Origin of the sequence: Enterobacter sp. BNK-22, assembly GCF_048684805.1 — a bacterium.
GTDB lineage: Bacteria > Pseudomonadota > Gammaproteobacteria > Enterobacterales > Enterobacteriaceae > Enterobacter > Enterobacter quasiroggenkampii.
This window is the reverse complement of the sequence record NZ_JBLQTT010000001.1, coordinates 1,209,052-1,436,563: the sequence shown is the minus strand read 5'-3', so window position 1 is coordinate 1,436,563 and position 227,512 is coordinate 1,209,052. Positions and strand designations below refer to the sequence as shown.

Annotated in this window: 208 protein-coding genes and 6 pseudogenes (1 of these 214 cut by a window edge); 112 read left to right on the top strand and 102 right to left on the bottom strand. The window is 56.7% G+C overall.

The annotated features are described in order from the left end of the window. The 3 genes from ACMGGE_RS06610 to ACMGGE_RS06600 all read right to left on the bottom strand — a co-directional run. Window positions 1-387, bottom strand: partial view of a glutathione S-transferase family protein gene (locus ACMGGE_RS06610; protein WP_420293558.1) — the 5' portion only. Its footprint begins 237 nt before the window's first position; only the first 387 of its 624 coding nucleotides appear in the window; the start codon lies at window positions 385-387; the stop codon falls past the left edge of the window. A gap of 84 nt (window positions 388-471) precedes the next feature. Then, window positions 472-1,656, bottom strand: coding sequence for an MFS transporter (locus tag ACMGGE_RS06605; protein ID WP_420293557.1), 1,185 nt, complete (start codon window positions 1,654-1,656; stop codon window positions 472-474). A gap of 49 nt (window positions 1,657-1,705) precedes the next feature. After that, window positions 1,706-2,833: an alpha/beta hydrolase gene (locus ACMGGE_RS06600; protein ID WP_252073386.1), complete on the bottom strand. Its 1,128-nt coding sequence runs from the start codon at window positions 2,831-2,833 to the stop codon at window positions 1,706-1,708. 114 nt (window positions 2,834-2,947) lie between these two features. On the opposite strand from ACMGGE_RS06600, the gene ACMGGE_RS06595 reads away from it, so the two are divergent. Then, window positions 2,948-3,832 (top strand): LysR family transcriptional regulator, encoded by an 885-nt coding sequence (locus tag ACMGGE_RS06595; RefSeq protein WP_023311521.1) that lies wholly within the window; start codon window positions 2,948-2,950, stop codon window positions 3,830-3,832. 65 nt (window positions 3,833-3,897) lie between these two features. Here the strand turns inward: ACMGGE_RS06595 and ACMGGE_RS06590 are convergent, their stop codons facing one another. Beyond that, a complete protein-coding gene (locus ACMGGE_RS06590) occupies window positions 3,898-4,134 on the bottom strand; it encodes a tautomerase family protein (RefSeq protein WP_032674674.1) in 237 nt (78 codons plus the stop codon). A gap of 61 nt (window positions 4,135-4,195) precedes the next feature. On the opposite strand from ACMGGE_RS06590, the gene ACMGGE_RS06585 reads away from it, so the two are divergent. Further along, on the top strand, window positions 4,196-4,699 hold the full coding sequence (locus tag ACMGGE_RS06585; protein ID WP_223540393.1) for a winged helix-turn-helix transcriptional regulator: 504 nt from the start codon (window positions 4,196-4,198) through the stop codon (window positions 4,697-4,699). A 398-nt stretch (window positions 4,700-5,097) separates the two neighbouring features. Continuing rightward, window positions 5,098-5,552, top strand: a pseudogene (locus tag ACMGGE_RS06580) (hypothetical protein). Between the two features lie 43 nt (window positions 5,553-5,595). Here the strand turns inward: ACMGGE_RS06580 and ACMGGE_RS06575 are convergent. Further along, window positions 5,596-5,916: pseudogene (locus ACMGGE_RS06575) on the bottom strand (YybH family protein). A 220-nt stretch (window positions 5,917-6,136) separates the two neighbouring features. Beyond that, window positions 6,137-6,568: a VOC family protein gene (locus ACMGGE_RS06570; RefSeq protein ID WP_196364661.1), complete on the bottom strand. Its 432-nt coding sequence runs from the start codon at window positions 6,566-6,568 to the stop codon at window positions 6,137-6,139. Window positions 6,569-6,701: 133 nt separating this feature from the next. Here ACMGGE_RS06570 and ACMGGE_RS06565 point away from each other — a divergent pair, with 133 nt between their 5' ends. Further along, the gene (locus tag ACMGGE_RS06565; protein WP_262821996.1) at window positions 6,702-7,262 is read left to right on the top strand and encodes a TetR/AcrR family transcriptional regulator; all 561 of its coding nucleotides are present in this window, start codon (window positions 6,702-6,704) and stop codon (window positions 7,260-7,262) included. Window positions 7,263-7,316: 54 nt separating this feature from the next. Here ACMGGE_RS06565 and asd read toward each other — a convergent pair whose 3' ends face one another. The 3 genes from asd to ACMGGE_RS06550 form a co-directional block, all read right to left on the bottom strand. Continuing rightward, window positions 7,317-8,435, bottom strand: a complete 1,119-nt coding sequence (asd, locus tag ACMGGE_RS06560; RefSeq protein WP_196364659.1) for an aspartate-semialdehyde dehydrogenase — start codon at window positions 8,433-8,435, stop codon at window positions 7,317-7,319. 305 nt (window positions 8,436-8,740) lie between these two features. After that, entirely contained in the window at window positions 8,741-9,058 is a 318-nt protein-coding gene (locus ACMGGE_RS06555) for a YebG family protein (RefSeq protein ID WP_111966774.1), read from the bottom strand. 70 nt (window positions 9,059-9,128) lie between these two features. After that, on the bottom strand, window positions 9,129-9,482 hold the full coding sequence (locus ACMGGE_RS06550) for a helix-turn-helix domain-containing protein (protein WP_196346236.1): 354 nt from the start codon (window positions 9,480-9,482) through the stop codon (window positions 9,129-9,131). Between the two features lie 337 nt (window positions 9,483-9,819). Here ACMGGE_RS06550 and ACMGGE_RS06545 point away from each other — a divergent pair, with 337 nt between their 5' ends. Then, on the top strand, window positions 9,820-10,995 hold the full coding sequence (locus tag ACMGGE_RS06545) for an efflux RND transporter periplasmic adaptor subunit (protein WP_023292563.1): 1,176 nt from the start codon (window positions 9,820-9,822) through the stop codon (window positions 10,993-10,995). 24 nt (window positions 10,996-11,019) lie between these two features. Further along, on the top strand, window positions 11,020-14,175 hold the full coding sequence (gene oqxB, locus ACMGGE_RS06540; RefSeq protein ID WP_021241210.1) for a multidrug efflux RND transporter permease subunit OqxB: 3,156 nt from the start codon (window positions 11,020-11,022) through the stop codon (window positions 14,173-14,175). Between the two features lie 68 nt (window positions 14,176-14,243). Here the strand turns inward: oqxB and ACMGGE_RS06535 are convergent, their stop codons facing one another. From ACMGGE_RS06535 to ACMGGE_RS06525, 3 genes are all read right to left on the bottom strand, one after another. Further along, entirely contained in the window at window positions 14,244-14,723 is a 480-nt protein-coding gene (locus ACMGGE_RS06535) for an RrF2 family transcriptional regulator (protein WP_025760257.1), read from the bottom strand. Between the two features lie 137 nt (window positions 14,724-14,860). Then, window positions 14,861-16,249: a HAMP domain-containing sensor histidine kinase gene (locus ACMGGE_RS06530; RefSeq protein WP_334761812.1), complete on the bottom strand. Its 1,389-nt coding sequence runs from the start codon at window positions 16,247-16,249 to the stop codon at window positions 14,861-14,863. Beyond that, the gene (locus ACMGGE_RS06525; protein ID WP_025911426.1) at window positions 16,249-16,926 is read right to left on the bottom strand and encodes a response regulator transcription factor; all 678 of its coding nucleotides are present in this window, start codon (window positions 16,924-16,926) and stop codon (window positions 16,249-16,251) included. Before ACMGGE_RS06525 ends, ACMGGE_RS06530 begins: the two co-directional genes overlap by 1 nt. A 203-nt stretch (window positions 16,927-17,129) precedes the next feature. Here ACMGGE_RS06525 and ACMGGE_RS06520 point away from each other — a divergent pair, with 203 nt between their 5' ends. Further along, the gene (locus tag ACMGGE_RS06520) at window positions 17,130-17,966 is read left to right on the top strand and encodes a MipA/OmpV family protein (RefSeq protein WP_111966771.1); all 837 of its coding nucleotides are present in this window, start codon (window positions 17,130-17,132) and stop codon (window positions 17,964-17,966) included. Between the two features lie 107 nt (window positions 17,967-18,073). Here ACMGGE_RS06520 and ACMGGE_RS06515 read toward each other — a convergent pair whose 3' ends face one another. Next, entirely contained in the window at window positions 18,074-18,622 is a 549-nt protein-coding gene (locus tag ACMGGE_RS06515) for a hypothetical protein (RefSeq protein ID WP_231597206.1), read from the bottom strand. Window positions 18,623-18,933: 311 nt separating this feature from the next. Then, window positions 18,934-19,419, bottom strand: coding sequence for a GNAT family N-acetyltransferase (locus ACMGGE_RS06510; RefSeq protein ID WP_050595294.1), 486 nt, complete (start codon window positions 19,417-19,419; stop codon window positions 18,934-18,936). 221 nt (window positions 19,420-19,640) lie between these two features. Here ACMGGE_RS06510 and ACMGGE_RS06505 point away from each other — a divergent pair. Both ACMGGE_RS06505 and ACMGGE_RS06500 read left to right on the top strand, forming a co-directional pair. Next, window positions 19,641-19,786, top strand: a pseudogene (locus ACMGGE_RS06505) (DUF7661 family protein); the annotation flags it as partial. Window positions 19,787-19,996: 210 nt separating this feature from the next. Continuing rightward, on the top strand, window positions 19,997-21,718 hold the full coding sequence (locus ACMGGE_RS06500) for a SulP family inorganic anion transporter (protein WP_420293556.1): 1,722 nt from the start codon (window positions 19,997-19,999) through the stop codon (window positions 21,716-21,718). A gap of 134 nt (window positions 21,719-21,852) precedes the next feature. Here ACMGGE_RS06500 and ACMGGE_RS06495 read toward each other — a convergent pair whose 3' ends face one another. The 5 genes from ACMGGE_RS06495 to ACMGGE_RS06475 form a co-directional block, all read right to left on the bottom strand. After that, the gene (locus ACMGGE_RS06495; protein ID WP_045910408.1) at window positions 21,853-22,077 is read right to left on the bottom strand and encodes a hypothetical protein; all 225 of its coding nucleotides are present in this window, start codon (window positions 22,075-22,077) and stop codon (window positions 21,853-21,855) included. 249 nt (window positions 22,078-22,326) lie between these two features. After that, window positions 22,327-22,896 (bottom strand): hypothetical protein, encoded by a 570-nt coding sequence (locus tag ACMGGE_RS06490; RefSeq protein ID WP_420293555.1) that lies wholly within the window; start codon window positions 22,894-22,896, stop codon window positions 22,327-22,329. Window positions 22,897-23,050: 154 nt separating this feature from the next. After that, window positions 23,051-23,665 carry a Tat proofreading chaperone DmsD gene (gene dmsD, locus ACMGGE_RS06485; protein WP_196364648.1) on the bottom strand — a complete coding sequence of 205 codons (615 nt, stop codon included), beginning with the start codon at window positions 23,663-23,665 and terminating at the stop codon, window positions 23,051-23,053. Window positions 23,666-23,758: 93 nt separating this feature from the next. Next, the gene (ynfE, locus tag ACMGGE_RS06480) at window positions 23,759-26,197 is read right to left on the bottom strand and encodes a selenate/tellurate reductase subunit YnfE (RefSeq protein ID WP_420293554.1); all 2,439 of its coding nucleotides are present in this window, start codon (window positions 26,195-26,197) and stop codon (window positions 23,759-23,761) included. A gap of 131 nt (window positions 26,198-26,328) precedes the next feature. Then, entirely contained in the window at window positions 26,329-26,598 is a 270-nt protein-coding gene (locus tag ACMGGE_RS06475) for a DUF1161 domain-containing protein (RefSeq protein ID WP_334761795.1), read from the bottom strand. Window positions 26,599-26,702: 104 nt separating this feature from the next. Between ACMGGE_RS06475 and ACMGGE_RS06470 the strand changes: the two genes are divergently transcribed. Next, complete coding sequence (locus tag ACMGGE_RS06470) at window positions 26,703-27,413, top strand: YnfC family lipoprotein (RefSeq protein ID WP_072052294.1); 711 nt, start codon at window positions 26,703-26,705, stop codon at window positions 27,411-27,413. Window positions 27,414-27,556: 143 nt separating this feature from the next. Here the strand turns inward: ACMGGE_RS06470 and speG are convergent, their stop codons facing one another. Together speG and ACMGGE_RS06460 are read right to left on the bottom strand one after the other, a co-directional pair. Next, the gene (gene speG, locus ACMGGE_RS06465; RefSeq protein WP_048030664.1) at window positions 27,557-28,117 is read right to left on the bottom strand and encodes a spermidine N1-acetyltransferase; all 561 of its coding nucleotides are present in this window, start codon (window positions 28,115-28,117) and stop codon (window positions 27,557-27,559) included. Further along, the gene (locus tag ACMGGE_RS06460; RefSeq protein WP_023335541.1) at window positions 28,117-28,455 is read right to left on the bottom strand and encodes a DUF1283 family protein; all 339 of its coding nucleotides are present in this window, start codon (window positions 28,453-28,455) and stop codon (window positions 28,117-28,119) included. The genes speG and ACMGGE_RS06460 overlap by 1 nt, the downstream gene beginning before the upstream one ends. Before the next feature lie 152 nt (window positions 28,456-28,607). Between ACMGGE_RS06460 and ACMGGE_RS06455 the strand changes: the two genes are divergently transcribed. The 5 genes from ACMGGE_RS06455 (at window position 28,608) to ACMGGE_RS06435 (ending at window position 34,418) form a co-directional block, all read left to right on the top strand. Further along, window positions 28,608-28,934: a YnfA family protein gene (locus tag ACMGGE_RS06455; protein WP_277718732.1), complete on the top strand. Its 327-nt coding sequence runs from the start codon at window positions 28,608-28,610 to the stop codon at window positions 28,932-28,934. 111 nt (window positions 28,935-29,045) lie between these two features. Continuing rightward, entirely contained in the window at window positions 29,046-30,260 is a 1,215-nt protein-coding gene (gene manD / locus ACMGGE_RS06450) for a D-mannonate dehydratase ManD (protein WP_023292552.1), read from the top strand. A 14-nt stretch (window positions 30,261-30,274) separates the two neighbouring features. Next, entirely contained in the window at window positions 30,275-31,294 is a 1,020-nt protein-coding gene (locus ACMGGE_RS06445; protein ID WP_048030661.1) for a Zn-dependent oxidoreductase, read from the top strand. 73 nt (window positions 31,295-31,367) lie between these two features. After that, the gene (locus tag ACMGGE_RS06440; protein WP_045910620.1) at window positions 31,368-32,735 is read left to right on the top strand and encodes an MFS transporter; all 1,368 of its coding nucleotides are present in this window, start codon (window positions 31,368-31,370) and stop codon (window positions 32,733-32,735) included. A gap of 219 nt (window positions 32,736-32,954) precedes the next feature. Beyond that, complete coding sequence (locus ACMGGE_RS06435) at window positions 32,955-34,418, top strand: mannitol dehydrogenase family protein (protein WP_420293553.1); 1,464 nt, start codon at window positions 32,955-32,957, stop codon at window positions 34,416-34,418. Between the two features lie 43 nt (window positions 34,419-34,461). Here the strand turns inward: ACMGGE_RS06435 and ydfZ are convergent, their stop codons facing one another. Next, window positions 34,462-34,665 carry a putative selenium delivery protein YdfZ gene (gene ydfZ / locus ACMGGE_RS06430; protein ID WP_014883679.1) on the bottom strand — a complete coding sequence of 68 codons (204 nt, stop codon included), beginning with the start codon at window positions 34,663-34,665 and terminating at the stop codon, window positions 34,462-34,464. A 287-nt stretch (window positions 34,666-34,952) separates the two neighbouring features. On the opposite strand from ydfZ, the gene ACMGGE_RS06425 reads away from it, so the two are divergent. Continuing rightward, a complete protein-coding gene (locus ACMGGE_RS06425; protein ID WP_045910417.1) occupies window positions 34,953-35,384 on the top strand; it encodes a universal stress protein in 432 nt (143 codons plus the stop codon). 35 nt (window positions 35,385-35,419) lie between these two features. Here ACMGGE_RS06425 and ACMGGE_RS06420 read toward each other — a convergent pair whose 3' ends face one another. Both ACMGGE_RS06420 and ydfG read right to left on the bottom strand, forming a co-directional pair. Then, on the bottom strand, window positions 35,420-36,106 hold the full coding sequence (locus ACMGGE_RS06420) for a GntR family transcriptional regulator (protein WP_420293552.1): 687 nt from the start codon (window positions 36,104-36,106) through the stop codon (window positions 35,420-35,422). A gap of 91 nt (window positions 36,107-36,197) precedes the next feature. Continuing rightward, window positions 36,198-36,944, bottom strand: coding sequence for a bifunctional NADP-dependent 3-hydroxy acid dehydrogenase/3-hydroxypropionate dehydrogenase YdfG (gene ydfG / locus ACMGGE_RS06415; protein ID WP_023292548.1), 747 nt, complete (start codon window positions 36,942-36,944; stop codon window positions 36,198-36,200). A 142-nt stretch (window positions 36,945-37,086) separates the two neighbouring features. Between ydfG and dcp the strand changes: the two genes are divergently transcribed. Next, window positions 37,087-39,120 (top strand): peptidyl-dipeptidase Dcp, encoded by a 2,034-nt coding sequence (gene dcp, locus ACMGGE_RS06410; RefSeq protein ID WP_420293551.1) that lies wholly within the window; start codon window positions 37,087-37,089, stop codon window positions 39,118-39,120. A 65-nt stretch (window positions 39,121-39,185) separates the two neighbouring features. Here dcp and ACMGGE_RS06405 read toward each other — a convergent pair whose 3' ends face one another. From ACMGGE_RS06405 to ACMGGE_RS06390, 4 genes are all read right to left on the bottom strand, one after another. Next, on the bottom strand, window positions 39,186-39,707 hold the full coding sequence (locus tag ACMGGE_RS06405; RefSeq protein ID WP_420293550.1) for a LuxR C-terminal-related transcriptional regulator: 522 nt from the start codon (window positions 39,705-39,707) through the stop codon (window positions 39,186-39,188). A 60-nt stretch (window positions 39,708-39,767) separates the two neighbouring features. Further along, entirely contained in the window at window positions 39,768-43,409 is a 3,642-nt protein-coding gene (locus tag ACMGGE_RS06400) for an autotransporter outer membrane beta-barrel domain-containing protein (protein ID WP_420293549.1), read from the bottom strand. A gap of 11 nt (window positions 43,410-43,420) precedes the next feature. Continuing rightward, on the bottom strand, window positions 43,421-44,590 hold the full coding sequence (locus ACMGGE_RS06395; RefSeq protein ID WP_420293548.1) for an autotransporter strand-loop-strand O-heptosyltransferase: 1,170 nt from the start codon (window positions 44,588-44,590) through the stop codon (window positions 43,421-43,423). Window positions 44,591-44,713: 123 nt separating this feature from the next. Then, complete coding sequence (locus tag ACMGGE_RS06390) at window positions 44,714-45,511, bottom strand: EAL domain-containing protein (RefSeq protein ID WP_167213091.1); 798 nt, start codon at window positions 45,509-45,511, stop codon at window positions 44,714-44,716. Between the two features lie 348 nt (window positions 45,512-45,859). On the opposite strand from ACMGGE_RS06390, the gene ACMGGE_RS06385 reads away from it, so the two are divergent. Next, window positions 45,860-46,669, top strand: a complete 810-nt coding sequence (locus ACMGGE_RS06385) for a winged helix-turn-helix domain-containing protein (RefSeq protein ID WP_420293547.1) — start codon at window positions 45,860-45,862, stop codon at window positions 46,667-46,669. Then, window positions 46,653-47,138, top strand: a complete 486-nt coding sequence (locus ACMGGE_RS06380) for a hypothetical protein (RefSeq protein ID WP_420293546.1) — start codon at window positions 46,653-46,655, stop codon at window positions 47,136-47,138. Before ACMGGE_RS06385 ends, ACMGGE_RS06380 begins: the two co-directional genes overlap by 17 nt. Before the next feature lie 102 nt (window positions 47,139-47,240). Here the strand turns inward: ACMGGE_RS06380 and uspF are convergent, their stop codons facing one another. Together uspF and ACMGGE_RS06370 are read right to left on the bottom strand one after the other, a co-directional pair. Continuing rightward, window positions 47,241-47,675: a universal stress protein UspF gene (gene uspF, locus ACMGGE_RS06375; protein WP_032674686.1), complete on the bottom strand. Its 435-nt coding sequence runs from the start codon at window positions 47,673-47,675 to the stop codon at window positions 47,241-47,243. Between the two features lie 125 nt (window positions 47,676-47,800). Then, complete coding sequence (locus tag ACMGGE_RS06370; RefSeq protein WP_032674687.1) at window positions 47,801-48,091, bottom strand: DUF1330 domain-containing protein; 291 nt, start codon at window positions 48,089-48,091, stop codon at window positions 47,801-47,803. 274 nt (window positions 48,092-48,365) lie between these two features. Here ACMGGE_RS06370 and ACMGGE_RS06365 point away from each other — a divergent pair, with 274 nt between their 5' ends. Beyond that, window positions 48,366-48,614 (top strand): hypothetical protein, encoded by a 249-nt coding sequence (locus ACMGGE_RS06365; RefSeq protein WP_420293545.1) that lies wholly within the window; start codon window positions 48,366-48,368, stop codon window positions 48,612-48,614. A gap of 71 nt (window positions 48,615-48,685) precedes the next feature. On the opposite strand, the gene ACMGGE_RS06360 is transcribed toward ACMGGE_RS06365, so the two are convergent. Then, the gene (locus ACMGGE_RS06360) at window positions 48,686-49,357 is read right to left on the bottom strand and encodes an MgtC family protein (RefSeq protein WP_045910420.1); all 672 of its coding nucleotides are present in this window, start codon (window positions 49,355-49,357) and stop codon (window positions 48,686-48,688) included. Between the two features lie 456 nt (window positions 49,358-49,813). Here ACMGGE_RS06360 and ACMGGE_RS06355 point away from each other — a divergent pair, with 456 nt between their 5' ends. Then, window positions 49,814-51,019 carry an MFS transporter gene (locus ACMGGE_RS06355; protein WP_128302181.1) on the top strand — a complete coding sequence of 402 codons (1,206 nt, stop codon included), beginning with the start codon at window positions 49,814-49,816 and terminating at the stop codon, window positions 51,017-51,019. A gap of 18 nt (window positions 51,020-51,037) precedes the next feature. On the opposite strand, the gene ACMGGE_RS06350 is transcribed toward ACMGGE_RS06355, so the two are convergent. After that, complete coding sequence (locus tag ACMGGE_RS06350) at window positions 51,038-52,027, bottom strand: 2-hydroxyacid dehydrogenase (protein WP_420293544.1); 990 nt, start codon at window positions 52,025-52,027, stop codon at window positions 51,038-51,040. 210 nt (window positions 52,028-52,237) lie between these two features. Between ACMGGE_RS06350 and ACMGGE_RS06345 the strand changes: the two genes are divergently transcribed. The 3 genes from ACMGGE_RS06345 to ACMGGE_RS06335 are packed head-to-tail and all read left to right on the top strand — an operon-like array spanning window position 52,238 to window position 55,390. Beyond that, on the top strand, window positions 52,238-54,877 hold the full coding sequence (locus ACMGGE_RS06345) for a YdbH family protein (protein WP_420293543.1): 2,640 nt from the start codon (window positions 52,238-52,240) through the stop codon (window positions 54,875-54,877). Next, a complete protein-coding gene (locus tag ACMGGE_RS06340) occupies window positions 54,874-55,065 on the top strand; it encodes a YnbE family lipoprotein (protein WP_008502388.1) in 192 nt (63 codons plus the stop codon). Before ACMGGE_RS06345 ends, ACMGGE_RS06340 begins: the two co-directional genes overlap by 4 nt. A gap of 7 nt (window positions 55,066-55,072) precedes the next feature. Next, complete coding sequence (locus tag ACMGGE_RS06335; protein WP_048030652.1) at window positions 55,073-55,390, top strand: YdbL family protein; 318 nt, start codon at window positions 55,073-55,075, stop codon at window positions 55,388-55,390. On the opposite strand, the gene feaR is transcribed toward ACMGGE_RS06335, so the two are convergent. After that, the gene (feaR, locus tag ACMGGE_RS06330) at window positions 55,391-56,299 is read right to left on the bottom strand and encodes a transcriptional regulator FeaR (RefSeq protein ID WP_045910621.1); all 909 of its coding nucleotides are present in this window, start codon (window positions 56,297-56,299) and stop codon (window positions 55,391-55,393) included. A gap of 241 nt (window positions 56,300-56,540) precedes the next feature. On the opposite strand from feaR, the gene ACMGGE_RS06325 reads away from it, so the two are divergent. Beyond that, the gene (locus tag ACMGGE_RS06325) at window positions 56,541-58,040 is read left to right on the top strand and encodes an aldehyde dehydrogenase family protein (protein ID WP_420293542.1); all 1,500 of its coding nucleotides are present in this window, start codon (window positions 56,541-56,543) and stop codon (window positions 58,038-58,040) included. An 88-nt stretch (window positions 58,041-58,128) separates the two neighbouring features. Here ACMGGE_RS06325 and ACMGGE_RS06320 read toward each other — a convergent pair whose 3' ends face one another. The 3 genes from ACMGGE_RS06320 to paaZ all read right to left on the bottom strand — a co-directional run bounded on the left by ACMGGE_RS06320 (window position 58,129) and on the right by paaZ (window position 63,872). Further along, window positions 58,129-59,235, bottom strand: coding sequence for a diguanylate cyclase (locus ACMGGE_RS06320; protein WP_262805551.1), 1,107 nt, complete (start codon window positions 59,233-59,235; stop codon window positions 58,129-58,131). A gap of 118 nt (window positions 59,236-59,353) precedes the next feature. Next, the gene (gene tynA, locus ACMGGE_RS06315; protein ID WP_252077222.1) at window positions 59,354-61,627 is read right to left on the bottom strand and encodes a primary-amine oxidase; all 2,274 of its coding nucleotides are present in this window, start codon (window positions 61,625-61,627) and stop codon (window positions 59,354-59,356) included. 205 nt (window positions 61,628-61,832) lie between these two features. Beyond that, window positions 61,833-63,872 (bottom strand): phenylacetic acid degradation bifunctional protein PaaZ, encoded by a 2,040-nt coding sequence (paaZ, locus tag ACMGGE_RS06310; RefSeq protein ID WP_420293541.1) that lies wholly within the window; start codon window positions 63,870-63,872, stop codon window positions 61,833-61,835. A 284-nt stretch (window positions 63,873-64,156) separates the two neighbouring features. Here paaZ and paaA point away from each other — a divergent pair, with 284 nt between their 5' ends. The 15 genes from paaA to ACMGGE_RS06235 all read left to right on the top strand — a co-directional run bounded on the left by paaA (window position 64,157) and on the right by ACMGGE_RS06235 (window position 76,774). Continuing rightward, entirely contained in the window at window positions 64,157-65,086 is a 930-nt protein-coding gene (gene paaA, locus ACMGGE_RS06305; protein WP_420293540.1) for a 1,2-phenylacetyl-CoA epoxidase subunit PaaA, read from the top strand. Window positions 65,087-65,097: 11 nt separating this feature from the next. Further along, window positions 65,098-65,385, top strand: coding sequence for a 1,2-phenylacetyl-CoA epoxidase subunit PaaB (gene paaB, locus ACMGGE_RS06300; RefSeq protein ID WP_008502380.1), 288 nt, complete (start codon window positions 65,098-65,100; stop codon window positions 65,383-65,385). Between the two features lie 8 nt (window positions 65,386-65,393). Beyond that, complete coding sequence (gene paaC, locus ACMGGE_RS06295) at window positions 65,394-66,140, top strand: 1,2-phenylacetyl-CoA epoxidase subunit PaaC (protein ID WP_334754825.1); 747 nt, start codon at window positions 65,394-65,396, stop codon at window positions 66,138-66,140. A gap of 11 nt (window positions 66,141-66,151) precedes the next feature. After that, entirely contained in the window at window positions 66,152-66,649 is a 498-nt protein-coding gene (gene paaD / locus ACMGGE_RS06290; protein WP_025911360.1) for a 1,2-phenylacetyl-CoA epoxidase subunit PaaD, read from the top strand. Window positions 66,650-66,656: 7 nt separating this feature from the next. After that, window positions 66,657-67,727, top strand: a complete 1,071-nt coding sequence (gene paaE / locus ACMGGE_RS06285; RefSeq protein ID WP_420293539.1) for a 1,2-phenylacetyl-CoA epoxidase subunit PaaE — start codon at window positions 66,657-66,659, stop codon at window positions 67,725-67,727. Then, window positions 67,724-68,491, top strand: coding sequence for a 2,3-dehydroadipyl-CoA hydratase PaaF (gene paaF, locus ACMGGE_RS06280; protein ID WP_420293538.1), 768 nt, complete (start codon window positions 67,724-67,726; stop codon window positions 68,489-68,491). The genes paaE and paaF overlap by 4 nt, the downstream gene beginning before the upstream one ends. Next, complete coding sequence (gene paaG / locus ACMGGE_RS06275; RefSeq protein WP_420294179.1) at window positions 68,491-69,279, top strand: 2-(1,2-epoxy-1,2-dihydrophenyl)acetyl-CoA isomerase PaaG; 789 nt, start codon at window positions 68,491-68,493, stop codon at window positions 69,277-69,279. Before paaF ends, paaG begins: the two co-directional genes overlap by 1 nt. Window position 69,280: 1 nt before the next feature. Beyond that, window positions 69,281-70,705, top strand: coding sequence for a 3-hydroxyacyl-CoA dehydrogenase PaaH (paaH, locus tag ACMGGE_RS06270; RefSeq protein ID WP_420293537.1), 1,425 nt, complete (start codon window positions 69,281-69,283; stop codon window positions 70,703-70,705). Then, window positions 70,695-71,117, top strand: coding sequence for a hydroxyphenylacetyl-CoA thioesterase PaaI (paaI, locus tag ACMGGE_RS06265; protein ID WP_420293536.1), 423 nt, complete (start codon window positions 70,695-70,697; stop codon window positions 71,115-71,117). Before paaH ends, paaI begins: the two co-directional genes overlap by 11 nt. Next, window positions 71,117-72,322 (top strand): 3-oxoadipyl-CoA thiolase, encoded by a 1,206-nt coding sequence (gene pcaF / locus ACMGGE_RS06260; RefSeq protein WP_420293535.1) that lies wholly within the window; start codon window positions 71,117-71,119, stop codon window positions 72,320-72,322. Before paaI ends, pcaF begins: the two co-directional genes overlap by 1 nt. A gap of 27 nt (window positions 72,323-72,349) precedes the next feature. After that, window positions 72,350-73,666: a phenylacetate--CoA ligase PaaK gene (paaK, locus tag ACMGGE_RS06255; protein ID WP_032651719.1), complete on the top strand. Its 1,317-nt coding sequence runs from the start codon at window positions 72,350-72,352 to the stop codon at window positions 73,664-73,666. A 185-nt stretch (window positions 73,667-73,851) separates the two neighbouring features. Then, window positions 73,852-74,787, top strand: coding sequence for a phenylacetic acid degradation operon negative regulatory protein PaaX (paaX, locus tag ACMGGE_RS06250; protein ID WP_028016008.1), 936 nt, complete (start codon window positions 73,852-73,854; stop codon window positions 74,785-74,787). A 9-nt stretch (window positions 74,788-74,796) separates the two neighbouring features. Continuing rightward, the gene (gene paaY, locus ACMGGE_RS06245) at window positions 74,797-75,393 is read left to right on the top strand and encodes a phenylacetic acid degradation protein PaaY (RefSeq protein WP_039025627.1); all 597 of its coding nucleotides are present in this window, start codon (window positions 74,797-74,799) and stop codon (window positions 75,391-75,393) included. A 102-nt stretch (window positions 75,394-75,495) separates the two neighbouring features. After that, window positions 75,496-76,239 (top strand): SDR family oxidoreductase, encoded by a 744-nt coding sequence (locus tag ACMGGE_RS06240; protein WP_111966745.1) that lies wholly within the window; start codon window positions 75,496-75,498, stop codon window positions 76,237-76,239. A gap of 52 nt (window positions 76,240-76,291) precedes the next feature. Then, a complete protein-coding gene (locus ACMGGE_RS06235; RefSeq protein ID WP_111966744.1) occupies window positions 76,292-76,774 on the top strand; it encodes a glutathione peroxidase in 483 nt (160 codons plus the stop codon). Window positions 76,775-76,863: 89 nt separating this feature from the next. Here ACMGGE_RS06235 and ACMGGE_RS06230 read toward each other — a convergent pair whose 3' ends face one another. After that, the gene (locus ACMGGE_RS06230) at window positions 76,864-77,763 is read right to left on the bottom strand and encodes a LysR family transcriptional regulator (protein WP_045910623.1); all 900 of its coding nucleotides are present in this window, start codon (window positions 77,761-77,763) and stop codon (window positions 76,864-76,866) included. Window positions 77,764-77,891: 128 nt separating this feature from the next. Here ACMGGE_RS06230 and ACMGGE_RS06225 point away from each other — a divergent pair, with 128 nt between their 5' ends. Next, the gene (locus tag ACMGGE_RS06225; protein ID WP_021241342.1) at window positions 77,892-78,464 is read left to right on the top strand and encodes a flavin reductase family protein; all 573 of its coding nucleotides are present in this window, start codon (window positions 77,892-77,894) and stop codon (window positions 78,462-78,464) included. A gap of 240 nt (window positions 78,465-78,704) precedes the next feature. Here the strand turns inward: ACMGGE_RS06225 and ACMGGE_RS06220 are convergent, their stop codons facing one another. Beyond that, window positions 78,705-79,166, bottom strand: a complete 462-nt coding sequence (locus tag ACMGGE_RS06220) for a GNAT family N-acetyltransferase (protein WP_420293534.1) — start codon at window positions 79,164-79,166, stop codon at window positions 78,705-78,707. A 63-nt stretch (window positions 79,167-79,229) separates the two neighbouring features. Further along, entirely contained in the window at window positions 79,230-79,832 is a 603-nt protein-coding gene (locus tag ACMGGE_RS06215) for a helix-turn-helix domain-containing protein (protein WP_045910440.1), read from the bottom strand. Window positions 79,833-79,875: 43 nt separating this feature from the next. Between ACMGGE_RS06215 and ACMGGE_RS06210 the strand changes: the two genes are divergently transcribed. Together ACMGGE_RS06210 and ACMGGE_RS06205 are read left to right on the top strand one after the other, a co-directional pair. Continuing rightward, a complete protein-coding gene (locus ACMGGE_RS06210) occupies window positions 79,876-80,571 on the top strand; it encodes a B3/4 domain-containing protein (RefSeq protein ID WP_045910441.1) in 696 nt (231 codons plus the stop codon). 21 nt (window positions 80,572-80,592) lie between these two features. Next, window positions 80,593-81,486 carry a dihydrodipicolinate synthase family protein gene (locus tag ACMGGE_RS06205; RefSeq protein ID WP_104948653.1) on the top strand — a complete coding sequence of 298 codons (894 nt, stop codon included), beginning with the start codon at window positions 80,593-80,595 and terminating at the stop codon, window positions 81,484-81,486. A gap of 127 nt (window positions 81,487-81,613) precedes the next feature. Here ACMGGE_RS06205 and ACMGGE_RS06200 read toward each other — a convergent pair whose 3' ends face one another. The 3 genes from ACMGGE_RS06200 to ACMGGE_RS06190 form a co-directional block, all read right to left on the bottom strand. Then, entirely contained in the window at window positions 81,614-82,051 is a 438-nt protein-coding gene (locus tag ACMGGE_RS06200; RefSeq protein ID WP_167210429.1) for a VOC family protein, read from the bottom strand. A 13-nt stretch (window positions 82,052-82,064) separates the two neighbouring features. Next, the gene (locus ACMGGE_RS06195; RefSeq protein ID WP_420293533.1) at window positions 82,065-82,502 is read right to left on the bottom strand and encodes a VOC family protein; all 438 of its coding nucleotides are present in this window, start codon (window positions 82,500-82,502) and stop codon (window positions 82,065-82,067) included. Window positions 82,503-82,581: 79 nt separating this feature from the next. Then, entirely contained in the window at window positions 82,582-83,742 is a 1,161-nt protein-coding gene (locus ACMGGE_RS06190) for an MFS transporter (protein ID WP_420293532.1), read from the bottom strand. Window positions 83,743-83,872: 130 nt separating this feature from the next. Here ACMGGE_RS06190 and ACMGGE_RS06185 point away from each other — a divergent pair, with 130 nt between their 5' ends. Both ACMGGE_RS06185 and ACMGGE_RS06180 read left to right on the top strand, forming a co-directional pair. Next, entirely contained in the window at window positions 83,873-84,409 is a 537-nt protein-coding gene (locus ACMGGE_RS06185; RefSeq protein ID WP_048030625.1) for a MarR family winged helix-turn-helix transcriptional regulator, read from the top strand. A 24-nt stretch (window positions 84,410-84,433) separates the two neighbouring features. Next, window positions 84,434-85,357 (top strand): LysR substrate-binding domain-containing protein, encoded by a 924-nt coding sequence (locus ACMGGE_RS06180; protein WP_420293531.1) that lies wholly within the window; start codon window positions 84,434-84,436, stop codon window positions 85,355-85,357. A 47-nt stretch (window positions 85,358-85,404) separates the two neighbouring features. Here the strand turns inward: ACMGGE_RS06180 and ACMGGE_RS06175 are convergent, their stop codons facing one another. Next, the gene (locus ACMGGE_RS06175; protein WP_196352322.1) at window positions 85,405-85,875 is read right to left on the bottom strand and encodes a hypothetical protein; all 471 of its coding nucleotides are present in this window, start codon (window positions 85,873-85,875) and stop codon (window positions 85,405-85,407) included. Between the two features lie 215 nt (window positions 85,876-86,090). Between ACMGGE_RS06175 and ACMGGE_RS06170 the strand changes: the two genes are divergently transcribed. Then, window positions 86,091-86,876, top strand: coding sequence for a phosphotransferase family protein (locus ACMGGE_RS06170; RefSeq protein WP_325841428.1), 786 nt, complete (start codon window positions 86,091-86,093; stop codon window positions 86,874-86,876). 139 nt (window positions 86,877-87,015) lie between these two features. Then, a complete protein-coding gene (locus tag ACMGGE_RS06165; RefSeq protein ID WP_045910449.1) occupies window positions 87,016-87,492 on the top strand; it encodes a WbuC family cupin fold metalloprotein in 477 nt (158 codons plus the stop codon). A 65-nt stretch (window positions 87,493-87,557) separates the two neighbouring features. On the opposite strand, the gene ACMGGE_RS06160 is transcribed toward ACMGGE_RS06165, so the two are convergent. Continuing rightward, the gene (locus ACMGGE_RS06160; protein WP_420293530.1) at window positions 87,558-88,100 is read right to left on the bottom strand and encodes a cysteine hydrolase family protein; all 543 of its coding nucleotides are present in this window, start codon (window positions 88,098-88,100) and stop codon (window positions 87,558-87,560) included. 400 nt (window positions 88,101-88,500) lie between these two features. On the opposite strand from ACMGGE_RS06160, the gene ACMGGE_RS06155 reads away from it, so the two are divergent. Further along, the gene (locus tag ACMGGE_RS06155; RefSeq protein WP_420293529.1) at window positions 88,501-88,803 is read left to right on the top strand and encodes a hypothetical protein; all 303 of its coding nucleotides are present in this window, start codon (window positions 88,501-88,503) and stop codon (window positions 88,801-88,803) included. Window positions 88,804-88,917: 114 nt separating this feature from the next. Here the strand turns inward: ACMGGE_RS06155 and ACMGGE_RS06150 are convergent, their stop codons facing one another. From ACMGGE_RS06150 to ACMGGE_RS06120, 7 genes and pseudogenes are all read right to left on the bottom strand, one after another. Next, on the bottom strand, window positions 88,918-89,517 hold the full coding sequence (locus ACMGGE_RS06150) for an NAD(P)H-dependent oxidoreductase (protein ID WP_420293528.1): 600 nt from the start codon (window positions 89,515-89,517) through the stop codon (window positions 88,918-88,920). A gap of 74 nt (window positions 89,518-89,591) precedes the next feature. Further along, window positions 89,592-90,185 (bottom strand): TetR/AcrR family transcriptional regulator, encoded by a 594-nt coding sequence (locus ACMGGE_RS06145; protein ID WP_420293527.1) that lies wholly within the window; start codon window positions 90,183-90,185, stop codon window positions 89,592-89,594. Window positions 90,186-90,219: 34 nt separating this feature from the next. Further along, window positions 90,220-93,308: pseudogene (locus ACMGGE_RS06140) on the bottom strand (efflux RND transporter permease subunit). Then, the gene (locus ACMGGE_RS06135; protein ID WP_420293526.1) at window positions 93,305-94,414 is read right to left on the bottom strand and encodes an efflux RND transporter periplasmic adaptor subunit; all 1,110 of its coding nucleotides are present in this window, start codon (window positions 94,412-94,414) and stop codon (window positions 93,305-93,307) included. Before ACMGGE_RS06135 ends, ACMGGE_RS06140 begins: the two are co-directional and overlap by 4 nt. Before the next feature lie 74 nt (window positions 94,415-94,488). Next, window positions 94,489-95,103 (bottom strand): TetR/AcrR family transcriptional regulator, encoded by a 615-nt coding sequence (locus tag ACMGGE_RS06130; protein ID WP_045910456.1) that lies wholly within the window; start codon window positions 95,101-95,103, stop codon window positions 94,489-94,491. A gap of 307 nt (window positions 95,104-95,410) precedes the next feature. After that, a pseudogene (locus ACMGGE_RS06125) lies at window positions 95,411-95,721 on the bottom strand (PTS sugar transporter subunit IIB). A gap of 83 nt (window positions 95,722-95,804) precedes the next feature. Next, window positions 95,805-96,716 (bottom strand): LysR family transcriptional regulator, encoded by a 912-nt coding sequence (locus ACMGGE_RS06120; RefSeq protein ID WP_196346279.1) that lies wholly within the window; start codon window positions 96,714-96,716, stop codon window positions 95,805-95,807. Between the two features lie 99 nt (window positions 96,717-96,815). Between ACMGGE_RS06120 and ACMGGE_RS06115 the strand changes: the two genes are divergently transcribed. The 3 genes from ACMGGE_RS06115 (at window position 96,816) to ACMGGE_RS06105 (ending at window position 99,252) form a co-directional block, all read left to right on the top strand. Further along, on the top strand, window positions 96,816-97,931 hold the full coding sequence (locus tag ACMGGE_RS06115) for an alkene reductase (protein ID WP_420293525.1): 1,116 nt from the start codon (window positions 96,816-96,818) through the stop codon (window positions 97,929-97,931). Then, entirely contained in the window at window positions 97,928-98,647 is a 720-nt protein-coding gene (locus ACMGGE_RS06110; RefSeq protein ID WP_420293524.1) for an SDR family oxidoreductase, read from the top strand. Before ACMGGE_RS06115 ends, ACMGGE_RS06110 begins: the two co-directional genes overlap by 4 nt. Window positions 98,648-98,712: 65 nt before the next feature. Beyond that, entirely contained in the window at window positions 98,713-99,252 is a 540-nt protein-coding gene (locus ACMGGE_RS06105) for an ester cyclase (protein ID WP_420293523.1), read from the top strand. A 39-nt stretch (window positions 99,253-99,291) separates the two neighbouring features. On the opposite strand, the gene ACMGGE_RS06100 is transcribed toward ACMGGE_RS06105, so the two are convergent. Further along, window positions 99,292-99,759, bottom strand: a complete 468-nt coding sequence (locus tag ACMGGE_RS06100) for a nuclear transport factor 2 family protein (protein WP_325818429.1) — start codon at window positions 99,757-99,759, stop codon at window positions 99,292-99,294. A 104-nt stretch (window positions 99,760-99,863) separates the two neighbouring features. On the opposite strand from ACMGGE_RS06100, the gene ACMGGE_RS06095 reads away from it, so the two are divergent. After that, entirely contained in the window at window positions 99,864-100,442 is a 579-nt protein-coding gene (locus tag ACMGGE_RS06095; protein WP_420293522.1) for a TetR/AcrR family transcriptional regulator, read from the top strand. A gap of 111 nt (window positions 100,443-100,553) precedes the next feature. Here the strand turns inward: ACMGGE_RS06095 and ACMGGE_RS06090 are convergent, their stop codons facing one another. Beyond that, on the bottom strand, window positions 100,554-101,111 hold the full coding sequence (locus ACMGGE_RS06090) for a histidine phosphatase family protein (RefSeq protein WP_325818426.1): 558 nt from the start codon (window positions 101,109-101,111) through the stop codon (window positions 100,554-100,556). A gap of 172 nt (window positions 101,112-101,283) precedes the next feature. On the opposite strand from ACMGGE_RS06090, the gene ACMGGE_RS06085 reads away from it, so the two are divergent. From ACMGGE_RS06085 to ACMGGE_RS06070, 4 genes are read left to right on the top strand one after another with little or no spacing between them, the layout of a single operon-like run. Then, entirely contained in the window at window positions 101,284-101,679 is a 396-nt protein-coding gene (locus ACMGGE_RS06085; RefSeq protein WP_023292497.1) for a DoxX family protein, read from the top strand. Continuing rightward, the gene (locus tag ACMGGE_RS06080) at window positions 101,676-102,308 is read left to right on the top strand and encodes a TetR/AcrR family transcriptional regulator (protein ID WP_420293521.1); all 633 of its coding nucleotides are present in this window, start codon (window positions 101,676-101,678) and stop codon (window positions 102,306-102,308) included. Before ACMGGE_RS06085 ends, ACMGGE_RS06080 begins: the two co-directional genes overlap by 4 nt. Window positions 102,309-102,338: 30 nt before the next feature. Beyond that, a complete protein-coding gene (locus tag ACMGGE_RS06075) occupies window positions 102,339-102,743 on the top strand; it encodes a VOC family protein (RefSeq protein WP_045910463.1) in 405 nt (134 codons plus the stop codon). A gap of 18 nt (window positions 102,744-102,761) precedes the next feature. Then, a complete protein-coding gene (locus tag ACMGGE_RS06070; protein WP_248221327.1) occupies window positions 102,762-103,274 on the top strand; it encodes a GNAT family N-acetyltransferase in 513 nt (170 codons plus the stop codon). Here the strand turns inward: ACMGGE_RS06070 and ACMGGE_RS06065 are convergent. Next, window positions 103,255-104,043, bottom strand: coding sequence for a hypothetical protein (locus ACMGGE_RS06065; protein ID WP_048223072.1), 789 nt, complete (start codon window positions 104,041-104,043; stop codon window positions 103,255-103,257). The two genes, ACMGGE_RS06070 and ACMGGE_RS06065, sit on opposite strands and share 20 nt — an antisense overlap. A gap of 1 nt (window position 104,044) precedes the next feature. Beyond that, the gene (locus ACMGGE_RS06060) at window positions 104,045-104,242 is read right to left on the bottom strand and encodes a hypothetical protein (protein ID WP_008502331.1); all 198 of its coding nucleotides are present in this window, start codon (window positions 104,240-104,242) and stop codon (window positions 104,045-104,047) included. A gap of 261 nt (window positions 104,243-104,503) precedes the next feature. On the opposite strand from ACMGGE_RS06060, the gene ACMGGE_RS06055 reads away from it, so the two are divergent. From ACMGGE_RS06055 to ACMGGE_RS06020, 8 genes are read left to right on the top strand one after another with little or no spacing between them, the layout of a single operon-like run. After that, entirely contained in the window at window positions 104,504-104,938 is a 435-nt protein-coding gene (locus ACMGGE_RS06055; RefSeq protein WP_045910466.1) for a nuclear transport factor 2 family protein, read from the top strand. After that, a complete protein-coding gene (locus tag ACMGGE_RS06050) occupies window positions 104,935-105,654 on the top strand; it encodes an SDR family NAD(P)-dependent oxidoreductase (protein WP_111966724.1) in 720 nt (239 codons plus the stop codon). The genes ACMGGE_RS06055 and ACMGGE_RS06050 overlap by 4 nt, the downstream gene beginning before the upstream one ends. After that, window positions 105,651-106,910 (top strand): NAD(P)/FAD-dependent oxidoreductase, encoded by a 1,260-nt coding sequence (locus ACMGGE_RS06045; protein WP_420293520.1) that lies wholly within the window; start codon window positions 105,651-105,653, stop codon window positions 106,908-106,910. The genes ACMGGE_RS06050 and ACMGGE_RS06045 overlap by 4 nt, the downstream gene beginning before the upstream one ends. A 1-nt stretch (window position 106,911) precedes the next feature. Further along, window positions 106,912-107,634 (top strand): DUF1365 domain-containing protein, encoded by a 723-nt coding sequence (locus ACMGGE_RS06040; protein WP_111966722.1) that lies wholly within the window; start codon window positions 106,912-106,914, stop codon window positions 107,632-107,634. Next, on the top strand, window positions 107,631-108,851 hold the full coding sequence (locus ACMGGE_RS06035; RefSeq protein WP_414455152.1) for a class I SAM-dependent methyltransferase: 1,221 nt from the start codon (window positions 107,631-107,633) through the stop codon (window positions 108,849-108,851). Before ACMGGE_RS06040 ends, ACMGGE_RS06035 begins: the two co-directional genes overlap by 4 nt. Continuing rightward, window positions 108,848-109,333, top strand: coding sequence for a DUF2878 domain-containing protein (locus tag ACMGGE_RS06030; protein ID WP_111966720.1), 486 nt, complete (start codon window positions 108,848-108,850; stop codon window positions 109,331-109,333). The genes ACMGGE_RS06035 and ACMGGE_RS06030 overlap by 4 nt, the downstream gene beginning before the upstream one ends. Further along, complete coding sequence (locus tag ACMGGE_RS06025) at window positions 109,330-109,851, top strand: hypothetical protein (RefSeq protein WP_048030580.1); 522 nt, start codon at window positions 109,330-109,332, stop codon at window positions 109,849-109,851. Before ACMGGE_RS06030 ends, ACMGGE_RS06025 begins: the two co-directional genes overlap by 4 nt. Next, window positions 109,848-110,372, top strand: a complete 525-nt coding sequence (locus ACMGGE_RS06020; RefSeq protein WP_048030578.1) for a DUF3833 domain-containing protein — start codon at window positions 109,848-109,850, stop codon at window positions 110,370-110,372. The genes ACMGGE_RS06025 and ACMGGE_RS06020 overlap by 4 nt, the downstream gene beginning before the upstream one ends. Window positions 110,373-110,796: 424 nt before the next feature. Here the strand turns inward: ACMGGE_RS06020 and ACMGGE_RS06015 are convergent, their stop codons facing one another. Beyond that, window positions 110,797-111,255, bottom strand: coding sequence for a DMT family transporter (locus ACMGGE_RS06015; RefSeq protein ID WP_420293519.1), 459 nt, complete (start codon window positions 111,253-111,255; stop codon window positions 110,797-110,799). A gap of 3 nt (window positions 111,256-111,258) precedes the next feature. Then, entirely contained in the window at window positions 111,259-111,693 is a 435-nt protein-coding gene (locus ACMGGE_RS06010; protein ID WP_045910475.1) for a DMT family transporter, read from the bottom strand. A gap of 95 nt (window positions 111,694-111,788) precedes the next feature. Here ACMGGE_RS06010 and ACMGGE_RS06005 point away from each other — a divergent pair, with 95 nt between their 5' ends. Both ACMGGE_RS06005 and ACMGGE_RS06000 read left to right on the top strand, forming a co-directional pair. Then, on the top strand, window positions 111,789-112,730 hold the full coding sequence (locus ACMGGE_RS06005; protein WP_420293518.1) for a LysR substrate-binding domain-containing protein: 942 nt from the start codon (window positions 111,789-111,791) through the stop codon (window positions 112,728-112,730). Between the two features lie 69 nt (window positions 112,731-112,799). Beyond that, window positions 112,800-113,741: a LysR family transcriptional regulator gene (locus ACMGGE_RS06000; RefSeq protein WP_047075296.1), complete on the top strand. Its 942-nt coding sequence runs from the start codon at window positions 112,800-112,802 to the stop codon at window positions 113,739-113,741. On the opposite strand, the gene ACMGGE_RS05995 is transcribed toward ACMGGE_RS06000, so the two are convergent. Then, on the bottom strand, window positions 113,738-114,796 hold the full coding sequence (locus tag ACMGGE_RS05995) for an ABC transporter substrate-binding protein (protein ID WP_196346290.1): 1,059 nt from the start codon (window positions 114,794-114,796) through the stop codon (window positions 113,738-113,740). The two genes, ACMGGE_RS06000 and ACMGGE_RS05995, sit on opposite strands and share 4 nt — an antisense overlap. Window positions 114,797-115,016: 220 nt before the next feature. Here ACMGGE_RS05995 and ACMGGE_RS05990 point away from each other — a divergent pair, with 220 nt between their 5' ends. From ACMGGE_RS05990 to ACMGGE_RS05980, 3 genes are read left to right on the top strand one after another with little or no spacing between them, the layout of a single operon-like run. After that, entirely contained in the window at window positions 115,017-116,585 is a 1,569-nt protein-coding gene (locus ACMGGE_RS05990) for an ABC transporter permease (RefSeq protein WP_420293517.1), read from the top strand. Then, complete coding sequence (locus ACMGGE_RS05985) at window positions 116,582-117,325, top strand: ABC transporter ATP-binding protein (protein ID WP_325841407.1); 744 nt, start codon at window positions 116,582-116,584, stop codon at window positions 117,323-117,325. The genes ACMGGE_RS05990 and ACMGGE_RS05985 overlap by 4 nt, the downstream gene beginning before the upstream one ends. A gap of 29 nt (window positions 117,326-117,354) precedes the next feature. Next, window positions 117,355-119,139: an aryl-sulfate sulfotransferase gene (locus tag ACMGGE_RS05980; protein ID WP_420293516.1), complete on the top strand. Its 1,785-nt coding sequence runs from the start codon at window positions 117,355-117,357 to the stop codon at window positions 119,137-119,139. 47 nt (window positions 119,140-119,186) lie between these two features. Here ACMGGE_RS05980 and ACMGGE_RS05975 read toward each other — a convergent pair whose 3' ends face one another. Beyond that, a complete protein-coding gene (locus ACMGGE_RS05975) occupies window positions 119,187-120,218 on the bottom strand; it encodes a methionine synthase (protein WP_420293515.1) in 1,032 nt (343 codons plus the stop codon). 23 nt (window positions 120,219-120,241) lie between these two features. Then, a complete protein-coding gene (locus ACMGGE_RS05970; protein WP_196352304.1) occupies window positions 120,242-121,216 on the bottom strand; it encodes a DUF1852 domain-containing protein in 975 nt (324 codons plus the stop codon). Between the two features lie 253 nt (window positions 121,217-121,469). Here ACMGGE_RS05970 and ACMGGE_RS05965 point away from each other — a divergent pair, with 253 nt between their 5' ends. Beyond that, entirely contained in the window at window positions 121,470-122,009 is a 540-nt protein-coding gene (locus tag ACMGGE_RS05965) for a DUF2058 domain-containing protein (protein ID WP_008502315.1), read from the top strand. Window positions 122,010-122,016: 7 nt separating this feature from the next. On the opposite strand, the gene ACMGGE_RS05960 is transcribed toward ACMGGE_RS05965, so the two are convergent. Together ACMGGE_RS05960 and azoR are read right to left on the bottom strand one after the other, a co-directional pair. After that, complete coding sequence (locus tag ACMGGE_RS05960; protein WP_048223095.1) at window positions 122,017-122,703, bottom strand: RluA family pseudouridine synthase; 687 nt, start codon at window positions 122,701-122,703, stop codon at window positions 122,017-122,019. 90 nt (window positions 122,704-122,793) lie between these two features. Beyond that, entirely contained in the window at window positions 122,794-123,399 is a 606-nt protein-coding gene (gene azoR, locus ACMGGE_RS05955) for an FMN-dependent NADH-azoreductase (protein ID WP_008502313.1), read from the bottom strand. A 205-nt stretch (window positions 123,400-123,604) separates the two neighbouring features. On the opposite strand from azoR, the gene hrpA reads away from it, so the two are divergent. After that, window positions 123,605-127,507 carry an ATP-dependent RNA helicase HrpA gene (gene hrpA, locus ACMGGE_RS05950; RefSeq protein ID WP_420293514.1) on the top strand — a complete coding sequence of 1,301 codons (3,903 nt, stop codon included), beginning with the start codon at window positions 123,605-123,607 and terminating at the stop codon, window positions 127,505-127,507. Window positions 127,508-127,588: 81 nt separating this feature from the next. Here the strand turns inward: hrpA and ACMGGE_RS05945 are convergent, their stop codons facing one another. From ACMGGE_RS05945 to ACMGGE_RS05925, 5 genes are all read right to left on the bottom strand, one after another. Then, window positions 127,589-128,248, bottom strand: coding sequence for an O-methyltransferase (locus ACMGGE_RS05945; protein WP_420293513.1), 660 nt, complete (start codon window positions 128,246-128,248; stop codon window positions 127,589-127,591). 84 nt (window positions 128,249-128,332) lie between these two features. Next, window positions 128,333-129,712 (bottom strand): efflux transporter outer membrane subunit, encoded by a 1,380-nt coding sequence (locus ACMGGE_RS05940; protein ID WP_420293512.1) that lies wholly within the window; start codon window positions 129,710-129,712, stop codon window positions 128,333-128,335. After that, window positions 129,712-130,791, bottom strand: a complete 1,080-nt coding sequence (locus ACMGGE_RS05935) for an HlyD family secretion protein (protein WP_262749551.1) — start codon at window positions 130,789-130,791, stop codon at window positions 129,712-129,714. The genes ACMGGE_RS05940 and ACMGGE_RS05935 overlap by 1 nt, the downstream gene beginning before the upstream one ends. A 22-nt stretch (window positions 130,792-130,813) precedes the next feature. Beyond that, the gene (locus ACMGGE_RS05930; protein ID WP_045910485.1) at window positions 130,814-132,466 is read right to left on the bottom strand and encodes an MFS transporter; all 1,653 of its coding nucleotides are present in this window, start codon (window positions 132,464-132,466) and stop codon (window positions 130,814-130,816) included. A 158-nt stretch (window positions 132,467-132,624) separates the two neighbouring features. Then, on the bottom strand, window positions 132,625-133,944 hold the full coding sequence (locus ACMGGE_RS05925; protein ID WP_420293511.1) for an MFS transporter: 1,320 nt from the start codon (window positions 133,942-133,944) through the stop codon (window positions 132,625-132,627). Between the two features lie 327 nt (window positions 133,945-134,271). Between ACMGGE_RS05925 and ACMGGE_RS05920 the strand changes: the two genes are divergently transcribed. Beyond that, the gene (locus ACMGGE_RS05920) at window positions 134,272-135,066 is read left to right on the top strand and encodes a YdcF family protein (protein ID WP_420293510.1); all 795 of its coding nucleotides are present in this window, start codon (window positions 134,272-134,274) and stop codon (window positions 135,064-135,066) included. Between the two features lie 62 nt (window positions 135,067-135,128). Here the strand turns inward: ACMGGE_RS05920 and gap are convergent, their stop codons facing one another. Continuing rightward, on the bottom strand, window positions 135,129-136,130 hold the full coding sequence (gene gap, locus ACMGGE_RS05915; RefSeq protein ID WP_420293509.1) for a type I glyceraldehyde-3-phosphate dehydrogenase: 1,002 nt from the start codon (window positions 136,128-136,130) through the stop codon (window positions 135,129-135,131). A 189-nt stretch (window positions 136,131-136,319) separates the two neighbouring features. On the opposite strand from gap, the gene cybB reads away from it, so the two are divergent. Next, window positions 136,320-136,850, top strand: coding sequence for a cytochrome b561 (gene cybB / locus ACMGGE_RS05910; RefSeq protein ID WP_045910487.1), 531 nt, complete (start codon window positions 136,320-136,322; stop codon window positions 136,848-136,850). A gap of 89 nt (window positions 136,851-136,939) precedes the next feature. Here cybB and ACMGGE_RS05905 read toward each other — a convergent pair whose 3' ends face one another. Beyond that, window positions 136,940-138,007 (bottom strand): oxidoreductase, encoded by a 1,068-nt coding sequence (locus tag ACMGGE_RS05905; RefSeq protein ID WP_420293508.1) that lies wholly within the window; start codon window positions 138,005-138,007, stop codon window positions 136,940-136,942. Window positions 138,008-138,020: 13 nt separating this feature from the next. Continuing rightward, window positions 138,021-138,764 carry a DeoR/GlpR family DNA-binding transcription regulator gene (locus tag ACMGGE_RS05900; RefSeq protein ID WP_023618764.1) on the bottom strand — a complete coding sequence of 248 codons (744 nt, stop codon included), beginning with the start codon at window positions 138,762-138,764 and terminating at the stop codon, window positions 138,021-138,023. A 740-nt stretch (window positions 138,765-139,504) separates the two neighbouring features. Between ACMGGE_RS05900 and ACMGGE_RS05895 the strand changes: the two genes are divergently transcribed. From ACMGGE_RS05895 to ACMGGE_RS05880, 4 genes are all read left to right on the top strand, one after another. Continuing rightward, window positions 139,505-140,842 carry a TolC family outer membrane protein gene (locus tag ACMGGE_RS05895; protein ID WP_045910489.1) on the top strand — a complete coding sequence of 446 codons (1,338 nt, stop codon included), beginning with the start codon at window positions 139,505-139,507 and terminating at the stop codon, window positions 140,840-140,842. Window positions 140,843-140,963: 121 nt separating this feature from the next. Then, a complete protein-coding gene (locus ACMGGE_RS05890; RefSeq protein WP_420293507.1) occupies window positions 140,964-158,969 on the top strand; it encodes an Ig-like domain-containing protein in 18,006 nt (6,001 codons plus the stop codon). Window positions 158,970-159,041: 72 nt separating this feature from the next. Next, on the top strand, window positions 159,042-161,222 hold the full coding sequence (locus ACMGGE_RS05885) for a type I secretion system permease/ATPase (protein ID WP_420293506.1): 2,181 nt from the start codon (window positions 159,042-159,044) through the stop codon (window positions 161,220-161,222). Then, the gene (locus tag ACMGGE_RS05880) at window positions 161,219-162,394 is read left to right on the top strand and encodes an HlyD family type I secretion periplasmic adaptor subunit (protein ID WP_045910492.1); all 1,176 of its coding nucleotides are present in this window, start codon (window positions 161,219-161,221) and stop codon (window positions 162,392-162,394) included. The genes ACMGGE_RS05885 and ACMGGE_RS05880 overlap by 4 nt, the downstream gene beginning before the upstream one ends. A 35-nt stretch (window positions 162,395-162,429) precedes the next feature. On the opposite strand, the gene ACMGGE_RS05875 is transcribed toward ACMGGE_RS05880, so the two are convergent. Then, a complete protein-coding gene (locus ACMGGE_RS05875) occupies window positions 162,430-163,314 on the bottom strand; it encodes a hypothetical protein (protein WP_048223123.1) in 885 nt (294 codons plus the stop codon). Window positions 163,315-163,589: 275 nt separating this feature from the next. On the opposite strand from ACMGGE_RS05875, the gene ACMGGE_RS05870 reads away from it, so the two are divergent. After that, window positions 163,590-165,053 carry an EAL domain-containing protein gene (locus tag ACMGGE_RS05870; protein WP_262790810.1) on the top strand — a complete coding sequence of 488 codons (1,464 nt, stop codon included), beginning with the start codon at window positions 163,590-163,592 and terminating at the stop codon, window positions 165,051-165,053. Between the two features lie 31 nt (window positions 165,054-165,084). Here ACMGGE_RS05870 and ACMGGE_RS05865 read toward each other — a convergent pair whose 3' ends face one another. The 3 genes from ACMGGE_RS05865 to ACMGGE_RS05855 all read right to left on the bottom strand — a co-directional run bounded on the left by ACMGGE_RS05865 (window position 165,085) and on the right by ACMGGE_RS05855 (window position 166,746). Then, entirely contained in the window at window positions 165,085-165,357 is a 273-nt protein-coding gene (locus ACMGGE_RS05865) for a DUF883 family protein (protein WP_045910495.1), read from the bottom strand. 119 nt (window positions 165,358-165,476) lie between these two features. Further along, on the bottom strand, window positions 165,477-166,145 hold the full coding sequence (locus ACMGGE_RS05860; RefSeq protein ID WP_063621585.1) for an epoxyqueuosine reductase QueH: 669 nt from the start codon (window positions 166,143-166,145) through the stop codon (window positions 165,477-165,479). A 124-nt stretch (window positions 166,146-166,269) separates the two neighbouring features. Continuing rightward, complete coding sequence (locus ACMGGE_RS05855; RefSeq protein WP_420293505.1) at window positions 166,270-166,746, bottom strand: GNAT family N-acetyltransferase; 477 nt, start codon at window positions 166,744-166,746, stop codon at window positions 166,270-166,272. 90 nt (window positions 166,747-166,836) lie between these two features. Here ACMGGE_RS05855 and ACMGGE_RS05850 point away from each other — a divergent pair, with 90 nt between their 5' ends. Continuing rightward, window positions 166,837-167,766: a LysR family transcriptional regulator gene (locus ACMGGE_RS05850; RefSeq protein ID WP_420293504.1), complete on the top strand. Its 930-nt coding sequence runs from the start codon at window positions 166,837-166,839 to the stop codon at window positions 167,764-167,766. Window positions 167,767-167,849: 83 nt separating this feature from the next. Here ACMGGE_RS05850 and ACMGGE_RS05845 read toward each other — a convergent pair whose 3' ends face one another. Both ACMGGE_RS05845 and ACMGGE_RS05840 read right to left on the bottom strand, forming a co-directional pair. Beyond that, window positions 167,850-168,347: a surface-adhesin E family protein gene (locus ACMGGE_RS05845; RefSeq protein ID WP_025911200.1), complete on the bottom strand. Its 498-nt coding sequence runs from the start codon at window positions 168,345-168,347 to the stop codon at window positions 167,850-167,852. Further along, on the bottom strand, window positions 168,344-168,967 hold the full coding sequence (locus tag ACMGGE_RS05840) for a hypothetical protein (RefSeq protein WP_420293503.1): 624 nt from the start codon (window positions 168,965-168,967) through the stop codon (window positions 168,344-168,346). Before ACMGGE_RS05840 ends, ACMGGE_RS05845 begins: the two co-directional genes overlap by 4 nt. Before the next feature lie 200 nt (window positions 168,968-169,167). On the opposite strand from ACMGGE_RS05840, the gene ACMGGE_RS05835 reads away from it, so the two are divergent. The 3 genes from ACMGGE_RS05835 to ACMGGE_RS05825 all read left to right on the top strand — a co-directional run bounded on the left by ACMGGE_RS05835 (window position 169,168) and on the right by ACMGGE_RS05825 (window position 172,445). After that, on the top strand, window positions 169,168-169,443 hold the full coding sequence (locus ACMGGE_RS05835; RefSeq protein WP_181367445.1) for a metal/formaldehyde-sensitive transcriptional repressor: 276 nt from the start codon (window positions 169,168-169,170) through the stop codon (window positions 169,441-169,443). A 31-nt stretch (window positions 169,444-169,474) separates the two neighbouring features. After that, window positions 169,475-170,593 carry an S-(hydroxymethyl)glutathione dehydrogenase/class III alcohol dehydrogenase gene (locus tag ACMGGE_RS05830; protein ID WP_021242543.1) on the top strand — a complete coding sequence of 373 codons (1,119 nt, stop codon included), beginning with the start codon at window positions 169,475-169,477 and terminating at the stop codon, window positions 170,591-170,593. 160 nt (window positions 170,594-170,753) lie between these two features. Next, entirely contained in the window at window positions 170,754-172,445 is a 1,692-nt protein-coding gene (locus tag ACMGGE_RS05825; protein WP_045910499.1) for a methyl-accepting chemotaxis protein, read from the top strand. 117 nt (window positions 172,446-172,562) lie between these two features. Here ACMGGE_RS05825 and ACMGGE_RS05820 read toward each other — a convergent pair whose 3' ends face one another. The 4 genes from ACMGGE_RS05820 to ACMGGE_RS05805 all read right to left on the bottom strand — a co-directional run bounded on the left by ACMGGE_RS05820 (window position 172,563) and on the right by ACMGGE_RS05805 (window position 177,643). Continuing rightward, a complete protein-coding gene (locus ACMGGE_RS05820) occupies window positions 172,563-174,944 on the bottom strand; it encodes a glucose/quinate/shikimate family membrane-bound PQQ-dependent dehydrogenase (RefSeq protein ID WP_420293502.1) in 2,382 nt (793 codons plus the stop codon). A 255-nt stretch (window positions 174,945-175,199) separates the two neighbouring features. Further along, complete coding sequence (locus ACMGGE_RS05815; RefSeq protein ID WP_045910501.1) at window positions 175,200-176,123, bottom strand: LysR substrate-binding domain-containing protein; 924 nt, start codon at window positions 176,121-176,123, stop codon at window positions 175,200-175,202. 181 nt (window positions 176,124-176,304) lie between these two features. Continuing rightward, window positions 176,305-177,189, bottom strand: coding sequence for an SDR family oxidoreductase (locus tag ACMGGE_RS05810; protein ID WP_420293501.1), 885 nt, complete (start codon window positions 177,187-177,189; stop codon window positions 176,305-176,307). A 64-nt stretch (window positions 177,190-177,253) separates the two neighbouring features. Next, window positions 177,254-177,643 (bottom strand): YdeI family stress tolerance OB fold protein, encoded by a 390-nt coding sequence (locus ACMGGE_RS05805; protein WP_045910503.1) that lies wholly within the window; start codon window positions 177,641-177,643, stop codon window positions 177,254-177,256. 138 nt (window positions 177,644-177,781) lie between these two features. Here ACMGGE_RS05805 and ACMGGE_RS05800 point away from each other — a divergent pair, with 138 nt between their 5' ends. The 4 genes from ACMGGE_RS05800 to ACMGGE_RS05785 are packed head-to-tail and all read left to right on the top strand — an operon-like array spanning window position 177,782 to window position 180,275. Further along, a complete protein-coding gene (locus ACMGGE_RS05800) occupies window positions 177,782-178,285 on the top strand; it encodes a hypothetical protein (RefSeq protein ID WP_420293500.1) in 504 nt (167 codons plus the stop codon). A 9-nt stretch (window positions 178,286-178,294) separates the two neighbouring features. Beyond that, window positions 178,295-178,741, top strand: coding sequence for a DUF421 domain-containing protein (locus tag ACMGGE_RS05795; RefSeq protein ID WP_008502280.1), 447 nt, complete (start codon window positions 178,295-178,297; stop codon window positions 178,739-178,741). A gap of 11 nt (window positions 178,742-178,752) precedes the next feature. Beyond that, the gene (locus ACMGGE_RS05790; RefSeq protein WP_420293499.1) at window positions 178,753-179,271 is read left to right on the top strand and encodes a 2-oxo-tetronate isomerase; all 519 of its coding nucleotides are present in this window, start codon (window positions 178,753-178,755) and stop codon (window positions 179,269-179,271) included. Between the two features lie 17 nt (window positions 179,272-179,288). Then, window positions 179,289-180,275, top strand: a complete 987-nt coding sequence (locus ACMGGE_RS05785) for an SDR family oxidoreductase (RefSeq protein ID WP_063621590.1) — start codon at window positions 179,289-179,291, stop codon at window positions 180,273-180,275. Here ACMGGE_RS05785 and ACMGGE_RS05780 read toward each other — a convergent pair whose 3' ends face one another. The 8 genes from ACMGGE_RS05780 to ACMGGE_RS05745 form a co-directional block, all read right to left on the bottom strand. Continuing rightward, the gene (locus ACMGGE_RS05780) at window positions 180,276-181,901 is read right to left on the bottom strand and encodes an alpha-amylase family protein (protein ID WP_420293498.1); all 1,626 of its coding nucleotides are present in this window, start codon (window positions 181,899-181,901) and stop codon (window positions 180,276-180,278) included. 8 nt (window positions 181,902-181,909) lie between these two features. Beyond that, window positions 181,910-182,920 (bottom strand): cytochrome d ubiquinol oxidase subunit II, encoded by a 1,011-nt coding sequence (gene cydB, locus ACMGGE_RS05775; RefSeq protein WP_048030525.1) that lies wholly within the window; start codon window positions 182,918-182,920, stop codon window positions 181,910-181,912. Further along, window positions 182,920-184,323, bottom strand: coding sequence for a cytochrome ubiquinol oxidase subunit I (locus ACMGGE_RS05770; protein WP_048223144.1), 1,404 nt, complete (start codon window positions 184,321-184,323; stop codon window positions 182,920-182,922). Before ACMGGE_RS05770 ends, cydB begins: the two co-directional genes overlap by 1 nt. Before the next feature lie 67 nt (window positions 184,324-184,390). Then, window positions 184,391-185,263 (bottom strand): manganese catalase family protein, encoded by an 873-nt coding sequence (locus ACMGGE_RS05765; protein WP_008502274.1) that lies wholly within the window; start codon window positions 185,261-185,263, stop codon window positions 184,391-184,393. 17 nt (window positions 185,264-185,280) lie between these two features. Continuing rightward, window positions 185,281-185,787 (bottom strand): ferritin-like domain-containing protein, encoded by a 507-nt coding sequence (locus tag ACMGGE_RS05760; protein WP_014831871.1) that lies wholly within the window; start codon window positions 185,785-185,787, stop codon window positions 185,281-185,283. A gap of 25 nt (window positions 185,788-185,812) precedes the next feature. Beyond that, the gene (locus tag ACMGGE_RS05755) at window positions 185,813-186,016 is read right to left on the bottom strand and encodes a hypothetical protein (RefSeq protein ID WP_013096662.1); all 204 of its coding nucleotides are present in this window, start codon (window positions 186,014-186,016) and stop codon (window positions 185,813-185,815) included. A 23-nt stretch (window positions 186,017-186,039) separates the two neighbouring features. Then, window positions 186,040-186,534 carry a ferritin-like domain-containing protein gene (locus ACMGGE_RS05750; protein WP_023311678.1) on the bottom strand — a complete coding sequence of 165 codons (495 nt, stop codon included), beginning with the start codon at window positions 186,532-186,534 and terminating at the stop codon, window positions 186,040-186,042. A gap of 94 nt (window positions 186,535-186,628) precedes the next feature. Then, on the bottom strand, window positions 186,629-186,814 hold the full coding sequence (locus ACMGGE_RS05745) for a general stress protein (RefSeq protein WP_004150795.1): 186 nt from the start codon (window positions 186,812-186,814) through the stop codon (window positions 186,629-186,631). Window positions 186,815-187,341: 527 nt separating this feature from the next. Between ACMGGE_RS05745 and ACMGGE_RS05740 the strand changes: the two genes are divergently transcribed. Both ACMGGE_RS05740 and ACMGGE_RS05735 read left to right on the top strand, forming a co-directional pair. Beyond that, the gene (locus tag ACMGGE_RS05740) at window positions 187,342-188,685 is read left to right on the top strand and encodes a VOC family protein (RefSeq protein WP_045910509.1); all 1,344 of its coding nucleotides are present in this window, start codon (window positions 187,342-187,344) and stop codon (window positions 188,683-188,685) included. A gap of 43 nt (window positions 188,686-188,728) precedes the next feature. Continuing rightward, a complete protein-coding gene (locus ACMGGE_RS05735; RefSeq protein WP_420293497.1) occupies window positions 188,729-190,234 on the top strand; it encodes a carboxylesterase/lipase family protein in 1,506 nt (501 codons plus the stop codon). Here ACMGGE_RS05735 and ACMGGE_RS05730 read toward each other — a convergent pair. Beyond that, a complete protein-coding gene (locus tag ACMGGE_RS05730) occupies window positions 190,221-191,063 on the bottom strand; it encodes a LysR family transcriptional regulator (RefSeq protein ID WP_420293496.1) in 843 nt (280 codons plus the stop codon). The two genes, ACMGGE_RS05735 and ACMGGE_RS05730, sit on opposite strands and share 14 nt — an antisense overlap. Before the next feature lie 114 nt (window positions 191,064-191,177). Between ACMGGE_RS05730 and ACMGGE_RS05725 the strand changes: the two genes are divergently transcribed. From ACMGGE_RS05725 to rimL, 4 genes are all read left to right on the top strand, one after another. Further along, entirely contained in the window at window positions 191,178-192,347 is a 1,170-nt protein-coding gene (locus ACMGGE_RS05725; RefSeq protein ID WP_104948593.1) for a pyridoxal phosphate-dependent aminotransferase, read from the top strand. A gap of 22 nt (window positions 192,348-192,369) precedes the next feature. Further along, complete coding sequence (locus ACMGGE_RS05720; RefSeq protein ID WP_021242531.1) at window positions 192,370-193,143, top strand: transporter substrate-binding domain-containing protein; 774 nt, start codon at window positions 192,370-192,372, stop codon at window positions 193,141-193,143. A gap of 242 nt (window positions 193,144-193,385) precedes the next feature. Beyond that, window positions 193,386-195,041, top strand: a complete 1,656-nt coding sequence (locus tag ACMGGE_RS05715) for a glucan biosynthesis protein D (protein WP_047075337.1) — start codon at window positions 193,386-193,388, stop codon at window positions 195,039-195,041. A 102-nt stretch (window positions 195,042-195,143) separates the two neighbouring features. Further along, window positions 195,144-195,683 carry a 50S ribosomal protein L7/L12-serine acetyltransferase gene (gene rimL / locus ACMGGE_RS05710; RefSeq protein WP_063417384.1) on the top strand — a complete coding sequence of 180 codons (540 nt, stop codon included), beginning with the start codon at window positions 195,144-195,146 and terminating at the stop codon, window positions 195,681-195,683. Here rimL and ydcK read toward each other — a convergent pair. Then, a complete protein-coding gene (gene ydcK / locus ACMGGE_RS05705; protein ID WP_048223154.1) occupies window positions 195,678-196,658 on the bottom strand; it encodes a YdcK family protein in 981 nt (326 codons plus the stop codon). The two genes, rimL and ydcK, sit on opposite strands and share 6 nt — an antisense overlap. 135 nt (window positions 196,659-196,793) lie before the next feature. Here ydcK and tehB point away from each other — a divergent pair. Then, a pseudogene (tehB, locus tag ACMGGE_RS05700) lies at window positions 196,794-197,386 on the top strand (tellurite resistance methyltransferase TehB). Here tehB and pepT read toward each other — a convergent pair. After that, a complete protein-coding gene (pepT, locus tag ACMGGE_RS05695; protein WP_277718878.1) occupies window positions 197,383-198,612 on the bottom strand; it encodes a peptidase T in 1,230 nt (409 codons plus the stop codon). The pseudogene tehB and the gene pepT sit on opposite strands and share 4 nt — an antisense overlap. 111 nt (window positions 198,613-198,723) lie before the next feature. On the opposite strand from pepT, the gene ACMGGE_RS05690 reads away from it, so the two are divergent. Together ACMGGE_RS05690 and ACMGGE_RS05685 are read left to right on the top strand one after the other, a co-directional pair. Continuing rightward, window positions 198,724-200,319, top strand: coding sequence for an ABC transporter substrate-binding protein (locus ACMGGE_RS05690; protein WP_196352387.1), 1,596 nt, complete (start codon window positions 198,724-198,726; stop codon window positions 200,317-200,319). 135 nt (window positions 200,320-200,454) lie between these two features. Then, a complete protein-coding gene (locus ACMGGE_RS05685) occupies window positions 200,455-201,129 on the top strand; it encodes a DUF3313 domain-containing protein (RefSeq protein ID WP_045910520.1) in 675 nt (224 codons plus the stop codon). 34 nt (window positions 201,130-201,163) lie between these two features. On the opposite strand, the gene ACMGGE_RS05680 is transcribed toward ACMGGE_RS05685, so the two are convergent. Beyond that, window positions 201,164-202,060, bottom strand: coding sequence for a DMT family transporter (locus tag ACMGGE_RS05680; protein WP_008502257.1), 897 nt, complete (start codon window positions 202,058-202,060; stop codon window positions 201,164-201,166). A 173-nt stretch (window positions 202,061-202,233) separates the two neighbouring features. On the opposite strand from ACMGGE_RS05680, the gene ACMGGE_RS05675 reads away from it, so the two are divergent. After that, window positions 202,234-203,106: a helix-turn-helix transcriptional regulator gene (locus tag ACMGGE_RS05675; protein WP_045910521.1), complete on the top strand. Its 873-nt coding sequence runs from the start codon at window positions 202,234-202,236 to the stop codon at window positions 203,104-203,106. Here ACMGGE_RS05675 and ACMGGE_RS05670 read toward each other — a convergent pair. Continuing rightward, window positions 203,086-204,252 carry a benzoate/H(+) symporter BenE family transporter gene (locus ACMGGE_RS05670; RefSeq protein ID WP_262789522.1) on the bottom strand — a complete coding sequence of 389 codons (1,167 nt, stop codon included), beginning with the start codon at window positions 204,250-204,252 and terminating at the stop codon, window positions 203,086-203,088. The two genes, ACMGGE_RS05675 and ACMGGE_RS05670, sit on opposite strands and share 21 nt — an antisense overlap. Window positions 204,253-204,344: 92 nt before the next feature. On the opposite strand from ACMGGE_RS05670, the gene ACMGGE_RS05665 reads away from it, so the two are divergent. After that, on the top strand, window positions 204,345-204,872 hold the full coding sequence (locus tag ACMGGE_RS05665; protein ID WP_048223163.1) for a helix-turn-helix domain-containing protein: 528 nt from the start codon (window positions 204,345-204,347) through the stop codon (window positions 204,870-204,872). An 80-nt stretch (window positions 204,873-204,952) separates the two neighbouring features. Beyond that, window positions 204,953-206,917, top strand: coding sequence for a peptidase U32 family protein (locus ACMGGE_RS05660; protein ID WP_023618976.1), 1,965 nt, complete (start codon window positions 204,953-204,955; stop codon window positions 206,915-206,917). Here ACMGGE_RS05660 and ACMGGE_RS05655 read toward each other — a convergent pair whose 3' ends face one another. The 3 genes from ACMGGE_RS05655 to ftrA form a co-directional block, all read right to left on the bottom strand. Continuing rightward, a complete protein-coding gene (locus ACMGGE_RS05655; protein WP_045910627.1) occupies window positions 206,918-207,148 on the bottom strand; it encodes a DUF2554 family protein in 231 nt (76 codons plus the stop codon). A gap of 314 nt (window positions 207,149-207,462) precedes the next feature. Further along, window positions 207,463-207,999 carry a dihydrofolate reductase family protein gene (locus ACMGGE_RS05650; RefSeq protein ID WP_420293495.1) on the bottom strand — a complete coding sequence of 179 codons (537 nt, stop codon included), beginning with the start codon at window positions 207,997-207,999 and terminating at the stop codon, window positions 207,463-207,465. A gap of 33 nt (window positions 208,000-208,032) precedes the next feature. Further along, a complete protein-coding gene (gene ftrA / locus ACMGGE_RS05645; protein ID WP_420293494.1) occupies window positions 208,033-209,040 on the bottom strand; it encodes a transcriptional regulator FtrA in 1,008 nt (335 codons plus the stop codon). Window positions 209,041-209,113: 73 nt separating this feature from the next. Here ftrA and ACMGGE_RS05640 point away from each other — a divergent pair, with 73 nt between their 5' ends. The 8 genes from ACMGGE_RS05640 (at window position 209,114) to zinT (ending at window position 217,133) form a co-directional block, all read left to right on the top strand. Next, the gene (locus ACMGGE_RS05640) at window positions 209,114-209,527 is read left to right on the top strand and encodes a rhodanese-like domain-containing protein (protein WP_420293493.1); all 414 of its coding nucleotides are present in this window, start codon (window positions 209,114-209,116) and stop codon (window positions 209,525-209,527) included. Window positions 209,528-209,683: 156 nt separating this feature from the next. Further along, the gene (locus ACMGGE_RS05635; protein ID WP_045910526.1) at window positions 209,684-210,787 is read left to right on the top strand and encodes a cobalamin-independent methionine synthase II family protein; all 1,104 of its coding nucleotides are present in this window, start codon (window positions 209,684-209,686) and stop codon (window positions 210,785-210,787) included. A gap of 203 nt (window positions 210,788-210,990) precedes the next feature. After that, the gene (gene urtA, locus ACMGGE_RS05630; RefSeq protein WP_420293492.1) at window positions 210,991-212,262 is read left to right on the top strand and encodes an urea ABC transporter substrate-binding protein; all 1,272 of its coding nucleotides are present in this window, start codon (window positions 210,991-210,993) and stop codon (window positions 212,260-212,262) included. Between the two features lie 24 nt (window positions 212,263-212,286). Next, complete coding sequence (gene urtB / locus ACMGGE_RS05625) at window positions 212,287-213,861, top strand: urea ABC transporter permease subunit UrtB (protein WP_069719245.1); 1,575 nt, start codon at window positions 212,287-212,289, stop codon at window positions 213,859-213,861. After that, window positions 213,861-214,934 carry an urea ABC transporter permease subunit UrtC gene (gene urtC / locus ACMGGE_RS05620; RefSeq protein ID WP_196364585.1) on the top strand — a complete coding sequence of 358 codons (1,074 nt, stop codon included), beginning with the start codon at window positions 213,861-213,863 and terminating at the stop codon, window positions 214,932-214,934. Before urtB ends, urtC begins: the two co-directional genes overlap by 1 nt. Then, entirely contained in the window at window positions 214,934-215,731 is a 798-nt protein-coding gene (urtD, locus tag ACMGGE_RS05615; protein ID WP_063621603.1) for an urea ABC transporter ATP-binding protein UrtD, read from the top strand. The genes urtC and urtD overlap by 1 nt, the downstream gene beginning before the upstream one ends. A 9-nt stretch (window positions 215,732-215,740) precedes the next feature. Further along, a complete protein-coding gene (gene urtE / locus ACMGGE_RS05610; RefSeq protein WP_229225857.1) occupies window positions 215,741-216,439 on the top strand; it encodes an urea ABC transporter ATP-binding subunit UrtE in 699 nt (232 codons plus the stop codon). A 52-nt stretch (window positions 216,440-216,491) separates the two neighbouring features. Then, complete coding sequence (gene zinT / locus ACMGGE_RS05605; RefSeq protein WP_420293491.1) at window positions 216,492-217,133, top strand: metal-binding protein ZinT; 642 nt, start codon at window positions 216,492-216,494, stop codon at window positions 217,131-217,133. A 46-nt stretch (window positions 217,134-217,179) separates the two neighbouring features. On the opposite strand, the gene ydeE is transcribed toward zinT, so the two are convergent. After that, the gene (ydeE, locus tag ACMGGE_RS05600; RefSeq protein ID WP_353142370.1) at window positions 217,180-218,397 is read right to left on the bottom strand and encodes an efflux MFS transporter YdeE; all 1,218 of its coding nucleotides are present in this window, start codon (window positions 218,395-218,397) and stop codon (window positions 217,180-217,182) included. A gap of 194 nt (window positions 218,398-218,591) precedes the next feature. Here ydeE and eamA point away from each other — a divergent pair, with 194 nt between their 5' ends. Continuing rightward, on the top strand, window positions 218,592-219,497 hold the full coding sequence (eamA, locus tag ACMGGE_RS05595; protein WP_063621607.1) for an O-acetylserine/cysteine exporter: 906 nt from the start codon (window positions 218,592-218,594) through the stop codon (window positions 219,495-219,497). Window positions 219,498-219,529: 32 nt separating this feature from the next. On the opposite strand, the gene marB is transcribed toward eamA, so the two are convergent. Genes marB through marR form a run of 3 tightly spaced genes read right to left on the bottom strand, consistent with a single transcriptional unit; the run spans window position 219,530 to window position 220,619 of the window. Then, a complete protein-coding gene (marB, locus tag ACMGGE_RS05590) occupies window positions 219,530-219,748 on the bottom strand; it encodes a multiple antibiotic resistance protein MarB (protein WP_008502238.1) in 219 nt (72 codons plus the stop codon). 33 nt (window positions 219,749-219,781) lie between these two features. Further along, window positions 219,782-220,162 (bottom strand): MDR efflux pump AcrAB transcriptional activator MarA, encoded by a 381-nt coding sequence (gene marA / locus ACMGGE_RS05585; RefSeq protein WP_008502237.1) that lies wholly within the window; start codon window positions 220,160-220,162, stop codon window positions 219,782-219,784. A gap of 22 nt (window positions 220,163-220,184) precedes the next feature. Continuing rightward, window positions 220,185-220,619 carry a multiple antibiotic resistance transcriptional regulator MarR gene (gene marR / locus ACMGGE_RS05580; RefSeq protein WP_008502236.1) on the bottom strand — a complete coding sequence of 145 codons (435 nt, stop codon included), beginning with the start codon at window positions 220,617-220,619 and terminating at the stop codon, window positions 220,185-220,187. A gap of 255 nt (window positions 220,620-220,874) precedes the next feature. Here marR and ACMGGE_RS05575 point away from each other — a divergent pair, with 255 nt between their 5' ends. Further along, window positions 220,875-221,540: a MarC family NAAT transporter gene (locus ACMGGE_RS05575; protein ID WP_069719240.1), complete on the top strand. Its 666-nt coding sequence runs from the start codon at window positions 220,875-220,877 to the stop codon at window positions 221,538-221,540. A 93-nt stretch (window positions 221,541-221,633) separates the two neighbouring features. Here the strand turns inward: ACMGGE_RS05575 and ACMGGE_RS05570 are convergent, their stop codons facing one another. Continuing rightward, window positions 221,634-222,830 (bottom strand): sugar transporter, encoded by a 1,197-nt coding sequence (locus tag ACMGGE_RS05570; RefSeq protein ID WP_048223197.1) that lies wholly within the window; start codon window positions 222,828-222,830, stop codon window positions 221,634-221,636. Window positions 222,831-223,007: 177 nt separating this feature from the next. On the opposite strand from ACMGGE_RS05570, the gene ACMGGE_RS05565 reads away from it, so the two are divergent. From ACMGGE_RS05565 to ACMGGE_RS05555, 3 genes are all read left to right on the top strand, one after another. Then, entirely contained in the window at window positions 223,008-223,796 is a 789-nt protein-coding gene (locus tag ACMGGE_RS05565; protein WP_420293490.1) for a PhzF family phenazine biosynthesis protein, read from the top strand. Between the two features lie 27 nt (window positions 223,797-223,823). Beyond that, the gene (locus tag ACMGGE_RS05560; RefSeq protein WP_126533881.1) at window positions 223,824-224,615 is read left to right on the top strand and encodes a PhzF family phenazine biosynthesis protein; all 792 of its coding nucleotides are present in this window, start codon (window positions 223,824-223,826) and stop codon (window positions 224,613-224,615) included. Window positions 224,616-224,706: 91 nt separating this feature from the next. Then, on the top strand, window positions 224,707-225,189 hold the full coding sequence (locus ACMGGE_RS05555) for a GNAT family N-acetyltransferase (protein ID WP_024908460.1): 483 nt from the start codon (window positions 224,707-224,709) through the stop codon (window positions 225,187-225,189). Here ACMGGE_RS05555 and ptrR read toward each other — a convergent pair. Then, entirely contained in the window at window positions 225,143-226,021 is an 879-nt protein-coding gene (gene ptrR, locus ACMGGE_RS05550; RefSeq protein WP_047741852.1) for a putrescine utilization regulator PtrR, read from the bottom strand. The two genes, ACMGGE_RS05555 and ptrR, sit on opposite strands and share 47 nt — an antisense overlap. Window positions 226,022-226,119: 98 nt before the next feature. Here ptrR and sad point away from each other — a divergent pair, with 98 nt between their 5' ends. Beyond that, window positions 226,120-227,508, top strand: coding sequence for a succinate-semialdehyde dehydrogenase (sad, locus tag ACMGGE_RS05545; protein WP_420293489.1), 1,389 nt, complete (start codon window positions 226,120-226,122; stop codon window positions 227,506-227,508). The last annotated feature ends 4 nt before the right edge of the window (window positions 227,509-227,512 follow it).

The following is a 227,512-nucleotide window of genomic DNA, read 5'->3' as shown; positions in this document are numbered from 1 at the left end:
CGCAATGCGCTCGGGGTCGTTAAAGTCCGGGTTTTTACGCCCCAGCGCCGGGAAGACATAGCGCCAGGCGTTGTTAAATTCAGTGGCCTGCCAGTCCATCCAGCGCTCAACGTTGGCACAGGCCTGCGGTTCTGCGGGCAGCAGATCGTGACGTTCGGCCTTGCGCGCCAGATAACGGCAGATGGAATTGGACTCCCACAGCACGAAATCACCGTCAATCAGCACCGGCACCATGGCGTTGGGGTTCAGGGCGCGGAAGGCATCCGTTTCCGTCGAGGCGAAACCGCTGCCGTAATCTTCCTGTTGATACGCGATGCCCGCTTCTTCGCAGGTCCAGAGTACTTTACGAACGTTGATGGAGGTGGTTTTGCCGAGGATGCGGATCATTGCGCAGGTGTCCTTTAAGGGATGTTATTGTTTAAAAACAATACACGAACGGTGAAGAAAAGCGTCAAAAAATCATCCGGTGCGTTATTTGTGAAGACGCGAAAGCAGAAACGTTAGCGCTGCCGCACAGATGAGCACGATGCCACTCAGGGCAAACGTGCTCTGCCAGCTATAACGATCGAACGCTATACCGCCCGCCGTTGAACCGAGCGCAATGGCGAGCTGGATCACCGCGACCATCAGTCCACCGCCGGCTTCAGCATCCTTCGGCAGCGTTCGCGCAATCCACGTCCACCACCCCGTCGGCGCTGATGTTGCCAGCATCCCCCATAGGCCTGACAGCAGGGCCACAATCCACACGTTATGCCCGGCGAGAATCAACGCGACTGCGATGGCTGCCATCAGTAGAGGGATCGCGAGCAGCGTTATGTAAAACGCGGCATTAAGCACCAGGGCAACGAAAAGGGTGCCCACAAAACCCGCAACGCCTATGGTGAGCAAAATCAGCGACAGCCCGGCTCCGCTCACCCGGGTGACGGTTTCAAGGAACGGGCGCAGATAGGTAAACAGCGCAAACTGCCCCATAAAGAACAGGCCGCAGGCCAGCAGACCAACGGAAACGGCAGGCTGGCGGAATAACCGAAAAACACTTCCTCGTGATGTACCGTTTTTACGCGCGTTCATGTCAGGCAGGCTTAAACACTGCCAGATGAACGCGACTATCGCCACGGGCACCAGACAAAGAAATGCGCCGCGCCAGCCAATAGTGGCCCCAAGATAGCTGCCAAGCGGGGCGGCCACCACCGTTGCCAGCGCGTTACCGCCGTTGAAAATGGCCAGCGCGCGCGCAACCTTATGCGGCGGAACAAGGCGAATGGCCGTTGCGGCAGACATGGACCAGAACCCGCCTATAGCGATACCGATCAGCGCGCGGCCTGCCATGTAAACCAGATAGTTTGGGGCGAAAGCGATAATCATCCCCGAGAGCGCCATCAGGAGCGTCATGCCCAGAAGAAGGTGTTTGCGGTTTATATTCCCGGCAAGCCGGGAAAGGAAGAGGCTGGTCAGCACCGCCAGCGCGCCGGAAATCGCGATCCCCTGGCCAGCGAGACCCTCCGTAACGCCCAAATCTCTGGCAAGGGGGGTAAGCAGGCTGACGGGCATAAATTCCGAGGCAATCAGGACAAATACGCACAGGGTCATGGCAAAAACGCCACTCCAGTGTGCATGCTCTGTGTTCTGTGATGTGGTGCGGCTCAGTGTAGACATAGTCAGATTTCACAAAGAGCCACCCGTACAGGGCGGGTGGCGTAGAGGTTTATTTCAGGTTGGTTTTGAAGAACTGCTCAAACTGGCCGAAGGGGATCTTCCCGGCAACATTATCGTAGAGATCGACATGGTTTGCGCCTGGAACAATTACCAGTTCCTTCTGCTTGCTGCCGACCGCTTTAAACGCATCTTCAGCAAAGTAGCGGGAGTGTGCCTTTTCACCGGTTACGATAAGCGTTGGGATAGTAATTTCCCCGGCGTAGCTCAGCAGCGGCATATTCATAAATGATAATGGCGTGGTCGCGGTCCACGCGCCGGTGGAGTTGACGGAGCGCGCATGGAAGCCGCGCGGCATACGGTAGTAGTCAAAGAACTCTTTGAGTACCGGATTCGGGTTGTCAGGTAACGCCTCCGGCAGAATACGTTCAGCTGCCGTCACCTTGCCGTTCTCATCGACATAAATGTCATGGCCGCCGTGCGCGAAGGTTCCGTTCTCAGCATCTTTCCAGCGCTGTGCGTTCAGATACTGCAGAACGGCACGGCGGTCAGACGTTGAATAGCGATCTTTCCCGTCGCCCACGCCGTGGCCCATCGCCCGGCTCATGTCATACATCACGCTGGTGGCGACCGCCTTCACGCGGGTGTCCATGGATGCTGCGTTGAGCGCCATACCGCCCCAGCCGCAGATGCCGAGAATACCAATGCGGTTACGATCAACCTCTTTCTGCAACCCGAGGAAGTCCACCGCCGCACTAAAGTCTTCGGTGTTGATATCCGGAGACGCTACGTTGCGCGGCTGGCCACCGCTTTCGCCCGTATACGACGGGTCGAACGCCAGGGTCACAAACCCATTTTCTGCCAGGGTTTGCGCATACAGGCCGCTGGACTGCTCTTTGACCGCGCCAAATGGCCCGCTGACCGCAATCGCCGCCAGCTTGCGGTCGCCGCGGTTTTTGGGAAGATACAGATCGCCTACCAAAGTGATCCCGTATCGGTTCTGGAAGGTCACTTTACGGTGATCGACTTTGTCACTTTCGGCGAAGGTTTTATCCCATGTGCTCACCATCGAAACAGGCGCGTTTGGGTTGGTGGTTTCTGCATAACTCATTGTTGTCACTCCACTTAATGATGCACATAGCAGCATCGCAACGGACAGTTTTTGGGTAAATGTTTTCATAGAAATGAACCCTGGGTTGTTGTGTTGCGGTCATTATAGTTAGCAGGAATAGTGCTGATTAGAGGGCGAAAGCTGCTAGGATTCATATCATATTGTTATAAATGGGTGGAGATGATGGCGAAACGGGAAAACTATAATGAGCTGTACCTGTTCATGCAGGTGGTACGGGAGGGGAGCTTCACGGCGGCTGCGCTTCGGCTTGGGCTGGCGCAATCCGGGATCAGCCGCTCGGTTCGCGAGCTGGAAGAGCGATTGGGCGTTCAACTTCTGGTCCGCACCACGCGCAAGCTCTCGCTCACCCATGCCGGGGAACAGCTTTATCAGACCGCCGAGTCTGCATTCGATACGCTCGATACGGGTCTGGCGACCCTGGCACACTATCGTCAGACGCCGTCCGGCACGGTGCGTATTAATGCCAGCCAGCACGCTATCGATAAATGTCTTCTGCCAAAGCTCGCCATTTTTAAACAGCGTTACCCGGACATCAGGCTGGAACTGATGAATGAAAGCCGCTTCGTCGACATTATCGCCGAGCGGTTCGATGCGGGTGTCAGACTGGGGCCGGAAGTGGGGCAGGGAATGATTGCAGTGCGTATCACGCCTGATATGGAAATGGCCGCGGTGGCTGCCCCGGAACACTTCAGACGCTACGGTTTTCCTCAGACGCCAGCCGATTTAGTGGCTCATCCCTGCATTGCCTACCAGTTTGCCGACGGTAGTGACTATCAGTGGGAACTGGTGCAGGACGGGAAAAAAATCACCCATCGGCCAGAGGGGCAATGGGCGCTGTCTGACAGCTACATGGAAGCCGAGGCCGCCCGGCTGGGGCTTGGGCTGGCCTATGTCCCGGTGGAGCTGGTGGCTGACGATCTGGAGCGTGGAACGCTTATCCGGGTGTTGCAGCGCTATAGCCTGCGCATGGACGGGCTGTATCTCTATTATCCGCACCGCAACGTGTCGCCTGCCCTGAGGGCTGTGATCGATACGCTGAAAATTTAGGGCTGCATAACATCACGAGAGCGGACATTCAAACTGCTCGCCGGTGAGCTATGACTAAAAATAAATCAGGACCGCTGTGGTGAGGCAAATTTTGCAGCAATCATTTCAGATGTGGGCTGTATTCCCCCAAGACTCCACTGTTCCGGTTCATGCTCGTCAATACGGATCCATACTGAACGCCGGAATTCAGGATCGCCGTTTCCCTCAATTTCAACAATAAGGTCAGTCATACGACGTAGCAGTTCTTTTTTTTGCTCCGAATTCATAATTCCTTTAATGGTTTGCACATTTACGAAGGGCATTGTATTCTCCTTAAATAACTGAGTCTTTAAATCATACTCAGGTTACGAGGCAAACGAAGAGATGTCAAAAAATAAATCATTACCGTACTTATTACCTGAGCTTTGTGGGTTAGCGGCGGCCGCTGAGCTTCTTGGCGATCAATGGGTTTTGTTGATTCTGAGAGAGGCGTTTTATGGGGTAACACGCTTTGAAACAATACGTGATCATACAAAAATCACCAGGCAGACGCTGGCGAACCGGTTAAAAAAAATGACTGAACTCGGCCTGCTTTGCAAAATCCCTTATCAGGAAGAAGGGGCGCGTGAACGGTATGAGTATGTTCTCACCGCCAAAAGCCGCAGCCTTGCGCCGATTCTTTTCTCTTTGATGGAGTGGGGTCATAAAAACATACTGCACGACGCACCGCATATTGCGTTAACAGACAAAGAAAGTGGAGAAGTGGTGAATTGCGCCTATGTTACCGCCGACGGTAAGTTCGTTGACCCTAAAAACGTTCGGTTAACGTTTCACGACAGCCAATACTTAGCCGCCATGCCCCAGGCGCCTGACCATACTGACGCTTAAAGCTGCGGTTGAAGGACTGCCGGGAGTCAAAGCCCAGCGAGAGCGGTGATTGATACCCTTAAAATTTAGGGCAGCGTTGTCATTCTGGAAGGCGCATCGCAAACCGCAAAGTAACCTTATGAAATTCAGCGTTATGTCTTTTCCTCTACGGGGCGCGGTCGTAAAGTGCCTGCGTTGCGGCACATCCGCAACCGGGCGTAGGAACCCGCATATACAGAGCGATATTTATATGTCGCGACAGCGCCGATCTCGTTAAAATTGCGGTGGCGCTGACGGAGCAGCCGCAAGGCTGGCCGTTTTCTCTGTGGGCGGTATTCCTACCTCTGTCAGCGCTACCCCCTCGAGCGTAGGAACTCATCGGGTGGTTCACCCAATTTATACACTGAGGATGCCTTACGATGGCGACTATCCCAACCCTGACTTACCTTCCATCTGACGAAAACGTCATTCTGCAACTTTTCTCCCGGCCGCTTCCGGCCGATGCCGATCTCTTTGACGTCGCCGACAACTGCGCCGCGCTGGTGAGCGTGCTGGTCGAAACCGATGATGTCGCGAGCCGTACTGCGCTGTGCGAGCGTCTCCTTCAGGCTCTGCGCAGGCTGCGTGAACTCTGTGATGTCGATCTTCCGCCATACCTGATTGAACAGTTGATCATGGGTGAGAAAACCAACTCCTGCGTGCCCGACTGCTGGCAGGACACCTTAACGCAGGTGGACTATGTTCTGGCGCTGACGCAAGCCGTTATGGGGGAACGCTACCCGCTCACGTAGCGAAAGAGCTGACGGGCCTGCTGCACGATATGGTGTGGCTGCTGGCTGAGTTTGTGAAGGAGCCGCGCATTACTGCGCATTAAGGGGCTGGCGTGGAGGGGCGGCAGCGCCCCTTTGAAGTCGTGATTAACGCGATCGGTTCCCGGTATCCAGAAGCGACGTGCCGTAGGAGTTGTCGATAGTACAAAGCCAGCGACCGTCGCTTTCCAGCCGAAAAACATAGGTCGCGCGGCGCGACATTTGCGTTATTCCACCCTGACCATCAGGAAAACGCAGAACGGTTTCCATGATAACGAGGGCATTGTCACCGCCTTCGATCACCTGCTATTCCATCAGGGCGTCATAGTTTTTGGTGGTGATGGCGTGGTCACAGGATTCGATGATCTGGCGTAGCGGATGTGGGGTCGTGCGCGTTTCCTCGTTGTAGTGGGTAACGCGTATTAACATAACAGTCTGGTGTGTTTGTATAGCTACTAGGTTTTATGGCGGGGTGTTGTGGGAAAGTTGAGGGGGGAGATAACGTTAGGTCTGCTGTGAACGAACAGCGGACATCATTTCCGATGGTTGATAACGCAAAGCAGCCTGCTGTAACTTCCACCAGGCTGCGTTGAACAACGGCGCCAATAAGCTGGTTGCGCCAGTATTATCATAAAACCCAGACGATATGTCAGACAGGCTTATCGTCACAGTGGCTGGTATAGAAACTCACGCCATTGCCATCAGGGTCCTGCATGGAGAAGTAATAATGTCCATACAGCGAACCTTCTGCAATTTCCAAAGGGGAATACCCTTTTTCAATCAATCCGGTTCGATAAGTCTCAAGATCTGATTTGGAATGACCCGCGATCATCAGATCAATTTTTTCGGAAATAAAATCAGAGCGCTGGCCGACACGGCTGTCGTGAAGCGTATCGGTTATTGGATCGTCTTTTGCCGCTAACAATAAATGTGTGCCGCCGCGTAGTTCGATGATTGCCATTCCGGGAAATTTGTCGAATCCGCGAAGACCTAACCCCTGATAAAAATCGTAACTCGACTCAATATTTTTCACTTTCATGACAAAGTGTGCGATGGCTGCAGATGGGAAACACTCTTCCATTTCATTGCCTTATATGTGTTTAGTGGTGGAAAGTTACAGGAGCGATCTTGTCGTACCAGGATCGCAGTGCTAATCTGACTGGCCAGTCGAAAACATTATGCGACTGATCAGTCGAAAAAGGCAAGGGGAAGTTGTGACACGTAAAAAAGAGATCGACAGAGAGCACGTTTTAGATGCTGCTGAAAGCATCATCCTTGAGTCTGGAGGGCGGATATTTACGCTGGATGCCGTCGCGGAGCGTGCTGGCATCAGTAAAGGCGGCCTTGTGTATACCTTTTCATCAAAGGATGGCCTGATATACGCCGTGCTTGAGCGCGAAGTGACGCGTTTCCAGCAGGCAGTCAGCCAGCGTCTTAAAGATACCGCCGCAGGACCACGAGAATTAATTCTTGCGCACATCGAGGAAGCGCTGGAGGAGGAGGATGCTGTAACACAGATGGCGGCGTTTCTTATCACGGCTCTCGTGCATGCGCCAGGTATGCTGGAACCCGTTCGCAACCTGTATCGCTCACTCCTCGAACCACTACGCGAGGCTGGAGAGGAGACGGCCGATGTCAGGCACGCGTTTCTCGCTGTAGAAGGCATATTCCTGCTACGCGGACTGGGGCTCGCTGATATCCCGGCAGGCGAAATAAAATCGGTATTGCGTCACGCGCGTGAAATGATTTTGGCGGCGTTGGCACGAACCCGCTGAGGCAATACAATAAAAGCACCTGTTCAGTAGATGCTTTTATTCAGAAAATATGTCTTAGATTTTGCCCAGCAGAATATTCAACATGCGGCGCAAGGGCTCCGCCGCGCCCCACAATAGCTGATCGCCAACCGTCAGAACCGAATAGATTGGATCGTTGTTAAGTGACATCTTCTTGTAACGGCCAATACCAACCTGAAGCGAACCGCTGATATAAGCCGGGGTCAATTTACTGACGCTTTCAACCTTGTTATTGGGCACATAGTTAACCCAGGGATGAGAATGCGTCACTAACGCTGCGAATTCTTCTTCGCTGACGTCACGCCTGAGCTTCAGGGTGATTGCGGCGCTGTGGCAGCGTATCACGCCAACACGAATACACAATCCATTGACCGGGATCGCACCAGGAGACAAACCAAGAATTTTGTTTGTTTCGGCTTCACCTTTCCACTCTTCACGGCTATTACCATCCCCCAAATCGCTGTCAATCCACGGTATAATACTGCCCATTAAAGGCGCGCCGAAATTCTGTATCGGCATGTCAGCGCTGTTAATTAACGTACTGACTTTATTGACTAAAGGCAGCACTGAACCTGATGATGCCAGTTCATCAGAGGACAAATGCTTACTGATCCAGGCACTTTGAACAATTAATTCCCTGACATATTGCGCCCCCGCACCTGATGCAGACTGATAGGTCATAACGCTCATCCATTCGATCAGGTCAGCCTTAATCAACCCAGCCAGCCCCATAAGACTCAGCGTGATGGAACAGTTGCCACCGACAAAAAGTTTAATTCCCTCTTTAACGGCACGATCAATCGTGGGGCGATTGACGGGGTCGAGAATAATGCAGGCTTTCTCATCCATCCGTAGCGCTGAGGCCGCGTCAATCCAGTAGCCTTGCCAGCCACGATTAATCAAAGCAGGGTAGATTGCTTTTGTGTAATCACCGCCCTGACAGGTAATGATGATATCCATTTCGGCCAGATCACTGATGGAATTAGCATCTTTGAGTGTGTAGCTGACGCCGCCAATGACTGGACCGGCGGCCCCGGCGCTTGAAGTACTGTAAAAATGCGCTGAGATACCGTCGAAGTCGTTCTCTTCGACCATTCTCTGTAATAAAACAGAACCGACCATTCCTCGCCAACCAACAATACCAACCTGCTTCATTTGTTTAGCCTTATCAACGTTACAAGAATGTTAATTTCCGCAGCAGGTTATATCTCATCCCAGGATGAAGATCACTACGGACTGCAGCTAATTCCTTCATTATTAAAATGTTTCATATGACATCAGCGATATTTATACCTGATAAAACCATCAGTTTAAAAACGATCGCAGGCATGACGTGCAATGACTGTGATTGAAGAATGAAAGAGCAGTTATTAAGGAGGGAATCTCTGGCAAAGAGTGAGCCCGGAATTGGCTGCCGGGCCTGGTGAATAGTTCAAAATGAGTGATGATTTTTCTGACAATCAGGCCGCTTTCACAGCCCTGATTTTTTTCGTGTCAGCCGCGTCGGATTCTGTTTTATCCGCTATAGCTGGAGCAGTGAGATCGGGAAGCTTGCTGGTACGCAGAATATGCTGCACGGTCTCTTTCTGCTCGGCGAGATACAGGCCAAGATTTTCAGCCTGCGTTTCATCCATCTGCATTCCGCTTTGCAACAGCCAGTCGGTGAACGCGTCGGCCATATCAAGCAGCTTGTCGTGAGCGTCAGCCTCTTTCTTACTGGCAAATGTCATTTTCTCTTCACCTTTTCTTACGACAACAAATTTTGTTTCAACAGCCATCGTGCACCTCGCTATACTGTATTTATATACAGTATAGCAGCAACAGATCGATGTTGCAGCAAAATATGCATTACTGGCGAAGCTGCTGTGTTTCCGGGCCACCCATACTGCGTCGCCATGCCCCAGGCGCCTGACCATACTGACGCTTGAAGCTGCGGTTGAAGGATTGCTGGGAGTCAAAGCCCAGCGCGATCGCCACGTTCAGAATCGGTTCATCGCTGCGGGATAACCGCTCAACCGATTTTTGCAGCTTTTGCGCGCGAATATACCCGGCGAGGGGATAGCCCGTATGCTCTTTGAACAGGCGCTGGAGGTGCCATTTCGAGTAGCCGGAACGCCTGGCGACGGTCTCAATGTCCAGTCGGCTGTCCAGGTTGTTGTCGATCCAGTCGAGTAAATCATGCATAAATGCGCCAGTGTTCATCTGGTTACCCCCACGCAGCGGATGAAAAAGTATCTTTGTCTGTTGCATTTAAAGGTGGCGCGTTTTTGCAGTAATTGCAAGTTTTATTGTTGCATTTAAATCCCTGACCGAAACGGGTCTTTTCACATCCACTCAAATAGCACATAAAGTGCAACAATTATTCTTGCACTTAGTTAAGCGCCTTCCTACAATCGCCGCGAATAGTGTATTCGCAACTGTTACAGTTTTGTGGCGATGAACGACACAAATGGCCTTAAGACAGCCCCCGGACAAAGGAAGTGGCGCGGTGCCTCCTGCTGCGTCTTGCCCGGTGGCGACAATTATCGGAATAAAAATAATGAGCCTGCAAAAAACCTGGGGTAATTCTCATCTGAGCGCGCTGGGGGCAATGTTGCTCTCCGTGCTGCTCGTCGGATGCGATAACAGCGTCGCGCAAAATGCCGCGCCACCTGCGCCTGCCGTGAGTGCCGCTGACGTGGTGGTGAAATCGATTAGCCAGTGGGATAGCTTTAACGGCCGGATTGAAGCGGTGGAGAGCGTTCAGCTGCGCCCGCGCGTGTCCGGCTACATTGACAAGGTGAATTACACCGACGGCCAGGAAGTGAAGAAGGGCGAGGTGCTGTTCACCATTGATGATCGTACCTATCGCGCCGCGCTGGAACAGGCGCAGGCGAACCTGGCGAGAGCCAAAACGCAGGCCAGCCTCGCGCAAAGTGAGGCTAACCGTACCGATAAGCTGATCAATACCCATCTGGTCTCACGGGAAGAGTGGGAGCAGCGACGTTCGGCTGCCGTTCAGGCGCAGGCCGACATTCGCGCCGCGCAGGCGGCGGTTGACGCAGCCCAGCTCAACCTGGACTTCACCAAAGTGACCGCGCCTATCGATGGTCGCGCCAGCCGGGCGCTGATCACCAGCGGGAACCTGGTGACTGCGGGCGACACTGCCAGCGTCCTCACCACGCTGGTCTCGCAGAAGACGGTGTACGTCTACTTTGACGTGGACGAGTCAACCTATCTTCACTATCAAAACCTGGCCCGCAGCGGGCAGGGGGCGTCCAGCAATCACACGGCGCTGCCGGTTGAGATTGGCCTGACGGGCGAGGAGGGCTATCCCCACCAGGGCAAAGTGGATTTCCTGGATAACCAGCTCACGCCGAGCACCGGGACCATCCGCATGCGCGCGCTGCTGGATAACTCACAGCGTCAGTTCACGCCGGGACTGTTTGCCCGCGTACGCCTGCCGGGCAGCGCGGAGTTCAAAGCCACGCTTATCGACGACAAGGCGGTGCTGACCGATCAGGATCGTAAATACGTCTATATCGTGGATAAAGAGGGGAAAGCGCAGCGTCGCGACATTACGCCGGGACGTCTGGCAGACGGTTTACGCATTGTGCGGCAGGGGCTGAACCCTGGCGACAAAGTCATCGTCGAGGGTTTACAGAAAGTGTTTATGCCGGGTATGCCGGTTAACGCCAAAACCGTTGCCATGACCGCCACCAGCGCCCTCAACTGATCCCTTGACCTGAGAATCCAACCCATGGACTTTTCCCGCTTTTTCATCGACAGGCCGATCTTTGCTGCCGTCCTGTCGATTCTGATTTTTATCACAGGGTTAATCGCCATCCCGCTGTTGCCGGTGAGCGAATATCCTGACGTCGTGCCGCCAAGCGTGCAGGTGCGCGCGGAGTACCCGGGCGCCAACCCGAAAGTGATTGCCGAGACCGTGGCGACGCCGCTGGAAGAGGCGATCAACGGCGTTGAGAACATGATGTACATGAAATCCGTCGCGGGTTCGGACGGCGTGCTGGTGACTACCGTGACCTTCCGTCCGGGGACTGATCCTGACCAGGCGCAGGTTCAGGTGCAAAACCGGGTCGCGCAGGCCGAGGCGCGTCTGCCGGAGGACGTGCGGCGTCTGGGCATTACCACCCAGAAGCAGTCGCCCACGCTGACGCTGGTGGTGCATCTGTTTTCGCCAAACGGTAAGTACGACTCGCTGTATATGCGCAACTACGCCACGCTGAAGGTGAAAGATGAGCTGGCGCGCCTGCCCGGCGTCGGCCAGATCCAGATTTTCGGCTCCGGCGAGTACGCGATGCGCGTCTGGCTGGACCCAAATAAAGTGGCGGCGCGCGGTCTGACCGCCTCGGACGTGGTCACGGCGATGCAGGAGCAAAACGTACAGGTCTCCGCCGGTCAGCTTGGCGCCGAGCCGCTGCCGAAAGAGAGCGATTTCCTGATCTCCATTAACGCCCAGGGCCGCCTGCATACCGAAGAAGAGTTTGGCAATATTGTCCTGAAAACAACGCAGGATGGTACGGTCGTCCGCCTGCGCGACGTGGCGCGGATTGAAATGGGCTCCGGGAGCTATGCGCTGCGTTCCCAGCTGAACAATAAAGACGCGGTCGGGATTGGTATCTTCCAGTCGCCGGGGGCGAACGCCATCGATCTGTCTAACGCGGTGCGCGCGAAAATGGACGAACTGTCCACGCGCTTCCCGGCAGACATGAAGTGGGCGGCACCTTACGATCCGACGGTCTTCGTGCGTGATTCGATCCGTGCGGTGGTGCAGACGCTGCTGGAAGCCGTGGTGCTGGTCGTGCTGGTGGTCATACTGTTCCTGCAAACCTGGCGCGCGTCGATCATTCCGCTGATCGCGGTGCCGGTGTCGGTGGTGGGTACCTTCAGCATTCTCTACCTGCTGGGCTTCTCGCTGAATACCCTCAGCCTGTTCGGGCTGGTGCTGGCCATCGGTATCGTGGTGGACGACGCCATCGTGGTGGTGGAAAACGTCGAGCGAAATATCGAAGAGGGGCTTGCGCCGCTGGCGGCTGCGCACCAGGCGATGCGTGAAGTGTCCGGGCCGATTATCGCGATTGCACTGGTGCTGTGCGCGGTGTTTGTGCCGATGGCGTTTCTGTCGGGCGTTACCGGCCAGTTCTACAAGCAGTTTGCGGTGACGATCGCGATATCTACGGTGATTTCAGCGATTAACTCGCTGACGCTCTCTCCGGCGCTGGCGGCACTGCTGTTAAAGCCGCACGGCGCGCCGAAAGATTTTCCGACCCGGCTTATCGATCGTCTGTTCGGCTGGATTTTCCGTCCGTTTAACCGCTTCTTCCTCCGTAGCTCAAACGGCTATCAAGGACTGGTGGGCAAAACGCTGGGACGACGCGGCGCGGTATTCGTGGTTTATCTGCTGCTGCTTTGTGCCGCAGGCGTCATGTTTAAAGCGGTGCCCGGCGGGTTTATTCCGACGCAGGACAAGCTTTACCTGATCGGCGGCGTGAAAATGCCGGAAGGCTCTTCGCTGGCCCGCACCGATGCGGTGATCCGCAAAATGAGCGAAATCGGGATGAATACCGAAGGCGTGGACTATGCGGTCGCGTTTCCGGGACTGAATGCGCTGCAGTTCACCAATACGCCGAATACCGGGACGGTCTTCTTCGGCCTGAAGCCGTTCGACCAGCGTAAACATTCCGCGGCGGAAATTAACGCGGAGATTAACGCGAAAATCGCGCAAATCCAGCAGGGCTTTGGCTTCTCCATCCTGCCGCCGCCGATTTTAGGGCTGGGTCAGGGGTCGGGCTATTCCCTGTACATCCAGGACCGCGGTGGTCTGGGCTATGGTGCGCTGCAAAATGCGGTGAACACCATGTCCGGTGCGATTATGCAGACGCCGGGGATGCATTTCCCGATCTCAACCTACCAGGCTAACGTGCCGCAGCTGGACGTGCAGGTTGACCGCGATAAGGCGAAAGCGCAGGGCGTGTCGCTGACCGATCTCTTCGGGACGCTGCAAACCTATCTGGGCTCGTCGTACGTCAATGACTTCAACCAGTTCGGACGTACCTGGCGCGTGATGGCACAGGCCGACGGGCAGTTCCGCGACAGCGTGGAAGATATTGCGAATCTGCGCACCCGTAACAGCCAGGGCGAGATGGTACCGATTGGCAGTATGGTGAACATCACGACCACCTACGGGCCGGATCCGGTGATCCGCTACAACGGCTACCCGGCGGCGGACCTGATTGGCGATGCCGACCCGCGCGTGCTCTCATCAGCGCAGGCGATGACGCAGCTGGACGCGATGTCTAAGCAGATCCTGCCGAACGGGATGAACATCGAATGGACGGATCTGAGCTTCCAGCAGGCCACCCAGGGCAACACGGCGCTGATCGTCTTCCCGGTCGCGGTGCTGCTGGCATTCCTGGTCCTGGCGGCGCTGTATGAAAGCTGGACGCTGCCGCTGGCGGTGATCCTCATCGTGCCGATGACCATGCTCTCCGCGCTGTTTGGCGTCTGGCTGACCGGGGGCGATAACAACGTCTTCGTGCAGGTGGGGCTGGTGGTGCTGATGGGGCTGGCCTGTAAAAACGCCATTCTTATCGTGGAGTTTGCCCGCGAGCTGGAAATTCAGGGTAAAGGCATCATGGAGGCCGCGCTGGAGGCGTGCCGCCTGCGTTTACGCCCGATTGTAATGACCTCCATCGCCTTTATTGCCGGGACCATTCCGCTGATCCTCGGCCACGGCGCGGGCGCAGAAGTACGTGGCGTCACCGGGATCACGGTGTTCTCCGGTATGCTGGGGGTGACGCTGTTTGGTCTGTTCCTGACGCCGGTGTTCTACGTGACGCTGCGTAAGTTCGTCACGCGTGGGAAGAAAGAGGAAAGGGACGTGCTGCCTGCGTAGGGACGTTGCTGATAATAAAAAAACCGCCTTCACTGTGAAGGCGGTTTTTTTTCGCAACAGGTAAAACGTTACGATGTTTTTTGATACTGGGCGATGAGATCGGGGAGCGGATCCCAGCCGCTGCTGTCGGCGTTTTTCACCGCTTCCAGGGCACTTGCTACAGTATGGCGGGCCAGTACCGCTAACGACGCCTGCTCGGCCTCTTCGGAAATTGATTTAAAGTACCAGCACGCGTTAGCGCTGACCACGCAGCGAGCCGGTACGTCAGGGCGCGACGCCCACAGCTTTTTATCTTCGATGACCGACAGGTAGATGTCGCGCAGGGTGATCTCTTCCGGCGGGCGACCAAGATGAATGGAGCCGTTACGGCCAAGCGTTGAGACGATAATGCCGTCTCGCGTCAGCGGAACCATCAATTTGCGGATGAAGCTCGGGTTCGCTTCCAGGCCATAGGCCAGAATCGCACTCGTTGAACGTTCACCCAATTGCTCCGCCATCGCTACGCTGAGAACCATCTGCAAAGCTGTCGGGAAGCGGTAATCTAACATTTCTCTGTCCTGGGTTGCGGTGAATCTTGTTCTTTTTGGCACCGCAGAGGTGAATAAGCAATAAACAACAATATAACAAATACGGTAATTATTTTGAAGCAATCTGCGGCATTTGCGATCAAACCCCCTGTTCTGCTTTAGCTAAACGTGCGGTTCGGGAAGTCAACCGTGACCAGGAGGCCACCTTCTGCAGAAGTACTCAGATTTACGCTGCTGTTGTGTTGCTGCGCCACCGCTTTGACGATGGCAAGCCCCAGCCCGCTGCCGCTTTGCACCTGATTGGGATCGCGGAAAAAGCGGTCGAACACGCGCTCCTGCAGCTCGACCGGAATACCCGGGCCCGCATCGGAGACGCGCAGCTGAACGACGCGATCGCCTGCACGCACGTCGACCTGAATCCGCCCGCCCTCGGGGCTGTACTTCACGGCGTTCTCAATGAGATTATCAATCAGCGACACCAGGCGTTCCCTGACGCCTGAGATCCACACTTCATCCTCGGCAAAGAATTCCAGCTCGATCCTGCGCGCAGACGCTAAGGGCTCCAGCTCGGCCATGCGCGCCTGGATGAGCGTCGTCAGCGGCACGGGCTCCATGGCCGTATCAATACGCGCTTCGCTGTGCATCATCAGCAGCAACTGATTGACGAGACGCGCGGCGCGGCTGTTGCTGCGGATCACGCCGGCAAGCAGCTCCTGCTGGCTTTCGCTGATGACCCAGGACTGCAGCGCCTCCACGTTGATGCGCATCGCCGCGAGGGGCGTACGCAGCTCGTGCGCGGCATCCGCGATGAAAACACGCTCCCTTTCCGCGCTTTCACGCACCCTGGCAAGAAAGTCATTGATCGCGTCCACCATCTGGCGAAGCTCTCTGTGCTTCGGTACGGCTTTTAACGGGGAGAGATCGTCCGGCGTGCGTAACGTAATCTCATTGACCACCTTATTCCAGGGACGCATCGCAATGCGTATTGACAGCCACGCGGGAAACAGCAGAAAAGGGAAGCAGACCAGCAGCGGCAGGATGTAGTACCCGCGCGAGTTCAGATAGATAAAGAAGTTCCAGCCGCTGGCTGGGGTGAAAAGGGTAACCTCCACGTCGGAGTGCGGGGATTTGAGGGTGCGACTGGTCCAGGTACGATCACCACTCTGAACATGCTCCAGTTCGCCGAACCGGGTGTTTGTTACCCCTGCGGGCGCACCGTCGGAGGCAAAAATAACGGTATTATTTTTGCGAACGATGAGGTTAATCGACAGCACGGGATCTTCCCCTCCGCCGTAACCTTCACGCAACGCCTTGCTGAAGGCCTCCAGCACGGCGGTACGATCCTGCGGGCGTCCGTCCATACGCTCAGCCAGGGTAAAAACGGTTTCGTACGTTTTACTGCCCGTGAGGATAGGGGGGCTACGCAGGTCCTCCCACAGAATAAAGGTTAAAAAAAGACACCACAGCAGGGTAAGCAGCAGCATCTGGGCGATGATAATTCGCCTTACCAGCGTCGGACGCCTCAGGTGATACCAGACGTTTTGCATTAACCGGTCACCTTCTGTATTGAGACGGTATCAATAACGTACCCGACGCCCCGGACCGTTCGCACATAGCCGTCGCCGATTTTTCGCCGTAAATTTCCCATATGCACGTCGAGCGCGTTGCTGAGGTTCTCTTTGTTGCCGAATATCCTTTCTTCCAGAAACCGCCGGGTCAGCACGCGGTCCGCGCGCAGCATCAACGTTTCCAGCAGCGCGTATTCACTGGCCGTTAAATCGATATGCCGCGCACTCACCGTCACGCGGCGCGTCGGAACATGAAGGGATAGCCCGCGAATTTCTATCGCCTCATTTTCAAAACCGTAGCTGCGCCGTGCAAGGGCTCGCACTCTCGCCAGCAGCTCGGCGAGAATAAAGGGTTTGACGAGATAGTCGTCCGCGCCGGCATCCAGCCCGCACAGGCGATCCTGCAGCGTCCCTCGCGCCGTCAGGATGATGACGGGGATCCCCTTGAGTTGCTGACGTAAACGCGTCATCAGGCTCATGCCATCGCCGTCGGGCAACCCCAGGTCGAGCAAAATAAGTTCCGGCACGCAGACGTCAAGCTGATGCAACGCATCCTCTTTACGGCGAACCCATATGACGTCAAATCCTTGATCTGAGAGGGCGATACGTACGCCATTGCCGAGATCCAGGTCGTCTTCGATAAGTAGAATTTTCACATTGGTAACGGTATCAACCGTGAATGAAGAATAACTTAAGAAAAAAACGGTAGCAGGAAATCTGTCCGGATGACAGCACCTGCCCGCGCTTCAGTGTTTCTTCATTTTCGGCTCATAAGAACCTTAGGGTCACTCTTCAAAATGGGCGTTCCGGCGTTTAACCGCCTGCATCGTCATCATTTGAATCCATAAGGACTTCCTTAATGAGAAATATTGAACTGCGTCATACGTTCCCTCATTTACTTTCGGACCGCTGCCTGAAAACCCTCGTGCCGGGCGTCGTTCTGGCGTTACTGGCTACGCCTGTACTGGCGGAAGAACAGCGCCAGGGTAACGTCTTAACCCTGGGGGGCGGCGTGGATGTGGGGCCGCGCTACTCGGGTTCAGATAAAACCCGCGTCTCAGCGGCTCAGGTAGTGGATTATTCCATGGCAAATGGCTTCTTTATCGGCACCACGCGAGGGATCGGTTACGGTAACAACGTTGGCAACCTGGATTACAGCGCAGCGCTGAGCTATCGAGTTGGCCGTAAAGATAAAGACGTAAGCAGCGATTCGATCAGCTCTGGCAGCGACGAGTTGAGAGGGATGGGAGAGATTAAAGGCTCGGCTATCGTGGTGCCCGGGCTGGGGTACAAGGTGACCGATTGGCTGAATCTGCAGCTGCAGGCTGAGGTTCCGGTGTCTGAGAGAGACAACGGAGAGGCGGTGCATTTCGGCTTAAGCAGCCCGCTCTATACTTCACCAACAAATGCGGTGACGCTGGCGCTGACCGGCAGTTGGGGATCCGACAAGTATATGCAGACGTATTACGGGGTCAACGCCACCCAGTCGGCCGCATCGGGCTTTGCCCGACATGACGCCGGGGCCGGGGTTTATGCCTGGTCGATGAACCTGGACTGGACCCACAAGCTCACCTCTCGCTGGAGCGTACTTGCCTCTGCGGGCGTGACGCAACTGACGGGGGATGCGGGTGATAGTCCCATTGTGCAACGCAAAACGTCGCCTACGGGGAGTTTGAAGGTGACGTACAGTTTTTAATTGTGGGTTGCGGCGGCTGGTGGTCTTGAGCCGTATATAAGCCGCTCCGGTTAAGATGGCGGGGCGGAACCTCTTGCTGACAGTTACAGCACACGTGGTTGACGGTTTTATCTAAAGCTCCATTGTGCTGTGATGACAAACACGGAAGGGATGATAATACCCACATCCATGCCAAAATAAGACGTAAAATTATACTGGAATCCGTGATATATGTAGGGAGAAAATCCTATCCCGGTTACTTTTTTAAAATCATGGTATGAACCATGGTCACCACAATCATCGAATGTATCAAAGAAAAATTCGCCTACATATCCATAGATTCCCTTAAAAACCCAACCGTTATTCCACCCAGCCCAGTCTCTTCTTACGCCGGCAGCCAGACATCTGTCATTAAAGCTGTTTTTCATTGTGCCTAGCACAACACTATATTTCGATGTGTCCGAAAATTTCCTCTCCACGGATATAAACTTGTTTTCAAAGTTCTCCGTGTATTGTCCGTGATTATTTGTCAGATGATAAACGTATGAGCCAGTGTTTATAGAATACAGATTTATTTCATCTGCAGAGCAATTCCATGTAACCAGATAAAAACTTCCGCACCACAGCCATGCGGGGTATCTTTTACGTGCTGTCTGCTTATGTGGAATATTATCCATATTCGCTCACTTTGGCTAACGTACTGAATTTATAAGAGCTAATTTTTGGCCTTCAGCTGTACAAATTTTAGCATACATACGGAAAGTTGAGATCTTGCGTCACGGGAACGGGACAATGTTCGCTTTCGGTGCAGACAACGCGGACCTTGTCAGACAGTTCTATGCGGGTCATCTCAATTCAGTACACGGCTGGCACAGTCCGCCTCTGGTTCGATGCGGACGATCTGACTGAGCTTAAGGTCCGCAGTGAGCAAACGGTGGGCCCACCATTATGCTATTTTTACCAACGGTGAGCGTCTTTCCCGAGGACATCAGCCGGCACTGCGGGCAAGCTCATTTATTTTTGTGCCAGAAACCCGATGATAGTTAACACTCTTGATAACCTGAGCACCGAGGGACTCATAAAATTTCTGCGCCAATGGGTCTGCTGCCACAGATAACCAATCGAGTTGTAAACATCCCCGCTCTTGAGCTCGGCTGGCTATAAAACTCATCAGCTTTCTCCCAACTCCAGCCCTCCGGAAAGGTGCAGAAACAAAAAGCTCTTTAATAAACATTTGCCCGCTGAAACGTGGTGAAGGGTACATCACTGATACACATGAAAACGCAGCAATTACTCCTTCACAAACCACTTTGTGAACTTCGGTATTAGAGTCGACTGCAAGGACCTTATCCCTCAGATATGCGGTCATGTCACTTCTGGACAAGCAAAGATTCTGATTATAATAATTTTCCATCTCGATAAAAATATCAACCAAATCAGGATATTCGTGTGGTTTGCAGATAGTGATGTTCACGCTTGTCTCCTTAAGCAAATTGTATCAATTTAAAATTAACACAAAAGCAATAAAGCTATATCAATAAAGGTGTCTACCGCAAATTGTGAAAATAACGCAGTTGTTCCATAGTTGCTTAAGCAGTTTTGAGCGAGGAGCGGAGGCTGTCTTTTATCCTCGCCGATCTGTCTGACGTATGTATCACAGATTCATAGGCTCATGAGTATGAGCGGAGATTGCATATGCTTATTTATAACGTTTTTGGACGTCATATGGCGTTCAGCGTAAGAACGATCGGTGGCTAGTATTTCGCGCTGACCTGACCGAGAGAAAGTTTTCTCGACTCTATGACATCGCTATTCCAGACGATATGAGAGAAGGTGAGATTGCCAGCGTGCAGCACTGCAGCATCCGGCCAGGCCAACTCCGGCCTAGGGGGAGTTTATGAACTATGTTTAATACCCGTCAGAATAGTACGATGGCTGTAGTTTTATCATTAACTGAGCGGCGGGGCCTCCGTCCGGAGCATTTGAAAGCCAGAACCTCACTTAAAAGTGTGGCAACATTTCGTGGGTAATATTCATGTCCGGAGAATAACGTGTTCGGAAAGCTATTGTTGAACTACATGCCAGGGCTACAAAATTTGTTGGCCTACGATAAAAGCTGGCTAAAACATGATGTTAAAGCGGGGTTATCCGTTGCGGCTGTCGCGCTCCCTGTTGCGATTGCTTACGCTGAGCTGGCGGGTGTGGGGGCAATTGTAGGGCTCTATTCCTGCGTTTTACCAATGATAGCTTACGCACTATTTGGCTCTTCACGCCAGCTTATTGTGGGCCCTGATGCCACAACCTGCGCGGTGATTGCTGCCGTCGTATTTCCGCTTTCTGCCGGGAATCCCGAACTGCACTGGCAGCTGACGATCATCATGACATTAATGATGGGCGGGTGGTGTTTGCTTGCCAGTAAATTTCGCCTGGGCGCGCTTGCCGATCTGCTGTCGCATCCCATTCTTACCGGTTTACTTAATGGCGTAGCCGTGACGATTATCGTCGGGCAAGTAGGCAAGGTATTGGGGATCAAGCTTGATGAGGCGCAGGTTATTGAAAAAATAATCGCCTTGCCAGGTCGACTTTCAGATAGCCATTTATTAACCGTAGGAATATCCCTTTTTACGTTAATTATTTTAATGGTGATCAAGACGTACCGAAGCCAGTGGCCAGCACCTTTAATCGCCATTGTGATAACAACGGCACTGGTATGGGGGACCTCGGCACAACAATATGGCATTGCCACGATTGGGGGAGAAGGTTTCCAGTCTGGTTTACCGGTCGTCCACTGGGGGGCGTTCCAGCCGGGGCCGATGCGTGATTTGGTGATCCCGGCGCTGAACCTGGCGTTGGTCAGTTTTGTCAGTCTGATGCTGACCGCCCGCAGTTTCGCAGCGAAAAATGGCTACGAAATTAATGCGGATGCAGAGTTCCGTGCGCTGGGTATTGCGAACATTATGTCGGGGTTATCTCAGGGGTTTGCTATCAGTGGTGCCGATTCCCGGACCGCGGTGAATGATTCGGTTGGGGGAAAAAGCCAGCTGGTTTCCGTGGTCGCCGCCTTGATCATCGGTATTGTCGTGCTGTTTTTCACTCAGCCATTACAATACATTCCGGTATCTGCGTTAGGTATTGTTCTAATGTATGCATCATGGTCATTAATCGATTTACGTGGGTTATGGAACCTGAGGCGCAGAAATAAACAGGCATTTCGCCTGGCCTTCTTCACGTTTGGCTGTGTTTTAATTATCGGCGTTATCCAGGGGATTGGCCTTGCGGTATTGCTTGGGTTGTTACAATTCCTTCGTACGGTGTTTCGTCCCTCTGAGCACCTGCTGGGCACTGACGAAGAGGGAATGATTCACTCGTTAGGGAATACCACCGATATTAAAATGGTCCCGGGCGTGCTGATGTATCGATTTAACTCACCGTTGACCTATTTTAATGTGGCTTATTTTAAACGTCGGGTATTGAACCTGGTTGATGGGGCAGCCATACAACCTAAATGGGTGGTTATTGATGCCGTTGCCTGCTTCACCTATTCAGACATCAGTGTCCTGGCAACCATTAATGAGTTAAAGCGTGACCTGAAAGGCCGACAGATTAAATTAATCCTTGCGGGCAGGAAAACGGAGTTAACACGCTGGTTTAAAGACAGTCGGCCAACAATGAATGATGATGACATGATTCTGGCGCCAGACCTTTACCTGGCACTTCGGTTCATTCAAAGCAAAGAGAGTGCGAGTGAGGGGGGATCAGTCGGTGATACATAACCAAATACTGGTTAAAGGCTTGTAACGCATGCTACTGGCAGGCAGGGAACACTCACAATTTCTACCACCGAGGCTCAGTTACTGTTGGCCTGGACAGTGAGGTGTTCCTAGCCTGTCTTACCTTCTTCTGCCATCTATCTCAGTAAAAACTGAATCAGCTGAACAAAGATATACACTGCCGCCGCCACTCGTATTGCCTGCCAACCCCATCTGAGATAGCGCCATTCATAGCGTTCTCTGGCATTAGCCTCTGCTATAGCGGAGTCATAACGCTTTTTTTTCTTTCTCCTGACTACGTCTATTACCCACAGGATGAGAATAAAGATAATGATAGTTTTCAGAAATATGGGATTATCCACTAAAAATGACTCCGGTTTGTTCGCTGAAAAAGCAGAATAGATGAACAGTCGTCACGTATCCACCACTAAATGTGGGGGTATGCGGGAGGTTTTATCCTGATTCGATTTTGAGATGACCCTGCCCATAGCCGGTTTCTCCGCTGTGAATGCGCAATCTGTGGTGCGACGTATCAGGCTGACGGCTATAAGCAAGGAGCGGACCTTGAGTACCATTCATTTTTGCCGGAACAAAAATAGATAGGGCAGTGCCTACAAATAAATAAACTCATAATTCACAATATAACTTCCAATATTATTCACACGAGCCGTTACCCATACCCCAGTCATTCCCTGCTTACGGTGGCTGTGCAGATATTCTTTGTTTGTACAAAGTTGAATCCATCTGTTGGTGTTCTGATCTTTTAACCAGAGACCCGCTTCACAATGGCCATACTTACCTCTCGAAGGCCCCGGAAAGACAACCTCATATTCAGATTCATAGCCAATTATTTTGTCCGGGAAGAGATAGACATAAATATCATAACCATTTACGCTCAATACAAACCCAAGGCAAAAACCGCATAAGAAAGTATTGGCAAAGTATTTTAAAGTTTGGTTAAAGGCGTGCACAAAAAAAGCACGTATAACCAAAAGCGCGCCAATCACGACTCCAACAGAAATATACGTGGTCAATTCAGGAATCGATTTTTGCAAAATGGTATAATTGGAGATGCTTGTTGTCCATGACATATACCAGATCCATGCACCTAAAATGGTAAATGTTATGGCTGTTATAAGTAGTCTTTTAAACTTATTTTCGGAAGGGCGTTTTCCAGTCATTTTTTATTTTGTATGTATCAACAGATAGCATCATTTTTTTAGGAAAGGCCATTATATATCATCAATCTTAACATGACTCATGTTTCGATATGAATTTTTTAAACGCTATCTTCTGAGTGCTGCTTGCCCGCTACCCGCGAGCAAGCCACATCCCTTAGCGATACAGCGTCTTTTCCGCAACCGGAATAAGGAGCCCGGATCGCCATTCCGCGAGCGTCAGCTGCGCAAGCTTACCCAGCGCGGTATAAAACGGATGTCCGGCGTTGTCGACAAACACGGACAGGAAGCGGGTGCTCCACGGCAGCAGGTGCCACGCCAGAAGCTGAGCGCACTCCGCATCGCGGCCGTTCTCGGCCAGCCAGGCCGCGAGCAGCAGCAACGTCCCGAAGTGATCTTCCGGTTCATTCTGCTGCATTTCAAATGCGATAGCGTTCTCCCGCATCCACTGGCGCAGCGCGAGGGTCGAGTCGCCGAACAGTACGGATTCGCGGTCAAGCCAGACGGAGCCCCACGGTGGCGCGGGTAGGGCGTAAGGGCCAACAAACAGCCGTTGCCAGGCGTCCTTCAGCGGCTCATCGGCAGACGCGGCAAAGGTGTCAGCTACAGGCTGCAGCGTTTCCGGGGGCAGGGGCCAGTCCTGAATCCAATCCCCTGCGGTGAGGGCCTGCACCAGCGGCGCGGCCTGCTCGCTGTCTGGCGCGAAATAAAACAGCGCGCCCAGCACCCGGGCGCTGAACGCGAACGATTCACGATGTGAGACATCTTTCATTACATCTTCCTTGTTCGCGCGGAGAGTGTCCGCGCGACTGTGTTAACCGATAATACAAATCATAGAATAAACCACGGCCACGCCATTCACTCGCTACACCTTCTCGATCTGCACCAGATTGGTGTGTTGCGGGTTGCCTTTTGCCAGCGGTGAAGGGCGGTGCGTGGTCAGGGTGTTGATGCATGAGCCGTGATCGATGCGATCGCCACTCATATTGGCGTCGTGCCAGGCACCCTGGCCCATAGCGCTCACGCCGGGCATGATGCGCGGCGTCACTTTTGCTTCAATTCGTACCTCGCCGCGTTCGTTAAAGACGCGCACCGTATCGCCGTTCTTAATGCCGCGTTTTTCAGCATCGACAGGATTAAGCCAGACCTCCTGGCGACAGGCGGCTTTCAGCACGTCTACATTACCGTAGCTCGAGTGGGTACGGGCCTTAAAGTGGAAACCAAACAGCTGCAGCGGGAACTGTGCGCGCTCGGGCGCATCCCAGCCGTCGAAGGTTGATGCGTAGACGGGCAGCGGACTGATGGTCTCATCTTTTTCCAGCTCCCAGGTGGCCGCAATCTCCGCCAGCTTGCTGGAGTATATTTCAATCTTACCCGATGGCGTTTTCAGCGGGTTGGCTTCCGGATTTTCGCGGAATTTTTTATAGGCCACAAAATGGCCGTTCGGATCTTTACGCTTGTAAATGCCCATTTTTTTTAGCTCGTCATAGGACGGCAGATGAGGGTCTTTTTCGAGCATTTTGGCATACAGATACTGCAGCCACTGTTCCTGCGTCCGTCCTTCGGTGAATTTCTGATGGATATCCGGCCCGAGGCGTTTCGCCACTTCGCTCATGATCCAGTAGATGGGCTTGCGTTCAAATTTCGGCGCGGTCACGGGTTGAAGGAATATCAGGTAGCCCATGTTACCCGCATAATCGTTAGGAATGATGTCTTCCTGTTCGACGGTCATCAGGTCTGGCAACACGATATCGGCATACTTCGCTGACGACGTCATGAAGTTATCGATGACCACAATCATCTCGCACTTGCTTTCATCCTGCAGGATATCGTGGGTTTTATTGATATCGGAGTGCTGGTTGATGAGGGTATTGCCCGCGTAGTTCCAGATGAACTTAATCGGCACGTCCAGCTTATCCTTGCCGCGCACGCCGTCGCGCAGGGCGGTCATCTCCGGACCGCGGGTGATAGCGTCCGTCCAGCTGAAGCAGGAAATTTGCGTTTTGACCGGGTTATCCGGCAGCGGCATACGTTCGATGGTGATGGTGTAGGTGGACTCACGCGCGCCGCTGTTCCCGCCGTTGATCCCCACGTTTCCGGTGAGGATCGGCAGCATGGCGATGGCGCGGGAGGTCAGCTCGCCGTTTGCCTGGCGCTGTGGTCCCCAGCCCTGACAGATGTAGGCCGGCTTCGCGGAGCCGATTTCGCGGGCAAGCTTAACGATGCGATCCGCCGGAATGCCGGTGATGCGTGAGGCCCACTCCGGCGTTTTCGCCGTGTGGTCATCGCCCTGGCCGAGAATATACGCTTTGTAGTGACCGTTAGCGGGCGCGCCTTCCGGCAGCGTTTTTTCGTCATAGCCGACGCAGTATTTGTCGAGGAACGGCTGGTCGACCAGGTTTTCGTCGATTAACACCCAGGCAATACCCGCTACCAGCGCGGCATCGGTACCCGGACGGATCGGGATCCACTCATCTTCACGTCCGGCTGCCGTGTCGGTGTAGCGCGGGTCGATAACAATCATGCGCGCGTTGGACCGCTCGCGGGCCTGTTCCAGATAGTACGTAATCCCGCCGCCGCTCATGCGCGTTTCTGCCGGGTTATTGCCGAACATGACCACCAGTTTGGTGTTTTCGATGTCCGAGGTGCTGTTGCCGTCGTTACTGCCGTAGGTGTAGGGCATCGCGCAGGCAATTTGCGCCGTGCTGTAGGTACCGTAGTGGCTCAGGAAACCGCCGTAGCAGTTCATCAGACGCGCCACCAGCGAAGCGTAAGGGGAGGAGCGGGTGATATTGCCCCCGACAATCCCGGAGGAGTAGTTGATATACACCGCTTCGTTGCCGTAGTCGGCCACCACGTCTTTCAGACTGGCGGCGATCGTGTCGAGCGCTTCATCCCAGGTGATGCGTTCGAACTTACCTTCGCCGCGTTTGCCCACGCGCTTCATCGGGTAGTTCAGACGGTCAGGGTGATTGATGCGACGGCGAATTGAACGTCCGCGCAGGCAGGCGCGCACCTGGTGATCGCCATACGCATCCTCACCAGTGTTGTCCGTTTCGACCCAGTACACTTCGTTGTCACGCACGTGCAGACGCAGCGCACAGCGGCTGCCGCAGTTGACCGAGCAGGCGCCCCACACCACGGTATCTTCAGGCGGCTGGACGGCGTGCTTCACCGCCGCGGCGGCGCTTTTTAAACCAAAAGGCAGCGAGATCCCACCAGCGGCAAGCGCCAGAGAACCTATCGCCGTAGATTTCACGAGAGTTCGACGGCTAATTCCGCCGTGATGTTCAATATCGGACATGGCTCACCCCATCATTATAATTGCGTATTATTTTCCCCGAAATGATATCCGGGCTAATGATGGGGTGAGTGTTACTTATTTGGGGGTATTAAATCTTAATCCTCATCAAATCAAAGGGGATTGAGGGTCAATTACTGAGCTTCAGCTGCCGCACCACTGCCTGTACGGGTGTACAAAATTTTGAAGGTGTCGTTGGCGCAGTGGCCCACCACCTGCGTGCCCGCCTGGTCGGCCTGGTCGTTCGGCACAATGCTCAGCGTAAACCCTGATTCAGGCACGCCGTTGTTGATAATCTTCTGCTGAATGTCGCTTTTCACGCGCTCGCAGGAATCCGGTGCCGCCAGCGCGACCGTTGAGGCACTCATTAACACTAGGGCGGTAATCCAGGGTAACCGTTTCATCTGTAGCTCCTTTTCTCTGTGTAGAGATTAATTTTAGCAGGCTTCGTGTAAACAACTGTATTTGCTAATATGATTGGGACTAATCTCCCTGTACGGTAATAAATGTGAAGAAATACGCAGCGATAACGCTACTGGCAGCAACACTGATGGGGTGCGACAACAGCTCCGCGCCGCTGTCGTTTACGCCCGAGATGGCGAGTTTTTCAAACGAGTTTGATTTTGATCCGCTGCGCGGACCGGTCAAAGACTTTACCCAGACGCTGTTCAACGAGAAGGGCGAAGTGTCCAAACGGGTCACCGGCACCGTCTCGACGGAAGGGTGTTTCGATACGCTTGAGCTGCACGACCTGGAGGCCAACACCGGCGTGGCGCTGGTGCTGGATGCCAATTACTATCTCGACGCAGAAACCCAGCAGCGCAAAGTGAAGCTGCAGGGGAAATGCCAGCTGGCCGAACTGCCGTCAGCCGGGGTGACGTGGGATACCGACGACAACGGTTTTGTGGTGGCGGCGCACGGCAAAGAGATGGAAGTGAAGTATCGCTACGACGCGGATGGCTACCCGCTGGGCAAAACCACCGTCTCCGGGGATCAGCATCTGTCCGTCCAGTCGACGCCGTCTAAAGATCTTCGCAAAAGAATGGATTACTCGGCAGTGAGCATGTTGAATGATAAGCCGCTGGGCAACGTGAAGCAGAGCTGCGATTACGACCGCCACAATAACCCGGTGAGCTGCGATCTGACGATCACGGACGACAGCGTCAAACCTGCCGTTGAGCGCAAGTACACCATCAAGAACACGATTGAATATTACTGAGAGTAACGTGCATTTTGTACGTTTCGCCCGGCGGCGCTACGCTTGCACGGGCCTACAATGAAGCACCCTGTAGGCCGGGTAAGCACAGCGCCACCCGGCAAGAAAGACAGCGCAATGGTTCATGACAAGGTTTGTCATCAATCTCACTGCGCGGTAGGTTTCAGCAGGCTGGCGCCTGACGGTTTGTGTCCGGCCAGGTGCTGATGCTGGAAAATGCACATGCGGATGGTGTTGCGGTATTCACCGTTAATAAAGAACTCGTGAATCAGCTCGCCTTCCACCATGAAGCCCAGCTTGCGGTAGATATGGATCGCTTTCTCGTTCTCTTTGTCCACAATCAGGTAAAGCTTGTAGAGATTCAGAACGTTAAATCCGTAATCCATTGCCAGCTTAGCCGCCCGTGACGCAAGGCCTTTTCCCTGATGCTCAGGGGAGATGATGATCTGAAACTCCGCCCGGCGGTGAACGTGGTTGATCTCAACCAGCTCCACAAGACCCGCTTTTTCACCTTCACACTCCACCACAAAACGACGTTCACTCTGATCGTGAATGTGCTTATCGTAGAGATCGGACAGCTCGACAAACGCCTCGTAAGGCTCTTCGAACCAGTAGCGCATCACGCTGGCATTGTTGTCGAGTTGGTGGACAAAGCGCAGGTCCTCACGCTCCAGCGGACGGAGTTTAACGTCGCAAGACACCGACATTATGGGGCTACCGTGCGGCCAGTACGGCGATCCAGGCAGCGCAGGGTGTTAGGCTCCCAGTAGGCATTGACGTTTGCACTTTGCTGACACTTATCGCGTGCGTCAAAAGCGACATCTTCTTTGTCCCACTCTTTTTCAGCACGTTTGTTGACCTTCTGACGAAGGTTACGGGTGTCATTCCATTGTTCTTTGTCCATGGCGGCGTTCTGACGGCTTTGCGCGCTGTCACCAGACTCAATAATGAGCTTGCTGGTTTCCGCTGTCGCAGAGGCGGCAAAGGCGAACGATGACAGCGCCAGCAGGGCTGTCAGACAAAGGCGTTTGCTTAATGTGGTCATAGCGTTTCCTTTTAAATGGGTGCAGATAATCAAGTTACCCCGTACAGATTCTACACTAAAGCGAAATGACGGCATACCCGCGGAGCAAGTATGGAAAAGTAAAGGGCATCATCAGGTATGATGGTTAAATAAATCCTCACCTGACGTGAAATATGCTTAAAACGACGCTGCTTTTTTTTGCCACCGCGCTATGCGAAATCATCGGTTGCTTCCTGCCCTGGCTCTGGCTGAAGAAGGGAGGATCCGTAATGTTGCTCATCCCGGCAAGCGTCGCGCTGGCCCTGTTTGTCTGGCTGTTAACGCTGCATCCGGCGGCCAGTGGGCGCGTTTACGCGGCTTACGGTGGCGTGTATGTCTGCACGGCGCTGCTGTGGTTACGCGTGGTGGACGGCATCAAACTCAGCGCATACGACTGGGCCGGGGCGCTGATTGCCCTGTGCGGTATGCTGATTATTGTGGCGGGATGGGGGCGCGCGTGAGCCTCCGGGTTTTGTGATCGTTAGCTGATTTTATGATCATTATACTTGTATGGTAGTAGGGTTGATGAGTAAATTTCCAGCATCACAACGAACGATGTAAGGAACGGAATTATGAAGATTGTCGCGGCTGACGTGTTTGTTACCTGCCCGGGGCGGAACTTTGTCACCCTTAAAATCACCACCGATGAGGGGATTGTCGGTCTCGGTGACGCTACGCTAAACGGACGCGAGCTCTCCGTGGCCTCTTACCTGAAGGATCACCTTTGCCCCCAGCTGATTGGCCGCGATGCGCACCGCATCGAAGACATCTGGCAGTTCTTTTATAAAGGCGCCTACTGGCGTCGCGGTCCGGTTACCATGTCGGCCATCTCCGCCGTGGATATGGCACTGTGGGATATCAAAGCCAAAGCGGCCAACATGCCGCTCTACCAGTTGCTGGGCGGCGCCTCCCGGGAAGGGGTGATGGTCTACTGCCATACTACCGGCCACACCATTGACGACGTGCTGGAAGATTACGCCCGTCATAAAGAGATGGGCTTCAAGGCGATCCGCGTACAGTGCGGCGTGCCGGGCATGAAAACCACCTACGGCATGGCCAAAGGAAAGGGCCTGGCCTATGAGCCTGCGACCAAAGGCGACTGGCCGGAAGAGCAGCTCTGGTCTACCGAAAAATACCTCGATTTCACGCCGAAGCTGTTCGACGCGGTGCGCAGTAAATTTGGCTTCAATGAGCATCTTCTGCACGACATGCACCACCGCCTGACGCCAATTGAAGCGGCGCGCTTCGGCAAGAGCATCGAAGCATTCCGCATGTTCTGGATGGAAGATCCAACGCCTGCGGAAAACCAGGCCTGCTTCCGCCTGATCCGCCAGCACACCGTCACCCCCATTGCGGTAGGCGAAGTGTTTAACAGCATCTGGGACTGCAAGCAGCTTATCGAAGAGCAGCTTATCGACTATATCCGCACCACCATTACCCACGCGGGCGGCATTACCGGGATGCGTCGCATCGCCGACTTCGCCTCGCTCTATCAGGTGCGTACCGGTTCACACGGTCCGTCGGATCTGTCGCCCGTTTGTCATGCCGCCGCGCTGCATTTCGACCTGTGGGTACCGAACTTTGGCGTGCAGGAATACATGGGCTACTCCGAACAGATGCTGGAGGTCTTCCCGCACAGCTGGCGCTTTGATAACGGCTATATGCATCCGGGTGACAAGCCGGGGCTGGGCATTGAGTTTGATGAAAAACTGGCGGCGAAATACCCCTACGATCCGGCCTATCTGCCGGTGGCCCGCCTTGAAGACGGAACGCTGTGGAACTGGTAAGCGAGGAGCGAACGATGAAAAGCGTAGTGATTCAGCAGCCAAACCAACTGGTGATTGAAGAGCGGCCACGCCCGGAACCAGGCGCAGGCGAAGTCCGCGTGAAAATCACGCTGGCGGGTATCTGCGGGTCGGACAGCCACATCTATCGCGGCCATAATCCTTTTGCGAAATACCCACGCACGATCGGCCACGAGTTCTTTGGCGTGATTGACGCCACAGGCGAAGGGGTTGACGCTGCCCGCCTGGGCCAGCGCGTCGCGGTTGACCCGGTGATCAGCTGCGGGCACTGCTACCCGTGCTCCGTGGGAAAACCGAACGTCTGCACCTCGCTGGTGGTGCTGGGGGTGCACCGTGATGGCGGCTTCAGTGAATATGCGGCAGTGCCTGCTCAAAATGCCTGGGCCATTCCGGATGACATTCCCGATCGACACGCCGTCATGGTTGAGCCCTTTACCATCGCCGCCAACGTAACGGGGCAGGCGAAACCGACGGAACAGGACGTCGCGCTGATTTACGGCGCTGGCCCGATGGGACTGGTCACCGTGCAGGCGCTGAAAGGCGTCTATCAGGTGAAGCAGGTTATCGTGGTTGACCGCATAGACGAGCGCCTGGCGATGGCGCGGCGCAGCGGCGCGGATTGGGTCTTTAATAACGGCGAGCAGTCGCTGCAGGCCGCGCTGGAGGAAAAAGGCATCAAACCGACGCTAATCATTGATGCCGCCTGCCATCCATCTATTTTGCAGGAAGCGATAACCCTGGCCTCGCCAGCGGCGCGCATCGTGCTGATGGGCTTTTCCAGCGAGCCGAGCCAGATTGTTCAGCAGGGCATTACCGGCAAAGAGCTGGCGATCTTCTCCTCGCGCCTGAATGCCAACAAATTCCCGGTCGTCATCGACTGGCTGAAGAGGGGGCTGATCGACCCGGAAAAACTGATCACCCATACTTTTGACTATCACCACGTAACAGACGCCATCGAACTGTTTGAGAAAGATCAGCGGCAGTGCTGCAAAGTCTTACTCACGTTCGGCCAATAATCATTTACGCGATTAAGAGCCTGCGCAGACAGGCTCTATGTGGTTCGCATCTTACCTTTCAGAGATAGCCATCATGACACAAGTACAACCGCAACGCTCCACCGCCGATCTGGTGAAAGCCGCCGTTTCCGGCTGGCTTGGCACCGCTCTGGAGTTCATGGACTTTCAGCTTTACTCGCTGGGGGCCGCCCTGGTCTTCCATGAGATCTTCTTCCCCGAACAGTCTGCCGCGATGGCGCTGATCCTGGCGATGGGGACCTACGGCGCAGGCTATATTGCGCGCATCGTCGGGGCCTTTATCTTCGGCAGAATGGGCGACAGCATTGGCCGTAAGAAGGTGCTGTTTATCACCATCACTATGATGGGGATCTGCACCACGCTGATTGGCGTCCTGCCGACCTACGCGCAGATCGGGATTTTTGCCCCGGTTCTGCTGGTGACGCTGCGCATTATTCAGGGTCTGGGCGCCGGGGCTGAGATCTCCGGGGCCGGAACCATGCTGGCGGAGTACGCGCCGAAAGGAAAACGCGGCATCATCTCCTCGCTGGTGGCGATGGGCACTAACTGCGGGACGCTGAGCGCCACGGCGATCTGGGCCATCATGTTCTTTGCCCTTGACCGTGAACAGCTGCTCGCCTGGGGCTGGCGCGTGCCGTTCCTCGCCAGCGTCGTGGTGATGATCTTTGCCATCTGGCTGCGTATGAATCTCAAGGAGAGCCCGGTCTTTGAGAAAGTGAACGATGCACAAACTGTGCAACCGGACACGTCGCTCGGTTCCATGGTGAAAAGCAAATCCTTCTGGCTGGCGACTGGCCTGCGTTTCGGCCAGGCGGGCAACTCGGGGCTGATCCAGACCTTCCTCGCGGGCTATCTGGTCCAGACGCTGCTGTTCGATAAGGCCATCCCTACCGATGCGCTGATGATCAGCTCCATTCTGGGGTTTATCTCCATCCCGCTGCTGGGCTGGCTTTCCGATAAAGTGGGGCGCCGTCTGCCGTACATTATTCTCAATATCTCCGCCATTCTGCTCGCGTACCCAATGCTGTCGATCATCGTCGATAAGAGCTATGCGCCGGGGACGATCATGCTCTCTATCATCGTTATCCATAACTTCGCCGTTCTGGGGCTGTTCGCGCTGGAAAATATCACCATGGCGGAGATGTTTGGCTCGCGAAACCGCTTTACGCGTATGGCCATCTCCAAAGAGGCGGGTGGTCTGGTGGCGGTGGGTTTTGGTCCGGTGCTGGCAGGGATCTTCTGCAATATGACCGGCTCCTGGTGGCCGATTGTTGCCATGCTGGTGGCCTATTCCGTGATTGGACTGGTCTCGGCGATCCTGATGCCGGAAGTGCGCGACCGTGATTTGAGCGCGGCGCATGACGCAGCTGAGTCTGCGCCAAAAGAGACGGTCGGTTACGGCGCTGTCTCCTCGCGACGCTAGTGGTTTATAGCTTGCGTGACTTGTCACACAACTTTGTTTTTATGTCACACCACATGACCAAAAGTTAATATAAATCAAAATCTCAAACGGCAGTATCAGTATGGTTGATGGCAGTAATTTTTTACCCCAACTGCCATTCTAGTTGGTGTAGTCAGCAGGCGCTGCCGCTTCAGAAAGAGCGGCAGCGATCCACAGCTTTCTAATTAACGAGTCTTAATCATGGAAAATACCTTATTACAGGCCAATGCGACGCTGCCTCAGTACGATCGCGACAGCCTTAAAGCTCGCATCGTTCATTTAGGCTTTGGCGCATTTCACCGGGCGCATCAGGCAGTGTATGCCGATATTCTCGCCGCTGAGCACGGCAGCGACTGGGGCTACTGTGAGGTTAACCTGATTGGTGGTGAGCAGCAGATTGCCGATCTGAACGCGCAGGATAATCTCTATACCGTGGCGGAAATGTCTGCCGATGCGTGGACCTCCCGCGTGGTGGGCGTGGTCAAAAAGGCCCTTCATGCGCAGGTTGACGGGCTGGAGACGGTGCTGGCGGCGATGTGTGACCCGCAGGTCGCGATTGTCTCGCTGACCATCACCGAGAAAGGGTACTGCCACTCGCCGGCGACCGGGCAACTGATGCTCGATCATCCGTTTATCGTCGCCGACCTGCAAAACCCGCACCAGCCAAAATCTGCGCCGGGTGTCGTCGTGGAAGCGCTCGCGCGACGTAAGGCGGCAGGTCTGCCGGCGTTTAGCGTGATGTCATGCGACAACATGCCGGAGAACGGTCACGTGATGCGCAATGTCATCTGCGCGTACGCCCGTGCGGTAGACGGTGAGTTGGCGGACTGGATCGAATCCCATGTCTCCTTCCCGTCAACCATGGTGGATCGCATCGTGCCTGCGGTCACCCCCGACACTCTGGATAAAATTGAGCGGCTGACCGGCGTGCGCGATCCGGCGGCGGTGGCCTGTGAACCGTTCCGCCAGTGGGTAATCGAAGATAACTTTGTGGCAGGGCGTCCTGCGTGGGAAAAAGCCGGTGCTGAACTGGTGTCGGACGTGATCCCGTTTGAAGAGATGAAGCTGCGCATGCTTAACGGCAGCCACTCATTTCTGGCCTACCTGGGCTATCTGGCGGGCTACCAGCATATCAACGAGTGTATGGAAGATGAACATTACCGCATCGCCGCGCACGCGCTGATGCTCAACGAGCAGGCGCCTACGCTGAAGGTCAAAGGCGTCGATTTAGGACGCTATGCCGATCTCCTGATTGCCCGCTACAGTAACCCGGCCCTGCGCCATCGGACCTGGCAAATTGCGATGGACGGCAGCCAGAAGCTTCCGCAGCGCATGCTGGATTCCGTGCGCTGGCACCTGGTGCATCAGAAGCCTTTCCCGCTGCTGGCGCTGGGCGTGGCAGGGTGGATGCGCTATGTTGGCGGCGTGGACGAGCAGGGTAATGCGATTGACGTGAGCGATCCGCAGCTGGCAGTGATTCAGGCGGCGGTTAAAGGCAGTGCGGAAGGGGAAAACCGGGTCAAGGCGCTGCTCGGCATCGAGGCCATCTTCGGCAAGGAATTACCGCGTGAAGCCGTCTTTGTTGATGCGGTGATGAAGGCTTACCAGACGCTGCTGCAAAAGGGGGCGAAAGCGACCGTGGCACAGTACGTGTCTCAACGGTAATTCATCACATGCCGCCGTTCGCGGCGGCATGTCTACGCACCGTTTAGTGCATACCCAGGCGAATCAGCTCAATCGGTTCGAACTTACCTTCGCATCCTTCCACTTCAACCGTTTTGCTGCGGCGCACCTGCGCGGCATCCAGCCCGTCGCTGTGGATCGCTTTAATCACGCCAGTTTTGCCCGTGCCGCTAATCATGACGCGGCTGCCGGTGGTGATTGCATTGCGGTTACGGTCGTATGTCATCATGGTATTTTCTCCTCTCTAACCTTTTCGTTACGGCGTTATTTCAGGGTTGCCGTTCACGGAGCATATAAATACGCCTGTCTGCATCACATGTTTTTGTTTTTGATCAAACTCACACTTTTTTCTTTATTGTGCCGGGCGCTGACGGTTCACGACAGCAATTGACAAAGCAGACCGTTATTTTCATTTATTGATAGTTTCAGAAGGGAAGCGTTGAGGGTTGGTTTATATTCCCGGTGCCATTCTGGGTACAGGAAATAACCCTTTCATCGGAATAAGGAGTCAGGCTTATGTATAAGAAGATTTTGATGCCTGTTGATGTGTTTGAAATGGATTTGAGCGACAAAGCGGTTCGCCACGCGGCAAACCTTGCGAAGGCAGAGCGCGCCTCGATTACCCTGGTCAATATTCTGCCGGCCAGCAGCCGATCCCTGCTGCGCGGATTTAATGCCGATATTAAAAAGTTCGAAGAGTATATGACCGAGGAATCCGGTAAGAAAATGAACGCGTTAAAAAGACTGTTCGATATCTCGCCGGAGAAAATTGACAGCCTGGTGCGCTTTGGCAACGTCCGCGATGAAATCATCAGGCTGAGCAAGGAGGGGGAATATGACGTGATTGTCATCGGGTCGAAAAATCCGGGCATCACCACCCATCTGCTGGGATCAAATGCGGAATCTATCCTGCGCTACGCCACAATTCCGGTGTTAGTCGTTCGCTAAACCTATCGCCGCGTCCGAAAGGGGGCGGCGTAATATTACTCTTCGCTAAACCACTCGCTATTTTCCTGACGAATCAGCTGCACGGATTCGCTAATTTCCTGCAGATGCAGCGTCATCGCTTTTTCCACGCCGTCCGGGTCGCGTTTTTCCAGCGCGCTGAAAATATCGTGATGCTGTCGGAGCAGCATTTCCGGCGGGGAGACGTGATCGAGACTCATATAACGCACGCGGTCGATGGTGGCCTTGATGTTTTCGATGGTGTCCCAGGCCAGCTGGCAATCCGCAATCTGCGCCAGTTTCTGGTGGAATTCATCATCAAGCTGGAAGAAATCATTCAACTGCTTACGGTCAATCGCAATCCGCTGCTGATGCAGGTTTTGCTCCAGTAGGTAACACTGCTTGTCGTTGATGAGCTTTGCGGCACGGCGCGCCACCGCGCATTCAATGGCCTGGCGAACAAAACAGCCGTTGCGCACCTGAGAGAGTGAAATTTTGTTCACGTAGCTGCCGCGCTGCGGGCGGATCTGAATCAGACCGTTTTCCGCAAGCTTAATAAACGCTTCACGCACCGGCTGACGGGAAACGTCAAAACGCACGGACACCTCTTTTTCAGAAAGCGGCGTTCCCGGTGGGATCAGGCAATGGACAATATCACGTCGCAAAATGCGATAGATTTGCTGGTTTACGGGCTGGGTGGGATTGAGTTGCGATTCAGCGGCCATGAGTTGTCATTTCTCAGAGAGTTAGCCTGAACATACTACCATTCTTTTATAACCCGAAACAGACCCGGCCCGCAGGCCGGGAAGGTCAGCGTTAGCCACGATGGACGCTAAGTCCGGCAAAACTCTGGCTGACCGGCATCATTTCTACGGTATTGATGTTGACGTGTTTTGGCAGCGTCGCCACCCACCAGACCGTTTCGGTGACATCTTCCGGCGTCAGGGCGTTCGCGTTTTCATAGGTTTTGTCTGCTTTCGCGTCATCGCCTTTGAAACGCACGTTGGAAAACTCGGTGCCACCCACCAGGCCCGGCTCGATGTCGGTGACGCGAATGGCGGTGCCGTGCAGATCGGTCCGCAGGTTAAGGCTGAACTGGCGCACAAACGCTTTCGTCGCCCCGTAGACGTTACCGCCTGCATAGGGCCAGCTTCCGGCGGTGGAGCCGATATTAATAATGTGGCCACGATTACGCTCAACCATGCCCGGCAGCACTGCGCGGGTCATGTAGACCAGCCCTTTGTTGTTGGTGTCGATCATGTTTTCCCAGTCTTCCACGCTGGCTTTGTGGGCAGGCTCCATGCCCAGCGCCAGACCGGCATTGTTGACCAGCACGTCGATGGCGCGCCATTCTGCTGGCAGATTTGCAATCATCTCTTCGATCGCCGCGCGGTTACGCACGTCCAGCTGCGCGGTCAGAATGCTGTCGCCTAGTTCGTCCTTCAGCTCCTGCAGACGTTCCTGACGGCGGCCGGTCGCGATAACCTTGTGCCCGTTGGCGACGAAGCGACGCGTGATGCTTTCACCAAAACCTGCCGTTGCCCCGGTAACTAAAATAATCATCTCACTGTTCCTCAACGCTTTTTGTGTTGTACTAACATAGCACGGCCGCAGAGGGTGCGTTAAGGCAACATTTGTATGACAGCGTTGCAGGGGAAGGCGGCCTGGCCTACTCTGGGAGGATACCCGTACTCAGGAGCGAAAGATGACGGCCACGAATCCCTTTTTTAACATCAGCCTGCTGCCTTACCAGGCCCCCCATTTTGATGAGATCAACGACAGCCACTATCGTCCGGCCTTCGATGAAGCCCTTCGCCAGAAGCGGGCGGACATTGACGCGATTGTCGCTCAGGCCGCTGCGCCTGACTTCGCTAACACCGTGCTGGCGCTGGAGAAAAGCGGCGCTTTGCTCGCGCGCGTCAGCAGCGTGTTCTTCGCCATGACTTCCGCGCACACCAATCCGTATTTACAGGAGCTGGAGGAACAGTTCTCCACCGAGCTTGCCGCGCTGGCAAACGATATCTGGCTGAATGACGTGCTGTTTGCCCGCGTGGAGACCGTCTGGCAGGACCGTGCCGCGCTGGACACCGAATCCCGTCGTCTGGTCGAAGAGACGTATCAGCGGTTTATTCTGGCCGGCGCGCGTCTGAATGAGACAGAAAAGGCCGAGCTAAAGGCGTTGAATACCGAGGCGGCCTCCCTGACCAGTCAGTTTAACCAGCGTCTACTGGCTGCCGATAAAACGGGTGGGCTGGTGGTGGATTACGCGCACCAGCTTGACGGGCTCAGCGCCGGTGAGATTGCTGATGCGGCGCAGGCTGCCGCGGAGCGAGGGCTAAACGATCGCTGGCTGATCCCGCTTTTGAACACCACCCAGCAGCCCGCGCTTTCCGCGCTGCGCAATCGTCAGACGCGCGAAAACCTCTTCAACGCAGGCTGGACGCGTACCCAGAAAGGGGATGAAAACGATACTCGCGCGCTGATCCTTCGTCTGACGGCGCTACGTGCGCGACAGGCCCGTCTGCTGGGCTTTGAGGATTACGCCAGCTGGAGCATCGCCGATCAGATGGCGAAAACCCCGGCCGCCGCGCTGGAATTTATGCGCGGCATTGTGCCTGCCGCTCGCGCCCGCGCGGAACGCGAGCAGGCGGATATTCAGAAAGTCATCGACGACGAGCAGGGCGGTTTCACCGTGGAGGCCTGGGACTGGGCCTTTTATGCGGAGCGCGTGCGCCAGGCAAAATATGCCCTCGATGAGTCGCAGATCAGGCCCTACTTTGCGCTCAATACCGTGCTGCAGGATGGCGTATTCTGGGCAGCCAGCCAGCTGTTTGGCATTCGCTTCGTCGAACGCTTCGATATCCCGGTGTATCACCCGGACGTCCGCGTATGGGAAATTTTCGACCACACTGGTGAGGGCATGGCACTGTTTTACGGTGACTTCTTTGCCCGTGATTCCAAACAGGGCGGGGCATGGATGGGGAATTTCGTCGAGCAATCCTTCGAGTTTGCTGCCCGTCCGGTGATCTACAACGTCTGTAACTATCAAAAACCGGCGAATGGCGGTGTCGCGCTTCTCTCCTGGGATGACGTGATAACCCTGTTCCACGAGTTTGGCCATACGCTGCACGGTCTCTTTGCCAGCCAGCGGTTCGCCACGCTTTCCGGCACCAATACGCCGCGTGATTTTGTTGAGTTCCCGTCGCAAATCAACGAGCACTGGGCCAGCCATCCACAGGTGTTTACCCATTATGCGCGCCATTACGAAACCGGTGAGCCGATGCCGGACGCGCTGCGGGAAAGCATGCTCAACGCGACCCATTTCAACAAGGGTTATGACATGACTGAACTGCTGGCTGCCGCGCTGCTGGACATGAACTGGCATGGCATCGGCGAGGCCGTTTCGAGCGTGGAGGATTTTGAAGCGGCTGCGTTGAAAAAAGAGGGGCTGGATCTGCCAGCCGTGCCGCCGCGCTACCGCAGCAGCTATTTTGCCCATATCTTCGGCGGCGGCTACGCGGCGGGGTATTACGCCTACCTGTGGACGCAGATGCTGGCGGACGATGGCTACCAGTGGTTTGTTGAGCACGGCGGCCTGACCCGTGAAAACGGGCAGACATTCCGCGAGGCAATTTTGTCCCGTGGTAACAGCACGGATTTAGCCGAACTGTATCGCAACTGGCGCGGGCACGATCCGAAGATTGAGCCGATGCTGGAGAATCGTGGGTTGAGCGCGTAAAAACGCCGTTAGCAAATAACAGAACCGGGCTTTGCGCCCGGTTTTTATTGTTTTTCCCGCAACAACTATTCGAATTCAGAATGAATAAATTGCCTGACCTGAAGTATCGAATTCAGGTTAAGTTTTTGCCCAATATTATTGGTGTAGGTATAGACAGTTTTGGGGGACAGGTAAATTTTTCTTGCAGCAGCAACCGTGTCATCAGTATCCAGCAGGGCGAAAAGTGTCTTTTTCTCCTGTTCTGAAAGCATGCTCAGACTTCTGCAGCGTGCGATGTGGTTCAACGCATATTCTGATGAATACGTCCGACCGCCCGTAAGCTGCTTTCGAAACTCCATAAAGCACGATTTCCTGTAGATTGTCACAAGCGGTTCGAGAACTCTTGAACTGACATCCTTGCCACCGATGAAGATCATTTCATGCTTTTCAGTGAGTTTCTTTCTTTTCAGAAGGTTGAAAATAGCACCCAGGCTTCGGAATGATTCAATATCTACGACGCAAACCTTTCTGCTGGGGGACGCTTGCTGAAGGATGACAGACAGCGCTTTATTCAAAAAAACATCTTTCGTCAAAATTATGTGAGGCATAAACATAACCAGAACATCTCAGAACAATGTGAAAAGGGGCCCTAAGGCCCCTGTGGAACATCAGAATCCGATACGGACACCTGCCACACCCTGGATCGGTGTTTCGATTTGGCTGCCCTGACGATAATTAGCCTCACCGTACAAGGTTACGTCTTTACCAACGTTGACCGATGCACCCAGACCGTACTTGCCTGACGTGCCTTTGACGTTGTTGTCAAAGCGATTGCGCTCATTGATCGTGACTTCGTTTGAGTTAGCAAACTCTTGCACGACCGCAGCTGACAGATAAGGTTTGAACTCAGTCGAACCCAGACTGAACTTACCGGAAAGCTTCGCACCGGCTTCACCCGTAACAGAACGTGGAGTGCCCGTGTTGCCTTTCATGCCGTTACTGAGTTTCACATCCTCACTGGTCATCTGAACAAACGCCAGGCGCCCATAAGGCGTGATGCTTACGTCATCTTTGAGATCGAACTGATAACCACCTTCAACGGCGGTGCTGAGTGCATACTGCGTCCAGTCACCGCCGGTTCTGCCCCCGTTGGTCATAACCGCTCTCAGTTTGTTGTTAAGACGGTTACCTTTCACAACACCGTCAGCGTAGAACCCGCTGGCGTCAAACCACGTTGCATACAGGCCAAGACCATAGCTGTCGATTTTGCTTGTACCGCCGCGGGCATGTTTCACTTTGTTATCGCTAAAGGACATGAATGCGCCAGTGACGAGGCTGCCGCCCGCAAAGTCTGTCCTGGTGTCAGCGCCGATCTCCATACCGTTCTGGCTAAGCTGATAGGCTGCGCCATTGCTTGTATCAATGTCACTTTTACTGCCGAGGTAGTGTCCCCATACGTTGCTTTCTGGTCCGGTTTTATCCAGACTCGCGCGATAAGTGCGCAGGCCATCCAGCTCAGAATGGATAACGTTCAGACCGGCATTAGACATGGCCAGAATGGCATCAGTTGCAGGTGTGGTCATTGGCTTCTTACCGCCATTTCCGTTACCTCCTGCGTTGCCGTTGTCACCACCGTCAGGGTTCTCGCCGCCAGGGTTCTCGCCGCCAGGGTTCTCGCCGCCAGGGTTCTCACCGCTAGGGTTCTCGCCGCCCGGATTCTCACCGCCCGGATTCTCACCGCCAGGGTTCTCGCCGCCCGGATTCTCGCCGCCAGGGTTCTCACCGCCCGGATTCTCACCGCCAGGGTTCTCGCCGCCAGGGTTCTCGCCGCCCGGGTTCTCACCGCCGCCGTCCATTGCGCCGAGATACCAGACGTTACCTCCATTGAGGCCGTCCTTATTCTGCTGGCTGTACAGGGTGTACATGTACGTCCCCCCGTCTACGAAGCGGGTGCTTCTCCCGGACACCGTGACCATTTCAAAATCAATGTCACCGCCTTTTTCATGGATGAGGTTCAGCGTCAGATCAGTGTGGTCTGATATCTCCTTACCGGAGTCAGCCACGGCAATACCAAACAGGCCTGATCCCTGCTCGATAGTAATGAAGTTGGCTTTACGGTCGGCCAGTGACGTATTTAAAAGGAAGCTCCCGATACCGTTTAGTTCCATAATTGTCAGCTTCGCGAATTCACTGTCGCTGTTGCGAAGGAAGTTGACGTTACCACCGACCATGGTGAGCTTACCAACCTCAGCTGTGTCCGGGCCGGATATGGCATCGGAAAGGTCGTTAACAGAAAGGGTACCTCCCTGGATGTTTACGTCCGTTGCGAGAGAGCCGGCATTCATCAGCAGTTCGCCACCGACGTTTACTCTGGTTTCGCCGTCGGCCACTGCTCCGGCCCACAGCCACGACTGGCCGCCATCAATGGTGGTATCAGTGATTGTGCCGAAGACCTTCTGTTGGCCATCACTTTTGATGGTAGTAGAGGTGGCTTTGCCACCAGCGGAGACATACTGAGCACCGCCGCTGCTGATTATGGTCTGATTAGCCTCACCTGTGACCTCCTGCTCACCACCACTTTTTATCGTAGTGTAGGTGGCCAGGCCGCCAGCATGGACGTACTGACTGCCACCATTGTTGATGGTTGTAGAGGTGGTAGTGCCGAAGACGCGCTGCAGACCATTACTGTTGATGGTAGTAAAAATGGCTGCACCGCCACTTCCTAAGGTCTGCAAGCCCCCACTATTGATGCCGACACTGGTGACCGTTCCGCCCTCCCAGATAATCTGTGAGCCACCATTCATTGTGACATCTGTAGCACTACCGCCACTGCTGACGTACTGAACACCACCGCTGTTGATTATTGTAGAGGTAGCCGTACCGCCATTGGAGACATACTGATAACCATCACCGTTAATTATCGTAGAGGTGACTAAACCGCCATCAATGAATTGAACACCACCGCTGTTGATAGTAGTGGCGGTGGCAGTGCCACCCGTGGAGATATACTGCTGACCCTCCGTCATGATGGTGGTGAAGGTTGCTGAACCGCCACTGGAAACATACTGTCGACCACTACTGTTGATGGTGCTGGAGGTGGCCAGGCCACCACTAGAAATTAGCTGAAAACCACCGCTGTTAAGGGTGGTGTCAGTGGCCAGACCACTACTGTATACGTGCTGCTCTCCGGCACTGTTGATGGTGGTGGAGATGGCAGAGCCACCACTGGAAATATACTGTTGACCACCGCTGTTGATGGTTGTGGTGGTTGCTGCGCCGCCAGCAGTGAGTCGCTGTTCGCCACCTCTGTTGATGGTCGTAGAGGTGGCTGTTCCTCCATCGGAGATACGCTGCGTACCGCCGTTAATAATAGTGGTGGTTGCCGTGCCGGAGACGAACTGTACACCTCCGTTGATAGTGGTGGAGATGGCCTTACCGAAGACATCCTGTTCACCGTCGTTGATAGTGGTTAAAGTGGCTTCACCATAGACGTTCTGAAAACCACCATCTATGGTCGTGGCGGTCGCCGATCCGCCTGCGCTGATGAACTGTATTCCCATTGAATTGATGGTAGTAGAGGTTGCCGAGCCAAGTCCGTCTACGTTTTGTCGACCGCTATTTATTATTGTTTCGAAGGCCGTGCCGCCAATGAGGACGTTCTGAACGCCAGCACTATTGATGGTAGTAGAGGTTGCCGAACCACCACTGGAGACATACTGATAACCACCACTATTTATAGTCGTAGAGGTTGCTGAGCCGCCACTGGAGACGTGCTGATTACCCCCGCTGAGAGTAGTAATGGTGGCAGTACCGCCATTAAAGATGGTCTGCGTGCCACGGTTGTTGATGATAGTCGAATAGGACCAGCCTCCATCATAGACGTTCTGGTTGCCGCTGTTGTTGATGGTGGTGACATTGGCCATGCCGCCGCTAGAGACGCGCTGAGAGCCGCCGCTGTTGATGATGGTGGCAGTCGAAAAACCGCCACTGGAGACGAGCTGAGAGCCACCAGTGTTGATGGTAGTGGCAGAGGTATAACCGCCACTGGTGATGAACTGACTACCACCGCTGTTAATGGTGGTAGAGTTGGCCGTATCGCCTGCATGAATACCCTGTATACCCGTTACCGTCTCACCTACATAATTCGCAGCCATGACCGATCCGGAAGGCAGTAATATGGCCCCCAGCAGCAGCGCCAGTGCGCTTTTCTTCGGCGTCAACTTCGGACGACCGGACCCGGTCGCAAGTTCAGAAGTTACCACCCACTGCTGGCGCGACTCGCACCAGACCGTGGTATATATCTTGTTCATATTTACGTCCTTTACTTATCAACTAATCCTGAATGCAGACGGTCCACCATGCCGATAACCTGACGACCGGTTATCAGACTTGTGCACTCGTACTGTCGGGGGGTGTTCTTGTGATGCGGACACCACAAAAAATCCACGTGGTCAAAATCAACGGACGTGTCATCCCAGCAGCCGTTACAGCCATGGCTGCTGAACACCCTCCAGGGGGTGTAAAATTCACTGTTGGGAAGACTGAATCCGCTGATTAACACCACCGGGATACCGGATGCCCAGGCAAGCCATGACAGCCCGCTGCCCAGACCAATAAAGAAGCTCGCATGCTTTAACAGGTCCACCCGCTCCTGGAGCGGGATATCGCCTGTAAAGTCTTCGGCGCCATGCGGAATGTGGTTCCAGATAAAGCCCTGGCCGTAATGCGCCTGGCGATCAATGCAAAGCACCCGGTATCCCAGAGATTTAAGGTGGGCGACGACCTCAGCCCAGCCATGGCCGTTGTTCCAGTACTTCGCCTGGTTGGTGGACTGCGCGGCGATACAGACGTACGGCTCCGCAATTTTCCGCTCCGCATCCAGCTTCAGGCGGGGAGGGCACTCACGCGGATCCACCCCGAGGATGTAGCCGGCATTGCGGTGGAAACCGACCTTCCTGAAATCGATGGGCTGATGAGTGGTGTCGCCCTTAAAGAAAAGGCCGATATACCAGGACGCGTAGGGATTTTCCGTCTGGAGAGCGTCCTTTGTGGAGAACGTGATCTCTGGGTACTGCACGCTAAGCAGTTCGATGATTTCCTGCCCCATGACGCACTCAAGCTGACAGCGGTGCAGTTGGCGAAAACGCTCTGCGTAATGGAACCAGCCAAGCATGTCGCCAAGCGTCCCCGTCGGGAAAAAGATGACGACGGGCTTGTCCTTCATATCCAGCGTTTCATCCAGGACCGGGCTCATCGATCCCTGGTGGAATACCTGAATGCGGAAGCGGACGTAATATTTTTTATTACTGGTTACCCAGCCGCCTTCTGAATCACAGCTGAAAAGAATATTACCGCTGTCGTCGTCCATTAAAATAACGTGCCATTTTCCTTCCGGAAGCAAAACGCGCGCGCCATAGTTAAAGTCATAAAGAATTCCGTCCGGTCCTGTCCAGGACGGAAGCTCTGGAGGGTTTGGGAAGTTAGCTGACATATATAATTTGTCCTTGGTGGCAATTTTAAATTTGTAATGATCAGGTGGAATGCACTACTGTTATTTAAGTAGTGCTTTTTCATAATTGATTGCGAATTGCTGTGTTTACGCTTTTGAAAAGTGTTATATGTGCGAGCAAAACTCGCGCATGCTTACAGGTTTTGAAAATAGATAACCTTGAAAAATACTCACTCCTTTATCTTTCAAAAGAGATAGTTGTTCTTTATCTTCTATACCTTCAGCAATAACATGAATTTGCAATCGCTCTGCGAGAGCTACAATGGAATCAATTACCGCGGAATAGATTAATGATCCATTGCTCGCAATTGTGAGGCATTTATCAATCTTGAGTGTTGAGAAACCTGCATGTTCAATGTATTTGAGACATGAACTTCCGCTGCCGAAATCATCAATCGCAAATCGCACACCTGACTCAGTAAGTTGCTGCATAGCCTCGAGTGCAAAGTCGTCCAGGTTCATTGTTCCACGTTCGACAATTTCCAGTGTGACAGCAATGCGTCCGTCGAACACTTTCTTAAAGTCCGTAACTGCTTCAATAACTCTTGAAGAGTTCAACTGTCTCGCACAGATGTTGAAGGAGAGATAAAAATCATCAGGTAGCGTTCCTTCGTAGTCTTCAAAAAATGTTTTAACATCAGACATCAGGCTGCATGTGACATCATTAATCACCTCGCATGATTCCATTGCAGAGAGGTATTTTTCGGGAGAGTGGTAAATCCCATCTTTAAGAACTCTAAGTAATACTTCTCCGCCTACAATTTCATCGCCCTTACATACCGGCTGGATGAAGGGAACAAATTCAGCGCCGGTCAGTTCCGCTGATAAGATTTTTTCTCTAATCAATGTACGGGCTTTGATGAAGAAACGTTCTGCCTTAATGAGCATTTTGGTGCTTATCATAATGTCGCTCCTTATCTACTGGATTCGCTACCCGGGGTACCACTTCTTTCTTCTTTCCCGAACTGTGAATGGCGGTAGGTAGGATGGCTGCACCTGAAGAATAAGAACCTGCTCATTCACTTCTGCGAGAAATCCTATCAACTAAAAATGGTGTGTAGATACATGTATTGCTAATTTATCAAAATACAAATTTATGTTCTGTTTGATGTTGCATTTACAAGTAATAAGTCTGCTGAAGACGTTGTCACGTCTGGCTGTGCTAAGATGCGAGAAAGATGTTAATGGGTTTTCGCAGGTTGGATAAACGTGAGGATCCATTCAATTACCATCATGGATAAGGAGTCAGAGATGGTTTTTGTGATTGATAATAGGGTTTTTTATCGCTCTGAAGATGGTGCCATATGGCCATCCGGAGACGAGGGCTCTACTGTCATTCTGACCCTGACAATGAAGAGGCTATTAACATGCCTTCTCGAAAAGCATGGTCAAGTCCTGACACGGAATGAACTTCTGGATAATGTCTGGGATGCTCATGGCTTGCGCTCATCGAATCACACATTAAATAAATACATTTCAGAATTGAGAAAACATTTCGTCCAGTTAGGTATTACCAATGAATGTATTACCACAGTGCCCCGGGTCGGCTTTATGTTTAACAGCGATATTGACGTCAGGGATATCACTGAATCTTCGATTGCTGATGGACGACTCAAAGAAATTGAGAAGTCGGAGGTAATAACTCTAGTCCACCGTACGGCGTTAGTGGGTAAGTACAGGGCTCTTCATTATAAGCTGGCACTGATTGTGCTTTTAATCAGCGCTACGTTAGTTGTGCCAGGTCTCGTAACTCCGTCGAAAGACTTAATGGAAATAAAACAGATTAACCCCCATTTCTTGTTTAACTACGACACCTGTCCTGTCTATACAATCCAGAGTAACTCTGCATCCCTGTCAGAGCAAAAAAAAGAACTTTTTTTAGAACTGGCTAACTCAAGTCATATTCAGTGTCTGGAAGGCACATCTTTTCTCTATCAGGTTTCAGAGTCCTATCTGTACGGCAATAAGGGGAGGGCGTTTATCAGTCGATGCACGCAAAAAAATAATAATTACATCTCCTGTCTGAATAACTACTGGAGTGGTTATGAACGCAATCAATAAGAAAACAGGGATCCCTGCCGTAATTTTACTCCTCATCCTGGCGTTTTCGGTCTGGTTCTATGTTCACATGCGTCATAAACAGAGTGCGTTAAGTGTTAACTGTTCCACAATTTTACGTTATAACCACTATGACCCTGATTTCATCGCTACGCTGGAGTTTGTTTTCCGTTTAGATAAAAACCACGAGGGTCAGGCTGTCCTGTCGGGGAATATCCAGTCAGACAAAGGCGTTCATGTCATCTCACGTACAATTCTCTTTAGCTATGAGGTGAACAGACCCGGTGAGATTGCCCTTACAGATACGCGCTACGTTAAAAATCTACGTGATACAGCTGATGATGACAGTTTTAAAAGCAGCTTCTTTTATGTTCCCGAGGGAACCGTTCGCCAGCTGAAGATTGAACCTGCAGGTAATGGCTGGCTGATTGGCAATCTGCAGTCGCCATTTGCGCTTTGCGTGAACAGGTAAGGCAGGTCAGGCATTGTGAACCTGCTCACATTCCTGAGTAGCTATCTGTCAGGAGCGGCTCATGGTGTTGGCTTAAAAAACCGGGCGTTACGCCCGGTTTTTTTATCTTACCACCAGCACAGGGCATTTCGCATGCCGAACCACTGCCGCAGCGTTTGAGCCCAACAGATAGGTTGAAATGTCCGGCTTATGGGAGGCGATAATGATCAGGTCGGCGCCGATCGTATCTGCGAGCTTAAGGATCTGATCCTTCGGAGACCCCGTCACGGCATGCGTCTGTATCTTGTCTGCAGGGATTTTGAATTGCTTAACTATTTCATCCAGTTTTGCTAACGCCGCGTGCTGGAATTCTTTCATCTTCGGCATTTCTACGGGGTAGGCCAAACCTAATGATGAATAATAGGGAAGCGAAGGAATAACGGTAAGAAAGTGGACTTTGGCCGTGTTAAGTGCGGTATGTGCCTGAACGAAAGGGATAACCATGTGCGTCAGGCTATCCTCGGAGATATCAATGGGAACCAAAATTGAATTGTACATGTGTCCCTCCTGAGTGTTTTTTGCACAACTCAGGGTAAACCGTTATTTCCAGCAAAACAGAGAGCAGGTTGTCATAACGGGGACAAATTTCGGTTCTGTGATTTAGGTACAGTTGAACCTGCCTGTCATTCCGTCGTGACAATGAACATTCTTGCTTCCTGGGCGAGCTGGCGTTCAGCCTTAATCGGCGCATATTTTTCCGAATGATAGAAGGCAAGGGCCTGATCTAACGTCGGAAATTCAAAAATGCCCGCATAGGGTAACGGCTCTTCATCACCTTCCAGTACCTGTGCGACAGCACCAAAATGAACAATTTTACCGCCTGCTTCCTCTAATGCTGACGTGAAGCGGGGGGCAAGGCTGGCCTGTCTGGCTGGGTCAATAACGCGTAAGTTGATATGAACAAAGGCTGGCATAACCGTTCCTCAAACATGCTTAATAGTGTATATACACTATTAACTTTAGCATTGAATGTCGAGATGAAATGATGAGCAACATTGATGTGACGTTGTTGAAGGCCATTCCGGAAGTCTGCCCGGCGTTTCAGGCGCGCGCTACTGCTCGGGCTATTACGCGCTATTACAACGCCTGCTTCAGACCGTTTGATCTGACCGCTGAGCAGTTCAGTCTGATAGTTGGCATCGGGGTTCTCCTAATGAAACCGTTGCGGAACTCGCCGCCAGAGCAGGGGTGGATGCGACAACACTGAGTCGTAATATCCGTAGTCTGGAGTCCCGAGGCATTATTGGCTCTACTGGAGGGCGTGGACGTTCAGGAAAACGACTCATGTTGACGGGGGAAGGCTGGCGTCTGCTTGAACAGGTCATTCCGGTATGGCAATCCGCTAAGCAGGAATTGTCCCAACTTATGGGCAGCGAGCAGCTTAGCCTCACGACGAAAATGATGAAAAGTCTTGCCAGAATCAGCGCTTCTCTATGACTCTCTCCGTGTCACTGCCCATTTCTGCAAAACAGCCAAGCCCCAACCGGGCGCAATGCCCGGTATCGTATTCATATTGCGTGACAGCTTACGGAAGCCATAATTTTATTCCCGCCAATATTACCCATAATTAGCTCGAGTAATTTCCGGTATTCTTCACGGGTCATCACCTCGGCCCGTATTTCGGTTTTACCTTCTGCTTGCGCCGTATCGCAATAAATGGCTTTCAGGCTTAACGTCAACTCTTTCGCCATGTTGACAATATTCTGCCGCACCGCATCTTCATGCTCGTCATTACAGGTAATTTTAAGGACATAGCATTTTTCGCCTTCATGGAGCGCGGGCAGTTGATTAATCCGCTGCGCAGCTTCGCGAAGCAGAATGTTGGCGCACAGAATAATCACGCTGGCCATACCGGCATTCCAGAATTGACCTAATCCGCATAGCACGCCAATTCCGGCCGAACACCACAGCGTCGCGGCGGTATTGAGACCCCGGATATTCATTCCCTCACGCATAATAACGCCTGCGCCAAGAAAACCTATGCCGGAGACGATCTGCGCTGCGATGCGCCCCGGGCTATCGGGTGACGTCGAGAGGGAACTCAGAATAAACACGGCCGCGCCCGTCGCAACCAGTGCATTGGTACGAAGCCCCGCCATACGCTGGCGCCATTGTCTTTCCGCGCCGATAATTGCGCCCAGCAGCATCGCTGCGAGCAGATGAGAGATATAAGGGAACATCAGCCTGTCGCCTGTTAACATGATTAAACGATAAGCGTCAGCGCTTCACAAAGCACAGTATGACGCCATTAAAACGCAAAGCATGTCAGCGCGAGGGCGGTGGAAAGAGTGAATGATGAAACATGAACATCGCGATGCCCCAAAAATTTGGTCGTTCTTAATGTATTGGGATGCAATCACGTCAAGAGGATTGCTGCCCACCCTTAAGGTAAGCAGCGAGAAAATCGCGTCAGCTTACCTTCGTATCGACGATAAAATAACTTTCCAACGAAGGACTCCTGTGAAAATTTATTGCCAGTATAGTCAGGGCCGATTATGAGTAAAGTGAAAAAACAACGTCCGTTATGAATTGTTTAAGTTCGGAAGGCATGTTTTTTAAGACGTCATCTGATTTTCAAAAATACCCGGTATACTACATTTTCTTTTTTTCAGGCGATAACAGGCAAGGCAGGAAGTATGTCTCTTCGTTCGCTGCGGGCGCTATGCCTGACAAGTTTTTTCATTGCAGATGTCCGCGATGGCCTGGGGCCTTTTCTCGGTATTTTTCTGACCGAACGCCACTGGACCCCTGATGATATTGGCATCCTGATGACGGCCGGCGGGCTGGCGGGGTTACTGGCCACGCTGCCGGCGGGGTTCATCACCGACACCTCCCGCAACAAGCGTGCTGTACTCGCGCTGCTGTGCATTCTGATCACACTAAGCACGCTTCTGCTCTGGTTTAGCCAGCAGAGCGGCGTTGTCGCCGTGTCGCAAATCGTCACCGGTATCTGTGCGGCATTTGTCGGGCCGTTGATCGCCGGGATTACGCTGGGGTTGACCGGGCAGAGGGGCTTCAGCGCGCAGATGGGCAGAAACGAGGCGTTCAATCACGGCGGCAATTTTGTCACCGCGCTGATTGCGGGTGGCATTGCGTGGTACTGGGGCGTGGGCGGGATTTTCCTGCTGATGACTAGCACCACGCTGCTAACGCTGTGTGCGCTGCTTGCCATTCGCAACAGCGATATCGATAACGACGCGGCGCGCGGGCTGTCCTCTTCAGCGAGCCTGCCGGTCCCCGGTTTTACCGTGCTGATGAAAAACCGGGCGCTGTTTGTGACCGGACTGACGCTGCTGCTGTTTCACCTGGCGAACGCGGCGCTGCTGCCGATGCTAAGTATGAGGGTTGCCGCTGCACCTGCCGCGATCAACCCCGGTTTGTATGCGGCCGGTACCGTCATCATCTCTCAGGCCGTGATGATCCCCGTCGCCATCTGGGCCTCGCGCCGGATCGAACACTATGGTTACTGGCGCTTGATTATGCTGGCGCTGCTGGTTATGCCGGTGCGCGCGGCGCTGGCGGCATCCACGGACGCGCCGTTAATGATGATCCCCGTACAAATTCTCGACGGCCTGGCCGCCGGGATCCTGGGAGTCGTCGTACCGTCGTTTATTGTGGTGCTGCTGCGTGGAAGCGGGCACGTCAATGCCGGGCAGAGTGTGGTGATGTTGATGCAGGGAGTAGGGGCATCCATGAGCCCGGCGTTAACCGGGACGATCGCCGGACATTACTCCTTTGCGACGGCATTCAGTGTCCTGAGCGCCATTGCCCTGGCCGCCGTTCTGCTCTGGTGGCGCGTTGCGCACCGGAGCTGGGAAACAAACGCGCCGGGTGAGGCTTAGCCCCACCCGGCGTAGCACTTAAGCCAGCTCGTTAGGGCACGGCTCACCCTTTTCTAACTGCTGAAGGTTACCCAGCGTGGTTTCCGAAATGCTGATTAGCGCTTCGGCAGTCAGAAACGCCTGATGTCCGGTAAACAGCACGTTATGGCAGGCAGAGAGGCGACGGAACACGTCGTCCTGGATGACATCATTAGACTTGTCTTCAAAGAACAGGTCGCGTTCGTTCTCATAGACGTCCATCCCCAGCGCGCCAATTTTCTGGGTCTTCAGCGCTTCGATAGCGGCCTGGGAGTCAACCAGTCCGCCGCGGCTGGTGTTGATGATCATCACGCCATCCTTCATCTGGTCAAATGCCGCCTGGTTAAGCAGGTGGTAGTTTTCCGGCGTCAGCGGGCAGTGGAGGGAGATTACGTCGGACTGAGAGAACAGCGTCGGCAGGTCGACGTACTCCACGCCCAGATCCAGCGCTGCGGCGCTTGGGTACGGATCGAATGCCAGCAGACGCATGCCGAAGCCTTTCAGGATGCGCAGGGCAGCCACGCCAATTTTACCGGTCCCGATCACGCCCGCGGTTTTGCCGTACATGGTAAAGCCGGTCAGCCCTTCCAGCGAGAAGTTGGCGTCACGGGTGCGCTGATAAGCGCGGTGAATACGACGGTTGAGCGACATCATCATGCCAATCGCATGTTCCGCCACCGCTTCCGGGGAGTACGCCGGGACGCGCACCACCCTCAGACCCAGCTCTTTTGCCGCGTCGAGATCCACGTTGTTAAAGCCCGCGCAGCGCAGGGCGATGTACTTCACCCCCTGTTTTTTCAACTCTTCCAGCACCGGACGGCTGCCGTCATCGTTTACGAAAATGCAGACGCCTTCACAGCCGTGCGCCGTTTTAGCAGTTTTTTCGGACAGCAGAAAGTCGAAAAATTCAAGCTCAAACCCATAGGTCTCGTTAACATGTTGCAGATACTTTTTGTCGTACTGCTTTGTGCTGTATACCGCGAGTTTCATAAGACTTTCTCCAGTGATTTTGCATTCACGTTAGCATGATTAAAATTATCTTACAATTTCTAAAATATTATTGAATTCAATAAGTTCTATCAATTATTCTAGAGCATCTATCCTTAAAAATGGCATTCCCTTCAACTGACTGGCTAAACATGCGACAATGATCGGCACTGCCGGCTTAATTCTTTCGCTAAATCAGGATATTAACTGCCCATGAAGGGTAAATACAAAGCCGCTCTTGCGCTTTTACTGCTGTTCATACTGTTGCCGCTGACGCTGCTGATGACGCTCGCCCAGTGGGTGCCGACGCTCGCTGGGATCTGGCTTCCCGTCGGGACGCGCATCGCTTTCGAAGAGAGCCCGAAACTGACTCGCCACGCGCTGGTGATCCCCGACCTTCGCTATCTGGTGGAAGACTGCGAAATTGCCCGCATCGATAACGTGACGCTGTCACATCCCAGCCGCTGGAAGCTGGATATCGGCGCGCTGGATCTTAACTCCGTCTGCCTGAGCAAAATTCCCCAGTCAGCGCCTTCAACGGTCGCCCCGAAAACGCTGGCGGAATGGCAGGCGGTATTGCCCAATACCTGGCTTACGGTTCACCGCCTGACGCTGTCGCCCTGGCAGCAGTGGCAGGGTGAGCTTCACGCGTCCCTGACCCCGTCCAGCCAGGAGATCGCCTATAAAGGCGAGCAGGTCAGCATTAAAGGCACGCTTCGCGGTCAGACGCTCTCGGTCAGCCAGTTCGATGTTCAGCTCCCTGACCAGCCGCAGCCTGTTAAGCTGGTGGGCGAGTTTACCCTGCCGCTTGTGCCGGACGGCGTGCCGGTGAAAGGCCACGCGGTGGCGACCTTTAACGTGCCACAGTTAACGTCTCTGGTCGATGCCGATCTCGACTGGGAAGACAATCAGGGACAGCTGGTGGTGATGGCGAGAGACAACCCCGATCCGCTTCTCGACCTGCCGTGGCAAATCACGGCGGAGCAGCTGAACATCAGCGACGGACGCTGGAACTGGGATCTCTCGGGTATGCCGCTGAGCGGGCGGGTGTCCCTTCGCGCCGACAACTGGCAGCAGGGGCTGGAGAAAACCACCCTGACCGGACGACTGAACGTGTTGACGCAAGGCGATGCGGGGAAAGGCAACGCGGTACTGAATATCGGGCCCGGCAGGCTCAGCATGGAAAACAGCGACATGCCCCTGCATCTGAGCGGCGAGGCGAAGCAAAACGATCTCATTCTTTACGCCAAATTACCCGCAACACTGACCGGCAGCCTGTATGAACCGCAGCTGGCCTTTGAGCCGGGCGCGCTGCTCCGCTCGCGCGGACGCATCATTAACTCACTCGATATCGATGAAATCCGCTGGCCACTGGCGGGCGTGAAGCTCACCCAGAAGGGCGTGGACGGTCGTTTACAGGCGATTCTGCGCGCTCATGAAAACGAGATGGGCGATTTTGAACTCCACCTGGACGGTCAGGCCAACGACTTTTTGCCCGATAACGGCCTGTGGCAGTGGCGGTATTGGGGGAAAGGCGGCTTTACGCCGATGCATGCCCGCTGGGATGTCGCCGGGAAAGGCGAGTGGCGCGACAACCTTATTGAGCTGACGGCGCTCTCCACCGGTTTTGACAAGCTTCAGTACGGCACGATGGAGGTCAGCAAGCCGCGTCTGGTGCTGGATCAGCCTGTACGCTGGTTGCGCGATGCCGAAAAACCGGCCTTCAGCGGTGCGCTGTCGCTGAATGCCGGGCAAACCCGGTTCTCCGGCGGCAGCGTGTTGCCTCCCTCGGTTCTGACCTTCAGCGTCGACGGCACCGACCCGACAATTTTTCAGTTTAAGGGCGACCTCCATGCGGACAACATCGGCCCAGTACAGGTCAACGGAAGGTGGGATGGCGTGCGCCTTCGCGGGCAGGCCTGGTGGCCGAAACAGTCCCTCACCGTATTCCAGCCGCTTATTCCGCCGGACTGGAAAATGACGCTGCGCGACGGTGAGCTTTATGCGCAGGTTGCCTTCTCGGCGGCGGCCGATCAGGGCTTTGAAGCGGGTGGTCACGGGGTACTGAAATCCGGCAGCGCCTGGATGCCGGACAACCAGATTAATGGCGTCGATTTTGTGCTGCCGTTCCGCTTCAGCGAGGGAACCTGGTCTCTGGGCACGCGCGGACCGGTCACGTTGCGCATTGGCGAAGTGGTAAACCTGGTGACCGCGCGTAACATTACCGCGGATTTACAGGGCGATTATCCCTGGACGGAGGACAATCCGCTGCTGCTCACCAACGTGAAGGTGGAAACCCTCGGCGGGAAGATCACTATGCAGCAGCTGCGGATGCCGCAGCACGATCCGGCCCTGCTACGGGTGGACAATATCTCTTCGAGCGAGCTGATTAGCGCCGTCAATCCAAAACAGTTTGCCATGTCGGGGCCGGTCAGCGGGGCGCTGCCGTTCTGGCTGGACAACGAAAAATGGATCATTAAGGATGGCTGGCTGACTAACCCGGGCCCAATGACGCTGCGCATCGACAAAGATACGGCCGACGCCATCGTCAAAGACAATATGGTCGCGGGCGCCGCGATTAACTGGCTCCGCTATATGGAAATTTCGCGTTCGTGGACGAGAATCAATTTAGATAACCTGGGTGAATTAACCATGCAGGCGACCATCAAGGGGACCAGCCGGGTCGATGGCAAGAGCAGCTCCGTCAACCTGAACTATACCCATGACGAGAATGTCTTTACCCTCTGGCGCAGCCTGCGTTTTGGAGACAATCTGCAAACCTGGTTTGAGCAACACGCGGCGATACCCGGTCTCCGCAGTTCGACTGGCAAGGAAAGTGAGGAACAACAATGAAAAAGATGGCTGGTGCGCTCACCGTTGCCGTTGCCGCGCTACTGTCCGGCTGTACGCCGCGCATTGAAGTCGCTGCACCAAAGGAGCCGATTACCATCAATATGAATGTCAAAATCGAACATGAGATCCACATTAAGGTCGATAAAGACGTTGAAACTTTGCTGAAATCGCGTAGCGATCTGTTCTGAGGACGCCATGAAACGAGTTGCTTTGATTTTACTGGCGCTGGGGATGAACGTGCAGGCGGCTACGCTGACCCTAAATGACGCCCGGGCACAGGGGCGCGTGGGGGAAACCCTCAGCGGTTATCTTGCCCCGCTTCAACAGGACGCCGAAACGCTGGCGCTGGTTAATCGCATTAACGCGGCGCGCACGGAAAGCTACCAGAAGCTGGCTGACAGCAATAATTTGCCGGTCGATGAAGTGGCCAAAATGGCAGGGCAGAAACTGGTTGCCCGCGCGCAGCCGGGCGAGTACGTGAAGGGCATTAACGGAAAGTGGCTCAAAAAATAGCTAGCGGTAGCGCTTGCGGTATTCACCCGGCGAAACGCCAAAGCGCTGCTTAAACGCCGTTGAAAAATGGCTATGGTCGGTGAACCCCCAGCTGTAGCCAATGCCCGCCAGCTTTTCGTCATCACCGGCTGCGCGCAGCACCTCCGCGCAGCGATCCAGGCGGCGGTTTTTAATGTACTGCGCAACCACAAGCCCCTTCTCGGCAAACATGCGGTAAAGGCTGCGCACGGACATACCGCTTTCGGCGGCAATCCATTCCGGGCGCAGCGATTCAGACTGAATGTGGTCGTCAATCAGCGCCACCACATGCTGGAACTGGCGTTCCTTACGCGGCTGAATGATTTCGCGCTGCTGGAAAGCGGGGCGCAGCAGGCAGATCATCGCTTCGAGCGCCGCTTCGCTCTCCCGGTCACTCAGGCTGGTATTGCTCATACTCTCCATCAACAGGCGATGGCTCAACTGTACCGTGGGCAGCGTGCGGGAAAGGGCGGTGGCGCAACTTATCTCCTGAAAGCGGCACTGCTGCTCAATAATCTGACGGGGAACCAGGAGCGAAATCTGGCGGGATTTTTCCTGCCAGTTGATCGAGCAGGGGCGTGAGGCATCAATCAGCGTAATATCACCGGTTCTGAGTACCGCGCGGCGGTCATCCTGCTCAATTTCCGCACTCCCTTCGAGCTGGAACACGGTATAGAACCAGGCATCGTTACTCTGTTTGATCTCCTGACGGGAGCGGAACAGGTTGACGCCGCCGGCGGTGACGGTACTGAGCTTCAGGCTGCGCGCATAGCTGGTCTCCAGCTCGCCGTAAAATTTTCCCTCGGTGGGCTGCGCGTTAAAACGCCCGCAAACCTGGTTAATTTGCGCCAGCCACTGCTGATACTGTTCCTGCTCGCTTGCACACGCCATCGTTTCTCTCACTGCACCGTCAACGTTTTCGCATTGTTGCATTTGTGTTGCATTTTGTCAGAGCTATGAGGCTGACTATAGGAAAGAACACTCACCGGTAACAGCGATATAAGCGGCAATTATCGTGATTTGCGGAGCCTGTCACAGGTGGCAAAGCGAATGTCACAGAGACAAAAGCGAGAATGCAAAACCCCACTTAGACTGGATGAACACCCTGCGAAGAATAACGAAGGAGTATCCTATGTCTGAATCACTGGTAGCTATTCAGCCTGCCGTGCAGCAATTTTTAGACCGACAGCATGGCCTGTGGATTGAAGGGCGTCAGGCCGCATCGGACAGTGAAAAGCGGCTTAATGTCTACAACCCGGCCACGGGCGAGGTGATTTCCTCAACTGCCGATGCCAGCGTCGACGACGTTGATCGTGCCGTCATGTCCGGCTGGCGCGCCTTTGTGGCCCGTACTTGGGCCGGAAAACTCCCGGCGGAGCGCGAGCGGATCCTGCTCCATTTCGCCGATCTGGTGGAACAGCACAGCGAGGAGCTGGCCCAGCTTGAAACGCTGGAGCAGGGCAAATCCATCAACATCTCCCGTATGTTTGAAGTCAGCTGCACCCTGAACTGGATGCGCTATACCGCCGGGCTGACCACCAAAATTACGGGTAAGACCCTCGACCTCTCCATCCCGTTACCGCAGGGCGCCCGCTATCAGGCGTGGACGCGTAAAGAGCCAGTTGGCGTAGTGGCCGGGATTGTGCCCTGGAACTTCCCGCTGATGATCGGGATGTGGAAAGTGATGCCATCGCTGGCCGCGGGCTGTTCTATTGTCATCAAGCCGTCTGAAACTACGCCGCTGACCATGCTGCGCGTGGCGGAACTGGCCAGTGAAGCGGGCATCCCGGACGGGGTGTTCAACGTGGTGACTGGCAGCGGCGCGGTGTGCGGCGCAGCGCTGACCTCGCATCCGCATATTGCAAAGGTGAGCTTCACCGGCTCAACGGCGACGGGTAAGCAAATCGCCCGCGCGGCGGCGGACACGCTCACCGGCGTGACCCTGGAGCTTGGCGGGAAAAACCCGGCAATTGTACTCAAGGATGCGGACCCGGCGTGGGTAATCGAAGGCCTGATGACCGGCAGCTTCCTGAACCAGGGGCAGGTGTGCGCGGCGAGCTCGCGTATCTATATTGAAGCGCCGCTGTTTGACACACTGGTCAGCGGGTTTGAACAGGCGGTGAAATCCCTCAGCGTCGGGCCGGGCATGTCGCCAGAGGCGTTTATCAACCCGCTGGTGTCGCGTGCGCACTGTGACAAGGTGCAGACATTCCTCGATGAGGCGAAGTCGCGCAACGCGGAGCTGATTGTCGGTAACCGTGGGCCGGAAGGCAAAGGCTATTACGTTTCGCCTACGCTGGTGGTGAACCCGGATGCCTCGCTGCGCCTGACCCGCGAAGAGGTGTTTGGCCCGGTGGTCAACGTGGTGCGCGTCGCCGACGGGGAAGAGGCGCTTCAGCTGGCAAACGACAGCGACTATGGCCTGACGGCGAGCGTCTGGACGCAGAATATCAGCAAGGCGCTGGAATATACCGACCGGCTGCAGGCGGGCACAGTCTGGGTCAACAGCCATACGCTGATCGACGCCAATCTGCCGTTCGGCGGCATGAAGCAGTCCGGGACAGGGCGAGACTTTGGTCCGGACTGGCTGGACGGCTGGTGTGAAACCAAGTCGGTTTGCGTGCGGTATTAAAAAGCAAGCCGGGTGGCGGCTACGCCTTACCCGGCCTACAACGACTCGAACCGTAGGCCGGGTAAGCGCAGCGTCACCCGGCTTTTATTTAGAGCGACCACCGATCCCGCCCGGCCTCTTTCGCGCGATAAAGCGCCGCATCGGCGCGAGCGATGATCTCGGTGCCGGCCAGCCCCTCCGCCATGCTCGCAATCCCCATGCTTACGGTGACATGGTTGCTGACCGTGGAGGCGTCGTGCGGTATGGCTTCCGTACGCAGGCCGTCCTGAATACGCAGGGCAACCTTTTCCGCGATGTTTGCCGGGCAATTGAAGAGGATGACCACGAACTCCTCACCGCCGTAGCGTGACACCACATCATCAGGTGTGCGCACCGACTGCTTCAGCACGCGCGCCACTCGGGTCAGACAGTCGTCGCCTGCCTGGTGCCCGTAGGTATCGTTGTAGCGCTTGAAGTAGTCGATATCCAGCATGATCACCGAGAAGGTTTTTTTCTGCTCAACCGCGTTCTCCAGCACCACCTCCATTTTCCGGCGATTGGCGGTCTTGGTTAACGGGTCCTGGTGCGCCAGCGCGTCCAGCCGTGATATCAGCAGCTGATTTTGCTGGTTACGTCGCCAGGCTTCGTCAAACCAACTCAGCAGAATGAAACGCCCGCAGACCAGGATCAGCGTAAACACGCTCCAGATGATGATGAAGTGCAGGTTTAGGCCATCATTGCGTACCCAGCTTGCGACCGGCAGGGTGATCCAGAGCGGGAGCACAAAGGCGAGCAGCCCCTCAGGGTAAAAATAGAGCGCCGTTAACCCGGCGAGTAACAGAATGACGCACAGCGGCCAGACGTGGGGCAGCAGCAATTGCGTAATGAACCAGAAACAGGAGACCGACCAGATGGCGCTACAGATAAACAACACCACGCTGATTCCGGCGATACGCCGCCAGGCCATCAGGATCAGCGCAGCAGAGAGAATAATAATGCCGAGCATGGAGGCATCGACCATTCTCGTCAGCTGCGGCGAGTGGGGATAAAGGGGATCGCTGGCCTTAAGCAGGATGTGTCGCAGCAGGATCATCACCGCGAAACTGACGTTGACGAAGGCCAGCCACGGCAGGTTCATCGCCAGCCCATGCATGACCATGGCATGGCGCGTGGACCACGTTGCCCGTTCCAGCGTCGGTTGTTTTCTTTTTTCCATAAAGGCCTTTCCCGTCCGGGGGATAAATCATGCAGGTGAGATATCAGTAACTATAAGCAAGCCAGGGCGATCCTCAAACTTCAGGGCAAAAAAAACCGGGCAATTGCCCGGCGGATGATTATTTTTCGTCTTTTTTCTTCCCGAGCGTTGGCGTCTCGTCGAAGAAGTTCCACGGTTTAAGGAGGGTATGCACCCATTCCGTTGGCATAATCGGCCACTCTTCCGCACGTGCCACGTGGGTGGTGCCGGTGGTCATCCAGACCACGTCATCCTGATCGTTGAGCGACTCGTTATCCTTGCTGTACTGCCCCAGGCCGGTGTCGTGCACGGAGCGGTTAGGGAATTTTCCTTCCGGGTAGAGCTCATCCGGGTGGTAGCGGGTCACCCACAGCTGTTTGTCCATAAAGCTCAGGCGATGGTAAATCCACTCGTCCGGCGCAAATTTCGCGCCGGTTGCCACCGGGTGCGTGCCGCCCGCGTAAGGGATGATCTGGTACGAAACAGGGTTGCCCATGCGGTTCTCTTTACGGGTGTTGCTCAGCAGGCGAATCGTGCCCGGGTCGAACTTCTGCGCTGCTTGCTGCTCGGTATCAATATCGTACTGATTGATCTGCATGGTGCTGGTGCGCGGGCCACCGGCGGTATTCGGCTTCACTTCCGGATCCATGGCCACCAGCTTGTTGTTGATACCATCCACGTCCATATCAAGACGGAAGTTGTAGATGTGCTGGTGCGTGGTGCCCACGATGTTGTGGTCGATCAGCGTACCGTATTTTGTATCGTCTTTGGCGGTGGCATCGTGCATGGTTTTCGCCTGCACGCCTTTCACCGCTTCGATACCCGTCGCACCGGCGTCAATGCCGATGGTGCCATTTTCATGGAACACCCAGTCGAAGATGTAATCGTAATTGCCCACGGTACTCACCCAGCGCACCACCAGTTCGCGGCGCTCGGTGCTGACGTTAGGCTGGCCCATCTCCTGATGCTTATATTCCGGGCCTGCGTAGCGTTCGAAAATGGCGATTGCGCGCGGGATCTCCATCGGCGCGCCGGTGTAGTCCGGGATGGTTTCATTGAGCATCACCGCGTTGGACGGCACGTCTTTACCGCGTACCAGCGGCGAGGTCAGGGTGCCCATGCCGTAGTCGCCGGAATCAAGATAGGCCTTAAAGTACCAGCCCACGTCCGGATCGCCGTAAGGGACGATCATGCCGCCGAGCGACCCCTGATACATAATCTGGCGTTTTTTGCCGTTGTCGTTATACGTGACGGTTGAAATCATCGGGCCGACGCGGGAGTCCAGGCTCAGGTGGAAGTCCCAGTTCTGCCAGTGCACCATATCGCCGGTAATGGTGTAGTTCTTGCCTTCCGGCTCAATGATGTCGAGCGGTTTTTTCGGCGTCTCTACACGGTCGCGACCATCGTAGGGGCGCGGCGTCATCGGAACCGGAACAACGGCACCTTCCTCAATCTTCTGGATTTTCTTCTGCTCAAGATCGACCACGGCCACCAGGTTTTCAATCGGGTGTGCCCAGTAGTTGCCGTCGCCGACATCCAGATAGCTCACCACTTTCAGCAGGCGATCTTCCTGCTTCAGGCCATCTTTACCGTCGAAATAGCCGACGGTCAGTGGCGTGGTAATCACTTTTTTCGGGTCGGTGATGCCGTGTTTTTTAAGCACCTCGGCAAACTCCGTGCTGTCGTTGATGATCTGCTGTACCGCAGTGAAATCATCCAACAGCACCATGCCGTGCGCATCTTTCACCGGCTCCCAGCGCAGGATTTTTTTATCCTTCAGATCCACCAGGCTTTCGATAACGTGCTTCCCATCGAGCATCACAATCTTTGCCTGACGCGGGGCATCCACAGCCGTACCGTTGAGCACAAAGTCCCACACTTTGGCTTTCTCTGGCTCAGCAAGGGCAATCTGGGTAAAGCGGGTATTCGATTTAAAATCCGCCGAGGCTTTGACAATCTCAACGGCTTGCTTAATTTCGTCCGCCGTCAGCGCATTTAACGGGTGAGGGCGTTTTTCAACCTGGAAAGTCTGGTCAAGACCGGACTGGAAAACATCGTTGATGAAGCTGTCAGAGATAAAGGCTTTTTTGCCTTTCATCACCACCGGCACCTCGAGCTTGAGGGTTTTCCCGTTGACGATGGCGGTTTTAGCGCCCGGTTTGACCTTCACAAAGGCGCCGTCTTTCGCAATGGTGAACATCTGTGCGTAATCATCCCACTGAACGTCGGCGCCAAAGTCCTGCAGCGTTTTGTCCATCGGGACCATATGCGCCTCACTGCCGTGGGCGAAAACAGGGGATTGCCAGGCGCAACACAGCGCAACGGCCATAGCCAGCGCCGTTCTACGGGCAGAAAAAGAAGAATTGCTTCCCATCGTAGACCTCATCTTGTTGTGTTTATTGTGTTGTGACAGCCTTATCCTGACAGGCGCCTGAGAAAAGCGTTTGCCTGCATCTGCCAGATTATTTGCCAGTCTTGCCAGGTTAAAAAAAGAGCGGGGCGATGTCACACCCCGGCTGGTCGTCGTAGGCCGGGTAAGCATCGCGCCACCCGGCAGGAAAGGCGGTGAAGGGAAGGGGTCAGAAATCCCCCTGCTGGCGCGCCACCAGCGTCAGGATGGAGTAGAGCGCCACGGCCTGCTGGTGCTGGTTGAAGATCTCAACCGCCCATTCCACCACGCCGGTTGGTTTTTCCTCGGCGGTACGCTGTTTCTTCAGCGTTTTACGCTTGCAGGTCAGACGCACCTGAATGGTATCGCCCGGTTTAACCGGCTCGATAAAGCGCAAGTTTTCCATGCCGTAGTTGGCGATCACCGGCCCGACGCCCGCATCAACAAACAGCCCTGCTGCGGCAGAAATCAGGAAGTAGCCGTGCACTACGCGCTCGCCAAAGATCGACTCTGCCGCGCCGATCTTGTCCATATGGGCGTAGAAGTGGTCGCCGCTCAGGCAGGCAAAGTTCACGATGTCCGCTTCCGTCAGGGTGCGGCGCGGCGTCAGCAGGCTGTCGCCCGGCTGTAGCTCCTCAAAGTATTTGCGGAACGGATGCACACGATCTTCCTGCACCGCTGCGCCACGCACCCACTGTTTGCCAATAGCCGCCAGCATGGTCGGGCTGCCCTGAATGGCGGTGCGCTGCAGGTAGTGCTTCACCGCACGCAGGCCGCCCAGCTCTTCGCCGCCGCCCGCGCGGCCCGGGCCGCCGTGCACCAGCTGTGGCAGCGGGGAACCGTGGCCGGTGGACTCTTTCGAGGCTTCCTCGTTGAGGATCTGAATACGCCCGTGGGCGCGCGCCGCACCGGTAATAAACTGGCGGGCAATGTCCAGGTCTGCGGTGACCAGCGTACCCGCCAGGCTGCCGCCGCCCGCGCGGGCAAGCTGCATTGCGTGGCGCGCGTTGCGATACGGCATCAGCGTCGCGACCGGGCCAAAAGCTTCGGTTGAGTGCACTGCCGGAGTTTCATCCGGCTGCGGGCAGAACAGCAGGGTCGGCGGGTAGAACGCGCCCGCGGCCTGCAAATCCGCTTTGCCACCCAGGCGGACCTGGCAGCCTGCGGCGATCAGTTGTTCCACTTTCTCCTGCACGTCCGCACGCTGTTCGGCGTTGACCAGCGCGCCCATCTTTACCCCTTCCTGCGCCGGATCGCCCACCACCACCTTTTCCAGCCGGGCAACCAGCGCCTGGCTCACGGCGTCAATCTGGCTCTGCGGGACGATAATGCGGCGAATGGCCGTACATTTCTGCCCGGCTTTGGCGGTCATCTCGCGCACCACTTCCCGAATGAACAGGGCAAATTCCGGCTGCTCCGGCGTGACGTCTTCCCCCAGCACGCAGCAGTTCAGGGAGTCGGCTTCCATCGTGAACGGAATGGCATTCGCCACAATATTCGGGTGCACGCGCAGGCTTTGCCCGGTGCTGGCGGAGCCGGTAAAGGTCACCACGTCCTGACTGTCAAGCTGGTTGAGCAGATCCCCCGCGCCGCCGCAGATCAGACTGATGGCGCCGTCCGGCACCAGCCCGCTGTCGACGATGGATTTCACCATCGCCTGCGTCACCTGTGCGGTGGCGGTGGCGGGTTTGATGATGGCGGGCATGCCGGCAAGCCAGGTCGGGGCCAGTTTTTCCAGCATTCCCCAGCAGGGGAAGTTAAAGGCGTTGATGTGCACCGCCACCCCGGATTTGGAGGTCAGGACGTGACGCGCGGCAAAGCCGCCTTCTTTTGACAGCGGGATCAGCTCGTCTTCCGGCCACACGGTGTCATCCGGCAGCTCGCGGCTGCCCAGGCTTGCGTAAGTGAAGAGGGTGCCGATCCCGCCTTCGATATCGACCCAGCTGTCTGATTTTGTCGCCCCGGTTTGGGCGGACAGGGCATAAAACGTCTCTTTCTCGCTAAGCAGGTGCTTTGCCACCGCCTTCAGCATGGCCGCGCGTTCGATAAAGGTCATCTCGTGAAGCGCTTCGCCGCCGCGCTCAATTGCATAGCGACGGGCGGCCGCCATGTCCAGCCCTTCGCTGGTCACGCTCCACAGCGCTTCGCCACTGATGGCGTGATGAATAGTGCGTTCGCGGCCCCGGCCAGACTGCCAGGTACCGGATAAGAAGCTGGCTAACTGCTGCATCGCTTATCTCCAAATGTTACGTAATTTACCCATTAATAGTTTGATCATGAATCATAAAAATCAAGCTGAGTTTTAATGAATTGTTAACATTGTGATCCGCTCTGATGAAACACGGCGCGCCAGGACGCTTTTCAGCGCGCCTGTAGTAAAAGCCTTGCGAGCAATGTCACATAATCAGGAAACAATTCTTGGGGTTATATTTAACCTTTGTGTAACTTTTAAAAAACAAAGTGATTCAACATTACGCTTTAATTTGCAAACTAACGAATCATAAAGGTGATGACGTGACGCAAGAACAACGGTTTGAGCAGCGCATAGCGCAGGAGACGGCGATTGAGCCTCAGGACTGGATGCCTGACGCCTACCGTAAGACGTTGATCCGCCAGATTGGCCAGCATGCGCACTCCGAAATTGTCGGCATGCTGCCGGAAGGGAACTGGATCACCCGCGCCCCGACGCTGCGCCGAAAAGCGATCCTGCTGGCGAAGGTGCAGGACGAAGCCGGACACGGGCTTTACCTCTACAGCGCGGCGGAAACGCTGGGCTGCGCGCGGGAAGACATCTACCAGAAGATGCTCGACGGCAAGATGAAATACTCCTCCATCTTCAACTATCCGACCCTGAGCTGGGCCGATATCGGCGTGATCGGCTGGCTGGTGGACGGCGCGGCCATCGTCAACCAGGTGGCGCTGTGCCGAACCTCCTACGGTCCGTATGCCCGCGCGATGGTGAAAATCTGTAAAGAAGAGAGCTTCCACCAGCGTCAGGGCTTTGAAGCCTGCATGGCGCTGGCGCAGGGCAGTGAATCCCAGCGCCAGATGCTGCAGGACGCCATCAACCGCTTCTGGTGGCCGGCGCTGATGATGTTCGGGCCGAACGACGACAATTCGCCGAACAGCGCCCGCAGCCTGGCGTGGAAAATCAAACGCTTCGGCAACGACGAGCTGCGCCAGCGCTTTGTCGACAACACGGTGCCGCAGGTAGAGATGCTGGGCATGACGGTGCCCGATCCCGATCTGCGTTTTGATGAAGAGAGCGGTCATTATCGCTTCGGCGAGATCGACTGGCACGAGTTTGAAGAGGTCATTAACGGGCGCGGTATCTGCAACCACGAACGCCTGGCCGCCAAACGTAAAGCCTGGGAAGAGGGGGCGTGGGTGCGGGAAGCCGCACTGGCGCACGCCGAAAAACAACACGCCCGCAAAGTGGCTTAAGAGGAATCACGATGAGCAATGTCTACTGGCCGCTGTACGAAGTGTTCGTACGCAGCAAACAAGGGTTATCCCACCGTCACGTGGGCAGTCTGCATGCCGCGGACGATCGCATGGCGCTGGAAAATGCGCGTGATGCCTACACCCGCCGCAGCGAAGGCTGTTCTATCTGGGTGGTTAAGGCGAGCGAGATTGTCGCCTCCCAGCCGGAAGAGCGCGGCGAGTTCTTCGACCCGGCGGAAAGCAAGGTTTACCGCCATCCGACGTTCTACACCATTCCTGACGGCATCGAGCATATGTGAGGCAAAGAATGAATTCAGTGACTGCCTATGCCCTGCGTCTGGGCGACAACGGTCTGGTGCTCTCCCAGCGTCTCGGCGCCTGGTGCGGCCACGCGCCGGAGCTGGAGATCGATCTCGCGCTCGCCAATATCGGTCTCGACCTGCTGGGACAGGCGCGCAATTTCCTGACCTATGCCGCGGAGCGGGAAGGCCAGGGCGATGAAGACACGCTGGCGTTTGGCCGCGACGAGCGCCAGTTCCGCAATGTCCTGCTGGTGGAGCAGCCGAACGGCAGCTTCGCCGACACGATTGCCCGCCAGTACCTGATGGATGCCTGGAACGTGGCGCTGTATGAACGCCTGACCCAAAGCCGCGACGGCCAGCTTGCCGCCATTGCCGCCAAAGCGATTAAAGAGGCGCGCTACCACCTGCGCTTCAGCCGCGGCTGGCTGGTGCGTCTGGGCGACGGGACCGAAACGTCCGCGCAAAAAATGCAGCAGGCCATCGACAACCTGTGGCGTTTTACGGCCGAGTTGTTTGAAGCCGACGAGGTCGAGCGGGAGCTGATTGAGTCCGGCGTGGCGGTTGACCCGCGCCTCCTGCGCCAGCCGTGGGAAAGCGAAGTGTATGCCGGTCTGAATGAAGCCTGCCTGCAGGTGCCCGCAGAGGTGGCGTACCGCACCGGGGGCAAGCAGGGGCTGCATACCGAACATCTGGGCCCGATGCTGGCGGAAATGCAGTATCTCCAGCGCGCGTATCCCGGTCAGCAGTGGTAAAGGAGAACGCTATGCAACGCCTCGTCGACATCGCGCCCGCGCAAATCCCGCAGATCTGGGCGCTGCTCAGCCAGATCCCGGACCCGGAAGTGCCGGTGTTAACCATCACCGATTTAGGCATGGTGCGCAGCGTGAAGGCGCAGGGGGAAGGCTGGGTCATTGGCTTTACGCCGACCTACTCGGGCTGCCCGGCAACGGAACACCTGCTGGGGGCGATCCGCGAGGCGATGACCGCGCACGGCTTTACCCCGGTGCACATTGTGCTCCAGCTTGAACCCGCCTGGACCACCGACTGGATGACCCCCGACGCGCGTGAGCGCCTGCGGGCGTACGGCATCAGTCCGCCGGTCGGGCATAGCTGTCACGCGCACGCGCCGGTGGAGGTGAGCTGTCCGCGCTGCGCCAGCACCGACACCTCGCTTATCAGTGAATTTGGTTCGACGGCCTGCAAAGCGCTCTACCGCTGCAATTCCTGCCGTGAGCCCTTCGACTATTTCAAATGTATTTGAGGCTGCCATGACAACGTTTCATTCATTAACAGTGGCAAAAGTGGAACCCGAAACCCGCGACGCGGTGACCATTACCTTTGCGGTGCCGCAGGCGCTGCAGGAGGCCTACCGCTTTCGTCCCGGCCAGCACCTGACGTTAAAAACGACGCTTGGCGGAGACGAGCTGCGCCGCTGCTACTCCATCTGCCGGAGTACCGCCCCGGGCGAAATCAGCGTGGCGGTCAAAGCCATCGACGGCGGGCGCTTTTCCCGCTATGCCCGGGATGAGATCAAAGCGGGCATGGCGCTGGAGGTGATGGTTCCTCAGGGGCAGTTTGGCTACCAGCCACAGGCCGAACGCGAAGGCCACTACCTGGCAATTGCGGCAGGCTCCGGGATCACCCCGATGCTGGCGATTATCTCCGCGACGCTTGCGACCGAACCCAACAGCCATTTCACCCTGATCTACGGCAACCGCAGCAGCCAGAGCATGATGTTCCGCCAGGCGCTGGCTGACCTGAAAGACAAATACCCGCAGCGGCTGCAGCTGGTCTCCATCTTCAGCCAGGAGCGGCTGGACAGCGATCTGCTCTATGGCCGCATCGATGGGGAAAAACTGCAGGCACTGGCGAAAACCCTGATCAACTTCCGCCAGTATGACGAGGCCTTTATCTGCGGCCCGTCCGCAATGATGGATGACGCGGAAGCCACGCTGAAGGCGCTGGGGATGCCGGACAAAGCGATTCACCTTGAGCGCTTTAACACCTCTGGAATCACCGTCAAGCGCGCGGTGCACGTGCAGGCGGGCGGACAGAAAGTGACCGTTCGCCAGGACGGGCGCGACCGTGAAATTACCCTGACGGCGGACGACGAAAGCATTCTTGATGCCGCCCTGCGTCAGGGGGCGGATCTGCCGTATGCCTGCAAGGGCGGCGTCTGCGCCACCTGCAAATGCAAAGTGCTGCGCGGGAAGGTGGACATGGCGACCAACTACAGCCTGGAGCCGGACGAGCTGGCCGCCGGGTATGTGCTGAGCTGCCAGTCTTTACCGTTAACCGCCGACGTGATCGTCGACTTCGACGCGAAGGGGATGGCATGAGCGAGCTGACTGTTACCCGTCATGGCCGCGTGCTGCAGCTGACGCTAAACCGTCCGGCGGCGCGCAACGCCCTCAACAACGCGCTGTTGACCCAGCTTGCGGAACAGCTTGAGGCCGCCGCTGTGGATGCCGACATCGCCGTCTGCGTGATTTACGGCAGCGAGCGCTGCTTTGCCGCCGGGGCCGATCTCAATGAGATGGCGGAGAAAGACCTGCCTGCCACCCTGAACGATATTCGCCCGCAGCTGTGGGCGCGTATCAACGCTTTTCCTAAACCGCTGATCGCCGCCGTGAACGGCTTCGCGCTGGGCGCGGGCTGCGAGCTGGCGCTGCTGTGCGACGTGGTGATTGCCGGTGACAACGCCCGTTTCGGCCTGCCGGAAATCACGCTCGGCATCATGCCCGGCGCGGGCGGCACCCAGCGTCTCATCCGCAGCGTCGGGAAATCGCTGGCCAGCAAAATGGTGCTGACGGGCGAGAGCATTACCGCCGAGCAGGCGCTGAGCGCCGGGCTGGTGAGCGATGTTTTCCCGGCGGCGTTGACGCTGGAGTATGCCCTGAAGCAGGCGGCCCTGATGGCGCGCCACTCGCCGCTGGCGCTGCAGGCGGCCAAACAGGCGCTGCGCCAGTCACAGGAGGTGCCGCTCCAGGCCGGTCTGGCTCAGGAGCGCCAGCTGTTTACGCTACTTTCCGCCACTGAAGACCGCCGGGAAGGCATCGACGCCTTCTTACAAAAACGCACCCCCGACTTTAAAGGACGCTAATTGTGGAATTTATTCTCAGTCATGTAGAACAGGGCGTGATGACCATTACGCTGAACCGTCCGGAGCGTCTGAACAGCTTTAACGACGTGATGCATCAGCAGCTGGCCGAGTGCCTGAAACAGGCCGAGCGCGATGACACCGTTCGCTGTCTGCTGCTCACCGGCGCAGGACGCGGCTTTTGCGCCGGTCAGGACCTGAATGACCGCAACGTCGACCCCAACGGCCCGGCGCCCGATCTGGGCATGTCCGTTGAAACCTTCTACAACCCGCTGGTGCGCCGTCTGGCAAAGCTGCCGAAGCCGGTCATCTGTGCCGTTAACGGCGTGGCGGCGGGCGCGGGCGCCACGCTGGCGCTCGGGTGCGACATGGTGATTGCCGCCCGTTCGGCCAACTTCGTGATGGCATTCAGCAAGCTCGGCCTGGTGCCAGACTGCGGCGGCACCTGGCTGCTGCCGCGCGTGGCCGGACGCGCCCGCGCCATGGGGCTGGCGCTGCTCGGGGACAAACTCAGCGCCGAACAGGCGCAGGCGTGGGGCATGATCTGGCAGGTGGTGGATGACGAACAGCTCTCCACCACGGCACAGCAGCTGGCCCTGCATTTTGCGTCGCAGCCGACCTTCGGCCTGGGGCTGATCAAGCAGGCGATCAACGCTGCGGAAACCAATACTCTGGACGCTCAGCTCGATCTCGAGCGCGACTATCAGCGCCTGGCCGGGCGCAGCGACGACTACCGCGAGGGCGTAAGCGCCTTCCTCGCGAAGCGCACGCCGAACTTTACGGGGAAATAAGATGCTGAACATACGGACTGTCGCCGTGATCGGAAGCGGCACGATGGGCGCCGGCATTGCCGAAGTGGCGGCCAGCCACGGTCATCCGGTGCTGATCTACGACATCTCCAGCGATGCGATATCACGCGCCATCGACGGGATCCGCCAGCGTCTGGCCTCCCGGGTAACGCGCGGAAAGCTCTCCGCCGATGCCGGCAGCCAAATCCTTGCCCGGCTGGTTCCCGTCACCGATATCGACGCGCTCTCCGCGGCCGATCTGGTGATTGAAGCGGCCTCCGAGCGGCTGGAGGTGAAAAAGGCGTTGTTTGCGCAGTTGGCGGAGATCTGCCCGCCGCAGACGGTGCTGACCAGCAATACCTCTTCCATCTCCGTCACGGCGATTGCGGCGGACGTCCACCACCCGGAACGCGTCGCAGGCCTGCATTTCTTTAACCCGGCGCCGGTCATGAAGCTGGTGGAGGTGGTCAGCGGGCTGACGACCTCCCCGGAAGTGGCCGACGCACTGTGCGAGCTGGCGCTGAACTGGGGCAAACAGCCCGTTCGCTGCCAGTCAACGCCGGGGTTCATCGTCAACCGCGTCGCGCGTCCGTTCTATTCCGAAGCCTGGCGCGCGCTGGAGGAACAGGTCGCTCCGCCGGAGGTGATTGACGCCGCCCTGCGTGAAGGTGGCGGCTTCCCGATGGGGCCGCTGGAGCTGACCGACATGATTGGTCAGGACGTCAACTTTGCGGTGACCTGCTCGGTATTTAACGCCTTCTGGCAGGAGCGTCGTTTTCTGCCTTCGCTGGTTCAGCAGGAACTGGTGCTGGCAGGAAGGCTGGGCAAAAAGAGCGGGAAGGGCGTGTACGACTGGCAGGGTGACAAACCTGACGTGCAGTGGGTTGAGTCGGTGAACGACAGCTATAGCCCGATGCGCGTGGAAAAAAGACGTGACGGTGTCACGGAAATAGATGATGTCTATCTGGTTGAAACGCAGGGCGAGACCGCGCAGGCGCTGGCGCTGCGGCTCAACGGCCCGGTGGTGGTGGTCGACCGCATTGAGCGTGACGTGGCGGTCATTGCCGCTGCCTCCAGCAACCCGTATACCGCGACGCAAAAAGCCATCCGCTACCTGCAGCAGCAGGGGCATCGGGTGGTGCAAATTGCCGATTATCCCGGCCTGCTGATCTGGCGGACGCTGGCGATGATTGCCAACGAGGCGCTGGATGCCCTGCAAAAAGGCGTCGCCAGCGAGAAGGACATCGACACGGCCATGCGCCTGGGCGTGAACTACCCGAGCGGGCCGATCGCCTGGGGCGAGCGTCTGGGCTGGCAGCGCCTGCTGACGCTGCTGGAGAACCTGCAGCGTCATTACGGCGAAGAGCGCTATCGCCCCTGTTCACTGCTGCGCCAGCGTGCGCTTCTGGAGAGTAGCTATGAGTCATAACGCCTGGCATAACGCCCGCACCATGTACGAACGGGACGCCTGCGCGCAGGCGATGGGGATGGACATTGTCGAGATGGACGAGGGCTACGCGGTAGTGACCATGACCATCACCCCGCAGATGCTGAACGGCCATAAAACCTGCCACGGCGGCCAGCTGTTTTCGCTGGCGGACACCGCTTTTGCCTACGCCTGCAACAGCCAGGGGCTGGCGGCGGTAGCCTCCGGCTGCTCGATTGACTTTCTGCGTCCGGGCTTAGCCGGGGACACGCTCACCGCCACCGCGCGGGTGAAGCATCAGGGCAAGCTGACCGGCGTGTATGACATTGAAATCCAAAACCAACAACAGAAAACCGTCGCCCTTTTTCGCGGAAAATCTCACCGCATCGGCGGCAGCGTGACAGGAGAGGCCTGATGCGTGACGCATTTATTTGTGATGGCGTTCGAACCCCGGTGGGCCGCTACGGTGGCGCGCTTTCCGCTGTTCGAACTGACGATCTCGGTGCCGTGCCGCTGCGCGCGCTGCTGGCCCGCTATCCGCAGCTCGATCTGGAGCGGATTGACGACGTGATCTTCGGCTGCGCGAACCAGGCGGGTGAAGATAACCGCAACGTGGCGCGTATGTCGTCGCTGCTGGCCGGGCTGCCGCAGACGGTGTCCGGAACCACCATTAACCGCCTGTGCGGGTCGGGGCTGGACGCGATTGGTTTTGCCGCGCGCGCCATTAAGGCGGGCGACGGCGACCTGCTGATTGCGGGCGGCGTGGAGTCGATGTCCCGCGCGCCGTTTGTGATGGGCAAAGCTACCGCGGCGTTTCAGCGACAGGCGGAGATCTTCGATACCACCATCGGCTGGCGATTTGTGAATCCGCTCATGCATCAGCAATTCGGAACTGACAGTATGCCGGAAACGGCAGAGAATGTAGCTGAATTGTTAAATATCAGCCGTGCCGATCAGGACGCCTTCGCGCTGCGCAGCCAGCAGCGTACCGCGCAGGCGCAGCAGAACGGCGTTCTGGCGCAGGAGATTGTCCCGGTGCCGGTGCCGGGTAAAAAAGGGGCGATCACTGAGTTCAGCGTGGATGAACATCCGCGCGCGGACACCACGCTCGAACAGCTTGCCGGGCTGAAAACGCCGTTCCGTAAGAACGGGGTGATCACGGCCGGAAATGCCTCCGGGGTTAACGACGGCGCGGCGGCGCTGATCGTCGCCAGCGAGAAGATGGCGCTGGCGCAGGGGGTAGTTCCTCGCACGCGGATCGTGGCGATGGCGACGGCGGGCGTGGAGCCACGTCTGATGGGGCTCGGCCCGGTACCGGCCACCCGCAGGGTGCTGGAGCGCGCCGGACTCAGTATTCACGATATGGACGTCATTGAGCTTAACGAAGCTTTCGCCGCGCAGACGTTGGGCGTGCTGCGTCAGCTGGGCCTGCCGGATGATGCCGCGCACGTCAACCCGAACGGTGGCGCGATTGCGCTGGGCCACCCGCTGGGCATGAGCGGCGCCAGGCTGGCGCTGGCCGCGAGTAACGAACTGCACCGACGCGGCGGGCGCTACGCGCTGTGTACGATGTGCATCGGTGTGGGTCAGGGCATTGCCATGATCCTTGAGCGTGTTTGAGCATAAAAACAATGTGAGTACCCTACAATGACAAATACAACAAAGCTTGATCCGATTGAAACGGCCTCCCTTGACGAGTTACAGGCGCTGCAGACCACGCGTCTGAAATGGACGCTGCATCACGCCTATAACAACGTGCCGATGTACAAACGCAAGTTTGATGCTGCGGGCGTTCATCCTGACGATTTCAAAGAGCTGGCGGATATCCGTAAGTTCCCGTGCACCACCAAGCAGGATCTGCGGGATAACTATCCGTTCGATACCTTCGCCGTGCCGATGGAGCAGGTGGTGCGCATTCACGCGTCATCCGGCACCACCGGCAAACCGACGGTGGTCGGCTACACGCAAGGCGACATTGATAACTGGGCCAACCTGGTGGCCCGGTCCCTGCGCGCCGCGGGCGGCAGCGCGAAGGACAAAATTCACGTGGCGTATGGCTATGGCCTGTTTACCGGCGGGCTGGGGGCGCACTACGGCGCCGAGCGCTTAGGCGCGACGGTGATCCCGATGTCCGGCGGCCAGACGGAGAAACAGGCGCAGCTGATCCGCGATTTCCAGCCGGACATGATCATGGTGACGCCATCCTACTGCCTCAACCTGATTGAGGAGCTGGAACGTCAGATGGGCGGCGATGCCAGCACCTGTTCCCTGCGCGTGGGCGTCTTCGGCGCCGAGCCGTGGACGCAGGCCATGCGCCGTGAAATTGAAAAACGCTTAGGCATTACGGCCCTGGACATCTATGGCCTCTCCGAAGTGATGGGGCCGGGCGTGGCGATGGAGTGTATCGAAACCGTCGACGGCCCGACCATCTGGGAAGATCATTTCTACCCGGAGATCGTCAACCCGAACGACGGCACGCCGCTGGATGACGGCCAGCAGGGCGAACTGCTGTTCACCACGCTGACCAAAGAGGCGCTGCCGGTGATCCGCTACCGCACCCGCGACCTGACGCGTCTGCTCCCGGCAACCGCGCGCAGCATGCGCCGTATGGACCGCATCAGCGGCCGCAGCGACGATATGCTGATCATTCGCGGCGTCAACGTCTTCCCGTCGCAGCTGGAAGAGGAAATAGTGAAGTTCGAACACCTTTCTCCGCACTACCAGCTTGAGGTGAATCGTCGCGGACATCTTGATTCACTTTCCGTGAAGGTGGAGCTGAAAGAGAGCAGCCTGACGCTGACCCACGAGCAGCGTTGCCAGGTGTGCCACCAGCTGCGCCACCGTATTAAGTCGATGGTGGGGATTTCCACCGACGTGACAATCGTGAACTGCGGCAGCATCCCGCGCTCGGAGGGCAAAGCCTGCCGGGTGTTTGACCTGCGTAAAGTTGCGGCCAACGGTTAAAACAACACCCCCCTCATCCTGGCCTTCTCCCCGAAGGGGAGAAGGGACGGTACGGTGCGGTCTTTTGCCTCCTCAGAAAGGGCGAAGGGACTGCTCGGTGTGGCATTTTCCCCTCTCCCCTCTGGGGAGAGGGTCAGGGTGAGGGTCCTATGCTATGATTCATCCAGGACAAAAATAACAACAGAATGAATCACATGAATAAACTCGACGCCTTTATCCAGCACGCGGTCAGCTCTGTTCCCGTCAGCGGGACCTCGCTTATCTCCTCGTTATACGGTGACGCGCTTTCCCATCGCGGCGGTGAGATTTGGCTCGGCAGCCTGGCTGCCTTACTGGAAGGCATGGGGTTTGGCGAACGGTTCGTGCGTACCGCGCTGTTTCGCCTCAACAAAGAGGGCTGGTTGGACGTCTCGCGCATCGGGCGACGCAGCTTTTACCGCCTGAGCGATAAGGGGCTGCGTCTGACGCGTCGCGCGGAGAATAAGATCTACCGCGCGGAACTGCCCGCCTGGGACGGTAAATGGTTATTGCTGCTCTCCGAGGGGTTGGATAAAACCACCCTGGCCGACGTTAAAAAGCAGCTGATCTGGCAGGGGTTTGGCACGCTGGCGCCGAGCCTGATGGCCTCGCCGTCACAGCATCTGGCGGACGTGCAGTCCCTGCTTCACGATGCCGGCGTGGCGGAAAACGTGATTTTCTTTGAAGCCCACTCGCCGCTGGCGCTCTCGCGCGCCGCGCTGCGTTCACGCGTAGAAGAGTGCTGGCAGTTAACCGAGCAAAACGCGATGTACGAGTCGTTTATCAGCTCATTCCGGCCGCTGCTGCCGCTGCTGAAAGAGGCCGCGCCGGAGGAGCTGACGCCGGAACGCTGCTTCCAGATCCAGCTGCTGCTGATTCACTTTTATCGTCGCGTGGTGCTGAAGGACCCGCTGCTGCCGGAAGAGTTACTGCCTGCGCACTGGGCGGGACAAAGCGCCCGACAGCTCTGCATTAATATCTATCAGCGTGTCGCGCCGGGGGCGCTGGCGTTTGTCAGCGAGAAGGGCGAAACCTCTGTCGGCGAACTGCCCGTGCCCGGCACGCTCTACTATCAACGCTTTGGTGGTCTTACAAGCGCATAAGGAGGGAAGATGCCTGTTTATCAAATTGACGGCCTGACGCCGGTCGTGCCGGACGAGAGCTACGTTCATCCCACAGCGGTGCTCATTGGTGACGTGATTCTGGGCAAAGGCGTTTACGTCGGTCCCAATGCCAGCCTGCGCGGTGATTTTGGCCGTATCGTGGTGAAAGACGGGGCGAACATTCAGGATAACTGCGTGATGCACGGTTTCCCGGAGCAGGACACGGTGGTGGAAGAGGACGGGCACATCGGCCACAGCGCCATTCTTCACGGCTGCGTGATCCGCCGCAATGCGCTGGTGGGCATGAACGCGGTCGTGATGGACGGGGCGGTCATTGGTGAAAACAGCATCGTCGGCGCGGCGGCGTTCGTGAAGGCCAAAGCAGAGATGCCTGCCAACCATTTGATCATCGGCAGCCCGGCCAGGGCGATCCGTGAGCTGAGCGAGCAGGAGCTGGCCTGGAAGCAGCAGGGCACGCGGGAATACCAGGTACTGGTTGAGCGCTGCAAGCTCACTATGCACCAGGTCGAGCCGCTGCGCGAGGTTGAGCCTGAACGGAAACGGCTGACGTTTGACGAGAATTTACGGCCGAAGTCGGCGGTGTAGGACGGGAAGTTCGCGCCACGGCACTAACGGGAAGATGTTACCCCGCCCCGTCATGCTATAAATCCTCCGACACAGACTCATCACGATAAAGGACGCAGAGTTATGCTGAGAGGAAAACGCGCTGTTATCACGGGTGGCGGCGGGGGATTTGGTCAGGCGCTGTGCGTCTGGCTGGCGCGAGAGGGCGTTGACGTGGATTTTAGCGCCCGTCGGGTCGAAGATATAGAAAAAACCTGCGCCCTCATCGCGGCTGAAGGGGGTGTGGCAAGAGGGTATCTTTGCGATTTAGCCCAGCCGGAATCCGTTTCTCAGTTCTCTTCGCAGGTCTTACATGCAGACAGGCCAATCGATATTTTACTACTGAATGCTGCTCAGTGGCTGTCAGGGACTATAGACGAACAATCGAGCACAGAAATCGTCAATACCGTCAGTTCAGGCCTGACAGGTTCAATCCTGCTCACCCAGGCGCTGCTTTCAGGATTGCGACGTTCAGACGGCGCAGACATCATTGCGATTATATCCGCATGCGGTATTCCGAACTTTACAGATTCCATTGCCCATCCCGCTTTTTTTGCCAGCAAACATGGAATGAGCGGCTTTATCACCAAACTGTCAAAACAATTGTCCCGGGAAAATATAAGGGTGACCGGCTTGTATCCACCCGATTTTGAACTTACCGGGTTAGACGCGCTTGTCGACGATCGCTCACGAATGGGGGAGCGCTTAATGAATGGACGATCTGTCTGGGAAACGGTGCGTTTTGTGCTCACTCAGCCCCGCAGCTGCCATATTGGTACCGTCTATTTTCAGGGGCCCACACGCGAAGCTCTGGAATGTCAGTCATGAACCTCGTATTTTTGTATCCACCTCTCGATTAAGCAGAACAGGGACCATACAGATGACGCGCTTTTACGAATTTACCGCTACCAGCCTTGATGGCCGACCGATCTCTATGTCCGACTATGCGGGTAAGGTGGTTCTGGTTGTAAATACGGCCAGCCAGTGCGGCTTTACGCCCCAGTATGCGGGTCTTGAAGCACTGTTTAAAAAATATGCCGATCAAGGGCTGGTGGTGCTTGGCTTCCCCTGCAACCAGTTCGGTAAGCAGGAGCCTGGCGGAGCCGACGACATCTCAAAGACCTGTTACATTAACTACGGCGTCAGCTTTCCCATGTTCGAGAAAGTCGAGGTTAACGGTGCCGCAGCACATCCGATTTTTCGTTATCTGAAAGACGAATTGTCTGGCGTGCTGGGTGGGCGGATTAAGTGGAACTTTACTAAATTTCTGATCGGCCGTGACGGTAAACCCCTCAAGCGCTTTGCACCGATGACTACGCCCGAGAAAATGGAGGGGGCAATTGTTGCGGCACTGGGAAGGTGAGTGTTTTTGTCGCTAGAGCCATCTGTTTGTCGGGGATAGCCGATATTCTGATGTCCGCTCTGTGCCAGATGCGGACGTCGAGGAGAATGTTATTTTGATGCGAAATATTTGCGTAATATTTTTTCTAATAACGAGAAAACGACCGTCACCCTTTTGGGAGTAATCAGCTGGTAAGGCCGATATAAATAAAATTGCCATTTCTCCTGTCGCAGTTCTGGCAATGGGGGAACAAGTTGGCCGCTTGCTAAGTACTCCCTACAGATAAAGTCGCTGGACTGTACAACCGTTCTCCCGGCCAATGCAGCCTGAATTTCGGCATATGGATCTGTAGTATAAAACTCAATATGACGAGGGACAAAAGTATTTACTGCGTCACTCATAAACTCAAATGATTTTCCCGTTTCAGGATTAATTAAACCACTAAATGGATAACGCTGTCGAAGATCTTCTAAATCAGTAGGTGCTCCCAGTCGCTCAATAAGTTCAGGGGATGTAACCAAAATATGTTCAACTTGTCCGATATTTTTAATGATAAAGTTTGGATTAGGTTCTCGCCCTACGCGTATACCTATATCGATACGATGCTCAATAGTATCAAGTTTCATCATATCTAAACGCCAGTCGATAAATAACTCAGGATAGGGACGTAGTGCAGTCAATAGTTCATACAAGATTTGTTCATGATTTGGAAATCGAAGTAATGTGATACGAACAATACCCTTCATGTCATTATCATCTTTCCCTGTCTGAAATAGTTTTTCAGAATCTTCAAGCAGTCGCTTCGCTTGGGGTAAAAATAGTTCGCCGAAACTAGTGAGAAAGATCGAACGCGTATTGCGTTTGAATAAAGGTTCACCAAGTTGTTTCTCCAGCTCAGCGACTGTTCGGGTTACTACTGATGGTGAAACCGACAGCTTGATGGCTGCTTCGCGGAAGTTCAAGGTCTCAGAGGCGATGATAAAAAATTTTAGAGCGTCAAGTTTGTCCATGATTATTGTGAAATCTGCAATAATGTATTTTGATAATAGCAATTAATTTGCAACTATTCCAGCCATATAATAGAACAATCAAATAAGTAACCTGTCTTACTTTTTATCAGAACTCAAAAGAGTAAACTATGTCAATTCAACCAGTAGAGTTAAACAAAGCCTATCGTTTATTACAGGTCGGGCCAACGACGATGATATCGGCTAAAAATGATGGCATTGAAAATGTCATGGCAGCGGCCTGGGTGGGATTAGTAGGCAATAACAAAGTGATGGCTTTTATAGGTCCACAGGCATTTACTCGCGGGCTTGTAGAAAAAAGCGGATATTACGTTGTACAGATCCCAGTAGTAAATCAGATGGAAATGGTTTTATATGCTGGAGGTCACAGTTATTCCGACACACCCGATAAAAATAGTAAAATCCCACTATTTTATCAGAAAGAGTTTGATCTGCCTTTAGTGGAAGGTTGCGCTGGCTGGTTAGTATGTAAGGTCATACCCAATGAAGAAAATGAAAAGCAGCACAACTTGTTCATGGGGGAAATTGTCGGAGCATGGAGTGATGACCGCGTTTTCAAAAATGGGCACTGGATTTTTGATGATGCACCAGATGAATTACGTACTGTCCATTACGTTGCTGGCGGACAGTTTTACGCCATTGGCAAAGGGACAAAATTTAATTATGGGCCGGGAAAAGACTAATCCTTACTTCTGCATAAATGTAGCCATATAACATGGCTACATAGAGGTAGTAGCATAAAAGAACAACCTACTTAAGATGTTTGCTTCTCACTCACAGCGGACCTTTAGCTCAGTTAGCAAATCCGCTCAGTGCCAGAAGCGGATGTCGTAAGATTCGTTCGGCTAAAAGAGCAAATTCTTCTGCATCAGAGTGACAGGCCCTGCGGATTCACATTTATCATTACTCTCTGAAAAGTACTTTCATTTTTGCCCGGGGTTACGATAAATATCGGGTCGATTGATTTGCCAGACAAAATCTGGTCGGTTCAATGGGTTATACCCCAGCTTCTGGTATAACCATGGCGCGCTGTCGGTTACCAGCATTATCCGTCGCAGACGTGACAACAATGGATGGGCATGACAGCATTCAATCAGCCAACGTCCAAGACCACTTTTCTGATAATCGTTCAGCACGTAGACGTCACACAAATAACCAAAAGTGGCATAGTCTGTGACCAGACGGGCGAAGCCGATTTGTCTTGTTCCATCCAGGAGCGCGAAACAAAGGCTGTTCTGGATTGATATCCTGACCGTTTCATCATCAATACCAGGAGCCCAGGACGATTGCGAGAGGTAATCGTGAATGGCTTCCAGCTGAAAAAAGCTGGGATCGGTTGTGACAATAAATTTGTCTTTGGTAAAACGCAGATGCTGATTATTCACCGAACTCCTCCTTTTGGGCTACTTGTGATGAGGCACAGGGCTGTCCTCTATGCCGGGGAATGCTCAGGATGCTTTTTCATGTACTGTCATGATAAATACCAGCGGGTTCTCCCCCTGGTTTTCATAGAAATGAGGAACGTCCGTTCTGGCGGTTGCCGAACAGCCAGTATTTACCCGATACACGTGTTCCTGTACGCCGAGTGTGAGCGTGCCCGACTGCACATAAAACAGTTCAAGCGTTCCTTCCGTGTGGCCGGGGGACGCAAACTTTTCCCCCGGCTGCATTTCCCACATCCAGAGCTCGGTCATATCAGGGCCACCCGACCCTGCGAGCAATCTTGCTCTCCCGCCTTTTTCACCTTCCCACAATTCAGGGATCTCATCTTCAGCGATGAGATGCACGGTCGGTTTTGAACTGACATCCACAAAATCAGCCACTGAAACCCCCATTGCGGCAGCCAGGCGGCATAGCAGGGCAATGCTGGGATTCGCCCGGCATCCCTCTATCTCAACCAGCGCTCCCTTGCTGACGCCTGCCCGACGCGAGAGTTCATCAAGGGAGATTTTCTTTTGCTTACGATACAGTTTTATTCGCTGCGATACGGCTTCATTCACGGAACTGGCGATCGAATTTGCATCGGTCATTAAATTGACTTTTTTGGTCATTGGTCATTATCATGGAATAAATTGGTCATTACAGGATTATCACGTGCTAACAGTATCGCCGTCAATTGCCCCTGAAATTTATCGTATTGCTCCCGGTTTTCGGGCACTCAGCATCTGCGTAAAAGCTGCGCCAGTGCTTAATCCCGACACTGGAGAAATGGCGCTGCGTGAAGCCTGTGAAGCCGTTCTGGCCGGTGAACCAGAGTGGGCGGACTCTCATCTGGCGGCATGGGCCGACGTTTTTCAAAAGTTTGGTGCTAAACCTAAACGCACTCCTTGCTCAGCGGATGCGTTACGCAAGCGCGTGTTACGTGACGGAACGATGCCAGCGCTCGATCCTATCGTTGATCTTTATAATGCCGTTAGTCTCCGCTATGCCGTTCCGGTTGGTGGAGAGAATCTCTCTGCCTATCAGGGGGCGCCGCGTCTGACTGTGGCAAAAGGAACAGAGCCTTTTGATACCGTCAAAGAGGGAGAGGCCACCGTTGAGTATCCTTCACAAGGCGAGGTTATCTGGTGTGATGATATCGGCGTGACCTGCCGTCGCTGGAACTGGCGACAGGGGATCAGAACCCGCTTAGGCGTGGAAGCTCAGGAAATGTGGTTCATTCTGGAGAGTCTCCCGCAGATGCCGCTGGATAGACTTCACGAAGCCGGGAAGATGCTGACCGACGGCCTGGAAAAAATGATGCCCGGTCTGTGGTTTGAAGTTGCTCTCATCGAAGAACAACAGCAGTAATACCCTTCAGGAGAAACAGTTATGTTTACCGGTTTGTCGGCGTTTCCATTAACCCCAGTCACTGCCAGCGGCGTGGATGAAAAGGGTTTCAGCCATATTCTTTCCCGTCTTACAGACGCTCGGGTTGATTCTATGGGCATCCTGGGGTCAACCGGAAGCTACGCCTATCTGACCCGGGAGCAGCGCAAGCGCGTAGCAACGCTGGCAAAACAGCATGCAGGGAACATCCCCGTTATGGTGTGTGTGGGAGCGGTCAGTACCGATGCCATTCTGCATCTGGCAGATGATGCACAGGCAGCTGGTGCGAATGCGCTGTTACTCCCGGCGGTCAGTTACCAGCCACTCCGTGACGAAGAAGTCTTCTCACTCTTTGAGACCGTTACCCGGCACGTTTCTGTACCGGTGTGTATCTATGATAATCCGGGCACTACGCATTTTACCTTTACGGATGAACTCCACGGTCGTCTCTCCTCACTTGAGGGGGTTCGCTCGGTCAAGATCCCTGGCGTCCCGGATAGCCCCGCTGCAGCGATTGAGCGGGTGAATGCGTTACGTCAACATTTGCGCCCTGGCGTAACAATCGGTATTAGTGGCGACGCTTATGCGGGGCTGGGATTAAACGCCGGTTGTGAAGTGTGGTATTCCGTGTGTGGCGGTCTGTTCCCTGAGATGGCGAAACAAATCACCGAAGCTGCGGCGGCAAACGATCATCAACGCGTTACAGCCCTGACAACCCGCCTTGAGCCGTTGTGGTCGCTCTTCCGGAAACATGGCGGAAGTATTCGCGTTATTGCCGCTGCTGCTGGTGTGCTTGGGCTTACCGACATGGATTGCCTGCCTCGACCTCTGCAACCATTGTCAGCTGGTGATATCGCGGATATTGCCCATGTGATAAGCATGCTGGAGCTGAAGTGATCTCTCCGCAGGAGACGGGGTGTCTACCGGTCCTTTTGAAACCTGGTGGGGGATCAATCGTCAGATGTTTGACACAAGTTCTTTAGGTCCGCTCTTCGCTAAAAGCGGACCATACTTTAAAACTTTATTAGTGACGTGACTCTTCCTCTCCTGAGAGCGTATCCGCATCAGGTGAATAATTCCGGTAAACGCATGCCAGTTTATGCCCGTCAGGATCGCGAAGATAGGCAACATAAAAATCGGGGCCGTAGGCGGTTCGTGTACCGGGCACGCCTTCATCCTTTCCTCCCGCAAGAAGGCCCGCTGCATGGAAGCGTCTGACAATTTCCGCGTTATCGGCTCTGAATGCGAACATTGTCCCGTTTCCCGCCGTCGCGGGTTGCTGGTCAAAAGGAGGACAAATGCAGAAGCTAAATTCGTCATCCGGATGATTTTCGTTTCCCCACATTGCCCAGCTATCAGTCCAGGCGGGCAGACGTGAATAGCCCAGCACGTTAAAAATAGCGTCATAAAAGTTCACGGCGCGCTGAAAGTCATTTGTCCCTATCGTGATATAAGCCAGCACCTTATAACATCCTCTATCCACGCAGCCACGGCGTAATCGTCAGACCGGTCAGTAAACCTTCCGGGCTGAGCAGGCGAGTGACGGTTTGCCCCCACGGTTCCGTGCGGTTGGCGACCAACAACCGATAGCCTTTTTCACTCAGAAAACGGGTAGCGGAATCGAGATCCTGCACCTCGTATTCAATCCATCCCTGCGGTATCGGATGCTCCACGGGCCACTGCGCTTCACCAAAACAGGACGTTGCCGCCTGTGACAGCGGCCAGACGGCAAAATGCTTCACGCCCGGTAAGCGTCCCTCTTCAGTGAGCAGATAATCGGCATTACCCTCCATCGGCTTCAGCGGCAGTCCGAGAGTCTGGATATAAAACGCGGTGCTGGACGCTGTATCCTGTGAAATGGGCCCGAACCCGGCGACGAACATGACATCAATTCCCGGTAACGTCTGCGACATATCCACTCCTTAATAGCCTGAAATGATGGAATTTAGCGTAGAGCCGTCTTAAATACGACTCTCAATTATGGTATCGCATTCACCGCGCCTGCACGTTCACGGTGGGTTTGAAAGTGAACGCGATAACGATCAACAGCACGACTCCTGCACTCATCACTAACCAGGCGCTGGTCAGCGAGACCGAACTGTCGCGAACGATCCCTGCAACTAGCGGCATGAGCGCGGCGATCATATATCCTCCGCCCTGAACTTTAGACAGTAACTTCCCGGCCTGCGCGGGCGTTCGCGCATGATCGAACGTGACGATAAGCGACAGCGGGAAGAGGGCGCCGATACCGATGCCAAGCAGCAAGGTTGATAAGACCGGCGTGGTGCCCGGCGCAAAGACCAGACACAGTAATCCCGCCAGCAGCAGTAACAGTACAGTTATCAGCGGAACACGGCGGTCGGGGAATTTACCGATCAGCGCGGAGACGGCAAACCCAGCGGCCACCTCGGTTAAGGTCAGCCAGGCCAGCATATAGCCGCTGCTGCGTGCGGACCATCCAGCCTGAATATAGAGCGGGGGCAGCCAGGCTAAGACCAGCGTGTAGGCACCCGTCCCCACGCCAAAAAAGAGCAGAAGGAGGCCAGTCCGGGAGGAAGAGAGCGTAACGGGTTCATGTGCTGTTTGTTCCCCTTGAGGCTGCTTAACCAGGGGTAACCACAGCATCAGCGCCAGCAGCGCGAGCACGCCTGCCATAGCCAGCGCGGGCTTGAGCGAGAGCCATGAAAACAGCGGCTCGGCGCTGGCGGCGGCGACTGCCGCACCGGCCATAATGCCCGTGCTGAATAGCGACATGATCGTGCTGGCCGTTTGCGTATACGCCTTTTTTATCAGGGCAGGCATTAACGCCTGGATCGTGCCGATGCTGGCCCCGCCCAGTAACGCGGTGCCCATCAAACCTGTCAGCGAGGTGCTAAAACCGCGTAATGAACAGGCTATCAGCAGGATGAACAGCCCGAGCATTATTCCCCTGACGGCACCGATCCTGGCTAAAAGCCAGGGGCCACACAGGGCAGCCAGTCCCATCATCGCCACCGGCAGGGTAGTCAGCAGGCTGAATTGCGTCGCGGTCAGCCCCGCTTCGCGCTGCAGCACAGAGAAAAGAGGGCCGACCGAGGCCAGAATGGGGCGCAGGTTCAGCCCGACGATAAAAGCGATAACGGCGAAGAGTAACGGTGATGTGCGTTTCAACATGGCATCCTTTTCGGTTGTGAATGGCCCAGGCAAATTGCCGCGAGCATTTATCTTAACGTTAAGATAAAATCTGTTTTTGTGTAAGATGTACCGCACAACTCGATAAATTCCCACGCTATCCGGGGTGAAGATGAAAGACCATGTAGACTTCGTTGTCGGCCAGTGGAGCAGCGCCATGCCTGAGCTGGACGCCTCGTCGATGAAAATTTTTGGCCGAATGCTCAGGCTGATGAAGCACCTGGGAAAAGAACGCGCGCAGGCCATGGCACCGTTTGGCTTTCGCGAGGGCGAGTTTGACGTCCTCGCCACGCTGCGTCGCGCCGGGGAGCCGTACTGCCTTTCGCCCACGCAGCTGTATACATCCCTGTTGATCACCTCAGGGGCGATGACGAACCGGCTCAACCATCTTGAACAACAAGGCCTTATCAGGCGGATTGCCGATCCTGATGACAAGCGCAGCTCGCTGGTCAGCCTGACGCCGCACGGGCAGGCTCGTATCGAACAGGCGCTGCTCGTGCACACGGAAACGCAAAATGCGCTGCTGAGAAACCTCTCTGAGGCGCAACGCGCGCAGCTTGAATCTCTGCTCAGAGGGCTGCTGCTGACGTTTCCGGCTGAGGAATGGGGTGAAACGTCACCGAGTGCCGATAATACAAAAACTGCATGATTACACCTGACAAAAAGGGAACGTATGTCTTTACCGCCACTGTATGCACTGCGCGCGTTCGAAGTTGCCGCACGGCTGAACTCCTTTAGCAAAGCGGCTGAAGTCCTGAATATCACGCCGGGGGCGGTCAGCAGGCATGTGCGGACGCTTGAGATGTGGTTTGACTGCGAGCTGTTTAAGCGGCAGGGTCCGAGAGTGGAGGTCAGCGACGCCGGGCGCATTCTGGCCGGGCAGCTTAGCGAAAGCTTCTCGAATATTGAGTGGGCCTGTCGCGCATTCAAAAGTGAAAACCACCTTCTGCGCCTCAAAGCCCCCAGCACCCTGACGATGCGATGGCTCCTCAATGTGCTTAAATCCTTTCGCGAGAACCACGCGAAGCCGAAAATCGAAATCGCCAGCGTCTGGATGGACTTCGACACGGTTGATTTCAGTCGGGAACCTTATGATTGTGCGATCCTCCTCGGTAACGGTTATTTCGGCGAGTCAACGGAGAGTCGACTGCTGTTCAGCGAATGGCTTATTCCGGTTTGTACGCCGTCTTTACTGGAGTCTGCCCGGCATCAGCTTCCAGAATGCGATCTTATTCATCCGTCACCGGACAGACGGGACTGGAAGCGCTGGCTGAAAAGGACGAGCCTATTCCCCGGCCTCGACATGAGCGGTGGGATCGTGTTCGACACCCTGGAGCAGGCAAGCCTTGCGGCCATGCACGGACACGGCGTGGCGATGGCCGATCTCCGGCTCACGCTCGACGCGTTGAAAAGCGGCCTTCTCGCGCTGCCCTTCAGGGAGGCGATAGCAACAGGAGATGGTTACTACCTTGTCTGGCCGAAAAATTCGCTCAGAGGACAGAGTATTGAACGGTTGCTGACCTGGCTTAACCTTAATGCACCAGTGGTGCCCTCTTTGGATATTGTCTGTCTTGATTTCAATGAAAAGCGGATTTAATAAATAGCGGAATATTAACAGGGAGATATTCCGCATAGTGAGCGTATTTATGCGTAGGGAATATTTGCCATCTTTTTATATCTTTCCGGCAGGGCGCTGTTCAGATTGAGTAATTTATCCAGTATATAAAGAGCGGGCGTTCCCTTTGCGCGTTCAGCTTCGATCAGCGCAGAACGTAACAGATTGGTAGCCGATGTCATTTCACGGAAGTACTCCTCAGATTCAGGCGTCTGAACTTCGCCTGAAGCGGCGTAGCGCACCCGGGGCCAGTCCGCGAAGTCCAGAAGCGGAAGGAGCCCATCTTCTTTGGGCAAATGTGCTGAGAGCAACTCTTCGGCGTTACCCGGATTGCTTTGGGCGAAAGACAGAAGATGCAGGCGATGAATAAAGGGTGAAAGCAGCTCAGTGCTATCGTCTTCTGACGAAAGTAACGTTATTAACGCATGAATATTTTCACCCGCGATGTTTTTTTCAGGTGAGATCATTTTCATTAGATGAAATAAAACATCGAGTGTCATACGTACTCCATATGCATGCAGGTGTATTTATTTTTTGAATTTCGCTCTCTGTTCCAGGTCAGGAAGAGATTGGGAATGAAGGGATGGTATTTCAATGCGATCGGGTTTGAAAAACGAGAAATAGTGGGAATCAATGTGAGTTTTACTCAACGTCAAATGTTGAACAACCACACTATACTTACGCCCTGAAACCGAACGCGTGGCATGAGGATGGTATGACCGCCGAGAATTTATCCAGAATGGGCGCTGCAAAAGTCCGCCAGGTGATGGATCAACATGACAATACGTTGATAGAAAAATACCCTGTTAGCGATGTTGAATACGGCTTTTATGAGCGTGCTGCGGACCCGCTACGTCGCGTTGTTGAATCCCCGCGACTGTTGCACGCCGACCCGCATCGACGCTGCCTGAGGATCGAATATGTTCCTCATAAGCTCTCTCAGGATGAGATTTCCGGGGATGAGATATTGAGACGCCTTGTCCGCCTTCATGATTATCCTGCTGATCCTGCATGGATTTATCACACCCATACCTGGTCTGAGTCAGCGCTTGAAAAATCCTTGTCTCTTTTGGAATTACCCATGCGTGCTGAGCAGCAGATGCGATGTTTTCAACAAGCGGCCTGCGTTTTGTTTAGTCAGGAATGTTTAATTTCTGGTGATACCAATGCGGGTAACTGGGGCAGAAGAGAAAACGGCGATGTGATCCTTTTCGACTGGGAAAGATTCGGTACTGGCAGTCCGGCTATCGACCTTGCTCCGCTGGTTCAGGGGATGGGCTCAAAACAAAGCATTTTACAACTTGCCGAGCGCTACTGTTTTTTTGCCACGCATTCTGATGCATATCAACTAGCCAGGGAAATCACTATCGCCAAAGCATGGATTGTCACAGAAGTGGTGTTATTACTGCACGAAAGGAAAAAGCCTGATTTGAATCTATACCTTAACTGGTACAGAAAACACCTCCCTGATTGGCTTGAAGAGTCCGTCTCATCTCTTTAATGCCTTATATCAGCCTTCGGGGCGATAACGCAGGCAGCGATTTGTTTCACAAATCCCATCGCTACTCGACCGTTCAGGATGGTATAACGTCTTGCGGCAATCGGGTTGCCGTAGACAGCCCACATTCCTAAAGGTGTATATGAAACAAATTACTTTCAGTGACCTGCAGCAGCAAAGCGAGCAGGCCGCACATTCTCCTCGCTTACGCGCCCATCGTAATTTACACCCTGAACTGAGCGACCCGGTGCAGCGCCTGGCCATTGCAATGGAACCTGGTACCTATGTTCGCCCCCATCGCCATCCTCACACCTTTGAACTGCTGACGGCGCTGAGCGGTCGCTTTCTGGTGCTGAATTTTGACGACAGCGGCAACGTGACCCGGCGTGTGGTGTTAGGTGAAGAGTGTAAAGTGCTGGAGATGGATGCCGGAACCTGGCATGCCGTGCTGTCGCTGGATAAAGGTGGCGTCATTTTTGAGGTTAAACACGGGGGGTATCAGCCCGTGCCCGAGCATGATACCGCCCCATGGTCACCGGCAGAAAACGAGCCTGGCACCGAGAAGCTGATGCGATGGTATGCTCAGGCACAGGTGGGTGACGGTGGGTTTACCCTGTAATTATTCTCTTATGTGCCCGGCGCGCGGAAAGGCGAGCCGGGTAAAGAGATAAGCGCTCACGCGAGTCAACTCACCGTATTAAAAAGCCAGTCACGAGCAGTCGAGAGCGTCACGAACGGGCCTGCCAGCGTGCTGTTGTGATGGGCAATAATGTCGCTGGCGGATAAATAGTCATTATCCATTGTGGTATGCGCATCTGAAATTAATACCGTCCTGAAACCTAGTTCCGGTGCGGCCCGGCAGGTCGTATCGACGCAAAACTCTGTTTTCATCCCGGCAATGACCAGCTGTTTAATACCTCGCTGATTAAGTTCTCGCAGCAATACCGTATCCCGAAAACAGCTGGGATAGCGCTTGGTGAAAACAACGTCCTGCTCCTTCACGTCCAGTTCAGGTATCAGCTGTGTTAACGGCCCCTTTTCTGAGAGGGGGGAGTCGTCCGGCCCAATATGGCGGGCAAAAAAGACGGGCACCTGCGCGTCTCGGGCGTTGGCGATTAACAAGCGGATATTGGCCAGAACGGCATCGGCGGAGCGAGGGGAAACCGGGCCCCGAAAGAGGCCCTGCTGCATGTCGATAATCAAGAGAGCATTGTCAGATGAAACCATTTTCTTTCTCCATTCAGAGGGTGGTGAACGGAGAGAGATTTCCCCGTCCATGTCGGCGAGGATTGAGGTTCTGTTTGTCAGTCGTTCACTACAGATACGCTCTCACCGCCGAAGGATCCGGTGGTGGTGAGGGTGGTTGTTGGCTGAACTGACGTAAACATATTATGACCTTCGCTGATATATCTTTTAAGTCATATCCGGACGAGCCGTTAAACTTTAAAAATTTGCTGCCGATAGTTCTTTTCAATACCATCAATATGCATGTAAAGATGAACAAAATCATATCAGCATATTTGGTAGTTGCGTATTTGTCGGCTCGACTTATTGCACAATCCAACAGTGCGAGAGACTGGATAAAAACCGTTGTGTTTCGATAAAAAATCACAAAAAGGATGTGCGTATGTTGAAAAGATTAGTCGCGGGGCAGATGAGCTTACCGATGACTTTCTGGGGATGGGGAATTTGCGGTAATTTTCTACTGGGTCTCATTGGGCTTGCTGGAGTGCAGACCGGTCATCCGGCCATGATGCCGCTTTCCTATATACTTAAAGCCATTCTGTTCAGTGCTGTACTTTCCGGCATAACTTTCATTCTGCGTCGAAAAATCACGGTATTGGGTGGGATCGCTTTTTTTATTATTTTGATTCAGGTGATTATGAGTGTAGTGATGACGATTGGCCTTTCCTCGTTATTTTTTGAATAATCACAAGAAAGAGCGTTCCGGTTTGCCAGCAGGATCCCTGACGGTTAGTAACATCGAGAACACGTGCCTCCTTATGGCGAAGGAGGCACGCCGTTGCTGGCTGGATAGCCGATATTATTTTAGGTTCCCGATCTTGCGCAGGAATTCTTCTACCTGCTCGGGCGTCGCCGTGTCTGCCTGGTAAAGGATATCGAGCTTAACGTTCTTCAACCCGCAGAAACCAAATACCCCTTCGATTATCTGCGTCTGAATCGCCGTCGAATAGCCGTGTTTATCAAATCCGGTGAGATCGCTACCGCCAGTGGCAATCAGGCGAACGGGAACATCCCGTAAATTACCCACGATCCGGCCGTCGTCAGCCACCTTATACGCCCAGTTCAGGGTCAATACGCGGTCGAACCAGCCTTTCAACAGCGCGGGAACCGACCACCAGTACACCGGGAAGACAAACACCAGCATATCCGCACGCTCGACGCGCTGCTGCTCGCGCAGAATATCGTCGGGGAGGGCGCTCGGATCCCCGTGATACAAGTCAAGATCGGCGCGAGACATGGCCGGATTAAACCCTTCAGCATGCAGATCGGCGAACTCAACCTGCATACCTTCCTCGCGTAATTTTCCGGCAATGCGGGCGGCCAGTGAATGGGACAAGGACGTGTCGACAGGGTGAGCCGTCACGATCAGCGCGTTACTCATGGCGTTTGTAGCAGACATAGCAACCTCAAAATGGGGGAGAAGAGATGCCTATGTTACTATTGGTAACTTAGGTGTCAATCCACCCCCGGCGATCATTTTGTGCTATTCGCGTAGGTCGCAAGCACGCCGGTCATGGCGCCGCTGAGCGTATCTTCCGCCACATTCCGGGCGAGCAGGCCGTTGCCGGCCGCGGTGCTGAGCGCCTCCGCCGCCCCAATGATGGCCGTCAGTACCGCTTCCCCCTGAACGCCTTTTAAGACGATAAAAGGCGAAAGCGCGGTGCGCAGGCAGTCGGCACATTCGGCCACGCATGCTTCCCGGAAGGTCTGCAGCGCGCGAGAACCGGACAGCGCCGCGGCGATTGGCCCGGTTTCAGGCCCGGCGGCAATGGCACAGTCGATATAGGCCGCGCTGAAAAAGCGGATCGTCTTCTCCAGCGTTTTGCTGTCAACCGCCAGCGTCTCGCGGAATTTCGCCAGTTGCCGATCGCTATAGTCCTGATACAGCGCCATCAGCAGCCCTTCGCGATCGCCAAAGTGGTCGTAGGGGATGGGCTTGGTCACGTTGGCCCGTTCTGCCAGATAGCCAAGGGTCAACGCCTCGGTGCCTTGCTGACGCACGATTCCACGCGCAACCTCCAGCAGCTGCACGCGGCGGTCCTCTTTTCTTAAGCGCTTAACAACCATGCTTTCCTCAGATTAGTTATCTACCAATGGTAGTTTACACGTTTTCCGTACCGTGCTGAACGCGTTGTTCAACCGGGCGGATCAGGAACCAGATCGCATACATCGCGGGCAGGAAGACGAGGGTAATGATCGTCCCGCCCAGCGTTCCGCCGATCAGCGTCCAGGCCAGCGTGCCCCAGAACACCGAATGCGTCAGGGGAATGAACGCCAGCACGGCCGCCATGGCGGTGAGTAAGACCGGTCGCGCTCGCTGGACCGTCGCCTCGACCACCGCCTGGAACGGATCGAGGCCGTCCTTCTGGTTATGATCGATCTGACCGATCAGAATCAGCGTATTGCGCATCAGAATGCCGGAGAGGGCGATCAAACCGACCAGCGCGTTGATGCCAAACGGCTGATTAAATATCAGCAGGGTCGGCACGACGCCAATCAGCCCCAGCGGCGCGGTTAAGAACACCATGACCATTGCGGAGAGTGAACGCACCTGCAAAATGATGATCAGCAGCGTCAGGGCAATCATGATCGGGAACAGCGGTAACATAGCCTGCGTGGCTTTACCCGATTCCTCAATCGAACCCGCCATGTCGATACGGTAGCCGGCCGGCAGCGAATCAACGATCGGCTGGAGCTGCTTCATGATGGCGACCGACACGTCCGGCGGCTGAAGATTGTCGGCGATATCGCCCCGTACGGTAATCGTGGGGGTGCGATCGCGACGGCGCAGGATCGGGTCTTCCATGCCGATCTCAATCCTGCCGATTTGAGACAGCGGCACGCGCTGTCCCGCATTGCCGACCAGGGTAAAGCCTTCGATTTTTGCCGGGTCAAGACGGATATCCCCCCCGCGCGGGCAACGACGTCTACCGATCGAATATCTTCCCGCACGGAGGTGACAGGCACGCCTGATAACAGGAACTGAAGCTGCTCGGCAACGGCGCTGGAGGTTAAGCCGGTCGCCTGCAGGCGGTTCTGATCGAGAGTGAAATGCAATACCGGAACGCGTGACCCCCAGTCAGTGTTGACGGTTCGCATCATCGGGCTTGCCTGAAGCACGGCTTTCACCCGTTCGGCGATGTCCTGTACCTGTTTGACGTCCGGCCCCGATACGCGCCAGGCAACCGGGAAGGGCGAGTAGGGGCCAAACACCAGTTGTGTTACCCGCACGCGGGCTTCAGGTGCAAGACCGCTGGCGACGGCCTCCCTGAGCCTGAACTTAAGCGCCTCACGTGACGTCTCGCTGTCCGTCAGGATCACGATTTTTGCAAAAGAGGGATCGGGCAGCTCGGGAGCCATTGCCAGATAGAAACGGGGCGAGCCCTGACCAATATAGGCCGTGACGATTTTGGCTTCCGGCTGCTGGCCCAGCCATGCTTCTATTTTTGCGGTTGCGGCGCTGGTTTGCGCAATCGAGGTGCCATAAGGCATCTGTACTTCAACCAGCACTTCCGGGCGATCGGAGGTCGGGAAGAACTGTTTTTTTACCAGCCCCATGCCAAGCACGGCCAGAATGAAAATGGCGACCACGGACCCGGCCACGCGCCATTTTCTGGCGATAACGCGGCCAAGCAGCTGGCGAAAACGGTTATAGCGGGGCGTGTTATAGATGGCGGCATGGCCCCCTTCCACTTTGGGGATCGCCGGCAGGATCTTCACCCCAAGATACGGTGTGAACACCACCGCCACAAACCATGAGGCAATCAGGGCGAGGCCGACAATCCAGAACATATTGCTGGTGTATTCCCCGGCGGTCGACTGGGCAAAACCATTCGGCATAAAGCCAATGGCCGTCACCAGGGTACCGGCCAGCATCGGCGCGGCGGTGTGGCTCCAGGCGTAGGCCGAGGCTTTGATTCTGTCGTAACCTTCCTCCATCTTCACCACCATCATTTCGATGGCGATAATGGCATCGTCAACCAGCAGACCGAGGGCGAGGATCAGGGAGCCCAGTGTGACGCGGTCAAAGTTTATTCCCGCGGCTTCCATCACCACGAAAACGACCGCCAGCGTCAGCGGTACCGCCGCGGCAACCACCACCCCCACGCGCCAGCCCATGCTGACAAAACAGACCACCATGACCACAAGCAGGGCGACGAAGAATTTGATCATAAACTCATCGACCGAGGAGCGGATATTGACGGACTGGTCGGTGACTTTGGTCAGGGTCATGCCAAGCGGCAGGCTATCGTTGATTTTCGCCGTTTCCGCATCCAGCGCTTTACCCAGCGCCAGGCCGTTCCAGCCCTCACGCATGACAATGCCCAGCAGCAGGGCGGGTTCATGCTGATTGCGTATCAGCATCGTCGGGGGATCTTCGTAGCCTCGTTCAACTGTTGCCACATCCGACAGCGTGAGCGTTTTGCCCTGGGCGACTAATGGCGTATCGCGGATTTTCTGCAGTTCATCGAACGCGCCATCCAGGCGGATAAAAATCTGTGCGCCCCGGGTTTCAATGGCACCCGCCGCGGCCAGAGCGTTCTGGCTATTGAGGGCATTGAAAATATCCTGCGGTGAGAGGCCCATCGTGGCCAGACGGTCATGGGAGAAGGCGATATATATCCGCTCGGCCTGTTCGCCGATAATGTTCACTTTCTTCACGCCGGGAACGTGCAGAAGCTGCTGTCGCAGGCCTTCGGCATCGCGTACCAGCTGCCGCTGCGGTTCGCCTTTTGCTTTCAGGGCAAAGAGGGCAAAGGTGACATCCGAGAATTCATCATTGATCATCGGGCCGATGACGCCCGCCGGAAGACGCAGGGATTCATCACCAAGCTTCTTACGCGCCTGATAGAACTCCTCCTGCACTTCATAAGGCGGGGTTTTGTCCTGCAGTGACAAGGTGATATACGCCATGCCGGGGCGGGTGTAGGTTTCCGTACGGTCATACCATTTGAGCTCCTGCAGGCGCTTTTCCAGCGGTTCGGCTACCTGATCCTGGATCTCCTGCGCGGTTGCGCCCGGCCAGACGGCGATCGCCGTCATCTGCTTCACGGTGAAGGGCGGATCTTCCGCGCGCCCGAGCCCAAAAAAGGCGTAAATACCGGCAATCGTCACCAGAACGATCAGAAACAGCGTGACGGAACGCTCGCGGACGGCCAGCGCTGACAGATTGAAGCGGCTTCCGCTCATGGTGCATTCTCCGCCGGAGCGGCATGGCGCTGTTCTGCCAGCCTGACAACTTCACCTTCGTGCAGAAGATGGGCGCCTAACGCAACGATCTTCTCCCCAGGCTTCACGCCACCCGTGACCTGGACCGCATCTTCGCCCACGCTCAGCACCTTAACCGGCGTCCATGTGACCTTTGCTGGCTGGGCGGAAATGCGCCAGACGCCGGGCCCTTTACCCGCATCGTAGAGTGAGGCCAGCGGGACCTGCATCGCCTGACCTTCCGTTTTCGCGTCTTCAATGCTGAGCGTGACGGTCGCCCCCAGCGGCGCGTTCGCCAGCTGACCATCCAGCACGTAGCGGGCTTCATACGTGCGGGTTGCGGCATCTGCGGAGTCAGACAGCAGGCGCAACGTCGCGGTGACCGGGTGTTGTTCACTGCCATAAAGCGTGGCCTGCGCTTCGCTGCCGACGGCAGGGCGCAGCGTCTCCGGAAGCTGGACAAGCGCTTCGCGCTGTCCCGCTCTGGCAAGGCGGATGACGACCTGCCCGGCGCTAACGACCTGACCGGGTTCGGCGAGCGTCTCCATCACCACGCCGTCTGAATCCGCCAGCAGTACGGCATAGCCCGTGGCGTTTTGCGCCACGTTGGCCTGCGCCCGGGCAGCGCTGAGATCCGCCCTGGCCGTATCGGCCGCCGCTTTAATCTGATCGTACTCCGAGGCGGACACCGCGCCGGACGCCACCAGGCCGCGATAGCGCGACTCATCGCTGGTGGCTTTTCTCGCCCGTGCCTGGGCAGCATCCACCGCGCGCTGCTGCGCCTGGGCCTGTAATTTCAGGTCAACAGGATCGAGACGCAGCAAGGGCTGGCCCTGTTTGACGGTCTGCCCGGTATCCACCAGGCGTTCGAGGATTTTTCCCTGAACCCTGAAGCCCAGGTCGCTTTGCGTTCTTGCCACCACCACGCCCGTGAAGGCGCGGGCGGCAGGGTTCGCCATCTCGACAGAGGCGGATCTGACAAGCGGTGGCTTAGTGCGCGGATCGTCACTCGCGGAATTATCGCCGCACGCCACCAGGGCAAACGGCAGAAGACATACGGCAACGCGGGCTGAAGTGAGCCTGAGCATGGGAAACCTTATTGAAGTAACAGGACGGTATCCGCATTCTCTGACCAGTGACCAATAATGTCAATGGTCACAAATTAGGGGGCCAGGCTTCTTAATATCAGTGAGGAGAGAAGCACCGCGGCAGCGGGGGCCATTTCAAGGTTGTACTGCAGCTGAACGGGATTAATAAAAGGACACATCACCATGTGGATGGCCTGAGTGACCTCATCCAGTGGCGTTTTTCTTTCAAACTCTCCGGCCTGCCTGCCTTCGATAATGATGCTCTCAATCAGCTTCATCAGGCTTTCAGCATACCGTTCAGTCGACGGCCACTGCTCGCGTGCGGCGACGGCGGCGATGTCGTAAAGCTTGCGATCGTGGAAAAACAGCTCGCTTCCTGCCTCGGTAAGCGCTTTGAAAAGCCGGCGTAATTTTTCGCTTGCTGACGGTGCACCCTCGAGGGCGGAAAGCACTGCCGCCATGATCAGCTCCAGGCGGTTAGCGCAGATCACCTCGCCGATAGCCTGCTTGGAATCGAAGAACTTATAAATGTAGGACTTAGAAAAACCGATCGATTTCGCCAGCTCGGCAACGGTGGTTTTTTCATAGCCGTAGTGACCGAAGTGCTCAAAAGCCGCTTCGACGATTTGCTCTCTGACAGAATGGTCAAGTGGACCACGTATTGATGGGGCGTTCATAGTTTTAGTCATTATGTAAGCTTAGCGTGACAGGCGACGATTAACAACGAGTGACCATTTAGTACTTTGGTTACCGTCATTGATCATGAGCCCTTCAGATGGGACGATCAACCCGGTGGGGTAAGTGTATCACTGTTTTTCACGCACGATGGCATCTATCTGCCGACGATAAGCGAGGGTTTCAGCGCAGTTCCCTTGCGCTGAACAAAGACGTTTTTTGCTTAAGCCGAGAGTGGACGCAGTATGATCAGAATGTCCGAGGAAACCGTGTTTGATCGGCGTGTGAGAGGAGGCCGCAGAACCGATGCGGCCTTATATTTCAGGCAGCCAGTTCAGGCATCTGTTCCTTTACGAAATCCAATACCTTCCTCGCGTCCAGAGAGGCATAGGGAAGACTCTCAACGATGGCGAGTGAATGCGTATTACCCACCGTTTCTTTTATCTCATCGAGTTTGTACTGAATGTGCGGCGCGATGAGGAAACCATCGAAAGCGGGAGCGACACTGGCGAAGTTATCCAGCCCAACAGCGCTAATCATCAGCGGATAGCCTTCGCGTTCTGCCAGAGACTGCATCTTTTTGGCGAGCGAGTTTGCGGTATTACCAAACAACATATCAGAAGCTTTTTCATGTTTTGTTCCTCCTGAAAACCGCTCTCAGGGTAGTCCTGAGGGTGTCACCGAAATGGGCGCTGTCTCTTATTTTGGCGACAAATTAATGTTCTTTTAGCCAGTCGAGAAAAAACTGGCTGAACGCCGTAACCTGAAGCGGCTGCAGCCTGCGCTGCGGATAAACAAACTGCAGCCCGACATCTTTGCGATCGTATCGGCTAAAGCCGGTGAAGCTGTCGGCAAACAGCACCGTGAGTCTTCCGGCCTCAACGTCGTCTTTGACGTCCCACCACGATTTCCCCGCGATGCCGGCCCCGCTTAGCGCCCACTGACGAAGCACTGCGCCGTCGTCGCACACCATGGCGGGCTCGACGCGTACAATGTTTTCCTCTCCCTCTTTTTCAAAACGCCATTCGTTCATCACCACGCCCTGAGACTCCAGCGCCAGGCACCGGTGTCGGGCTAGATCGGCAAACGTGGCGGGGATGCCGTGGTCGTTAAGATACGCCCCGGAGGCAACCAGCACCCGATGGTTCGGGCGGATGTTTCTGACGACAAGGCTGCTGTCCGGCAGGTTACCGAAACGCACGCTCATATCCAGCCGGTTAGCAACCAGATCCTCAACGTGTTCTTTTAGCGAGATGTAAAATTTTACGGCAGGATGGCGTCGGGAAAATTCAATGACGGCAGGGCTGAGATACTGTCTGCCAAAGTCCGAGGGAGAGGAAAGGCGAATGTTGCCGCTGAGCACGCCTTCTTTTTGCGTCAGCAGCGACTCGGCGTGATGCACCTCTTCCAGCACGCGCAGCGCGGCGTGGTAAAACTCTTCGCCTGCGCGGGTCAGGGTGAGAGATCGCGTGGAGCGATGAAACAGCCGCGTCTGGTAACGCTCCTCAATCGCCTTCAGCCTGGCCGTCATGGTGGCAGGGGAAAGCGACAGGCGTCGTCCGGCGGCGGAAAGACTTCCGGCCCTGGCGACTTCCACCAATAAGGCCATGTCTTCGAGTTTACCCATTATTCATTTTTTCCGAAAAGTGCATCTATTTTTAGCGTAATTATCAAAATAAGATGCCGACTGTAAAGTTATTTCATCCAAACCATAAGGGATGAAAACATGAAACCTACCTCACTCTTTGAACGTTACAGGCTGGGTCAGTTAGAGCTGAAAAATCGTATCGTCATGGCACCGATGACCCGCGCGCGCTCCCTTCAGCCGGGCAACATTCCCTCCGCGCTGATGGCCGAGTATTACCGGCAGCGGGCCAGCGCGGGGTTAATCATCACCGAAGCCACGCAGATCTCGCCTCAGGGTCAGGGATACTCCTGGACGCCCGGCATCCATTCGCCGGAGCAGGTTTCAGGATGGCAGCTCACGACGGGGGCCGTGCATCAGGCGGGCGGCGTCATTTTTTCTCAGCTCTGGCACGTTGGACGAATGTCGCACGCCAGCTTTCACCCGGACGGTCAGCCCGTCGCCCCGTCTGCCCTTCCGCCAGACGCGCAGGTGTGGGTGGTGAATGAGCGTGGGGAAGGCGAGATGGTTGACTGCCCGCGGCCGAGAACGCTCTCACGCAAGGACATTCAGAACATCGTCGCGGACTATCGCCAGGCCGCTTTGAATGCCGTCCAGGCCGGGTTTGATGGTGTGGAGATCCACGGTGGAAACGGCTATCTGATCGACCAGTTCCTGCGCCAAACCTCCAACAAACGCACGGACGAGTACGGCGGCACGCTGGCGAACCGGATCCGCTTCGCCCAGGAAGTGTTAAGCGCGATTGCCGAAGCCATTGGTCACGACCGTACGGGCATCCGTCTTTCGCCGTTTATTACCCAGCGCGGGATGAACGACCCACAGGTCTCTGAAGCCATACTCGCGCTTGCGGCCTGGTGCGAACAAAAGGGGATTGCGTTCATCCACCTGGCGGAAGCCGACTGGGACGACGCGCCGCAGATACCCGAGCGTTTCCGTCAATCCCTTCGCGAGACCTTCAGCGGAACGCTGATCGTCGCGGGCAACTATGACCTTGCCAAAGCCGAAGAAATTCTGGCGGCGGGCTATGCCGATTTGATTGCCTTCGGACGACCGTTTATTGCCAACCCGGATTTGCCTCACCGGCTGTCGCACCGCTTGCCGCTGGCCCAGGTGCGCGACCCCGCCACGCTGTTTGGCGGGACCGCCACGGGCTATACCGATTACCCAACGTACACCCTGCAGGAGGAAACGTTATGACCCGTAAAACCTTAATTATCGGCGGCGCTTCCGGCATCGGTTTCGCCGTGGGCACCCTGCTTGCCGGGCGCGGCGAGGAGATTATGCTTGCTGGGCGCGACAGCGTGAAACTGGACGCTGCACGGCAACGACTGAGCGCTCATGCCGCGTCTGTTACCACTCTCGTGCTCGATATCAGCCGTGAGGCAGAGCTTGTTGCGCTCAGTGAAACGCTGGGCGAGGTCAATAATATCGTCGTCACGGCGGGTTCACAGGCGCCGGGCGGACTCCTTTCCGGACTGGATCTCCGTGCGGCAAGACATGCCTTTGATACAAAATTCTGGGGAAGCCTCAATGTCGCCCGCTATCTCAGCGGGAACATCGCTCCCCGCGGTACGCTGACCTTCACCAGCGGCTTTGTGGCGCGCCGCACCGTGGCGGGCGCCATCGTAAAAACCACGATGAATGCCGCCATTGAGGCCGCGACAAAAGTGCTGGCGAAGGAGCTTTCCCCGCTGCGCGTCAACGTCGTGAGTCCGGGGCTGACCGACACGGAAGCGTATGCGGGGATGGACGCCGCCGCGCGGGAAAAAATGCTCGCCGGCGCGGCGGAAACCCTGCCAGCCAAAGCCTGGGGAAGGGCGGAGGACATCGCGCAAGGATATCTTTTCGCCATGGACAATCCCTTTGTCACGGGGTCGGTCATTGATATTGAGGGCGGGGCGTTAATTAACTGAACCCCCACCGGTTTGAACCGCAGGAAATCGTCTGCGGGTAACGTAATACTCTGTTGAGAGACATCATGAAATATACGACGTGTTTTCGTCCAGCTGTGGCGATGCTTATTCTTGCCGGTCTGTCCGGCACCGCATTTTCGGCGCAGCTGGAATGGCTTCAGCCGAAACAGCTTATTGTTGATAAGAGCTTGCCCCAGGCGCAATTAAGGACGAATGAAGCCGTTGCCAGAGAATATGCAACGTTCTGGAATACGGGAGAAGAATCCCTGGCGCGTGATGCGCTGGCGGTGAATTTCATCGATAAAACGCCCCCGGAAGGTCGTAAGCAGGGGCCTGAAGGCGCTATTTTAGCCTCGCGTGCGTTTCGCACGGCCGTGCCCGATTTGCGCTGCGACGTTGAGCAGATGATTATTTCAGGCACTCGCGTGGTTTCGCATTTGCATTTTTACGGCACATTCACCGGGACATTCGGCAAGCTGAAAGGAAAAGGGCAGAAAATAGATTTCATCGCTACGGATATTTATGAAGTCCGCGACGGTAAAATTGCGGCAAACTGGCATATTGAGGACAACCTGACGCTAATGAAAGAACTGGGCGCACTCTAAACGCATCACTCCGGGGCGCCCCGGAGTGATGTAAAAATCCTATAAGCCCAGATCGCTCAGCGACGGGTGATCGTCCGGGCGTCTGCCCAGCGGCCAGTGGAACAGTCGCTCGGATTCTTTTATCGGCATATCGTTTACGCAGGCAAAGCGGCGCTTCATCAGCCCGTCCGGCTCAAACTCCCAGTTTTCATTGCCGTACGAGCGGAACCAGTTGCCTGAATCATCATGCCATTCATAGGCATAGCGGACCGCGATGCGGTTTTCCGTAAAGGCCCACAGCTCTTTAATCAGACGATAGTCCAGCTCTTTTTTCCATTTCCGCTCCAGGAACGCCCGGGCCTCTTCACGGTTGGTGGCGAACTCTGCGCGGTTGCGCCATTGGGTATCCAGCGTATAGGCCAGCGCGACTTTCGCCGGGTCGCGACTGTTCCAGCCATCTTCTGCCAGCCTGACTTTTTCGATGGCGCTTTCACGGGTGAAGGGCGGTAAAGGAGGACGTGTGTTCATGGCGGTTACCTCAGTGTGATTTTATGTAGACAGATCTGTCTACCTGGGGTAATCTATGCCTGAAAAATAACGCTGTCAACACCCTTTTTGAGGCTGTCGAAAAAATGAAAACCGAACACACAGGCAACGAAACAAAAATTAGCGTCCGGGATAAAATATTACTCACGGCGCACGATCTGTTTTATTCCACGGGCTTCAGGGCGACGGGGGTGGATACGCTGATTAAAGAGGCGAAAGTGACGAAGGTGACGTTTTATCGCCATTTTCCGAGCAAAAGTTTACTTATTCTCGCCTATTTGCACTATCGGCATGAAATATGGATTAACTGGTTTGAATCCACGCTGCGTCGACATCTCGATGAAGGCGAAATACCTGCTGATGCGATTTCTGCAACGCTCTGTGAATGGTTTGTTTCGCCGGAGTTCCGCGGCTGCGCGTTTATTAATGCCAGCGCCGAAGCCAAATCCGAAGATATTGAAAGCGAAATAAAAGCGATATGCCGCGATCATAAAATCGAAACAAAGAGTATTATTGCGTCGCTGACGACGATCGCGGATGAGCGCGTCGTCAATGAAATCATGTTGCTCATTGACGGCGCCATTATTCATGCGCAGATGGGCATGGAGACGGATGAGGTCATCACGTCGTTGAAGAGGGTGCTGGCAGACTTAATCGGGGGCTAGCGAGGATCCCCTTAGTCCTCCAGACGGGCTAACAGGTGCATTCAGCATTTGCGAGTAACAGTCGGCTGGCGTGCGCCGAGGATGAACAATCCTCGGCCTCAGCATGTGCCGCTATACAATGCTGTAAACCCCCGCTCCCCAGTACCCCTTACCCGGACGAGTCTGTTCTTTCCAGCCTGATGCGATCAGTTCTTTTGCAATGAACCGGTTGATGACCCCGTGCCCCATGAGCAAGAGGGGTCCGTCGGCGCCCCTTGCCGCCGACATGAGGATCTCAGCCGCCTTAGCGGCACGTTTTTTTACGGCGCTTACGCGCTCTGACTCGCCAGACAGGCCGCAGAGCCAAAGAACGCGAAACAGCGCTGCCCAGTAAAAAGGCGATAGCCGTAACCCCGGAATACGGAACACCGGCAGCTCTGCTTCCCGAAAAACCTCATCAATTAAGCCCGGTTCACACCCCAGCGATTTCAATGATGAAAGGGCTCGCGGGAGAGGGCTGCTGAGAAACGTCAGCGCGCGGTACGCGAGGATTTGAGCCATCTCCGAAGGTCTGTCGCGTCCCGTTGAAGAGCGGTTATAGCTGTCGATCCATCCCACCATTTCCCTGTACGACACCTTTCCCGCGCCCCTGTATTCGGGTTCGCCGTGGCGCATCAAAATAATTTCCATATGTCTTCATCGCTCACCATCCATTCACCAGAGGCAGACTAGCGCGTTCTCACACTGATTTTCACCCACCCGTTTTGGTGTTTCAGGGCGTTGATCGCACTTATCACACTTGTCGGTCTGTTAATTAATAAGTAGACTCGCCAGTCTTTTAAATGATCAAAGAGATAATTCAGTGTCAAAAATCACGTCATCTATCACAACACTCTGTCTTTCAAGAATTTTACTGACCTTTTTCTTCTGGATGGCAGGCTTTTACGGGTTGTTCAACTTTGGAGAGATTGTGCTGGAAATGGTGGACGTGGGTCTCCCCTGGCCCGTCTTATTCGCGACAGGCACCATTCTCTGTCAGCTTGTAGGCTCTGCTCTGGTGATTTCGAATTTTGCGGGCTACGGATGGATTGGATCGGCAATGCTGATTGTGTTTACATTACTCACCATTCCGGTGGGGCATCCATTCTGGAAATTTAGCGAGCCCCAGCGCACCCAGGAGTTTCATATCGCGCTTGAACACATAACCGTTATCGGGGGGCTCATGATGAGCATGCTTTTGTCAGGTCGTAAACGATGAGAGAAAAGGTTAGGCAGAAAGGCCGCCCAAAAGATCCGTCAAAGGAGCAGGCGATACTGCAGGCCGCAAGAAGCCTCTTTCTCGAGAAAGGCCTCGATGTCACGACGGAAGAAATTGCCCGCGTTGCCGGGGTGGCAAAAGCCACGCTTTATGCCAATTTCGCGGATAAAGATCTGCTTGTTGAGGCCGTACTCCGTAAGGAATCGGATCTGACCATCAGTGACAGTGATTTTTCCGAGCGGCATCATCTGTCGTTGACCGAGGTCTTAACCGCGTTTGGCAACCGTTTTGTCCGCTTCATCAACCAGCGCGAGCTGACGGGCTGGGACCGCTTAATTGCCTCCGCCGCTATTCGTCATCCGGAGTTACCCGCGCGTTTTTATGCGGCAGGTCCCGGCAGGGCGCAGCAGATGCTGGAGACAATTATCGGTGAAGCCGTTGAAAAGGGCTTACTGATCGCGTGCTCCCCGCTCGAAGCAGCTGACGACCTGGCCGGGTTATGGCTCGGGATGACAAGCCTTGAGATAAAGCTTGGCGCCAGAAAAAGCTTATCTGATGAAGAAATTGCTCGTCGGGTTACGCATGCGATCGCTGTTTTTATGTGCGCGTATTCAGTGGAAAAGCGCTGAGCATAACCATTTAGAGTAAAGGTAACGGAAATGAGAACACAGAAACGATGCCTCGGCTGCGTGGCTATTGTGGTTGATGACTACGATCGCGCCATTGAATACTACACCGGCAAGCTGGGGTTTACCCTTGTAGAGGATACGCCCCAACCGGGAAAACGCTGGGTAGTCGTCTCACCCAACCCGGAAAGCGACTGCAATATTTTGCTGGCTCGTGCGTCTAACGAAAGGCAGGAAGGTTTTATCGGTAATCAATGCGGTGGCCGAGTTTTCCTGTTCCTTCAGACGGATGATTTTTGGCGCGATTACCATGCCATGAAAGCAAAAGGCGTTCATTTTTGTGAAGAACCTCGTGAGGAAGAGTACGGTATGGTGGTGGTGTTTGAAGATATTTACGGCAACCGCTGGGACCTCTATCAACATGCCCAACGCGGGTGATGACCAGGGATACCTTCCATGACTCTTCGAATTCGACAGGCCAGCGGGGCCGATTCTTCGCTCTTAAGCGAACTTGGATACCGCATTTACCCCGCCCATTTTCAGCATCTGTGGGTATCAGACGCCGAGATGAAGGCCTTTCTGGACGGCGAGTACGCCGTTTCTGTACTTGAACAGAGCCTAATAGATAACACTGTGTCCTGGTATGTTGCAGAGACCGATCGGCCAGTGGGATTCATGAAAGTGACCTGGGACGCCATGCTTCCAGAAACGGACAAGAGGGGCGTTCTCCTCAACAAGCTCTACCTCGATCCTGCCGAGACCGGCAAGAACTATGGTCAGGACATGTTCAATAAAATTATCGACATGGCCCGGAGCAGGGGAAAGGACTATCTCTGGCTGGAAGTGCTTGAGCAGAACGGAGGAGCGTACCGGTTCTACCAGAAGCAGGGCATGCTCTGCATTAAGAACGTCCTTTTTGAAACAGCCTCACAGCAGAGCATACTCAGAATTATGGGGATGTCTCTTTAGGGCCAGGGCTCTCATCCCGCTGTGCCAGCGACAGCGCGCTGGCGCTGGCGGGATCGAACAGCGAGATGCTCTCAATCTGATTGAGTAAAATCACCTTGCGGAATGACATGGCGCTGCGGGGTTCCGAGTCGAGCGTAATGTCATGCTCGGCGTACCACCGGCTGTAATTATTCTCGATGCGCAGGTTCATCGTCTTCTCGTCCCGGTACCCGCTCAACATCGGGATCAGCACGATATTGGCCGTTTTTTCATATTCCAGCGTCGCTGTGTGGATCATACCCACGTATATCCGCCTCGAGCGGAGCGTGACCTGCGCCAGCTCGCCTTGCTCCATACACTGATAGAGCAGTTGCTCGATCCCGCTCGCCTGCGCAAGCCGTTTGTAGAGCTTTTTCCGGCTCTCGCCGTCCAGCCTGGCGCTGCCTGCCCAGTTAGACCGGTAGAGACAAAACAGGATGGCAAACGCCAGCATCACCACCACCGGAGCCTGAATGCCTAAAAAACTCCAGTTCATAAAGTCGATTTGCCAGTCGGTGTATCTCGGTGAGGCAAAGTGGAAAGCGTTGTTGGCGGCGGAAAGGCTAAGCAGCAGCAGCCAGAGCAACCCCGTGGCAATCACCCCCTGCAGAACGAAAATACAGCCGTAAAGCGCAACGAGAAAATAGACATCCCAGCCGAAGGAACGCTTGATTTTAAAGCGGGTCGACAGGTCGCGGCTGGTGTACCAGTACCCGCAGACCATCAGCACCATAAATATCGCCGTTCCCATATCAGGCCCTCTTCAGCGCGTTAACGTGACGCAGAAAGTCCTGCCGCACCTCGTTGCTCTTGTAGTTCACCGAGGCGTTCCCGTCCTGGTCGATGATGATGCGGTCGCCATCTTCCACGGCTTCAATAATTTCCTGCTGACTCATCACCTGCAGTAAGGATTCCGGGCTTGAGAACAGGGAGAGAAAGAAACGTTTCATGTCAGGCATCCTTATGAATAAAAAGGATAAGCCTGGAGGATGACCGCTGAATTTGCCTTAAGGATAACCTGAAAGTGAGTGAAAGCCGGGTGGCGGCTACGCCTTACCCGGCCTACAAAACCTTCAAGCGAATGAGTTTTCAACTTATTGATATTTATGTGTAATAAAAAATAAATTCGCACAAACTTGGACAAATAACGTTAATTGTGTAAGTTTTAATTATGCGATTACGCCACGTTGTTTACAGCCAGGATGTGACCCATGAGCACTTTGCCCTCTGTCGTGAGTCGGTTTGTCGAGTACTACGCCGCACTGGATAGCCAGCCGCCGTCCGCGCTGGCGGGGCTTTATCATTCGAATGCCACGCTTATCGACCCCTTCGGTGAGCACAACGGTATTTTTGCGCTTCAGCGCTATTTCACCCATCTGCTGGCCAACGTCGAGAACTGCCGTTTTTCTATCGATCCGCCGCTGTGCAGCGGGAACCGATTTGTTGTCACCTGGGTGATGCACTGGTCGCATCCGCGCATTGCCGGAGGCGAACCGCTCGATCTGCCGGGGTGCTCGGTGGTGGAGACGGAAAACGATCTCATCACGCGCCAGCGGGACTACTACGATGCGGGAGAGATGATCTACGAACATCTTCCTCTGCTGGGCTGGGCGGTTCGCGGCGTGAAGCGGAGGGTGAAATCATGAAGACGGTGTTGATTACCGGCGCAAGCTCGGGGATTGGCGCCGGGCTGGCGAAATCCTTCTCTGCTGACGGCTACCATGTGATTGCCTGCGGGCGCGATCCGGCGCGTCTGGAAGCCCTGCATCAGATCTGCCCCAATCTCACCGTGCGCCTGTTCGATATGACGGACAGGGACGCCTGTCGCCAGGCGCTGACCGGCAGCTACGCCGACCTGATTATTCTCTGCGCGGGTACCTGCGAATACCTCGACGGTGGCGTGGTGGATGCGGCGCTGGTGGAGCGGGTCATGAACACCAATTTCCTCGGGCCGGTGAACTGCCTTGAGGCGCTACAATCGCAGCTGGTTGCCGGTAACCGTGTGGTGCTGGTGAGTTCGATGGCGCACTGGCTTCCCTTCCCGCGTGCAGAGGCCTACGGCGCGTCCAAAGCGGCGCTGAGCTGGTTTGCCGAGAGCCTGCGCCTGGACTGGGAGCCAAAAGGGATTGCCGTCACGGTTGTCTCTCCGGGCTTTGTCGATACGCCCCTGACGCAAAAAAACGATTTTGCCATGCCGGGCAGGGTGACCGTCGACGAGGCGGTCAAGGCGATCCGTATCGGACTGGCGGCTGGGAAAATGCACATCGCGTTTCCGTCCGGGTTTGGCTTCATTTTGCGGCTGCTTTCCGGGCTGCCTGCGTTTCTTCAGCGCACGCTGCTGCGCAGGATGGTGCGTTCATGAACATTGCGATTATCGGCAGCGGCATTGCCGGGCTGACCTGCGCCTGGCGGCTGGCCGGACACCATCAGGTGACCCTGTTTGAAGCGGGATCGACGCCGGGCGGCCATACCGCAACGGTTGACGTGACGACGCCACAGGGTACATACGCGATCGATACCGGGTTTATCGTCTACAACGACCGTACCTACCCGCGCTTTATGGGTCTGCTCAGCGAGCTGGGCATCAGCGGGCAAAAAACGCAGATGAGCTTTTCGGTGCACGACCCCGCGACGGGGTTTGAGTACAACGGCCACACGCTGACGTCGCTGTTTGCCCAGCGTCGAAACCTGGTGAATCCGGCATTCTGGCGGCTGCTGGGCGAGATTGTACGCTTTAACCGCCTGGCAAAACAGGCGCTGGACGAGGAAGTGGATCCGAACGCCACGCTGCAGACGTTTCTGGACCAGCACGGCTTCACGCCGTTTTTTGCGCGCCACTACATTCTGCCGATGGGGGCCGCCATCTGGTCATCGTCGCTGCAGGAGATGACGCGCTTCCCGCTGCCGCTCTTTTTACGTTTCTTCCAAAACCACGGTCTGCTGGATATCACCCATCGCCCGCAGTGGTACGTGGTGCCGGGCGGCTCGCGGGAGTATATCCGCGCGATGCTGGACAAATTGGGCGATCGGCTGACGCTGCATCTCAATACGCCGGTTCAGCGGGTGAGCCGCCACGAGCGCGGGGTCACGCTCCAGCTCGAAAACGGCAGCCATACCTTCGATCAGGTGATATTTGCCTGCCACTCCGCTCAGGCGCTGGCCATGCTTGACGACCCGACCACCGCAGAGCGCGAGGTGCTGGGCGATATCGGCTGGCAGCGCAACGAGGTTGTGTTGCACAGCGACCCGCGCTGGCTGCCGGTGCGGCCGCGCGCCTGGGCCAGCTGGAACTACCGCCTGAGCGAGCAGGCGCAGGCCAGCGCCTGTGTCACCTACAACATGAATATCCTGCAGGGGCTGCCTGCGGGCAGCCCGCTGTTCTGCGTCACCCTGAACCCGGACGCGGCGGTGGATGAGCGCTTCGTTCTGCAACGCTTCGTTTATGAGCATCCGCTGTTTAACCCGCAAAGCTGGCGGGCGCAGGCGCGGCGCGGCGAGATCAACGGCCACCGACGGAGCTGGTTCTGCGGAGCCTACTGGTACAACGGTTTTCATGAGGACGGGGTGCGCAGCGCGCTGGACGTGGTCAATGCGATAGCGGCCGGGGAGAGGAACTGAGATGAACAGCTGCCTTTACCACGGCGTATTACGCCACCGCCGCCTGCAGCCGAAAACCCATGAATTTCGCTACAGCGTGTTTATGGCCTGGCTGGATCTCGATGAGCTGCCGCTGCTCTCGTCCGTCGGTGTGCGGCGCAATCGCTTTGCTGCCGCCTCTTTCCATGACGCGGACTATCCGCTCGGCACGCCGCTTAAAGAGAACGTGCTGAGCAGGCTGGAGAGCCTGACCGGGGAACGTCCGGACGGGCGGGTCATGCTCCTGACGCAGCTGCGCTATTTCGGGTTCCATTTCAATCCGGTCAACTTTTACTACTGCTATGACGGGAGGGGAATCCTGCGCTGGCTGCTGGCGGAGGTCCGCAACACGCCGTGGAACGAACGTCATTATTACGCGGTCGACGGGCAACATGCCCAGCCCACGGAAAAAGCGTTTCACGTTTCCCCCTTCAACCCGATGGACATGATCTACCACTGGCGCTTCAACGACCCGGATAACACGCTGCATATGCACATTGAAAATCATCAGGAAGCGAAGGTGTTCGACGCCACGCTGGCGCTGCGCCGGGAGCCTCTGACGCGCCCCGCGCTGCGTTCGCTGCTCCTGCGTATCCCGCTTATGACCCTGAAAACCGTTTTCGCCATTTACTGGCAGGCGCTGCGCCTGTGGCTCAAGCGCGTGCCGCTGTATAACCATCCCGTCAGCAGGAGTGAACGCTCATGACCGATCCCGTCTTTGCGTTAGAACCCGATATCCCGCGCAACGTGCGCCTTGCGCGCTGGCTGCTTTTTCGTCTGTTAAGCGGTATCCGCGGCGGCTCGCTCACGCTGCGAGAAGGGGCGCAGACTTTTCATTTTGGTGAGTCAGCCTCCGCGCTGCATGCCGACGTACAGATCCTGACGCCCGGCGTCTACTGGCGTGTCTTAACGGGCGGGAGCCTTGCTGCGGCAGAAGCCTGGATGGACGGCGAATGGGAAACTACGCACCTTACGCCGCTACTGGAACTTCTGGCGCTCAACGGCGAGGTGCTTGGCCGTCTGGAAAACGGGTTCCGTCTGTTCGGCAGGCCGCTGGAGCGGCTACGCCACTGGACGCGGCGAAACTCCCGCGCGCAGGCGCGTGAAAATATTGCCGCCCATTACGATCTGGGTAACACCTTCTATGCCCATTTTCTGGATAAGGAGCTGCTCTATTCCAGCGCCTTGTTTACGGAGGAAGAACAGGATCTCACGGCGGCCCAGCAGGCCAAAATGGCGCGTCTGTGCGAACAGCTGGCGCTGAAGCCGGGCGATCATCTGCTGGAAATTGGCACTGGCTGGGGGGCGATGGCGGAATACGCGGCCCGTCATTATGGCTGTCGGGTGACCACCACCACGCTGTCACAGGAGCAATACGTCTGGGCGACCGAACGAATTGCCCGCGCCGGACTGCAGGATCGGGTCGAGGTGCTGCTCTGCGACTATCGCGACCTCACCGGGCAGTACGACAAGCTGGTCTCGATAGAGATGATTGAAGCCGTCGGGCAACGCTATCTGCCCACGTTCTTCCGTACCTGCCAGGCGCGGCTGCGCCCGGGAGGACGCATGGCGATTCAGGCCATCACCATTCAGGACCAGCGCTATCGCGACTACAGCAAAAGCGTCGATTTTATCCAGCGCTACATTTTCCCCGGCGGCTTCCTGCCGAGCATCACCGCGATGAACGATCTGATGACGCGCCACACCGATTTCGTGGTGCGCAATCTGTTCGACATGGGGCCGGACTACGCCCGCACGCTGGCGCACTGGCGGCAGCGCTTTGTCCACGCCTGGCAGGAGATTGAAAAGCTCGGCTTTGATGAGCGGTTCCGCCGCATGTGGCTGTACTACTTTGGCTACTGCGAAGCCGGGTTTAACGCCCGCACCATCAGCGTGGTGCAGTTGACCGCCGAGCGCGTATGAAACGATATCTTCAGGTCTTTCTGCTGGCCGTCGCGTTCGATCTTTACTGGACGCTGGTGGTGCTCTTTCGCGAAAAGGGCCTGATTATCTGGCTCGCGCTGGCGATCCTGGCGTGCCTGCTCTTGCCGTCTGTATATCGTTTTTACGCCATCGGGCTGGCCGCGGCGGGCAGTTTGCTGGATACGCTCTGGGCGCTGACGGGACTGATAGCCTTCACGGGCGAGTCTCTGATGCCGCTATGGATGGTGGCATTGTGGCTGATGTTCGCCACCGTCTGGACGCAGCTTACGCGCACCACCACGTTGCCCGGCTGGCTGCTGACCCTGCTGGCCGCCGTGGGAGGCCCGGTGGCGTACCTGATTGGCGAGCGGCTGGATGCCATCACATTTCTGGAGCCGACCTTTATCGTCGTCAGCTGGATGGCACCGGGTTGGCTGGTGTTGATGCTGTTTTTCCACCTGCTGATGGGGAGACAAAAATGAGAGCTGCGATTTTGCTGCTTTGGCTGATCGCCATGCCCGCGGCCCAGGCCGCCGACTGGCTGGCGTGGCGTAAGGTGGGCGATGCCACGCTCACCTGGGGGCCGTTCACCGTCTATACCTCCCAGCTGCGTACGCCGGATGGGCGTTACGGTCGGGAGAACCAGGATCAGGCGCTGATAATTACCTATGCGCGCGACATCGATCGCGATGAGCTGGTCGAGGCGACCCGTGACCAGTGGCAGGCGCAGGGGATCCTGGCGCAGGAACCGCAAAGCGAAGCCTGGCTGCGGATGCTCCGGTCGCTGTGGCCGGATGTTCGACCGGGCTCACAGCTGGCGTTTGTCCTTGATGACCAGCAGGGGCAGTTCTGGTACCGCGATCCCACCCTTCAGAAAACCTTTATTCCTCTGGGACCACGCCAGTCAGAAGCGTTCAGTACCCGTTTTCTGGCCATCTGGCTGGCTCCCCGTACGCAATATCCTGAGCTGCGTCAGCAGTTAATCGGAGGCCAAAAATGAAACGTTTCCTGATGATGGTGCTGGCATTAACGATGCTGCTGGCGGGCTGTAGCACGGAGGTGACCGAATACCGCCACCAGCAGCCGCGGCTGGATATCTTCCACTTCTTCCAGGGCAAAACCGAAGCGTGGGGGATGGTGCAGGATCGCAGCGGCAAGCAGATCCGACGTTTTCACGTTGAGATTGCCGGGGATGTTATCGGCGATACGCTGACCCTGAACGAGCACTTCGTTTACGACGACGGCGAGAAGCAGCAGCGAGTCTGGCATATCCGGCGCCTGGGGAACGATCGCTATGAGGGCACGGCGGGGGATATCGAAGGGGTAGCGACGGGGCAGGCCGCAGGCAACGCGTTCAACTGGCATTACAGCATGAACGTGAAGGCCAACGGCAGCACCTGGCTACTGAACTTTGACGACTGGATGTACCTGCAGGATGAGAACCATCTGTTTAATAAAACCGAGATGAAGAAACTGGGCGTCACCGTCGCCACGGTGACGTTGTTTTTCACCAAGGGATAAGGGATCCCCACTCAATTTGTAACCAGAAGCGATTCGGATTTTTTAAATGACATGATTATTTTGCAGCGATGACCTGGTCCGGCTGTAAATCGCTGAGGCGTTTCCTGCAGGCCGGGGCGAGGCGCAGGGATGCGCCGAGAGGGCGGGCTTTACAGGGATGTTACCTCCGCCCGTCCCCGATAAGCCGGAAGGAATAAGCCGAAGGAACCGCGAAGCGGCGATTTACCGCCGGGAGCCCGGGTCGCCAGGGTGGTGGCGATTGAGCCACCCTGGCACGTTCACAGGTCATGTCGTTACAGAGTAGCAAGGAACATAAAGTGAACGGAATGACCACTACAGCCGTATGTTCCCCCTCACCCTAACCCTCTCCCCAAAGGGGCGAGGGAACTGTTTCGTGTCTACGCTGTGTCCGCAAGGTGTGATGTTATGCCCCGGCAGAACGGGTTTTACTACCCGAGTAAATAAAGACAAGCGCAATCCCCAGGCAGACTACCGCCCCCAGACGACTCGTTGAAAACGAAATGGCGGGGTTACCCAGCCAGCCAAAGTGATCAATCAACATGCTCATGGCGAGCTGGCCAAAGATGACCGCCACCGTGGCGACGGCGGTGCCGATGCGCTGCACCGCCACGACCATAATCACAATATAAGGCACGCCAAACATTGCCCCGAGAAGCTGCCATTTCGGTACATCCAGCAGGCTGACGGCCTGCTTAGGCTCAAAGAAGAAAATCAGCAGGGCGGTCACCAGCGCGCCGACGGAGAAGGTCAGAAACGCGCTTTTGAATACCCCCACGTTGCTGCCGAGCTGGCCGTTAATGGCGGCCTGAATGCTTAGCGTTGCGCCGCCGCACACGGCCAGAAGAATCATAATCAGTGTCATACGTTACCCCTGCGCGACCAGAACCAGTGCCGCAATAATGAACCCCAGTGCAATAATGCGCTTTGCGTTTATCTTCCTGTGCGGCGAACCCAGCAGACCATAATGATCAATGATCAGGCTTTTAAAGACCTGGCCGGCCAGAATGCCAATCATGGTCATGGCGATGCCGATGGTGGGTGTCGCCACGGTCAGGATGACCACGTATACCGGACCGAGCACGCCGCCGAGCAGCTGCCAGCCGGGCTGTGCGAAAAACGACGGGCTGTTGCGCGGGCTGAAAAACAGCATCAGCAGAAACGTTAGCGCGGCGCCGACGCCAAAAATGCTGAACGTCGCCCATAAATCCCCGACCTTTCCCCCCAGCGGTCCCAGCAGGCCCGCCTCGACGGAGAGGCCCATCCCGCCAGCAATCACCAGTAAAATCAAAACAAACTGCATTCTTCTTCCTCCGTTTTCAGGCGAAGAAGATTACGTGGGTTGTTCAATGAGAAAAATGCCATAATGCAGTAAACACCTATGCGAGATATGCATTAATGGTTGACGCCAGCAACATCAACATCCGCGCGCTGCTGATCTTTATCGACGTGTATGAAGCGCAGAACTTCTCCGTCGTGGCGCGGCGGCAGGGGATATCGGCCTCGCAGATATCGCGCGTGATCCACCAGCTTGAGGATGCGCTCGGGCAGCAGCTTTTCTATCGCAATACGCGGGCCGTCATTCCCACGGAAAGCGGTCATCTGTTTATCCGTTACGCCCGGTCAATGGCGGAAAACCTGGAAGAGGCGCGCCGGGAGCTGGACGCGCGTGCGGTGGAACCGTCCGGTGCGATCCGCATTAACGGACCGGTGTTTTTCGGCCAGAAGCACATAGCCCCCGGTCTTCCCGGCCTGTCGGAACGCTATCCTCGCCTGAGCGTAGAGCTGACGCTGACCGATGATTTCATTGACCCCCACCGGGATGCGGCAGACCTTATCTTCCGCATTGGCGTGCTGACGGACTCCTCGTTTCGGGCGCGGGTGTTCGGGCAGCAGGTGTATCATCTGGCCGCGTCGCCAGATTACGTGCGTAGACACGGTGCGCCTGAAGGGCCGGACGATCTGAATCGCCATCACTGTCTTGTCTATCGCGGATCGTCAGGGCCTAACCGCTGGCTGTTGCGCAGAGCGGGCGAGGCGTGGATACACTATCCCGTGACGCCATTGATGACCTCGAATAATGCGGAAGCGCTGCTGGCTGCGGCGCGGGGTGGGATGGGGATCGTGCTGTTTCCGGACTGGCTGGTGAGCGAGCCGCTCCAGCGCGGTGAGCTGATTCCGCTCCTGCCCACGCTGGAGTGTGCCATCAATACGGAACAGCAGGCGATCGCGGCGATCTACCCCGATGCCCGACATCCGCCCCTGAACGTCAGGGCGGTAATTGATTATTACGTCGAGCGTTTTGGCACGCCGCCGTACTGGCAAACCGAGCGCGACTGACCGTCGGGATTGCGTGACAGGTCCGGCATCCAGTAGTGTTAAGGGATATCAACAGAGGATGATTGGGCCATGCACCTTGATTTTCGCCAACTTCGCAACTTTGTCGCGCTGGTTGAATACGGCAGTTTTAACCGCGCGGCGGAGGCGGTTTGCCTCTCGCAGTCCGCATTTAGCCGAAGCATTCAGGCGCTGGAGCAGAGCGTAGGGCATCCTTTATTCGATCGCCAGAGCAAGCTTCCCACCCTCACGCTGCACGGACAAACGCTGCTTCCTTATGCCCGCCGCTTTCAGGCCCTGAACGTTGAGCTCAGCAGCCAGATGCGCGAGGCGGAAGAGGCGCTCACCGGCGAGGTGATCTTCGGCTGCGGCCCGGCACCGTCGGCGCGGCTGATCCCCGCCGCGGTGGGGGCGTTTCACCGCAGCATGCCCCAGGCGAAGGTAAGGTTTCAGGTTGATAACTGGTTTGCCCTGCATCAGGCGCTGACCACTCGCCACTATCCGTTCGTCGTGGCCGACAGCTGGCAGGCCGAACTCGATCCCCAGCTTCGCGTTCAGCCGCTGAGCCCGCAGCGCTGCTTCTTTATCTGTCACGCCGATCACCCGCTGGCGAACGAGGGGCCCGTCTCCGTCCAGGCCATGCTCCGCTATCCGTTTGCCGCACCTTATTTGCCGCCAGGCGTGCGCAAAGTGCTGGCAACCCTGAGCGAGCAGCAGGATTTTTCGCCGGCAATCCAGTGTGACCACATTTATGCACTGCTTTCTACGCTGGCCCATACACACGCGGTCAGCTTCGCCAGCGAGGACGGCTTTGCGCTGTGCCAGCAGAGCCACCGCCTGGTCAAGCTGGAGCTCAGCGATCTGCCGGAAGAGTGGCGACTGATGCAGACCCGGTTTGGGATTATCTCTCCGGTTCATGCGACTCAGACGCCGCTGGTCGAGAAGATGATCGAGATTATTCTCCACGTTGACCGCCAGCACGCGCTTCAGTTGCTGGAGCAGGAGGAGATTTAGCGCGGCTGACCGTCGGCATCGTACAGCGGCCAGCGGGCTTCCAGCTTCAGCGTGGTGAGCGCCTGTTCAACGAATTTTCCCTCGGCCCACTGTCGGGCATCAAAGGCGCTGCGGATCAGGCGAGACGCCTGCGCCTGTTCAACGCTCTGGCTGAAGCTGTCCGTCAGGAACGGGTCAATTCGCGGTGAGGTGGTAAAGTTCAGGTCATCGGGGCGGAGCTCTTCCAGGAAAAGCGCCTGGGGGATCTGGCTTTGCTGCGCCATTTCAGCGGACCAGGCGTTGCGGCTGGTCGGGTCGCTTATCTCAGCCGCATTTTTCACCAGAACGTCGACGATCTGCTGGGTAGCCTGCGGCCACGCGTCGATAAAGTGCTGCGTAGCGAGCAGCGCAGCCTGCGTCGTATTCTGTCGGCCAGAGTCGCCGCTTCTGGCCACCACGTCAATTTTCTCACCGCGTAAGGCAAGAAGCGATACGCCTCCCCAGACGGCATCCACGCGACCAGCCGCCAGCGCCGCCTTACCGGCATTCCAGTCGAGATTGATCACCTGCAGGCTGCGTTCCATAAGCCCCGCCGTGCGCAGGGCGCGGTCAAACGCCAGCTGATCCGCGGTGCCGCGATAGACCGCGACCCGTTTTCCCTTCAGGTCTGCCAGAGAGCGAATGCCCGAGGCTCGGGTCACCGCCAGATAGGATTCAGACCCGCGGCTACCGAGCAGCAGGCGCGTCGGAAGACCGTTTGCCTTTCCGATAATCGCAGCAAGATCCCCCAGCCAGGCAAAATCAAGCTGCTGGTTAGCCAGCGCCTCATTCACCGCCGGTCCTGCGCCCTTGAAGAACTGCCATTCCACGCTAACGCCCTGGGGTTTAAACACGTCCTCCAGCTGATGGCGAATATACGCCATGCCGAGCGGGCCTCCGATAAAAGGCTTACTGCCTGCGCTCTGGTCCGGTACGCCGATACGTATGGTGCGCAGCGGGTCGGCGCTGGCGTTTGCTGTTAGTACTATCACGGCTGTCAGCGCCAGCAGGGTGCGGTGGATAAAAGCTTTCATCATAACGAGTGACTCCTGGTTTTTTTCTCACCCTAAAGACCTCGTCGCCCGGCTGTTAAATGCTTTTAGTGGAAAAGAACAGGTGAAAAAAAGCTAAATCAGCGTCCGTGCACCCGGCAGGTTCAGATGCATTTGTTGCATCGGGATTATTCGTGTAACGCAATGACGAAGGGCCAAAAGAGGGGGTTTGATAGCGGCATGGCTCGTTAATCAGTGAACCGCTATGTCGCAAATGATTTTAAAAACTGCACCTTCCGGCAGGTCAGGGATCCGGCTTAACGGCTGGCCGTGGCTTATGCCCACGTTCCTTCTGCTGCTGTGGTATGTCGCTGCATATGCGCGGTGGATGCCTGAACAAATTCTGCCTGCCCCTGGCGTGGTGGCTGACACGGCGCTCTCGCTTCTGCGCGCCGATCTGCTGGGGCAGTGGGCCTTCAGCCTGCAGCATCTGGCGCTCGGCCTGCTGCTGGGGGCGATCATCGGTACCGTGCTGGGCGCGCTGTTTGGTCTTGTGCCCGGGATGGCGCGCCGCGTGGAGCCGCTCTTTTACGCGCTGGCGCAGATCCCGACGCTGGGCTGGATCCCCCTGTTTATGGTGCTGTTCGGGATTGATAACGGCCTGAAGCTGGCGGTCATCATCAAAAGCACGATTGTGCCACTGACCCTCAACACGCAGCAGGCGGTAGCGAGCGTGCCAGAGGCGCTGAGCGAAGCCGGAAAAGTCATGCATTTTTCCCGCTGGCAGCGCCTGCGCTGGCTGGTGATCCCGGCAAGCCTGCCGGGCTGGTTTACCGGCCTCAGGCTGGCGCTTTCGCAGGCATGGGTATCGCTGATTGTGGTTGAACTGCTGGCTTCCTCGGAGGGCATTGGCTACCTGATGGTCTGGGGACGTCAGCTGTTCCAGCTGGATATTGTCTTTGTGACCATTGCCGTCGTCGGCATTAGCGGCATGGTAATGGACTGGTCAGCCAGCCGGCTCGGGTCGCGCCTGGTGTTCTGGCCTCAGGCTGCCGTCGGGCGTCTGGCGTGGAAACCGCAGGCCAGCTGGCGGGCGTTTCAGCTGCCCGCCGCGCTGCTGGCGCTCTGGCAGGTAGCAAGCCAGTGGGGCTGGATTGATGCCGCGCTGTTTTCATCCCCGCAGGCGGTTGTCGCGCGCTTTGTGCAGGGCGCGACGAGCGGTGAGCTGGCATCAGCCATGCTGGCTAGCCTGGAGCGCACCCTCGTTGGCGGTGCAGTGGGGATCGCCGCGGGATTTTTATGCGGCCTGCTACTGGCCCTGCGCCCACGCGTGGGCGAGATTGTCACTCCGACGCTCAACGTCCTGCGCCACATCGCTCTGTTCGCCTGGCTACCGCTTCTGACCGCGTGGGCAGGTAATGATAACGGCGGAAAGATGGTGTTTATCGCTCTGGCTTCATTTTTCCCGATGTTCTTCAACACCCTGCAGGCCGTCCTGCAGCGCAACCCGCATCTGGACGAGGTGGCCCGGGTGCTGCGCTTAAGCGGGCTGACGCGTCTGCGAACGTTGATCCTTCCCAGCGCAGCGCCCGGTATCTTTGCCGGTCTTCGGCTGGCGCTGATATACGCCTGGCTTGGCAATATTGGCGCGGAGTATTTCATGTCCTCCGGGACCGGAATTGGCAGCCTGATGATCAATGCCCAGCAGCTGCTGGACATGCCCACCATCCTCTGCGGCATGGTGCTCGTCGGTATTACCGGCGCAGCGCTGGATAAAGCCGGACGTTTACTGGAAATCCGCGCCACCCGCTGGCGCATACAGGAGCCATCATGAGCAACACGCCTTTGGTCTCGTTTCAGCAGGTGCGCAAATCCTGGCAGCAGGTAACCGCCGTGCAGAATTTTAATCTGGATATTGCCGCTGGTGAGCTGGTTGCACTGGTGGGCAGCAGCGGCTGCGGAAAGTCGACCCTGCTGCGGATGCTGGTTGGCCTTGAGCCCACAACCCAGGGCGAAATCCGCGTCAACGGCGAGCGGGTGTGCGGCGTGGGCAAGGCGCGCGGTATGGTCTTTCAGGAGCCTCGCCTGTTCCCCTGGCTGCGCGTCATTGACAACGTCATGCTCGGCCTGGCGGATGAAAAACTCAGCCGGGCAGCCAGGCGCCAGCGCGCAGAGGAGATGCTGGCGCGCGTGCAACTTGCCGAATTTGCCAACGCACTCCCCGCGCAGCTTTCCGGCGGCATGGCCCAGCGCGTGGCCATTGCGCGAGGTCTGGTGGCGCGCCCGCAGATACTGATGCTGGACGAGCCTTTTGGCGCGCTGGATGCGCTGACGCGCCACACCCTGCAACAGGAGCTGCTGCACCTCCACCAGCGTGAAGGCACCACCACGCTGCTGGTCACTCACGACGTTGAGGAGGCGGTAGCGCTGGCGGACAGGATCGTGGTGCTTTCCCCGCGTCCCGGACGCATACGCGATGTGGTTAGCCTGGCGCTGCCTCATCCTCGCCAGCGTGACGATGTCGCCTTCACGGCTGCCTGTCGCCAGATACGAAACCTGATTACCTCATCCTGACTATTCAATTTCAATTAAGGAGTAATAACATGGGACATCCTTCCGTCTTCCCCACCGGCGCAACGCTGTACGATCCGGCGCGTGCCTGGAGCGGCTATACGCTTTTTCAGGCCATGGAGCACGGTGCCGTACTGGTGGACATGAACGGCACGGTAGTGCGGGAATGGCCGGAGCTGCACGGCTTTCCGAACAAGATCTTGCCGGGTGGGGCTATCCTCGGCCACAGCGGCGAACGCGACCCGCGCTACGGAATGCAGGACATGCTTGACCTTATTCAGGTGGACTGGGAGGGGAACGTCACCTGGAAATTTGACCGCTACGAAAAGATCGCCGATCCGGGCCATGAGCCGCGCTGGATGGCGAGGGCGCACCATGACTATCAGCGCGCGGGCAATCCGGTTGGCTATTATGCGCCGGGGCTGGAGCCGCAGGTCGACGGGGGCAATACGCTGATCCTCGCCCATACCAATCTGGTCAACGAGGCAATTTCAGACAAGCTTCTGCTGGATGACACCATCATCGAAGTCGACTGGGAGGGTAACGTGGTGTGGGAGTGGCGCTGCAGCGACCATTTCCACGAGCTGGGCTTCGACGACGCGGCGAAAACCGCGCTTTACAATAATCCGAATATGCGCGCCAGCGGCGGCGGAATGGGCGACTGGATGCATATCAACTCGATGTCGGCGCTCGGGCCGAACAGATGGTATGACGCAGGAGATGAACGCTTCCATCCCGACAACATTATCTGGGATGCGCGCGAATCCAACATCATCGCCATTATTGATAAGCGTAGCGGACGCATCGTCTGGCAGCTTGGGCCCGATTACAGCAAGCCGGAGCTTAAACACATCGGCTGGATTATCGGCCAGCATCACGCGCATATGATCCCCCACGGCCTGCCCGGGGCGGGTAATATCCTGATCTTTGACAACGGCGGCTGGGCCGGATACGGCGCGCCAAACCCGGCCTCGGCGGACGGCGTGAAAAACGCCTGGCGAGATCATTCGCGGATCCTGGAAATCAACCCCATCACGCTGGACATCGAGTGGCGCTACTCACCTTACGAGGCAAACTTGCCCCAGCCGACCGATTCATACCGTTTCTACAGTCCTTACATCAGCAATATGCAGCGCCTGGAGAACGGCAATACCTTGATAAACGAAGGATCTAATGGACGGATCTTCGAGGTGACCCGCGATCATGAAATCGTCTGGGAGTATATCTCTCCCTGGTGGGGAAAAACGCTGAATAACAATATGGTCTACCGCGCGTACCGCATTCCCTACGCCTGGATCCCGCAGTTGAATCCGCCGAAGGAGACGCCGATTCAGCCGGTGGACGTGCGAACGCTGCGGCAGCCGGGTGCGGCGGCGGGCCCGGCGCAAAGCGTGGTTCGGGTTGCCGGGGTGCAGCCCTACAGTAAAGGTGCCGATGCGCTGTGCGTCGCGACGGACAACGATACGCTTCTCCGCAGTCCGAAACTGTTCCGCGTGGCGGAGAGCCGGTTCAGGCCGGTTGAGGATGAAAATGTGCTGGAACAGGAAGGGACGGTGCTGCTGTTTGTCGGCGCAGAACGCTGCATACACTGCCGAAAACTCTGGCATATTCTCGCTCAGGAGACGGTTATCCCGCTGACTGACCGGTTTGATACGCGCTATCTTGACGCTGATCTTAACGCGGCGCTGGCCACCCGCCTCTGCGTGCGCGGCCTGCCTGCGCTCCTGGCGCTCAGGGAAGGGCAGGAGATATCGCGGGCGCCAGCGCATCTGACTTCAGAAAGCGTGCACGGCTGGTTGAGAAATCTTTCTGCATGACGGCTCTCCGGGCGAGGCCGTTAACGCCTCACCCGGAAACCGGACGGCTATTTCGCCAGGATTTCCTGTCTGATGATCTCCGCGCCCGCGCTTAAGGCTCTCAGCTTGCCGTTAGCCACCTGACGGGAGAGGGGAGCCATGCCGCAGTTGGTCGACGGATACAGCTTGTCGGCGTCGACAAACTGCAGCGCTTTACGCAGCGTATCGGCCACTTCCTCCGGCGTTTCAACTGTGTTGGTTGCTACGTCAATCGCGCCAACCATCACTTTCTTGCCGCGGATCAGCTCAAGCAGATCCATCGGCACGCGGGAGTTGTGGCACTCCAGGGAGATGATGTCGATGTTAGAGGTCTGCAGCTTAGGGAAGGCCTCTTCGTACTGGCGCCACTCGGATCCGAGCGTCTTTTTCCAGTCAGTATTGGCCTTGATGCCGTAGCCGTAGCAGATATGGACCGCGGTCTCGCACTTCAGCCCTTCAATGGCGCGCTCCAGCGCGGCGATGCCCCAGTCGTTGACCTCATCAAAAAAGACGTTAAACGCCGGTTCATCGAACTGGATAATATCCACGCCTGCGGTCTCTAGCTCTCGCGCTTCCTGATTGAGGATTTTGGCGAATTCCCAGGCCAGCTTTTCGCGGCTTTTATAGTGCGCGTCGTACAGGGTGTCGATCATGGTCATTGGCCCCGGCAGAGCCCATTTGATCGGCTTGTCCGTGAGCTGGCGCAGGTATTTTGCATCGTCGACGAAGACCGGTTTCTGGCGCGCGACGGCGGAGACCACGGTCGGCACGCTCGCATCATAGCGGTTACGAATGCGCACCGTCTGGCGGTTCTCAAAATCGACGCCGCTCAGGTGTTCAATAAAGGTGGTGACGAAATGCTGGCGGGTCTGTTCCCCGTCGCTGACGATATCGATTCCCGCGCGGATCTGCTCATCCAGAGACAGGCGCAGCGCATCCTGCTTGCCCGCCAGCAGTTCCTGATCCTGCAATTTCCAGGGTGACCATAGCGTTTCAGGTTGCGCAAGCCAGGTCGGCTTTGGCAGGCTGCCAGCCGTTGAAGTCGGGAGCAATGTTTTCATAATAAAAGACCTTTTTTGATGTATTAAAGCGTGTAGTTATCAGACCACTGCTCAAGAATGTGTTTGTAAGGCTTAATGAAGTACTCTTCGGTAAATCGACCCTGTTCAATCGCCAGACGGCTTCGCTCTTCCCGGTCATACACAATTTTGGTTAATGAGTGATCCTGCTGGTTCAGATCCGGTCGGTAGCACAGTCCGGCCGCCGAGTTGGCGTTATAAATTTCCGGGCGATAGATCTTCTGGAACGTCTCCATCGTGCTGATGGTGGCGATCAGTTCGAGGTCGGTGTAATCACTCAGCAAATCCCCGGTAAAGAAGAACGCGAACGGCGCCACGCTGTGTTCCGGCATGAAGTAGCGCACGCTCAGGCCCATCTTCGCGAAGTACTGCTCCGTAAGCGATTCGCCATCCGGCTGATACTCAACGCCCAGCACGGGGTGCTGGTTACCGGTGCGGCGATAGGTATCTTTGCTGGAGACGCTCAGGCAAATCACCGGTCCTTTTGTGAAGTTCTCTTTGTATTCCGGTGAACTCACAAAATGGCGGAAGATATTGCCGTGCAGTTCGCCAAATTTTTCCGGAATGCTGAAGTGCTGCTGGTTCTTGTTGTGCTCCAGCAGCAGGACGCTGAAATCATAATCCCGCACGTAAGACGAGAAGTTATTCCCGACGATGCCAGGGATACGCTGGTTGTTTGTCTTGTCGACAATGGTGGTTTGCAGTATCTCAATAGCCGGGAACGGTTTTTCCGCGCCAATATTCAAATCGACAGAGATGATCTCAAGCTCAACCGCATAGCGATCGGCGTTTGGGTTATCCCAGCGCGCTAAAGCGTTAAAGCGGTTGTTGATCATCACCAGCGTATTGCGCAGGTTCTCCTGACGCTTTTCCCCGCGGGCCAGGTTGGCGAAGTTGGTGGTCGTACGCGTATTTTCTGACGGGTTGTAATTCTCATCGAAGCAACTGCGCTTAAGGGTATATGTGAAAGCTTTGCTCATTGTGGTTATGCATCCTAAGTTCATGTTGCTAAGAAGTTACCAATGCATAATTTATGCCTGAGCCCGCGGCGCAGGGGAAGTGACTTAATTTCAATGCAACATGAGCGAAGTTCATGAAGTGTAACGCTTGAGGTGTCGCTGCCTTCTTGCCGGGTGACGCTGTGCTCACCCGGCCTACGATTATGCTAATGTCGCACTCTTTCCTCAATTCCCGCTATAATCCCCAAAATTTCCAACCGGTTTAGAAACAATCATGACAAAACTCACCTTACAAGAGCAGATGCTGAAAGCGGGCCTCGTCAGCAGCAAGAAAGCGGCGAAAGTGCAGCGTACGGCAAAGAAATCACGCGTTCAGGCGCGTGAGGCTCGGGAAGCGGTAGAAGAGAACAAGAAGGCGCAGATCGAGCGTGATAAGCTGCTGAGCGAGCAGCAGAAGCAGGCCGTACTGGCGAAAGAGTTTAAGGCGCAGGTGAAGCAGCTGATTGAGATGAACCGCATCACCGTGGCGAAAGGCAACATCACCTTTAACTTTACCGACGGTACGCTGATTAAAAAGATTGAAGTCGATAAGCAAACGCAGACCCAGCTGATCAACGGCCGTCTGGCGATTGCTCGCTTGGTGCTCAATGCTAACGGTGACTGCGACTACGCGATCATTCCGGCGGTAGTGGCCGATAAAATTGCCCAGCGCGATGCCGACAGCATCGTGTTAAACAGCGCGCTCAGCCAGGAAGAGCAGGACGAAGACGATCCGTACGCGGACTTCAAAATCCCTGACGATTTGATGTGGTAAACCGCGTTCAGAACGGGGCGGCGTGACGGGCGTTAAACGGCTCGCCGCTCACGGGATGAATAAAATTCAGCTCGCAGGCATGCAGCATCAACCGGGGCGTTTCCTCAGCACCCGGCACGTCAAGACCGCCATACAGATCGCAGCCCAGAATCGGGTGTCCCAGCTGCTGGCAGTGAATACGCAGCTGATGGGTTCGCCCGGTCTCCGGGATCAGTTTCACCCGAGTTAACGGTAATCCCGCCCCCTGATAAAACCGTTCCACAACCTGGTAGCGGGAGCGGGCGGGTTTACCGGTAATGGCGCAGATCGACATCAGCGGGAACAGCGCCGGGTCTTTGGCAATCGGCGCATCAATAACCCCTTCATCATTTTCCACGTGGCCGCAAAGCAAGGCGCTGTAGACTTTCTCCACGCTGCGCTGGCTAAACTGCTGGCACAGTGCCGCGTTGATGGCCTTATTACGCGCAACCACCATCAGCCCGGACGTACCAAAATCCAGACGGTGCACCAGCGTGCAGCCAGGGAACGTCTGAACCAGACGATAATGGACGGAATCAAGGTTTTGCGGATTTTTGCCCGAGAGGCTGAGCAGGCCGGAAGGCTTATCGATCAGCAGCAGATGTTCATCCTGCCAGAGGATCTGAATGTCATCGTGACACGGTGGAGCAATAAAAGAATCAATGATCGCAGACATCAGGCCGCCCGGCTGGAGAGTGGGAGCGGATGATAACGAAATGCGGGGGAAAAGAAAAACCCTCCCACCGGGCGGTGAGAGGGTGAAGTCTTACGCTGCAACCAGGCTGTCGATGGCGGCTTTCGCGTCGGTCTGCGCTTTGGTCGCCACTTCAGGACCGTAAGCGATACCTTCCGCGAACACGAAGTTCACGTCAGTGATGCCGATGAAGCCCAGGAACAGGCTCAGGTACGGCGCAACCAGGTCGGTTGGGGTGTCTTTATGGATACCGCCACGGCTGGTCAGTACGATCGCACGCTTGCCTTTCACCAGACCTTCCGGGCCGTTCTCGGTGTAACGGAAGGTTACGCCAGCGCGCGCCACCAGGTCGAAGTAGTTCTTCAGCTGGGTTGGGATGTTGAAGTTGTACATTGGGGCGTTGATGACGATAACGTCATGCGCCTGCAGCTCAGCAATCAGCTCGTCGGACAGGGCCAGGGCTTCCTGCTGGCGTGGAGACAGCGGTGCATCGCTTGGGCGCAGCGCGCCAACCAGCTCGCCATCCAGCACAGGAATTGGGTTTGCAGCCAGGTCACGCACGGTGATTTCGTCAGCAGAATGCTGTTCACGCCACTGTTCAACGAAGTAATCAGACAGCTGACCAGACTGAGAGTACCCTGCCAGAATACTGGATTTCAAAACTAATACTTTGCTCATGGGTGATTCCTGTTGTTGCATTTGATTGAAGGGGGTTGCCCCGTTGCTTGTTGACACTCTATTCACAATCCTGCCACAGAGATAGCGCAATATATCGAAGCCTATGTTCGAATTTTTTGAATAAGGCGCGAAAGGCGTCAGTGTGGTACTCTATAGCAATCATTAAAAAGAGAGTTTATCAGGGCGTGTACTGCCCTTTAACGCTATGACAGAACAACAAAAATTCACCTTCCCGATGCTCCTGCAACAGCTCGATTCTCTGACGCTGCGCGACAAACAGCGCTTCGCCCGCCGTCTGCACGGCGTCAAGAAGGTTAAAAATCCTGATGCACAACAGGCCATTTACCAGGAGATGGCGAAAGAGATTGAACAGGCAGCAGGGAGGGTTGTGCTGCGCGAAGCTGCGCGCCCGGCGATTACCTATCCGGAAAACCTGCCCGTCAGCCAGAAGAAACAGGACATTCTTGAGGCCGTCCGTGACCACCAGGTGGTGATTGTCGCGGGTGAAACCGGTTCGGGGAAAACCACCCAGCTGCCGAAAATCTGTATGGAGCTGGGCCGCGGGATCAAAGGCTTGATTGGCCACACCCAGCCGCGTCGTCTGGCGGCGCGCACCGTTGCCAACCGTATTGCCGAAGAGCTGCAGACGGAGCCGGGCGGCTGCATCGGCTACAAGGTCCGTTTCAGCGATCACGTTAGCGACAACACCATGGTCAAACTGATGACCGACGGTATTCTGCTGGCGGAAATTCAGCAGGATCGCCTGCTGATGCAGTATGACACCATCATCATTGACGAAGCGCACGAGCGCAGCCTGAACATCGACTTCCTGCTCGGCTACCTGAAAGAGCTGCTGCCGCGTCGCCCGGATCTGAAAGTGATCATCACCTCCGCGACCATCGACCCGGAGCGCTTCTCGAAGCACTTCAACAATGCGCCGATTATCGAGGTGTCAGGTCGCACGTATCCCGTGGAAGTGCGCTATCGCCCGATTGTGGAAGAGGCGGATGATACCGAGCGCGACCAGCTGCAGGCCATTTTTGATGCCGTTGACGAGCTGGGTAACGAAAGCGCGGGCGACATTCTGATCTTCATGAGCGGCGAACGCGAAATCCGCGATACCGCCGATGCGCTCAGCAAGCGCGACCTGCGCCACACCGAGATCCTGCCGCTGTACGCCCGCCTGTCCAATAGCGAACAGAACCGCGTCTTCCAGCCGCACAGCGGACGCCGCATCGTCCTGGCGACCAACGTGGCGGAAACCTCGCTCACCGTGCCGGGCATTAAATATGTGATCGATCCGGGGACGGCGCGCATCAGCCGCTACAGCTACCGTACCAAGGTCCAGCGGCTGCCGATTGAGCCCGTTTCGCAGGCGTCTGCTAACCAGCGTAAGGGCCGCTGTGGCCGCGTGTCGGAAGGGATCTGTATTCGTCTCTATTCCGAAGACGATTTCCTGTCGCGCCCGGAGTTTACCGACCCGGAAATTCTGCGCACCAACCTGGCGTCCGTTATCCTGCAGATGACCGCCCTGGGGCTGGGCGACATCGCGGCGTTTCCGTTCGTCGAGGCGCCGGACAAACGCAATATCCAGGACGGCGTGCGTCTGCTGGAAGAGCTCGGGGCGATCACCACCGACGAGCAGGCGACGGTCTACAAGCTGACGCCGCTGGGCCGCCAGCTCAGCCAGCTGCCGGTCGACCCGCGTCTGGCACGCATGGTGCTGGAAGCACAAAAGCACGGCTGCGTGCGCGAGGCGATGATCATTACCTCGGCGCTCTCCATTCAGGATCCGCGCGAGCGTCCGATGGACAAACAGCAGGCGTCAGACGAAAAGCACCGCCGCTTCCACGATAAAGAGTCCGATTTCCTCGCCTTTGTGAACCTGTGGAACTACCTCGGCGAGCAGCAGAAGGCGCTCTCCTCGAATCAGTTCCGCCGTCAGTGCCGCGTAGATTTCCTCAACTATCTGCGCGTGCGCGAGTGGCAGGATATCTACACCCAGCTGCGCCAGGTGGTGAAAGAGCTGGGCATTCCGGTCAACAGCGAACCGGCGGAGTACCGCGAAATCCATATCGCGCTGCTGACCGGCCTGCTGTCCCACATAGGTATGAAGGATGCCGAGAAGCAGGAGTATACCGGCGCGCGTAACGCCCGTTTCTCCATCTTCCCCGGTTCCGGCCTGTTCAAGAAGCCGCCAAAGTGGACCATGGTTGCGGAGCTGGTGGAAACCAGCCGCCTGTGGGGACGCATTGCCGCGCGTATCGATCCGGAATGGGTGGAGCCGGTGGCGCAGCATCTGCTTAAGCGCTCGTACAGTGAACCGCACTGGGAGCGCGCGCAGGGCGCGGTGATGGCGACCGAAAAAGTGACCGTTTACGGCCTGCCGGTGGTCGCCGCGCGTAAGGTCAACTACAGTCAGATCGATCCGGCCCTGTGCCGCGAGCTGTTTATCCGCCACGCGCTGGTGGAGGGCGACTGGCAGACGCGCCACGCCTTCTTCCGTGAAAACCTGAAGCTGCGTGCTGAAGTGGAAGAGCTGGAGCATAAATCGCGCCGCCGCGACATTCTGGTGGATGATGAAGCGCTGTTCGAGTTTTATGACCAGCGCATCAGCCACGACGTCATCTCCGCTCGCCATTTCGACAGCTGGTGGAAGAAGGCGAGCAAAGAGACGCCGGACCTGCTCAACTTTGAAAAGAGCATGCTGATTAAAGAGGGCGCGGAGTCGGTCAGCAAACTCGACTACCCGAACTTCTGGCATCAGGGCAACCTCAAGCTGCGTCTGACCTATCAGTTTGAGCCGGGGGCAGACGCGGACGGCGTGACCGTCCACATTCCGCTGCCGCTGTTAAACCAGGTGGATGAGAGCGGGTTCGAGTGGCAAATCCCCGGCCTGCGTCGCGAGCTGGTGATTGCGCTGATCAAATCCCTGCCGAAACCGGTTCGCCGCAACTTTGTGCCTGCGCCAAACTACGCGGAAGCGTTTTTGGGCCGCGTCACACCGCTGGAGCTGCCGCTGCTGGACGCGCTGGAGCGTGAGTTCCGCCGCATGACCGGAACGACCATCGACCGCGACGACTGGAACTGGGATCAGGTGCCCGATCACCTGAAAATCAGCTTCCGCGTGGTGGACGATAAAAATAAAAAGCTGCTGGAAGGGCGTTCCCTGAGCGAGCTGAAAGAGGCGCTGAAAGGCAAAGTCCAGGAGACGCTCTCTGCGGTGGCCGACGACGGCATCGAGCAGAGCGGGCTGCATATCTGGAGCTTTGGCCAGCTTCCGGAAAGCTACGAGCAGAAGCGCGGCAACTATAAGGTGAAAGCCTGGCCTGCGCTGGTGGACGAGCGCGACAGCGTGGCGATCAAACTGTTTGATAACCCGCAGGAACAGCAGCAGATGATGTGGCGCGGGCTGCGTCGTCTGCTGTTGCTCAACATCCCGTCGCCGATCAAGTATCTGCACGAGAAGCTGCCGAACAAGGCCAAGCTGGGGCTCTACTTTAACCCGTACGGCAAAGTGCTGGATCTGATTGACGACTGCATCTCCTGTGGCGTGGACAAACTGATCCACGAGGCGGGCGGTCCGGTCTGGACGGAAGAGGGCTTTGCTCAGCTGCATGAAAAGGTGCGCGCGGAGCTGAACGACACCGTGGTGGAGATTGCCAAACAGGTCGAGCAGATCCTCACCACCGTGTTCAATATCAACAAGCGTCTGAAAGGGCGCGTGGATATGACCATGGCGTTGGGGCTGTCTGACGTGAAGGCGCAGATGGCGGGGCTGGTTTACCGCGGCTTCGTTACCGGCAACGGCTTCAACCGTCTTGGCGATACGCTGCGCTATCTGCAGGCGATTGAAAAACGGCTGGAGAAAATGGCTATCGACCCGCACCGCGACCGCGCGCAGATGCTGAAAGTGGAGAGCGTGCAGCAGGCGTGGCAGCAGTGGCTGAACAAGCTGCCGCCAGCGCGCCGCGACGATGAAGACGTGCAGGCGATCCGCTGGATGATCGAGGAGCTGCGCGTCAGCTTCTTTGCCCAGCAGCTCGGTACGCCGTATCCGATTTCGGATAAGCGTATCCTGCAGGCGATGGAGCAGATTTCCGGTTAAACCCTTGCCCGGTGTCGCTGCGCTTACCGGGTCTACGGGAGAACGGGTAGGCCGGGTAAGGCGTAGCCGCCACCCGGCTGGTTATCGTTCTACAATCGCCAGCGTAAACCCATCCCAACCCTTAATCCCCACCGTTTGCAGCGCGGTGGCGGTTAAGCGCGGGTTATCCCCCATCATCTCAATAAAACGCCGCACGCCCAGCACGCGCGCGTCGTCGCTTTCCCCGTTGATTACCTCGCCGTCACGTACCACGTTATCGCCGATAATTACCGTGCCGGGGCGGGAGTAGTGCAGCGCCCATTCCAGATAGCCGGGATTGTTTGGCTTATCGGCATCAATAAAGATCAGGTCGAACGGCGGAACCTCACCGAAATTCTCCAGCGAGCTCAGGGCCGGGCCTTCAATTAATTCAATACGTTCGTCTAGCCCCGCGAGGTGAATATTCTGGCGGGCAACCCCGGCATGCGTCGGATTGGCCTCAAGCGTAATCAGCTTACCGTCCGGCGGCAGCGCACGCGCCATCCAGATTGAGCTGTAGGCACCCAGCGTCCCAATCTCAAGAATGCGTCTTGCCTGCGTCATGCGCACGAACAGTGCCAGCAGCTGCCCCTGATTGGCGGCGACATCGTGTTCGGGTAGCCCGGCGCGCTTGTTGTTTTCCAGCACCTGATTCAGTACGTCATCGTCAGGAATAAGCGAAGAAATCATGAAATTATCAACTGCAGACCACTGTTGTTGCATAGATTGACTCCTTGGGAGGGATTGCCGGGTGGCGGCTACGCCTTACCCGGCCTACGTGACGAAATCCAGGCCCGTTAAGCGCCTTCAGACATTGACCCAGCCGCCGCCCAGCGCTTTATACAAATCAATCTGCGCCAGCAGCAGGTTATTTTTCACCTGCACGACGCTGGTCTGGACCGAGAACAGCGTGCGCTGCGCGTCCAGCACGTCAAGATAGGAGGAATAACCGTTGCGATAGCGATTCTGCGCAATGCGCAGCGTCTCCTGCGCCACATCCTGCTGGGCAAGCAGCTCCGTCAGCTGTTCCTGATAGCGACTTATCGCATCAAGGCTGTTGTTGACTTCGGCAAACGCGTTACGCACGGTTTTTTCATAGGCGTACAGCGCCTGGTTACGCTGGGACTGCGAAATGTCTACCTGCGCATTCAGCGCCTGGCGGTTCAGCAGCGGGGCGAGAATACTGCCCCCGACGTTCCAGAGTTGAAGCGGGTTGTCCAGCAGGCCGGAGAGGGTGCGATCCTGAACCGATCCGCTGGCGGTCAGGTTGATCGACGGCAGCAGGCTGGCGCGCGACGCGGCAAGCGAGGCATCCGCCGCCACCAGCTGGCGTTCGGCCTGAACGATATCCGGGCGGCGGTTAAGAAGCGCAGAAGGCAGATGCGACGGCAGCGTCAGCGGCGTCAGTGCCGCGAAGCTTTCGCCACGCGCCACGTCGCCCGGGTTGCTTCCCAGCAGCAGGCTCAGGGCATTCTCCTGCTGTGCAATCTGGTGCTGCAGCACGGGCACCTGCGCCCGCGTCGAGCGCAGTTCGGAATCCGACTGCATCAGCTCCAGGCGCGAGCTGTAGCCCGTCTCAAACTGACGCTTCGCAAGATTAAACGCCTCCTCGCGCGATTTCAGCGTGGATTCGGTCACGCGCAGCTGTTCGTCAAGCGAGAGCAGGGTGACGTAGCCGGATGCAACGGACGAGGCAACGGTCAAATCCGCGGCGGCGGCGGCGGCTTTTTGCGCTGCCAGAGAGGCTTCGGCAGCGCGAGAGGTGCTGCGGTTGACGCCCCAGATATCCACGTCATAGCTCGCCGTCAGGCTCCCTTTGTACAATGTGCCGTAAACCGGCAGCCCGGTCGCGGCGGATTGTGAACGGGCGCGCGTCCCGGTTACGCCTGCATCAAGCGAGGGAAACAGGCTGCCGTCGGCCGCATAGACCCGCGCCTGATACTCGTTTATCCGTTCGCGGGCGATCAACACGTCGCTGTTATGCTGTAGCGCCTGATCCACATAGCGGTTCAGGTGGTTGTCATGGAAATTACGCCACCAGAGCTGCTCCGTCGGGCTGGCAGGGCCGGAGACGGTGCGCCACTGGGTGGGGATGTGCAGCGTCGGCTGCGCCGGCTTGACGTCAACGGACTGGCATCCGGCCAGCATGACCGCCGCCACCAGCACGGCTATCGGGCGAAGGATCATTACTTCGCCTCCCGCGTATCAATGGTCACCTGTACCGACATACCCGGACGCAGCAGCGCGGAGTCTTCTGGCTTACCGAGCACCTCAATGCGCACCGGAATACGCTGGGCTATTTTGACAAAGTTGCCTGTGGCGTTGTCCGGCGTGATGGCGCTGAACTCCACGCCGGTTGCCGGGGAGATGCTCTCCACGCGGCCCTGATACGCTTTGTTGTTCAGGGCATCAACGGTGAACTTCACCGGCTGGCCGACGCGCAGCTCCGCGAGCTGGGTCTCTTTAATGTTGGCGATGACCCAGTGCTGCGGCGGCACCAGGGTGGTGAGGTGCGTCCCGGCGGTCACGTAGGCCCCGAGACGCACGGCGATCTGGCCGAGCTGACCGTCACGCGGCGCCACAATGCGGGTGTTTTGCAGGTCAATCTGCGCCAGCTCCAGCGCCGCTTTGGCGTTTTCAACATCCGCCTCCAGCGCACCGCGGTTCACAATCACCGTCTGCAGATCCTGACGCGACATCTCAAGCGCGGCTTTCGCCTGGTCGATGTCGGCACTGCCCTGAGCGGCACTGGCCAGCGCCGCGTCGCGCTCGCGAATGGAAAGCGAGCCGTCCGCCGTCAGCTCTTTCACCCGTTTTAAATCCGCCTGGCTTTTCAGGCTCTGGGCGCGGGCATTTTTCAGCGCAGCGTCATTTTTGGCGATCGTTGCTTCGGCGCTTTTACGCTGCTGCAGGTTGTTATTCAGGGCGGCAATTTTCATCGCCAGCTGCGCCTCGGCCTGGTGCACCCGCTGACGGTAGATACGGTCATCAATCTGCAGCAGCAGGTCGCCTTTTTTGACCTGCTCAAAGTCCTGAACCTTCACCTCGGTGATATAGCCGTTCACCTGCGGGCTGATAAACGTCGTCTGGCCGCGCACGTAGGCGTTATCGGTAAACTGCGCGTGACGGGTGAACGGCGGCAGTTGCCACGCATAAAGGATCACCAGCACGCCGACGATACCGATGGCGGCGGCGGTGAAAACGGAAACAATGCGCACATTTTTGCGGGTGTTGGCCTGCTCTTTGGCGGCATCCTGCTGACTCATAAACTCTCCAGAACTGTTTCAATTATTTGTTGCCGGTGGCGTTCTTCAGCGCCAGACGGGCAGTGATGCGCAGGCGCAGCAAGCGCCATAAAATCCAGACCAGCGTGGCGGCAGCGATGCTCGCCGTCAGCAGATAAGTATCGTTGTAGGCCAGAATATTCGCTTCCAGCGCGGTGACCGTTTGCAGCTGCGTTATCGCCTGGGTGCCCAGCAGCGCGCTGTCGCCAATCAGGCTTTTGTACATTTGGGTATAAAGCTGAATTCGCTCGTTGACCAGCGGGTTGAGCGTGGTGAGCTGGTCCGCCAGCAGGCTGGAGTGGTACTTCTCGCGCCAGGTCTGGAAGGTGCCGAGGATCGCGGAGCCCAGCAGGCCGCCGAGGTTCTGGCTCATGCCAAACATCACCGAGAAGCTGACCAGGTTACGCGGATCGGCGATCACCCCGCCAATGGCGGCCAGCATAGCGGGCGCCAGGAAGAAGGCGCTGCCGAAGCCCAGCAGGAACTGGCTTACCATCAGCTGATCCGGACGGGTCAGGTTGTTGGACTGGCTGTCCAGCAGCGAGGCAACAATCATCAGCGCCAGGGAGGTAATGATTGGCCACGCCAGCTTCGTCGGCTTGATGGTGAGACAGCTGGTGACAATCCCGCAGACGATCCCGGCGAAAATAGACCACGCAAGGTGCGTCATCTGCTCGTTCTGTAAGCCCACGTACTGCAGCCAGCCGATGACGCCGGTGTTTTGCTCGGCCAGCACGATTCGGATCAGCAGCATAATTAGCCCCAGGCGGACGATGCTGCCGCTCGACAGCCAGCGGGTGTTCAGCAGCGGGTTGCTGCGGTTATGTTCAAAGACGATGGCTGCGACAATCAGCACCAGCGATAGCGCCAGCGACCAGCCGATCCACGGCGCTTCGAACCACCAGTCCAGACGGCCTAAAGAGAGCACGGCGCAGAGGAGGGCCATCCCGGGGGCCATTAAAAAGAAGGTGATAAAGTCTTTTTTCTCGAAGACCTTGCGCCGGTCGCCCGGCGGCAGTTTTAAGGCTATCACGCAGGCCAGGGAGATCAGCGCCAGCCCCAGCTCGAAGAAATAGAGCCCGCGCCACTCGTCCAGCTGCAGCAGCTCGGTCGAAAACAGGCGGGCCAGCGGGATGGCGAGCGACGATCCGGTGATGCCGATGGTCAGCGCCTTCAGGCGGTGCTTCGCAGGCCAGGCCTGGATTTGATAGTAAATCCCCAGCGAGCTGAGCGCGGCGGCCACCATGCCGTGCGCGGCGCGAACCATCAGCGCCGAGCTGAGATCGTTTACGAAAAGATGGAAGAAGGTGACCAGTACGTACAGCACCAGAAAACCTTCCGTAAAGGCGCGCAAACCGTACTGCTGGCGGAATTTCACCAGCAGCAGGTTGATGGAGATGTTGGTCATCACATAGACCGCGGGCAGCCAGGCGATTTCGGTTGACCAGGCGCCGAAGGTTCCCTGCAAATTTTGCAGGTTAGCGGTCACCACCGCATTGCCCAGCGCCCCCGTCAGGCAGACCAGCAGGCCCACGACGCCATAGGCAATGCGTTTTGGCGTACTGTGTTCGGGCGTGGAGGGCGAACCCAGCAGGGCGGGTTTCTCATGTGGCTGCCACTCGCGAGGAGCATAAGGGTCGCGTTCGGGCAGGCGCATAACGTCGTTTACCTTAGAAATGATTGAATAATTAGCGGGCTAGCGATTCTACGACTCCCGCAAATGATAATTCAAGTGAATATGATTTACGCATGTTAATCAAATGGTGAAGGGAAATTTAAGGAAAAAGAGCGGCCCGCAGGACGGGCCGGGAACGGTCAGAGACGTCCGGGCTGCGCCTGGATGAGAGTGGCGCGCTTAACGCGGCTGGCGCAGAAAATCGCGATTAAAGAAATGGTCACCGTGACGGCAAGATACCAGGCCACCGGCACCCAGTCGCCGTCGTATTTTGCCAGCAGGCCGGTGGCAATCAACGGCGCGGTACCGCCTGCCAGCGCGGCACCCAGCTGATAGCCTAAAGTAATGCCGGTGTAGCGCACGTTTGCACTAAAGATTTCAGAGCACAGCGTGCCGAGTACCGCGGTGACAGGGGCCCACAACACGCCAAAGGCGATGATCGTCGCGAGCACGATACCCCATGTGGTGCCGGTATTGAGCAGCATAAACCACGGTACGATAAACAGGCCCAGCACGAAGACGCTGATCGCGTACATGCGCTGACGGCCTACCTTATCGGAGAGCAGCCCCATTAGCGGGATCATAATGGTCGCCACCAGCGCACCCAGCGTCACGGCTTCCAGCGCCTGCGATTTCTGGTACGTCAGCGTGCTGGTGGCATAGCTCACCACGAAGGTCGAGAAGATGTAGAAGGGGGCGGTTTCAACCACCTTCAGACCGGCGGCAATCAGCACTTCGCGCCAGTGATGCTTCAGCGTATCGCGCAGCGGGGCCTTAGCCACCTGACCGGACGCTTTGACTCGCTTAAAATCGGGCGTTTCATCAATATCTTTGCGGATCCACAGGCCGAGCAACACCAGAACCGAGCTTAGCAGGAACGGGATGCGCCAGCCCCAGGAGAGGAAATCCGCCTCGCTGAACAGGGTCATCAGCGAAACGATAAAAGTTGCCATCAGCATGCCGATGGTCACGCCCGCCTGCGGAATACTGCCGAAGAAGCCTTTACGTTTTTCTGGCGCATATTCATAGGCCAGCAGTAGCGCGCCGCCCCATTCACCGCCAATGCCCATCCCCTGAATGATACGCATCAGGATCAGCAGAGCGGGCGCCCACAGGCCAATCATCTCATAAGTGGGCAGCAGGCCAATCATGACGGTTGCACCTCCCATCAAAGAGAGGGTCAACACGAGGGTTTTTTTACGTCCGATGCGGTCGCCAATGTGGGCGAAAAGTACCCCACCAATGGGGCGAATAAAGAAGGTTAAGGAGAAAGAGAGGTAAGAGAGAATGAGTCCGATCACCGGATCGACCATCGGGAAAAAGATCTTATTGAAGACCAGCGCGGCCGCCGTACCGTAGAGAAAATAGTCAAACCATTCAATGGCGCTCCCGGTAAGGCTGGCGATTAACACCTTTTTATTTTTTCGTAATACCGTCGTCGTACTTTCATGTTCTGTCATGACCTGAAACCCCGCCACGTTGATGATGAGAGAGGTGTCACCTGGCGCGCTTCAGGTGCAACCTGTGATGATGAAAAAGGTTGTGAAATTGTTAAGCAACTTAGGGTTGGATGTTGCGTTTGGCAAGCGCAGGGGGGATAAAACTGGTCAGATCACGGTGAAATAAGCAGCGCTGGGTGCTTTTTCATGACGCCTGTACAATACAATGTTTTGTAAGGCTGGAAATCATAAGCATAATAGGCAGGTGCAACCCGATGATTTTTGGATGTTTCTGGTTATTTCAGAAAAATGATAAATTCGGTGCTTCAACAACGTGAGGAGTTCACCATGGTTCAGCCCCATTTTCCCGTTCTGGCGAATGCCACGCTGGCGGCCATCAATACTGTCGGTGAATGGCTGGCGCAGGATGACCTGAGCGCGACGCGTCCGCTCCCGGAAGTCGATGCGGTGATTCTGGCAGGAAACGCGGTGATCCCAACCATTGACGCGGCCTGCCGGATGGCCTCTCAGCAAGACGTGCCGCTTCTGATTAGCGGCGGCATCGGGCATTCGACTAGCTTTTTATATACCGCGATTGGCAATCATCCGTGTTACCACACCGTACCGGTCACGGGGCGGCCTGAAGCGAGCATTCTTGCCGACATTGCGCGGGCGTTCTGGCAGATCCCCGAGGCGCAGCTGTGGGTTGAGGATCGCTCCACCAACTGCGGTGAAAACGCGCGTTTTAGCTGGAACTTGCTGAAACAGCGTCATCGAACGACCGGGCGGGTGCTGGTGGTGCAGGATCCGACGATGCAGCGCCGCACGATGGCGACGTTTGCCCGCGTTTGTCGGGATGAGCCCGTTTCACCGCAGTGGCTCAGCCATCCGGGGTTTACGCCGACACTGCAAAACGGAAACGAGGGCGTGGAATTCAGCGAGGGCAACACCGGCCTGTGGCCCGTTGACCGTTACCTTTCACTGGTTATGGGGGAACTGCCGCGCCTGTATGATAACGCCAACGGCTATGGCCCGGCCGGGCGGGATTATATTGCTCACGTTGAATTCCCCGAGGCCGTCACCGCCGCATGGAAACAGCTGCAGCAGGATCCTGTCCTGAAGGGTGCACGTAATATAATTTAGGCACGGAACAATCCCCTCGCCCCTTTGGGGAGAGGGTTAGGGTGAGGGGTAGGTGGGAAAAATCACAGCGCCGCAAACTTATCCAGCGTCCGCACCAGCTGCGTCACAAACCCATACTCGTTGTCATACCAGGCAACGGCTTTCACCAGCTGAAGGTCTCCCGCTTCTGACACCTCCGTCTGCGTGGCGTCAAACACTGAACCATAATGTGAACCAATCACATCTGACGACACGATCTCTTCATCGGTATACCCGAACGATTTATTGCCCTGCGTCGCCTTTTTCAGCGCGGCGTTGATCTCCTCAACGGTCACTTTCTTGCCCAGAATGGCCACCAGTTCGGTAACGGAGCCCGTTTTAACCGGTACGCGCTGCGCGTGGCCTTTTAGTTTGCCGCTGAGCGCAGGGATCACCAGACCAATGGCTTTGGCGGCGCCGGTGGTATGCGGAATGATATTCTCTGCCGCCGCCCGCGAGGCGCGAAGATCTTTCCCGCGCGGGCCATCCACCAGCGCCTGGGTACCGGTATAGGCGTGAATGGTGGTCATGGTGCCCACCTTAATTTCAAACGCGTCGTTCAGGGCTTTCGCCAGCGGGGCGAGGCAGTTGGTGGTGCAGGAGGCGACGGAGATGATGGTATCACCGGCGTCAATGGTGTCGTCGTTCACGCTGTAGACGATGGTTTTCATGTCGCCCGCAGGCGCAGAGATCAGCACCTTCTTCGCGCCCGCGTCCAGATGCGCCCGTGATTTTTCTTCAGACGTATAAAAACCGGTGCACTCCACGACGATATCCACACCGGCGGTTTTCCACGGAATATGCTTTGCCTCTTTTTCGGCATAGACCGCTATGGTTTTACCGTCAACGATCAGCGCATCCTCGGTGAAATCCACGCTCCACGGGAAGCCACCGTAGTTGGAATCATGCCTGAGCAGGTAGGCCAGCACTTTGGGGGAGGTGAGGTCGTTGATGGCGACGACGATATTACTGTCCTGGGTTTCAAGAAGGCGACGCAGAACAAGACGTCCGATGCGTCCAAAGCCGTTAATGCCAATTTTACTCATGGTGTTCTCCTGTAAACGTGTCGATGCGACAGTTTGAACTCATCCAGGCTTAGACCATCACGGGCAGGGCGGCAATTGAAGATGCTTCATGCGGGGGGAAGTATTTGAAAAACCATCCAGAAAAGTTAATGAATTTTTAAGGAAAGGGGATTATGTTGGCGCGGTAACTGTTTTTAATCGAGAAATCACATGCGCACTAAATATACAAGCCTGCAAATCGGCATCCACTGGCTGGTGTTTCTGTTAATCATCGTCGCCTACTGCGCGATGGAGTTCAGAGGTTTCTTCCCGCGCACCGCGCGTCCGGCGATCAATATGATCCACGTCTCATGCGGGATCGGTATTCTGGTGCTGATGGTGACGCGTCTGCTGGTTCGCCTGAAGTTCCGCGCGCCGCCGATTCAACCGAAGCCAAAAGCGATGGTGACGGGGATGTCTCATCTGGGGCATCTGGTGGTGTATCTGCTGTTTATTGCGCTTCCGCTGATTGGCATTGTGATGATGTATAACCGGGGCAGCGACTGGTTTGCCTTTGGCCTGGCGATGCCGCATGCGGCGGAGTCCAATTTTGACCTGGTGGATACGCTGAAGGCGTGGCACGAGACGCTGGCAAACCTGGGCTATTTTGTGATTGGCCTGCACGCGGCGGCGGCGCTGATGCATCACTATTTCTGGAAAGATAATACTCTTCTGCGCATGATGCCGAAAAAGCGTTCGTAGTCTTCTCGCCCGGCGGCGCTTCGCTTGCACGGGCCTACAAACGGCTCTGAATCGTAGGCCGGGTAAGCGCAGCGCCACCCGGCTTGTTTTTAACCCAGCAAAGCACGCTCTTCAACTGTTAATGCCAGCGCCTGGGTTGACCCCGTCTCAGACGACTTCACCGCCGCTTCCAGCACGGCCATCACCGCTAATGCCTCAACCGGGTGGACCGGATTGGTGATTTTCCCAAGCAGCGCGTCACGCACGTTGATGTAATACTGGCGCTGATCGCCTTTAGGGGTAGGGATCGTCTGCGATGCGCCGTCAGCGCCAAAGAACACCATACTGTCGCTGTCTTCGCCCCAGGCTTCACTCCCAGGGATAACCCCGGAGAGCAACTGTGCTTCCTGCTGATCGATTCTGGCCTTCACCACGCTGCCCTTGTCCCCGTGGACGGCAAAGCGCGCCGTACCGCCTGCCACCAGCATGCTGGCGTGCAGAATCACCTTATGCTCCGGATAGTTTAAGACCACGTGCGCCCAGTCGTTGATTTCTGCGCCGTCGCGCAGCGTCGCGATATTCCCCTGAACCGACTGCGGCAGACCAAAGAGCTGTAGCGTCTGGTCGATAAGATGGGGCCCCAGGTCAAACCACAGGCCACTCCCGGGGACATTCTGCTCGCGCCAGCGCACGCGCACTTCCGGGCGGAAGCGGTCGATATGCGACTCCAGGTGCTTAACCTTGCCGAGCGTGCCTTGCTCAATGACCTGCTTAATGCCGAGGAAATCGCTGTCCCAGCGGCGGTTGTGGAAGACAGAAAGCAGTCGCTGCTTTTCATCCGCCAGCGCAATCAGGTCGCGGGCTTCCTGCATGTCGAGGGTGAAAGGCTTATCCACGACCACGTGTTTACCTGCGTTCAGGGCCAGCGTCGCCAGCGGGGCGTGCGTGGCGTTGGGGGAGGCAATCACCACCAGGTCAACATCAGGATGCTGAATAGCCTCTTCCGGTGTTGCCACTACCTGTACGTCCGGCAGATCGCGTTTCACCTTCTCTTCATCACGAGAAGAGACCACGGCCAGCTTAAGCCCGTCCACAGACTGGATTAACGGGGCATGGAAAGTTTTGCCCACAAATCCATACCCGATCAGCGCAATGTTAATTGTTCGAACTGTACTCATGAACTTCTCCACGTTAATTCGCGCACACCGTGACCTGCAATGCGCCAGGGTCCCCAAGCTCTGGCCAGGGACGATCTAAAAAGAGTTGTTGAATGTTAGATAACCCGGAAACCAGATACGGCTCGCAGCGGTTGACTTTCAGGTGGTCGGCAACAATCCAGTGCGCATGGCTTGCGTCAAGCATCGCGCGTTTAACCTCGGCATCCGCTTCTTTACCGGCGCTCAAACCGAGTTCAGCATGAATGGCGCACGCCCCGAGGATGGCGATATCTGCCCGATAGCGGGACAGCAAGGACAAGGTGGCGCTTCCGGCAAACAGGCGCTGCTTATGGTCCCATTTCCCGCCGAGCAGGATCAGTTCAACGTCTTCCCGGTCGCTAAAGTGCTGGGCGATATCCAGCGACGTGGTAATGACGGTGAGCGGCCCGCGAAGAAAGGAGGCGACAGCCATCACCGTGCTGCCCGCATCCAGAAACAGGGTAGAACCCGCAGGAACCTGCTGTGCGACCTGTTTTCCCAGGCGCTGTTTGGTTTCCGGCAACAGCGTATTGCGGCCCTGGCGATTCATGGCGGAAAGATTCAGCGCGATGGCCCCGCCGTGGTTCTTCTGCGCCAGCCCCTGGTTTTCCAGGTCGGTCAGATCCCGACGGATGGTATCGGCTGAAACCTGCAGCTTTTCTGCCAGCTCAGTGATGCTGGCCTGGCCTTGCTCGCTCAGGATATCCAGAACGTGGCGTTGTCGTGCGGTTTTGTGCATCGGTGTGCGTTCCTGCAAAATGTCGCAATAGTTTGCATAATACAGCATTTTAACGCAGAGAGAAGGGCAACGTGGTTTTGATGTCGTGGAGTGAGGTAATGATTCAGATGCGTGATTATTAAAATTTTATTAAACAGGTATAAGCAAGCCGTTTTGAATGTTAATCATAATGTTATTGTTATGTTTTATTTAACGATTTGGGTTATGTAACCACTACACTCCTATTGTCTGGATTTTTATTCTGTTGAATGTTGCTAGTGTGGTTTTTGATTGCTTTAACTAGTTTATTAATAGCATTAAATTCTAATTTTGCTGGTTCGGCTACTTAAATTGACACTTCTTTGAAAATCTTTGTGTCTGACCCGCCCGGAAATTAACGCAAAAATGTGCAGGTAACGAATTAAGAATTTTCCTTAAATAACAGTCGGTTTATATGTTTCATCTGAAAGGTCATTTTAAGAGTTTTGTCCAGAAACCCCATCTTTTTTCTTAATTGTAACACCACATTAACATTGGGGGTGTAGTGGCTTATAACGCATTTTGTTATGCTGCTAACCACTTTAGGAAATAAGTAAATTCTTAATTTAAATAAGACGCAGGCAGATCTCATCTCCAGAGGAAATGGGTATGGGGAGTTTTACCTAAAATTCGGCAAGGATGCTAAATAAGATATTTGTCTAATTATCTATACCTCTTTTTGGGTAATTGCTTCAGTGTCACTCAGAGTCAGGGAGATAAAAATGACGATATTGCGAAAGCCTATGTTACGTCGATTTACAGCAGCACTGGCATTCATTTCATTAGCCATAAATACGGCGTACGCCAATAGTAGTCAGGTGGGTATTGCCCCGGTTGCCACGACAACCTTAAAAGAAAGTATTCTTTTTGCTATCGATCGCGATCCGTCGATTAGTCAGCAGGCCGCGCAACTCGGTATTGGTCAGGCGCAAATAGATGAAGCGCGCAGCGGCTGGATGCCGCAAATATCGCTGAACGGCAGCACGGGCCATAGCCAGACCACCGATTCCAGCGGGTCGCTGAAGAATTCAGCCGCGTGGGGGCTGAGCCTGACGCAGCTGATATATGACTTTGGCAAGACCAATAACAGCATCAGCCAGTCTTCCGCCCAGCGCGATAGCTATCGCTACCAGCTGATGAGCACACTCTCTGACGTGGCGGAAAAAACGGCGCTGAGCTATGTCGAGGTCAAACGCTATGCCGATCTGCTGCAGGCGGCAAAGGAGAACGTTCAGGCGCTAAAAAATGTTGAGCAACTGGCAAAGCTGCGCGCCGACGCGGGCGTGAGCTCGACCTCCGATGAGCTCCAGACCCGCACGCGTATTGCCGGCATGCAGGCGACGGTCGCGCAGTATCACGCCGCCTTAAACAGCGCCCGCGCAAGGCTCGCGGTATTAACCGGAATGCAGGCCGATAACTTTTCGCCTGTACCCGCAAATCTCGCTGTTGAGCCTGATTCGCTCAACCGCATTGATTATTCGCTGATACCGGCGGTCATGGCCGCGCAAAACATGGAGCGCTCAGCCCAGTATGGCGTGGAAACGGCGAAGTCCCAGCACTGGCCGACCCTAAGCCTGAAGGGCGGACGTACCCGTTACGAGTCGGACAACCGTTCGTACTGGGACGACCAGATCCAGCTCAACATTGACGCACCGCTTTATCAGGGCGGCGCGGTCTCTGCACGCGTGCGGCAGGCTGAAGGAGCACGGGCGATGGCTTCCTCTCAGGTCGATCAGGCGCGTTTTGATGTCCTGCAAAAAGCCTCCGTCGCGCAGGCGGACTGGACCGGTGCACGGGGAAGAATGGAGGCCGGGAAACAGCAGCTGGAAAATGCCCTGCGCGCCCGTGATGTCTATAAAAATGAGTACACCCTGAGCAAGCGGAGCATTAACGATCTGCTCAGCGTTGAGCAGGATGTCTGGCAGGCCACCTCGGCGAAAATAATCGCTGAGTATGATGGCTGGAGTTCGGCAATTAATTATGCTTCCGCGGTTGATAATTTAATGCCGCTTATTGGAATAGAGAAAAACGCTGCCGCAAAACTACCCGATTTGAGTTAAAAAAAGACGCGTATTGTCGCGAAAAATAAGTCTGAAAATAATGGGTGTTTTTTCCCAGGGATAGCTACATCCGTCTGGTGGACATATCCACAGGAATCCGTACACCTGCAAGGAGAGAAATATGAGTAACATAAAGGTTGTTGATGTCATCATTCGCAAAACGGCGGAGAAAACGAAATTAACCGGCGAAGGGAATTTGTCGGTCTCTATTTCATCCCCGAGCGTGATTGAAATCCAGGGTTCTGCTCAGGATGTGGCGCGTTATGTCCGTCAGGGGAAAGACCTCCTCATTTATATGAAAGATGGCAGCGTGATTCGCTGCAATAACTATTTTCTTGAAGATCCTGAAACGCATACTCAGTCAGAGCTGGTATTCAACGATCGTCAGGAACTGACGCATATTTCTTTTGCCGATGCCGGGGAAGCATCAGGCGTGGCGGTGACCGAGTTAACCGCGCAGGCCACACCGATTAGCAGCATTCAACCTTTCCTGGAGCAGGAAAGCGTCTTAAGCGATGCGCCGTGGGGCTGGATTGCGGGAGCTGCATTAGGCGGCGGTGCCATCGGGGCGCTGCTGGCAAACGGCGGCGACGGCGATACTAAAACAAAAGTTATTGATAATACGAAAGAGGTGGAAAGCGCCACGCCAACCTTCCTGCTGTCGGATAAAGCGGGCGACAAGCAGGGCGTGCTGACAGCAAACGCGATCACGGATGACAACACGCCAACCTTTAGCGGTACCGGTCAGCCGGGCGCGACGATCCAGATTAAAGACAGCAGCGGCAGCACCATCGCCAGCGCCATGGTGAGTAAAGAGGGCACCTGGACGGTAAAATTACCGACCCAGACGGACGGGGAACACACCTGGTCGGTGGTGCAGATCGACGGCAGTAAGACTACCGATGCGGGCAATATCACCGTAACGGTCTCGACCGCCGAGGCCGCCATTACGCTGGCCACCACGGCGGGCGATAACGTGCTTAACGCCAGCGAGCAATCCGCAGGCTTTACGCTCTCCGGCGCCAGCAAGAATCTGGCGCAGGGCACCGAACTTACCGTGACGCTGAACGGTAAAACCTACGGGGCCGTGGTGGGCGCTGACGGGACGTGGAGCGTTAACGTACCCGCGGCCGACGCGCAGGCGCTGGGCGATGGCACCTGGACGGTCAACGTCAGCGGCAAAGACGCGGCGGGTAACACCGTGAGCGGCAGCCAGACAATCGGCGTGGATACCGTCGCGCCAACCCTCTCTGTCGATACCCTCGCGCAGGACAACATTATTAATGCCGCCGAGCACAGCCAGCCGCTGACGCTGACCGGCAAAACGAATGCGGAAGCCGGTCAGATCGTCACGGTCACGCTGAACGGTAAAAACTACAACGCCACGGTGGGCAGCGACGGCACCTGGTCCGTCACGCTTGCGGCGGGCGATGTGCAGGCGCTCAGCGAGGGCAATCACACCCTGACGGTGAACGTCAGCGATAAAGCGGGCAACGGCTCGTCTGTCACCGCCGATTTTGCGGTGGATACCACCGCGCCGGTCGTCACCATCGATACCGTGGCGGGCGACGATATTCTCAATACCAGCGAGCAGGGTCAGGCGCAGATTATCTCCGGGCAGGCAAATGGCGCCGCCGCGGGGGATGTGGTCACCGTGACCGTTGGCGGCCAGTCCTTCACCGGCGTGGTGCTGGCGGACGGCAGCTGGAGCGTAGGCGTTCCGGCGTCCGTGCTGGGCGCGCTGGGGGAAGGTAACCATACGATTTCAGTTTCCGTGACCGACGCGGCAGGCAACACCGGCAGCGCCACACACGGCATTACGCTGAGCGGCAACCCGCCAGAATTTACGATTGATACCATCAGCCAGGACAACGTGTTGAATGCTCAGGAGGCAATGCAGCCGCTGAGCCTGACCGGCACCAGCAACCTGCCTGACGGCAGCGCCATTACCGTGACGCTGAACAACGTCAGCTATCAGGCTACCGTTGAAAACGGCATCTGGGCGGTCCAGGTGCCGGTTTCCGACGTCCTGAATCTGGCGAACACCCTTTACACCGTCAGCGTCAGCGGTACTGACAGCGTGGGTAACAGCGGCTCTGCCGCGGCGACGCTGCTGGTGGATACCGTGCTGCCGCAGGTGATCATCAACACCTTTGCAGGGGACAACCTGGTCAATAACGCCGAAGCGGGTGTGGATCAAACGCTCAGCGGTCGCGTCACCGGCGCGGCGGCGGGCGATACCGTTTCTGTCACCGTGGGCGGCAAGAGCTACACCGCCACGGTGGGCAGCGATCTGACCTGGAGCGTGAAAATCCCGTCAGCGGATCTTAAGGCGTTCGGCGACGGCGATTTAACCTTCACCGCGTCGGTGACCAATTCGCACGGCAATACCGGTACCGGCGAGCGCGATATCAACATCAACGCACAGCTGCCGGGCCTGCGTGTGAACACCATTTCCGGCGATGACGTGGTCAACGCCATTGAGCAGCAGCAGGATCTGACCGTCACCGGCTCCAGCACCCATCTGGCTGCCGGCACGCAGATTACCGTCACCATCAATAACGTTGAGTACGTTACCGCGGTGAACGCCAGCGGCCACTGGCAGATCGGCGTCCCGGCCGCGGACCTGCAGGCCTGGACGGCGGGAGAGGTGACGGTAAGCGTCAGCGCTGAAGATGCCTGGGGCAATACCGTTGCGGCTGAACACCCGGTTGAACTCGATCTGAACGCCGTGGCGGTCACCATTGATACCGTCTCCGGCGACGACCTGCTGAATGCGGCAGAAAAAGGCGCCGATTTAACCCTTTCCGGCCAGACGCAGGGCGTGGAGGCGGGGCAGACCGTGGTGGTGAAATTCGCCGACCAGACCTTTACCGCACAGGTGCAGCAGGACGGCTCCTGGAGCCTGACCGTGCCTGCCAGCGCCATGGAAACCCTGATCGACGGACGCGCGCAGGTGAGCGTCAGCGTCACGAACGTCAACGGCAACAGTGCCGACGCGTCGCGCGTGGTCACGGTGGATACGCTGCCGCCAGCGATTACGCTCGATAATCTGACCGCCGACAACATCATCAACGCGGCTGAGGCGCAGCAGGATTTAGCCTTGAGCGGCACCAGCAGTGCGGAAGCAGGCCAGACGGTCACCGTGACGCTGAACGGTAAAACGTATCAGACCACGGTCCAGACGGACGGTACCTGGCAGCTGATCGTTCCGGCGGCTGATGTCGGCGCCCTCAACGATGGCATCGTGACCGTGACGGCCACCGTGAGCGACGTGGCGGGCAACAGCAGCAGCGCCGACCGCGTGGGTCTGGTGGACGCGACCGTGCCGCAGGTGACCATTAACGACTTTGTCACCGACACTAACACCGTTAACCAGCTCGCCCATTCACAGGCGCAAATCCTGAGCGGCTCCGTCACCGGTGCGGCAGCGGGCGACCTTGTGACCATTACCATTAACAGCGTCGATTACACCACCGTGGTGGATGCGGCGGGCAACTGGAGCCTTGGCCTGCCGGCGTCCGTCGTGCAGGGGCTGACTGACGGCACCTGGACCATCGACGTCTCCGTGACCGACAGGTCCGGCAATACCGGAAGCACTTCGCTGGACGTGGTGGTGAATACCGTGACGCCTGTCATCGGTATCAACACGCTGGCGGCAGATGACGTGATTAACGCGGCTGAGAAAGGCGAAGCTCTGCAGATTTCCGGCACCAGCAACCAGCCGGAAGGCACGACCATTACGGTAACCCTGAACGGCATTCACTATACGGCCACCGCTGACTCGAGCGGAAACTGGAGCCTGACCGTTCCGGCGGCAAACGTCTCGGCGCTGGGCGAAGCGAATTACACCGTGACGGCGAACGTCACCGATAGCGTAGGCAACAGCGCCTCAACCTCGCACGATGTGCTGGTGGACAGCTCGCTGCCGGTGGTAACGATCAACACGCTGGCGGGCGACAATATCGTTAACGCGGCGGAAGTGGCGGCAGGGCAAACCCTGTCCGGTAAGGTAACGAACGCGGCGTCAGGTGACACTGTCACGATTATCCTCGGCGGCCAGACATACACGGCTACCGTTCAGGACGATCTCACCTGGAGCCTGCCGTTAACCCAGAGCCAGTTGACCGCGCTCGGCAACGGCGATCTCACCGTATCGGCCAGCGTCACCAACGGCCACGGCAATACCGGCTCTTCTTCTCTCGACTTCACCATCGACGCCCAGCTTCCGGGGCTGCGTATTGATACGGTCGCAGGCGACGACGTGATTAACGTGATTGAACACGCACAGAACCTGATTGTGTCCGGCACCAGCACCGATCTGGCGGCGGGCAGCGCCGTCACCGTGACCATCAACGGCAAAGCGTATTCCGCAACGGTGCTGGCGGACGGTACCTGGCAGGCGGCGGTACCGGCGGCGGACGTGTCCCAGTGGGCAGATGGCTCGCTGGATATCAAGGCAAGCGCGCAGGATGCCTCCGGCAACCCGGTAACCATCAGGACCGTCGTGGACGTCGATCTCGCGCCGGTCGCCATCACCATCAGCAGCGTGACCGACGATAACGTGCTTAACGCGGCGGAAAAAGGCCAGGATCTGGTGCTGTCCGGTACGACATCCAACGTTGAAGCGGGCCAGACCGTCACCATCACCTTCGCAGGGAAAACGTATACCACGACGGTGGATGGCAACGGCGACTGGACCTGGACCGTTCCGGCTGCCGATCTGAGCGGCCTGAAAGAGGGCGACGCCAGCGTGCAGGTCAGCGTGACCAACGTGAACGGCAACACGGCCTCTTCGGCGCAGGCATTCAGCGTCGACACCACCGCGCCGACGGTGACCATCAACACCATCAGCGGCGATAACATGCTGAATGCGGCTGAGGCGGCGCAGGATCTGACCCTGAGCGGGACGTCTACGGCCGAAGCAGGCCAGACGGTCACCGTGACCTTCAACGGCAATCAGTACAGCGCGCAGGTGCAGGCGGACGGCAGCTGGACGCTCGACGTGCCTGCGGCAGATCTGGCAGGCATTACCGACGGCAACGCGGCGGTCACGGTGACCGTGTCCGATAAAGCAGGTAACCCGGCCAGCGCGGGATCCTCGGTGCTGGTGGACACCACCGTGCCGCAGATCACCTTCAACATCGTTGCCGGCGACGACATCGTGAATATTGCCGAGCACGGTCAGGCGCTGATCGTCTCCGGTAAGGTGACGGGCGCGCAGGCGGGCGACGTGATTACCGTGACCCTGAACGGTAAAGACTACACCGCCATGCTGGACGCGTCCGGCAGCTGGAGCGTGGGCGTTCCGGCGGCGGACGTGGGCGCGCTGGCCAATGGTGACCAGACGATCTCCGCGACCCTCACCGACAAAGCCGGTAACAGCGCCACTGCGACGCACGAATTTGACGTCTCCCTGACCGCACCGGTCATTGCCATCAATACCCTGGCGGTTGACGACGTGATCAACGCGACCGAGAAAGGCCAGGATCTGCAGGTAGCTGGCACCAGTAACCAGCCGGACGGAACGACCATTACGGTGACCCTGAACGGAATCAGCTATACGGCCACCACCGACGCGAGCGGGAACTGGAGCGTGACCGTTCCGGTGGCAAACGTCTCGGCGCTGGGCGAAGCGAGCTACACCGTGACGGCGAGCGTGACTGACGCCGCGGGCAACAGCGCGAGCACCGGCCACAGCGTGCTGGTCGACAGCGCGCTGCCGCAGGTCACCATCAACCCGGTCGCCACGGACGATGTCATTAACGCAGCGGAAGTAGCTGCCGGACAGACCCTGAGCGGGAAAGTGAGCGGTGCGGCGAGCGGTGACACTGTCACCATTTCCATTGGCGGCAATACCTATACCGCGACGGTTCAGGACGATCTGAGCTGGTCGGTCAACGTGCCGTCCTCGGTCTTAACCGCCATCGGTAACGGCGATCTGACAGTGTCAGCCAGCGTCACCAACGGCCACGGCAACACCGGAACCGGCGAGCGTGACATCAGCATCGACGCAAACCTGCCGGGCCTGCGCGTCGATACCGTGGCAGGCGACGATGTGATCAATAGCATCGAACACGCTCAAAACCTGATTATCACCGGCTCCAGCGACGGTCTGGCAACGGGCGCGGCGCTGACCGTCACCGTCAACGGCAAAACCTACGCGGCCACCGTACTGGCGGACGGCACCTGGACGGCGGCCATTCCGGCGGCAGACGTCAGCGCGCTGGCTGCGGGCACGGTCACCGTGACCGTGGAGGGGCAAAGCACCGCGGGGAATCCGGTGACCATCAGCCATGACGTGAAGGTGGATCTGGCGGCAGTCGCCATCAGCATTAACCCGATTGCCTCTGACGACGTGATTAACGCGGCAGAGAAAGGCGCGGACCTGGTGCTGTCCGGCTCCACCACCAACGTGGAAGAAAACCAGACCGTTACCATCACCTTCGGCGGCAAGTCGTACACCGCGACGGTCGATGCCGACGGCAACTGGACGGCTACCGTACCGTCTGCCGACGTGGGCAGCCTGAAGGACGGCGATGCCAGCGTGCAGGTGAGCGTGACCAACGTGAACGGCAACAGCGCCTCGGCGGGCCGTGAGTACAGCGTGGACGCGACCGCGCCGACGGTGTCTATTGAAATCATCAGCGACAACAACATCATCAATGCGGCTGAAGCGCAGCAGGATCTGGTGATTAACGGCGTCACCAACGCCGAAGCGGGCCAGACCGTCACCGTGACCCTGAACGGTGTGGACTATACCACCACCGTGCAGGCTAACGGCAGCTGGAGCGTGACCGTGCCGTCCGCGGATCTGAGCGGTATTACCGACGGGAACTACACCGTCAGCGCCGCCGTATCGGACAAAGCGGGCAACCCGGCCTCCGCGGATCGCGACGTGCTGGTCGATACCACCGTCCCGCAGCTGACCATTCACACCGTGTCCGACGACGACGTGATCAACAGCGCCGAGCACGTGCAGGCCCTGATTGTCACCGGTTCCGTGACGGGCGCGGCGGCGGGCGACGTGGTCACCGTCACCCTCAACGGCAAATCGTACACCGCCACCCTGGATGCCTCCGGCAACTGGAGCGTGGGCGTGCCTGCGGCAGACGTTACCGTGCTGGCCGCCGGGGATTACACCATTACCGCAGCGCTGACCGATAAAGCGGGCAACAGCAACAGCGCCACGCACGGCGTGGCGGTGAACCTGACCGCGCCGGGGCTGACCATTGACACCGTTTCCGGTGACGATGTTATCAACAATACAGAGAAAACCCAGGATCTGACCCTCTCCGGTACGGCTTCCGGCCTGGCGGCAGGCGCGGTGGTGACCGTGATGCTGAACGGCAAAGCGTACAGCGCGCAGGTGGACGATAACGGAAAATGGACCACCACCGTTCCGGCGAGCGAAGTCGGTCAGCTGGGCGAGGCGCTTTACACCGTCACCGCCTCGGCGACGGACAGCGTCGGTAACAGCACCAGCGCGTCGCACACCGTAAACGTGGAGTCCGTTCTGCCGGGCGTGATCGTCAACACCATTGCGGGCGACGACGTCATTAACGCGGCGGAGCTGGCAGCCGGTCAGACCATCAGCGGTAAGGTGGTGAATGCCGAAGCGGGCAATACCGTGACCGTGACGATTGGCGGTAACATCTACACCGCAACGGTGCAGAGCGATCTTACCTGGTCCGTTAACGTGCCGTCGGACGTGCTGACCGCGCTGGGTAACGGCGATTTAACGGTGTCGGCCAGCGTGACCAACGGCGTCGGCAACAGCGGATCCGCTGAGCGCGATATCACTATCGACGCTAACCTGCCGGGCCTGCGCGTGGATACCGTGGCGGGCGACGACGTGATCAACAGTATCGAACACGGGCAGAACCTGATTATCACCGGCACCAGCGACGGGCTGGCGGCGGGCGCGGCGCTGACCGTGACCGTCAACGGCAAAACCTATCTGGCTACCGTGCTGGCGGACGGCACCTGGCGCGCGGCGATCCCGGCTGCGGACGTGGGTGCGCTGAATGCAGGCACGGTCACCGTGACCGTTGCCGGCCAGAGCAGCGCCGGTAATCCGGTCTCCATCAGCCATGATGTGACGGTGGACCTGGCGACCGTTGCCATCAGCATCGATGCGATTGCCGCCGACGACGTGATTAACGCCGCCGAGAAGGGCGCGGATCTGGTGCTCTCCGGGGCGACCTCGAACGTTGAGGAAAACCAGACCGTTACCATCACCTTCGGCGGCAAGAGCTACACCGCAACCGTAGGCGCCGACGGCAAATGGACGACCACGGTGCCAGCCGCCGACCTGGCGGGTCTGAAAGACGGCGACGCCAGCGTGCAGGTGAGCGTCACCAACGTGAACGGCAACAGCGCCTCGGCGGGCCGTGAGTACAGCGTGGACGCGACCGCGCCGAGCGTGACCATTAACACCCTGGCGACGGACGACATTCTTAATGCCGCCGAAGCGAAGAGCGATCTGACCGTGTCCGGTACCAGTACCGCCGAAGCGGGCCAGACGGTCACCGTATCGCTGAACGGCAAAGACTACACCACAACCGTCAGCGCGGATGGCAGCTGGACGCTGAACGTTCCGGCGGCCGATGTTGCGGCCCTTACGGACGGCAGCGTGACCGTGACCGCAAGCGTCAGCGACAAGGCGGGTAACCCGGCGTCCGTGGACCACAACCTGACGGTGGATGTGACCGTTCCTGCGGTGACCATCAATACCGTGGCGGGCGACGATGTCATTAACATCGCAGAACACGGCCAGGCGCAAATCATCAGCGGCACCGCCACCGGCGCGGCAGCGGGCGATAAGGTGACCGTCACGATTGGCGGCCAGACGTACACCACCGTGCTGGACGCAGCGGGGAACTGGAGCGTGGGCGTACCGGCCAGCGTCATTTCCGGCCTCAGCGACGGCACCGTGACCGTCACGGCGTCGGTCACCGACGCGGCGGGCAACACCGGCACCGGCAGCCATAACGTGACCGTCGATACCGGTCTGCCATCGGTCAGCTTCAACGCCATCAGCGACGATAACGTGCTGAACGCGTTGGAGAAAGGTCAGGATCTGAGTGTCAGCGGCACCAGCGCCAACCTGGCGGAAGGCACCGTGGTGACCGTGACCCTGAACGGCAAAAACTACACGGCGACAACCGCGGCAGACGGCACCTGGAGCCTGACGGTTCCGGCGGCGGATCTGGCCGGTCTGGGTCAGGCCAACTACACCCTGAATGCGACCGCCACCAACGGCGTGGGCAACAGCGTGAGCAGCACCGCGAACCTGCTGGTGGACACCGCGCTGCCGACGGTCACCATTAACACCGTGGCGGGCGATAACGTCATTAATGCGGCGGAAGTGGCCGCAGGCCAGACCCTGAGCGGCACCGTGGCGAATGCCGAAGCGGGCAATACCGTGACCGTGACCATTGGCGGCAACAGCTACACCGCAACGGTGCAGAACGACCTGACCTGGTCCGTCAACGTACCGTCTGACGTGCTGACCGCGCTGGGCAACGGCAGCCTGAGCGTGACGGCGACCGTCACCAACGGCCACGGCAACACCGGCACCGGCGAGCGCGAGATCGCGATCGACGCTAACCTGCCGGGCCTGCGCGTCGATACCGTCGCGGGCGACAACGTGGTCAACAGCATTGAGCATGCGCAGAATCTCATTGTCACCGGCTCCAGCGACGGGCTGGCGCCGGGCACGGCGCTGACCGTCACCATCAACGGCAAAGACTATGCGGCTACGGTGCTGGCGGATGGCAGCTGGAGCGCGGCGATCCCGGCTGCTGACGTGAGCGCGTGGCCGGAAGGCACCGTCAAAATCAGCGTCACTGGCGACAGCGCTGCGGGCAATCCGATTACCATCAGCCACGATGTGACGGTAGATCTGGCGACCGTTGCCATCAGCATCAATGCGATTGCCACCGACGACGTGATTAACGCGGCGGAGAAGGGCGCGGATCTGGTGCTGTCCGGTGCGGTCATCAACGTGGAAGCCGGGCAGACCGTGACCATCAGCCTGAACGGCAAAATCTACACCACCACGGTGGACGACAGCGGCAACTGGAGCTGGACCGTACCGTCTGCGGATCTGGCTGGCCTCAAGGACGGCGACGCCAGCGTGCAGGTGAGCGTCACCAACGTGAACGGCAACAGCGCCTCGGCGGGCCGCGAGTACAGCGTGGATGCGACCGCGCCGAGCGTGACCATCAACACCCTGGCGACGGACGACATTCTCAATGCCGCCGAAGCGAAGAGCGAACTGACTGTGTCTGGCAGCAGCTCTGCCGAAGCGGGCCAGACGGTGACCGTGTCGCTGAATGGCAAAGACTACACCACCACCGTCAGCGCGGACGGTAGCTGGACGCTGAACGTCCCGGCGGCCGATGTTGCGGCCCTGACGGACGGCAGTGTGACCGTTACCGCAAGCGTCAGCGACAAGGCGGGCAACCCGGCATCGGTTGATCACAACCTGACGGTGGACGCCACCGTTCCGGCGGTGACCATCAACACCGTGGCGGGTGACGATGTGATTAACCTTGTTGAGCATGGCCAGGCGCACATCATCAGTGGTACCGCCACCGGCGCGGCCGCGGGCGATAAGGTGACCGTGACCATCAGCGGCCAGACGTACACCACCGTGCTGGACGCGGCGGGGAACTGGAGCGTGGGCGTACCGGCAAGCGTGATTTCCGGCCTCAGCGACGGCACCGTGACCGTGACTGCGTCCGTCACCGACGCGGCGGGCAACACCGGCACCGGCACGCATAGCGTGACCGTCGATACCGGTCTGCCGTCAGTGGCCTTCAACGCCATCAGCGGTGACAACGTGCTGAATGCGGTGGAGAAAGGTCAGGATCTGAGCGTGAGCGGCACCAGTGCCAACCTGGCGGAAGGCACCGTGGTGACCGTGACCCTGAACGGCAAAAACTACACGGCGACGACCGCGGCAGACGGAAGCTGGAGCCTGACGGTCCCGGCGGCGGATCTGGCGAGCCTGGGCGAAGCCAACTACACCCTGAGCGCGGCCGCGACCAACGGCGTGGGCAACAACGTGAGTAACACCGCGAATCTGCAGGTGGATACCGCGCTGCCGGGCGTCACCATCAACACCATCGCGGGCGATAACGTTATCAACGCGGCGGAAGTGGCCGCGGGCCAGACCCTCAGCGGCAAGGTAACGAACGCGGAAGCGGGCAATACCGTCACCGTGACCATTGGCGGCAACACCTACACTGCGACGGTGCAGAGCGATCTGACCTGGTCCGTGAACGTGCCGGAGTCCGTCCTGACGGCGCTGGGCAATGGCGATTTGACCGTGTCAGCAACCGTCACCAACGGCCATGGCAACACCGGGACCGGCGAGCGCGAAATCGTTATCGATGCCAGCCTGCCTGGCCTGCGCGTTGATACGGTAGCGGGCGACGATGTGATTAACAGCATCGAACATACTCAAAACCTGATCGTCTCCGGCACCAGCGACGGGCTGGCGGCAGGCACAACGCTCACCGTGACCGTCAATGGCAAAACTTATGCGGCTTCCGTGCTGGCAGACGGTTCCTGGAGCGCGGCGATCCCGGCGGCAGACGTCGCGGCCTTCGCAGCAGGTACGGTCACCGTGACCGTTGCAGGCCAGAGCGCGGCGGGCAACCCGGTGACCATCAGCCATGACGTGACCGTCGATCTGGCGGCGGTGGCTATCAGCATCGATGCGATTGCCACCGACGACGTGATTAACGCAGCGGAGAAAGGTGCGGATCTGGTGCTCTCCGGCAGCACCTCGAACGTGGAGGAAAACCAGACCGTTACGGTTACCTTCGGCGGCAAGACGTACACCGCGAAGGTGGATGCTGACGGTAACTGGACGGCCACCGTGCCGTCCGCGGATCTCGCGGGCCTGAAAGACGGTGACGCCAGCGTGCAGGTGAGCGTCACCAACGCGCACGGCAACAGCGCCACGGCGGGCCGGGAGTACAGCGTGGACGCGACTGCGCCAACCGTGACCATTGATACGGTCGCAGGCGATAACGTGATTAACGGCAGCGAAGCGGCTGCGGGCGTTGCTATCTCCGGCACCACCACGGCGGAAGCCGGGCAGACGGTCACCGTGACGCTGGGCGGTAAGAGCTATACCGCCCAGGTGCAGCAGGGCGGCGTCTGGAGCGTGAACGTTCCGGGCAGCGATCTGACCGCACTGGCGGATAGCGGCTACACCGTGCAGGTGAGCGTGAGCGACGCGGCGGGTAACCCGGGCAGCGCGGGTAAGACGATTACGCTTGATACCACGCCGCCGACCGTCAGCTTTAACGTGGTGGCGGGCGATGACGTGATTAACAGCGTGGAGCACGGCCAGGCGCAGATCGTCAGCGGGTCGGCAACCGGCGCGAACGTCGGTGATAAAGTGGTTATCACCCTCGGTTCGCACCAGTACACCACTACCGTTGACGCCAGCGGCAACTGGAGCGTGGGCGTTCCGGCCAGCGTGATTTCCGCCCTGACCGACGGCACCGTGACCCTCAGCGCGACCATTACCGACAGCGCGGGTAACAGCAGCACCCAGACCCATGACGTGGTGGTCAACACCGCCTCCGTGGCGCTGACGGTGAACACCGTTAGCGGTGACGACGTCATCAACGCGGCTGAAGCCGGTTCGTCACTGGTGATTAACGGCTCCAGCGCGCAGTTCGCCAGCGGGACCCAGGTCACCGTGACCCTGAACGGCAAGACCTATACCGCCACGATACAGAACGACGGCACCTGGACGACCACCGTACCGGCCGCCGACGTGGGCGCCCTGGCCGATGGTGCACGCTATCAGGTGTCCGTATCGGCACAGGACAGCGCGGGCAACAGCGCGTCGGCAACGCACGGCATCAGCGTGGATACCACTGCGCCGGTGGTGAGCATTGGGACGCTGTCGGTTGACGACATGCTGAACGCCGCGGAAGCGCAGCAGCCGCTGACCGTGCACGGATCTTCCAGCGCGGAGGCGGGTCAGACCGTTACCGTGACGCTGGGCGGCAAAACCTACACTGCGCTTGTCGGCAGCGACGGCACCTGGACGCTCGACGTGCCGGCAGCCGACCTGGCCGCCCTGAGCCAGGGCGCGCTGACGGTCACTGCCTCGGTCAACGATAAAGCGGGTAATAACGGCCAGACCACGCACACCTTAACAGTGGATACCGTTGCGCCAACCGTAACCATCAGCACCGTGGCCGATGACGATATCGTCAACAACGCGGAGCAGCTGGCGGGCCAGACCATCCGCGGCACGACCACGGCGGAACAGGGCCAGACGGTGACCGTCTCCTTCAACGGGCACAGCTATCAGGCGACCGTCGGGGCAGACGGATCGTGGTCGGTCTTCGTGCCGGGCCGTGATTTCCTCGGCCTGAGCGACGGGGAGTACACCATCACCGCGTCGGTGAGCGACAAGGCGGGCAACCCGGGCAGCGCAACGCACGACGTGACGCTGAACGGCGATGTTCCAACCATCACCATTAACACCTTTGCGCAGGACGACATCGTCAACGCCGCCGAGCACGGCACGCCGCTGGTCATCAGCGGCACCACCGATGCGCCGGCAGGCCAGACGGTGACCATCACGCTGATCGGTAAAACCTATGCGGCTACCGTCCAGAATGACGGTACCTGGAGCTACACGGTGGGAAGCGCTGACGTGACCGCGCTGGCAGACGGCGGCTCGTACGTGATTAACGCGCAGGTCAGCAATACCATCGGCAACAGCGCCAGCGATAACCATACCGTCACGGTCGATCTGACCGCGCCGTCGATGGGGATCGCTATTGATTCGCTGCAAAACGACACCGGCCTGAGCGCAACGGATTTCATCACCAACGACAGCCAGGTCGTCGTCAACGGCTCGCTGACCGCGCAGCTCGGCAATAACGAGAAGGCGCAGATCAGCCTCGACGGCGGCGTCACCTGGATTGACCTGACCGTGACCGGCACCACCTGGCGCTACGCCGATGGCCGCACCCTCACGGACGGTACGTATCAGTATCAGGTCCGCGTGATTGATAACGCGGGCAACGTGGGGGCCACGGACAGCCAGGACGTGGTGATTGACCTGACGAAGCCTGCGGCAACCACCATTACCGTGGATTCCATTACGCAGGATACCGGCCTGTCCGGCAGCGACTTTATCACCAGCGACAACCAGATCAGCCTGAAAGGGACGCTGGGCGCGGCGCTGGGCAGCGGCGACCACGCGCAGATCAGCCTTGACGGTGGCGTCACCTGGACCGACGTCAGCGTCAGCGGCCTGAGCTGGACGTATGTCGATGGCCGTACGCTGGCCGACGGGGATTACAACTACCAGCTGCGCGTGATTGACGATGCGGGCAACATCAGCGCCACCGCCTCTCAGGTGGTGACCATTGATACCGTTGCGCCGGACGCCAGCAAAACGATCGCCATCGACAGCATCAGCGACGATACTGGCCTGAGCAGCAGCGACTTTATCACTCGCGACACGTCCCTGACGTTGCACGGCTCGCTCGGCGCGACGCTGGCCGACGGCGAATACGCCCAGATCAGCATCGACGGCGGCGTCACCTGGCAGAACGTGATCGTCACCGGCAAGAGCTGGTACTACGTCGATAGCCGCACGCTGGGTAACCAGACCTATGACTACTACGTCCGCGTGGTGGATGCCGCCGGTAACGTGGGGGCCAGCGCCCATCAGCAGGTGACTGTCGATACGGTCGCCCCGGATGCGGCGATTACGGTGACCGTGGATAACATTACCGTGGATACCGGCTTCGATAATAACGACTTCCTGACCAGTTCGACCTCGTACACGCTGCACGGAACGCTCGGCGCAGAACTCGGCGCGGGTGAATTCGTGCAGGTGAGCATGGACGGCGGCACGACCTGGGTATACGCCACCGTAAGCGGGACGCAGTGGAGCTACAGCGACACGCGTACACTTACCGACGGCAGCCATAACTACCAGGTGCGGGTCGTTGACCAGGCGGGTAACGTTGGGGCAACCACCTCGCAGGCGGTGACGGTGGATACGCAGGCGCCGCAGTACGGCGTCACCATCGACAGCATCAGCGAAGATACCGGCCAGTCCGGCAGTGATTTCATCACCATGGACACCACGCTGACCATCAACGGCTCGCTGGGCAGCGCGCTGGCCAGCGACGAGCGCGTACAGATCAGCCTCGACGGCGGGAATACCTGGCTTGATACCACGGTCACCAACCAGCGCTGGAGCTACACCGATACCCGCGATCTGCCTGACGGGGACTACACCTACCAGGTGCGGATTATCGACCAGGCGGGCAACGTGGGTTCCACCGCGTCTCAGGTCGTCACGGTAGACACCACGCCGCCGACCACGGTCGGTACGGTCGTGAGCTATACCGACGGTGAAGGTGAGCGTCAGGGCACCTTTGGCAGCGCGGTGGCCACGGATGATAACTCGCCGCTGATCAACGGGACGCTTAACCGTGCCCCGGACGACGGTGAGATCGTGCAGCTTTACCGTGACGGGGTTCTGCTCGGCCAGGTGACCATGAACGGCAGCGCAAGCTGGTCCTTCCAGGATAACGGCCTGAGCGACGGGAATCACACCTACATCGTGCGCGTCACCGACAGGGCCGGAAACTATACGGAATCCGACGGTTTTGTGCTGAACGTCGATACCAGCATCCCGACCACCACGGCGGCGATCACCGCGCAGACCACGTCGGATACCACGCCGATTGTCAGCGGTACCGTCTCCGCTGACCTGGTGAACGGCGAATACCTGGTGGTGACGGTGAACGGCAAAACCTACACCTCCCAGACGGGCGGTGCGGTGGTGGTCGACCCGGATCACAACACCTGGTATCTGCAGATCCCGGACGGCGATGCGCTGGGCGTGGCGAGCTACAGCGTGACCGCGCAGGTGAAGAGCAGCGCGGGTAACGGCAATACCACCGGTACGGCGACCGGTAGCCTGGTGATTGATACCACCTCGGTGAACACCGACTGGGCAACCACGGCGGGGAACAGCAACAACTCCACCATGACCCTCGGCATGAACAGCAGCGGTCTGTGGAATATCATCGCTAACGGCCAGTCTTACTCCAGCAGCGATAGCTCGACCTATGCCGGCAATACGCTGACTAACACCCGTAACTACTACGTGGTGAGCCAGACCGCCGCCGACTTTGACCGTAACGGCACGCAGGACATTTTCGCGACGGAAAATACCTACGCCGGGTCAACGCAGGTGATGTGGACCTACGATGGCAGCACCTATAACGCCAGTCAGCTGGCAATGGGGACCACCATCTGGTACGGCGGCGTGATTGCATACGATAAAACCGGGGATGGGTATCTGGATCTGGCGTACGGTGACTCCGGCGCGGACTCCATTACCTATCTGATCAACAACAACGGGGTACTCTCGCCTGACGGCACCTACGGCGGCGCGGGGTTCTGGGGACAGTTCACCACCATGCGTGAAATCTCCGGCGTCGATATTAACAATGACGGCACCGTGGATGTGGTTCAGCACACCAACCGCAGCGGCGCGTACTCGTTAACCGTGATCAACAACAACGGCAACGGGACGTTATCCATCGGTCAGAACCTGACGAACGTGTTTGTGGCTAACGCCTCGAATACCACCACGGCGGCGTCCATGACGTGGGCGGACTTCAACGGCGATGGCTACATGGATCTGTACCTGGGCAGCAGCTACAACAACAACGGCGGGGTGATCTACTACAACGACGGCACCGGGAAACTCTCGGCCACCAAGAGCGCGGTGGAGGCGTCTAACGCAGCGGCGGGCTATCTGTCGGTGGCGGTGGACTGGAACGGTGACGGGCAGATGGACATCATCAAGCTCAGCACCTACGGCGGCTCGCAGACGGCGACCCTGTTCACCAACAACGGCTACGGCTCCACCTGGACCTCAAGCCAACTGGCGTCCGGCATTGCTTACGCCACCGGCGTGGCGGCAGTGGACTACAACTGGGACGGCGCGCAGGATCTGCTGGTCTCTCAGCAGAACGGCAAGGTGGTGCTGGTGCAAAACAGCAAAACCATTGCTGACGGCACCGCGATGCATCTGCACATTGTCGACAGCGAGGGCATCAACTCCTACTACGGCAATACGGTCAACCTGTACAACGCCGCGGGTGTGCTGGTGGCCTCGCAGATCATTAACGCCCAGTCCGGTATCGGGTCGAACGATACGTCCGCGCTGGTGAGTTTCTACGGGCTGGATCCGAATGAAACCTATTCGGCCGAGATCCTGAAGATCACCAACGGCGTGTCGGATAACGTCACCTGGAGCGGCCTGGAGGCGGGCAACGGCAAGGAGGGCTACGTCCTGACGGCCGAAGCGGCCACCGGCGGCCACAGCGGAACCATTACCGGGACCGGGTATAACGACACCTTTATCGCCGAAAATGGCACTTATACCTACAACGGTTCCGGCGGCTGGACTACCCATTCCGACCATGACACCTGGAGCAACACCGGTGGGATGGACGTGGTGGATTACCGCAACGCGACCTCTGGCGTGACCGTGGATCTGCGCCTCTCAACCGCGCAGAACACCGGCTTCGGCACCACGCGTCTGCTGAACATTGAAGGGATTAACGGCTCGGATTACGACGACGTCATCACCGGCAACAGCGGTGATAACCGGTTCGAAGGCCGCGGCGGAAACGACACCTTCAACATCGGCAGCGGCGGTCACGATACGCTGCTCTACAAGCTGATCAACGCCTCGGATGCCACGGGCGGTAACGGTCACGACGTGGTGAACGGCTTTACGGTCGGCACCTGGGAAGGGACGGCGGACACGGATCGTATTGACCTGCGCGATCTGCTTTCCGGTAGCGGCTATACCGGCACGGGCTCGGCGAGCTACGTGAACGGCGTGGCCACACTGGACAGCAGCGCGGGCAATATCAGCGATTACATCCGCGTGGTGCAGAACGGCAGCAATACCGAGATTCAGGTTGACCTGGACGGTACCGGCGGTCAGTTCTCCCCGACCACCCTGGTGACGCTGAACGGCGTGCAGACGGATCTGGCGACGCTGCTGGCGAACCATCAACTGTTAATTGCGTAAAACAACGCCGCGGGGAGCGATCCCCGCGGCCTTTTGGCGTTTCTTTACACGAATTGCGTTAACCCGGAGATTATGAAGACACATCCACAGTACGAACCCTGGCTGCAGGGCATGCTCATCATCGCGAAGCACTACCGGCTGGACTTTTCGGTGGAGCACGTTCGGGTCACGATTAACCATGAAAGCCAGTCGCCGCGCCAGCTGGTGCTGGAGGAGATGGCGCGCCAGCTTGGGCTGGGGATGCGTGTGGCGGCGGCGGAAGCGGTCTCCCTCGATCCGTGGCGTCTGCCGCTGCTGGCGGAATTCACCGGCGGGCAGATTGCGGTGATCAACCGCATGGACAACGAAGGCAACGTCAGCCTGCAGTTCAGCGGCGACGGCGGCCTTGAGACGACGCTGACGCGCGAGGCGCTCGGGTCGCGATTAAAGGGCCTGATGGTGCTGCGCCCGCTCGAGTCCACGCCGGATGCCCGCGTGGATGACTACATCAAACCGTATGAGAAAAACTGGTTCTGGCAGCTGGCGCTGAAGGACTGGCGACGCTACAGCGACATTATGCTGGTGGCGCTGGTCGCCAACGTGCTGGCGCTTTCCGGCATGGTCTTCTCCATGCAGGTCTACGACAGGGTGGTACCGTCGCAGTCAGAAGCCACGCTGTGGGTGCTGTTTGGCGGCGTGATGATTGCCATCGTGTTCGAATTCATCATGCGCATGCTGCGCGTACACATTTCTGACGTGGTGGGGAAGCGCGCCGATCTGCGCATCTCTGAACGCGTTTTTGCCCACGCGCTGCGGATTAAAAACGGCGCACGCTCGAAATCAACCGGATCGTTTATCGCGCAGATCCGCGAGCTGGAGTCGGTGCGCGAGCTGATCACCTCGACGACCATTGCGGCCCTTTCCGATCTGCCGTTCTTCCTGCTGTTCGTCTTCATTCTGTGGATGATTGGCGGTCCGCTGGTGCTGGTAGTCCTACTCGCCGTGCCGCTGCTGCTTATTCCGGGCCTGCTGGTGCAGCGCCCGCTGGGGAAACTCTCCAGCGAAGGGATGCGTGAATCCGCCATTCGGAACGCCACGCTGGTGGAAGCGGTGCAGGGCATTGAAGACATCAAGCTAATGCGCGCCGAGCAGCGTTTCCAGAACCAGTGGAATAACACCAACGACGTTGCCGCCAGCGTCGGCATGAAGCAGCGCTGGCTGACGGGCCTGCTGCTTACCTGGACCCAGGAGGTGCAGTCCATTGTTTACGCGGTGGTGCTGCTGGTGGGCTGCTATCTGGTCATCAGCGGTGACATGACCACCGGTGCGCTGGTGGGTACCTCGATTCTGGCGTCGCGGACCATTGCGCCGCTGTCGCAGATCTCAGGCGTGCTCTCGCGCTGGCAGTCGGCAAAAGTGGCCCGTAAGGGGCTGGACGACCTGATGCAGCGGCCGATTGACGATCCGCAGCACGGCAAGAAGGTGCACAAAGCCCACCTGCGCGGCGACTATGCCCTTGAGGACGTCGGGTTTTACTACGACGAGGAAGAGAAACTCACCGTGCTCAACATCAGCAAGCTGCAGATCCGCGCTGGAGAACGCGTGGCGGTGCTCGGGCGCAATGGCTCCGGCAAAAGCACGCTGTTACAGCTTCTGGCGGGCATGCAAGAGCCGCAGCAGGGCAGCATTCTGCTGGACGATATTGCCCTTAATCATCTTGATCCGGCCGACGTGCGTCGCGACATGCAGCTGCTGAGCCAGCAGGCCCGTCTGTTCTTTGGCTCCATGCGGGACAACATCCTGATGGGGAACCCGCTGGCGACCGACGATGAGATTCACCATGCGCTGGTCAACAGTGGCGCGCTGGAGTTTGTGCGCAAACAGAAAATGGGGCTGAACACTATCATCAACGAGGGCGGAACGGGCCTCTCGGGCGGACAGCGTCAGGCGCTGCTGCTGGCGCGCGCCCTGATCACCTCGCCGACTATTCTGCTGCTGGACGAGCCTACCGCCTGGCTGGACGAAATGAGCGAGAAGCAGTTTATTCAGCATCTTCACACATGGCTGGGTAAGCGCCGCACGCTGGTGGTGGCGACGCATCGCCTGCCGATTCTGGACCTGGTCGACCGCATCATCGTGCTGGAAAACGGCAAGGTGGTGATGGACGGCCCGCGCGACGCCATCCTGCACCAGCATGGTATGGCGCCGCAAAAGACAGCACAGCGCACCGTGACCATGAAACCGGCGGCGGTTGCAGAGGAGGGCGCGGCATGAATGATTTCTCCCGTTTTAATAGCCGACTGAAGGAGCCTCGCCTTCCGCGCTCTACCCTGGTGGCATGGTCCCTGTTCGCCCTGCTGGTGGTGTTTATCGCCTGGGCGAGCCTGTTCCATCTTGATGAGGTGACGACAGGCAGCGGCAAGGTGATACCGTCTTCGCATGAGCAGGTCATCCAGTCCCTGGAAGGCGGCATTATCCACAGCCTGATGGTGCGCGAAGGCGACATCGTCGAGCGCGGCCAGCAGCTCGCGCAGCTTGATCGGACCAAAACCGAGTCGAGCGTGCTGGAGAGCGAGTCGCGTCTGAATGCGGCGCTGGCCACGGCGGCACGCCTGAAGGCCGAAGTTAACGACACGGAGCTGACGTTTCCCGAGGAGCTGGATGACGACGTTGAGCTGGTTAAGCAGGAAACGGCGCTCTATCAGTCCCGTCGCGAGAGCCTTGAAAAAGGGCTGGCTGGTTTACGTCAGGGTGCCGAGCTGGTGCAGCGTGAGCTGTCGTTGACCCGTCCGCTGGTGACCCAGGGGGCGGCCAGCAAGGTGGAGGTGCTGCGTCTTGAGCGTCAAAAAAATGAGCTTGAGAATAAAATCACCGAGATGAAAAACCAGTATTACGTCCGCGCCCGCGAAGAGCTGGCGAAAGCCAATGCGGAGATTGAAGCCCAGCGTTCGGTGATGAAGGGGCGGGAAGACTCCCTAACCCGACTGACCTTCAATGCGCCGGTTCGCGGGATCGTGAAGGATATTGACGTCACGACCGTGGGCGGCGTCATCCCGCCGAACGGCAAGCTGATGAGTCTGGTTCCGCTTGACGATCAGATGGTGGTAGAAGCGAAAATTTCGCCGCGCGATGTGGCGTTTATTCATCCCGGCCAGAAGGCGCTGGTGAAAGTGACGGCCTATGACTACTCCATTTACGGTGGGCTGGAAGGGGAAGTGACCATGATTTCGCCGGACACCCTGCAGGATGAGGTGAAAAGAGATGTTTATTACTATCGCGTCTATATTCGTACCGACAGTAACCATCTGACCAATAAGCAGGGTCAGGAATTTCCGGTCTTTCCGGGCATGATTGCCACCGTTGATATTAAAACCGGCAGCAAAACCATTCTGGATTATCTGTTGAAACCGCTGAACAAGGCAAAAGAGGCGCTGCGGGAAAGATAAGTGAACGGCGTTCGGAACACCGAACGCCTGGTGGATTATACGGTTGACGTCACGTTGTGAACGTGGCGTCGCTCTTTAGGAACAACGTTGATGTAATGCGTAACATACGCAAAATATAACCCGGCATAATTTTCGACGAGTTCGATAAACGCCGGATAGACCGATAGCCGACCATCACCCCGATCTTTCAGATAGCCTGCCTCCTGAGCCGATTTGATAATCCGGTTGACGTGGATGCGCGATACAAAAAATTCTTTTGCGAGCGTGCTGGCTGAATAGTCGATGACGGCACCATGGGCAGATTTATTTTTCATGGCCTGCAGGTAAAGATAAAGCATAATCATACGTCCGCCATCTTTATCGATAAATAATCCCACTTCAGGCAACACCTTTCTGAACGTTAATCCCCGAAAAAGATATTCTGCCGCGCGGCGGAAGAAGTTATTTCTCAAAATATCATTATCCAGCAGGTTCACGTTAATATTGAATGTTGGGTAAAGAATGCTGACGGGCAAAAAAGCGCCGGACATATATCGCTTAAGTTCATTCAGACCTTTTTCGGTTGGCGCGATTCTCGTTTTGCGTCTGTCTTCCGTACAGCGCCAGGTCCTGATGCGCCCGGTGGTTCTGAGTATCGTGATGATCGCAATAACGCTGTTGGGGCTGGCTATCTTATAGCGAGAGCATAACTCTTTAATTTCTGAGACTGACTCGGCCTGATTTCCAAAAATAAAACAACACATGGAGAGGATAATGTTGAACCGTGATTCCTGTAGCATTGTCTTGTAGAACAAAGGTTGTTTTTTGTAGATGGTGTCATTAATTGTGTAGTGCTCTAATATTGCCTCACCGAATCGTGGATTGCTCTTTATGACATCCCTTCGATGTAGCAAGGCCCTGGATGAGATATGATTATCCATAGCATTTTTCTCGTATTTGAATGAGCCGATAGATGAAGTATCCAGTCTTCTTTTTCGGAATTTTCATTATACCCTGAGAATAAAACATTTGCCGTGGTTATTTGAAAAGAAAAGTATATTTAAACGCGGGTGATTAACGCAAAGATGTTCCGGTGAATTAGACTGATAACAGTTTCTTAACCCTGGGTGCTACTGTAAAATTATACTTCGCAACAGATGCAATAAATTTACGCATACTCAAATGGAAATGGCGCTTTGGTGCCCAGGAGCAGGTTATGACCCACAAAATTTCTCTCAGAAATGGGGCGTGCGATGAACATAAGTTTGTCATCTCAGCCTGCGGTTTCACATTCCAGGGATATTGTTCGATCCTTAATAAATACGGAATCCATGCTTCCCGAATCCACTTTAACGGAGATGAGGCATCTCAACAGGATATTGAAAATATCCTTAAAAATCAGGATGCGCATATCGTGGTGTTTCTCGGGAAAGGCGTGGTCAACCTCCTGGAAAGCCTGAAGCGACTGGCATCCATACTTAATGCACTCCCCGTTATTCGGCATGTCACCCTGTATGGTGATATTCCCGATGGCTGGCTGTACCGCACGCTTGGCAGTCTTTTAAATAACCGCTATCAACTATCATTGATTCGCGTAGCCAGCGTTTCTGATGTAATAGCCTGTTTTCATACCCATTACAAAAGTTTTAAGGATCGCTCTCGCGCATTACGCGAACGCTACATGGATATTTCCGCGCAAGAAAATCTCAAGTGGTTAACACGAAGGGAAATTGACGTATTATTAAGTTTCTACCGCGGCATGTCCGTAAAAGAAATGTGCGATAGAATGGGGTTGTCGAATAAAACGGTGTATACCCACCGTAAGGAAGGCGTGCTTAAATTACACTTAATTAAGCGTTGGCTACACGATCCGCATAATTTTAAAGCAGAAATGCCTGCTAAACACCCACGTCAAAAAACGGGGCTTACGGAGAAGGAAACCGACATTTTTAATGCCCTACGTAATCGGGAAATATTTCCGGCATATCAGATTATTACCGATCGTGATAAAAAAGGTGTTGGATTTGAAATACTTATTCGCTGGAATAAAAACGGTAAAATTGTCAAGCCTGCTAGTTTTTTAACGGATATTACCAATCATGAGATATGGCTGCAAATAACGGCGTTGGTCATCCATGCTGCCGTTTCAGGTATTAATAAGTATAACGGGAAATATTATTTTTCTGTGAATATCCCGCCTCGTCTGGCATCCGGAAATGCCTTGCCTGATATGGCACGTAAGGCCATCGATATGCTGCTTAAACCGCAGTGGGCGGAAAAGCTGGTCTTTGAATTTGCAGAGGATATTGACGTGACGAAGGATAAAAGGATCCCTGAAACCATGCGGCATTTACGCAAAACGGGGTGTCGTTTATTTCTGGATGACTGCTTTTCAAACCATCAAACCATGTTCCCGGTGCGCCAGGTCCATTTCGATGGACTCAAACTGGATCGGGACATCGTCGATCACTTTGTGGCAAATGACAATGATTACAATTTGATAAAAGCGATTCAGATTTATAGCGACATGACCGGCACTGACTGTATTGCAGAAGGGGTTGATAGCGAAGAAAAGTTCGAGAAACTCGTCGCGCTGGGCGTTAAAAACTTTCAGGGATATTATCTTTCACGTGCCGTGAAAGAGGATGAGTTAGACCGCATGGTACGGTTATTTAGCTGATAAGAAAAATAAAGCCCCGAAGGGCTCTGGTTTATTTTCGACCCAGCAGCAGGCCGAGAACAATACCGACAGCACCCGCGGCGATGAGGCCGGTGAGGGGATTATTTCTGACCGCTTCTGTGACGTCGGAAACGGCATCGCTGGCCTGAGCGGCGTATTTTTTCGCGGCACCTTTTACCTGATGTTTTGGTGAATCGACGAATTCACCAAACTGCTGCTGCGCTGAACCAGCGAGTTCATCAAATTTATTTTTTGCCTTGTCTTCAGCAAACTGGGTGTTTTTATCAGTACCGATATCAGACATTTTTGCCTCCTTTTGTTGATAGTTAAAGGATAGCCGCTCTTTGTGGATGTGGGAGACGCAAGGCTAAATTCGGCACCTGACAGGGCGGTTTTCGGATATATCTCTATACCGGGAACCCATTATTTCTCATTGTCATCCTGACCGTAATACAGCTTCCCGATGCGGATCAGCGGGCGACCCTGAGACTTACGGTGCAGGTTACTGTCCCTGAGCGAATAAACGCACCCGCAATATTCCTGCTGGTAAAACTGTTCCCGCTTGCTGATCTCAATCATGCGTGAGGAGCCGCCCTGTTTGCGCCAGTTATAGTCCCAGTAAACCATACCCGGATAGCGCGCGGCCGCACGCTGGCCGCAGTCGTTTATTTGCTGCATGTTCTTCCAGCGGGAGATCCCCAGCGAGCTGCTGATAACGCTGAATCCATTTTCTGCCGCATAGAGCGCCGTGCGCTCGAAACGCATATCGAAGCACATGGTGCAGCGGACGCCGCGCTCGGGTTCCCATTCCATGCCTTTCGCGCGCTCAAACCAGTTATCGGTGTCGTAATCGGCATCAACAAACGGCACGCCGTGCTTTTCCGCAAATCGAATATTCTCCTCCTTACGAATGAGGTATTCCTTTTGCGGATGGATATTGGGGTTATAGAAGAAAATGGTGTACTCAATGCCCGACGCCTGAATAGCCTCCATCACTTCACCGGAGCAGGGGGCGCAGCAGGAGTGCAGCAGCAGTTTGTCAGCGCCGTTGGGCAGGGTGAGTTGAGGGCGGATAAAAGGGGCTGTCGTCATGGCGTTCTGCACTATGTTGATGAAATTTATGGAAGGGTAGCATAAATTCGGAAACTGTTGAGACGGGATCGACGCAGGAAAGCGCGATCCCGCGGGGCGGGATCTTCTCGGGTAGCGCGTGCCGCTATTCGGCAAAATTCAGCAGCGCTTCACCATCCAGACGATAGCGTACCCACTCGGGCTGCGGCAGCGCGCCGATGCTCAGATAAAAATCGATGGCGGGCTGGTTCCAGTCCAGCACGCTCCATTCAAGACGACCGCACTGCCGTTTTACCGCCAGCTGCGCGATATGTTTCAGCAGTGCTCTGCCTGCACCTTTCCCGCGATACACCGGAGAAACGTACAGGTCTTCCATATAAATCCCGTTGCGTCCGAGCCAGGTCGAATAGCTGGTGAAGAACACGGCATAGCCGGCGATCTTGCCTTCACACTCCGCGATCAATGCCTCGGTTTTAGTACCTGCGCCAAAGAGCGTTTCCCGGATCTCCTCCGGCGTGGTAACCACTTCTTCCGGGGCTTTTTCATACACCGCCAGCTCGTAAATCATGGCGTAAATGGCCGCTGCATCTTCGGGACGGGCCTGACGAAGGGTGATGCTCATTGTTTTTCCTGCTTTTTAGCGTGTGTCCTGATTGATGGCATTAAGCATACGGCGTATTGTCCGAAGAATTAAGTGCAATGAAATCAACATATGATGAATATTATGCATCCGATACTGAGACGGCTTGATTTAAACCTGCTGCCCGTTTTCGACGCGATATACCGCCACCGTTCCGTTCGGCTGGCCGCTGACGAGCTGGCGATGAGCACATCCGCGCTCAGTCATGCGCTGTCGCGCCTGCGCGCCACCCTGAATGACCCGCTGTTTTTTCGTGAAGGGCACCGCATGTCCCCCAGCGTGTATGCCTCTCAGCTTGCGCCTTCGATTGCTTCCGCACTGTCGTTCCTGAATCATGAGCTGACCCCGCAGCCGGAGTTTGATGCAGCCAGCAGTGCGGAGAGCTTGCAGATTGCGATAACGGACTTTACCGCGCTTTGCATTTTTCCGGCTCTGATACACAGGCTGCAGCTTACAGCCCCGGGTTTACGCTTTGAATTGCGCTATCTGCCGCACAGCCCGGCTTTGACGGAACTGCTGGCGGGCGAGGTGGATCTGGCGCTGGGCTTCAGCACGCCGGAGGATATCCGTCATCCGGAACTGGAAGAGATCGGCTGGTTTGAAGATGAGTATGTGGTCATCAGCAACGCAAGCCGGACCCGGCTGACGCTGGAGGATTATCTCGCGGCCCGACACCTGGTGGTGACGCCGTGGAATGAGAGGCAGGGCGTTCTGGACGTGCGGCTTGAGCAACTGGGCTATACCCGACAAATCGCGATCAAAACGCCGTCGATGCTCAGCGCACCGTTTATCGTAGCGGAAAGTGACCTGCTGATGGCGATCCCCCGCTATGCCGCGGAGAAGCTGATTAGGACAGCGGATCTCAGGATTTTTGCGTTACCGTTTCCGATACGCACGTTTGAAGTGAAAATTTACTCGCATAAACGCAGCGGCCAGCGGGGCGCGACCCGCTGGCTGAAGGAGGAACTGCAGACGCTGGCGCAGGCTGTCAGGGGACGGTAGGCTATTTGTTAGCGGACAGCCCAGCCCGCGCTTTACTATAGAGCAGAGCGAGTCTGTCCATAGAAGCTTAGGTCCTGAAGATTTTATTCATCCAGTAACGGTTTTCGATTATCTTTCGCTGGCTCTGGCTTGAGTTTTTCAACGGGAATACTACACATGCTTTCCGCTATTATCCCAAAAAGAGAGTCTTTCGGATAACTTTCCCATTGTCCCACATCCTGTGTCACATGTACGACATCGCCTTCCGCGAACGGTTTCGAAAAATAGGTACGCGCCATAACGGCACGCTGGTTTTTGTCGCAGTTAATCACGTCGATTGCCCGTGAGCTCGCTATGTAGACGGGAGGATTTTTTATAATGAGTGTCTGCTCGGCGTAGTTATTGATGAAATAAAAGCGGCGTAAGTGATCGTTACCCTGATAAGTTGAAATCACCCGAAAATCGATATACGAAGCAATTCTTTTATCTTCAAGGATTTTTATGACGCCTGCCGGTGGCTTGGGGGTAGACTGGGGCTGGGGTTTACTTGTCCCGGTGCAACCTGTCAGCATAAGTAATACCAGCCATGTTAGCTTTTTCATTTCGCATCCCCTGCGGATAAATCAGGCCGTAATGTCGTCAGCATGTCAGGCGTTACATTTCCCTGAACGGTACAGAGCAATAATGTCCCGTCTTTACCTTTGCTGAGCATTAACAGCTTTTCAGTACTTTCTTTTGCCGGAGCAATACCTGTCACCGCCTGCGCGTTGTCTTCCCACTCACTGTTTGGGTTGATTTTAATCATCGTCTGAGAAACATAATCGTCTCCCGCCTTTTTCCAGGACAAATGATCAAGTCTGGACATCACTTCTTCTTGCGACTCTTTGAAAATGAGTCCCCAGTAATAGTACTTACCGTAATTGATTTCATCGAGATTGCTGGTTTGCAGGTAATATCCCGACACCGTCAGATTTAATTCATGCTGCGGTTGAGCAAACCAGATGGTGCGATTGCCGTCTTCAGGGGCTTTGAACCAGGCCTGCGAATGCTTGTTGAGCGTTAAGGGGGCTACGCGGCTGAGTTTGGCTCGCTGATGATAAATCTCGTTGAAAAAGGTTGAGTCGCAGCGGGTCAACGTTTGTGTCAACGTGCTGGCGTGAACCGCGGGTGTGGCTACAGCCATACCTGCTATGAGCCCAATGGAGGAGATGAGTTTACGCATGTAATATCCCTATATTAAAAAAAGACCCTATTTTTATCGGCTTATCAGGATGAGACTTTACGCTTTTTTATTTTGCTTCGTTATCTGGCGTATTCAATGCCTCCCCCGAGTTTTGTACAAAACCTCAACCCTCTAATCTTTAGGTTTACACAGCGGTAACAAAATAGGTACCATACCCCCCTATAGTATCAGGAGGGCGTATGCCGCATTCACCCGAAGATAAAAAACGTATTCTTACCCGCGTCCGTCGCATTCGGGGCCAGGTTGATGCCCTTGAACGCGCGCTGGAGTCGGGCGCCCCCTGCCTGGCCATCCTGCAGCAAATTGCCGCCGTGCGCGGTGCTGCCAATGGCCTGATGGGCGAAATGGTTGAAATTCACCTCAAAGATGAGCTGGTTGCGGGGGACACCACGCCGGATCAGCGAGCCGTACGCATGGCGGAAGTCGGCCATTTACTGCGCTCTTATCTAAAATAAATCCACATACCTGACAAAAAAGGGAAGGCATATGAAATCTCGCGCTGCAGTTGCATTTGGCCCCGGCCAGCCGCTCAAAATCGTTGAAATTGACGTGGCACCGCCGAAGAAAGGCGAAGTGCTGATCAAAATCACCCATACCGGCGTGTGCCATACCGATGCGTTTACGCTCTCGGGCGATGACCCGGAAGGCGTCTTCCCGGCGGTGCTCGGTCATGAAGGCGGCGGGATTGTGGTGGAAGTGGGAGAGGGCGTGACCAGCCTGAAGCCGGGCGATCACGTGATACCGCTGTACACCGCGGAATGCGGCGAATGCAAGTTCTGTAAATCCGGCAAAACTAACCTCTGCCAGGCGGTGCGCGCCACCCAGGGGAAAGGGCTGATGCCGGACGGGACGACCCGTTTCTCTTACAACGGCGAGCCGGTTTATCACTACATGGGCACCAGCACCTTCAGCGAATACACCGTTTGCGCGGAGATCTCGCTGGCGAAGGTGAACCCGCAGGCGCCGCTGGACAAAGTCTGCCTGCTGGGCTGCGGCGTGACCACCGGTATTGGCGCGGTGCATAACACGGCAAAAGTCAAAGAGGGCGATACCGTGGCGGTGTTCGGTCTAGGCGGCATTGGTCTGGCGGTGATTCAGGGCGCGGTGCAGGCGAAGGCCGGTCGTATCATCGCGGTCGACACTAACCCGGAGAAATTCAGGCTGGCGGGTGAAATGGGCGCGACCGATTTCGTAAACCCGAAAGATCACGAGAAGCCGATTCAGGACGTCATCGTTGAGATGACCGACGGCGGCGTGGACTTCAGCTTTGAGTGTATCGGCAACGTGAACGTGATGCGTTCCGCACTGGAGTGCTGCCACAAAGGCTGGGGCGAGAGCATCATCATTGGCGTGGCCGGTGCGGGTCAGGAGATTAAAACCCGTCCATTCCAACTGGTCACCGGGCGCGTATGGCGCGGTTCCGCGTTTGGCGGCGTGAAGGGGCGTACCCAGCTTCCGGGTATGGTTGAAGATGCCATGGTCGGCAAGATTCAGCTCGATCCGTTCATTACCCATCGCTTACCGCTGGAGCAGATCAACGAGGCGTTTGATCTGATGCACGAAGGAAAATCCATCCGTACCGTTATCCATTTCGGCGACAAGTAACTCTTCTGCCAGCGGTTTTTAGCCGCTGGCGTTTCTTTAATAATCTTCTCTAAAGTGTGACCAGTGCGGCGTTTTTAGCCGTAATCTTAATCTGTGCCGTGCCGATGACTATTTAACAGGCGTGTTTTTACGCATCTTACCTACAAGAGAGTCGACGGTCATGGACAACACTACTTCGATGCTGGCGCAGCGCAAGCTGAGCTTCTTGCATCACATCAGGCTGGTTCCGCTGTTTTCCTCCATTCTCGGTGGCATTATTCTTCTGTTTGCCTTGAGCTCGGGTCTTGCGGGTTATTTCCTGCTGCAGGCCGATAACGATCAGCAGGATGTCACAGCTGAAATTCAGGTGCGTATGGGGCTGTCGAACAGCTCAAACCATCTGCGAACCGCGCGTATCAATCTGATCCACGCCGGTGCGGCAAGCCGTATCGCGGAGATGGATGCCATGAAGCAGAACATCAGCGAGGCGGAAACACGCATTAAGCAGTCCCAGGAGAGCTTTACCGCCTACATGAATCGTGCCGTGCGCACCGCCGAGGGCGCAGCGCTGGACGCGGATCTCAAGGCGCGTTACGACGCCTATATTGCTGGCATGCAGCCGATGGTGAAATTCGCCAAAAACGGCATGTTCGAAGCGATCATCAATCACGAAAACGAAACGGCACGTCCGCTGGATGACGCTTATAACGCCGTACTGCTGAAGGCGATTAAGATCCGTACCGACCGCGCCAATGCGCTCACGGCGCAGGCGCACAGCCGCACGCAGCTGGGCCTGATGTTTATGGTGGGCGCGTTTGCGCTGGCGCTGGTGCTGACGGCGATGACCTTTGTCGTGCTGCGCCGCACGGTAATCAATCCGCTGCAGCGGGCAGCGAAACGTATCGAGAATATCGCTAAGGGCGACCTGACGATGCCGGACGACGTGGCGGGGCGCAGCGAAATTGGTCGCCTGACGCGCGATCTGCAAACCATGCAGCACTCGCTTGAAAAAACGGTCGGCACCGTGCGTCAGGGGGCGGAGGAAATCTACCGTGGCACCAGCGAAATTTCTGCCGGTAACACCGATCTCTCTTCCCGCACCGAGCAGCAGGCTGCCGCCATCGAGCAAACCGCCGCAAGCATGGAACAGCTGACCGCGACGGTGAAGCAGAACGCCGATAACGCCCATCATGCCAGCAAGCTGGCGGAAGATGCTTCCGGCAAAGCTACCCGCGGAGGCCAGATGGTCTCCGGCGTGGTGAAAACCATGGGCAATATCTCCAGCAGCTCGAAGAAGATCTCTGAAATCACCGCCGTGATTAACAGCATTGCCTTCCAGACCAATATCCTGGCGCTTAACGCGGCGGTAGAAGCGGCCCGTGCGGGTGAACAAGGGCGCGGATTTGCCGTGGTGGCAAGTGAAGTGCGCACTCTGGCAAGCCGCAGTGCGAATGCCGCAAAAGAGATCGAAAGCCTGATCAACGAATCGGTATCGCTGATCGACCAGGGCTCCGGCGAGGTTGTTGCCGCCGGTAACACCATGAATGAGATTGTCGACGCGGTGAAACGCGTTACCGACATCATGCTGGAGATCGCCGCGGCGTCCGATGAGCAGAGCCGCGGTATTGTGCAGGTGAGCCAGGCGATTTCTGAGATGGATAAAGTGACCCAGCAGAACGCCTCGCTGGTGGAAGAAGCCTCCGCGGCGGCGGCGTCTCTGGAAGAACAGGGCGCGCGTCTGACCGAGGCGGTTGGCGCGTTTCGGTTGAATAGCGCAAAGCAGGGCCGCGTGGTGACAGCTGCACCGGTGGCGCAGAACGTACCGTTGCGCCCGGCGGCGACGGTTTCCGGGGATAACTGGGAGACGTTCTGAGCGGCGTGTTGCGTCGGGTGGCGGCTTCGCCTTACCCGACCTACGTATAACGGTAGGCCCGGTAAGCGTAGCGCCACCGGGCAAAAAAAAGGGACCTTTCGGTCCCTTTTTCACATCTTATTTCTTATCAGGTAATGCGTACGCGATAACGTAATCACCGCGGTCCGGCGACTGACGGGCGCCACCGGCGTTAATGATGATGTACTGCTTACCGGTTTTCGGCGACACGTAGGTCATCGGGCCGGACTGGCTGCCAACCGGCAGGCGGTCTTTCCAGATCTCTTTCCCGGTGGCGGTATCAAACGCGCGCAGGTAGAAATCCTGGGTACCAGCAAAGAACAGCAGACCGGACTGGGTAGAGAGCGACGCGCCCAGGGTCGGCATACCGATTGGGATTGGCATGTGCATGCGAATGCCCAGCGGGCCGGTATCTTCCACCGTGCCGACAGGAACCTGCCACACCAGCTTGCCGGTTTTCAGGTCAACGGCTGACATGGTGCCAAACGGCGGCTTCTGGCACGGAATGCCCAGCGGTGACAGGAAGCGTTCACGCATCGCGCCGAACGGGGTGCCGTCCATTGGAACAATCCCCATCTCGATGCCGCTGGCATTTTTCGCCACGTTCGCGCGCGGCACCATATAGTTTGCCAGACCCAGGCGCATATCGTTGACGAACATCAGGCTGTTGTTCGGGTCAACGGAGACGCTGCCCCAGTTCATCCCGCCGAGTGAGCCAGGGAACTGCAGGGAACGGTCGAGACCCGGAGGGGTGAAGACGCCCTGATGACGCATCTCCTTAAACTGAATGCGGCACAGCAGCAGGTCGACAGGCGTGGCGCCCCACATGTCGGACTCGGTCAGCGTCTGGTTGCCAATCATCGGCATGCCAACGGAGTACGGCTGGGTTGGGGAGTAGCGTTCACCTTCAACGTTACCCGCCGGGACAGGGCGTTCCTCTACCTTCGCTACCGGCTTGCCGGTTTCGCGGTTAAGCATGAAGATCATGCCCTGCTTGCTGGTCTGCACCAGCACCGGCGTGGTGCCGCCCTTACCGTCAGGCAGGTCGTACAGCAGCGGCTGGGAAGGCAGGTCGAAGTCCCACAGGTCGTGGTGGGTGGTCTGGAAATGCCAGCGGACCTGACCGGTGGCCGCGTCGACGGCGACGATGGAGGAACTGTACTTATCGTCCAGCGCGGTACGCTCGCCCGCCCAGAAGTCTGGCGTGGCGTTGCCGGTTGGCAGGTAGATCAGGTTCAGTTTGGCGTCGTAAGACATCGCAGACCAGACGTTCGGCGTACCGCGGGTGTAGGTCTGGCCTTCTGGCGGCAGGCCGGTCAGGTTCGGATTACCCGGATCCCATGCCCAGGCCAGTTTACCGGTGTGAACGTCGTAGGCGCGCACCACGCCCGGCGGTTCACCGGTCGAGTAGTTATCCGCGACGCGACCGCCAACGACGACAACGTTCCCGGCAACCAGCGGCGTGGAGGTTTGCTGATAATATCCGGGCTTAATCTCGCCCATGCCGACGCTCAGATCCACGATGCCATGGTCGCCAAAGTCGTCGCAGACCTTGCCGTTATCCGCGTTGATGGCAATCAGACGGGCATCGGTGGTGGGCAGGAACAGGCGGCGAGGGCATGCCGCTGGCGATGTCCCGTTCTGTGACGCCGTCACGTTAGCATGATCTTCAAAGTAGCCCAGACCGCGGCAGCGCTGCCAGTTCGGCGCGGTCGCTTTCGAATCATAACGCCATTTTTCTTTACCGGAATCCACGTCCAGCGCCAGCACTTTACTGTACGGCGTACAGACATACAGCGTGTCGCCAATCTGCAGAGGCGTGTTCTGATCTTCCGCACCCGAGCCGTTGCTCTGCGGAATATCGCCGGTGTGCGCAACCCACGCGACTTTCAGCGAGCTGACGTTTTGCTTGTTAATCTGGTCCAGCGCGGCGAAACGGTCGCCGTAGGTGGTGTTGCCCCAGTGTTCCCAGTTCTTTTGCTGCTCGCCGGGTGCAACGGGTTTCACCGGAACGGGCTCGTTCGCTGCCACGAGGGTTTGCGGCTTAAACATCCAGCCCAGGCTGACCAGCATGGCCACCGCCAGCAGGGCCGCGACGCCAAAGGCGGGCGCCTTGTTCGGGGCAGTGTGGTTTGCTGCGCGCAGGAAGGGCCAGACGATGGCGCAGAGGAACGCCAGCACGGCAAAGGTAAACAGGCGGGAGAAGAGCGGCCAGAAATCCCAGCCTGCATCGCTTACCGCCCAGAACAGCGAGGCAATAAACGCGATGCCGTAAAGCAGGATCCCGCTGGTGCGGTTGAGGAAAATCAGGATCGCGGCAATCACCATTACCACGCCCATTATCAGGAAGTAACTACTTCCGCCTACGGTGGCGAGCTTTAAGCCCAACCCGCCGACGGCCAGACCGATGAGCATCATCAGTCCGGCAAGAAGCCACTGCAGAATACGAGGTATCCCGCGCGGCGCGCTGCCAAATGCCATTTCTGTCTCCTTAGATCCCCCGCCGTGTCGGGTATGTACCAGTTGGGTAATAAATGCGGTGGGATTGATGGTTAATACCGGTGAATTCGTTTCTATCAAATAATTTGCGAACCATTTGGTGAATTCGCCGCTATGATAAAACTGTTAAATTGTTTTACGCAATTGTTAATGATTTATTCCGCATTATTTGATTAACGCACAGGACAGCTCCCTCGCCCCTGAGGGGAGAGGGTTAGGGGGAGGGTCGAAAAGGTTTTAAACCGGCATTGATTTGCGGATGGCGCTCAGCAGCGTCTGCGCGCCTGTGGAAAGCGGAGTATCTACCCGGGTCAAAATACCAATAGGTTCACCGGCGCCGGGGGCCGTTACCGGGAGAGCGGTCAGCGTGCCCTGGCGCAAATCATCTTTTACCGCGCCAGAGGGAACGAACCAGACGTAGTCATAGTCGAGGGTGAGCTGGCGTGAAAGCGAGGCCGACAGCGTTTCGATGCACCCTGAGGGCAGCGTACACCCCTGCATTTGCAGCAAGGTTTCGGCGGTCTGACGTGGGACGGTCCCTTTCGGACACACCACCACCGGCCACTCCATCACGCGGCTTAACGTCACCGTGTCCTGCAGCAGAGGGTGATCGGGACGAACCACCAGCTTCAGGGATTCCAGGAACAGCAGTTCGTAATTGAGACCCCCCATCAGTTCAGGATCGGACATGCGGCCGATACCGATATCCAGCTCGCCCGATTTCAGCCCCGCGAGCAGCATGGTGTTATTCATGGTGGCAACCTGGATCGTGGTATGCCGTTGCTGCTTATGGAACTGGCCAATCACCGGCGGAAGAATGCCGAGCGCGGCGGTAGGCAGGGCCCCGACGCGGACGACCTCGCTGCTGTGCTCTTCTTTTCGATGCAGGGACTGGCCTGCGGTATTGAGCGCATCCAGCACCTTAACGGCGTGCGTCAGGAACTGTTCGCCCACGATGGTAAGCTGCGCGCCCAGCCGACCGCGGTCAAAAAGACGGGCGCCGGTCAGCTGTTCCAACTCGTTGAGGGTTTTCGAGAGCGCAGGCTGGCTCAGGTTAAGAGTTTCAGCCGCACGCCCCAGCGTTCCCTGTTGAGCGACGGCCACAAATGTATGCAAATGGCGCAAGCGTATGCGCTGACTGAACAGACCATTTTTTTCCATAGGCGATGTTAAAAACAGAGCGATGCGGGTGACAAGTTAAGTTGTTTAATTTTGATAACCTGATAGCAAAATATTTTTAACATCTGATCTGTTTGAGTTACAACATGTTTTTCGGCAGGGGAATATGAGCGAACATCCTTGTTCATTTATTGCTCATTGCTGAGGGGAAAGGGTTACGCGGTTAGATTACCCCGTCACCGCCGTCAGAACACCACACCTGGCCGGACGTAAATGAACATTCATCCGAGGCCAGCGTGACGTACAGCGGGGCAATCTCGACGGGCTGACCCGGACGTCCCAGCGGCGTATCTCCGCCAAACTCCTTCACTTTTTCCATCGGCTGGCCGCCGCTGGACTGCAGCACCGTCCAGTAGGGACCGGGAGCGACCGCGTTGACGCGAATGCCTTTCGGACCCAGCTGCTTGGCTAAGGATTTGGTAAATACCGCCAGACAGGCTTTCGTCTGGGCGTAGTCCAGTAGCACCGGGCTGGGCTTCACCGCCTGGACGGAGGAGGTATTAATAATCACGGACGAGGCTTTCAGGTGGCGCAGAGCCGCCTTCGTGATCCAGAAAGGCGCGTACACGTTGGTTTTAAACGTCGCGTCAAAATCTTCGGTGGTCAGCTCTTCAAGCGATTCACGGAACTGCTGGCGACCGGCGTTGTTAATCAGAATATCCAGCCCGCCCAGCTTCGAGACGGCTTCTTCGACCAGGTTCTGGCAGAAGGTTTCGTCCCGGACGTCCCCCGGCAGCGCGACGGCGTTCCGCCCTTCGGCTTTGATCAGGTCGATAACCTCGGCGGCGTCTTTTTCCTCGTCAGGCAGGTAGTTAATGGCCACGTCCGCGCCTTCACGGGCATAGGCGATGGCTACAGCGCGACCGATACCCGAGTCACCGCCGGTGATCAGCGCTTTTTTGCCCGCCAGGCGGCCATGCCCTTTATAGCTGGTTTCCCCGTGGTCGGGTACGGGTTGCATTTCGGATGCCAGTCCCGGTGGCGTTTGTGGCTGTTCCGGGAACGGGGGCTGCGGGTAAGCGTTCGTACGTTGTTTAGTATCACTCATAGCTGACTCCTTAAGCCAAGGGGTGAGATTTGATGGATAACTGCAGCGTTAACGCTTCGCTGAATTATTTCTGCAAACGATCAACACGGACGACGGCAGGAGATGATTTTTTATCAAGCGAACCGTTGATACTGATCATCTGGTCGGGTTTTACCGTTCTGCCGTCGAAGACTGCCTGGGGAATAATAACGTCGATTTTTCCGGTTTTATCCTGAAATACAAACTTATCGCCGCTACCGTCAATAAGATTACCGCGTAATGAAATGGTCGCACCGTCGTGCAGTTGTTTTGCCTGATCGATGGTCATAATACGCGCATCATCGGTTCCGCGATATCCGCTATCCAGCGCATGGGGTGGCGGCGGAGCTTCACCTTTTTGTAACCCGCCGTTATTATCTGCGAAGGCGGCCGGAACCAGAAATATCATGAAAGCGGAAATAAGCGATAATTTCATCGGATATCCTTCATTTTGGGTGTCTTGACTTATTAAGTATTGTTGCTATTTCTTTATGTGGCAAATGTGATAAGTCCTAAAAACATTCGCGTGAAAAATCAAACTTATCGGATAATAAGCGAAACGGTGACGATGACCATGAAGCGTGAAAATGAAAAGTTGCCCGGGATAGATGAGAGTTATCGCTTGCTGACGTTTGAATACGCGTTTCGTCAGGTGGGTTTTATTGTTCTGCTGGTTATTATCATCGCCGCTATCGCCGGTCTGTTTTCAAGCGGGTGGGTCAGCGATACGGTTAAAACCAATTCCGCTAAATCACTGACCATAAGCTATGAACGGTTTGGCCGCCGGGAGACGGAGACGCGAATGGCGCTGGCGTTCCCGGTGCGAACAGAGGGAAAGTATGTTCTCAGCATGGCCAGCGAGAGCAGCGATATTTACGAGCCTGGCAGCGTCTGGCCGCAGCCGGACAGCATGTTCAGCCGTGGCAAGACCCTCTATTTTGTCTATAACAACCTGAAAAAGTCAGACCGCTTCGCGATGTTACTCTTCACCACGCCTTCGAGAGCCGGTAAATGGAACACGACCGTTCGTGTAAACAACGAGCCGGAGATAACCCTCTGGCAATTTATTTACCCCTAGGAGGCTGATATGGATATGGTCTTTCGTGCGCTGGCGATTTATCTGTTCCTCGTGGTGGTATTTAAAGTGGCCGGGCGGCGTGCGCTGCTGCAGATGACCAGCTTCGATCTCATACTGCTCCTGATAATTAGTGAAGCCACTCAGCAGGCGCTTCTCGGACAAGATTTCTCCGTCACCGGTGCGATGATTACCATTACCACCCTGGTGGTAGTGGATATTATTTTTGGCCTTATGAAGAAGTATTTTTCTCCGGTGGAGAATATTCTGGACGGCACTCCTGTGATTCTGGTGGAAAACGGCGTACCCCTGGCGGATAAACTCAAAAAGGTCGATGTCTCTTGCGATGATATTCTGGTGTCAGCGCGTCAAAATAATGGTATTACCGAAATAAGCCAAATTAAATATGCCATACTTGAGCGCAATGGACATATTTCAATCATTCCTTTTGAGAAATAAGAGGCGAAAAGATGAGCAATATTTTTCACGACAACAATTATACCGTGGGTGAACTGACGAAAAAACTGGCGAGCAAATTAACCGATCTCGGGCTTCGCTTAACCACGGCGGAATCCTGTACCGGCGGAAAGCTCTCGGTAGCTCTTTGCGCCGAAGAGAACACGGCCGATTTTTATGATGTTGGCCTGGTCGTATTCAGCGACGAAGCCAAAGCGCGGATCCTCGGCGTTCGTCCTGAGACGCTCGCACGCTATACCGCTGTCAGTGAGCAGACGGTGACCGAGATGGCCGCCAGCATCCGCGACATCGCCCAGGCGGATATCAGTATCGCCATCAGCGGCTATGCTGGCCCGGAAGGGGGCGACGATGGCACGGCGGCGGGGACGGTCTGCTTTGCGTGGAACATCCAGGGCGAGACGCAAACCCGCACCGTACTTTTCTCCGGCGACTGTCAGGACGTGGTGGAAAAAGCGGTGCATTTTTCGCTGGCCGAGCTGGTGACAGCATTGTCGGACGGGCATAACGGTTGATTTCGCGTGGAGGTTCTATGGCTGTCATAGTGATTACCGGTGGGACGGCGGGCGTGGGAAAAGCCACGGCGCTGCGCTTTGCAAAAGCAGGTTACGATGTCGGCCTCATCGCCCGCGATGAGGCAAGCCTGCACTCCACACAGGAAGAGTTGCGCCGCTTCGGCGTAAATGCACACGCCGTGCAGGCTGACGTCGCCGACAGTCAGGCGGTGGTGGACGCGGCTAACGACATTGAGTATCGCCTCGGCGCGATTGATGTCTGGGTTAACAATGCCATGGGGGCTGTGCTGGCGCCGTTTCGCACCCTTACGCCGGACGAGTTTCGACGCGTGACTGAGGTGACGTACCTCGGCTACGTGAACGGTACCCGCGCGGCGCTCGAGCTTATGGTTCCGCGCGACAGGGGCGTGATTATCCAGGTAGGGTCCGCGCTGGCCTACCGTTCCATTCCCCTGCAGTCCGCCTACTGCGGGGCCAAAGCGGCGATCCGCGGGTTTACCGACGCGGTACGTACCGAGCTGATGCATGAGAACAGCCGGGTTCAGCTTTCGATGGTGCAGATGCCGGGGCTTAACACGCCGCAGTTTGAATGGGCAAGGAACAAGTTCGCCTGGGCGATGCGTCCGGTTCCGCCGGTGTTCGAGCCTGAAGTTGCTGCCAGCGCCATCTTCAGGGTGGCGCAAAAGCCGGTGCGTGAGCTGTGGGTAGGCAGCAGCACCATTCAGTCGATTGTCGGGCAGTTCCTCTTCCCGGGTTTTCTGGACCGGCTGATGGTGAAGAAAGCCTGGGAAGGTCAGATGACGGACGATCTGAACGCGCCGGACCGCCGGGACTATCTCGACCAGCCGGTTAACGACCTGCACAAAATCCATGGTCGTTTCACTGACGAAGCGAAAACCCGCGCGACGTCCGTCACCTCCGGTATGCCGGGCAAAGTAGCGTTAGGGGGGCTGGCGTTGGCGGGGATTGTATTAACGCGTTTGCTCACCCGCAGGAAACCGTAATCAGCGCAGCGCGCTGCGGTGCGTCCAGAACCAGCGATAGCCATAGCCGCCAAGGCTGAGCTCAACGGTTTTACCGCAAACCAGCGCGTCATCGTAGCGTTTGTCCGCAAGACAGGCGGTCCAGGTGGCGTTGCGGATCCCCTTGACGGTGAACCGTACCGGCTGGTCGCTGAAGTTAACAAAGGTCAGGATGCTGCGTTCTTCGGTCTCGTAATAGATCCCCAGTACCGCGTCACTGTCGATCGTGAGGAGCCGAAAGGGCGCAACGGCGATTTCGGGGAACTCCGAGCGGGTATTGGCGATATCAATGATCCGGTGCAGAAGCGAGTTGCGGTGGAGCAGCGAATCAGCGACGTTGATTTTCTGATAGCGATAAGGGCCGTGGTCGATAATCGGCGCAATAAATTTGCCCGGATCGGCTGCCGAAAAACCGCCGCCTTGCGATCCCGCCCATTGCATGGGGGTGCGGACGGCGTAGCGCTCCTCCAGATCGAGGTCATCCCCCATGCCGATCTCATCGCCATAGCGCATCACCGGAACGCCGGGCAGGGAAAAGAGTACCGCGTGGCAGAACGCTAGCCGCTTCAGATCGCCATTGAGCATCGGGGCCAGGCGACGGCGGATCCCGCGCTGGTAGACGTTCATCTCGTCGTCAGGGGCGAAGGTATCGAGGACAAACTGTTTGTCTTTCTGGCTGATGCCCTCCAGATCCAGCTCGTCGTGATTGCGCAGCCAGTTGGCAAAACAGCATGAATCGGGCGGGACGATCATCTTCTTCACCGCGTTGCGCAGCGGGCGGGCGCTTTTTCGGGCCAGGCTGACGTAGAAATACTTGTTGAGCCAGAAATTGAGCACCAGATTCAGGCGGTCATTATTGCCAAAGTAGTCCTGATAGGCCTCCACCTCGACGTCCACTTCGCCCAACAGGATCGCCTCCGGATTATGCTCCTCAATAAGACGGCGCATATGCTCGAGGATCCACAGACCCTTTTTTTCATCGCCATTTCCCGCCTGCGTGGTCAGGTGCGAGGCGGCATCCAGGCGGAACCCCGATACGCCCAGCTTGAGCCAGAAGAGGATGATGTTCTCAATCTCTTTCAGCACCGCGGGCGAGGTCAGGTTCAGGTCCGGTTCGTGGCGATAGAACATGTGCCGGTAGTATTGTCCCGCCTCGTCGTCCCAGCTCCAGATGCTCTCCTCCACGCCGGGAAACATCGGGGGCGTATCGTCGTCGTCAGTGTCTGACCAGAGGTAGTAATCCCGGTAGGGTGACGCCGGGTTACGGCGGGCCTGCTGGAACCAGGGGTGCGCGTCGGAGGTGTGCTGGATCAGCAGCTCAATAATGACCTGCATGCCCAGCTCGCGGGCCTGTTCGATAAGGGCAATGATATCGGCCAGCTTTCCGAAGCGGGGGTCCACCTGGAGATGGTCGCTGACGTCATAGCCTTCATCGAGAAAGGGGGTGAGATAAAACGGGGTGATCCAGATAACTGTCGCCCCCATCCGGCGAATGTAGCGCAGCTTGGCCGCTATCCCGGCGATGTCTCCGCAGCCATCGCCGTTCAAATCATAAAAGAGTGCGGTATCAATCTGGTAAATAATGGCCCGTGTATGCCAGTCCGTCATAGCGTTCCTCAGTGATAGCCTTCAGTATCCGAGACCTTGCCCCGGAAAACGTAGTAGCTCCAGGCGGTGTACACCAGGATCACCGGAATAATCAGTAACGTCCCAACCAGCATAAACAGCTGGCTGGCAGGCGGGGCTGCGGCCTCCCACAGGGTGATGCGTGGCGGAATAATATTTGGCCAGAGGCTGATGCCTAGCCCGCTAAACCCGAGGAAGATCAGCCCCAGCGTCAGCAGGAAAGGGCGAGAGTGGCTGTCCGGATTGCGGGTCAGGCGCCAGATCAGCACGCTGAAGATACCGACCAGCAGAGGAACCGGCAGGAACCAGAAGAAGTTGGGCAGGGTAAACCAGCGGTCGGCGACGTACTGCCAGCCGAGCGGCGTCCAGACGCTGACTACCGCGATAACCACCATCAGGGCCAGCAGCACGTGGCGGGTCAGCTCGCGCATGCGTTGTTGCAGCGCGCCTTCGCTTTTCATAATGAGCCAGGTGGTGCCCAGCAGCGTGTAAGCGACGACCAGACCGATGCCGCAGAAGAGGTTGAAAGGCGTGAGCCAGTCCAGCGCCGAGCCGACAAAACGTCGGCCCTCCACGTCAAAGCCGTTGATCACCGCCCCCACCACCACGCCCTGGCTAAAGGTGGCGAGCAGGGAGCCGCCGGCAAAGGAGTAGTCCCAGAACCGGCGGTGTGAGGGGGTGGCTTTGAAGCGGAACTCAAAGGCGACGCCGCGAAAAATGAGACCGATCAGCATTGCGGTGAGGGGGATCGTCAGCGCATCAATAATCACCGCGTAGGCCAGCGGAAACGCGCCGAACAGCCCCGCACCGCCGAGCACCAGCCAGGTCTCGTTGCCGTCCCAGACGGGCGCTACGCTGTTGACCATCACATCACGCTCTTTCGCATCGCCCACAAAGTTAAACAGCAGGCCAATGCCCAGATCGAAGCCATCCATAATGATGTACATCAGCGTGGCAAACACGATAATGGCAAACCAAATTACTGAGATATCGACGCCCATCAGATTCTCTCCTCTTCCGGAACAGACTCAGCGGCAGACAGCGGACGGGCAGGCGTGCCCGAGGTGTTTGACGTCAGCGTATCGACGGGCTGAGGTCCTTTCTTAATCAGCCGGATGAGATAAACATAGCCCACGCCAAACACGGATGAGTAGACAACGAAGAACGCCAGCAGGCTGATGCTCATCTGTAGGGTGCTGTGCAGCGATACCGCGTCGATGGTGCGCAGGTAGCCATAGACGACCCACGGCTGACGTCCCACTTCGGTGGTCACCCATCCGGCGAGCAGCGCCAGCAGCCCGGCCGGCCCCATGCAGAGGGCAAACCACTGGAACGGGCGCGACTGGTAAAGTCGATGGCGATAGCGTAGCCAGAGGCTGACAAGACCAAGGGTAATCATCAGCAGTCCCATCCCGACCATCACGCGGAACGACCAGAAAACGATGGTCGAGTTTGGGCGATCCTCTTTCGGAAAGTCTTTCAGCGCCGGGACCTGCTTGTCCAGACTGTGCGTCAGGATCAGGCTGCCGAGCGCGGGGATTTCCAGGCCGTATTTGGTGCGCTCTTCCTCCATATCCGGCAGACCAAACAGCAGCAGCGGGGTGGCTTCACCGGGGGGATTTTCCCAGTGACCCTCAATCGCGGCAATTTTTGCCGGCTGATGTTCAAGCGTGTTAAGGCCGTGCATATCGCCCACTACCGCCTGAATGGGCGCGACCAGCAGCGCCATCCACATCGCCATCGAAAACATGGTGCGAACGGCGGGCGTATCGTTACCGCGCAGCAGATGCCATGCCCCCGATGCCCCGACAAACAGCGCGCTGCTCAGAAACGCGGCGATAGCCATATGAATAAGACGGTAAGGGAAGGAGGGGTTAAAGACGATGGCCAGCCAGTCCTGCGGGATCACCTGGCCGTTCTCGATAGTAAAACCCTGTGGCGTGTGCATCCAGCTGTTAGAGGCGAGTATCCAGAAGGTCGACATCAGCGTGCCGAGCGCCACCATGCAGGTCGAAAAGAAGTGCAGCCCCGGGCCGACTTTGTTCCAGCCGAACATCATGACGCCAAGGAATCCGGCCTCCAGGAAGAAGGCGGTTAACACCTCATAGGTCAGAAGCGGGCCGGTAATGCTGCCCGCGAACTGGGAGAACCCGCTCCAGTTGGTGCCGAACTGATACGCCATCACCAGCCCGGAAACGACGCCCATGCCGAAGTTAACGGCAAATATCTTGAGCCAGAAGTGGTACAACGATCGCCAGACGTCGTTTTTGGTGCGCAGCCACATGCCCTCCAGCACCACCAGGTAGCTGGCGAGACCGATGGTGATCGCGGGAAACAGGATGTGGAACGAGACGGTAAAAGCGAACTGAATTCTGGCCAGATGAAACGCATCGAGTTCGAACATGGTCCGTACCTCTGAGACGATGGGGCACGCGAATTGCCGGGCAGTTCAGGCCTGCCCGGCAAACCGATTACGGTTTAGTCTTTCCGGCACCCAGCTCGGCACCGGTCAGCGGGTCGGAATGTGGATCGGATTTCGTGCGGGCAGACATCGCCTTGACCAGGGTTGCCTGCTCGGTTGTGAGCGTGACGCTGGCACTGCCATCGCCGCCATCCACCGCAGGCTGGGGGGACTCAACGTAATCGAAGTGTTTATCGCTGTTCCAGCTTCCGCGAACCTCTCCACCTTCAGACATATTGTAGTACTTGTTGGTGAATTCCTCGATTGGCGGCAGTTTTCCCGGCGGGAAATTATTACGGATGGACTGCAGCGCCTTCTCAAAGGAGAGCTGATGCGCCGCCTCACGCGTCATCAGAAACGCCAGGGCATCTTTAACGCCGGGATCGTCAGTCACGTTGATCAGCCGTTCATAGATGATTTTGGCTCTGGCCTCGGCCGCCACGTTTGAGCGCAGGTCCGCCGTCGGCTCGCCAATGGTGTCGACGTAGGCCGCCGTCCACGGCACGCCCGCCGAGTTGGTGAGCGGGGTACCGCCGCCGTAGAGCAGGGAGGTGATGTGGCTGTCATTGCCGTTTTCGGTCATGGAGCGATACAGCTCGGCCTCATTTTCCACCCCTTCCGCCAGCGCGCCCTTGGCACCTTTATTCAGCATACCGACCAGGGTACCGATGATTTCGAGGTGGCTTAACTCCTCGGTCGCGATATCCATCAGCATATCCTTGCGGCCCGGATCGTCATCGCTCAACCCTTGCGTAAAGTAGCGGCAGGCGGCGGCCAGTTCACCCTGCGGTCCGCCAAATTGTTCCAGTAAAAGGTTGGCCAGGCCGGGATTCGGTTCGGCGACGCGAACCGTGTATTGCAGCTGTTTGACGTGTCGAAACATAGGCACTCTCCTGTGGATTATTTTTTCGCTTCGACACCCGATGCGTCTGAGCGCAGCAGGAACTGTTCCGTCGTTTGCGGGATATGGCGAATCAGCCAGTCGGCCATTTCGCGCTCTTCTGCGAGGATCGTCTCAATAGCGGGTACCGAAGCGGTGTCCCCGGCTTTTTTGGCCGCTGCCAGCAGGGAGGTATAGCAGGCAATTTCAAACTGTTCGAAAACATAGCCGCTGATCGAGCCCTTCACGATTTCGTCTGAAGGGAACATGCCGCCGATGGATTGCCCCAGCGCCGCCATTTTGCTCATCGAGTCTTTTAAGACCGAACGAGAAATATCATTACGGTCGAGGATTTCCTCCAGCAATGTGATTTGCCGTTTTGTCTCATTAATATGCTGTTCAATTCTGGCGCGAACATCAGGATAATTATCGATACGGCTGGCCATGGATTCCAGCATAGATTCGGCTTGCTTTTCCATCGCATGGGCATCGCGTAGCCAGTCATGGTAGTGTTCTACGTGATTCATCATTGTATCCTCATTAGGGGTTCGCTTATTTGGTCTCACTTTCAGCAGCCTGATCGGCACGTGCAGCACTGTAGCCAGATAAATGGCCGACAATATTGGCATAGATACTGATGATAATGACCCATAGCACGCTGTTCTTCCACCATATTACGGAAGGGATAGCGAGTATGAACCATATTATAGCTGCCGTTAAATGGCACCGTTTAATTGTCCTGGGACTGATGCTCATTTTATTTAACCTGTGTTATTGCGTCATTTCTGCGCTTTTTGGTTAATATTTCCAACGGCCAGGTCGGTGAGTTTAAGGTCGGTCTCTTTTTCTTCTTCCAGCGTTTCGGCAAGAAGTTTAACGGCTTTTTTATAGCCCAGTTGTTCTGCTAATGTGGCAAGGGTACCGTAGCTGGCTATTTCGTAATGCTCAACTTTTTGTGCAGCAGCAATTAACGCGGCATCACGCACTTCATTTTTTTCCGTGCTTTCGATGACTTCGTTGGCTTCTTCAATTAAGCCTTCCATCGCCACGCATTTCATGCGTTTGATCTTAATACCGTCTTCCTGCTCGACGATCTGGTCGATACGCTCAATCTGACCCTGCGTTTCTTCAAGGTGTGCGGTAAAGGCGGCACTCAGCTTCTCGCTGGACGCGGCGCGGGCGAGCTTGCTCAGCGCACGGGTAAGCTGCTTCTCTGCGCTATAGGTATCCGACAGAAGATGAATAAATACATCCTCAACACTTTTCATATTCATAATAATTACGCTCCGGTAAAATAATGAAAGGGTACTGCGAGCTTTTCAGCCCGCAGCATGCTCTCTGGTTTTATTAAAAGAGTACTAAATAAGATCAGGAGTTATCAGACTTACGGCCTCCGCCGTGACTGTTCTGTCCCCCTTTCTTACCCGCTTCAGATGCGCGTTGCGGATCGTTTTTAAAATTACCACCGCTGTGCTGGCCACCTTTACGTCCAGCTTCTGATGCTTTTTCACGGTCTTCTGCGAAATTACCGGAACCACCACGATGCTCTGCCATATTAAACCTCATAGTCATATATTGGTTATGTCAGTACGATACGAAAATATTCCGTATCACTCGTCGTTCGAGTAATAACTCTAGTCGCTGTGCGTCATCCGTCAAATGCGTTTTGCTATTTGCGGCTGCGTTATTTTTAAATATTTGTAAATTTACGCTTCGCTTAAAATGGAAATATGGATAGGCAGGAGGGACTTGTAAACAACCATTCGGATTAATCCTAACTTCGAACTAAAAATTTGAAAGGTGAGGAAAAAATAATGGCGCACGCAAATTGGTTAATTTGCAGTCAGGAAAAAAGCAAAAAATACTCCTTTATAGCTAGCAAGCGGAACCCTAAATAATTATAAGGAAAATCCTGGATAAAAGCGTTCAGGTCGAAAGGGCGGTTTCGTTCGGACCTGTTCAGGGACCAGTAGCACACGGTTTGACCACTGTCGTCTTAAGATCACAAATCAGAAATTCTTCCCCCCGGAAGGAACGGGTTTCTCTACACTCCAGGTAATATTCACTGGAGGCATGACATCATGGCGAACACCATCACGGCTGATGACATTCGGGAACACTTTTCGCAGGCTATGTCGGCGATGTACCAGCAGGAAGTTCCGCAGTATGGCACCTTGCTCGAACTGGTTGCGGACGTAAACCTGGCGGTGCTGGAAAATAACCCACTATTACATGAACAACTGGCAAACGCCGATGAGCTTGCGCGCCTGAACGTGGAGCGTCACGGGGCGATCCGCGTTGGCACAGCACATGAACTTTCAACCCTGCGTCGTATGTTTGCCATTATGGGGATGTACCCGGTCAGCTATTATGATCTCTCCCAGGCGGGGGTGCCGGTCCACTCAACGGCGTTTCGCCCGATCGATGATGCGGCGCTGTGCCGTAATCCGTTCCGTATCTTTACGTCGCTGCTACGCCTTGAGCTGATTGACAACGTTGCGCTGCGCGAACGGGCGGCGGAAATCCTCTCTCACCGGAACATCTTTACCCCGCGCTGTCTGGCGCTGCTCGATCTGTATGAATCTGAGGGGCAGTTTACTGACGAGCAGGCGCACGAATTTGTGCAGGAAGCGCTGGAAACCTTCCGCTGGCACCGTCATGCGACGGTCGATCAGGAAACCTATCAGGCGCTGCATAACGAGCATCGCCTGATTGCCGATGTGGTCTGCTTCCCGGGCTGCCATATTAACCACCTCACGCCGCGCACGCTGGATATTGACCGGGTGCAGGAGCTGATGCCGAAGTACGGTATCGAGCCGAAAATTTTGATTGAAGGGCCGCCGCGTCGCGAGGTGCCCGTCCTGCTGCGTCAAACCAGCTTTAAAGCCCTGGAAGAGCCGGTGCTGTTTGCCGGGGAACATAAGGGCACCCACACTGCGCGCTTCGGTGAGATTGAGCAGCGCGGCGTGGCGCTGACCCCGAAAGGGCGTGAACTGTACGATAGCCTGCTTTCCCAGGCCGGTACCGGCAAAGATAACCTGACGCATCAGCTGCATCTGCGGGAGATCTTTAGCGCCTTCCCGGACAGTGAACTGCTAATGCGCCGTCAGGATCTGGCGTATTTCCGCTACCGTCTGACGCCTGCGGGTGAAGCGCATCGCCATGCGTTCCGGCCGGGCGATGATCCGCAGCCGCTAATAGAGCGCGGATGGGTGGTCGCTCAGCCGATCACCTACGAAGATTTCCTCCCGGTTAGCGCCGCCGGGATATTCCAGTCCAATCTCGGGAATGAAACCCAGGCCCGTAGCCACGGCAACGCCAGCCGCGATGCGTTTGAAGACGCTCTGGGCTGCCCGGTGTATGACGAGTTCACGCTCTACCAGGAGGCTGAAACCCGCAGCAAACAGCGTTGCGGTTTGCTCTGAAATCGTTACTCTGCTGGGGTGTGATGGAAAAAATAAGGTCGTTATGCAAAATCCTTCCGCCCCTGTGGTTGAAACGCGCCAGGGCGCACTGTCTGGTTTAACCGATGAAAATGTCCACGTCTGGTGCGGCATTCCCTACGCCGCACCGCCCGTGGGCGAGTGGCGCTGGCGCTCTCCGCGGCCCCCTGAGCCGTTGGATGGCGTTCGCCAGGCTACTACCTTTTCGGCCTCAAGCTGGCAAAGCAGCGAATATTGTCAGGAGCTGGGCGGGGGCGATCCCGGTCAGTTCTCGGAAGACTGTCTTTATCTGAACGTCTGGTCCCCCAAAGAGCGCGCCGGGACGCTTCCGGTTATGGTCTGGCTGCACGGGGGCGGGTTTACGATTGGCGCAGGCGGCCTGCCGCCTTATAACGGCAAATCGCTGGCCACACGCGGGGTGGTTGTGGTCACGATTAACTATCGTCTCGGCCATCTCGGCTTTTTCGCCCATCCCGCGCTGGAAGGCGAGGAAGATCGCGTGGTGCATAATTTTGCCCTGCTGGATCAGATCGCGGCCCTCGAATGGGTTAGGGACAATATCACCGCATTTGGTGGCGACCCCGCTAACGTGACCCTGTTTGGCGAATCCGCCGGTGCGCGCAGCGTGCTCTCTCTGCTGGCATCGCCCCTGGCGGCTGACTTGTTCCACAAGGCGATTGTGCAAAGCGGGTATACCTTGCCGGACACGCCGCGTGAACAGGCGCTGCAAAAAGGGGAGGCGCTGGCCGCCCATTTTGGCCTGGAGAAGGCGACTGCTGAGCAGCTGCGCGCCATTCCGCCGGACGCGTTCTGGCCGTTAACCGCGCCGCTGAACGTCGCCCCGGCGCCCATCGTCGGGGACTGCGTTCTGCCCGAAGCGATGCTGGACGTCTTTTTCGCTGCCCGCCAGCATCCCGTACCGGTGATGATTGGGTCGAACAGCGATGAGGCCAGCGTGATGGCGGTGTTTGGCATCGATCTCGCCGGGCAAATTCAGAAGCTCCGCCGGGAGCGACGCTTCGGGCTGGGGCTGATTAAGCTGCTCTATCCGGGCGTCAAAGGCGATGAGGAGTTGGGCAGGCAAGTGTGCCGCGACATGGCGTTCACCACGATGGGCTACGTCGTGATGCAGGCGCAGCAGCGCGTCGGCGGACTGTGCTGGCGTTACTGGTTTGACTATGTCGCGGAAGCGGAACATGCCACCTATATCAACGGCGCCTGGCACGGCAATGAGGTGCCCTACGTCTTCGATACCCTCGGCCAGGTGGAGCCTTCACGCCAGTATGTCAACGAACGGGATTTACAGTTTGCTGCCCACGTGGCCGATTACTGGGTGAGCTTTGCGCGAGATGCAGGGCCTCGTGAGATCCTGCCAGGGCCGACGCACTGGCCCGCATGCCGAAAAGGGCGGGACGTTTTGTTACGCATTGGCGTGAATAAACATGCAGGTTTCCGGCTTGAAAACCGCTTTATGCGCGCCCGCATGAGCCTCTTCAAGCGGGTGATGAAGCACCACGTCAGCCTCGATTAAGCAAACAGGCGCGAAACGCCGCCAGTCCATTTTCCTCCCCTGGCGTTTCGCGCAGTACCAGCCGGTAGCTCGCGCCGGTTTTTATGCTGGTTTCATAAGGCCGCATCAGTCTTCCCGCGCGGACATCTTCGGCCACCAGCGTTTCGTCGGCAATGGCCACGCCCAGCCCCTGAATGGCGGCCGTGATGGCGAGATCCATCGTGTCGAAGTGTTGATTTTTGTGCATGGCAAAGCCCGGACCTTCCTGTTTCGTCAGCCACAGCGACCAGTCTGTCTTATCCCTTGTTGGGTGCAGGAACGTCAGCGATCCCAGCGCTGCACCCGCCCGTACCGGGCTTATCACCGGGGTGAGCGCCTCTTCGAACAGCAGGTCGCCTGCGCTCATGTGCGTACCGAACACGATGGCCGCGTCGTAAGATTCGGTTTTGAAGTTGACGTTGTGATCGGTGGTGGTGGTCAGGGCGATCTGCAGATCCGGCTGCTCACGCTCCACCTCCAGCAGGCGCGGCACCAGCCAGCGCATGGCACAGGTGGGCGCCTTGAGCCGGATCACGGTCTGCTGGCTGCGGGCCTGGTCGGCCACGGTCAGCAAGTGTTCGAAAGCAGACTGCAGTTCCGGGAGCAGGGCGCTGCCCTGCGAGGAGAGACGCAGGCCGCGTGCGTGGCGTTCAAAAAGCGGAAAGCCAAACCACGCTTCGAGGGAGGCTATCTTGCGGCTCACGGCCCCCTGCGTCAGGCAAAGTTCTGCGGCAGCATGGGTCAGATTCATGTGACGCGCGGTGACTAAAAATGCGTCGATGGCATTAAGCGGGAGCGAACGGCGCGACATGGAAACACCTCAGCTATGCATTTTTCTCATGGCTATTATGACAACAATTCGATTGTCCCGACAACAGAGATGTTGTTTGAATAGTTATGCAATGTCCATGAGAAGGGAAAGAGGATGACTTTACGAACGCCAGTTCAAACGCGCTCTAAACTGCCCGATGTGGGCACCACCATTTTTACCGTTATCGGCCAGCTCTCGGCGCAGCATAACGCGATTAACCTTTCTCAGGGCGCACCGAATTTTTCCTGCGACCCAAAGCTTGTTGCGGGCGTTACCCGCGCAATGGAGGCGGGGCATAACCAGTATGCGTCGATGACCGGTCTGCAGCCGCTCAAAGAGCGCATTGCTGATAAAATTGCCACCCTATACGGCACGCGGTATGACCCGGCCAGCGAGGTGCTGGTGACCGCCAGCGCCAGCGAAGGGCTCTATTCGGCAATCAGCGGGCTGGTGCACCCGGGTGATGAGGTGATCTACTTTGAGCCGTCATTTGACAGCTACGCGCCGATTGTCCGTCTGCAGGGGGCAACGCCGATTGCCATCAAGCTCACCGTGCCGGATTTTGCCGTCAACTGGGACGAAGTCCGGGCTGCCATCACCCCGCGCACGCGCATGATCATCATCAATACGCCGCACAACCCGAGCGGCCAGGTTTTTTCAGCCAACGACCTGCAGCAACTGGCGGCGCTGACGCGCAATACCGACATCATTATTTTGTCTGACGAAGTGTATGAACACGTGGTGTTTGACGGTGAGCCGCACCACGGGATGGCCACGCACCCGCAGCTGGCGGAGCGTAGCGTGATTATTTCTTCTTTCGGAAAAACCTATCACGTCACCGGCTGGCGCGTGGGTTACTGTGTTGCACCGGCGGTGCTGATGGACGAGATTTGTAAAGTCCATCAATTTTTAATGTTTTCTGCCGATACGCCAATGCAGCACGCGTTTGCTGAACATATGGTCGACCCGCAAACCTGGCTGTCGCTGTCGGCGTTTTACCAGCGCAAGCGCGATCTGCTGCAGAGTCTGCTGGCCGATTCGCCGTTCACGCTGCTGCCCAGCGCCGGATCGTTCTTCATGCTGGCGGACTACAGCCAATTCAGCAACGAGCGCGACAGCGAGCTGGTGAAACGGCTGATCGTTGAGTACGGTGTAGCTACCATTCCGCTGTCGGCGTTTTATGCGGACGGTACGGATAATAAATTGATTCGTCTCTCTTTTGCGAAAGATGAGGCGACGTTACGGGCAGGCGCCCAAGCCCTGTGTCGGGTTAAACCACGCTGAGATAGGCTCTGAGGAGTTTGAGATGAAATTACGCGCGCTAGTTGTCGGCATGGGATTGCTGTGTACCTTTTCCTCCTTCGCGGCGTCCGAGCTGCGTTACGGTCTGGAAGCCGAGTATCCGCCGTTTGAAAGCCGCAATGCGGCAGGTGAACTGGAAGGGTTTGACGTTGAGCTGGGGAATGCCATCTGCAAAGCGGCAGCGCTGAAGTGCAGCTGGGTGGAAACCTCGTTTGATGCGCTGATCCCGGGCCTGGTGGCGAAGAAATTCGACGCCATCAACTCGGCGATGAATATCACCGAGCAGCGCCGCAAGAGCATTGATTTTACCCAGCCGATTTACCGTATTCCGTCGCAGCTGGTCGGCAAGGCCGGCACGGCGGTTGAGGCAACCCCAGAAGGGCTGAAGGGGAAAACCATTGGCGTGCTGCAGGGCTCCATTCAGGAAACCTATGCCAAAGAGCACTGGGAAAAGCAGGGTGTCACCGTGGTGTCGTATAAAGATCAGAATATGGCCTGGGGCGATCTGCTGAATGGCCGTATCGACGCCTCGCTGGTCATGTCCGCGGCCGGGCAGGCAGGTTTCCTCAGCAAGCCGCAGGGGAAAGGGTTTGGCTTCATCGGCAAGCCGGTGTCTGACGACACTATCCTCGGCAGTGGGATCGGCTTTGGTTTGCGTAAAGGTGACGAGGCCACCAAAAAGCAGCTTGATGCCGCAATTGATAAAGTACGTGCCGACGGCACGATCGCCAAACTCGCTGATAAGTACTTCCCGGGTATCGATGTCAGCGTAAAATAACCGCCTCATTCGCCCCGTCAGCTGATGTCCTGACGGGGCATTTTTATACACATTTTCCAGGCTTTCTTTACACCACTTTCGGGCCGTTCTGGTCGACAGAAAATATTTCTCACTTTGTTCAGATAATCACCGGCCAACAATTGGATTCTTAACCATTTTTGTTTAGGCTGTGCGTTCTTTCTTGCCGTCATTTCGCCGAGCGCGAAACACATTCACACGACCATAAGGACGTTTTTCCAGGCATGAATCGCAGACGTTTTCTAAAAGGCTCGCTGGCAGTGGCAGCCCTGAGCGGCACATCCGGCCTTGCTTCCCTGTTTTCCAAAGCGGCATACGCTGCTGACTCTGACATTGCTGACGGCCAGAGCCGTCGTTTTGACTTCTCCGTCCTGCAATCCATGGCGCATGACCTGGCGAAAACCCCGTGGGGTGGTGCGCCGCGCCCGCTGCCGGAGACGCTGGCCACGATGACGCCGCAGGCGTACAACGCCATCCGCTACGATGAAAAACAGTCACTGTGGAACAACATTGAAGGGCGTCAGCTGGACGTGCAGTTCTTCCATATGGGAATGGGGTTCCGCCGTCGCGTGCGGATGTTCTCGCTGGACCAGTCCACCTCTATGGCGCGCGAGATCCACTTCCGTCCGGAGCTGTTCAGCTACGGTGAAACGGGGGTGGATACCAAACAGCTGGAAGGGCAAAGCGATCTCGGCTTTGCGGGCTTCCGCGCGTTTAAGGCGCCGGAGCTGGCGCGTCGCGATATCGTCTCTTTCCTGGGCGCGAGCTATTTCCGCGCAGTGGATGACACTTACCAGTACGGCCTTTCCGCCCGCGGCCTGGCGGTAGATACCTTTACCGACACGCCGGAAGAGTTCCCGGACTTTACCTCCTTCTGGTTTGAGACCGTCAAGCCCGGCGACACGACCTTTACCGTCTATACGCTGCTCGACAGCCCGAGCATCACGGGTGCCTATAAATTCGTGATCCACTGCGAGAAGAGTCAGGTGATCATGGAGGTGGAAAACCACCTCTACGCGCGTAAGGACATCAAGCAGCTCGGCATCGCGCCGATGACCAGCATGTTCAGCTGCGGCAATAACGAACGCCGCATGTGTGACACTATTCACCCTCAAATCCATGACTCCGACCGCCTGGCGATGTGGCGCGGCAACGGGGAGTGGATCTGTCGTCCGCTGAACAACCCGCAGAAGCTGCAGTTCAATGCCTATATGGACAAAAACCCGAAAGGGTTCGGTCTGCTGCAGCTCGATCGCGATTTCTCGCACTATCAGGACGTGATGGGGTGGTACAACAAGCGTCCAAGCCTGTGGGTGGAACCGCGTAACGACTGGGGTAAAGGCGCGGTTGGCCTGATGGAGATCCCGACCACCGGTGAAACGCTGGATAACGTGGTCTGCTTCTGGCAGCCGGAAAAAGCCGTCAAAGCGGGCGACGAGCTGGACTTCAAATATCGCCTCTACTGGAGCGCGATGCCGCCGGTGCGCTCCCCGCTGGCCAACGTCTACGCCACCCGCACCGGCATGGGCGGCTTCCCGGAAGGCTGGGCACCGGGCGAAAACTACCCGAAAGTGTGGGCCCGTCGCTTTGCCATCGACTTCGTCGGCGGCGACCTGAAGGCTGCTGCGCCAAAAGGCATCGAGCCGGTGATTACGCTCTCCAGCGGTGAAGCGAAGCAGGTAGAGATCCTCTACGTTGAGCCGTTTGACGGATATCGCATTCTGTTTGACTGGTACCCAACGTCGGATTCGACGGAACCGGTGGATATGCGCCTGTTCCTGCGCTGCCAGGGCGACGCCATCAGTGAAACCTGGCTGTACCAGTATTTCCCACCGGCGCCGGATAAACGTCAGTATGTTGACGACCGGGTAATGCGTTAACTTTTGTGGGATTGTGCCGGGTGGCGGCTTCGCCTTACCCGGCCTACGTTTCAGTTCTGTAGGCCCGGTAAGCGCAGCGCCACCGGGCGATGACGAGGCACCATGACATCTGAAATCATCCCCGTTTCACAACACATCGAACTACGTTCCGTCGAAGAGCGCTACACCGCCGACCTGCACAATCTCGTCGTCAAAAACAGAGCCTTTCTGCAAACCGCCTTTGACTGGGCACAGCACGTGGGCAGCGAAGAGGATACCCGCCGTAACGTGCAGAGTAACCAGATGCTGCACCAGCGCGGCTACGCCAAAATGTTTCTGATCTTCAAGGATGATGCGCTGGTTGGCGTCCTGTCGTTCAATACCATTGAACCGACCAACAAAGCCGGCTACATCGGCTACTGGCTGGATGAAGCCCACCAGGGTCAGGGCATTCTCTCTCAGTCACTGCAGGCGTTTATGCGCTACTACGCTGAACGCGGTGAGATCCGTCGTTTTGTGATCAAGTGTCGGGTGGCGAATCAGCACAGCAACAGCGTTGCCGTGCGCAACGGTTTTACGCTGGAAGGGTGCCTGCGGGAAGCGGAATACCTGAATGGCCGCTTTGACGATGTCAATATCTACGGCCGGATCTATACCCTATAACGCGCCCAGCAGCGGCGTGCGGGTGATGCGCTGGTCGCCGTTAATCACTTTTTCGCCGCGCAGGTGAATGCTCTCGCCGGCAAACGCTTCAATGACCGCATCGTCGGTGATTTCAACCCGGTGTTCGATAAGCACATCTCCGCTGATGCGCGCGCGCCCCTGGATCACCACTTTATCATCCAGCATGATCGGCCCGCCGCGCAGCCAGGCCTGCCCGCCAATCAGGACGTGATGCTTGATGACGCAGTTGCCTTCGACCACGGCATTCTCCGCAATCTGCGAGCTGTAGCGCACCGTCGGGATGGCATCGTCGTCAAACCCGGCTATCACCCGGGCGTTACCATAGACTTTAGCGCAGTCGCACACCCAGACGTTGTTGAGTTCGTTACCCTCGAGGATCGCGCTATCGAAAATTTCGGCCCGGTGTTCAACAAAGGCAAAATTAACCATCGCCTCGCCGTAGATTTGCGCCTGGTGCACAATCCGCGACTGGCTCACCGTAGCCTTGTCGTAAATTTGCAGGATCTGTTCATGGTCCGGCGTCAGCCCTTTGGCGGCAATGACCACGCTCTGATGCAGCACGCGCGCGTCGCCGTAGATATGACACTCGCCCCGTACGCAGGATTGCTGAATGGTGACGTTGTCACTTATTCGCGCCCCGTGGCTGACCTCTGCGCCGTCCAGCCAGCAGCTGTCGCCGATATGCGCGTCATGGCTAATGATACATGGAAGGGTAAGACGCGCGTTGCCGGAGACGACTGCCCCCGCAAACACCACGCTGTTTTCATCGTAGATCCAGCAGTCGCCGTCCTGCGCGAGGGCGCGCTCATCGTCAATCCAGCCGCCTCGCGTGCCGACCGTTACGTCGTTAAAGTCCGCCGTGGCGATAATCTGCCGCAGCGTGGTGGCGTGGGTGGTTTCGCCGTTTTTCCATTGCCAGAGGCGGGTCTCGTCGCTAAGGCGATATTTGTTCATCTTCATGTCTCTGATAAGCGTCTTCACTAAACGTAGCAAAGTTTTCGCATTTCGAGCGGCTTGGCAACCAGACGGTAAACGCCTTAAAATGGCATGTAAAATGCACTTTCACTTTATGCGAACGCAGGAAAAACAATGACCGTCGATGAGAATTACTTCACAGAGAAATATGGCTTAACCCGTACCCATTCAGAGGTGCTGTACAGCGCGGAGATTGTGAAGCCCGGTAAAACGCTGGATCTGGGCTGCGGCAACGGCCGTAACAGCCTGTACCTTGCGGCCAACGGGTACGATGTGACCGCATGGGACAGAACCCGATGAGCATCGACAATATCGAGCGCATCAAGGCGGAAGAAGGGATCGCTAATCTGCATACCGCGATTAAGGATCTGAACAACCTGAGCTTTGACGGCCAGTACGATTTTATTCTCTCTACCGTGGTGATGATGTTCCTGGAGGCAAAAACCATCCCGGGCCTTATCGCCAATATGCAGCGCTGCACGACGCCGGGCGGTTACAATCTGATCGTTGCCGCCATGGATACGGCAGATTACCCCTGCACGGTCGGCTTCCCGTTTGCCTTCAGGAGCGGTGAGCTGAGCAACTACTACGAAGGCTGGGAGTTGCTCAAATACAACGAAGACGTTGGCGAACTGCACCGCACTGATGAAAACGGCAACCGCATCAAGCTGCGCTTTGCCACGATGCTGGCACGAAAGCCCGCTTAACGGGCGGCCAGCAGGCAGATCTGCAGGGCAGTCTTATAAGACGCCTCAAACGACGACAGCGGCAGGAATTCAAACTTCGAGTGGAAGTTATGCGCCCCGGTGAAGAAGTTCGGGGTGAGTAGGCCTTTTGCCGAGAGCGCCGCGCCGTCGGTGCCGCCGCGCATTGGCGTCGGTTTCGGCGTGATGCCGAGCGATTCCATCGCCTCGAACATCAGATCGATGGCGCGCCGGTCTTCGCCAATCGCATTGCTGATATTGCTGTAGGTATCTTCAATGCGATAGTCCACGCTGGCCGTCGGATATTGGGCGGCAATCAGTGCGGCTACGTCGGCAATCTGCTGCTTGCGCGCGGCAAAGCTCTCCTTATCAAAGTCGCGGATATTGGCCTTAAGAACGGCCTCGTTCTGTCCGGCCTGAATGCCGTTAAACCAGATATAGCCTTCACGCCCCTCGGTGCACTCGGGCGTTTGCTGGCGGTCAAAATGGCTAATGTAATCAGTCGCCATCAGCAGGGGATTCACCAGCACGCCTTTGGCGGACATCGGGTGCGCCGTCACGCCGGTAAAACGGATTTCCGCGGCTGCCGCATTAAAGTTCTCGTAAACAATCTCACCCAGCTCGCAGCAGTCAATGGTCCAGGCAAAGTCGACGTCGAAGCGCTTAAGATCCAGCGCCTTGGCACCGTTCAGGCCGATCTCTTCGTCAGGCACAAACGCCACGACGATATCGCCATGCCGGTGCTCCGCCGTCAGGTTTTCCAGCACCGTCATGACCACCGTGACCGCCGATTTATTATCGGCGCCCAATACGCTGGTTCCGTCGCTGAAAATAATCTCCTCGTTCGGATAAGCCAGAATTTCGGGATGCTCGTTTACCCGTAGCCAGATGTCTTTCTCTTTATTCAGACAGAGATCTTCACCGGTAAACGTTAATATTTGTGGATGAATATCCGGTGAAAGTCCCACGTCGACGGTATCAATATGGGTAATAAAGCCGATGCGCGGCGCACCGGGCACGTTGCCTTTTTTAACCGCCGTCACCGTGGCGAATTCATCTATCACAATGTCGTCTAACCCCAGCAGTGCCAGCTCCTGCGCCAGCTCGCGCGCCATGTCATGCTGGCCCGGCGTTGAAGGCAGGGTTTTGACTCTGGGATCGCTCTGGCTGGTGATCGCGAGATAGCGGAAAAAACGGTGCGTTAATTGTCTGGAAAGCGGCGAGCCCATAGTGATTTATTCCTTATTTATTTTTCAGGTGTTTGCCACATCACTTTAATGTTATTTATGAAATGGCAAAAGAATTAATTAGCCGTCGAATTAAAAAGACAGGAATAAATGATGACAAGCAAACTCACAACTTTCACATTGGCGCTCGCGGCACTCACGGTCAGTTCCGCTGTCGCTGCGAAAACGCTGGTGTATTGCTCCGAAGGATCGCCGGAAAACTTTAACCCTCAGCTTTACACTTCGGGAACCAGCGTCGACGCCAGCGCCGTGCCGGTCTATAACCGTCTGGTCGATTTCAAACCCGGCACCACGGAGCTGGTGCCGAGCCTGGCGGAACGCTGGGAGGTGAGCGACGACGGCAAGGTTTACACCTTCCATCTGCGCAAGGGCGTGAAGTTCCAGAGCAATAAATCCTTTACGCCGACCCGTGACTTTAACGCCGATGACGTGATCTTCTCGTTTATGCGGCAAAAAGACGTGAATCATCCCTACCACAACGTCTCTAACGGCAGCTACTCGAACTTCGAAAGCCTGGAGTTCGGCAGCCTGATTACCGCCATTGATAAAGTCGATGACCACACCGTGCGCTTTACCCTGGCGCACCCGGAAGCGCCGTTTGTCGCCGATCTGGCCTGGTATTTTGCCTCGATCCTATCAGCGGAGTATGCCGACGCGATGCTGAAAGCGGGCACGCCGGAGAAGGTGGATATGGAGCCCATCGGCACCGGGCCGTTTAAGCTGGCGCAGTATCAGAAGGATTCCCGGATCCTGTTCACGGCGTTTGCCGACTACTGGCAGGGGAAATCGAAGCTGGACAGGCTGGTGTTCAGCATCACCCCGGATGCCTCCGTGCGTTTTGCCAAAATTGAGAAGAACGAATGTCAGGTGATGCCGTTCCCGAACCCGGCCGATCTGCCGCGCATGAAGGCCAACAAAGATATCAACCTGATGAGCAAGGCCGGACTGAATACCGGCTTCCTGGCGTTCAATACGCAGAAGCCGCCGCTGGATAACGTGAAGGTCCGTCAGGCGCTGGCGATGGCCATCAACAAACCGGCCATTATTGATGCGGTGTTCCACGGTACCGGCACTGTGGCGAAGAATCTGCTGCCGCCGGGCGTCTGGAGTGCCGACAGCGAGCTTAAGGATTACGACTACGATCCTGAAAAAGCCAAAGCGCTGCTGAAAGAAGCCGGTTTTGCCAGCGGCGTCAGCATCGATTTATGGGCGATGCCGGTTCAGCGTCCCTATAACCCGAATGCGAAACGCATGGCGGAGATGATTCAGGCGGACTGGGCGAAAATTGGCGTACAGACCAAAATCGTTACCTACGAATGGGGCGAGTATCTGAAACGCGTGAAGGGCGGAGAGCATCAGGCCGCGCTGATGGGCTGGACGACGGCCACCGGCGATCCGGATAACTTCTTCGGCCCGCTCTTTACCTGCACCTCGGCGAACGGCGGATCAAACTCGGCGAAATGGTGCTACAAGCCCTTCGATAGCCTCATTGCCGAGGCGAAATCGATAACCGATCATGATAAGCGCGTGGCGTTGTATAAAGAGGCGCAGCAGATGATGCATGACCAGATGCCTGCGGTGATGATTGCGCATTCAACGATTTTCGAACCGGTACGCAAGGAGGTGAAGGGCTATGAAATCGACCCGTTTGGCAAACATCTGTTCTGGCAAGTGGATATAAATCAGTAATTTTTCACTGCCCGGCTTGCGTCCGGGCAATCTTTTTGCAATTTGTGCTCACCGCATCATTTTTTGTCACAACAAACCCGCCCGTCTTTTGCTATAACTTCAAATGCATACTTGCAGATAACATGGAAAACTATCATGCGTACTCAAACTTTTTTTAAAGTTGCAGTGCTTACTGGTCTGTTGGCGTTGGCGGGCTGTTCTTCAAAAGTCGCCGCTCCAGAACAATACTCCGGCTTTTTAAAAGACTACTCAGGCTTGCAGCAGACAACGTCTGCGACGGGTAAACCAACGCTGCGTTGGGTTGATCCTTCTTATAATGAGGCTAACTACGACAGTATTCTCTGGACACCGATTACCTATTACCCAACGCCAAAACCGACCACGCAAATTGGTCAAAAAACGCTTGATGAGTTGTTGAATTACACCAATAACAAAATGAAAACGGCGATTGGTACGCGTAAGCCGGTTGTGACCACGCCGGGTAAACATAGCCTGATTTTCCGCGGCGCGATTACCGGGGTGAGTTCGCAGAAAGAGGGGCTGCAGTTCTATGAAGTGGTGCCTGTTGCGCTGGTGGTTGCCGGTACGCAGATGGCGACCGGACACCGCACCATGGATACGCATCTCTTCTTTGAAGGCGAGCTGATCGATGCGGCCACCAACAAACCGGTCATGAAGGTGGTACGTAAAGGCGAAGGTAAAGAGCTGAATAACGAAAGCACGCCAATGACCTTTGCGACGCTGAAGCAGGTTGTTGATGATATGGCGACGGATGCCACCATGTTTGATGTGAAAAAGACCGCAAAATAAAATAAAACGGCCTGCGTAATGCAGGCCTTTTTATTTACGCCATCCGTAAGCGTCTGAACCAGGTTTCCGGTTTGGTAAACATCACCATATTTCCTCCCAGGATCAGCACTAATCCCACGATACCGTTGACATGCCAGACGTAGCCTTCATAGACCGTGGAGATGGAGAGCGCCACCAGCGGAAAGAGCAGCGTGCTGTAGGCCGCTTTGCCTGGGCCAATACGTCCAACCAGCGTGAAGTAGGCGCCAAAAGCAATCACCGAGCCAAACAGTGCCAGATACACCAGCGCGCCGAGATAGCTCACCGTCCATTCCGGCACAAAGCTATCGCCTCTGAACAGCGCAATGCAGCCCATCACCAGCGTGCCATAGAGCATCGCCCAGGCGTTGGTGGTCATGGTTTCCAGGCCTCTGCGCTGATGGCGCATGCTGATCATATTGCCCAGCGAGAAGCCGTAGGTTCCGAGCGCGGAAAGCCCAATACCGGTCAGGAGTGACGCGCTCCAGCCGCTGGCCAGCAAATCGTCCCAGAAGAGGGTGACAATCCCAACCAGCCCCAGTGCCGCCGCCGTCCAGAAACGCGCGGGCGGGCGCTGTCCGAAGAAAATAAAGCTGTTAATGGCGTTATAGAGCACCGCCATGGAGAAGATCACCGACTCCAGTCCGGTATTGATATGTGCCGCTGCCGTGTAAAAACACCAGAAGTTAAAGCAGAAAACACAGCATCCCTGAAGCAGGCAAAAAAGATGATCCCGTAGCGCCAGCGTGCGCAGGCGACGCAGGGCGAGTAACACCACCATCATCGTTAAGCTGGCGACGGCGAAGCGCCAGAAAATCGACACCGGCGCCGCGACGGGGCCCTGCTGCAGGAAAATCGCAATCCAGGTGGTTCCCCAGATAATGACCACGAGTCCATATAATAATGCGTTCATAGTTGTCTCTTCTCAAACCGCGGAAGCCCCCAGTATGGCGCTGAGCTGCGTAACGGGCTTTCACCTGCTTGCGGGTGACTTGCAAAATCTTGCGCTTTTTTCTTCCCTGGGGTCTGGCAACGGGGGACAACTCTTTTTAGACTGATATTCCGATCATTCATGCGCTAACGGTTATGTCTCACGCTTACGATACCTTTGAAACGCTTTGCCAACAGAATGCAGTCCTGCGGGAAACCGTCTCGCTGAATTCGGGTATTCAGCTGGCAGCGTGGTACAACAAGCACGACACGATAACCGTTAAAAGCAACCATCATACCCTCAGCCTGTACGTGGCGGACGGCTACGAAAGCTATCAAAAAACGCCGGGCGGCTGGAAGAACGGTGGGGGGCCGGACCGTTTTTGCCTGATGCCCAAAGAGAGCGAATCGACGTGGGACATCCGTGATGACCTGTCGTTTGTGCATCTCTACTGCACCGATGAACACCTGCGCGACGTGGGGGAGAAAATCTGGGACAAGCGACCGCTTTCGCTGACCCTGGACGAGCGCATTTTTGGCAGCGATCCGAAGATCACCACGCTGTATCGCCAGTTTTTACTGGGCTGTGACTGGCAGCAGCACGCCAACCAGCTGACCCTGAGCACGGCCTCCACGCTGCTGCTGACCCATCTGCTGCAAAACTACTCAAACGTGCAGTGGAAGCTGCCGGTTGTCACGGGAGGGTTGTCGCCGTTTGTGCTGCGCAACGTCCTCGCCTTTATCGAAGAGAATCTCGGGCAGCCCCTGACGCTGGCCGAACTGGCGGCGCAGGCTGCCCTCAGCGAATACCATTTTGCCCGCATGTTCCGCCAGTCGACGGGGCTGGCGCCGCATCAGTATGTGATGCAGAGGCGAATGGATAAAGCGAAAGCCCTTGTCCAGCATACGACGACGCCGCTGACGGAGATCGCGCTTGCCTGCGGGTTTAACTCCGCCAGCCACTTCAGCAACCGCTTTCGCAGCGCGACGGGCATGACGCCTTCGCAACTACGCGCGGCGAGCGCGTGAAAACAGGGCGTAGCATACTCCGCCCAGCACCAGCCCCCAGAATGCCGAACCGATGCCCAGGATTGTCACGCCGCTTGCGGTCATCAGAAATGTGACGATAGCCGCGTCGCGCTCCGCTTCGTGACTCAGCGCCTGATATAAACTCCCGCTGATGGTGCCCAGCAGTGCCAGACCGGCCAGCGTCTGGATCCAGCTGAGCGGCAGCGCGGCCATCAGCCCGGTAATGGATCCACCGAAAATTCCCGCCAGCAGATAAAACCCTCCCGCAGCGATGGCCGCCAGCCAGCGTTTACCCGCATCCGGGTGTGCATCCGGGCTTTGGCAAATGGCGGCGGTAATGGCCGCAATGCAGATTGAAAAGACGCCAAACGGAGAAAACAGCAGCGCCATTCCCCCCGTAACGATAATGAGCGGTGAGACCGCCAGCGGGTAACCGGAGGCTTTCATCGTGGCGAACCCCGGCGCGTTTTGTGAGGCCATGGTGACCAGGAAGAAGGGTAAGCCAATACTCACCAGGCTGGTGAAGGTGAAGGCGGGCGCAATAAATTCGGGCATCACCAGTGAAAGCGTGAGCTTATCCGTGACAACGTCACCACCGAACCATGCCACCATACCGCCCACCAGGAGCGTGACCACGATGGCATAGCGCGGCGACAGCGCTTTGGCGATCAGCCACGCCGCAATCATGCTGCCGCACAGCAGAAAGTGCCCCTCAAGATGCGCAAACGCGTGGAGGCCAAACTGCAGCAATACCCCGGCCAGCATGGCGGCAGCAAGCGAATGGGGGATCAGCTTCATCAGTCGGGCGAAAAGCCCGGTAACGCCGCAGAGCAAAATAAGCGCGTTCGCAAAGATGAACACGCCAATGGTTTCCGCCAGCGTGACGCCGTGCAGGCTGGTGGCGAGCAGCGCCGCGCCGGGCGTCGACCAGGCGGTAAGTACGGGCGCTTTGTACCACCAGGAGAGCGCCAGCGTGCTGATGCCCATCCCAATCCCCAGCGCGGTCATCCAGCCCGCAATCTGCTGCGCGCTGGCGCCTGCCGCGGCGGCGGCCTGCCAGATGATGGCTGCCGAGCTGGCGTAACCGACCAGTACGGCGACAAATCCAGCCAGTGCAACTGGAATAAGATGAGAGGAAGGGCGCATGAAAACTCCGTTGTGCGTTATAACGTCCGAAATAAGGTAGCACTGTGCGCTATAGCGTACAAGTGGTATGCTGAATGTCACCAGGAGGGAACATGGACATCACACGACATCTTGCAACCACATTGAAAACGCTGCGCCAGGCACGCGGCTGGAGTTTGTCGAAGCTCGCGGACGAGACCGGCGTGTCAAAGGCCATGCTCGGGCAAATCGAGCGAAATGAATCCAGCCCCACGGTGTCGACGCTGTGGAAAATTGCCACAGGACTGAACGTGCCGTTTTCCGCCTTCATCACGCCTGAGGCGGACCGACAGGCGGTGTTTGACCCGCAGCAGCAGGCGATGGTCGTCAAGCCGCTCTTTCCGTGGGACGAGGCGCTCCGGTTTGATTATTTCTCCATTACCCTGGCCCCCGGCGCCCTGAGTGAATCCACGCCGCATGAGGCAGGGGTGATTGAACATGTGGTGGTGATCAGCGGCGAGCTGGAGATGAAGCTCGAGGGCAAGTGGCAGACGATTTCTGCCGATTCGGGCGTCCGCTTCGCCGGCGATAAACCGCATGCCTACCGCAACAGCAGCGACCGGACGGTGCATTTTCACTCCCTGATTCATTATCCCCGCTGAGGCTACGCAAAACTGTTTCGCTGACGCAGACTTCTGACTACAATAGCCGCCATTTTGACCATAACGGATAACGACGAAGTATGCGCCTGCAATCCCATCATCTTGAACTTTTAAGCCCGGCCCGTGACGCCGCCATTGCCCGTGAAGCGATCCTTCATGGCGCAGATGCCGTCTACATTGGTGGTCCTGGCTTCGGTGCCCGCCATAACGCCAGCAACAGCCTGAGCGATATTGCTGAACTGGTGCCGTTCGCCCACCGTTTCGGGGCGAAAGTGTTCGTGACCCTGAACACCATTCTTCATGATGATGAGCTGGAGCCTGCGCAACGTCTGATTACCGATCTCTATCAGGCCGGGGTGGATGCCCTGATTGTTCAGGATATGGGCGTGCTGGAGCTGGATATTCCGCCCATTGAACTGCACGCCAGTACCCAGTGTGATATTCGCACGGTAGAGAAGGCGAAGTTTCTCTCTGACGTCGGCTTTTCGCAGATCGTCCTGGCCCGCGAGCTGAACCTGAATCAAATCCGCGATATTCACCAGGCGACAGACGCGACGATTGAATTCTTTATCCACGGCGCGCTGTGCGTCGCCTATTCCGGTCAGTGCAACATTTCCCACGCGCAAACGGGGCGCAGCGCCAACCGCGGCGACTGTTCACAGGCCTGCCGTCTGCCGTATACCCTGAAAGACGATCAGGGCCGCGTCGTGGCATTTGAAAAACACCTGCTCTCGATGAAGGATAACGATCAGACCGCCAACCTGGGCGCGCTGATCGACGCGGGCGTACGTTCCTTCAAGATTGAAGGGCGCTATAAAGATATGAGCTACGTGAAGAACATCACCGCGCACTATCGCCAGATGCTGGATGCCATTATTGAGGATCGCGGTGACCTGGCGCGCGCGTCGGCCGGTCGTACCGAGCATTTCTTTATTCCGTCGACGGACAAAACGTTCCACCGCGGCAGCACGGACTATTTTGTGAATGCCCGTAAAGGGGATATCGGCGCGTTTGACTCACCGAAGTTTATCGGCTTACCGGTTGGCGAAGTGCTGAAAGTGGCGAAAGATCACCTTGATGTTGCGGTGACGGAGCCGCTGGCGAACGGCGATGGCCTTAACGTGATGATTAAGCGTGAAGTGGTGGGCTTCCGCGCCAACACGGTCGAAAAAACCGGCGAGAACCGCTACCGCGTGTGGCCGAATGAAATGCCGGCCGATCTCTACAAGGCGCGACCGAACGCGGCGCTTAACCGTAACCTCGATCATAACTGGCAGCAAGCGCTGCTGAAAACCTCCAGCGAACGTCGTATTGCGGTGGATATTGAACTGGGCGGCTGGGAAGAGCAGTTGATTCTGACCATGACCTGTGAAGACGGCATCAGCGTAACGCATACGCTTGATGGCCTGTTCGAGGTGGCAAACAACGCGGAGAAAGCGCTCAACAGCCTGAAGGATGGTGTTGCGAAGCTGGGTCAGACGATTTACTACGCCCGCAACGTTGAGGTCAACCTGCCGGATGCCCTGTTTGTACCGAACAGTTTGCTCAACCAGTTCCGCCGTGAAACCGCCGAGATGCTGGATGACGCGCGCCTGGCGAACTACCCACGCGCTAGCCGTAAAGCGGAAGCCGTTCCTGCGCCCGTCTACCCGGATACGCATTTATCCTTCCTGGCCAACGTCTATAACCATAAAGCACGTGAATTTTATCATCGCCACGGCGTGCAGCTGATCGACGCGGCCTATGAAGCGCATGAGGAGAAGGGCGATGTGCCGGTGATGATCACCAAGCACTGCCTCCGTTTCGCGTTTAACCTGTGTCCTAAGCAGGCGAAAGGCAACATCAAGAGCTGGAAGGCTACCCCTATGCAGCTCGTAAACGGTGACGAAGTGCTGACCCTTAAATTTGACTGCCGTCCGTGCGAAATGCATGTGATTGGCAAGATGAAAAACCACATCTTCAAAATGCCGCAGCCCGGCAGTATTGTAGCGTCCGTCAGTCCGGACGATCTGATGAAAACGCTGCCAAAACGCAAGGGCAGCTAATTACCGAACGTGCGTGTCCGGTTTGCGCGATTTCTGCCACAGGTGGTGTTCGCGCAAACCTTCCGCCGACTCCTCCGCCGCACTTCGCAATTCATCGCTGTCGGCTTCATGACGCAGCTGATGCTCCACATTCTTTACCCACAGATATTCATGTCCTTTGTGCCCGGCCATAAGCTGGCCTGAAAAGAGGGCACAGATCAGCATCACGAGAGATAAACCTTTTTTAACCATGAAGTCACCGCCGAATAACATTGCGGCTTGATCATGCCGATTATTTATTATGGTTATTATTCAAAACTTCAAATTAGCGCAAAGGAAATGTCAAAGAGTATGATTTCGGGCGCGTTGCATGTCATGAGAGAGCTTTACCCATGCGGGTTAAAAAAGGCTGTTTAACCTTCGTTAAGACAACGGGTGTTAGGTTGTATGGGATCCGCAGCCCGGCCATGTCGTGTCGGGACGTAGAGACCAAAATACAAATCTATCCATGCAAGCATTTACCGCCATTTTTGGCGGTTTTTTTTTGCGCAGTGTTTACCGTGGTTTTACGGCATCAGTCGGTAGTGCGACTGCACCAGACCCGAAGGGAAGCTGCGGCTGGAGACCAGTGTCAAGTCGATATCCCCGGGCAGGGCGCCAAACAGTGATTTACCCGAGCCGAGCAGGACAGGAACGGTCGTGATCACCATATCGGCGACCAGTCCTTCCCGCAGAAACGACTGTATAACCTGCCCACCATCAAGATAGACGCGATGGACGTTATTCATCGTCAGATCGTCGAGCACCTCCTTTGGCGTGCGGCCTGAAAACTGTACTTTGCCCCTCAATGCGTCGGGCACCGGCGTGTCGGCCAGCCGTCGGGAGAGGACCAGCACGGGCCGATCATACGGCCAGGTGTCAAAAGTCAGCACCTTCTCATAGCTCCCCCGGCCCATCACGATCCACTCTTTGTCCGCGATGAACGCCGCATAGCCATGATCCTCAGTCGGGTCATCGCGCTGCAGCAGCCACTCGATATCGTCATTGTGTCTGGCGATGTAGCCATCAAGACTGGTTGCGATAAAAACGTGTGTGGTGACCATCAGGTGCTCCGTATTAACCATAAAACTAACGCCTCAGCGCGCAGTACCGGAATGAGAAAATTGTTTACGGTACTGGGCCGGGGAAATCGCGAACTGCTGGCGGAAATGATGACGCAGCGTCGATGCCTGACCAAACCCGGTCTGTTCCGCGATGCTGTCGATGCTTAAACGGCTGCTTTCAAGATAATCTTTCGCCCGCAGCAGGCGTTCATTGAGTAGCCAGCGGGCAGGCGTCGTTCCCGTTGCCGCTTCGAAGCGACGAAGAAACGTGCGCTGACTCATACCGACGCGGCGCGCCAGCGAGTCGACGCTGTGCGGCTCGGTAAGATGCGTGTGCAGAAAATCAAACAGCTGACCAAGGCGCTGGCTTTCGCGCAGCTGCGCCACCGGGCGACTCAGCTGTTGCGGCTGAGAGCCATCCCGATGAGGGGGAATGACCAGCCGACGCGCCACGCTGTTTGCGGTTTCCATCCCATAATCTCTTCGTACAACGTGAAGGCAGAGATCGATCCCCGCCGCGCTGCCTGCGGAAGTCAGTATATCGCCTTCGTCCTGGTAGAGCACATCCTCGACCACGTCGATGTCAGGGAAGCGGGTTTTTAGCGTCTCAATGTAGCGCCAGTGCGTCGTGGCTTTACGTCCTTTCAGCAGCCCCGAGGCGGCCAGCACAAATACGCCCGAGCAGATGGAGAGCAACTGACAGCCTCGCGCGCTGGCCTGACGTAATGCGTTGCAGAGCGCGTCCGGCACCGGCGAATCCAGCCCACGCCAGCCCGGCACCACGATCAGATCGGCAGACTCAAGCAGGGAGAGATCGCCATCGGTAATGATACGGATCCCGCCTGTCGCCCGAAGCTCACCGCTGTCAACGCTTGCCACGGCAAAACGATACCAGTCGTCACCCAACTCGGGGCGCGGCAGGCCGAAGATTTCCACCGCCACCCCAAACTCAAAGGTACACAGACCGTCATACGCCAGCACCACCACCTTCGGGCGGGCAATCTGTCTTAACGTTGTCATCTTTTTGCTGTTTTCTGGCATAAGCGAGCGCATTCACGGGCTGAATTTGTGGATAGAGTAGTGTTAACACAAACGCCAAAGATGAGGAAGGATCATGAGCTATGTTACTGAATTTCCGGCTGCCGAGCCGCAGGAAGCCGTTACCCATTTCCTGCGCCGCCTGAGCGTCGAAACCGACTGCGCCGATGTGCATCATGCCATCACGCATAATGAGCAGGACTTTGTTTTACTGCACGTTGTGGGAAGCCCGGAGCAGTTTGCGCGTCGCCATGTGCCGGGCGCTCTGCATATGCCATGGAGCCAGATGACCGCTGAGCTCATGGCCCAATGGCCTGAAGGAACGCTGTTCGTCGTCTACTGCGCAGGGCCGCACTGTAACGGCGCGGACAGAGCCGCGCTGAAGCTGGCGCGTCTCGGGCTGCCGGTCAAAATCATGCTCGGTGGGATCACCGGCTGGGAAGATGAACGCTACGCGTTTGCCAGCGAGGCGTCCGTCGCCGCGCTGTGAAGATGAATTTTTTTCAACACCCGTGAAATTTTCTCGTTTGCCGGCACCGGTGAGGTATGACATTGTTTTTGGACATTTAGACATCCAGAAGTCTAAAGCTTCAAATGATGAATTATCACTGCGGGCAATTATTGCCGGCAGACTGAGGAGATTTCCATGCAACGACACCACGCCCCGTTCCGCGCCGATGTAGTCGGCAGTTTTTTACGCCCGGATGCCATCAAGCAGGCTCGCCTGAAATTTGCCAGCGGTGAGATTGATGCCGGGCAGCTTCGCGCGGTGGAGGACGAGGCCATTCGCCACGTCGTCGAGCAGCAGTGTGCGTGCGGCCTGCATGTGGTGACCGACGGTGAGTTTCGTCGTGCCTGGTGGCACTTCGACTTCTTCGACGGACTGCAGGGCGTTGAGCGTTACGATTCGCAGCAGGGCATCCAGTTTAACGGCGTGCAAACCAAAGCCCACGGCGTGCGCGTCACCGGCAAGCTGGGCTTTGGCGAGCATCCGATGCTGGAAGACTTTCGCTATCTGAAAAGCATCAGCGGGAACGCCCAGCCGAAAATGACCATTCCCAGCCCGAGCGTGCTCCATTTCCGCGGCGGTCGCAAAGACATTGACGCGACCGTCTACCCGGACCTGAACGTCTATTTTGATGACCTGGCGACCACCTGGCGCGACGCCATTCGGGCCTTCTACGATGCGGGCTGCCGTTATCTGCAGCTGGATGACACCGTCTGGGCCTATCTCTGCTCGGACGATCAACGCCGTCAGATCCGCGAGCGAGGCGATGACGCCGATGAGCTGGCGCGCATCTATGCCCGCGTGCTGAACAAGGCGCTGGAGGGCAAGCCGGACGATCTGACCATCGGGCTGCACGTCTGTCGCGGCAATTTCCGATCCACCTGGATTTCCGAAGGTGGCTACGAGCCGGTAGCGGAAGTGCTGTTCGGAACCGTCAACGTTGACGCCTTCTTCCTCGAATATGATAACGACCGCAGCGGGGATTTCGCACCATTGCGCTTTGTTCGCCCGGGCAAGCAGCAGGTGGTGCTGGGTCTTATTACCACGAAAAACGGCGAGCTGGAGAACCCGGAGGGGATTAAAGCCCGTCTGGAAGAGGCGGCGAAATACGTGGCGAAAGAGCAAATTTGCCTTAGCCCGCAGTGCGGCTTTGCCTCTACCGAAGAGGGCAACAGCCTGAGCGAATCCCAGCAGTGGGACAAAGTCCGTCTGGTCACGCAGATCGCCAGCGAAGTCTGGTAAAACCTTCCTCCTCAGCGCTGCATTATAAAAGTGCAGCGCTGTGCCATTGTGAGACGTTCTCTTTACATCCGGCGTTCCCCTCCCAGAAATAGCGCTATCTCCATTCTGGCATTCTTTTTGCTCCTGCTTCGCTGACACATTTATTTCCGCGTCCACGCCGTAACGGACGTTTTCGCACAGCGTTCTTTTTCAGGAGTGAAAATATGCACCGTCGTACTTTATTAAAAGCCTTCGCGTTGTCAGCGTCCGTCGTGGCGATGGGGATGAGTTTTGGCGCGCAGGCGGCCGATACCATCAAAGTGGGGATCATGCATTCTCTTTCCGGCACGATGGCTATCTCCGAGACCCCGCTGAAAGATGTCGCCCTGATGACCATCGACGAGATCAACGCCAAAGGCGGCGTGCTGGGCAAGAAACTGGAGCCGGTGGTGGTGGACCCGGCCTCAAACTGGCCGCTGTTTGCCGAGAAGGCCCGTCAGCTGCTGAGCCAGGATAAAGTGGCAGTGGTATTCGGCTGCTGGACCTCGGTTTCGCGCAAATCCGTACTGCCGGTTTTCGAGGAGCTGAACGGCCTGCTGTTCTATCCGGTGCAGTATGAGGGCGAGGAAATGTCGCCAAACGTCTTCTATACCGGCGCGGCGCCGAACCAGCAGGCGATCCCGGCGGTGGAATACCTGATGAGCGAAGACGGCGGCGCGGCGAAACGCTTCTTCCTGCTGGGAACCGATTACGTCTATCCGCGCACCACCAACAAGATCCTGCGCGCGTTCCTGCATTCGAAAGGGGTGGAGGATAAGGATATTGAAGAGGTGTATACCCCGTTTGGTCATAGCGACTACCAGACCATCGTCGCCAACATCAAAAAATTCTCTGCGGGCGGCAAAACCGCCGTGGTGTCGACCATCAATGGCGACTCCAACGTACCGTTCTACAAAGAGCTGGCTAACCAGGGGCTGAAAGCGACCGACGTGCCTGTGGTGGCCTTCTCTGTCGGTGAAGAAGAACTACGCGGGATCGACACCAAACCGCTGGTGGGTAACCTGGCGGCGTGGAACTACTTTGAGTCCGTCGATAATCCGACTAACCAGGCGTTCGTGGCGGATTACAAAGCCTATGCGAAGGCGCACAAGCTGCCGAACGCCGACACTGTGGTGACCAACGACCCGATGGAAGCGACTTACGTGGGGATTCATATGTGGGCGCAGGCGGTGGAAAAAGCAGGCACTACCGATGTGGACAAAGTGCGTTCGGCGATGGCCGGTCAGTCCTTTAAGGCGCCGTCAGGCTTTACGCTCACCATGGATGCCACCAACCATCATCTGCATAAGCCGGTCATGATCGGTGAAATCGAAGGCAACGGTCAGTTTAACGTGGTGTGGCAGACCGAACAGCCGGTACGCGCCCAGCCGTGGAGTCCGTTCATCGCCGGGAATGACAAAAAGCCCGACCAGCCGATGAAAACCGCTAGCAACTAAGCCATCACCGCAGGGAGAAACGTCATGAACGCCATGCGCCTGTTCATCGCTCTTGTATGGCTTTCCGGACTGCTGCCAGGGATGGTGCAGGCATCGGATGCCGATCGTTTTGTTGCCGCCAGCCGCAGCCAGCAGGCGGATTTGTTGACCCAGTGGGCCGCCGCGCCGGATGCGTCAAGACTGCCGCTCCTTGAGGCGCTGCAGAAAGAAAATCTCTACGTCGATACGCAAAAGCACGCCTTTGCACAACGCAATGGTAACGTCATCCCGCTGGGGGAAAGTCAGACGGCAGAGGGCCCAACCAAAGCCGTTCGTCTGACGAACCGGCTGCGTGTGCTGGCCGCGACCGCCATCGCCACGCATCAGCTGGTGAGTGACAGTGTCACCGAAAGGCGAGCGGCGGCGCGTCAGCTGCAGCGCGATGCCCGGCCCGACATGCTCACTTTTCTGGAAAAGCGAGTGAGCGATGAAACGGATGCCGTGGCGCGTCAGGCACTGCTGCTGGCGGTCGCGAATCTCCAGCTGGCAAGCCCACAGGCCGAGGTGCGCCGCAAGGCCGTGGCGTTGTTAGGCCAGTCCGACGATCCGGACGTACAGTCCAGACTCACCCCGTTTACCCAGCCACAGACGGAGCCGGATAGCGGCGTTCGCGCGGCCGCAGAAGAGAGTCTTAGCCAGATCCAGCACCGACTGATGTGGGGCGATCTACTGGGCCAGGCGTTTATGGGGCTGTCCCTCGGATCGGTACTGCTGCTGGCCGCGCTGGGGCTGGCTATCACCTACGGCCTGCTGGGCGTGATTAACATGGCCCACGGCGAGATGCTGATGCTGGGGGCATATGCCACCTGGATGGTACAGCAGGCGATGGCCGGGCTTGCGCCCCAGTGGCTGGCGCTCTATCCCGTTATCGCCTTGCCGGTCGCGTTCTGCCTGACGGCGGGCATTGGAATGGTGCTGGAGCGCACGGTGATCCGTCATCTGTACGGTCGTCCGCTGGAAACGCTGCTGGCGACGTGGGGCATCAGCCTGATGCTTATCCAGCTGGTGCGCATGACCTTTGGCGCCCAGAATCTCGAGGTGGCGAACCCGGCATGGCTCTCCGGCGGGGTGCAGGTTTTTGCCAACCTGACGCTGCCGTGGAACCGCATTGTGGTGCTGGGCTTCGTGCTGCTGGTGCTGTTCTTCACCTGGCTCATTCTGAATAAAACCCGTCTGGGGCTCAACGTGCGGGCGGTGACGCAAAACCGCAGCATGGCCGCCTGCTGCGGGGTACCGACAGGGCGCGTCGATATGCTGGCGTTCGGGCTTGGCTCCGGGATTGCGGGGTTAGGCGGCGTGGCGTTATCGCAGCTCGGTAACGTCGGGCCGGAGCTGGGACAGGGCTATATCATCGACTCCTTCCTTGTGGTGGTGCTTGGAGGCGTAGGCCAGCTGGCAGGCAGCGTGGCCGCGGCATTTGGTCTGGGGATCTTTAATAAAATCCTTGAACCGCAGATGGGGGCTGTGCTGGGCAAAATCGTGATTCTGGTGGCGATCGTGCTGTTTATTCAGAAACGCCCCCAGGGACTGTTTGCGCTGAAAGGGAGGGTGATTGACTGATGAGCCAGCCGCTGACCTTAACACTGGCGCGCAAAGCGCCACGCACCACGCAGATAGCAGGCAGCCTGCTGGTGGTGTGTTTGCTGATATTACCGTTTTTCGCCTTACTGCCTGCGACGCATCCGCTGGCGCTGTCGACCTGGATGCTGACGCTGATTGGCAAGATCCTCTGCTATGCCATCGTTGCGGTGGCGCTGGATCTGGTGTGGGGCTATGCCGGTATGCTGTCGCTTGGGCACGGGATCTTCTTCGCGCTGGGCGGCTACGCGATGGGCATGTACCTGATGCGCCAGGCTGCAGGTGACGGTCTGCCTGCGTTTATGTCGTTTCTCTCCTGGAGCGAGCTGCCTTGGTTCTGGTGGGGCACCCAGCATTTTGCCTGGGCGCTGGTGCTGATTGTGCTGGTGCCGGGGCTGCTGGCGCTGGTATTTGGCTGGTTTGCCTTCCGCTCGAAGATCAAAGGGGTCTATTTCTCGATTATGACCCAGGCGCTGACCTATGCCGGGATGCTGCTGTTCTTTCGCAACGAAACCGGCTTTGGCGGCAATAACGGCTTTACCGGCTTCACCACGCTGCTCGGGTTTTCAGTAACGGAAACGACGACCCGTATCGCGCTGTTTCTGGCCACCGTGCTGTTGCTGCTCCTGGCCCTGGGCACAGGGTTTGCGCTGGCGAAGAGCAAGTTTGGCCGCATTCTGACCGCCGTTCGCGACGCCGAAAACCGGCTGACGTTTTGCGGCTACGATCCGCGCGGGTTCAAGCTGCTGGTGTGGACGCTCTCTGCCGTACTGTGCGGTCTGGCGGGGGCGCTCTATGTGCCGCAGGTGGGCATTATCAACCCGGGCGAAATGTCGCCGACAAACTCGATAGAGGCCGCCATCTGGGTGGCGCTGGGTGGGCGCGGCACGCTGGTGGGGCCGGTGATTGGCGCGGCGCTGGTGAACGGGGCGAAAAGTTTCTTCACCGTCGCGATGCCGGAATACTGGCAGCTGTTTCTGGGGCTGATTTTTATCGCCGTTACGCTGTTTTTACCGCGCGGCGTCTACGGACTGTTTCGTAAGGGAGAAAAATAATGCAGCCAGCCGAAGGGTTATTCACCCGCCAGCTACCCGGCGATCGTTACCGCGAGCAGACCGACCCGGTCCTGCAACTTGAGGCGATTAACGTCAATTTTGATGGCTTTCAGGCCCTGACCGATCTCTCGCTGAATATCGGCGTGGGCGAGCTGCGCTGCGTGATCGGTCCCAACGGGGCCGGTAAAACCACGCTGATGGACGTCATCACCGGCAAAACGCGGCCAAAGAGCGGCAGGGCGATTTACGACCAGTCCATCGACCTGACCGCGCTGGAGCCAGCGGCCATTGCGCGCCAGGGCATCGGGCGTAAATTCCAGAAACCCACGGTCTTTGAGGCGCTGACGGTGTGGGAAAACCTGGAGATCGCGATGAAAACCGATAAGTCCGTCTGGGCGAGCCTGCGGGCAAAACTCAACGGCGAGCAGCGCGACCGCATTGACGAGATGCTGGTTTTACTCCGGCTGACCGGCGAGCGCGACCGCCGCGCCGGGCTGCTTTCCCACGGACAAAAACAGTTTCTGGAGATCGGCATGCTGCTGGTGCAGGACCCGCATCTGCTGCTGCTGGATGAACCCGCCGCCGGGATGACCGATGCGGAAACGGAATACACCGCAGAGTTGTTCAAAACGCTGGCGGGCAAACACTCCCTGATGGTGGTGGAGCACGATATGGGCTTTGTTGAAACCATCGCCGATCATGTGACCGTGCTGCATCAGGGGCGGGTGCTGGCGGAAGGGTCGCTTCGCGAAGTTCAGGCCAACGAGCAGGTGATTGAGGTCTATCTGGGACGTTAAGGAGAGGGAATGTTACAGGTCAACGAACTGAATCAGTATTACGGGGGCAGCCATATCCTGCGTGGGGTGAGCTTTGAGGCCGTCACCGGCGAAGTCACCTGTCTGCTGGGTCGCAACGGCGTGGGGAAAACCACACTGCTGAAGTGTCTGATGGGGCTGATCCCGGCGAAAACCGGGGAGGTCATCTGGCAGGGAAAAACGATCACCCACAGTAAACCGCACCAGCGGGTACAGTCTGGTGTGGCGTATGTCCCGCAGGGACGGGAGATTTTCCCGCGCCTGACCGTGGAGGAGAACCTCCAGCTGGGGCTGTCGCGATTTTCTGCCCGCGAGGCGAAGCAGGTGCCGGAGGAGATCTGGCAGCTGTTCCCGGTGCTCAAAGAGATGAAGCATCGTCGCGGGGGCGATCTCTCCGGCGGGCAACAGCAGCAGCTGGCGATTGGGCGCGCGCTGGCGAGCCGTCCGCAGTTGCTGATCCTGGATGAACCGACCGAAGGCATACAGCCTTCCGTTATTAAAGAGATCGGCCATGTGATCCGCACCCTGGCAAACAGAGGTGACATGGCGATCCTGCTGGTGGAGCAGTTTTACGACTTTGCCGCCGAGCTGGCCGACAGCTATCTGCTGATGTCCCGCGGCACCATTATTCAGCGCGGGCGGGGCGAAAACATGGAGCAGGAGGGCGTGCGCGGCCTGGTTGCGATTTGAAATGTTATAATATAACATCCTCATTCTTATAAAACGGAATGAGGGCGTTACTTTGGCTGCACATATTGGAAAATTTGCCATGACTCTGGGGGCGCTGCTGGTCAGCGGCCAGCTGTTTGCTCACTCGCACGGCCATCAGATGACCGAAGCGGAACAGAAAGCGGCGAACGGCGTGTTTGAGGATAAAGACGTGAAGGACAGAACGCTGTCTGACTGGGACGGGACCTGGCAGTCGGTCTATCCGTTCCTGCTCGATGGTTCGCTGGATCCGGTCTTTAAACAGAAAGCCCAGAAAGACAAAAGCAAATCCTTTGATGAGGTGAAAGCCTACTACCGCACGGGATATGCGACGGACGTGAATACCATCGGCATCGAAAATAACGTGATGGAATTCCATCAGGGCAAAGCGGTCAGCCGGTGTCAGTATGATTACAGCGGCTACAAAATTCTGACCTACGCGTCAGGTAAGAAAGGCGTTCGCTATCTGTTTGAGTGTAAGGACGTCGCTAGCAAGGCGCCGAAGTTCGTGCAGTTCAGCGACCATACCATCGGACCGAAGGCCTCGTCTCACTTCCATATCTTCATGGGCAACACCTCTCAGGAGGCGCTGCTGAAAGAGATGGACAACTGGCCGACCTATTACCCGAACGAGATGTATAAAGAGCAGGTGGTGGAGGAGATGTTGCACCACTAGGTTTTTGCTTTTGCCGGGGGGCGGCTTCGCCTTACCCGGCCTACGATTAGGGTTTTGTAGGTCGGGTAAGCGCAGCGCCACCCGACACGCTATCTTCACTTTTCACGCTCATCCCGCGCAAAATCATCAGCCAGGCCATGGCGATGGCGACCATCATGATCACAAACAAGGACCAGTGCGGCAGGTTGGTCAGGATGATACCGGTGATCATCGGGTTTGCCGCCGCGCCGAGCCAGCCCAGCGCCTGCGCGGAGAAATAGCTCGCCTTCATTCCCGGTGGCGCAATGTTGTCGATCAGCATGTATTCACCCGGCGCATAGATAATCTCGCCCAGCGTGAAAATGGCGGCAGCGATGCCCCAGTAAACCAGGTTTTCCCCGGAGAGCATAAAGCCGCCCAGTCCCACGATAAAAAACAGGGTGGCAAGGGTCATCAGCGGGCGGATATTGCTGGCTGAGATTTTGCGGCCCAGCGCATATTGCAGCGTCACCACCACGGCAGCGTTGACCGGGAGCACCACGGCGACCACCTTTTCGGCGAAATCACTGTCCGCATGCGCGGCCAGAACGTATTGCGAAATACAGCTCGCGAACGACCCGCCCACGTAGGACGCCAGCAGGCCAGAGAGCGTGTACCAGAACAGCGCGCGGTCTTTCAGCAAGACCGACGGCTGCCAGGGCGTCTTCTCCTCTGCGGTATCTAACGCCACGCTTTTTTGCACAAAGAAATGGATAAAGCCCAGCGGCAGGGCGGCACAGAAGGCTGCCAGCCAGAACGGCAGCTGCAGGCTGTACATCACCAGCAGGGTGCCAATCGGCGGGCCGACCGTCCAGCCCATGTTCAGGAAGCTGTAGTTCAGCGAGAAGACCCGCGCCTTCTGGCTGGACGTCAGTACGTCGGAGAACCAGGCTTTCAGCACCGTCGAAAAGACGGAGTAGGCGCAGTTAATCAGCGCAAAGAACAGCACCACCAGCGTAACGTTATTGACCAGCGGGATCGCCACAAATCCGGCGATAAACGCCACAATCGCGATCAGCATGTAGCGTTTTTTATCAAACTTATCGGCCAGAATGCCAAATCCCAGACTGAATACCACGCCAATGGTCAGCGCCACGGTCAGGGCATAACCAATATTCTCGACGCTCATGCTATAGACGCGCGTGAGATAGATGGTCATGAACGGCAGCGTTGCCCCTCTACCGATGGTTAACAACAATGACGATGCCAGCAGCGCTGCGGTTGAGCGCCTGAGAGATGGTTTCATATTCCTGCCCGACAGTTGCTTATGCTTTTATTAGATGTGTGTTAACAGGATTACCATGACATAAGGGGCTTGTATAGCACCTGATTTATCCCTAAGTGCTTCAGCTGCCTGCCAGAAATAATGATCTTCTCGTGACGTACTTTTTTCTGTTACCTTGAAGTGTTAACAAATTATTAATAATTCAGGGGCGGGATATGACGCGGAAAGACGGGCTGCTGGCATTGCTGGTGGTCGTAGTATGGGGGCTCAATTTTGTGGTCATTAAGCTGGGGCTGCACAACATGCCGCCGCTGATGCTGGCCGGTTTACGCTTTTTGCTGGTCGCTTTCCCGGCCATCTTTTTTGTGGCGCGTCCAAAGATCCCCTTTAAACTGCTGCTGGGTTACGGTCTGACCATTAGCTTTGGCCAGTTCGCGTTTCTCTTTTGCGCCATCAAGTTCGGTATGCCGGCGGGTCTTGCCTCGCTGGTGTTACAGGCGCAGGCGTTCTTTACCATTATTCTCGGCGCGTTTGTGTTTGGCGAGCGCCTGCAGGGTAAACAGCTGGCGGGGATCACCCTGGCGGTGTTCGGCGTGCTGGTGCTGATCGAGGCCAGCCTGAATGGTCAGCATGTGGCGCTGCTCGGGTTTATGTTGACGCTGGCGGCAGGGCTGAGCTGGGCCTGTGGGAATATCTTCAACAAGCTGATTATGCAGCACGAGGCGCGCCCGGCGGTGATGTCGCTGGTGGTGTGGAGCGCACTGATCCCGGTTATTCCGTTTCTGCTGGCGTCGAGTATTCTGGACGGTCCGGCGGTGATGCTGAACAGCCTGGTCGACATCGATATGACCACGATCCTGTCTCTCGTCTATCTGGCCTTTGTCGCCACCATTGTGGGCTACGGGATCTGGGGATCGCTGCTGGGGCGGTATGAGACCTGGCGCGTCGCGCCGTTATCTCTGCTGGTGCCGGTGGTAGGGCTTGCCAGTGCGGCGATATTGCTGGATGAAACGCTAAGCGCGCTGCAGCTGTTGGGCGCCGTGCTGATCATGGCCGGGCTGTACATTAATGTGTTTGGTCTGCGGGTTCGTCGGACGACGCGGGTAAGCGAAAAGGCATAAAAAAAGCCCCGCATCTGCGGGGCAAAAACGAATCAGAAGCCGTGCTGATTATAATAAGGCACGCCTAATTCGTCGGATTTGTCGCTACCAGCACCCATGTGGTTGAAATCATAAGGCGACTGGTCATGTGCTGACGGCAAAATCATCGTATCAGGATTATTTTGCTGCGTTGCACGAGGGGTTTGCTCCGCGAAGGTCTGGCTGGAGAACAGCACCAGCAAGGCGAGGGCGGCGGAGGCGATAACTTTCATGATTTCCTCGGTTACGTCTGTTACAGGCGATGATTAACTACAGTGTTTTAACGGATACAGGTATCGGGATTCGCCCGGCACGCTGGTGATTCGGTACTTATGAGGCGGCACGTCAAAATAGTTCTTGAACGTACGCGTCAGGGTTTGCTGCGATTCAAATCCGTAACGCTCCGCCAGATAAAGGATCGGCTCATTGCTTTCTTTCAGTTTCTGGGCAATTTCCGTCAGCTTGCGGCTGCGAATATATTGACCTAATGAATGACCGGTCTCTTTTTTGAACATCCGTTGCAGGTGCCATTTGGAGTAACCCGAACGCTCTGACACTTTTTCAAGGGAGAGCGGCGATTCCAGGTTATCCTCGATCCAGTCCAAAATGCTATGAATGGTGATAGCGTCAGTATTGCGTCTGGACATCGTCATACCTCTTTTTTTCTGTTTACGGCAGGATTTTCTTCAGCAGAAGCTCAAGGGTTGCCACTTCATCTGCCGTTAAGTTTTTTGTTAGTTCCTGATGCAGTGTTTGTCCTACTAATTGATGACATTGCTCGCACATGGCCGCGCCATCGCTGGTTAGCTTCACCAGTACGCCGCGTTTGTCATTCGGGTTAGGGCTTCGTTCTATCCATCCTTTGCAGACGAGACGATCGAGCATGCGGGTTAACGCACCCAGATCGACAGAGAGCACCTTTTTCAGCTCAACCGGCGTGATACACACTTCGCAGCGAATGGAACACAGCACTTTGAACTGTGTTGCGGTGATATCCAGCGGTGACAGGTAGTCATTGAGCAGGCGATCTTTTTTCTGATTGACCATATGAATAAGACGACCCAGCGGAACAACGTCGTTAAAGATATCACTGGTGCTTTTCACAATGGTTGCCCTGGCAAGTAGTTAGTCACGGCAGATATTATTGCTCAGGCAAGTATAAGTCAACTGAATGAATCAGCCGATGCCACGAATTGCTAAAACGTTTCATGAACTTTTTTTGAGGTCTTTCAAATCATAGAGATAACTGACAGTTATCTTTTCTGAAGGAAAATAATCGTTACGTTGCCCCCATGGCTGAATGCCACACTTTCCCCCTATAATTGCTGTGTTAAATATGGATAAGGACGACAACGCACTATGTTGGATTTAATTAAAGCAGTCAGCCTCGGGCTGGTGGTCTTGCTGCCGTTGGCTAACCCGTTAACGACGGTGGCGCTTTTCCTCGGGCTGGCAGGGAACATGAACAGCGCCGAGCGCAACCATCAGTCGATGATGGCCTCGGTGTATGTGTTTGCCATCATGATGGTGGCTTATTACGCCGGACAGGTGGTGATGAATACCTTCGGGATTTCCATCCCTGGTCTGCGTATCGCCGGGGGGCTGATTGTGGCCTTTATTGGTTTCCGCATGTTGTTCCCGGCGCAAAAAGCGCATGAGTCGCCGGAAGCGACCAGCAAATCGGAAGAGCTGGAAACCGAACCGAGTGCGAATATCGCCTTTGTGCCGATTGCCATGCCGAGCACGGCGGGGCCGGGGACCATCGCGATGATCATCAGCTCCGCGTCAACGGTGCGTGACAGCGCAACTTTCCCGGACTGGGTACTGACGGTTGCGCCACCGCTGATTTTTGCGATTATCGGTCTTATCGTGTGGGTGTCGCTGCGCAGTTCCGGCGCCATTATGCGCTGGGTAGGTAAGGGCGGTATCGAGGCAATTTCCCGTCTGATGGGCTTCTTACTGGTCTGTATGGGCGTGCAGTTTATTATTAACGGCGTGCTGGAGATTATTAAGACCTATCATTAAGTTCATTGCCGGGTGGCGCTGCGCTTACCCGGCCTACAAATCGTAATAACGTAGGCCGGGTAAGGCGAAGCCGCCACCCGGCACCAACAACCCTCACCCGTGCTGCCCCTGTTCCTCCAGCGCCACCGGCCACTTACGGAAGATGAGTACCGACCAGATCAGCGCCACCAGGGCCGGAATAGCCCCCAGATAGCCAATCGCCGACATCGACACGTGCAGGATGACCTGATTTCCCACCAGCGCCCCCGCGCCAATGCCCAGATTGAAAATCCCCGAGAACAGCGACATGGCGACGTCCGTCGCATCCGGCGCCAGGGCTAGCACCTTCACCTGCATACCCAGGCCAATAATCATGATCGCCACGCCCCAGAACAGGCTGAGGATCGCCAGATGGCTTTCACTGCCCGCGGCGGGCATCAGCAACAGCAGACAGCCCAGCAGCAGGCCGATGGCGCTGCTCACCAGCAAGGAGGCGTGCCGGTTACCCAGCTTGCCAAACAGCACGCTGCCGATAATGCCCGCGCCGCCGAGGATCAGCAGTAAGACGGTGGCAAAGTTGGCGCTAAAGCCCGCCACCACCTGCACAAACGGTTCAATATAGCTGTACGCCGTGTAGTGGGCCGTCACGACGATTACAGTCAGCAGGTAGATGCTCAGCAGCGCAGGGCGACGCATCAGCAGCGGCAAGCTTTTCAGTGAGCCGGAATGTTCGCTCGGCAGCGCGGGCAGCAGTTTAATCAGGCATACCAGCGTCGCCAGCGCACCCATACCGATGGCGAAGAAGGTCGTGCGCCAGCCGAAGTATTGCCCCACGATGCGGCCAATCGGCAGCCCCAGCACCATCGCCAGTGCGGTACCGGTAGCAATCAGGCTCAGCGCCTGGGCGCGTTTACCTGCCGGCGCCAGGCGAATCGCCAGCGACGCGGTAATCGACCAGAACACCGCATGGGCAAAGGCGATGCCGATTCGGCTCATGACCAGCACCGTAAAATTCCACGCCATAAACGACAGCACATGGCTCGCAATGAACAAGACAAACAGACCGATCAGCAGCCTGCGCCGCTCCATCTGGCTGGTCAGCAGCATAAACGGCAAAGACATCAGTGCCACCACCCAGGCGTAGATGGTCAACATAATGCCCACCTGCGCTGTTTCCATCTGGAAACTGTCAGCGATGTCCGACAACAGCCCAACCGGCACAAATTCTGTGGTATTAAAAATAAACGCGGCAACTGCCAGCGTGACCACGCGTAGCCACGCGACCCTGCGGGAAACTGTGTTCGTTGTCATAGGGATGTCTGAGATTCGTTGCTGAAAAGAAGAGGAGACGATCTTAAAACGTCGAACGGCGAAAACTCAACCATTATGTGACGCAGATCTCAATATTTACCTTATGAAAGCGGTAGCCGGGGACGCTGTTTTCATTGAATATAAAAGAACAACACAATAAAAACAGGCGGTAAGACAATGCAGGAGATTGATTTTTATCTGATCGATGCGTTCAGCGATACCACGTTTGGCGGTAATCCGGCCGCCGTGTGCCCGCTGAAAGCATGGTTACCCGATGAGATCTTGCTGAAGATGGCGCAGCAGCATAATCAGTCGGAAACGGCGTTTTTCGTCTGCAGCAAAGGGGGCATTGAGCTACGCTGGTTTACCACGCTTAGCGAAGTCAATCTCTGCGGTCACGCTACGCTGGCGGCGGCGCACGTACTGTTTACCGAGCTGGATTACCCGGACGCGCGGATCCACTTTGATACCGCCTCTGGCCGCCTGACGGTCACCCGGGAGGGGGACTGGATGACGCTGGACTTCCCGGCATGTCCAACCCATGAAGAGACGCCCCCGCCGGAAATGCTTTCGGCGCTGGGTATCAGCCGCTACGTTGAAGCCCGTAAAGGGCGCGCCTGGCTGATCGTGCTGGAAAATCGCCAGCAGGTCGAGGCCCTCGCGCCACACTTTTCGGCGATGACGCCAGGCGAGCATAAGGTGAGCGTGACGGCGCGCGGTGAGGGGGAATACGATTTTGTCAGCCGCTTTTTCTCCCCCGGCGTTTCCGTACCGGAAGATCCGGTCACCGGCTCCGCGCACACCATGCTAATTCCCTGGTGGAGCGAAAAATTGGGGAAAACAGCCATGCTTGCCCGTCAGGTTTCCGCGCGCGGCGGCGACGTGCGCTGTGAGCTGAAAGGCTCGCGGGTGCTGATGAGCGGGCAGGCCACACTTTATCTGAAAGGCACAGTTTTTCTGCGCTAAATACCCATAACAAGAGAGGAAGAGACAATGCAGGAAATTGATTTTTATCTGGTGGATGCCTTCAGCGACAAAACCTTTGGCGGCAACGCGGCAGCGGTCTGTCCTCTGGAAGAGTGGCTGCCGGACGAGACGCTGCTCAAAATGGCGCAGCAGCATAACCAGTCTGAGACCGCCTTTTTCGTCCGTACCGACGGTGGGTTTGAGCTGCGCTGGTTTACCACGCTGGATGAAATTAACCTGTGCGGCCATGCCACGCTTGCCGCATCGCACGTTATTTTCGAATACCTTGACTATCCGCACACTGAAATCACCTTCACCACGCGCTTCGTGGGCGAGCTGACGGTTAAACGCAGCGGCGACTGGCTGACGCTGAACTTCCCCGCGTGGTCAACAGAGGTGGTCGAGAACCCACCTGCGCTGTTGTTTAGCGGCCTGGGCATCACAGAGGCAAAAGAGGTGCGCGTTGGACGTGATTACCTGGTGGTGCTGGAGAGCCAGCAGCAGGTAGAAGCGTTAACGCCGGATATTGGGGCGATGCTTCCGCTGGATAAAATGGTCTGCGTGACGGCGCCGGGCGATAAATATGACTTCGTCAGCCGCTTTTTCTGCCCGGGCGAAGGGGTGCCCGAAGATCCGGTCACCGGATCTGCCCACAGCATGCTGATCCCTTACTGGAGCGAAAAGCTGGGTAAGACGTCACTTTATGCCCACCAGGGGGCGCACCGTGGCGGGGATCTGCGCTGCGAATTGAAGGGCGACCGCGTACTGATCGGCGGTCAGGCCACCCTGTATCTGAAAGGGCGTGTCTTTTTGCGCTAACAGGGCGGAGCGATAAGTTAATACTATGAAGCACCCTGGCAGGCCTGCGCTATGTTGAAATTTAGCCTCATAAAAAAGCAAGGAGCCTGCCATGTATTCCATTACCTCTGAATCTGCACGTCACCCGGACATTCTTAGCCTGATCGCGGCGCTTGACCGCTATCAGAGCGAACTCTATCCCGCTGAAAGTAATCATCTGCTCGATCTGGCTGCGCTGCCGGAAGCCTCGCTGATCCTGATGATCATTCGCGACCAGCAGCTTCAGGCCGTTGGCTGTGGCGCCATCGTGCTCAACGGCGACGGTACGGGCGAGATGAAGCGGGTCTATATTGACCCGGCCCATCGTGGTCAGCATCTGGGGGAGACGCTGCTGGCCGCCCTGGAAGATGAGGCTCTGAGCCGTCATTGCCATACGGTACGGCTGGAGACGGGCATCAAGCAACATGCCGCGGTGCGTCTTTATGAACAGTGCGGATACGATTTGCGTCCGGCGTTTGCCCCGTACGTTGACGATCCGCTCAGCCTGTTTATGGAGAAGGCGCTGGTTGAAGACGTTCGTTTAGCAGCGCTATAAAGGCCTCCAGCTGGCGGGTCATTGCCCCGCGTCGCCACACCAGCCAGGTGGTGAGCCAGCGCCAGTTTTCTGCCAGTGGCCAGGCTTCCACCTGATGATGCCCAGGCATACTTTCCAGCATCGAGCGCGGCATCAGCGCGATGCCCGCGCCCGCAATCACGCAGGCGAGCATGCCGTGATAGGACTCCATCTCATGAATGCGGCCGGGCGCGGCGCGGTCAGCGTGAAACCAGCTCTCCAGGTGTCGGCGATACGAGCAGTTGGCGCGAAAGGCATACACGTCGCTGCCGCTGACCTGCGCGGCGCGCGAGATTTCCGTCTGCCCGGCAGGCGTGACCAGCATCATCTCTTCCCGGTAGACCGGCATTCCTTCCAGCTCCGGGTGCGACAGCGGCCCGTCGACGAAGGCGGCGCTCAGGGTTCCCTCCAGTACGCCATCAATCATCGTCCCGGATGGCCCGGTCGAAAGGGCAAACTGAATGCGCGGATAGCGCTGGTTAAACTGTGCCAGCGTTTCCGGAATGCGCACGGCGGCGGTACTTTCCAGCGCGCCGAGGGCAAATAACCCCTGCGGCTCATCCCCCGCGACAACCATGCGCGCTTCATCCACCAGCGCGAGGATCTGCTTGCTGTAGCGCAGGAAGTTATGCCCGGCCGGGGATAAACGCAAACGCTGGTTCTCACGAATAAACAGCTCAACGCCCAGATCGGCTTCCAGCTGGCGGATGCGGGTCGTCAGGTTAGACGGCACGCGATGCACCTTTTGCGCCGCCTGGGTGATACTGCCCGTCAGCGCGACGGCGTTAAACATCTCAAGCTGGGTTAAATCCATAATGTTCTCGTTTCGTGAATAAGGTGGTTAGTATTATTCATTTTTAAGAAATAGCAGAGTGGGCCACAATTAATCAACCGAAAAACGTGGAGAACACCATGACTTATTCCTCTGCAACACATGCCTTCTCTGTCAACCCGGCCACGGGTGAAACCCTCGCCGCGTATCCGTGGGCGACGCCGGAACAGGTTGAACGCGCGATTTCTCAGTCCGACGCGGGCTATCGCCAGTGGCGTCGCGAAAGCGTCTCCCACCGGGCGCAAAAGCTGCGCGATCTTGGTGCCGCGCTGCGTCTTCGCGCTGAAGAGATGGCGCAGACGATCTCCCGTGAAATGGGCAAACCCATTCAGCAGGCGCGGGCCGAAGTGGCGAAATCCGCTGGCCTGTGCGACTGGTACGCCGAGCACGGCCCGGCGATGCTGCGTGCGGAACCCACGCAGGTGGAAAACCAGAACGCGGTTATTGAATACCGTCCGCTGGGGCCGATCCTCGCGGTAATGCCGTGGAACTTCCCGCTCTGGCAGGTGCTGCGCGGCGCGGTACCGATTCTGCTGGCAGGGAACAGCTATCTGCTCAAACACGCGCCCAACGTGCTCGGCTCGGCGGATCTTATCGCGCAGATTTTTGCGGATGCGGGTTTTCCTGAAGGCGTGTTCGGCTGGGTGAATGCCACCAACGACGGCGTCAGCCAGACGATTAACGATCGTCGTATTGCGGCGGTGACCGTCACCGGCAGCGTGCGTGCCGGGGCAGCCATTGGTGCTCAGGCGGGGGCTGCGCTAAAGAAATGCGTTCTTGAACTGGGCGGCTCAGACCCGTTCATCGTTCTCAACGATGCCGACCTGGATCTTGCCGTGAAGGCGGCGGTAGCAGGCCGCTACCAGAATACCGGACAGGTGTGCGCGGCGGCCAAACGCTTCATTGTGGAAGAAGGTATTGCGGACTCCTTTACCCAACGCTTTGTCGATGCGGTTGCGGCCCTGAAGCTGGGTGCCCCGGACCAGGAAGAAAACTACCTGGGCCCGATGGCGCGTTTTGATCTGCGCGATGAACTGCATCAGCAGGTGCAGGCGACGCTGGCAGAAGGGGCAACGCTGCTGCTGGGCGGTGAGAAAATCAGCGGCGAGGGAAATTATTATGCGCCAACCGTGCTGGCGAATGTCACCCCGTCGATGACGGCGTTCCGTCAGGAGCTGTTTGGGCCGGTCGCGGCCATTACGGTCGCGAAAGACGCGGAGCACGCCCTGATGCTGGCCAACGACAGCGATTTTGGTCTGTCAGCCACGGTCTTTACCGCCAGTGATGCGCTGGCAGAGACCTTCTCCCGCGAGCTGGAGTGCGGTGGGGTGTTTATCAACGGCTTTAGCGCCAGCGATGCGCGCGTAGCCTTTGGCGGCGTGAAGAAAAGCGGCTTTGGCCGCGAGCTTTCCCACTTTGGCTTGCACGAGTTCTGTAATGCGCAGACGGTGTGGAAGGATCGCGTGTAATCCT

What these genes read in the sequence shown, in the direction of transcription:
- ACMGGE_RS06605 (WP_420293557.1), bottom strand. Translation starts at nt 1,656, where the DNA reads ATGTCTACACTGAGCCGCACCACATCACAGAACACAGAGCATGCACAC.
- ACMGGE_RS06600 (WP_252073386.1), bottom strand. Translation starts at nt 2,833, where the DNA reads ATGAAAACATTTACCCAAAAACTGTCCGTTGCGATGCTGCTATGTGCA.
- ACMGGE_RS06595 (WP_023311521.1), top strand. Translation starts at nt 2,948, where the DNA reads ATGGCGAAACGGGAAAACTATAATGAGCTGTACCTGTTCATGCAGGTG.
- ACMGGE_RS06590 (WP_032674674.1), bottom strand. Translation starts at nt 4,134, where the DNA reads ATGCCCTTCGTAAATGTGCAAACCATTAAAGGAATTATGAATTCGGAG.
- ACMGGE_RS06585 (WP_223540393.1), top strand. Translation starts at nt 4,196, where the DNA reads ATGTCAAAAAATAAATCATTACCGTACTTATTACCTGAGCTTTGTGGG.
- ACMGGE_RS06570 (WP_196364661.1), bottom strand. Translation starts at nt 6,568, where the DNA reads ATGGAAGAGTGTTTCCCATCTGCAGCCATCGCACACTTTGTCATGAAA.
- asd (WP_196364659.1), bottom strand. Translation starts at nt 8,435, where the DNA reads ATGAAGCAGGTTGGTATTGTTGGTTGGCGAGGAATGGTCGGTTCTGTT.
- ACMGGE_RS06555 (WP_111966774.1), bottom strand. Translation starts at nt 9,058, where the DNA reads ATGGCTGTTGAAACAAAATTTGTTGTCGTAAGAAAAGGTGAAGAGAAA.
- ACMGGE_RS06550 (WP_196346236.1), bottom strand. Translation starts at nt 9,482, where the DNA reads ATGAACACTGGCGCATTTATGCATGATTTACTCGACTGGATCGACAAC.
- ACMGGE_RS06545 (WP_023292563.1), top strand. Translation starts at nt 9,820, where the DNA reads ATGAGCCTGCAAAAAACCTGGGGTAATTCTCATCTGAGCGCGCTGGGG.
- oqxB (WP_021241210.1), top strand. Translation starts at nt 11,020, where the DNA reads ATGGACTTTTCCCGCTTTTTCATCGACAGGCCGATCTTTGCTGCCGTC.
- ACMGGE_RS06535 (WP_025760257.1), bottom strand. Translation starts at nt 14,723, where the DNA reads ATGTTAGATTACCGCTTCCCGACAGCTTTGCAGATGGTTCTCAGCGTA.
- ACMGGE_RS06530 (WP_334761812.1), bottom strand. Translation starts at nt 16,249, where the DNA reads ATGCAAAACGTCTGGTATCACCTGAGGCGTCCGACGCTGGTAAGGCGA.
- ACMGGE_RS06520 (WP_111966771.1), top strand. Translation starts at nt 17,130, where the DNA reads ATGAGAAATATTGAACTGCGTCATACGTTCCCTCATTTACTTTCGGAC.
- ACMGGE_RS06515 (WP_231597206.1), bottom strand. Translation starts at nt 18,622, where the DNA reads ATGGATAATATTCCACATAAGCAGACAGCACGTAAAAGATACCCCGCA.
- ACMGGE_RS06490 (WP_420293555.1), bottom strand. Translation starts at nt 22,896, where the DNA reads ATGACTGGAAAACGCCCTTCCGAAAATAAGTTTAAAAGACTACTTATA.
- dmsD (WP_196364648.1), bottom strand. Translation starts at nt 23,665, where the DNA reads ATGAAAGATGTCTCACATCGTGAATCGTTCGCGTTCAGCGCCCGGGTG.
- ynfE (WP_420293554.1), bottom strand. Translation starts at nt 26,197, where the DNA reads ATGTCCGATATTGAACATCACGGCGGAATTAGCCGTCGAACTCTCGTG.
- ACMGGE_RS06475 (WP_334761795.1), bottom strand. Translation starts at nt 26,598, where the DNA reads ATGAAACGGTTACCCTGGATTACCGCCCTAGTGTTAATGAGTGCCTCA.
- speG (WP_048030664.1), bottom strand. Translation starts at nt 28,117, where the DNA reads ATGTCGGTGTCTTGCGACGTTAAACTCCGTCCGCTGGAGCGTGAGGAC.
- ACMGGE_RS06460 (WP_023335541.1), bottom strand. Translation starts at nt 28,455, where the DNA reads ATGACCACATTAAGCAAACGCCTTTGTCTGACAGCCCTGCTGGCGCTG.
- ACMGGE_RS06455 (WP_277718732.1), top strand. Translation starts at nt 28,608, where the DNA reads ATGCTTAAAACGACGCTGCTTTTTTTTGCCACCGCGCTATGCGAAATC.
- manD (WP_023292552.1), top strand. Translation starts at nt 29,046, where the DNA reads ATGAAGATTGTCGCGGCTGACGTGTTTGTTACCTGCCCGGGGCGGAAC.
- ACMGGE_RS06445 (WP_048030661.1), top strand. Translation starts at nt 30,275, where the DNA reads ATGAAAAGCGTAGTGATTCAGCAGCCAAACCAACTGGTGATTGAAGAG.
- ACMGGE_RS06440 (WP_045910620.1), top strand. Translation starts at nt 31,368, where the DNA reads ATGACACAAGTACAACCGCAACGCTCCACCGCCGATCTGGTGAAAGCC.
- ACMGGE_RS06435 (WP_420293553.1), top strand. Translation starts at nt 32,955, where the DNA reads ATGGAAAATACCTTATTACAGGCCAATGCGACGCTGCCTCAGTACGAT.
- ydfZ (WP_014883679.1), bottom strand. Translation starts at nt 34,665, where the DNA reads ATGATGACATACGACCGTAACCGCAATGCAATCACCACCGGCAGCCGC.
- ACMGGE_RS06425 (WP_045910417.1), top strand. Translation starts at nt 34,953, where the DNA reads ATGTATAAGAAGATTTTGATGCCTGTTGATGTGTTTGAAATGGATTTG.
- ACMGGE_RS06420 (WP_420293552.1), bottom strand. Translation starts at nt 36,106, where the DNA reads ATGGCCGCTGAATCGCAACTCAATCCCACCCAGCCCGTAAACCAGCAA.
- ydfG (WP_023292548.1), bottom strand. Translation starts at nt 36,944, where the DNA reads ATGATTATTTTAGTTACCGGGGCAACGGCAGGTTTTGGTGAAAGCATC.
- dcp (WP_420293551.1), top strand. Translation starts at nt 37,087, where the DNA reads ATGACGGCCACGAATCCCTTTTTTAACATCAGCCTGCTGCCTTACCAG.
- ACMGGE_RS06405 (WP_420293550.1), bottom strand. Translation starts at nt 39,707, where the DNA reads ATGCCTCACATAATTTTGACGAAAGATGTTTTTTTGAATAAAGCGCTG.
- ACMGGE_RS06400 (WP_420293549.1), bottom strand. Translation starts at nt 43,409, where the DNA reads ATGAACAAGATATATACCACGGTCTGGTGCGAGTCGCGCCAGCAGTGG.
- ACMGGE_RS06395 (WP_420293548.1), bottom strand. Translation starts at nt 44,590, where the DNA reads ATGTCAGCTAACTTCCCAAACCCTCCAGAGCTTCCGTCCTGGACAGGA.
- ACMGGE_RS06390 (WP_167213091.1), bottom strand. Translation starts at nt 45,511, where the DNA reads ATGATAAGCACCAAAATGCTCATTAAGGCAGAACGTTTCTTCATCAAA.
- ACMGGE_RS06385 (WP_420293547.1), top strand. Translation starts at nt 45,860, where the DNA reads ATGGTTTTTGTGATTGATAATAGGGTTTTTTATCGCTCTGAAGATGGT.
- ACMGGE_RS06380 (WP_420293546.1), top strand. Translation starts at nt 46,653, where the DNA reads ATGAACGCAATCAATAAGAAAACAGGGATCCCTGCCGTAATTTTACTC.
- uspF (WP_032674686.1), bottom strand. Translation starts at nt 47,675, where the DNA reads ATGTACAATTCAATTTTGGTTCCCATTGATATCTCCGAGGATAGCCTG.
- ACMGGE_RS06370 (WP_032674687.1), bottom strand. Translation starts at nt 48,091, where the DNA reads ATGCCAGCCTTTGTTCATATCAACTTACGCGTTATTGACCCAGCCAGA.
- ACMGGE_RS06360 (WP_045910420.1), bottom strand. Translation starts at nt 49,357, where the DNA reads ATGTTCCCTTATATCTCTCATCTGCTCGCAGCGATGCTGCTGGGCGCA.
- ACMGGE_RS06355 (WP_128302181.1), top strand. Translation starts at nt 49,814, where the DNA reads ATGTCTCTTCGTTCGCTGCGGGCGCTATGCCTGACAAGTTTTTTCATT.
- ACMGGE_RS06350 (WP_420293544.1), bottom strand. Translation starts at nt 52,027, where the DNA reads ATGAAACTCGCGGTATACAGCACAAAGCAGTACGACAAAAAGTATCTG.
- ACMGGE_RS06345 (WP_420293543.1), top strand. Translation starts at nt 52,238, where the DNA reads ATGAAGGGTAAATACAAAGCCGCTCTTGCGCTTTTACTGCTGTTCATA.
- ACMGGE_RS06340 (WP_008502388.1), top strand. Translation starts at nt 54,874, where the DNA reads ATGAAAAAGATGGCTGGTGCGCTCACCGTTGCCGTTGCCGCGCTACTG.
- ACMGGE_RS06335 (WP_048030652.1), top strand. Translation starts at nt 55,073, where the DNA reads ATGAAACGAGTTGCTTTGATTTTACTGGCGCTGGGGATGAACGTGCAG.
- feaR (WP_045910621.1), bottom strand. Translation starts at nt 56,299, where the DNA reads ATGGCGTGTGCAAGCGAGCAGGAACAGTATCAGCAGTGGCTGGCGCAA.
- ACMGGE_RS06325 (WP_420293542.1), top strand. Translation starts at nt 56,541, where the DNA reads ATGTCTGAATCACTGGTAGCTATTCAGCCTGCCGTGCAGCAATTTTTA.
- ACMGGE_RS06320 (WP_262805551.1), bottom strand. Translation starts at nt 59,235, where the DNA reads ATGGAAAAAAGAAAACAACCGACGCTGGAACGGGCAACGTGGTCCACG.
- tynA (WP_252077222.1), bottom strand. Translation starts at nt 61,627, where the DNA reads ATGGGAAGCAATTCTTCTTTTTCTGCCCGTAGAACGGCGCTGGCTATG.
- paaZ (WP_420293541.1), bottom strand. Translation starts at nt 63,872, where the DNA reads ATGCAGCAGTTAGCCAGCTTCTTATCCGGTACCTGGCAGTCTGGCCGG.
- paaB (WP_008502380.1), top strand. Translation starts at nt 65,098, where the DNA reads ATGAGCAATGTCTACTGGCCGCTGTACGAAGTGTTCGTACGCAGCAAA.
- paaC (WP_334754825.1), top strand. Translation starts at nt 65,394, where the DNA reads ATGAATTCAGTGACTGCCTATGCCCTGCGTCTGGGCGACAACGGTCTG.
- paaD (WP_025911360.1), top strand. Translation starts at nt 66,152, where the DNA reads ATGCAACGCCTCGTCGACATCGCGCCCGCGCAAATCCCGCAGATCTGG.
- paaE (WP_420293539.1), top strand. Translation starts at nt 66,657, where the DNA reads ATGACAACGTTTCATTCATTAACAGTGGCAAAAGTGGAACCCGAAACC.
- paaF (WP_420293538.1), top strand. Translation starts at nt 67,724, where the DNA reads ATGAGCGAGCTGACTGTTACCCGTCATGGCCGCGTGCTGCAGCTGACG.
- paaH (WP_420293537.1), top strand. Translation starts at nt 69,281, where the DNA reads ATGCTGAACATACGGACTGTCGCCGTGATCGGAAGCGGCACGATGGGC.
- paaI (WP_420293536.1), top strand. Translation starts at nt 70,695, where the DNA reads ATGAGTCATAACGCCTGGCATAACGCCCGCACCATGTACGAACGGGAC.
- pcaF (WP_420293535.1), top strand. Translation starts at nt 71,117, where the DNA reads ATGCGTGACGCATTTATTTGTGATGGCGTTCGAACCCCGGTGGGCCGC.
- paaK (WP_032651719.1), top strand. Translation starts at nt 72,350, where the DNA reads ATGACAAATACAACAAAGCTTGATCCGATTGAAACGGCCTCCCTTGAC.
- paaX (WP_028016008.1), top strand. Translation starts at nt 73,852, where the DNA reads ATGAATCACATGAATAAACTCGACGCCTTTATCCAGCACGCGGTCAGC.
- paaY (WP_039025627.1), top strand. Translation starts at nt 74,797, where the DNA reads ATGCCTGTTTATCAAATTGACGGCCTGACGCCGGTCGTGCCGGACGAG.
- ACMGGE_RS06240 (WP_111966745.1), top strand. Translation starts at nt 75,496, where the DNA reads ATGCTGAGAGGAAAACGCGCTGTTATCACGGGTGGCGGCGGGGGATTT.
- ACMGGE_RS06235 (WP_111966744.1), top strand. Translation starts at nt 76,292, where the DNA reads ATGACGCGCTTTTACGAATTTACCGCTACCAGCCTTGATGGCCGACCG.
- ACMGGE_RS06230 (WP_045910623.1), bottom strand. Translation starts at nt 77,763, where the DNA reads ATGGACAAACTTGACGCTCTAAAATTTTTTATCATCGCCTCTGAGACC.
- ACMGGE_RS06225 (WP_021241342.1), top strand. Translation starts at nt 77,892, where the DNA reads ATGTCAATTCAACCAGTAGAGTTAAACAAAGCCTATCGTTTATTACAG.
- ACMGGE_RS06215 (WP_045910440.1), bottom strand. Translation starts at nt 79,832, where the DNA reads ATGACCAAAAAAGTCAATTTAATGACCGATGCAAATTCGATCGCCAGT.
- ACMGGE_RS06205 (WP_104948653.1), top strand. Translation starts at nt 80,593, where the DNA reads ATGTTTACCGGTTTGTCGGCGTTTCCATTAACCCCAGTCACTGCCAGC.
- ACMGGE_RS06195 (WP_420293533.1), bottom strand. Translation starts at nt 82,502, where the DNA reads ATGTCGCAGACGTTACCGGGAATTGATGTCATGTTCGTCGCCGGGTTC.
- ACMGGE_RS06190 (WP_420293532.1), bottom strand. Translation starts at nt 83,742, where the DNA reads ATGTTGAAACGCACATCACCGTTACTCTTCGCCGTTATCGCTTTTATC.
- ACMGGE_RS06185 (WP_048030625.1), top strand. Translation starts at nt 83,873, where the DNA reads ATGAAAGACCATGTAGACTTCGTTGTCGGCCAGTGGAGCAGCGCCATG.
- ACMGGE_RS06180 (WP_420293531.1), top strand. Translation starts at nt 84,434, where the DNA reads ATGTCTTTACCGCCACTGTATGCACTGCGCGCGTTCGAAGTTGCCGCA.
- ACMGGE_RS06175 (WP_196352322.1), bottom strand. Translation starts at nt 85,875, where the DNA reads ATGACACTCGATGTTTTATTTCATCTAATGAAAATGATCTCACCTGAA.
- ACMGGE_RS06170 (WP_325841428.1), top strand. Translation starts at nt 86,091, where the DNA reads ATGACCGCCGAGAATTTATCCAGAATGGGCGCTGCAAAAGTCCGCCAG.
- ACMGGE_RS06165 (WP_045910449.1), top strand. Translation starts at nt 87,016, where the DNA reads ATGAAACAAATTACTTTCAGTGACCTGCAGCAGCAAAGCGAGCAGGCC.
- ACMGGE_RS06160 (WP_420293530.1), bottom strand. Translation starts at nt 88,100, where the DNA reads ATGGTTTCATCTGACAATGCTCTCTTGATTATCGACATGCAGCAGGGC.
- ACMGGE_RS06155 (WP_420293529.1), top strand. Translation starts at nt 88,501, where the DNA reads ATGTTGAAAAGATTAGTCGCGGGGCAGATGAGCTTACCGATGACTTTC.
- ACMGGE_RS06150 (WP_420293528.1), bottom strand. Translation starts at nt 89,517, where the DNA reads ATGTCTGCTACAAACGCCATGAGTAACGCGCTGATCGTGACGGCTCAC.
- ACMGGE_RS06145 (WP_420293527.1), bottom strand. Translation starts at nt 90,185, where the DNA reads ATGGTTGTTAAGCGCTTAAGAAAAGAGGACCGCCGCGTGCAGCTGCTG.
- ACMGGE_RS06135 (WP_420293526.1), bottom strand. Translation starts at nt 94,414, where the DNA reads ATGCTCAGGCTCACTTCAGCCCGCGTTGCCGTATGTCTTCTGCCGTTT.
- ACMGGE_RS06130 (WP_045910456.1), bottom strand. Translation starts at nt 95,103, where the DNA reads ATGACTAAAACTATGAACGCCCCATCAATACGTGGTCCACTTGACCAT.
- ACMGGE_RS06120 (WP_196346279.1), bottom strand. Translation starts at nt 96,716, where the DNA reads ATGGGTAAACTCGAAGACATGGCCTTATTGGTGGAAGTCGCCAGGGCC.
- ACMGGE_RS06115 (WP_420293525.1), top strand. Translation starts at nt 96,816, where the DNA reads ATGAAACCTACCTCACTCTTTGAACGTTACAGGCTGGGTCAGTTAGAG.
- ACMGGE_RS06110 (WP_420293524.1), top strand. Translation starts at nt 97,928, where the DNA reads ATGACCCGTAAAACCTTAATTATCGGCGGCGCTTCCGGCATCGGTTTC.
- ACMGGE_RS06105 (WP_420293523.1), top strand. Translation starts at nt 98,713, where the DNA reads ATGAAATATACGACGTGTTTTCGTCCAGCTGTGGCGATGCTTATTCTT.
- ACMGGE_RS06100 (WP_325818429.1), bottom strand. Translation starts at nt 99,759, where the DNA reads ATGAACACACGTCCTCCTTTACCGCCCTTCACCCGTGAAAGCGCCATC.
- ACMGGE_RS06095 (WP_420293522.1), top strand. Translation starts at nt 99,864, where the DNA reads ATGAAAACCGAACACACAGGCAACGAAACAAAAATTAGCGTCCGGGAT.
- ACMGGE_RS06090 (WP_325818426.1), bottom strand. Translation starts at nt 101,111, where the DNA reads ATGGAAATTATTTTGATGCGCCACGGCGAACCCGAATACAGGGGCGCG.
- ACMGGE_RS06080 (WP_420293521.1), top strand. Translation starts at nt 101,676, where the DNA reads ATGAGAGAAAAGGTTAGGCAGAAAGGCCGCCCAAAAGATCCGTCAAAG.
- ACMGGE_RS06075 (WP_045910463.1), top strand. Translation starts at nt 102,339, where the DNA reads ATGAGAACACAGAAACGATGCCTCGGCTGCGTGGCTATTGTGGTTGAT.
- ACMGGE_RS06070 (WP_248221327.1), top strand. Translation starts at nt 102,762, where the DNA reads ATGACTCTTCGAATTCGACAGGCCAGCGGGGCCGATTCTTCGCTCTTA.
- ACMGGE_RS06065 (WP_048223072.1), bottom strand. Translation starts at nt 104,043, where the DNA reads ATGGGAACGGCGATATTTATGGTGCTGATGGTCTGCGGGTACTGGTAC.
- ACMGGE_RS06060 (WP_008502331.1), bottom strand. Translation starts at nt 104,242, where the DNA reads ATGAAACGTTTCTTTCTCTCCCTGTTCTCAAGCCCGGAATCCTTACTG.
- ACMGGE_RS06055 (WP_045910466.1), top strand. Translation starts at nt 104,504, where the DNA reads ATGAGCACTTTGCCCTCTGTCGTGAGTCGGTTTGTCGAGTACTACGCC.
- ACMGGE_RS06050 (WP_111966724.1), top strand. Translation starts at nt 104,935, where the DNA reads ATGAAGACGGTGTTGATTACCGGCGCAAGCTCGGGGATTGGCGCCGGG.
- ACMGGE_RS06045 (WP_420293520.1), top strand. Translation starts at nt 105,651, where the DNA reads ATGAACATTGCGATTATCGGCAGCGGCATTGCCGGGCTGACCTGCGCC.
- ACMGGE_RS06040 (WP_111966722.1), top strand. Translation starts at nt 106,912, where the DNA reads ATGAACAGCTGCCTTTACCACGGCGTATTACGCCACCGCCGCCTGCAG.
- ACMGGE_RS06035 (WP_414455152.1), top strand. Translation starts at nt 107,631, where the DNA reads ATGACCGATCCCGTCTTTGCGTTAGAACCCGATATCCCGCGCAACGTG.
- ACMGGE_RS06030 (WP_111966720.1), top strand. Translation starts at nt 108,848, where the DNA reads ATGAAACGATATCTTCAGGTCTTTCTGCTGGCCGTCGCGTTCGATCTT.
- ACMGGE_RS06025 (WP_048030580.1), top strand. Translation starts at nt 109,330, where the DNA reads ATGAGAGCTGCGATTTTGCTGCTTTGGCTGATCGCCATGCCCGCGGCC.
- ACMGGE_RS06020 (WP_048030578.1), top strand. Translation starts at nt 109,848, where the DNA reads ATGAAACGTTTCCTGATGATGGTGCTGGCATTAACGATGCTGCTGGCG.
- ACMGGE_RS06015 (WP_420293519.1), bottom strand. Translation starts at nt 111,255, where the DNA reads ATGACACTGATTATGATTCTTCTGGCCGTGTGCGGCGGCGCAACGCTA.
- ACMGGE_RS06010 (WP_045910475.1), bottom strand. Translation starts at nt 111,693, where the DNA reads ATGCAGTTTGTTTTGATTTTACTGGTGATTGCTGGCGGGATGGGCCTC.
- ACMGGE_RS06005 (WP_420293518.1), top strand. Translation starts at nt 111,789, where the DNA reads ATGGTTGACGCCAGCAACATCAACATCCGCGCGCTGCTGATCTTTATC.
- ACMGGE_RS06000 (WP_047075296.1), top strand. Translation starts at nt 112,800, where the DNA reads ATGCACCTTGATTTTCGCCAACTTCGCAACTTTGTCGCGCTGGTTGAA.
- ACMGGE_RS05995 (WP_196346290.1), bottom strand. Translation starts at nt 114,796, where the DNA reads ATGATGAAAGCTTTTATCCACCGCACCCTGCTGGCGCTGACAGCCGTG.
- ACMGGE_RS05990 (WP_420293517.1), top strand. Translation starts at nt 115,017, where the DNA reads ATGTCGCAAATGATTTTAAAAACTGCACCTTCCGGCAGGTCAGGGATC.
- ACMGGE_RS05985 (WP_325841407.1), top strand. Translation starts at nt 116,582, where the DNA reads ATGAGCAACACGCCTTTGGTCTCGTTTCAGCAGGTGCGCAAATCCTGG.
- ACMGGE_RS05980 (WP_420293516.1), top strand. Translation starts at nt 117,355, where the DNA reads ATGGGACATCCTTCCGTCTTCCCCACCGGCGCAACGCTGTACGATCCG.
- ACMGGE_RS05975 (WP_420293515.1), bottom strand. Translation starts at nt 120,218, where the DNA reads ATGAAAACATTGCTCCCGACTTCAACGGCTGGCAGCCTGCCAAAGCCG.
- ACMGGE_RS05970 (WP_196352304.1), bottom strand. Translation starts at nt 121,216, where the DNA reads ATGAGCAAAGCTTTCACATATACCCTTAAGCGCAGTTGCTTCGATGAG.
- ACMGGE_RS05965 (WP_008502315.1), top strand. Translation starts at nt 121,470, where the DNA reads ATGACAAAACTCACCTTACAAGAGCAGATGCTGAAAGCGGGCCTCGTC.
- ACMGGE_RS05960 (WP_048223095.1), bottom strand. Translation starts at nt 122,703, where the DNA reads ATGTCTGCGATCATTGATTCTTTTATTGCTCCACCGTGTCACGATGAC.
- azoR (WP_008502313.1), bottom strand. Translation starts at nt 123,399, where the DNA reads ATGAGCAAAGTATTAGTTTTGAAATCCAGTATTCTGGCAGGGTACTCT.
- hrpA (WP_420293514.1), top strand. Translation starts at nt 123,605, where the DNA reads ATGACAGAACAACAAAAATTCACCTTCCCGATGCTCCTGCAACAGCTC.
- ACMGGE_RS05945 (WP_420293513.1), bottom strand. Translation starts at nt 128,248, where the DNA reads ATGCAACAACAGTGGTCTGCAGTTGATAATTTCATGATTTCTTCGCTT.
- ACMGGE_RS05940 (WP_420293512.1), bottom strand. Translation starts at nt 129,712, where the DNA reads ATGATCCTTCGCCCGATAGCCGTGCTGGTGGCGGCGGTCATGCTGGCC.
- ACMGGE_RS05935 (WP_262749551.1), bottom strand. Translation starts at nt 130,791, where the DNA reads ATGAGTCAGCAGGATGCCGCCAAAGAGCAGGCCAACACCCGCAAAAAT.
- ACMGGE_RS05930 (WP_045910485.1), bottom strand. Translation starts at nt 132,466, where the DNA reads ATGCGCCTGCCCGAACGCGACCCTTATGCTCCTCGCGAGTGGCAGCCA.
- ACMGGE_RS05925 (WP_420293511.1), bottom strand. Translation starts at nt 133,944, where the DNA reads ATGACAGAACATGAAAGTACGACGACGGTATTACGAAAAAATAAAAAG.
- ACMGGE_RS05920 (WP_420293510.1), top strand. Translation starts at nt 134,272, where the DNA reads ATGGTTCAGCCCCATTTTCCCGTTCTGGCGAATGCCACGCTGGCGGCC.
- gap (WP_420293509.1), bottom strand. Translation starts at nt 136,130, where the DNA reads ATGAGTAAAATTGGCATTAACGGCTTTGGACGCATCGGACGTCTTGTT.
- cybB (WP_045910487.1), top strand. Translation starts at nt 136,320, where the DNA reads ATGCGCACTAAATATACAAGCCTGCAAATCGGCATCCACTGGCTGGTG.
- ACMGGE_RS05905 (WP_420293508.1), bottom strand. Translation starts at nt 138,007, where the DNA reads ATGAGTACAGTTCGAACAATTAACATTGCGCTGATCGGGTATGGATTT.
- ACMGGE_RS05900 (WP_023618764.1), bottom strand. Translation starts at nt 138,764, where the DNA reads ATGCACAAAACCGCACGACAACGCCACGTTCTGGATATCCTGAGCGAG.
- ACMGGE_RS05895 (WP_045910489.1), top strand. Translation starts at nt 139,505, where the DNA reads ATGACGATATTGCGAAAGCCTATGTTACGTCGATTTACAGCAGCACTG.
- ACMGGE_RS05890 (WP_420293507.1), top strand. Translation starts at nt 140,964, where the DNA reads ATGAGTAACATAAAGGTTGTTGATGTCATCATTCGCAAAACGGCGGAG.
- ACMGGE_RS05885 (WP_420293506.1), top strand. Translation starts at nt 159,042, where the DNA reads ATGAAGACACATCCACAGTACGAACCCTGGCTGCAGGGCATGCTCATC.
- ACMGGE_RS05880 (WP_045910492.1), top strand. Translation starts at nt 161,219, where the DNA reads ATGAATGATTTCTCCCGTTTTAATAGCCGACTGAAGGAGCCTCGCCTT.
- ACMGGE_RS05875 (WP_048223123.1), bottom strand. Translation starts at nt 163,314, where the DNA reads ATGGATAATCATATCTCATCCAGGGCCTTGCTACATCGAAGGGATGTC.
- ACMGGE_RS05870 (WP_262790810.1), top strand. Translation starts at nt 163,590, where the DNA reads ATGACCCACAAAATTTCTCTCAGAAATGGGGCGTGCGATGAACATAAG.
- ACMGGE_RS05865 (WP_045910495.1), bottom strand. Translation starts at nt 165,357, where the DNA reads ATGTCTGATATCGGTACTGATAAAAACACCCAGTTTGCTGAAGACAAG.
- ACMGGE_RS05860 (WP_063621585.1), bottom strand. Translation starts at nt 166,145, where the DNA reads ATGACGACAGCCCCTTTTATCCGCCCTCAACTCACCCTGCCCAACGGC.
- ACMGGE_RS05855 (WP_420293505.1), bottom strand. Translation starts at nt 166,746, where the DNA reads ATGAGCATCACCCTTCGTCAGGCCCGTCCCGAAGATGCAGCGGCCATT.
- ACMGGE_RS05850 (WP_420293504.1), top strand. Translation starts at nt 166,837, where the DNA reads ATGATGAATATTATGCATCCGATACTGAGACGGCTTGATTTAAACCTG.
- ACMGGE_RS05845 (WP_025911200.1), bottom strand. Translation starts at nt 168,347, where the DNA reads ATGAAAAAGCTAACATGGCTGGTATTACTTATGCTGACAGGTTGCACC.
- ACMGGE_RS05840 (WP_420293503.1), bottom strand. Translation starts at nt 168,967, where the DNA reads ATGCGTAAACTCATCTCCTCCATTGGGCTCATAGCAGGTATGGCTGTA.
- ACMGGE_RS05835 (WP_181367445.1), top strand. Translation starts at nt 169,168, where the DNA reads ATGCCGCATTCACCCGAAGATAAAAAACGTATTCTTACCCGCGTCCGT.
- ACMGGE_RS05830 (WP_021242543.1), top strand. Translation starts at nt 169,475, where the DNA reads ATGAAATCTCGCGCTGCAGTTGCATTTGGCCCCGGCCAGCCGCTCAAA.
- ACMGGE_RS05825 (WP_045910499.1), top strand. Translation starts at nt 170,754, where the DNA reads ATGGACAACACTACTTCGATGCTGGCGCAGCGCAAGCTGAGCTTCTTG.
- ACMGGE_RS05820 (WP_420293502.1), bottom strand. Translation starts at nt 174,944, where the DNA reads ATGGCATTTGGCAGCGCGCCGCGCGGGATACCTCGTATTCTGCAGTGG.
- ACMGGE_RS05815 (WP_045910501.1), bottom strand. Translation starts at nt 176,123, where the DNA reads ATGGAAAAAAATGGTCTGTTCAGTCAGCGCATACGCTTGCGCCATTTG.
- ACMGGE_RS05810 (WP_420293501.1), bottom strand. Translation starts at nt 177,189, where the DNA reads ATGAGTGATACTAAACAACGTACGAACGCTTACCCGCAGCCCCCGTTC.
- ACMGGE_RS05805 (WP_045910503.1), bottom strand. Translation starts at nt 177,643, where the DNA reads ATGAAATTATCGCTTATTTCCGCTTTCATGATATTTCTGGTTCCGGCC.
- ACMGGE_RS05800 (WP_420293500.1), top strand. Translation starts at nt 177,782, where the DNA reads ATGAAGCGTGAAAATGAAAAGTTGCCCGGGATAGATGAGAGTTATCGC.
- ACMGGE_RS05795 (WP_008502280.1), top strand. Translation starts at nt 178,295, where the DNA reads ATGGATATGGTCTTTCGTGCGCTGGCGATTTATCTGTTCCTCGTGGTG.
- ACMGGE_RS05790 (WP_420293499.1), top strand. Translation starts at nt 178,753, where the DNA reads ATGAGCAATATTTTTCACGACAACAATTATACCGTGGGTGAACTGACG.
- ACMGGE_RS05785 (WP_063621590.1), top strand. Translation starts at nt 179,289, where the DNA reads ATGGCTGTCATAGTGATTACCGGTGGGACGGCGGGCGTGGGAAAAGCC.
- ACMGGE_RS05780 (WP_420293498.1), bottom strand. Translation starts at nt 181,901, where the DNA reads ATGACGGACTGGCATACACGGGCCATTATTTACCAGATTGATACCGCA.
- cydB (WP_048030525.1), bottom strand. Translation starts at nt 182,920, where the DNA reads ATGGGCGTCGATATCTCAGTAATTTGGTTTGCCATTATCGTGTTTGCC.
- ACMGGE_RS05770 (WP_048223144.1), bottom strand. Translation starts at nt 184,323, where the DNA reads ATGTTCGAACTCGATGCGTTTCATCTGGCCAGAATTCAGTTCGCTTTT.
- ACMGGE_RS05765 (WP_008502274.1), bottom strand. Translation starts at nt 185,263, where the DNA reads ATGTTTCGACACGTCAAACAGCTGCAATACACGGTTCGCGTCGCCGAA.
- ACMGGE_RS05760 (WP_014831871.1), bottom strand. Translation starts at nt 185,787, where the DNA reads ATGAATCACGTAGAACACTACCATGACTGGCTACGCGATGCCCATGCG.
- ACMGGE_RS05755 (WP_013096662.1), bottom strand. Translation starts at nt 186,016, where the DNA reads ATGAGCATCAGTCCCAGGACAATTAAACGGTGCCATTTAACGGCAGCT.
- ACMGGE_RS05750 (WP_023311678.1), bottom strand. Translation starts at nt 186,534, where the DNA reads ATGAATATGAAAAGTGTTGAGGATGTATTTATTCATCTTCTGTCGGAT.
- ACMGGE_RS05745 (WP_004150795.1), bottom strand. Translation starts at nt 186,814, where the DNA reads ATGGCAGAGCATCGTGGTGGTTCCGGTAATTTCGCAGAAGACCGTGAA.
- ACMGGE_RS05740 (WP_045910509.1), top strand. Translation starts at nt 187,342, where the DNA reads ATGGCGAACACCATCACGGCTGATGACATTCGGGAACACTTTTCGCAG.
- ACMGGE_RS05735 (WP_420293497.1), top strand. Translation starts at nt 188,729, where the DNA reads ATGCAAAATCCTTCCGCCCCTGTGGTTGAAACGCGCCAGGGCGCACTG.
- ACMGGE_RS05730 (WP_420293496.1), bottom strand. Translation starts at nt 191,063, where the DNA reads ATGTCGCGCCGTTCGCTCCCGCTTAATGCCATCGACGCATTTTTAGTC.
- ACMGGE_RS05725 (WP_104948593.1), top strand. Translation starts at nt 191,178, where the DNA reads ATGACTTTACGAACGCCAGTTCAAACGCGCTCTAAACTGCCCGATGTG.
- ACMGGE_RS05720 (WP_021242531.1), top strand. Translation starts at nt 192,370, where the DNA reads ATGAAATTACGCGCGCTAGTTGTCGGCATGGGATTGCTGTGTACCTTT.
- ACMGGE_RS05715 (WP_047075337.1), top strand. Translation starts at nt 193,386, where the DNA reads ATGAATCGCAGACGTTTTCTAAAAGGCTCGCTGGCAGTGGCAGCCCTG.
- rimL (WP_063417384.1), top strand. Translation starts at nt 195,144, where the DNA reads ATGACATCTGAAATCATCCCCGTTTCACAACACATCGAACTACGTTCC.
- ydcK (WP_048223154.1), bottom strand. Translation starts at nt 196,658, where the DNA reads ATGAACAAATATCGCCTTAGCGACGAGACCCGCCTCTGGCAATGGAAA.
- pepT (WP_277718878.1), bottom strand. Translation starts at nt 198,612, where the DNA reads ATGGGCTCGCCGCTTTCCAGACAATTAACGCACCGTTTTTTCCGCTAT.
- ACMGGE_RS05690 (WP_196352387.1), top strand. Translation starts at nt 198,724, where the DNA reads ATGACAAGCAAACTCACAACTTTCACATTGGCGCTCGCGGCACTCACG.
- ACMGGE_RS05685 (WP_045910520.1), top strand. Translation starts at nt 200,455, where the DNA reads ATGCGTACTCAAACTTTTTTTAAAGTTGCAGTGCTTACTGGTCTGTTG.
- ACMGGE_RS05680 (WP_008502257.1), bottom strand. Translation starts at nt 202,060, where the DNA reads ATGAACGCATTATTATATGGACTCGTGGTCATTATCTGGGGAACCACC.
- ACMGGE_RS05675 (WP_045910521.1), top strand. Translation starts at nt 202,234, where the DNA reads ATGTCTCACGCTTACGATACCTTTGAAACGCTTTGCCAACAGAATGCA.
- ACMGGE_RS05670 (WP_262789522.1), bottom strand. Translation starts at nt 204,252, where the DNA reads ATGCGCCCTTCCTCTCATCTTATTCCAGTTGCACTGGCTGGATTTGTC.
- ACMGGE_RS05665 (WP_048223163.1), top strand. Translation starts at nt 204,345, where the DNA reads ATGGACATCACACGACATCTTGCAACCACATTGAAAACGCTGCGCCAG.
- ACMGGE_RS05660 (WP_023618976.1), top strand. Translation starts at nt 204,953, where the DNA reads ATGCGCCTGCAATCCCATCATCTTGAACTTTTAAGCCCGGCCCGTGAC.
- ACMGGE_RS05655 (WP_045910627.1), bottom strand. Translation starts at nt 207,148, where the DNA reads ATGGTTAAAAAAGGTTTATCTCTCGTGATGCTGATCTGTGCCCTCTTT.
- ACMGGE_RS05650 (WP_420293495.1), bottom strand. Translation starts at nt 207,999, where the DNA reads ATGGTCACCACACACGTTTTTATCGCAACCAGTCTTGATGGCTACATC.
- ftrA (WP_420293494.1), bottom strand. Translation starts at nt 209,040, where the DNA reads ATGCCAGAAAACAGCAAAAAGATGACAACGTTAAGACAGATTGCCCGC.
- ACMGGE_RS05640 (WP_420293493.1), top strand. Translation starts at nt 209,114, where the DNA reads ATGAGCTATGTTACTGAATTTCCGGCTGCCGAGCCGCAGGAAGCCGTT.
- ACMGGE_RS05635 (WP_045910526.1), top strand. Translation starts at nt 209,684, where the DNA reads ATGCAACGACACCACGCCCCGTTCCGCGCCGATGTAGTCGGCAGTTTT.
- urtA (WP_420293492.1), top strand. Translation starts at nt 210,991, where the DNA reads ATGCACCGTCGTACTTTATTAAAAGCCTTCGCGTTGTCAGCGTCCGTC.
- urtB (WP_069719245.1), top strand. Translation starts at nt 212,287, where the DNA reads ATGAACGCCATGCGCCTGTTCATCGCTCTTGTATGGCTTTCCGGACTG.
- urtC (WP_196364585.1), top strand. Translation starts at nt 213,861, where the DNA reads ATGAGCCAGCCGCTGACCTTAACACTGGCGCGCAAAGCGCCACGCACC.
- urtD (WP_063621603.1), top strand. Translation starts at nt 214,934, where the DNA reads ATGCAGCCAGCCGAAGGGTTATTCACCCGCCAGCTACCCGGCGATCGT.
- urtE (WP_229225857.1), top strand. Translation starts at nt 215,741, where the DNA reads ATGTTACAGGTCAACGAACTGAATCAGTATTACGGGGGCAGCCATATC.
- ydeE (WP_353142370.1), bottom strand. Translation starts at nt 218,397, where the DNA reads ATGAAACCATCTCTCAGGCGCTCAACCGCAGCGCTGCTGGCATCGTCA.
- eamA (WP_063621607.1), top strand. Translation starts at nt 218,592, where the DNA reads ATGACGCGGAAAGACGGGCTGCTGGCATTGCTGGTGGTCGTAGTATGG.
- marB (WP_008502238.1), bottom strand. Translation starts at nt 219,748, where the DNA reads ATGAAAGTTATCGCCTCCGCCGCCCTCGCCTTGCTGGTGCTGTTCTCC.
- marA (WP_008502237.1), bottom strand. Translation starts at nt 220,162, where the DNA reads ATGTCCAGACGCAATACTGACGCTATCACCATTCATAGCATTTTGGAC.
- ACMGGE_RS05575 (WP_069719240.1), top strand. Translation starts at nt 220,875, where the DNA reads ATGTTGGATTTAATTAAAGCAGTCAGCCTCGGGCTGGTGGTCTTGCTG.
- ACMGGE_RS05570 (WP_048223197.1), bottom strand. Translation starts at nt 222,830, where the DNA reads ATGACAACGAACACAGTTTCCCGCAGGGTCGCGTGGCTACGCGTGGTC.
- ACMGGE_RS05565 (WP_420293490.1), top strand. Translation starts at nt 223,008, where the DNA reads ATGCAGGAGATTGATTTTTATCTGATCGATGCGTTCAGCGATACCACG.
- ACMGGE_RS05560 (WP_126533881.1), top strand. Translation starts at nt 223,824, where the DNA reads ATGCAGGAAATTGATTTTTATCTGGTGGATGCCTTCAGCGACAAAACC.
- ACMGGE_RS05555 (WP_024908460.1), top strand. Translation starts at nt 224,707, where the DNA reads ATGTATTCCATTACCTCTGAATCTGCACGTCACCCGGACATTCTTAGC.
- ptrR (WP_047741852.1), bottom strand. Translation starts at nt 226,021, where the DNA reads ATGGATTTAACCCAGCTTGAGATGTTTAACGCCGTCGCGCTGACGGGC.
- sad (WP_420293489.1), top strand. Translation starts at nt 226,120, where the DNA reads ATGACTTATTCCTCTGCAACACATGCCTTCTCTGTCAACCCGGCCACG.